This is a genomic window from Pseudoalteromonas sp. MMG007, assembly GCF_018100985.1.
Taxonomy (GTDB): Bacteria; Pseudomonadota; Gammaproteobacteria; order Enterobacterales; family Alteromonadaceae; genus Pseudoalteromonas.
The window spans coordinates 460,710-691,395 of record NZ_JAGJEI010000001.1 but is presented as its reverse complement, the minus strand read 5'-3'; the positions used below and the strand labels follow the sequence as shown (position 1 = coordinate 691,395).

Annotated in this window: 223 protein-coding genes, 1 tRNA gene, 1 other RNA gene, 3 pseudogenes and 1 other annotated feature (2 of these 229 only partly in view); of the genes and pseudogenes, 66 read left to right on the top strand and 162 right to left on the bottom strand. The window is 39.7% G+C overall.

What is annotated here, in order from left to right; genetic code table 11:
• Positions 1-128 (bottom strand): annotated as a pseudogene (locus J8L71_RS03295) (GNAT family N-acetyltransferase) (it extends 413 nt beyond the left edge of the window).
• A gap of 51 nt (positions 129-179) precedes the next feature.
• Here J8L71_RS03295 and J8L71_RS03290 point away from each other — a divergent pair.
• On the top strand, positions 180-545 hold the full coding sequence (locus J8L71_RS03290; protein WP_210999245.1) for a hypothetical protein: 366 nt from the start codon (positions 180-182) through the stop codon (positions 543-545).
• A gap of 98 nt (positions 546-643) precedes the next feature.
• Here J8L71_RS03290 and fabB read toward each other — a convergent pair whose 3' ends face one another.
• The gene (gene fabB, locus J8L71_RS03285) at positions 644-1,855 is read right to left on the bottom strand and encodes a beta-ketoacyl-ACP synthase I (RefSeq protein ID WP_210999244.1); all 1,212 of its coding nucleotides are present in this window, start codon (positions 1,853-1,855) and stop codon (positions 644-646) included.
• 181 nt (positions 1,856-2,036) lie between these two features.
• Here fabB and mnmC point away from each other — a divergent pair, with 181 nt between their 5' ends.
• The 4 genes from mnmC to J8L71_RS03265 all read left to right on the top strand — a co-directional run bounded on the left by mnmC (position 2,037) and on the right by J8L71_RS03265 (position 5,981).
• Positions 2,037-4,046: a bifunctional tRNA (5-methylaminomethyl-2-thiouridine)(34)-methyltransferase MnmD/FAD-dependent 5-carboxymethylaminomethyl-2-thiouridine(34) oxidoreductase MnmC gene (mnmC, locus tag J8L71_RS03280; RefSeq protein WP_210999243.1), complete on the top strand. Its 2,010-nt coding sequence runs from the start codon at positions 2,037-2,039 to the stop codon at positions 4,044-4,046.
• 68 nt (positions 4,047-4,114) lie between these two features.
• The gene (locus J8L71_RS03275; protein ID WP_247655168.1) at positions 4,115-4,360 is read left to right on the top strand and encodes a hypothetical protein; all 246 of its coding nucleotides are present in this window, start codon (positions 4,115-4,117) and stop codon (positions 4,358-4,360) included.
• A 258-nt stretch (positions 4,361-4,618) separates the two neighbouring features.
• Positions 4,619-5,254, top strand: a complete 636-nt coding sequence (locus tag J8L71_RS03270) for an NAD(P)-binding oxidoreductase (RefSeq protein ID WP_210999242.1) — start codon at positions 4,619-4,621, stop codon at positions 5,252-5,254.
• A 430-nt stretch (positions 5,255-5,684) separates the two neighbouring features.
• Positions 5,685-5,981, top strand: coding sequence for a hypothetical protein (locus J8L71_RS03265; protein WP_210999355.1), 297 nt, complete (start codon positions 5,685-5,687; stop codon positions 5,979-5,981).
• 132 nt (positions 5,982-6,113) lie between these two features.
• On the opposite strand, the gene ssrA is transcribed toward J8L71_RS03265, so the two are convergent.
• Positions 6,114-6,470, bottom strand: a transfer-messenger RNA (tmRNA) gene (ssrA, locus tag J8L71_RS03260).
• Between the two features lie 267 nt (positions 6,471-6,737).
• On the opposite strand from ssrA, the gene J8L71_RS03255 reads away from it, so the two are divergent.
• Positions 6,738-8,363, top strand: coding sequence for a FapA family protein (locus tag J8L71_RS03255; protein WP_210999241.1), 1,626 nt, complete (start codon positions 6,738-6,740; stop codon positions 8,361-8,363).
• Here J8L71_RS03255 and rnt read toward each other — a convergent pair.
• Positions 8,347-9,039: a ribonuclease T gene (gene rnt, locus J8L71_RS03250; protein ID WP_210999240.1), complete on the bottom strand. Its 693-nt coding sequence runs from the start codon at positions 9,037-9,039 to the stop codon at positions 8,347-8,349. The two genes, J8L71_RS03255 and rnt, sit on opposite strands and share 17 nt — an antisense overlap.
• A gap of 199 nt (positions 9,040-9,238) precedes the next feature.
• On the opposite strand from rnt, the gene J8L71_RS03245 reads away from it, so the two are divergent.
• Entirely contained in the window at positions 9,239-10,117 is an 879-nt protein-coding gene (locus J8L71_RS03245; protein WP_210999239.1) for an OmpA family protein, read from the top strand.
• 5 nt (positions 10,118-10,122) lie between these two features.
• On the opposite strand, the gene J8L71_RS03240 is transcribed toward J8L71_RS03245, so the two are convergent.
• Positions 10,123-11,016 (bottom strand): DMT family transporter, encoded by an 894-nt coding sequence (locus J8L71_RS03240; RefSeq protein ID WP_210999238.1) that lies wholly within the window; start codon positions 11,014-11,016, stop codon positions 10,123-10,125.
• A 216-nt stretch (positions 11,017-11,232) separates the two neighbouring features.
• Between J8L71_RS03240 and tyrP the strand changes: the two genes are divergently transcribed.
• Complete coding sequence (tyrP, locus tag J8L71_RS03235; protein WP_210999237.1) at positions 11,233-12,435, top strand: tyrosine transporter TyrP; 1,203 nt, start codon at positions 11,233-11,235, stop codon at positions 12,433-12,435.
• Between the two features lie 85 nt (positions 12,436-12,520).
• Here the strand turns inward: tyrP and J8L71_RS03230 are convergent, their stop codons facing one another.
• From J8L71_RS03230 to J8L71_RS03215, 4 genes are all read right to left on the bottom strand, one after another.
• Positions 12,521-13,711 carry an amino acid aminotransferase gene (locus tag J8L71_RS03230; RefSeq protein WP_210999236.1) on the bottom strand — a complete coding sequence of 397 codons (1,191 nt, stop codon included), beginning with the start codon at positions 13,709-13,711 and terminating at the stop codon, positions 12,521-12,523.
• Positions 13,712-13,791: 80 nt separating this feature from the next.
• A complete protein-coding gene (locus J8L71_RS03225) occupies positions 13,792-14,451 on the bottom strand; it encodes a GAF domain-containing protein (RefSeq protein WP_210999235.1) in 660 nt (219 codons plus the stop codon).
• A 56-nt stretch (positions 14,452-14,507) separates the two neighbouring features.
• Positions 14,508-16,163: a fused response regulator/phosphatase gene (locus J8L71_RS03220; protein ID WP_210999234.1), complete on the bottom strand. Its 1,656-nt coding sequence runs from the start codon at positions 16,161-16,163 to the stop codon at positions 14,508-14,510.
• A complete protein-coding gene (locus J8L71_RS03215; RefSeq protein WP_210999233.1) occupies positions 16,163-16,468 on the bottom strand; it encodes an STAS domain-containing protein in 306 nt (101 codons plus the stop codon). The genes J8L71_RS03220 and J8L71_RS03215 overlap by 1 nt, the downstream gene beginning before the upstream one ends.
• 134 nt (positions 16,469-16,602) lie before the next feature.
• Between J8L71_RS03215 and J8L71_RS03210 the strand changes: the two genes are divergently transcribed.
• Positions 16,603-16,932 carry a stress response translation initiation inhibitor YciH gene (locus J8L71_RS03210; protein WP_210999232.1) on the top strand — a complete coding sequence of 110 codons (330 nt, stop codon included), beginning with the start codon at positions 16,603-16,605 and terminating at the stop codon, positions 16,930-16,932.
• Positions 16,933-16,963: 31 nt separating this feature from the next.
• Here the strand turns inward: J8L71_RS03210 and J8L71_RS03205 are convergent, their stop codons facing one another.
• A complete protein-coding gene (locus tag J8L71_RS03205; RefSeq protein ID WP_210999231.1) occupies positions 16,964-19,978 on the bottom strand; it encodes an EAL domain-containing protein in 3,015 nt (1,004 codons plus the stop codon).
• A 199-nt stretch (positions 19,979-20,177) separates the two neighbouring features.
• Positions 20,178-20,296 (top strand) — a sequence feature (Phe leader region).
• A 44-nt stretch (positions 20,297-20,340) separates the two neighbouring features.
• Here J8L71_RS03205 and J8L71_RS03200 point away from each other — a divergent pair.
• The gene (locus J8L71_RS03200) at positions 20,341-21,498 is read left to right on the top strand and encodes a chorismate mutase (protein WP_210999230.1); all 1,158 of its coding nucleotides are present in this window, start codon (positions 20,341-20,343) and stop codon (positions 21,496-21,498) included.
• 69 nt (positions 21,499-21,567) lie between these two features.
• Here the strand turns inward: J8L71_RS03200 and tyrA are convergent, their stop codons facing one another.
• The 6 genes from tyrA to ffh all read right to left on the bottom strand — a co-directional run bounded on the left by tyrA (position 21,568) and on the right by ffh (position 26,565).
• Entirely contained in the window at positions 21,568-22,701 is a 1,134-nt protein-coding gene (tyrA, locus tag J8L71_RS03195) for a bifunctional chorismate mutase/prephenate dehydrogenase (protein ID WP_210999229.1), read from the bottom strand.
• Positions 22,702-22,972: 271 nt separating this feature from the next.
• Complete coding sequence (gene rplS / locus J8L71_RS03190; protein WP_058548501.1) at positions 22,973-23,332, bottom strand: 50S ribosomal protein L19; 360 nt, start codon at positions 23,330-23,332, stop codon at positions 22,973-22,975.
• Between the two features lie 33 nt (positions 23,333-23,365).
• Complete coding sequence (gene trmD, locus J8L71_RS03185) at positions 23,366-24,133, bottom strand: tRNA (guanosine(37)-N1)-methyltransferase TrmD (RefSeq protein WP_210999228.1); 768 nt, start codon at positions 24,131-24,133, stop codon at positions 23,366-23,368.
• The gene (gene rimM / locus J8L71_RS03180) at positions 24,133-24,669 is read right to left on the bottom strand and encodes a ribosome maturation factor RimM (protein ID WP_058548503.1); all 537 of its coding nucleotides are present in this window, start codon (positions 24,667-24,669) and stop codon (positions 24,133-24,135) included. Before rimM ends, trmD begins: the two co-directional genes overlap by 1 nt.
• A gap of 17 nt (positions 24,670-24,686) precedes the next feature.
• A complete protein-coding gene (gene rpsP / locus J8L71_RS03175) occupies positions 24,687-24,935 on the bottom strand; it encodes a 30S ribosomal protein S16 (protein WP_058548504.1) in 249 nt (82 codons plus the stop codon).
• Between the two features lie 250 nt (positions 24,936-25,185).
• A complete protein-coding gene (gene ffh / locus J8L71_RS03170) occupies positions 25,186-26,565 on the bottom strand; it encodes a signal recognition particle protein (protein ID WP_210999227.1) in 1,380 nt (459 codons plus the stop codon).
• Between the two features lie 251 nt (positions 26,566-26,816).
• Here ffh and ccsA point away from each other — a divergent pair, with 251 nt between their 5' ends.
• Together ccsA and J8L71_RS03160 are read left to right on the top strand one after the other, a co-directional pair.
• Entirely contained in the window at positions 26,817-27,623 is an 807-nt protein-coding gene (ccsA, locus tag J8L71_RS03165) for a cytochrome c biogenesis protein CcsA (RefSeq protein ID WP_210999226.1), read from the top strand.
• 61 nt (positions 27,624-27,684) lie between these two features.
• Positions 27,685-28,953 carry a CNNM domain-containing protein gene (locus J8L71_RS03160; protein ID WP_210999225.1) on the top strand — a complete coding sequence of 423 codons (1,269 nt, stop codon included), beginning with the start codon at positions 27,685-27,687 and terminating at the stop codon, positions 28,951-28,953.
• 46 nt (positions 28,954-28,999) lie between these two features.
• Here J8L71_RS03160 and J8L71_RS03155 read toward each other — a convergent pair whose 3' ends face one another.
• Both J8L71_RS03155 and gshA read right to left on the bottom strand, forming a co-directional pair.
• Complete coding sequence (locus tag J8L71_RS03155) at positions 29,000-29,611, bottom strand: transglycosylase SLT domain-containing protein (RefSeq protein WP_210999224.1); 612 nt, start codon at positions 29,609-29,611, stop codon at positions 29,000-29,002.
• A gap of 135 nt (positions 29,612-29,746) precedes the next feature.
• Positions 29,747-31,321, bottom strand: a complete 1,575-nt coding sequence (gene gshA, locus J8L71_RS03150) for a glutamate--cysteine ligase (protein ID WP_210999223.1) — start codon at positions 31,319-31,321, stop codon at positions 29,747-29,749.
• 430 nt (positions 31,322-31,751) lie between these two features.
• Between gshA and J8L71_RS03145 the strand changes: the two genes are divergently transcribed.
• Entirely contained in the window at positions 31,752-33,299 is a 1,548-nt protein-coding gene (locus J8L71_RS03145) for a PAS domain-containing methyl-accepting chemotaxis protein (protein WP_210999222.1), read from the top strand.
• Positions 33,300-33,343: 44 nt separating this feature from the next.
• Here J8L71_RS03145 and clpB read toward each other — a convergent pair whose 3' ends face one another.
• From clpB to rluD, 3 genes are all read right to left on the bottom strand, one after another.
• Positions 33,344-35,920, bottom strand: a complete 2,577-nt coding sequence (gene clpB, locus J8L71_RS03140) for an ATP-dependent chaperone ClpB (protein ID WP_210999221.1) — start codon at positions 35,918-35,920, stop codon at positions 33,344-33,346.
• 97 nt (positions 35,921-36,017) lie between these two features.
• The gene (gene pgeF / locus J8L71_RS03135) at positions 36,018-36,749 is read right to left on the bottom strand and encodes a peptidoglycan editing factor PgeF (RefSeq protein ID WP_210999220.1); all 732 of its coding nucleotides are present in this window, start codon (positions 36,747-36,749) and stop codon (positions 36,018-36,020) included.
• Positions 36,749-37,726: a 23S rRNA pseudouridine(1911/1915/1917) synthase RluD gene (rluD, locus tag J8L71_RS03130; RefSeq protein WP_058548510.1), complete on the bottom strand. Its 978-nt coding sequence runs from the start codon at positions 37,724-37,726 to the stop codon at positions 36,749-36,751. The genes pgeF and rluD overlap by 1 nt, the downstream gene beginning before the upstream one ends.
• Positions 37,727-37,867: 141 nt before the next feature.
• On the opposite strand from rluD, the gene J8L71_RS03125 reads away from it, so the two are divergent.
• Entirely contained in the window at positions 37,868-38,632 is a 765-nt protein-coding gene (locus J8L71_RS03125; RefSeq protein WP_210999219.1) for an outer membrane protein assembly factor BamD, read from the top strand.
• A gap of 208 nt (positions 38,633-38,840) precedes the next feature.
• On the opposite strand, the gene glnB is transcribed toward J8L71_RS03125, so the two are convergent.
• Complete coding sequence (glnB, locus tag J8L71_RS03120; protein WP_058548512.1) at positions 38,841-39,179, bottom strand: nitrogen regulatory protein P-II; 339 nt, start codon at positions 39,177-39,179, stop codon at positions 38,841-38,843.
• Between the two features lie 159 nt (positions 39,180-39,338).
• On the opposite strand from glnB, the gene J8L71_RS03115 reads away from it, so the two are divergent.
• A complete protein-coding gene (locus J8L71_RS03115; protein ID WP_210999354.1) occupies positions 39,339-39,890 on the top strand; it encodes a GspH/FimT family pseudopilin in 552 nt (183 codons plus the stop codon).
• A 79-nt stretch (positions 39,891-39,969) separates the two neighbouring features.
• Positions 39,970-40,500, top strand: coding sequence for a GspH/FimT family pseudopilin (locus J8L71_RS03110; RefSeq protein WP_210999218.1), 531 nt, complete (start codon positions 39,970-39,972; stop codon positions 40,498-40,500).
• A gap of 1 nt (position 40,501) precedes the next feature.
• Here the strand turns inward: J8L71_RS03110 and J8L71_RS03105 are convergent, their stop codons facing one another.
• From J8L71_RS03105 to murJ, 13 genes are all read right to left on the bottom strand, one after another.
• On the bottom strand, positions 40,502-40,924 hold the full coding sequence (locus tag J8L71_RS03105; RefSeq protein ID WP_247655166.1) for a type IV pilin protein: 423 nt from the start codon (positions 40,922-40,924) through the stop codon (positions 40,502-40,504).
• Positions 40,925-40,933: 9 nt separating this feature from the next.
• Complete coding sequence (locus J8L71_RS03100; protein ID WP_210999217.1) at positions 40,934-44,188, bottom strand: PilC/PilY family type IV pilus protein; 3,255 nt, start codon at positions 44,186-44,188, stop codon at positions 40,934-40,936.
• Position 44,189: 1 nt separating this feature from the next.
• Positions 44,190-44,693, bottom strand: coding sequence for a pilus assembly protein PilX (locus tag J8L71_RS03095; protein WP_210999216.1), 504 nt, complete (start codon positions 44,691-44,693; stop codon positions 44,190-44,192).
• Positions 44,681-45,664 carry a PilW family protein gene (locus tag J8L71_RS03090; protein ID WP_210999215.1) on the bottom strand — a complete coding sequence of 328 codons (984 nt, stop codon included), beginning with the start codon at positions 45,662-45,664 and terminating at the stop codon, positions 44,681-44,683. The genes J8L71_RS03095 and J8L71_RS03090 overlap by 13 nt, the downstream gene beginning before the upstream one ends.
• 1 nt (position 45,665) lies before the next feature.
• A complete protein-coding gene (gene pilV, locus J8L71_RS03085) occupies positions 45,666-46,226 on the bottom strand; it encodes a type IV pilus modification protein PilV (protein ID WP_210999214.1) in 561 nt (186 codons plus the stop codon).
• A gap of 301 nt (positions 46,227-46,527) precedes the next feature.
• A complete protein-coding gene (locus tag J8L71_RS03080) occupies positions 46,528-47,232 on the bottom strand; it encodes a LytTR family DNA-binding domain-containing protein (RefSeq protein ID WP_210999213.1) in 705 nt (234 codons plus the stop codon).
• Positions 47,229-48,266, bottom strand: coding sequence for a histidine kinase (locus J8L71_RS03075; protein WP_210999212.1), 1,038 nt, complete (start codon positions 48,264-48,266; stop codon positions 47,229-47,231). Before J8L71_RS03075 ends, J8L71_RS03080 begins: the two co-directional genes overlap by 4 nt.
• Before the next feature lie 40 nt (positions 48,267-48,306).
• On the bottom strand, positions 48,307-49,236 hold the full coding sequence (gene ispH / locus J8L71_RS03070) for a 4-hydroxy-3-methylbut-2-enyl diphosphate reductase (RefSeq protein ID WP_210999211.1): 930 nt from the start codon (positions 49,234-49,236) through the stop codon (positions 48,307-48,309).
• Positions 49,236-49,676, bottom strand: a complete 441-nt coding sequence (gene fkpB, locus J8L71_RS03065; protein ID WP_138681444.1) for an FKBP-type peptidyl-prolyl cis-trans isomerase — start codon at positions 49,674-49,676, stop codon at positions 49,236-49,238. Before fkpB ends, ispH begins: the two co-directional genes overlap by 1 nt.
• On the bottom strand, positions 49,673-50,173 hold the full coding sequence (gene lspA / locus J8L71_RS03060; protein ID WP_058548524.1) for a signal peptidase II: 501 nt from the start codon (positions 50,171-50,173) through the stop codon (positions 49,673-49,675). Before lspA ends, fkpB begins: the two co-directional genes overlap by 4 nt.
• Positions 50,174-50,185: 12 nt before the next feature.
• Positions 50,186-53,014: an isoleucine--tRNA ligase gene (gene ileS / locus J8L71_RS03055; protein WP_210999210.1), complete on the bottom strand. Its 2,829-nt coding sequence runs from the start codon at positions 53,012-53,014 to the stop codon at positions 50,186-50,188.
• Positions 53,015-53,043: 29 nt separating this feature from the next.
• Positions 53,044-53,970 (bottom strand): bifunctional riboflavin kinase/FAD synthetase, encoded by a 927-nt coding sequence (gene ribF / locus J8L71_RS03050; RefSeq protein ID WP_210999209.1) that lies wholly within the window; start codon positions 53,968-53,970, stop codon positions 53,044-53,046.
• Positions 53,971-54,053: 83 nt separating this feature from the next.
• Positions 54,054-55,634: a murein biosynthesis integral membrane protein MurJ gene (murJ, locus tag J8L71_RS03045; protein ID WP_348771780.1), complete on the bottom strand. Its 1,581-nt coding sequence runs from the start codon at positions 55,632-55,634 to the stop codon at positions 54,054-54,056.
• Between the two features lie 252 nt (positions 55,635-55,886).
• Here murJ and rpsT point away from each other — a divergent pair, with 252 nt between their 5' ends.
• Positions 55,887-56,147, top strand: coding sequence for a 30S ribosomal protein S20 (gene rpsT, locus J8L71_RS03040; protein ID WP_002958225.1), 261 nt, complete (start codon positions 55,887-55,889; stop codon positions 56,145-56,147).
• Positions 56,148-56,222: 75 nt separating this feature from the next.
• Here the strand turns inward: rpsT and J8L71_RS03035 are convergent, their stop codons facing one another.
• Positions 56,223-56,606 carry a response regulator gene (locus J8L71_RS03035; protein WP_058548527.1) on the bottom strand — a complete coding sequence of 128 codons (384 nt, stop codon included), beginning with the start codon at positions 56,604-56,606 and terminating at the stop codon, positions 56,223-56,225.
• A gap of 104 nt (positions 56,607-56,710) precedes the next feature.
• Between J8L71_RS03035 and J8L71_RS03030 the strand changes: the two genes are divergently transcribed.
• The 3 genes from J8L71_RS03030 (at position 56,711) to smrA (ending at position 58,215) form a co-directional block, all read left to right on the top strand.
• Positions 56,711-57,154: a hypothetical protein gene (locus tag J8L71_RS03030; protein ID WP_210999208.1), complete on the top strand. Its 444-nt coding sequence runs from the start codon at positions 56,711-56,713 to the stop codon at positions 57,152-57,154.
• 106 nt (positions 57,155-57,260) lie between these two features.
• Positions 57,261-57,506, top strand: a complete 246-nt coding sequence (locus J8L71_RS03025; RefSeq protein ID WP_210999207.1) for a hypothetical protein — start codon at positions 57,261-57,263, stop codon at positions 57,504-57,506.
• A 127-nt stretch (positions 57,507-57,633) separates the two neighbouring features.
• Positions 57,634-58,215 (top strand): DNA endonuclease SmrA, encoded by a 582-nt coding sequence (smrA, locus tag J8L71_RS03020; RefSeq protein ID WP_210999206.1) that lies wholly within the window; start codon positions 57,634-57,636, stop codon positions 58,213-58,215.
• Here the strand turns inward: smrA and J8L71_RS03015 are convergent.
• Positions 58,212-58,358 (bottom strand): hypothetical protein, encoded by a 147-nt coding sequence (locus J8L71_RS03015; RefSeq protein ID WP_210999205.1) that lies wholly within the window; start codon positions 58,356-58,358, stop codon positions 58,212-58,214. The genes smrA and J8L71_RS03015 overlap by 4 nt on opposite strands.
• A gap of 96 nt (positions 58,359-58,454) precedes the next feature.
• Complete coding sequence (locus tag J8L71_RS03010; protein WP_210999204.1) at positions 58,455-59,375, bottom strand: glyoxylate/hydroxypyruvate reductase A; 921 nt, start codon at positions 59,373-59,375, stop codon at positions 58,455-58,457.
• Positions 59,376-59,504: 129 nt separating this feature from the next.
• Between J8L71_RS03010 and J8L71_RS03005 the strand changes: the two genes are divergently transcribed.
• Positions 59,505-61,211, top strand: coding sequence for a lysophospholipid acyltransferase family protein (locus J8L71_RS03005; RefSeq protein ID WP_210999203.1), 1,707 nt, complete (start codon positions 59,505-59,507; stop codon positions 61,209-61,211).
• Positions 61,212-61,246: 35 nt separating this feature from the next.
• Here the strand turns inward: J8L71_RS03005 and dapE are convergent, their stop codons facing one another.
• A complete protein-coding gene (gene dapE / locus J8L71_RS03000; protein WP_210999202.1) occupies positions 61,247-62,434 on the bottom strand; it encodes a succinyl-diaminopimelate desuccinylase in 1,188 nt (395 codons plus the stop codon).
• 262 nt (positions 62,435-62,696) lie between these two features.
• Between dapE and J8L71_RS02995 the strand changes: the two genes are divergently transcribed.
• On the top strand, positions 62,697-63,350 hold the full coding sequence (locus J8L71_RS02995; RefSeq protein ID WP_210999201.1) for an OmpW family outer membrane protein: 654 nt from the start codon (positions 62,697-62,699) through the stop codon (positions 63,348-63,350).
• Positions 63,351-63,380: 30 nt separating this feature from the next.
• Here J8L71_RS02995 and J8L71_RS02990 read toward each other — a convergent pair whose 3' ends face one another.
• From J8L71_RS02990 to J8L71_RS02840, 31 genes are all read right to left on the bottom strand, one after another.
• Positions 63,381-63,782 (bottom strand): DUF2802 domain-containing protein, encoded by a 402-nt coding sequence (locus tag J8L71_RS02990; protein WP_210999200.1) that lies wholly within the window; start codon positions 63,780-63,782, stop codon positions 63,381-63,383.
• 17 nt (positions 63,783-63,799) lie between these two features.
• Positions 63,800-64,297: a chemotaxis protein CheW gene (locus J8L71_RS02985; protein WP_058548535.1), complete on the bottom strand. Its 498-nt coding sequence runs from the start codon at positions 64,295-64,297 to the stop codon at positions 63,800-63,802.
• Between the two features lie 24 nt (positions 64,298-64,321).
• Positions 64,322-65,104: a chemotaxis protein CheW gene (locus J8L71_RS02980; protein WP_210999199.1), complete on the bottom strand. Its 783-nt coding sequence runs from the start codon at positions 65,102-65,104 to the stop codon at positions 64,322-64,324.
• 3 nt (positions 65,105-65,107) lie between these two features.
• Entirely contained in the window at positions 65,108-65,878 is a 771-nt protein-coding gene (locus J8L71_RS02975; RefSeq protein WP_210999198.1) for a ParA family protein, read from the bottom strand.
• Between the two features lie 15 nt (positions 65,879-65,893).
• The gene (locus J8L71_RS02970) at positions 65,894-66,850 is read right to left on the bottom strand and encodes a flagellar motor protein MotB (RefSeq protein WP_210999197.1); all 957 of its coding nucleotides are present in this window, start codon (positions 66,848-66,850) and stop codon (positions 65,894-65,896) included.
• Positions 66,851-66,852: 2 nt separating this feature from the next.
• A complete protein-coding gene (locus J8L71_RS02965; RefSeq protein WP_210999196.1) occupies positions 66,853-67,617 on the bottom strand; it encodes a flagellar motor protein in 765 nt (254 codons plus the stop codon).
• On the bottom strand, positions 67,610-68,758 hold the full coding sequence (locus J8L71_RS02960) for a chemotaxis response regulator protein-glutamate methylesterase (RefSeq protein ID WP_210999195.1): 1,149 nt from the start codon (positions 68,756-68,758) through the stop codon (positions 67,610-67,612). The genes J8L71_RS02965 and J8L71_RS02960 overlap by 8 nt, the downstream gene beginning before the upstream one ends.
• A gap of 54 nt (positions 68,759-68,812) precedes the next feature.
• Positions 68,813-71,038 (bottom strand): chemotaxis protein CheA, encoded by a 2,226-nt coding sequence (locus J8L71_RS02955; protein WP_210999194.1) that lies wholly within the window; start codon positions 71,036-71,038, stop codon positions 68,813-68,815.
• 15 nt (positions 71,039-71,053) lie between these two features.
• Positions 71,054-71,818, bottom strand: a complete 765-nt coding sequence (locus J8L71_RS02950) for a protein phosphatase CheZ (RefSeq protein ID WP_210999193.1) — start codon at positions 71,816-71,818, stop codon at positions 71,054-71,056.
• A 17-nt stretch (positions 71,819-71,835) separates the two neighbouring features.
• Positions 71,836-72,219: a chemotaxis response regulator CheY gene (gene cheY / locus J8L71_RS02945; RefSeq protein WP_008132609.1), complete on the bottom strand. Its 384-nt coding sequence runs from the start codon at positions 72,217-72,219 to the stop codon at positions 71,836-71,838.
• Positions 72,220-72,259: 40 nt separating this feature from the next.
• Entirely contained in the window at positions 72,260-72,970 is a 711-nt protein-coding gene (locus tag J8L71_RS02940) for an RNA polymerase sigma factor FliA (protein ID WP_210999351.1), read from the bottom strand.
• A gap of 26 nt (positions 72,971-72,996) precedes the next feature.
• A complete protein-coding gene (locus J8L71_RS02935; protein WP_104643107.1) occupies positions 72,997-73,857 on the bottom strand; it encodes a MinD/ParA family protein in 861 nt (286 codons plus the stop codon).
• On the bottom strand, positions 73,850-75,334 hold the full coding sequence (flhF, locus tag J8L71_RS02930; RefSeq protein WP_210999192.1) for a flagellar biosynthesis protein FlhF: 1,485 nt from the start codon (positions 75,332-75,334) through the stop codon (positions 73,850-73,852). Before flhF ends, J8L71_RS02935 begins: the two co-directional genes overlap by 8 nt.
• 21 nt (positions 75,335-75,355) lie before the next feature.
• Positions 75,356-77,467: a flagellar biosynthesis protein FlhA gene (flhA, locus tag J8L71_RS02925; RefSeq protein ID WP_210999191.1), complete on the bottom strand. Its 2,112-nt coding sequence runs from the start codon at positions 77,465-77,467 to the stop codon at positions 75,356-75,358.
• A 71-nt stretch (positions 77,468-77,538) separates the two neighbouring features.
• Positions 77,539-78,669: a flagellar biosynthesis protein FlhB gene (flhB, locus tag J8L71_RS02920; RefSeq protein WP_210999190.1), complete on the bottom strand. Its 1,131-nt coding sequence runs from the start codon at positions 78,667-78,669 to the stop codon at positions 77,539-77,541.
• A gap of 9 nt (positions 78,670-78,678) precedes the next feature.
• The gene (gene fliR, locus J8L71_RS02915; RefSeq protein WP_058548545.1) at positions 78,679-79,458 is read right to left on the bottom strand and encodes a flagellar biosynthetic protein FliR; all 780 of its coding nucleotides are present in this window, start codon (positions 79,456-79,458) and stop codon (positions 78,679-78,681) included.
• 2 nt (positions 79,459-79,460) lie between these two features.
• A complete protein-coding gene (gene fliQ / locus J8L71_RS02910; protein WP_058548546.1) occupies positions 79,461-79,730 on the bottom strand; it encodes a flagellar biosynthesis protein FliQ in 270 nt (89 codons plus the stop codon).
• Between the two features lie 40 nt (positions 79,731-79,770).
• On the bottom strand, positions 79,771-80,511 hold the full coding sequence (gene fliP / locus J8L71_RS02905; protein WP_058548547.1) for a flagellar type III secretion system pore protein FliP: 741 nt from the start codon (positions 80,509-80,511) through the stop codon (positions 79,771-79,773).
• A gap of 4 nt (positions 80,512-80,515) precedes the next feature.
• Positions 80,516-80,899: a flagellar biosynthetic protein FliO gene (gene fliO / locus J8L71_RS02900; RefSeq protein WP_210999189.1), complete on the bottom strand. Its 384-nt coding sequence runs from the start codon at positions 80,897-80,899 to the stop codon at positions 80,516-80,518.
• The gene (fliN, locus tag J8L71_RS02895) at positions 80,896-81,294 is read right to left on the bottom strand and encodes a flagellar motor switch protein FliN (RefSeq protein WP_210999188.1); all 399 of its coding nucleotides are present in this window, start codon (positions 81,292-81,294) and stop codon (positions 80,896-80,898) included. The genes fliO and fliN overlap by 4 nt, the downstream gene beginning before the upstream one ends.
• Positions 81,295-81,315: 21 nt before the next feature.
• Entirely contained in the window at positions 81,316-82,407 is a 1,092-nt protein-coding gene (gene fliM, locus J8L71_RS02890) for a flagellar motor switch protein FliM (protein ID WP_058548550.1), read from the bottom strand.
• A gap of 9 nt (positions 82,408-82,416) precedes the next feature.
• Entirely contained in the window at positions 82,417-82,944 is a 528-nt protein-coding gene (fliL, locus tag J8L71_RS02885) for a flagellar basal body-associated protein FliL (protein WP_210999187.1), read from the bottom strand.
• Between the two features lie 57 nt (positions 82,945-83,001).
• Positions 83,002-84,855, bottom strand: coding sequence for a flagellar hook-length control protein FliK (locus tag J8L71_RS02880; RefSeq protein WP_210999186.1), 1,854 nt, complete (start codon positions 84,853-84,855; stop codon positions 83,002-83,004).
• Positions 84,856-84,950: 95 nt separating this feature from the next.
• Complete coding sequence (fliJ, locus tag J8L71_RS02875; protein ID WP_210999185.1) at positions 84,951-85,397, bottom strand: flagellar export protein FliJ; 447 nt, start codon at positions 85,395-85,397, stop codon at positions 84,951-84,953.
• Positions 85,397-86,731 carry a flagellar protein export ATPase FliI gene (gene fliI, locus J8L71_RS02870; protein ID WP_210999184.1) on the bottom strand — a complete coding sequence of 445 codons (1,335 nt, stop codon included), beginning with the start codon at positions 86,729-86,731 and terminating at the stop codon, positions 85,397-85,399. The genes fliJ and fliI overlap by 1 nt, the downstream gene beginning before the upstream one ends.
• 18 nt (positions 86,732-86,749) lie before the next feature.
• Entirely contained in the window at positions 86,750-87,556 is an 807-nt protein-coding gene (gene fliH, locus J8L71_RS02865) for a flagellar assembly protein FliH (RefSeq protein ID WP_210999183.1), read from the bottom strand.
• Positions 87,557-87,559: 3 nt separating this feature from the next.
• Positions 87,560-88,600 carry a flagellar motor switch protein FliG gene (fliG, locus tag J8L71_RS02860; RefSeq protein ID WP_210999182.1) on the bottom strand — a complete coding sequence of 347 codons (1,041 nt, stop codon included), beginning with the start codon at positions 88,598-88,600 and terminating at the stop codon, positions 87,560-87,562.
• Entirely contained in the window at positions 88,593-90,308 is a 1,716-nt protein-coding gene (gene fliF, locus J8L71_RS02855) for a flagellar basal-body MS-ring/collar protein FliF (RefSeq protein ID WP_210999181.1), read from the bottom strand. The genes fliG and fliF overlap by 8 nt, the downstream gene beginning before the upstream one ends.
• 20 nt (positions 90,309-90,328) lie before the next feature.
• Positions 90,329-90,661, bottom strand: coding sequence for a flagellar hook-basal body complex protein FliE (gene fliE / locus J8L71_RS02850; RefSeq protein ID WP_210999180.1), 333 nt, complete (start codon positions 90,659-90,661; stop codon positions 90,329-90,331).
• A gap of 157 nt (positions 90,662-90,818) precedes the next feature.
• Complete coding sequence (locus J8L71_RS02845) at positions 90,819-92,243, bottom strand: sigma-54 dependent transcriptional regulator (protein ID WP_210999179.1); 1,425 nt, start codon at positions 92,241-92,243, stop codon at positions 90,819-90,821.
• On the bottom strand, positions 92,240-93,352 hold the full coding sequence (locus J8L71_RS02840) for an ATP-binding protein (protein WP_210999178.1): 1,113 nt from the start codon (positions 93,350-93,352) through the stop codon (positions 92,240-92,242). The genes J8L71_RS02845 and J8L71_RS02840 overlap by 4 nt, the downstream gene beginning before the upstream one ends.
• Positions 93,353-93,484: 132 nt before the next feature.
• Here J8L71_RS02840 and J8L71_RS02835 point away from each other — a divergent pair, with 132 nt between their 5' ends.
• A complete protein-coding gene (locus J8L71_RS02835) occupies positions 93,485-94,096 on the top strand; it encodes a DNA-3-methyladenine glycosylase I (protein WP_210999177.1) in 612 nt (203 codons plus the stop codon).
• Positions 94,097-94,261: 165 nt separating this feature from the next.
• Here the strand turns inward: J8L71_RS02835 and J8L71_RS02830 are convergent, their stop codons facing one another.
• A complete protein-coding gene (locus J8L71_RS02830) occupies positions 94,262-95,698 on the bottom strand; it encodes a sigma-54 dependent transcriptional regulator (RefSeq protein WP_210999176.1) in 1,437 nt (478 codons plus the stop codon).
• A 359-nt stretch (positions 95,699-96,057) separates the two neighbouring features.
• Here J8L71_RS02830 and fliS point away from each other — a divergent pair, with 359 nt between their 5' ends.
• Together fliS and J8L71_RS02820 are read left to right on the top strand one after the other, a co-directional pair.
• The gene (gene fliS, locus J8L71_RS02825; RefSeq protein WP_210999175.1) at positions 96,058-96,459 is read left to right on the top strand and encodes a flagellar export chaperone FliS; all 402 of its coding nucleotides are present in this window, start codon (positions 96,058-96,060) and stop codon (positions 96,457-96,459) included.
• Positions 96,460-96,463: 4 nt separating this feature from the next.
• Positions 96,464-96,760, top strand: a complete 297-nt coding sequence (locus tag J8L71_RS02820; RefSeq protein ID WP_210999174.1) for a hypothetical protein — start codon at positions 96,464-96,466, stop codon at positions 96,758-96,760.
• Between the two features lie 87 nt (positions 96,761-96,847).
• Here J8L71_RS02820 and fliD read toward each other — a convergent pair whose 3' ends face one another.
• The 17 genes from fliD to J8L71_RS02735 all read right to left on the bottom strand — a co-directional run bounded on the left by fliD (position 96,848) and on the right by J8L71_RS02735 (position 115,256).
• Positions 96,848-98,254: a flagellar filament capping protein FliD gene (fliD, locus tag J8L71_RS02815; RefSeq protein WP_210999173.1), complete on the bottom strand. Its 1,407-nt coding sequence runs from the start codon at positions 98,252-98,254 to the stop codon at positions 96,848-96,850.
• A gap of 57 nt (positions 98,255-98,311) precedes the next feature.
• On the bottom strand, positions 98,312-98,746 hold the full coding sequence (locus J8L71_RS02810; RefSeq protein ID WP_210999172.1) for a flagellar protein FlaG: 435 nt from the start codon (positions 98,744-98,746) through the stop codon (positions 98,312-98,314).
• A 163-nt stretch (positions 98,747-98,909) separates the two neighbouring features.
• Positions 98,910-100,391 carry a flagellin gene (locus tag J8L71_RS18595; RefSeq protein WP_282098365.1) on the bottom strand — a complete coding sequence of 494 codons (1,482 nt, stop codon included), beginning with the start codon at positions 100,389-100,391 and terminating at the stop codon, positions 98,910-98,912.
• Positions 100,392-100,697: 306 nt separating this feature from the next.
• Positions 100,698-102,200 (bottom strand): flagellin, encoded by a 1,503-nt coding sequence (locus tag J8L71_RS02800; RefSeq protein WP_210999171.1) that lies wholly within the window; start codon positions 102,198-102,200, stop codon positions 100,698-100,700.
• Positions 102,201-102,464: 264 nt separating this feature from the next.
• On the bottom strand, positions 102,465-103,718 hold the full coding sequence (flgL, locus tag J8L71_RS02795) for a flagellar hook-associated protein FlgL (RefSeq protein WP_210999170.1): 1,254 nt from the start codon (positions 103,716-103,718) through the stop codon (positions 102,465-102,467).
• A gap of 2 nt (positions 103,719-103,720) precedes the next feature.
• Positions 103,721-105,730 carry a flagellar hook-associated protein FlgK gene (flgK, locus tag J8L71_RS02790; protein ID WP_210999169.1) on the bottom strand — a complete coding sequence of 670 codons (2,010 nt, stop codon included), beginning with the start codon at positions 105,728-105,730 and terminating at the stop codon, positions 103,721-103,723.
• Position 105,731: 1 nt separating this feature from the next.
• Entirely contained in the window at positions 105,732-106,724 is a 993-nt protein-coding gene (gene flgJ / locus J8L71_RS02785) for a flagellar assembly peptidoglycan hydrolase FlgJ (RefSeq protein ID WP_210999168.1), read from the bottom strand.
• A gap of 134 nt (positions 106,725-106,858) precedes the next feature.
• Positions 106,859-107,953 carry a flagellar basal body P-ring protein FlgI gene (locus J8L71_RS02780; protein WP_210999167.1) on the bottom strand — a complete coding sequence of 365 codons (1,095 nt, stop codon included), beginning with the start codon at positions 107,951-107,953 and terminating at the stop codon, positions 106,859-106,861.
• An 11-nt stretch (positions 107,954-107,964) separates the two neighbouring features.
• Positions 107,965-108,648 (bottom strand): flagellar basal body L-ring protein FlgH, encoded by a 684-nt coding sequence (gene flgH / locus J8L71_RS02775; RefSeq protein WP_210999166.1) that lies wholly within the window; start codon positions 108,646-108,648, stop codon positions 107,965-107,967.
• A 17-nt stretch (positions 108,649-108,665) separates the two neighbouring features.
• Positions 108,666-109,454: a flagellar basal-body rod protein FlgG gene (gene flgG / locus J8L71_RS02770; protein WP_210999165.1), complete on the bottom strand. Its 789-nt coding sequence runs from the start codon at positions 109,452-109,454 to the stop codon at positions 108,666-108,668.
• 21 nt (positions 109,455-109,475) lie between these two features.
• A complete protein-coding gene (gene flgF / locus J8L71_RS02765; protein ID WP_210999164.1) occupies positions 109,476-110,219 on the bottom strand; it encodes a flagellar basal-body rod protein FlgF in 744 nt (247 codons plus the stop codon).
• A 143-nt stretch (positions 110,220-110,362) separates the two neighbouring features.
• Entirely contained in the window at positions 110,363-111,730 is a 1,368-nt protein-coding gene (gene flgE / locus J8L71_RS02760; RefSeq protein ID WP_210999163.1) for a flagellar hook protein FlgE, read from the bottom strand.
• A gap of 59 nt (positions 111,731-111,789) precedes the next feature.
• On the bottom strand, positions 111,790-112,470 hold the full coding sequence (locus tag J8L71_RS02755) for a flagellar hook assembly protein FlgD (protein ID WP_210999162.1): 681 nt from the start codon (positions 112,468-112,470) through the stop codon (positions 111,790-111,792).
• 13 nt (positions 112,471-112,483) lie between these two features.
• A complete protein-coding gene (gene flgC / locus J8L71_RS02750; protein ID WP_058548577.1) occupies positions 112,484-112,915 on the bottom strand; it encodes a flagellar basal body rod protein FlgC in 432 nt (143 codons plus the stop codon).
• Positions 112,916-112,920: 5 nt separating this feature from the next.
• Entirely contained in the window at positions 112,921-113,328 is a 408-nt protein-coding gene (gene flgB / locus J8L71_RS02745; protein WP_210999161.1) for a flagellar basal body rod protein FlgB, read from the bottom strand.
• A gap of 144 nt (positions 113,329-113,472) precedes the next feature.
• Positions 113,473-114,303, bottom strand: coding sequence for a protein-glutamate O-methyltransferase CheR (locus tag J8L71_RS02740; protein WP_210999160.1), 831 nt, complete (start codon positions 114,301-114,303; stop codon positions 113,473-113,475).
• Positions 114,304-114,320: 17 nt separating this feature from the next.
• Positions 114,321-115,256 carry a chemotaxis protein CheV gene (locus J8L71_RS02735; RefSeq protein ID WP_210999159.1) on the bottom strand — a complete coding sequence of 312 codons (936 nt, stop codon included), beginning with the start codon at positions 115,254-115,256 and terminating at the stop codon, positions 114,321-114,323.
• Positions 115,257-115,396: 140 nt separating this feature from the next.
• Here J8L71_RS02735 and flgA point away from each other — a divergent pair, with 140 nt between their 5' ends.
• From flgA to J8L71_RS02720, 3 genes are all read left to right on the top strand, one after another.
• A complete protein-coding gene (gene flgA, locus J8L71_RS02730) occupies positions 115,397-116,104 on the top strand; it encodes a flagellar basal body P-ring formation chaperone FlgA (protein WP_210999158.1) in 708 nt (235 codons plus the stop codon).
• Between the two features lie 76 nt (positions 116,105-116,180).
• Positions 116,181-116,501: a flagellar biosynthesis anti-sigma factor FlgM gene (flgM, locus tag J8L71_RS02725; protein ID WP_210999157.1), complete on the top strand. Its 321-nt coding sequence runs from the start codon at positions 116,181-116,183 to the stop codon at positions 116,499-116,501.
• Positions 116,494-116,925, top strand: coding sequence for a flagellar protein FlgN (locus J8L71_RS02720; RefSeq protein ID WP_210999156.1), 432 nt, complete (start codon positions 116,494-116,496; stop codon positions 116,923-116,925). The genes flgM and J8L71_RS02720 overlap by 8 nt, the downstream gene beginning before the upstream one ends.
• 378 nt (positions 116,926-117,303) lie before the next feature.
• Here J8L71_RS02720 and rpoS read toward each other — a convergent pair whose 3' ends face one another.
• From rpoS to J8L71_RS02665, 11 genes are all read right to left on the bottom strand, one after another.
• Entirely contained in the window at positions 117,304-118,269 is a 966-nt protein-coding gene (gene rpoS, locus J8L71_RS02715; RefSeq protein WP_210999155.1) for an RNA polymerase sigma factor RpoS, read from the bottom strand.
• Positions 118,270-118,304: 35 nt separating this feature from the next.
• Positions 118,305-119,129 carry a peptidoglycan DD-metalloendopeptidase family protein gene (locus tag J8L71_RS02710; RefSeq protein ID WP_210999154.1) on the bottom strand — a complete coding sequence of 275 codons (825 nt, stop codon included), beginning with the start codon at positions 119,127-119,129 and terminating at the stop codon, positions 118,305-118,307.
• A 40-nt stretch (positions 119,130-119,169) separates the two neighbouring features.
• The gene (locus J8L71_RS02705; protein WP_210999153.1) at positions 119,170-119,748 is read right to left on the bottom strand and encodes a YqaA family protein; all 579 of its coding nucleotides are present in this window, start codon (positions 119,746-119,748) and stop codon (positions 119,170-119,172) included.
• Between the two features lie 9 nt (positions 119,749-119,757).
• Entirely contained in the window at positions 119,758-120,396 is a 639-nt protein-coding gene (locus J8L71_RS02700) for a protein-L-isoaspartate(D-aspartate) O-methyltransferase (protein WP_210999152.1), read from the bottom strand.
• Positions 120,386-121,150: a 5'/3'-nucleotidase SurE gene (surE, locus tag J8L71_RS02695; RefSeq protein WP_210999151.1), complete on the bottom strand. Its 765-nt coding sequence runs from the start codon at positions 121,148-121,150 to the stop codon at positions 120,386-120,388. Before surE ends, J8L71_RS02700 begins: the two co-directional genes overlap by 11 nt.
• Positions 121,131-122,180, bottom strand: coding sequence for a tRNA pseudouridine(13) synthase TruD (locus J8L71_RS02690; protein ID WP_210999150.1), 1,050 nt, complete (start codon positions 122,178-122,180; stop codon positions 121,131-121,133). The genes surE and J8L71_RS02690 overlap by 20 nt, the downstream gene beginning before the upstream one ends.
• Positions 122,177-122,674 carry a 2-C-methyl-D-erythritol 2,4-cyclodiphosphate synthase gene (gene ispF, locus J8L71_RS02685; RefSeq protein WP_210999149.1) on the bottom strand — a complete coding sequence of 166 codons (498 nt, stop codon included), beginning with the start codon at positions 122,672-122,674 and terminating at the stop codon, positions 122,177-122,179. Before ispF ends, J8L71_RS02690 begins: the two co-directional genes overlap by 4 nt.
• Positions 122,671-123,372 carry a 2-C-methyl-D-erythritol 4-phosphate cytidylyltransferase gene (ispD, locus tag J8L71_RS02680; protein WP_210999148.1) on the bottom strand — a complete coding sequence of 234 codons (702 nt, stop codon included), beginning with the start codon at positions 123,370-123,372 and terminating at the stop codon, positions 122,671-122,673. The genes ispF and ispD overlap by 4 nt, the downstream gene beginning before the upstream one ends.
• Positions 123,362-123,649 carry a cell division protein FtsB gene (gene ftsB / locus J8L71_RS02675; protein WP_058547210.1) on the bottom strand — a complete coding sequence of 96 codons (288 nt, stop codon included), beginning with the start codon at positions 123,647-123,649 and terminating at the stop codon, positions 123,362-123,364. Before ftsB ends, ispD begins: the two co-directional genes overlap by 11 nt.
• Positions 123,650-123,682: 33 nt before the next feature.
• Complete coding sequence (locus J8L71_RS02670; RefSeq protein WP_210999147.1) at positions 123,683-124,315, bottom strand: hypothetical protein; 633 nt, start codon at positions 124,313-124,315, stop codon at positions 123,683-123,685.
• Between the two features lie 73 nt (positions 124,316-124,388).
• Complete coding sequence (locus J8L71_RS02665; RefSeq protein WP_210999349.1) at positions 124,389-124,868, bottom strand: DUF2947 domain-containing protein; 480 nt, start codon at positions 124,866-124,868, stop codon at positions 124,389-124,391.
• A 60-nt stretch (positions 124,869-124,928) separates the two neighbouring features.
• Between J8L71_RS02665 and J8L71_RS02660 the strand changes: the two genes are divergently transcribed.
• From J8L71_RS02660 to J8L71_RS02650, 3 genes are read left to right on the top strand one after another with little or no spacing between them, the layout of a single operon-like run.
• Positions 124,929-125,153 carry a DUF1653 domain-containing protein gene (locus J8L71_RS02660; RefSeq protein ID WP_104642148.1) on the top strand — a complete coding sequence of 75 codons (225 nt, stop codon included), beginning with the start codon at positions 124,929-124,931 and terminating at the stop codon, positions 125,151-125,153.
• Positions 125,154-125,205: 52 nt separating this feature from the next.
• A complete protein-coding gene (locus tag J8L71_RS02655; protein WP_210999146.1) occupies positions 125,206-126,054 on the top strand; it encodes a MoxR family ATPase in 849 nt (282 codons plus the stop codon).
• Position 126,055: 1 nt separating this feature from the next.
• Positions 126,056-127,243, top strand: coding sequence for a VWA domain-containing protein (locus J8L71_RS02650; protein WP_210999145.1), 1,188 nt, complete (start codon positions 126,056-126,058; stop codon positions 127,241-127,243).
• Here J8L71_RS02650 and J8L71_RS02645 read toward each other — a convergent pair.
• From J8L71_RS02645 to J8L71_RS02625, 5 genes are all read right to left on the bottom strand, one after another.
• A complete protein-coding gene (locus J8L71_RS02645; RefSeq protein ID WP_210999144.1) occupies positions 127,240-127,791 on the bottom strand; it encodes a transglycosylase domain-containing protein in 552 nt (183 codons plus the stop codon). The genes J8L71_RS02650 and J8L71_RS02645 overlap by 4 nt on opposite strands.
• Before the next feature lie 80 nt (positions 127,792-127,871).
• The gene (locus J8L71_RS02640) at positions 127,872-128,360 is read right to left on the bottom strand and encodes a hypothetical protein (RefSeq protein WP_210999143.1); all 489 of its coding nucleotides are present in this window, start codon (positions 128,358-128,360) and stop codon (positions 127,872-127,874) included.
• Between the two features lie 189 nt (positions 128,361-128,549).
• A complete protein-coding gene (locus J8L71_RS02635) occupies positions 128,550-128,864 on the bottom strand; it encodes a type II toxin-antitoxin system MqsA family antitoxin (RefSeq protein WP_210999142.1) in 315 nt (104 codons plus the stop codon).
• Positions 128,851-129,183: a type II toxin-antitoxin system RelE/ParE family toxin gene (locus tag J8L71_RS02630; RefSeq protein WP_210999141.1), complete on the bottom strand. Its 333-nt coding sequence runs from the start codon at positions 129,181-129,183 to the stop codon at positions 128,851-128,853. The genes J8L71_RS02635 and J8L71_RS02630 overlap by 14 nt, the downstream gene beginning before the upstream one ends.
• A gap of 119 nt (positions 129,184-129,302) precedes the next feature.
• Positions 129,303-130,055, bottom strand: coding sequence for a CPBP family intramembrane glutamic endopeptidase (locus J8L71_RS02625; protein ID WP_210999140.1), 753 nt, complete (start codon positions 130,053-130,055; stop codon positions 129,303-129,305).
• A 102-nt stretch (positions 130,056-130,157) separates the two neighbouring features.
• Here J8L71_RS02625 and J8L71_RS02620 point away from each other — a divergent pair, with 102 nt between their 5' ends.
• Positions 130,158-131,060, top strand: a complete 903-nt coding sequence (locus tag J8L71_RS02620; protein ID WP_033028939.1) for a LysR family transcriptional regulator — start codon at positions 130,158-130,160, stop codon at positions 131,058-131,060.
• 110 nt (positions 131,061-131,170) lie between these two features.
• Here J8L71_RS02620 and J8L71_RS02615 read toward each other — a convergent pair whose 3' ends face one another.
• The 6 genes from J8L71_RS02615 to tkt form a co-directional block, all read right to left on the bottom strand.
• Complete coding sequence (locus tag J8L71_RS02615; protein WP_210999139.1) at positions 131,171-131,626, bottom strand: GNAT family N-acetyltransferase; 456 nt, start codon at positions 131,624-131,626, stop codon at positions 131,171-131,173.
• 22 nt (positions 131,627-131,648) lie between these two features.
• Positions 131,649-131,855: a hypothetical protein gene (locus J8L71_RS02610; protein ID WP_126007979.1), complete on the bottom strand. Its 207-nt coding sequence runs from the start codon at positions 131,853-131,855 to the stop codon at positions 131,649-131,651.
• Positions 131,856-131,934: 79 nt separating this feature from the next.
• On the bottom strand, positions 131,935-133,110 hold the full coding sequence (locus tag J8L71_RS02605; protein ID WP_210999348.1) for a divalent metal cation transporter: 1,176 nt from the start codon (positions 133,108-133,110) through the stop codon (positions 131,935-131,937).
• Positions 133,111-133,312: 202 nt separating this feature from the next.
• Positions 133,313-133,669 carry a ribosome-associated translation inhibitor RaiA gene (raiA, locus tag J8L71_RS02600; RefSeq protein WP_058547202.1) on the bottom strand — a complete coding sequence of 119 codons (357 nt, stop codon included), beginning with the start codon at positions 133,667-133,669 and terminating at the stop codon, positions 133,313-133,315.
• Between the two features lie 177 nt (positions 133,670-133,846).
• Positions 133,847-134,161 (bottom strand): pyrimidine/purine nucleoside phosphorylase, encoded by a 315-nt coding sequence (locus tag J8L71_RS02595; RefSeq protein ID WP_210999138.1) that lies wholly within the window; start codon positions 134,159-134,161, stop codon positions 133,847-133,849.
• 295 nt (positions 134,162-134,456) lie between these two features.
• Complete coding sequence (gene tkt / locus J8L71_RS02590) at positions 134,457-136,448, bottom strand: transketolase (protein ID WP_210999137.1); 1,992 nt, start codon at positions 136,446-136,448, stop codon at positions 134,457-134,459.
• 305 nt (positions 136,449-136,753) lie between these two features.
• On the opposite strand from tkt, the gene metK reads away from it, so the two are divergent.
• The 5 genes from metK (at position 136,754) to serA (ending at position 141,165) form a co-directional block, all read left to right on the top strand.
• Positions 136,754-137,905 (top strand): methionine adenosyltransferase, encoded by a 1,152-nt coding sequence (gene metK, locus J8L71_RS02585; RefSeq protein WP_210999136.1) that lies wholly within the window; start codon positions 136,754-136,756, stop codon positions 137,903-137,905.
• 172 nt (positions 137,906-138,077) lie between these two features.
• The gene (locus J8L71_RS02580; RefSeq protein WP_210999135.1) at positions 138,078-138,620 is read left to right on the top strand and encodes a hypothetical protein; all 543 of its coding nucleotides are present in this window, start codon (positions 138,078-138,080) and stop codon (positions 138,618-138,620) included.
• Positions 138,621-138,638: 18 nt separating this feature from the next.
• Positions 138,639-139,235, top strand: a complete 597-nt coding sequence (locus J8L71_RS02575) for a 5-formyltetrahydrofolate cyclo-ligase (RefSeq protein ID WP_210999134.1) — start codon at positions 138,639-138,641, stop codon at positions 139,233-139,235.
• A 37-nt stretch (positions 139,236-139,272) separates the two neighbouring features.
• The gene (gene rpiA / locus J8L71_RS02570; RefSeq protein WP_210999133.1) at positions 139,273-139,926 is read left to right on the top strand and encodes a ribose-5-phosphate isomerase RpiA; all 654 of its coding nucleotides are present in this window, start codon (positions 139,273-139,275) and stop codon (positions 139,924-139,926) included.
• A 9-nt stretch (positions 139,927-139,935) separates the two neighbouring features.
• Positions 139,936-141,165, top strand: a complete 1,230-nt coding sequence (gene serA / locus J8L71_RS02565; protein ID WP_210999132.1) for a phosphoglycerate dehydrogenase — start codon at positions 139,936-139,938, stop codon at positions 141,163-141,165.
• 89 nt (positions 141,166-141,254) lie between these two features.
• On the opposite strand, the gene J8L71_RS02560 is transcribed toward serA, so the two are convergent.
• On the bottom strand, positions 141,255-142,187 hold the full coding sequence (locus tag J8L71_RS02560; RefSeq protein WP_210999131.1) for a hypothetical protein: 933 nt from the start codon (positions 142,185-142,187) through the stop codon (positions 141,255-141,257).
• A gap of 75 nt (positions 142,188-142,262) precedes the next feature.
• On the bottom strand, positions 142,263-143,648 hold the full coding sequence (gene radA, locus J8L71_RS02555; protein WP_210999130.1) for a DNA repair protein RadA: 1,386 nt from the start codon (positions 143,646-143,648) through the stop codon (positions 142,263-142,265).
• A 359-nt stretch (positions 143,649-144,007) separates the two neighbouring features.
• Here radA and J8L71_RS02550 point away from each other — a divergent pair, with 359 nt between their 5' ends.
• On the top strand, positions 144,008-146,485 hold the full coding sequence (locus J8L71_RS02550; RefSeq protein WP_210999129.1) for a PilZ domain-containing protein: 2,478 nt from the start codon (positions 144,008-144,010) through the stop codon (positions 146,483-146,485).
• Positions 146,486-146,502: 17 nt separating this feature from the next.
• Here the strand turns inward: J8L71_RS02550 and serB are convergent, their stop codons facing one another.
• Positions 146,503-147,531 carry a phosphoserine phosphatase SerB gene (gene serB / locus J8L71_RS02545; protein ID WP_210999128.1) on the bottom strand — a complete coding sequence of 343 codons (1,029 nt, stop codon included), beginning with the start codon at positions 147,529-147,531 and terminating at the stop codon, positions 146,503-146,505.
• Between the two features lie 153 nt (positions 147,532-147,684).
• Between serB and J8L71_RS02540 the strand changes: the two genes are divergently transcribed.
• The gene (locus J8L71_RS02540; protein WP_210999127.1) at positions 147,685-148,305 is read left to right on the top strand and encodes an AhpA/YtjB family protein; all 621 of its coding nucleotides are present in this window, start codon (positions 147,685-147,687) and stop codon (positions 148,303-148,305) included.
• Here J8L71_RS02540 and J8L71_RS02535 read toward each other — a convergent pair.
• The 4 genes from J8L71_RS02535 to prfC all read right to left on the bottom strand — a co-directional run bounded on the left by J8L71_RS02535 (position 148,272) and on the right by prfC (position 153,416).
• On the bottom strand, positions 148,272-149,039 hold the full coding sequence (locus J8L71_RS02535; RefSeq protein ID WP_210999126.1) for a TatD family hydrolase: 768 nt from the start codon (positions 149,037-149,039) through the stop codon (positions 148,272-148,274). The genes J8L71_RS02540 and J8L71_RS02535 overlap by 34 nt on opposite strands.
• Before the next feature lie 13 nt (positions 149,040-149,052).
• Positions 149,053-149,691, bottom strand: coding sequence for a pyridoxamine 5'-phosphate oxidase (gene pdxH / locus J8L71_RS02530; RefSeq protein WP_210999125.1), 639 nt, complete (start codon positions 149,689-149,691; stop codon positions 149,053-149,055).
• A 330-nt stretch (positions 149,692-150,021) separates the two neighbouring features.
• Positions 150,022-151,764: an arginine--tRNA ligase gene (argS, locus tag J8L71_RS02525; protein ID WP_210999124.1), complete on the bottom strand. Its 1,743-nt coding sequence runs from the start codon at positions 151,762-151,764 to the stop codon at positions 150,022-150,024.
• Positions 151,765-151,826: 62 nt separating this feature from the next.
• Complete coding sequence (gene prfC / locus J8L71_RS02520; RefSeq protein WP_210999123.1) at positions 151,827-153,416, bottom strand: peptide chain release factor 3; 1,590 nt, start codon at positions 153,414-153,416, stop codon at positions 151,827-151,829.
• Between the two features lie 494 nt (positions 153,417-153,910).
• Here prfC and J8L71_RS02515 point away from each other — a divergent pair, with 494 nt between their 5' ends.
• Entirely contained in the window at positions 153,911-156,577 is a 2,667-nt protein-coding gene (locus J8L71_RS02515; RefSeq protein ID WP_210999122.1) for a hybrid sensor histidine kinase/response regulator, read from the top strand.
• 50 nt (positions 156,578-156,627) lie between these two features.
• Here J8L71_RS02515 and rimI read toward each other — a convergent pair whose 3' ends face one another.
• The 3 genes from rimI to J8L71_RS02500 form a co-directional block, all read right to left on the bottom strand.
• On the bottom strand, positions 156,628-157,095 hold the full coding sequence (gene rimI / locus J8L71_RS02510) for a ribosomal protein S18-alanine N-acetyltransferase (RefSeq protein ID WP_210999121.1): 468 nt from the start codon (positions 157,093-157,095) through the stop codon (positions 156,628-156,630).
• Positions 157,082-157,381 carry a hypothetical protein gene (locus tag J8L71_RS02505; protein ID WP_210999120.1) on the bottom strand — a complete coding sequence of 100 codons (300 nt, stop codon included), beginning with the start codon at positions 157,379-157,381 and terminating at the stop codon, positions 157,082-157,084. The genes rimI and J8L71_RS02505 overlap by 14 nt, the downstream gene beginning before the upstream one ends.
• 64 nt (positions 157,382-157,445) lie before the next feature.
• Positions 157,446-157,522, bottom strand: a tRNA-Trp gene (locus J8L71_RS02500).
• 424 nt (positions 157,523-157,946) lie between these two features.
• Between J8L71_RS02500 and J8L71_RS02495 the strand changes: the two genes are divergently transcribed.
• Entirely contained in the window at positions 157,947-159,536 is a 1,590-nt protein-coding gene (locus J8L71_RS02495) for a BCCT family transporter (RefSeq protein ID WP_210999119.1), read from the top strand.
• Between the two features lie 106 nt (positions 159,537-159,642).
• On the opposite strand, the gene guaA is transcribed toward J8L71_RS02495, so the two are convergent.
• Both guaA and guaB read right to left on the bottom strand, forming a co-directional pair.
• The gene (gene guaA, locus J8L71_RS02490; protein WP_149593635.1) at positions 159,643-161,220 is read right to left on the bottom strand and encodes a glutamine-hydrolyzing GMP synthase; all 1,578 of its coding nucleotides are present in this window, start codon (positions 161,218-161,220) and stop codon (positions 159,643-159,645) included.
• Positions 161,221-161,318: 98 nt separating this feature from the next.
• Entirely contained in the window at positions 161,319-162,788 is a 1,470-nt protein-coding gene (gene guaB / locus J8L71_RS02485; protein ID WP_058547183.1) for an IMP dehydrogenase, read from the bottom strand.
• A gap of 135 nt (positions 162,789-162,923) precedes the next feature.
• Between guaB and xseA the strand changes: the two genes are divergently transcribed.
• Entirely contained in the window at positions 162,924-164,264 is a 1,341-nt protein-coding gene (gene xseA / locus J8L71_RS02480) for an exodeoxyribonuclease VII large subunit (RefSeq protein ID WP_210999118.1), read from the top strand.
• Between the two features lie 12 nt (positions 164,265-164,276).
• On the opposite strand, the gene J8L71_RS02475 is transcribed toward xseA, so the two are convergent.
• On the bottom strand, positions 164,277-164,963 hold the full coding sequence (locus J8L71_RS02475; RefSeq protein WP_210999117.1) for a hypothetical protein: 687 nt from the start codon (positions 164,961-164,963) through the stop codon (positions 164,277-164,279).
• A 36-nt stretch (positions 164,964-164,999) separates the two neighbouring features.
• On the bottom strand, positions 165,000-165,818 hold the full coding sequence (cysE, locus tag J8L71_RS02470; RefSeq protein ID WP_210999116.1) for a serine O-acetyltransferase: 819 nt from the start codon (positions 165,816-165,818) through the stop codon (positions 165,000-165,002).
• A gap of 346 nt (positions 165,819-166,164) precedes the next feature.
• Here cysE and J8L71_RS02465 point away from each other — a divergent pair, with 346 nt between their 5' ends.
• Together J8L71_RS02465 and J8L71_RS02460 are read left to right on the top strand one after the other, a co-directional pair.
• Positions 166,165-166,572 carry a hypothetical protein gene (locus tag J8L71_RS02465; protein ID WP_210999347.1) on the top strand — a complete coding sequence of 136 codons (408 nt, stop codon included), beginning with the start codon at positions 166,165-166,167 and terminating at the stop codon, positions 166,570-166,572.
• A 4-nt stretch (positions 166,573-166,576) separates the two neighbouring features.
• Positions 166,577-166,897 carry a helix-turn-helix transcriptional regulator gene (locus J8L71_RS02460; RefSeq protein WP_210999115.1) on the top strand — a complete coding sequence of 107 codons (321 nt, stop codon included), beginning with the start codon at positions 166,577-166,579 and terminating at the stop codon, positions 166,895-166,897.
• Between the two features lie 110 nt (positions 166,898-167,007).
• On the opposite strand, the gene J8L71_RS02455 is transcribed toward J8L71_RS02460, so the two are convergent.
• Complete coding sequence (locus tag J8L71_RS02455; RefSeq protein ID WP_210999114.1) at positions 167,008-169,887, bottom strand: pitrilysin family protein; 2,880 nt, start codon at positions 169,885-169,887, stop codon at positions 167,008-167,010.
• Positions 169,888-170,410: 523 nt separating this feature from the next.
• On the opposite strand from J8L71_RS02455, the gene J8L71_RS02450 reads away from it, so the two are divergent.
• The gene (locus tag J8L71_RS02450; RefSeq protein WP_210999113.1) at positions 170,411-171,367 is read left to right on the top strand and encodes a hypothetical protein; all 957 of its coding nucleotides are present in this window, start codon (positions 170,411-170,413) and stop codon (positions 171,365-171,367) included.
• 83 nt (positions 171,368-171,450) lie between these two features.
• Here J8L71_RS02450 and J8L71_RS02445 read toward each other — a convergent pair whose 3' ends face one another.
• The 3 genes from J8L71_RS02445 to J8L71_RS02435 form a co-directional block, all read right to left on the bottom strand.
• A complete protein-coding gene (locus J8L71_RS02445) occupies positions 171,451-172,428 on the bottom strand; it encodes a sensor domain-containing diguanylate cyclase (protein ID WP_210999112.1) in 978 nt (325 codons plus the stop codon).
• Between the two features lie 58 nt (positions 172,429-172,486).
• Positions 172,487-173,734, bottom strand: coding sequence for a DEAD/DEAH box helicase (locus J8L71_RS02440; RefSeq protein ID WP_210999111.1), 1,248 nt, complete (start codon positions 173,732-173,734; stop codon positions 172,487-172,489).
• 93 nt (positions 173,735-173,827) lie between these two features.
• A complete protein-coding gene (locus tag J8L71_RS02435) occupies positions 173,828-174,529 on the bottom strand; it encodes a DUF3581 domain-containing protein (protein ID WP_210999110.1) in 702 nt (233 codons plus the stop codon).
• A gap of 167 nt (positions 174,530-174,696) precedes the next feature.
• Here J8L71_RS02435 and J8L71_RS02430 point away from each other — a divergent pair, with 167 nt between their 5' ends.
• Positions 174,697-175,089, top strand: a complete 393-nt coding sequence (locus tag J8L71_RS02430; protein ID WP_210999109.1) for a hypothetical protein — start codon at positions 174,697-174,699, stop codon at positions 175,087-175,089.
• Positions 175,090-175,098: 9 nt separating this feature from the next.
• Here the strand turns inward: J8L71_RS02430 and J8L71_RS02425 are convergent, their stop codons facing one another.
• From J8L71_RS02425 to proB, 5 genes are all read right to left on the bottom strand, one after another.
• The gene (locus J8L71_RS02425; RefSeq protein WP_210999108.1) at positions 175,099-175,398 is read right to left on the bottom strand and encodes a 2OG-Fe(II) oxygenase; all 300 of its coding nucleotides are present in this window, start codon (positions 175,396-175,398) and stop codon (positions 175,099-175,101) included.
• A gap of 167 nt (positions 175,399-175,565) precedes the next feature.
• Entirely contained in the window at positions 175,566-177,050 is a 1,485-nt protein-coding gene (gene gltX / locus J8L71_RS02420; protein ID WP_210999107.1) for a glutamate--tRNA ligase, read from the bottom strand.
• A gap of 46 nt (positions 177,051-177,096) precedes the next feature.
• Positions 177,097-177,456: a glutathione S-transferase N-terminal domain-containing protein gene (locus J8L71_RS02415; RefSeq protein ID WP_210999106.1), complete on the bottom strand. Its 360-nt coding sequence runs from the start codon at positions 177,454-177,456 to the stop codon at positions 177,097-177,099.
• A 56-nt stretch (positions 177,457-177,512) separates the two neighbouring features.
• The gene (locus tag J8L71_RS18480; protein ID WP_348771777.1) at positions 177,513-177,908 is read right to left on the bottom strand and encodes a GGDEF domain-containing protein; all 396 of its coding nucleotides are present in this window, start codon (positions 177,906-177,908) and stop codon (positions 177,513-177,515) included.
• Positions 177,909-178,330: 422 nt separating this feature from the next.
• Positions 178,331-179,434 (bottom strand): glutamate 5-kinase, encoded by a 1,104-nt coding sequence (gene proB, locus J8L71_RS02405; protein WP_210999105.1) that lies wholly within the window; start codon positions 179,432-179,434, stop codon positions 178,331-178,333.
• Between the two features lie 117 nt (positions 179,435-179,551).
• Between proB and J8L71_RS02400 the strand changes: the two genes are divergently transcribed.
• Positions 179,552-180,541: a DMT family transporter gene (locus J8L71_RS02400; protein ID WP_210999346.1), complete on the top strand. Its 990-nt coding sequence runs from the start codon at positions 179,552-179,554 to the stop codon at positions 180,539-180,541.
• Here J8L71_RS02400 and J8L71_RS18475 read toward each other — a convergent pair.
• The 3 genes and pseudogenes from J8L71_RS18475 to pdsO form a co-directional block, all read right to left on the bottom strand.
• Positions 180,541-180,975 (bottom strand): annotated as a pseudogene (locus J8L71_RS18475) (sortase); the annotation flags it as partial. The gene J8L71_RS02400 and the pseudogene J8L71_RS18475 overlap by 1 nt on opposite strands.
• Before the next feature lie 62 nt (positions 180,976-181,037).
• Positions 181,038-183,059, bottom strand: a complete 2,022-nt coding sequence (locus tag J8L71_RS02395) for a marine proteobacterial sortase target protein (RefSeq protein WP_210999104.1) — start codon at positions 183,057-183,059, stop codon at positions 181,038-181,040.
• Between the two features lie 46 nt (positions 183,060-183,105).
• Positions 183,106-183,837 carry a sortase-associated OmpA-like protein PdsO gene (gene pdsO / locus J8L71_RS02390; protein ID WP_210999103.1) on the bottom strand — a complete coding sequence of 244 codons (732 nt, stop codon included), beginning with the start codon at positions 183,835-183,837 and terminating at the stop codon, positions 183,106-183,108.
• A 202-nt stretch (positions 183,838-184,039) separates the two neighbouring features.
• Between pdsO and pdsR the strand changes: the two genes are divergently transcribed.
• The 3 genes from pdsR to J8L71_RS02375 all read left to right on the top strand — a co-directional run bounded on the left by pdsR (position 184,040) and on the right by J8L71_RS02375 (position 187,358).
• On the top strand, positions 184,040-184,729 hold the full coding sequence (gene pdsR, locus J8L71_RS02385; protein ID WP_210999102.1) for a proteobacterial dedicated sortase system response regulator: 690 nt from the start codon (positions 184,040-184,042) through the stop codon (positions 184,727-184,729).
• Positions 184,729-186,870, top strand: coding sequence for a proteobacterial dedicated sortase system histidine kinase (gene pdsS / locus J8L71_RS02380; protein ID WP_210999101.1), 2,142 nt, complete (start codon positions 184,729-184,731; stop codon positions 186,868-186,870). The genes pdsR and pdsS overlap by 1 nt, the downstream gene beginning before the upstream one ends.
• Positions 186,871-187,190: 320 nt before the next feature.
• Entirely contained in the window at positions 187,191-187,358 is a 168-nt protein-coding gene (locus J8L71_RS02375; protein ID WP_210999100.1) for a hypothetical protein, read from the top strand.
• Positions 187,359-187,372: 14 nt separating this feature from the next.
• Here J8L71_RS02375 and J8L71_RS02370 read toward each other — a convergent pair whose 3' ends face one another.
• The gene (locus J8L71_RS02370; RefSeq protein WP_210999099.1) at positions 187,373-188,617 is read right to left on the bottom strand and encodes a multifunctional CCA addition/repair protein; all 1,245 of its coding nucleotides are present in this window, start codon (positions 188,615-188,617) and stop codon (positions 187,373-187,375) included.
• A gap of 133 nt (positions 188,618-188,750) precedes the next feature.
• Between J8L71_RS02370 and J8L71_RS02365 the strand changes: the two genes are divergently transcribed.
• The gene (locus J8L71_RS02365) at positions 188,751-188,969 is read left to right on the top strand and encodes a hypothetical protein (RefSeq protein ID WP_210999098.1); all 219 of its coding nucleotides are present in this window, start codon (positions 188,751-188,753) and stop codon (positions 188,967-188,969) included.
• A gap of 21 nt (positions 188,970-188,990) precedes the next feature.
• Here J8L71_RS02365 and J8L71_RS02360 read toward each other — a convergent pair whose 3' ends face one another.
• From J8L71_RS02360 to J8L71_RS02340, 5 genes are read right to left on the bottom strand one after another with little or no spacing between them, the layout of a single operon-like run.
• On the bottom strand, positions 188,991-190,142 hold the full coding sequence (locus J8L71_RS02360; RefSeq protein WP_210999097.1) for a murein transglycosylase domain-containing protein: 1,152 nt from the start codon (positions 190,140-190,142) through the stop codon (positions 188,991-188,993).
• A gap of 23 nt (positions 190,143-190,165) precedes the next feature.
• Positions 190,166-190,666 (bottom strand): DUF1543 domain-containing protein, encoded by a 501-nt coding sequence (locus tag J8L71_RS02355; RefSeq protein WP_210999096.1) that lies wholly within the window; start codon positions 190,664-190,666, stop codon positions 190,166-190,168.
• Positions 190,667-190,676: 10 nt separating this feature from the next.
• A complete protein-coding gene (locus tag J8L71_RS02350; protein WP_210999095.1) occupies positions 190,677-192,023 on the bottom strand; it encodes a sigma 54-interacting transcriptional regulator in 1,347 nt (448 codons plus the stop codon).
• Between the two features lie 2 nt (positions 192,024-192,025).
• Entirely contained in the window at positions 192,026-192,562 is a 537-nt protein-coding gene (locus tag J8L71_RS02345; RefSeq protein WP_210999094.1) for a hypothetical protein, read from the bottom strand.
• Position 192,563: 1 nt separating this feature from the next.
• The gene (locus J8L71_RS02340) at positions 192,564-194,021 is read right to left on the bottom strand and encodes a HAMP domain-containing sensor histidine kinase (RefSeq protein ID WP_210999093.1); all 1,458 of its coding nucleotides are present in this window, start codon (positions 194,019-194,021) and stop codon (positions 192,564-192,566) included.
• Between the two features lie 313 nt (positions 194,022-194,334).
• On the opposite strand from J8L71_RS02340, the gene J8L71_RS02335 reads away from it, so the two are divergent.
• The 4 genes from J8L71_RS02335 (at position 194,335) to J8L71_RS02320 (ending at position 195,479) form a co-directional block, all read left to right on the top strand.
• Entirely contained in the window at positions 194,335-194,568 is a 234-nt protein-coding gene (locus tag J8L71_RS02335; protein WP_210999092.1) for an EF-hand domain-containing protein, read from the top strand.
• 23 nt (positions 194,569-194,591) lie between these two features.
• The gene (locus J8L71_RS02330; protein ID WP_210999091.1) at positions 194,592-194,819 is read left to right on the top strand and encodes a hypothetical protein; all 228 of its coding nucleotides are present in this window, start codon (positions 194,592-194,594) and stop codon (positions 194,817-194,819) included.
• Positions 194,820-194,996: 177 nt separating this feature from the next.
• Complete coding sequence (locus J8L71_RS02325) at positions 194,997-195,233, top strand: EF-hand domain-containing protein (RefSeq protein WP_058547155.1); 237 nt, start codon at positions 194,997-194,999, stop codon at positions 195,231-195,233.
• A 9-nt stretch (positions 195,234-195,242) separates the two neighbouring features.
• Positions 195,243-195,479 carry a calcium-binding protein gene (locus J8L71_RS02320; RefSeq protein ID WP_058547154.1) on the top strand — a complete coding sequence of 79 codons (237 nt, stop codon included), beginning with the start codon at positions 195,243-195,245 and terminating at the stop codon, positions 195,477-195,479.
• A gap of 36 nt (positions 195,480-195,515) precedes the next feature.
• On the opposite strand, the gene J8L71_RS02315 is transcribed toward J8L71_RS02320, so the two are convergent.
• Positions 195,516-196,055, bottom strand: a complete 540-nt coding sequence (locus J8L71_RS02315) for an energy transducer TonB (protein ID WP_210999090.1) — start codon at positions 196,053-196,055, stop codon at positions 195,516-195,518.
• Positions 196,056-196,224: 169 nt separating this feature from the next.
• Here J8L71_RS02315 and J8L71_RS02310 point away from each other — a divergent pair, with 169 nt between their 5' ends.
• Positions 196,225-197,895, top strand: coding sequence for an amidohydrolase (locus tag J8L71_RS02310; RefSeq protein WP_210999089.1), 1,671 nt, complete (start codon positions 196,225-196,227; stop codon positions 197,893-197,895).
• A 54-nt stretch (positions 197,896-197,949) separates the two neighbouring features.
• On the opposite strand, the gene J8L71_RS02305 is transcribed toward J8L71_RS02310, so the two are convergent.
• Positions 197,950-198,186, bottom strand: coding sequence for a YgjV family protein (locus tag J8L71_RS02305; protein WP_210999088.1), 237 nt, complete (start codon positions 198,184-198,186; stop codon positions 197,950-197,952).
• Between the two features lie 279 nt (positions 198,187-198,465).
• Between J8L71_RS02305 and J8L71_RS02300 the strand changes: the two genes are divergently transcribed.
• Complete coding sequence (locus J8L71_RS02300) at positions 198,466-199,122, top strand: cyclic nucleotide-binding domain-containing protein (protein WP_210999087.1); 657 nt, start codon at positions 198,466-198,468, stop codon at positions 199,120-199,122.
• Between the two features lie 63 nt (positions 199,123-199,185).
• Here the strand turns inward: J8L71_RS02300 and J8L71_RS02295 are convergent, their stop codons facing one another.
• Positions 199,186-199,752 carry a phosphoribosyltransferase family protein gene (locus J8L71_RS02295; protein WP_058547149.1) on the bottom strand — a complete coding sequence of 189 codons (567 nt, stop codon included), beginning with the start codon at positions 199,750-199,752 and terminating at the stop codon, positions 199,186-199,188.
• A gap of 182 nt (positions 199,753-199,934) precedes the next feature.
• Positions 199,935-201,230, bottom strand: a complete 1,296-nt coding sequence (gene pepB / locus J8L71_RS02290; RefSeq protein ID WP_210999086.1) for an aminopeptidase PepB — start codon at positions 201,228-201,230, stop codon at positions 199,935-199,937.
• A gap of 121 nt (positions 201,231-201,351) precedes the next feature.
• Here pepB and sfsA point away from each other — a divergent pair, with 121 nt between their 5' ends.
• The 8 genes from sfsA to J8L71_RS02250 all read left to right on the top strand — a co-directional run bounded on the left by sfsA (position 201,352) and on the right by J8L71_RS02250 (position 207,953).
• A complete protein-coding gene (gene sfsA / locus J8L71_RS02285) occupies positions 201,352-202,077 on the top strand; it encodes a DNA/RNA nuclease SfsA (protein ID WP_210999085.1) in 726 nt (241 codons plus the stop codon).
• Between the two features lie 255 nt (positions 202,078-202,332).
• The gene (gene dksA, locus J8L71_RS02280) at positions 202,333-202,776 is read left to right on the top strand and encodes an RNA polymerase-binding protein DksA (protein ID WP_058547146.1); all 444 of its coding nucleotides are present in this window, start codon (positions 202,333-202,335) and stop codon (positions 202,774-202,776) included.
• Between the two features lie 20 nt (positions 202,777-202,796).
• Entirely contained in the window at positions 202,797-203,741 is a 945-nt protein-coding gene (gene gluQRS / locus J8L71_RS02275; protein WP_210999084.1) for a tRNA glutamyl-Q(34) synthetase GluQRS, read from the top strand.
• 269 nt (positions 203,742-204,010) lie between these two features.
• The gene (pcnB, locus tag J8L71_RS02270) at positions 204,011-205,309 is read left to right on the top strand and encodes a polynucleotide adenylyltransferase PcnB (RefSeq protein WP_210999083.1); all 1,299 of its coding nucleotides are present in this window, start codon (positions 204,011-204,013) and stop codon (positions 205,307-205,309) included.
• Positions 205,310-205,313: 4 nt separating this feature from the next.
• The gene (folK, locus tag J8L71_RS02265) at positions 205,314-205,799 is read left to right on the top strand and encodes a 2-amino-4-hydroxy-6-hydroxymethyldihydropteridine diphosphokinase (protein WP_210999082.1); all 486 of its coding nucleotides are present in this window, start codon (positions 205,314-205,316) and stop codon (positions 205,797-205,799) included.
• A gap of 31 nt (positions 205,800-205,830) precedes the next feature.
• A complete protein-coding gene (gene panB / locus J8L71_RS02260; RefSeq protein WP_138683340.1) occupies positions 205,831-206,625 on the top strand; it encodes a 3-methyl-2-oxobutanoate hydroxymethyltransferase in 795 nt (264 codons plus the stop codon).
• Positions 206,625-207,473 (top strand): pantoate--beta-alanine ligase, encoded by an 849-nt coding sequence (panC, locus tag J8L71_RS02255; protein WP_210999081.1) that lies wholly within the window; start codon positions 206,625-206,627, stop codon positions 207,471-207,473. Before panB ends, panC begins: the two co-directional genes overlap by 1 nt.
• 243 nt (positions 207,474-207,716) lie before the next feature.
• Entirely contained in the window at positions 207,717-207,953 is a 237-nt protein-coding gene (locus J8L71_RS02250; protein ID WP_210999080.1) for a hypothetical protein, read from the top strand.
• Positions 207,954-208,022: 69 nt separating this feature from the next.
• Here the strand turns inward: J8L71_RS02250 and J8L71_RS02245 are convergent, their stop codons facing one another.
• From J8L71_RS02245 to J8L71_RS02180, 15 genes and pseudogenes are all read right to left on the bottom strand, one after another.
• The gene (locus tag J8L71_RS02245) at positions 208,023-208,988 is read right to left on the bottom strand and encodes a phosphate ABC transporter substrate-binding protein PstS family protein (protein WP_210999079.1); all 966 of its coding nucleotides are present in this window, start codon (positions 208,986-208,988) and stop codon (positions 208,023-208,025) included.
• 107 nt (positions 208,989-209,095) lie between these two features.
• Entirely contained in the window at positions 209,096-210,400 is a 1,305-nt protein-coding gene (gene phoR / locus J8L71_RS02240) for a phosphate regulon sensor histidine kinase PhoR (RefSeq protein ID WP_210999078.1), read from the bottom strand.
• Positions 210,401-210,454: 54 nt separating this feature from the next.
• Positions 210,455-211,144, bottom strand: coding sequence for a phosphate regulon transcriptional regulator PhoB (gene phoB / locus J8L71_RS02235; RefSeq protein WP_058547137.1), 690 nt, complete (start codon positions 211,142-211,144; stop codon positions 210,455-210,457).
• 644 nt (positions 211,145-211,788) lie between these two features.
• Positions 211,789-212,853 carry a class II fructose-bisphosphate aldolase gene (gene fba / locus J8L71_RS02230; RefSeq protein ID WP_210999077.1) on the bottom strand — a complete coding sequence of 355 codons (1,065 nt, stop codon included), beginning with the start codon at positions 212,851-212,853 and terminating at the stop codon, positions 211,789-211,791.
• 201 nt (positions 212,854-213,054) lie between these two features.
• A complete protein-coding gene (locus tag J8L71_RS02225; RefSeq protein WP_210999076.1) occupies positions 213,055-214,230 on the bottom strand; it encodes a phosphoglycerate kinase in 1,176 nt (391 codons plus the stop codon).
• Positions 214,231-214,295: 65 nt separating this feature from the next.
• Positions 214,296-215,306: an erythrose-4-phosphate dehydrogenase gene (epd, locus tag J8L71_RS02220; RefSeq protein ID WP_210999075.1), complete on the bottom strand. Its 1,011-nt coding sequence runs from the start codon at positions 215,304-215,306 to the stop codon at positions 214,296-214,298.
• Between the two features lie 179 nt (positions 215,307-215,485).
• Complete coding sequence (locus J8L71_RS02215) at positions 215,486-216,148, bottom strand: peroxiredoxin-like family protein (RefSeq protein WP_210999074.1); 663 nt, start codon at positions 216,146-216,148, stop codon at positions 215,486-215,488.
• A 79-nt stretch (positions 216,149-216,227) separates the two neighbouring features.
• On the bottom strand, positions 216,228-216,977 hold the full coding sequence (locus J8L71_RS02210) for an SIMPL domain-containing protein (RefSeq protein WP_210999073.1): 750 nt from the start codon (positions 216,975-216,977) through the stop codon (positions 216,228-216,230).
• Positions 216,978-217,098: 121 nt separating this feature from the next.
• Positions 217,099-217,433: pseudogene (locus J8L71_RS18470) on the bottom strand (hypothetical protein); the annotation flags it as partial.
• 98 nt (positions 217,434-217,531) lie between these two features.
• Positions 217,532-219,208, bottom strand: coding sequence for a methyl-accepting chemotaxis protein (locus J8L71_RS02205; protein ID WP_247655164.1), 1,677 nt, complete (start codon positions 219,206-219,208; stop codon positions 217,532-217,534).
• A 55-nt stretch (positions 219,209-219,263) separates the two neighbouring features.
• Entirely contained in the window at positions 219,264-219,728 is a 465-nt protein-coding gene (locus tag J8L71_RS02200) for a hypothetical protein (protein ID WP_210999072.1), read from the bottom strand.
• Positions 219,729-220,043: 315 nt separating this feature from the next.
• On the bottom strand, positions 220,044-220,667 hold the full coding sequence (locus tag J8L71_RS02195) for a 3'-5' exonuclease (RefSeq protein ID WP_210999071.1): 624 nt from the start codon (positions 220,665-220,667) through the stop codon (positions 220,044-220,046).
• A gap of 20 nt (positions 220,668-220,687) precedes the next feature.
• On the bottom strand, positions 220,688-222,526 hold the full coding sequence (locus J8L71_RS02190) for a DUF294 nucleotidyltransferase-like domain-containing protein (protein ID WP_210999070.1): 1,839 nt from the start codon (positions 222,524-222,526) through the stop codon (positions 220,688-220,690).
• Positions 222,527-222,631: 105 nt separating this feature from the next.
• Positions 222,632-224,356, bottom strand: a complete 1,725-nt coding sequence (locus tag J8L71_RS02185; protein WP_210999069.1) for a sodium:solute symporter family protein — start codon at positions 224,354-224,356, stop codon at positions 222,632-222,634.
• 10 nt (positions 224,357-224,366) lie between these two features.
• The gene (locus tag J8L71_RS02180; RefSeq protein WP_004586074.1) at positions 224,367-224,630 is read right to left on the bottom strand and encodes a DUF4212 domain-containing protein; all 264 of its coding nucleotides are present in this window, start codon (positions 224,628-224,630) and stop codon (positions 224,367-224,369) included.
• A 411-nt stretch (positions 224,631-225,041) separates the two neighbouring features.
• Between J8L71_RS02180 and J8L71_RS02175 the strand changes: the two genes are divergently transcribed.
• Positions 225,042-228,482, top strand: coding sequence for a PAS-domain containing protein (locus tag J8L71_RS02175; protein WP_210999068.1), 3,441 nt, complete (start codon positions 225,042-225,044; stop codon positions 228,480-228,482).
• An 85-nt stretch (positions 228,483-228,567) separates the two neighbouring features.
• Here the strand turns inward: J8L71_RS02175 and J8L71_RS02170 are convergent, their stop codons facing one another.
• Positions 228,568-230,686, bottom strand: partial view of a DUF2339 domain-containing protein gene (locus J8L71_RS02170; protein ID WP_210999067.1) — the 3' portion only. Its footprint extends 524 nt past the window's final position; the window shows 2,119 of its 2,643 coding nt (coding positions 525-2,643); the start codon falls outside the window, past its right edge; it ends in the stop codon at positions 228,568-228,570.

Here is a 230,686-nt window from a genome sequence, read left to right as displayed (position 1 = left end):
GTGGGTACCCCTCGAGTTAAAAACTGCATTACAGCCGGGTTTTGATCGAGCTCAAATAACAGCGGCCAATCGTGCTCATCCATTAATTTAAAATTTAATCGCTTTGTTACAGGTGTGTTCATTTTCATTGTTCTATAGTTTGCATGAATTAATTACTTGTCTCCAAGGAGAGATCGCACATGAATAAATTAGCAGGTTTAGCTTTATTAGGCACTTTAATTACTTTAACGGGTTGTGAAGACGCTCAAGAAGTAAAAGAAGGTACTCAAGATAAAAGCGCACAAATGCAAAAAAAGCTTGGTGATGCATGGGAAGATGTTAAAGATAAAACAAATGAGCTTAAAAACGACGAGTCGTTAAACGAGCTTATGCAACAAAGTAAAGCAATGGGCTTAGACATGTACGACGACGGTAAAGAAATTGCTGTTGATGCATGGGTAAAAAGCAAAGAAGCCGCAGGCGAGCTTACTGAAAAAACCAAACAAAAAGCACGTGAACTTGCACAAGAGATTGAGCAGGCACGCCAAGAGCACGAAGAAGGTTAATATAACTCAGCGCTCAATAAAAAAGGAAAGCCTAGGCTTTCCTTTTTTGTTTTTAGCTACTAACCCCTACAGAAACTGCATTTAGGGCTTACTTAAAATTAGCCTTTGTATTTACTCATAACTAAAGTAGCGTTAGTGCCACCAAAGCCAAAGCTATTAGACATAACTGTATTTAGCTCAACATCGCGACGTTCGGTTACAATGTTTAAACCTTCTGCCTGCTCGTCCAGCTCATCAATATTAATAGAAGGCGCTACAAAGCTGTGCTCTAACATTAATAATGAGAAAATAGCTTCATGAACACCTGCAGCACCTAAAGCATGACCGGTCATAGCTTTTGTTGCGCTGATCATTGGTGAATTACCACCAAACACTTCTTGAATTGCACCTAACTCTTTTACGTCACCTACTGGAGTAGATGTGCCGTGCGTATTTAAGTAATCAATGCTTTCTACATCTTGCATTGCTTGGCGCATACAACGTACGGCGCCCTCGCCCGATGGAGCAACCATGTCGTAGCCATCAGATGTTGCGCCATAACCAACTATTTCTGCATAAATGTGCGCGCCACGAGCAAGTGCATGCTCAAGCTCTTCCACTACAACAATACCGCCACCACCAGAGATAACAAAACCATCGCGGTTAGCATCATATGTACGTGAAGCTTTTTCTGGGCTTTCATTGTACTTTGTAGAAAGAGCGCCCATTGCGTCAAATTCCATCGCCAATGTCCAGTGAAGTTCTTCACCGCCACCAGCAAAAATTACATCTTGCTTACCCAATTGAATTTGCTCTACAGCGTGGCCAATACAGTGCGCAGATGTTGCACAAGCAGAGCTAATTGAGTAGTTAACACCTTTAATTTTAAAAGGAGTCGCTAAACAGGCTGATGTAGTGCTCGCCATAGTACGTGGGACCATGTAAGGACCAACACGTTTTACGCCTTTTTCACGTAAAATGTCAGCAGCTTCTACTTGCCACTTAGATGAACCACCACCCGAGCCAACTAATAAACCAGTACGTTCGTTAGATACTTGATCATCCGATAAACCTGCATCTTCAATTGCTTGCTGCATTGAAATGTAAGAATAAGCAGCAGCGTCGCCCATAAAGCGCATAGCTTTGCGGTCAACGTGCTCTTTAACGTCAATATCAATTTTACCAGATACGTTACTGCGTAACTTATAATCGGCAAATTCTTGGTTAAAAGCGATACCGCTTTTGCCAGCTTTTAACGACTCTAATACTTCTTCTTTGTTGTTACCGATGCTTGATACAACACCGATACCCGTAATTACGGCTCTTCTCATGGGTAATTCCCTTAGCTTAATACTAAATTGTGTTCTATTTTACGCTGATTTTAATCGCTAAGTGGTCAGCTTTCTAGCGTACACTTGTACTCTGAAGTTATAGCTTATAAATAACGCCAGACTATTTCAAAGAAAACCCGTAAAATAATCAAAAAAATACACTCTATAAATGTGATAAGTCATGATAAAAAACGCCAAAATACACTTTAATAATTTGGGCACGCCCGTTGCCGACAACTTTGATGATGTTTATTTTTCTAATGACGATGGCCTTGCTGAGTCGCATTATGTGTTTTATCAACAAAACAATATAGAGTCACGGTTACAAAATCATGACCAATCACATTTTGTTATTGCCGAAACCGGTTTTGGCACAGGCTTAAATTTTTTAAATACATGGCAATGCTTTAATGACCACTTAGAACGTATGCAAGTTCAAAATAAAGGTAATAAAAGTGTAAAACGTCTGCATTTTATTTCATTTGAAAAATTTCCACTTACAGTAAATGACTTAAAACAAGCGCTCACCGCGTGGCCTACTTTAAGCCATTTGAGCGATCAGCTAACGCTAAATTACCCTATTAATTTGCAAGGCTGCCACCGTATAGAATTTAATAACGGGCAAGTTATACTCGATTTATACTTTGGCGATGTACTTGATTCAATAAACGCGATGAGCTACCCGCAAGCAGGGGTAGTAGATGCCTGGTATTTAGATGGCTTTGCACCAAGTAAAAACCCTGATATGTGGCAACAAAGTGTGTTTAATGCCATAGTTGATATTTCGCGCGAATCTGCAACGCTTGCAACATTTACCGCCGCAGGTTTTGTGCGCCGAGGGCTTATTGAAGCAGGCTTTACAATGCAAAAAGCTAAAGGCTTTGCTCGTAAACGCGAAATGCTAACAGGCTTCCTAGCAGCGCCAAATAGTCAGCAATCGTCCCCTGCATATTTTAACCAAGACACCAGCGAGCTTAAAAATGTGGCTGTAATAGGCGGAGGTATAGCCAGTAGCTGCATTTTATATAGCTTAGCTAAGCGCGGTATTTCAAGCACGCTGTTTTGCCAAGATGAAAAACCTGCAATGGGCGCATCACATAATGTGCAAGGCGCTGTGTATCCTCATTTACAAGCTAAAAATTCACCACATAGTGAGTTATTTGCTCATAGCTTTTTGTATGCTAAACGTTTTTATAATCAATTATGTACAGATGGGTTTAGTTTTGATCACGATTGGTGCGGCGTATTACAGCATGCAGTAAAAAAGCCCTTAGCAGAAAAACACGAAAATTTAGAACAAAAACAACTTTGGCCTGAGCAGTTAATGCGTAATGTCACTGCCGAACAAGGCGATAAAATAGCAGGTGTAGCAACAGGCTACTCTGGCGTGTTTTTTGAAAATGGTGGCTGGGTTAACCCTGTGCAACTCGTTGATGTAATGTTAAAGGCCGCAAATAATCTAGCGCCATTTAATAGCATGTTTAACTGTAATATTGAGCAATTAAATAAATCAGATAAAGGTTGGTACTTATTTAGTAACAACCAAAAATTTGGCCCATTTAGCGATGTAATTATTTGCGCAGGCGAGCACAGTGATGCATTTGAGCAAACAAAAGCGCTCCCTATAGTAGGCGTGCGCGGTCAAGTTTCACATATTGAGGCGAGTGAGCAATCACGTAAGCTTAAAACAGTGCTTTGCCATAAAGGCTACTTTACCCCTGCATATTTAGATAGCCATTGTATGGGAGCCACATTTGAAAAAAACACTAAAAGCAGAGCTGTTACGGAGCAAGACAACCAACTAAATCATAAGCAACTGCTTAGCTTTTATCAGCAAAGCGACTTTGCAACCACGCTAGGACAAATAACATCAGCTAAAGCGGCTGTGCGCTGTACGTTTATCGACCACCTCCCTATGACTGGTCAGTGGTGCGAGCAAAACGATTACATAACCGCCTTTGCAAACTTGCGTTTAGGTAAGCGCTATCAATATCATGCACTAAATAAGCCACAGCAAGGCCTGCATATTTTTACAGGGTTTGGTGCGCGTGCATTATGTAGCGCACCCTTGTTGAGTGAGCACCTTATTAGCTGTTTAAACAACGAACCCCGCCCTTTAAGTGAGCGCGTAAGCCAAGCGGTTCATCCTGCACGATTTATTGTTCGTGATTTAATACGTAATAAAATTTAAATGGCATCAACGTAATTTTACGTAAAATAGTGCGTGTAAAAGGAATTTACTCACTTAAAAGGGCTCCCATGAAAATATTCACCTTTGTAATATCGCTAATGTGTATTTTACCGTTAAGCGCAATGAGCCAAAACGTTACACATATCCCCCTGCTAGATGAGTTCGTTACAACTTTGGATGTTACAAACGAATATCCTGTGGTGCGCACTGGCTATTTAGCGTCATCAGTCGAGGCTATATCACATTTCTATTTGCAAGCATTAGGTGGGCCAATAAAGAGTAAAGGTAATAATACCGACAAAATCCTTTATTAAAACTACTAGAACGCAGTGTACGGATTAGCTCATACCACCATAATTATGTGACCGCAGTTAGTATAATGATCAAATAAAAAGTTCTAAAAAACGCCTTAAAAATAGCTGATTTTAATGCTCAGTTAAGTAATAACTTTTAATTATAATATTTTATAAAATTAACTCATTTAAAGCCTATTTTACCCTTTAAAAATAATCCCCTACCCCAAGGTCTATTTGTACAAACAACTTTTACACTATATTGAGAAGGAGTTAATTATGAGTAAGACTTTAATTATTGGCGCAAGTGGTCAAATTGGTAAAATGACTACCGAGCTACTTTTAAAAAACGAGCAAAATGTTGTTGCACTTGTACGAGATAAAAGCAAATTAAGTGACTTAGATAGCCCATTTTTAAGCATTGTTGAACAAGACTTAGAAGGTGATTTTTCAAATGCAGTTAATGGCTGCGACCAAGTTATTTTTGCAGCAGGCTCTGGTGGAAGCACAGGTACAGATAAAACCGTACTTATTGATTTGTGGGCAGCAACTAAAGCGGCTAATTATTCTAAAGAGCACGGTGTAAAGCATTTTATTATGGTTAGCTCTATTGGAGCAGACGATCCTGATGCAATAGAAAGCGACTTAAAACCTTACTTAGTTGCAAAACATATGGCTGATGAACATTTAATTCACAGTGGGTTAAATTATACGATTGTTCGCCCTGGGACATTAACCGACGAAAGTGCCTCAATGGAAGTTACAACAGAGCGTCCTAACGATCAATCAAAAGCCAAAATTAGCCGCGAAAATGTAGCTAATGCATTACTACACATTGCTACAAACTCATTTAATAGCAACCGTATTTTTGAGTTGTTTGATGGTGATAAACCCATTAAAGCAGCGGTTAAATAAACGTTTAAACTGTTTTATTGCTTCGCTTTTTTAGCGAAGCAATTGTCATTTCACTTCCCTAACTAACTTCCTGTTAATTATCTGCCTGACAGTTAATCAAAAATGTAGTTATACGGCACTAACAAAAAAGCATCGGCACATGCCAAGCAATGAACGACACTCTCGTGTGTAAGAAGTAAACCCCTAGAAACATTATTAGATAAATCCACACAACAGGTACAAAGCAAGCTCGCCGATACTATAAAGCAATTAGTCACTTCATTAACTAATCTATAAATAATCAGAATTAAAAACTTTAACACTGACAGTAAAGGTTTTTTAATTAAAATCAAGGAGATGAACATAATAAGGGCTATGTTCATTTGGTAAGTTAAGTCGGTGTATAAAAATAAAAAAACATTTCAAAAAGGAGTTACGCTAGGAAATTAACGTGAGCCCTACATTTAAAATTGTTTTTAATGGCCTGTTACATCAAGATACTGATATTACTTTTGCTCAAGAACAACTTAGCCAACTTTTAAAAACCCCACACGATATTGTCATTCAATTATTTGATGGTGGGTCTTATGCTTTAAAAAAAGACTTACCAAGTATTAATGCTGTTAAAAAGCTTACTTTCTTTATTGAGCATTTTTGTTATAACGATAAAAATGAAACCACACGCTATAAAAAACAGTTAAGTACTATAATCCATTGCTTTAGTGTTAAATCTCACCCATTAAAATAGCAACTTAAAACTAAATTTGTACAGTAAGCAATCGGTTTCAGTGAAATTATACTTATAAAAAAACCCACAACCTGATTGCTCAAGTTGCGGGTTTTTTAGGGTTTTTAAATCAACGTATCTAAAAACCATTATTGGTGGAGCTGGGGGGATTTGAACCCCCGTCCGAAAAGCCTCGACCGTCGGTACTACATGTTTAGTATTGTCATTTAATTAACCTTTAAGTCCCGGACAAACACGGTAAGTAAAGGCGAGGCCGCTTAGTTTTAACGCTTCAACCCCGGCCAGGGTTTCCGTCGCGATCAGGTGTTAGGGTGACACTCCAAAATCTAGTCCACAAGAATACGTAGAAGGAGCGCTAGCCAGCCTAAGCTGCTAGAGAGTAGTTATCGTCGTTTGCGATTACTTTAGATTGCGGCTTTTTTACGAGGCAAACCGCACCTCGACATGCACCTTGGGCTTCTTGAATTCCGTCGAATCCTAATCAGCCCCTGAATTAGTAAACTCATTCAGAGCGTGGATGCAGTATAACTGAGTAAAGTACTGATACTCAAGGCCTAGCATTACTTTATTTTGTTCATGCGAACCAACTGCATATTAAATGTGCAACCCTATTACCATCAATAAATTCCATGAACATTTTCTTAACAAATCTTTGAACTTGTGTCAAAATAGGGAGTTAGGGTTTTTTCGCAAGCTAAAACTTTAGTTGCAATAAATAAAAAATAATAACAGGCATAATGTGTAGGGAATTAATAAATGTCGGTTTTTTCATTAGATAAAAATACTGGGTGTGTGTCTTTATTAAAACACCCTATTGATAGCGGCTTTCCTGTTACAAGCACTCAACTCATTGAGATATTAGAGCAATCTGAATTTAGCGAATATGAAACCATTTCAGCTAATATCGGTAAACTTTTTGCACCTAGTAAAAACTATCAAGAAGTATCTCTTATTGTTGCTAAAGCAGTTGATGCTTCAATCGTTATTAATGTTGATGAAAAAAATATGGTTGCAGAGGCAACCATTACAACGGCAAAAGGAGGTGCATTATTTTCTATGGAGGGTGCACAAAAAGCACTTGCTAATGCGGGTGTAAAAAAAGGCATTAGCCCTCGTGCGCTTGATGCCTTTTTAGGCCAACAATTCAAACAACCTCCTGGCACTTCGTATAGCGCTATTATTGCCCATGGTCGTAATCCCAAAGAAGGGAGTGATGCTAGGTTTGTACGCTTATGCTCTACCGCTCAAGATCGAGTGCTAAGCCCACAAGCGAAAGAAGGCGGTAAGGTTGATATGAAAAACCTTGGTGCAATTATTACAGTAAAACCTGGCACGCCTTTAATGCAGCGCGTTGCCGCTACTCTTGGTGAAGATGGCTATACAGTTTTTGGTGACGTCATTGCTGCAAAACCAGGCAAAGAGCATCAACTACAGCCTTTTGAAGGCACTAAAATTGACCCTAAAAACCCAAATATGCTCATTGCCGATTGCAAAGGTGTGCCTGTTGCTTTGCCTCGTGGTATGCGTGTTGATGATGTTTTATGTTTTGACAACGTTGATGTAAGCACCGGCCATGTTGATTTTGACGGCAGCGTAATTATAAGTGGTGATATTAAAGATGGCATGCGTGTAAAAGCCAATGGGGATATTACGGTACTTGGCTTTGTTGAATCGGGCACAGTACAAAGCAATAGTGCCGTTACAATCATGCTAGGTGCTATTGGCCGCAAACGTGAAAGCGATGACGACTTTTCATGTAGCATAACGGCTTCACGCACTATTTCGATTGGCTATGCCCAGTACTGTAATATAAAAACAGAACAAGATTTATTCATTGAGCGCCAAGCACTTCACTGTAATTTAAGTGCTAAGCGATTAATCCGCGTGGGTAAGGCTGACAACCCTCGAGGGAAAATAATTGGAGGCAGTATTTTAGATGCCTTGCGCATTGAAACGGGAGAGCTCGGAGCCCCTGCAGGTATTAAGACACGTGTTTTTTTAGCGCAACATTGGTTTGAGTTACGTGATAAACAATCGCAAATTACCGACTTTGAAAAGTTACTTGCAACCAAAACAGCCGCTCTGCAAAAAGCGCGAGAGAAAGTGAGTAAAATGCCAACGGCAGATCAGCGCCAGCTTTTTTTAGACAAAATAATCGTTAATGAGCAGCAAATAAAAACGCGTTCTGCTCATGTTCAGCGCCAAAAATTATTAGTTAAAAGAAAAATTACGCAACTGTTGGCAGCAAGCCGTTTAAAGGTAAATGAAATAATGCACCCCGGTGTGGAGCTTAAAATAGCAAAAGACTCAAAACAGTTTTCGCGTATTTACCCGCCCCACTTGGTGAAACTCACTGAGGGTAAAATTACTCAGTCGTTTTAGCTTCTTCACCACCTGAAGTGCTATCCTGTGCGTCACTTTCTGAAAGTGGCGCAAGCGGCCAGCCACCTAACTGCTGCCACCTATTAACGATTAAACAATAAAGCTCTGCGGTGCGCTCTGTATCGTAAAGTGCTGAATGCGCTTGGCTATTATCAAATTCAATTCCTGCGGCCCTACAAGCTTTAGCAAGAACTGTTTGCCCAAGCGCTAAGCCTGCTAGTGAGGTTGTATCAAAGCTTACAAATGGGTGAAACGGCGTACGTTTAATATTATTACGCTCAATGGCTGCATTTAAAAAGCCATGATCGAATGCAGCATTATGTGCTACAACAACGGAGCGCTGGCACCCGGCAACTTTTTGAGCCTTGCGAACTACTTTACAAATTTCTTTAATTGCTTCTTCTTCTGGTACTGCGCCTCGCAGCGGGCTAAAAGGGTCAATTCCGTTAAAGTCGATAGCGGCTTGCTCTATATTTGCACCTTCAAAAGGCTGCACATGAAAATGCACGGTATGATCTATGCTGAGCAACCCTTCGTCATCCATTTTTAATACAGACACGGCTATTTCTAACAGGGCATCTGTTTGCTTGTTAAAACCTGCGGTTTCAACATCAATTACAACAGGAAAAAATCCACGAAAGCGTTTTGCGAAAAGTGTTTGCTCAGTATTTGCCATAGTCTTCTTGGTTTATGGGTGTAAGCTGACTATTATGTCAAAATTGATGCCCTCTAGGCTAGGGGGTTCAAGGATTTATTGCTTTATAATTGTAGGCACATAACTTGCTTAACCTAATCTGTTAAGTTTGTTTGCTAGAACTCATCTTTTAAGCAGTTAATTTGCCAAACTTTTGGCATACCAGAGTTGGAGAACGTCCATGAAGTGTAAGTTGTTATTTATTAGCCTTAGCGTAAGTGCTTTAGTGAGCGCTGCTCATTCGCACGCAGCTATGCGCCAATATACTGCAACCCAAGATAGCTCTAATTGGGAAGTTGTAAAAACAACACGCTTACAATGTCAGCTAAATCATGAGGTTCCTTATTACGGTGAAGCTATATTTAAAGCCTCTGCAAGCAAAAACAAAAACCTAACCTTTAACTTAGATATGGTTGTACGCCCTGAAAACTACTCAATTGCAGGGCTAAAGGCAGTGCCGCCATCATGGCGAGCTGGGTTGCCCGCTCGTGATATAGCGAGCATGAAATTACTTAAAAAGTTTGACGGTGAACTAGGCAATAAAACGGCTTGGGAGATGTTAACCGAACTTGAAAAAGGCTACTACCCCACCTTTTATTATCAAGACTGGCAAAATTCTGCCGATAAAATTGCCGTTGGCATGTCGAGCGTAAATTTTAAACAAGCTTATTGGGCGTTTTTGCAATGCCGCGATGAGTTACTCCCTTACAGTTTTGAAGACATTTCGTTTACGGTGATGAACTATCAATCTAACAGCAGTAAATTAACTAAATCATCTCAACAACGTTTAGATAAAATAGCTGAATACCTAAAAAATGATATGAGTATTGAATCTATAAGTATCGACTCGTATACAGATAGCTACGGTGGTCGCTGGAATAACTTAGACCTTTCTCGTAAACGCGCTAAAGCAATAAAAGATTACATGCTAAGCCTTGGCGTTGACGAAGCAAAAGTACACACAACGGGTTTAGGTGAAAAACGCTTTGTTGATACCAATGACAATATTTTAGGTCGCGACAAAAACCGGCGCTTAATAATTCAAATAGAAAAAATGTAATAAAGCTAATGTGCGCTTACTTTCTTTCGCTTTAAAAATTGATCACCAAATTGAAAAAAACCTAGACTAATTAAAATAATAACCGCACCAATTATTAGCTCTTGGCTTAATGGCTCATTGTTTAGCCAAGCTCCTAAGCTTAACGCAAAGCTAGGAGTTATGAGCGTAGTAAGTGATACCGTGCTTGCATTTAGGTTTTGCAGTACATGAAAATATGCCAAAGCCCCTACTAAAGATCCAAACACACCTAAATAACCAATAGCCCACAATGATTTTGCACTCCAGTTTTGTATATGCAACTGACCATCTAATAACCACCACGCAATAAAAAAGAGTGGCGTTACAAAAACCAACGCACCAAATGTGGTTGCCATAGGGTGAATCGCTATTTGCACACGCTTGATCATCACGCCGCTTAAGCTAAAAAAGCATACAGCCAAAAATACATATACTAGCCCTAAGCCTTGGGTTTGCGAGTTTTGTGCTTGATTATAACTCACAAAATACAAACCTATTAATGCACACGCTAAAGCAACGAGCTTTATAGGGCTAAACTTTGGTTCGTTAAGTAATTGCTGCGCAAGTAATCCAGACAATATAGGCGCTAAGCCAAACATGAGCGAAATAATGCCCGAAGGCACGGTTTTAGCAGCCAAATAACTCAGTAACATGCCGCCAAAAATACCAATACTTGAGTAAAAGTAGAGTAAGCAGGCCTTTTTACTCCAAGGTACTCTTATATTAGTAATCGCGACAATTAAGCCACCTATAAGTAGCCCCACCAACATACGCATTAAAACAGCAAGCGTTGGCGACACACTTTCGCTACTCCAAACAATACCAAGTGGTGTAGTAGACCAAACGAGAACCATAAAAAAATACGATACTTTTACCGGCACATGCCAATCCTTAGCGCTTAATAACGCAATACAACATACATAAAATTATACTCTCACCACCCTATTTTAATACTTTTAAATGCATACAAGTGCTTAATAAATACAGTTGTAAGTTGAGAGTTACATTTAAATACAGCCCTTTTGCTATAAAACTATTTGAGATTTAAGTAACTAGTTATATGGTGCATAAATATTAATAAAAACTCAGGTAATTAAGTGCTTAAAAATAAAACAATAGGCAGCATGTTAATTGTTGCAGGCACCACTATTGGCGCAGGAATGCTTGCCCTACCAATTGCATCAGCAGGGCTTGGCTTTAGTACTTCGCTTGCACTAATTGTAGTTAGTTGGTTATTAATGACTTACACAGCGTTACTTATGCTAGAGCTACACCAGTATGCACCCCGTGACGCCACATTAAATACACTTGCTAAATTGTGGTTAGGTAAACGAGGACAATACGTCGCTAACTTTTCAATGGTATTTTTATTTTATGCTTTATGTGCTGCGTATATAGCAGGTGGCGGTGCGCAGCTTCAAGCTCGAATAAATGTAGGCTTTGATGTAGATATTGCGCCACAGCTAGGCTCCGTGATCCTTGCCGTAATTATTGCAAGCGTTGTTACCCTTGGTACAAGTAAAGTCGATAAATTAAACCAAGTGTTATTTACAATTAAAATTATTGTATTGGCTAGCTTGTTTTATATGCTTACTCCTTATGTTCAAAGTACACATTTATTAGAAATGCCTATAGAACAAGGTCTAATACTTTCTGCTATTCCGGTTATTTTTACATCTTTTGGCTTTCATGGATCTATTCCCTCTATTGTTAAATATGTAGGGCTTGAAATAAAATCCCTTAAAAAAGTAATGATTACAGGTGCAGCTTTGCCTCTGGTTATTTATATTTTTTGGCAGTTATTGAGCCAAGGTATTATGAGCCAAAGCGATTTACTTAATAGTGAAGGCTTAAATGGTTTTGTAAGTAACGTAGCTAATATTGCGCATAATCCAAGTGTTTCGACTGCAGTTAAGCTATTTGCGGATCTTGCACTTGCCACATCGTTTTTAGGCGTTAGCTTAGGTTTATTCGACTTTTTTGCAGACACGTTTAAAAAAGGTGATAACAAAACAGACCGTATAAAAACAGCCTTAATAACATTTATACCTCCTTTAGGATTTGCGCTATTTTATCCGCAAGGCTTTATTATGGCATTAGGCTACGCAGCCATTGCATTGGTCGTGTTAGCTATATTTTTACCTGTTGCTATGGTTTACAAGCAGCGGAAAACCTCAAATAAACAGGGTTATAAAGTAAGTACTGGTAATACAGGGCTATTAGTTGCGGGATTATGTGGCGTGCTAATAATTACTGCGCAATTTATGCAAATGGCTGGGGTTATACCTGCTATTGGTTAATTCGTAGCGCTGTAAATCTAAATTTAATTAATAAAAAACCGCACACCATTACTAATGGAGTGCGGTTTTTTTATGTTAACTACGTTTATTTACAAACGTCAGCTACTGCATTTGCAAAGTATTCAATATTCGAATCGCTAATACCCGCTACATTTACACGGCTAGAACCAACAATGTAGATACCGTACTCTTTTTGCAGGCGAGCGATTTGCTCTTTATTAATACCCAAGAAAGAGAACATACCATGCTGGCGCTCAATAAATGAGAAGTCTTGAGCAATATCTTTTGCTGCTAAGCTTTCTTTAATCAGGCTACGTAAACCATTAATACGCGTACGCATTTCATCAAGCTCTGAGTGCCACATTTGCGTAAGCTCAGTACTGCTTAAAATAGTATTTACAATATCTGCACCATGCGCTGGCGGCATTGAATATATACTACGTACTACACTTAACATTACAGAGTTAGATATATCTGCTGTTGGGCTGTCTTTAGCAATTAGTGAACACGCACCAATACGCTCACGGTAAAGACCAAAGTTTTTAGAGCAAGAAGAACAAATAATGAGCTCATCTACTGCATCAGCTAAAATACGTAGTCCACGAGCATCTTCTTCAAGAGAAGATCCAAAACCTTGATACGCAATATCTACAAGTGGTGTAAAGCCAACCTCTTTGGCAAGCTCAGCGACTGTATTCCACTGAGTTTCGTTTAAATCCATACCACTTGGATTGTGACAACATGCATGCACTAAAACTACATCACCTTTAGGCACTTTCTTAAGCGTGTCGATCATCTCATCAAATAATAAATCTTTATTTTCGTAATCGTAGTATGGGTATTCTTTAACTGTTAGGCCTGCCGCTTCAAACAAGCTTATGTGGTTTGCCCAAGTAGGATTAGTTACCCAAACAGTTGCATCAGCGTTACAACGCTTAATAAATTCAGCAGCAACACGAAGTGCGCCTGTACCACCTGGAGCTTGTGCTGTACGCACTCGATTAGCAAGTAATGCTTGGTGCTCGCCTAATAATAACTGCTCCATTTTTTGACAGTAATCTAGGTTACCCGCTAAACCGATATAAGATTTGCTTGTTTCGTTGTCTAAACGAAACGCTTCAGCTTTTTTCACCGCTTTAAGTACCGGTGTGTTGCCTTGCTCATCTTTGTAGACACCTACGCCTAAATCAATTTTATTAGGGTTTGTATCTTGTTTATAGGCCGCCATAAGGCCAAGAATAGGATCTGTTGGTAATGGTTTTAATACTGAGAACATTGGCTATCTCTTATCGTTATTTAGGGGTTAGCTGTTAGGCTTAGCTTAACATAAAAGCACATCACGTTGACCAGTGTTATTTACACTAGAAAGTGAGGAATTTTAATACAACATGCAATTAAAATGGCAAGTGTCTTCTCATCAAAAAAATCATTGCTAAAGGCTTCTGCATCTACAATACCTACACATTCATTTTGAAAGTTAAAAAGTGGTAGGCAAGTTTCAGATTTAACTTTAGGGTCACATGTATAATATTCGCCACCTTGAGATAAGTAGTTTTCAACATTGTTAATAATGCGACCTTTTTGAGAAAGCGCAACTTGTACATTGTTGCTACCTGCCGCAAAAGCTTCTGTAAGCGGAAATAAAGGACGACTTGGCGCACCATGATAAGCAAGTTTAAGTAATTGCTTACCTTCATTAGTATTTGTTGCCTGATAAATACCGTACCAATCTACTTTAGTTTGTTGCTCTATATAATTAACAATACCTTGTAATTGAGCAAGCTTTTGCTCGGTCTGTGAATTGTTTTCAATATAGTCAGTAAGTTTAAATGGCTCGTCTTGTAAATAACCAAATAAGCTACATGCACCGCCCTCACCTAATTCAGGAATTTGATACTCCCAACAAACCTCGGTTTTAGAGCTACTAGCAAGGTAAAGCTCAAGCTTTTCAAGCTCAGTTGAAATTAAGTTTTTATCAACACTTAGCTGTGCTTGTGTTAGGTAAGAAGAAATCATTTGGCCATCCATACATCTAAAGTTTCACGAATAATAGCATGGATATTTTTACAGAGCTAGCTCAACTTGTAGCACATTTCAACTTGATTTCCGCTGGCGTTGTAAGTTACTTTTTCGGCAACTTCTTCTAATAATGAAAGGCCCCGGCCAAACTCGTTATTCACTAAAGTAGGTTCTCTAGCTGCTGATTTATTACTAAACCCTCGCCCTGAGTCACAAATAATAAAATATAAACACAGCGTATCGGGGCAATAACGCATATCAATAATAATCATTGCACCTGTAAGGTTAGCTAAGGCAGCTTCTCTTAATTCGTAATACTGAAAAAAACCATCTTCTTGTTTTTTAATCTCTGAATCTAGCCCTAATACACCATGATCAAGTGCATTGTTATAGGCTTCTGAAAGCAGCAAAAATATATTTGAACGATGTGCTTTCAATCCCTCTACACTACTTAAAATATTAACAACATCGTATACGGGATCCGTTTTTTTTATTTGCTCAGAATTTAGGCTCAATGATAAGTTGAATGCTAAAGTAGAAAATGCTTCACGTTCTTGCTCTTCAGGTATTATAGGCAGGCAGTTAAGTAACACGACACTCAAGTCATCTTGTTGAGCACTTCCGTTGGCAAACTTACTAACGCTTTGTATTATGTCTTCACTGCTTATCATTGGCTTGGATTTTAGAGTTTCTAAAAAACGCTCTTCCCCAAAAAAAGTATTGCTGTTATTTTCGGTCTCAATAATACCGTCTGTTGCTAGTACTAAGCGGGTTGAAGGGTCTACTTCAAAATGTATTACTTCATACTCAAATTCATGCCCATCTAATATGCCTAGTGCCATATGTTGAGACTCAAGAGTTTGCTTAACATTACCCTCATTATCTATCAGATATGCATCAGGTAAACCGCCAAGCCACGCTGATACACTTTTACCCGATGCACTTAGCTCTATAATGTTAGCCGCGCAAAACATATGGCCAGGTAATAAGTTGTATAACAATAAATTTAATTCACAAACGATGTCGTTAACCGCCATGCCTTTTTGTACCATAGTGTAAAAGACACGTGATAAAGGTAACGCACCAATAGCAGCGGCTAAGCCATGGCCAGTAAAATCACCGAGCATACAATAAAGATTGCCTATTGGACTTTGTGCAACCAAAAATACGTCACCATTAAACATAGACGCTGGCGATAAATTAAAATCGAGATATTTTTTAAATTTTCCTTGATTCTCTAATGAGTTACTAAAAATATTTTCTATAATCTCATGCTCGCTTTCAATTTGATTATGATGATATTCAAGTAATTTTTTTTGCTGATTTGCTTTTTTACTAAGCTCTCTGGTACGGCTGTGTGCTTTAATTTTTGCATGTAGTATAACTTTATCAAATGGCTTATGAATAAAGTCATCGCCGCCTACAGCTAAGCAGCGCTCAAAGCTTGCCTGATCTTCTAAGGAGGTAATAAAAATGATAGGTAAATAAACTTCGCTGTTTAACTGCTTTATTTTTTCCGCAGCTTCAAAGCCATCCATTACGGGCATTAAAACATCAAGTAAAACAATGTCTATTTCTTCTCGTTTAAGCACATTAAGGGCATCAAGGCCATTATAAGCAAACGATATTTTGTAACCTTCTTGCTCTAGCATTTTACTTAACAAAATACGGTTAAGCGCTTGGTCATCTACTATTAGCACATGCATCATTAGCTGATATCAAACTTTTTATCAAAACGAGAGATTTGTAGTATTTTTCTTAGTTGTGGTTGGCAGTTGCTTATTTCGATTGTTTTTACTTGCCCTTCTATTGTTTTTTTCATATTTAATAACATGCCAAGCGCAGAACTATCCATGTAATCGGTTTCTCGTAAATCGATAATCACTTTTACAGTTTTTTCACTCATTTGTGCATAGGCTTGGCGAAAAGATTGCACTAAATTAAAATCGAACTTGCCTTTGATCTGTATTGTTAAAGTAGTGCCATCAACCGATTCGTTCTTTGTTAAACTCATAATAAACTCCAATAATATTTCCTTTGAACTAAATATAACCTGTTAAAAGTATTTAGCAAAAATAAAAACACACAACAGCAAATTTGCTATCATTTATGCCAATATTTATTTCATTTATCTATTAAAGGTAAGTTATGAGTGATAGTCACTTAGTATATTCAACAAGCACAGGTCGAATTGACCAACCTAAACCTGAAAAAGAATTAGATACTAAACTTCTTAAAGATGGCGCTGTACGCATAGAACGTCAAACAAAAGGGCGTAAAGGCAAAGGTGTTATGTTAGTGGTAGGTGTTGACCCAAAAGAACACGATTTAAAAAAGTTAGCTAAAACCATTAAAAGCAAAATGGGCCAAGGCGGCGCAGTTAAAGAAGGCATTATTGAAGTACAAGGTGATGACCGAGATAAGCTCAAAGCTATTTTAGAAGCGTTAAAATTTAAAGTTAAAATTGCGGGTGGTTAACCCGCAATATATTAATTAGCCTGAGCTTATTTTAATCAGTAACTTCGCTTATAGAGAGTTCATTTAATTTTTCATATAAGTTAGGTAAGTCAGATTCCGGTATTGGCGGACTATAATAATAACCTTGCACAATAAAACAGTTATTGTTTTGTAAAAATTGCATTTGCTCTATCGTTTCAACACCCTCAGCAACCACATCTAGCTTTAACTTTTGCGCCATAGCAATTATGGCCGCAGTGATTTCCATATCATTTGTGTCATCTGGTATATCTTTCACGAATGAGCGGTCAACCTTGAGTATATCTACAGGAAAACGTTTTAAATAACTAAGTGATGAATAACCGGTACCAAAGTCATCGATTGAAATAGATATACCTAACGCTTTAAGCTCATGTAGTTGCGTAATAGCGGCTTCAACATTGCCCATTAGCATGCTCTCAGTTAGCTCTAAATGTAAGCGCTTAGCTGAAACACCAGAGCGAGCTATCATTTTGCTTAAAGTAGGTACCAAGTTTGAATCTTTAAACTGGCGAGCCGATAAGTTAATTGAAATATTATTTTCAAGCCCCTGCTCACTTAGCCTTACCGCAAAATTGCATGACTCTTGAAGCACCCATTCACCCAACTCAACTATTAAACCTGTAGCCTCTGCAATGGGTATAAATTTATCTGGCGAGATTAATCCCTCAGTTGGGTGGAACCATCGTAAAAGTGCCTCATAGCCAACCACCTGCTGATCACGGCTGTCTACTTGTGGCTGGTAGTAAACTACAAATTGTTTTTCTTTTAACGCGATACGTATTTCGTTCTCTATAAATAAGCGCTCATTTGCTGCAGCATTTAATTCTTGGCTATAGAAGTGGTATGTATTACGCCCCTTCGCTTTAGCTTCGTACATAGCTAAATCAGCGTGCTTTAATAACTGATCCTCTTCTAAACTATCATATGGAGCCATAGTAATACCAATACTGGCACTAACTATTACCTCATTGTTACCAAGCTTAATAGGTATGTTAAGTGTTTTTTGAATCGTATTTGCTACGTCACTGGCATGATCTTGACTTTCTATCCCGCTGAGTAACACAGCAAATTCATCGCCACCCAAACGCGCAATAGTGTCTTCTGCTCTTAGGCGTTTTTTAAGTCTATTTGCAACTTCAATTAACAGTTGATCGCCTGCATCATGACCAAGCGTATCGTTAATTCGTTTAAATTCATCTAAATCAAAATAAAATAGTGCAAAAGCATAGTGTCCGCGTTCAGCCAGCGCCAATGATTTACGTAATTGCATTCTAAAAAAGGTTCTGTTTGCAAGGCCTGTTAAGGTATCAAAATAAGCAAGCTGCTCCATTTTTCGCTGACTTTCTTTAACAAACGAAATATCTTGTGCTGATGCTACATAGCTTGTTATTTCCCCACCATCTTCACGAATTGGTGAGACGCTTAAAGACACCCAAATAGGCTCTTTATTTAGGCCTTCAATTAAAGTATCCCCACGCCAGTAATTACGACTGCGTAAATCAATATTAATATCTTCAACTAAAATAGCCATTTCAGATGCAATAATGCTCAGTAAAGGTACCCGATTAAAGTGGCTTTCTGGATAGCCTGTCATTTCCAGCATTTTAGGGTTTACATATTCAATAACAAAATTAGCATCGGTTATAACGACACCCGTACCAGAAAAAGCTACAGCTTTGGATAAGCGATTTGCCGCTTTTTCGGCTATTTCTTTTTCTGTAATTCGCTGATTTAAACCATCAATAAGTTTACGAATTTCAACAGTCATGTCTCTAAATGAGCCATTAAGTGTACCAATTTCGTCTTTATTTTCTGGTGGAAACTCAGTTAATAACTGGCCTTTACCAAAACCGGTTACAGCATGTACAAGCGTGTGAATTCTACGTAAAACTAACTGATATAACGCTTGATGTAATAGCAGCGCCACTAAAACAGCATAAAGAATAAATAAACCAAAAAATTTGAGTTTTAAATCTTGTAATGCAGAAAGCGTTGACGAACGCTTTTTGTACACACCAATATACCAATCTAGATCATCAATTTTTTGAATATTAATAATATGTGCTTCATCATTTTTTTTAAACGAGTTGGCATATTCTGGTAACTTAACCCGTATTACATCATCAATAATCGATTGTAGCTCTGGGTTTACCAGTTCATTTGCACTTAACCCTTTGTTTTCACCTGCGTAGTCTGCTAATAATGCAGGGTTTAAATTAGGGTGCGCAAGTAGCTGCCCTTTACTATTAAATACAAGCAAGTGCTTTTCTTTATCGCCTACAGGTAAAAAAGAAATCAATTTATTTAGAGCAATATCACTACCCGTTACGCCTAAAAATTTATTATCTACGTAAACAGGTACTAACAGACTTATCACCCATTTATGCCATACCTTGTCGTAGTATACTTTTGACCATGCAGGGCTTCGCTCATTACCTAATTTACTTTTTATGTATTTATAAGTAGACCCATTTGTAACACTAAAGTCTGCAGGCGCATTCAATGCCCAGTTAGGCGGAGATACACGAATGAAGTCCTCATTGGTTATAAGATAAAAATTGAAAAAGTCGTGTACAAGCGTTGGAGAAATAATACTCCACAACGTTTCGGAGTCATTAAATAAGCGTTTATAAAAAGGCGAGTAATTTTGCTGAGGTAAAAATGCAGCAGATAGGCCATCTACAGAGGCACTTCTGATAGTACCATCACTATTAAATTGCAGCTGTGATTTACTTTTTAAGTTGACCAATGAGTTTTCCTGAAAAAGCTGTTCAGTCACAATATTATTAGCTTGTTTAGCAATATTTAATTTTGTTTGAATGCGTTCGTTAAACTGGTTAACTAATAAGTCTGTTGAGCTTTTTAAAACTTCATGTTCTTCAAAAACGAGCTGTTTCTCTTCTGACTTAAGCATTAAGGCAGCAGCGCACACCCCTGCTATTAAACAAATAGCCGATATAAGCAGTGACAGTTTTACACTTAAAGAATTTAATCCAAAACGCGATGGCGGGCGTCTGTAAACCACAGGTCAACCTTAATTATTAATGATAGTTATTATTTGAGCCAGTTAACGAAATATACCAGATCCACATTCATATATATAAATTATTTGTGAACTTTTAATAAAAACTAAAAATGGGTAAATAAAACGCACTCTGGTGTCATTTAGAGGCTTATCTTTATTGACATTACAGGCAACTCTCCATACATTACTAATATGAACATATTTATCTCTGGCACTTTTTTTTCTTTTTTTAGCTTCTTTATATAGAAGAGGCTTCCCTGTTTGTGAGATAAAAATCAATCGAATAGTAAAGCCTCCCAACTGGGAGGCTTTTTTGTTTTTGCTGTTAAATAACAGCGTACTTTTGGAATGAGGAAACCAAAATGACAAACGATGTGTTAAGCACACTCAGACACGACATCAATGAAATAGATTCTGACTTACTCGTGTTATTAGCAAAACGTCGCCGCATTAGCCATGGCGTAGTTGAATACAAAATTGCTAACAATAAGCCTATACGCGATGAAGCCCGCGAGCTCGCTCTATTAGAGAAGCTAATTGGTTATGGTAAGTCACTCGGTTTAGATGCTTATTACGTAAATAATGTTTTTCAGACCATTTTGGAAGACTCTGTATTACATCAGCAAGCAATGCTACAAAAAAACTTAAACCCAGATGCACTCAGCGAAACTCATCGTGTTACTTATCTTGGTGGCCAGGGCTCATACAGCCAACTTGCTTGCCATAAATACTTTAGTCGCCGCCCAGGCAAGTTAATTGAAATTGGCTGTACATCATTTGATGAAATCACTGGTAAAGTAGAAAACGGCCAAGCTGACTTTGGTTTACTGCCAATTGAAAATACAAGCTCTGGTAGCATTAATGAAGTATTTGACTTACTACAGCATGCTCAAGTATCTATCGTCGGTGAAGTAACTCACAGTGTAGAACACTGCTTACTAGCCAATCCTGAGACGGAATTAAGCCAATTAACAAAAATATTTGCTCACCCTCAACCGTTTGCTCAGTGCAGTCGCTTTTTGCAAGGCTTAGGTGATTTACAGCATGAAACATGTGATTCAACATCAAGCGCACTACAATCGGCGTTAAATACACCAAACAGTGCAGCCATTGGCTCAGCACAAGCCGGTAAAAATGTTGGTCTGGAGGTAATAAAATCAAACCTTGCAAACCAAAGCGAAAATCACAGCCGCTTTATTGTTGTAGCGCGAAAACCTTTGCAAGTATCTAATCAAATCCCAACTAAAACCAGCCTAATAATGTCAACTAAGCAACAAGCGGGCTCGCTTGCTGATGCTTTAATGGTTTTTAAACAGCATCAAATTAACTTAGTAAAACTTGAATCACGCCCTACTCCAGGCAATCCGTGGGAAGAAGTGTTTTATGTTGATTTAGAGGCAAACTTAGCTGATAGCCAAGTAAAAGAAGCACTAGAAGAGCTTAAAGAATACACGCAATATGTACGTGTTTTAGGCTGCTATCAAAGCGAGACATTACAAGCAGTTAGCGTTAACACTTAACCTCTCGTGTTATAACTAAAAAAGGGCCAAATTAGGCCCTTTTTAGTTCATACAATCAAATTATAAACGTTAGTCGAGTACTTTAGCGTCATTCGCTTTATTTAATAAGCTTCGGCTTTGCGTTAAAAAATGTGCTGTAGAGTCTGAAAAATAAGATTTTGCATCAGCAAAAGCATCTATAAGTGCAGTTTTATCACCCACCTTTAACTTTTCAAGCGTTTCAGCGAAAGTATCTTGGTACTGTGCTAACAAGTTTTCTACATCATCAAACTGCGCTAACATAATATCTGAGTATAGCTCCGGCGATTGCGCAAACAAACGCCCCACCATCATCAGCTCCAACTGGTATATAGGTGATGAGCAACTACGTAGTTCTTCAAGTGTGTGGCTTTGCTTCGCTAAAAACTGTCCATAAACAAATGTTGTTAAATGGCGCATAACTTGAATAATTTGCATTGCTTCATCGTGCTTTTTAGCATCAAGTTCAACCAGCTGGCATCCCCATACTTGTAGTTGCTTTAATAACCCTTGAGCAGCTAAATTATCTCGCCCCTCACATACAACAACTGTTTGTTTTACCCAGTGAGAAATATCAGGTCCAAACATTGGGTGTAAACCAACTACCGGTCCACTATGCGCCGCTTTTAATGCTTTAATAGGTGATTGCTTCACTGACGTTATATCTACAAGCAAGCAGTCATCATCAAGTTTAGGCAATTTAGCGACGACGGAATCTAGTGCATTAATAGGCACGCTCACCATTACGAGTTTGGCACCTTTTAAAATACTTTGTGCCTCGTCTTGCTGCTCTTTATCTAAGATTTTAACGTCGTAGCCAGAGCGAATAAACTGTTGGGCAAATAACTGCCCCATTGCGCCTTGGCCCCCTACAATAACAATAGGTGAAAGCTGTGGCGCAGCACAAGCAAGTTTTGCTTGCTGATTTTGATAAGCCTCGCGCATCATGCGTCTTAGTATATCTTCAACGAGATCAGGACTTACATTTTGCTTAATAGCTTCTTGTCGTCTTGCTGCTAGCAGTGCGGCTTCACGTTCGGGGGCATGTAAGGGCGCACCAGTTTGCTGTTTTACTTCGCCAATTTTTTGCGTAATGCTGTTACGTTTAGCTAGTAAAGCAACCAGCTGTGCGTCGCACTCGTCTATACCATCTCTTAACTGTGCTAAATCGCTAATGTCTGCCACGTTCATTTCACCTTAAAGCCAATATCGTAAATTTAATTTTACAAAAAAGTAAACTAATCAATACGATAAATACTAACAGGATCGCTTAACTGAGAAAAGGCTAATACTAAAATTTTACTGCGACTGGGAGTCAATAATAAAGGTGAGCGGTGAGCGGTGAGCGGTGAGCGGTGAGCGGTGAGCGGTGAGCGGTGAAAATTATTCCAGAAACCAAAACGGGCTGCAACCCGAAGGATGCAACCCGTTTTTTTGCGTTGATAAACAGCGCGTATTAGTTAAGTTTTTCTCTAATACGTGCAGATTTACCAGAACGCTCACGTAGATAGTAAAGCTTAGCACGACGAACTGCACCGCGACGCTTAACTGTTACGCTATCAATAAGAGGGCTGTGCGTTTGGAATACACGCTCAACACCTTCACCGCTCGAAATTTTACGAACTGTGAATGCTGAGTGAAGACCACGGTTACGCTTAGCGATTACAACACCTTCAAAGGCCTGTAGACGCTCTTTAGCACCTTCTTTTACTTTTACCTGTACAACCACTGTATCACCAGGGCCGAATGTAGGTACGTCTGTTTTAAGCTGCTCATTTTCAAGCGCTTTAATAATATTTTGGTTTACTTTTGCCATTATGTTTCTCACTTTCCTAGGTGTAACTGTCTTCTAGCCACAAGCTTTTCGGTACTCTTGCTGAAATTGTGCGAGTAATACCGCTTGCTCCTCAGTCAGAGCTAGGTTATGCAACAAGTCAGGACGTCGTAACCAAGTTCTGCCTAATGACTGCTTAAGCCGCCATTTTGCTATCTCTTGGTGGTTTCCGCTGAGTAATACAGCAGGCACCTGTTTGTCGTCCAATGTTTCTGGCCGTGTATAGTGAGGACAATCTAGCAAGCCATCCGAAAATGAATCTTGCTCTGCTGATTGATTATGACCTAATACACCTGGCACTAATCGCGCTACTGCGTCAATTAATGTCATGGCTGGTAGTTCACCACCACTCAAAATAAAATCACCAATTGACCATTCTTCGTCAACGTACGATTCTATTATTCTCTCGTCTATACCTTCATAGCGACCGGCAATTAAAATCAGTTTTTCAGAGTTTGCGAGTTCGCTCGCCCCTTGCTGATCTAATTTGCGCCCTTGCGGGGACATATAAATTACTTTAGCGCCATCACCAGCTGCCTGTTTGGCTTCGGTAATCGCTTTTTTTAATGGCTCAACCATCATTAACATACCCGGCCCGCCCCCATAAGGACGGTCATCTACGGTTCTATGCTTATCTAAAGCGTAGTCTCGTGGATTAAAGCAGTTAAAATCAATTAAACCATTTTTTACTGCGCGACCAGTTACACCTTGGTGTGTAATAGCATCAAACATGTCAGGGAAAAGGCTTATCACCCCTACCCACAATGAACTAGTTTGAGTCATTAAAACCCAGGATCCCAGTCTACGGTAATTTCTCTTGCATCATGCTTAACTTCTTTGATAACTGAATCAGTTAAAAAAGGAATTAAACGCTCTGCCTGACCAAATGCGTCTTTACTGTTTGCTTTAACAACCAGTACGTCATTTGATCCTGTCTCCATCAGGTCATCAACAGTGCCTAAGCTATAACCTTTATCAGTTACAACCGACATGCCAATGAGATCTCGCCAATAAAACTCACCTTGCGGGAGTTCTGGTAATTGCGCTGAATCCATCGAAATTTCTGCATGGGTATAAGCCATTGCTTCGTCACGATCATTGATTTGCGCAAACTTGGCGATAAAGCCTTTGTTGTGGCGACGCCAGTCGACCACTTCTAAGGTCTGCCATTTACCTTGCTGCCCTATCAACCACGGGCTGAAATCGAAGATCCCTTGGGGATCATCAGTAAATGAATGTACCTTAAGCCAGCCCTTTATACCATATGGGGCACCGAGCTTTCCTACGACAATTATTGATGAGGTGTTCTCTTGACTCATGGTTACACTTACGCCTATTAAGCCGCTTTACGAGCGTCTTTTACTAACTTAGCTACGCGATCTGAAAGAGATGCGCCCTGACCTACCCAGTGATCAACACGTGGTAAATCTAAACGAATTTTTTCTTCTTGACCTGAAGCAATAGGGTTAAAAAAGCCTACTTTCTCGATGAAGCGACCGTCACGCGAGAAACGGCTATCCGCAACCACAATTTGATAGAAAGGGCGTTTTTTAGCGCCACCACGTTGCAAACGAATAGTTACCATACCGTCCTCTAAATAGATTGACTGTTTTCATTAATAAGATTTACTCCCCAGTATGGGGAGCTGGGGAATTGTACGAGTTTTTAGCAACAATGCAAGTAAGAAGTGATGCAAAATGGCAGTTTAGTAGGTTAAACCGTGATCTGAGGAGAAAATCAAAGAGAACGCCCTATTGTGCGCATAATTTATTCAACAAAAAAGGGCCATATGACCCCTTTGTTATACATTATATAGCACTGTTTAGGTCGCTACATTAAAATTTAGGGCCACCGCCGCCCATCATTCCAGGTGGTAACATGCCTTTCATACCGCGCATCATTTTTTGCATGCCGCCTTTGCCCTTCATTTTTTTCATCATTTTTTGCATCTGCGTAAATTGTTTCAGCAACTTATTAATCTCTTGCACTTGAGTACCAGAGCCAGCTGCAATACGCTTTTTACGTGAGCCTTTAATAATTTCAGGGCGGGCACGCTCTTGTTTAGTCATAGAGCTGATAATCGCTTCCATTTGAACAAATGTCTTATCACCCATTTGGCCTTTAACAGCATCTGGTAAGTTAGCCATACCTGGTAGCTTATCAAGCATCGACATCATACCGCCCATGTTTTTCATTTGCTTAAGTTGCTCAGCAAAATCATCAAGGGTAAAGCCTGCGCCTTTAAATACTTTTTCAGCAACTTTAGCAGCTTGCTCTTTATCTACTTTCATTTCGACTTCTTCGATCAATGAAAGTACGTCACCCATTCCTAAAATACGTGACGCGATACGATCCGGATGAAAAGGCTCAAGTGCGTCAGTGCGCTCACCTACACCCATAAACTTAATAGGTTTGCCTGTAATGTGACGAATAGATAAGGCAGCACCACCTCGAGCATCACCATCGGTTTTTGTTAAAATCACACCGGTAAGTGGCAGGGCTTCATCAAAAGCTTTTGCTGTATTGGCCGCATCTTGACCTGTCATTGCATCAACTACAAATAAGGTTTCAATCGGGTTAATCGCTTTATGAAGGTCTTTAATTTCATCCATCATGTCGCTATCAACATGCAAGCGACCTGCGGTATCAACTAGTACTACATCAATAAATTTCTTTTTAGCATGCGAAATTGCAGCAGTTGCAATATCAACAGGCTTTTGAGAGATGTCACTTGGGAAAAAATCTACATCAACTTCGGTTGCGAGTGTTTCTAGCTGTTTAATCGCCGCTGGGCGGTAAACATCAGCACTTACGACTAGTACTGATTTCTTTTTTCTCTCTTTTAAAAATTTAGCAAGTTTAGCTACACTGGTGGTTTTACCCGCACCTTGTAAGCCAGCCATCATGACAACTGCTGGCGGTTGTGCATTTAGGCTTAGCTCTTCGTTAGCCTCACCCATTGCTTTTTCTAGCTCTTCACGCACTATTTTTATAAATACTTGGCCAGGGCTTAGGCTTTTAGTTACCTCAACACCTACTGCGCGTTCTTTAACTTGTTTTACAAACTCGCGAACAACAGGCAGTGCCACATCGGCTTCTAAAAATGCCATACGCACTTCGCGAAGTGTGTCTTTAATGTTGTCTTCAGTCAGACGGCCACGGCCACTGATATTTTTTAAGGTTTTACCTAATCGTTCTTGGAGGTTCTCAAACATGTAACGGTTCCGATAAGACGTTTATATCAATCCTTTAAATTCACTGTTAATTTGAGTTTTCAATTAACAAGGACTGACTTATTAAATTTCAATTAAAAGTAGTATACCGTATATGGCGCCTTACAATATAGTGTTCAAGTGCAGCTTGTTGAGTTTCTTTTTTTAAGGTCTATGCATTTGCTTTGCTATAAAATACAATGCCCATATAACAACAAGAATTATTTTGTCTCAAATTAAGTGGCCCAAGCACAATGCTGATTATTAGTTTAACTATTATTGCCAGTTTATTTTATGTGTTAGTAACGTCTCACGTGCTATCACGCCTGTTTCATCAACAAGGCCCAAGCCAAAAAGTAACGGTGATTTTAAGTACCGTAGCTATAGTGGCACATATGCTGCTGTTGGTTAACTCTGTGTTTAGATCCGATGGGCAAGATTTAAGTATTGTTAATGTTGCTTTATTAACGTGCTGGGTGATTGTTGTTTCGGTAACCGCAGTGTCGTTAAAATTCCCAGCTACGTTGTTATTACCGGTTGTTTATGGCTTTGGTGCACTATTAACAATTGCCAGCTTGTTTATTCCGCATCATATTATGCTGCAAAGTATTAATATTGAAATTGGTTTAGTGACACATATTTCATTATCGTTACTCGCTTACTGTATTTTAATTATTGCTACTTTATATGGCGTACAATTTTACTTTATTGATAAACGTCTTAAACGTAAAGATTTAGCGATTGTACACAGCCACCTTCCGCCTTTAATGGTTGTAGAGCGCCAGCTTTATCAACTTCTTAATTTAGGCACTATCTTGCTTACATTTGCATTACTATCAGGATTTGTATTTCTTGATGGCATGTTTGCTAAAGAGTTTATTCATAAAACAATTTTATCGTTAGTTGCATGGGCTATTTTTGCTGTTGTAGCACTTGGCCACATGAAAAAAGGCTGGCGTGGTAAACCTGTGGTTGTTACGATCATGGTCGCTGCATTTGTCCTCACACTTGCTTATTTTGGCAGCCGTTTCATACAAGAAGTGGTACTAAATAAGTTTTAACTTGACTCTGCTTGCTCACTCTAGCTTAATACGCATTGATTTATAAAAAAAGGATCCATCGTTGGACGACATATCGACAAGTACCCTGTTTATCATTTTAGGATTATTGGTACTTTTTTCTGCTTATTTTTCTGGTTCAGAAACCGGGATTATGTCAATCAATCGTATACGCTTGCGCCACCTTGCAAAAGAGGACCACCGTGCAGCTAAACGAGTCAGTAAACTACTTAGCCGTCCAGATAGACTTATAGGCCTAATTTTAATTGGCAACAACCTCGTAAATATAGCTGCAGCCCAAGTTGCGACTATTATAGGTATTCGTCTTTATGGCGACTTAGGTATTGCTATTGCAACAGGTGTATTAACCTTAGTTGTACTTATATTTGCAGAAGTAACGCCTAAAACACTTGCTGCCCTGTATCCTGAAAAAGTTGCCTTTCCGAGCTCTGTGATACTTAAAGGGTTGCTTAAAATTCTTTTCCCGTTTGTTGTTATTGTCAACTGGATGACCAACGGTATATTAAGGTTATTTGGTATTAGTGCAGAACAAATTGATGAGCACAGCATGAGCAAAGAAGAGCTTAAAACTGTAGTAAATGAATCTGGTGCTTTATTGCCTGCTCGTCATCAAAGTATGTTGACCTCTATTTTAGACTTAGAGCAAGTTACTGTTGAAGATATCATGATCCCGCGAAATGAAATTGTGGCTATTGATATTAATGACGATTGGAAATTAATTAGTCGTCAGTTAACTCACGCACAACATACACGTGTATTACTCTACAGAGACAACATAGATGATGCAGTTGGTTTTATTCACTCACGTGATGCGCTGCGCCTTCTTACTAAAGAGCAATTTGATAAACCTTCATTACTGCGTGCCGTGCGCGAAATTTACTTTATTCCTGAAGGCACCTCATTAAATACACAGCTACTTAAATTTCAGCAATCAAAAGAACGCATTGGTTTAGTTGTAGACGAATATGGTGATATTCAAGGCTTAGTAACTCTTGAAGATATTTTAGAGGAAGTGGTTGGCGACTTCACTACTACGCAAACGCGTACACCGAGCGAAGAAGTAACAACACAAAGCGATGGCTCTTGCATTGTTGATGGTGGGGCAAACGTTCGCGATTTAAATAAAGAAATGGGCTGGGAATTCCCGCTTGATGGACCTAAAACACTGAGCGGTTTAATTGTTGAATACCTAGAAGATATTCCGGATGCTAAACTCAGTCTACGTATTGCAGGCTACCCTGTTGAAGTGCTTGAAGTAAAAGAGAACATGATAAAACAAGTAAAAATACAGCCTAATATGCGAACCAAATAAATTAAAAAAGGAGTCAATTGACTCCTTTTTTAATACCTACAAAGACTTAACCAAATAATAAACGCTCAAACCAGCCTTTATCTAGCTCGTCTTCACAGCGTTTTAACTGCACACCATAACGACTAGCGCGATGTTTAACTTTGTTAGCAACACTCATTAACCATTTTTTCTTTTTGTACGTGCCGCGTTTGTAACCACCCCAACCTTCATGATAATTAAGGTATTGTGCGTAAGCATCCCACTTTGATATTTTGTTTACTTTGTGGGTTTTATAAACAAACCACGCCATAAAGTCGATAGCATCATCAAAGTCATCTCTGTCAGCACCATTATTACCGGTTTCACGAATGTAGTCAGACCATGTCGGTGTTTTAGCTTGAGAATAACCATACGCATCACTTGCACGGCCTGTAGGTATTATCCATAAAAAGTATTCCATTGGCGGCGCTGCATCATGCTTAAATGAACTTTCTTGATACATCATGCTCATGAGAACATGCTTTGGCGACCCCCACTTTTCTTGGGCGTCTTTTGCATCAAAATACCAACCTGGCTTTTCTTCAAAAATCTTACATAAGTTATTTGGCTGTTTAGGCGGAGCAGTAGCACACCCAGCTAAAGTGAGGGCAAGAGATAAAATAATTGCATTTTTTTTCATTTTTTAATATCTCACTGAACTTTTTTAAAAAGCGTGGGTCCGAGCTTGTGAATACAGTAGTAAAGCATTGTTTCATCCCTGAAAAGTACTTACGCAGCCACCTTGGGCTGCGTTTTTTTAAGCTTTAAAAAGTATTTACTTTTTAAAATACGCGTTTAAGAATGCAGTAAAGGATAAAGTGTCGGCGCTTTCAATTGCAGCTCTAGCTTCATTAGAATCTATTACTTGCTGCTCAAGCCACGGCTTTAAAAACTCACTATAATCGGTAGATTCATGACTTTGTTTGTATTTATTGGCAAGCGCTAAAGCGAAGTGTCCATTATCTAAGCCAGACTCTTTAAGTTGTGCTACATAATGCCCAGAATAAGTAAGCTCAGGCTTGTGTATCCACGTCGACATTTGCTCTATGGTGCTCGAGTAATAATCAACGCCATATGCGTTGTCCATCCACTTAGCAACATCAGCAAGTTGTGTGAATATCTCATCTCCCCAAGACTGCAGGCTGCGAGCATTATTATTAAAGTTAAGCATCAAACCGGCTTCTCTACCTTGATTTACAACAGTATCAAGGTTTTCAGTGCTACGTGCTTGCTCTTTCCAGTCCATTTCTGGTGAATCTTTTAATAAGCAGTACGTTAAAAATACGTCTAAGAAGTGGATTTGTTCAATATCAATACCTACTTCACTAAACGGGTTAACATCTAAAGCACGAATTTCTACATACTCAATACCCGCTCTGAGTAAAGCATCTGTTGGTGTTTCACCGCTTTTTGCATTACGTTTAGGACGAATAGGAGAGTAAAACTCGTTTTCAATCTGGAGTATATTTTTATTTAGCTGCTTAGGCGTATTGCTCGTGTAATCGTCAAGGTCGCCGTAAATATCTGAGGGTGTATTGATTGCTTTTTTAAGGCCTGCCACATACTCATCGAGTGAATTATACATAACACGCAGTGATGATTGAGCGCTGTTAGTATACCCTAAATTACCAAGTCGTAATGCAGTGCCTACTTCTAAATAAAGCGTCCCTTTACCTAACTTTTTAAACGGTAAATCGGTTTCTCGCCCTTGCAAAAATGAGCTACATAAAGCAGGCGAGGCACCAAACATATAGCTTATTAGCCACAACTCACGTTTAAAATTACGTATTAGCGAAAGGTAACCATCCGAAATAAAATCTTGAAGGCTTGCATCGCTTTGTTTTAGTGAATGCAGCGACTGCCAAAGAGAATCAGGGAATGAAATGTTAAAATGCACACCTGCTATTGCTTGCATCATACTGCCGTAACGGTTTTTTAACCCTTCACGGTACAGTGTTTTCATTTTACCTGTATTCGAATCGCCAAACTGGGCAAGCACAATATCGTCTTGGTGTTCGATAAAACACGGCATACTTATAGGCCATAGCAATTCATCGCCCATTTTTTCAAGCGTAAACTTTTGCAGATCTTTTAATTGCTTAAGTGTTTGCGTAGACGATTCGCTAACAGGAGTAATAAATTCAAGTAAAGACTCAGAAAAATCAGTTGTAATATGCCCGTTAGTTAATGCACTACCCACGCCTTTTGGGTGTCCCTTGTCTGAGATTACGCCATCGTTTTTAATTCTTAGCGACTCTCGCTCTATACCACGTTTAATGCCTTTAACTGCGTATTGGTGCTCATTTACAGATAACGCTTCAAGTGCGTTAGTCAAATCATGTGTTGTCAAAAAATCTTTCCTCGGGCCACGTGGCTTAATCATAAGGTTATGGGGGCTAATTACTTAGACTCAAGATAAATTAATAAGAAGAATGTAAATTCTCACTAATTACGAATATTTATCAGCTTCCTACATACGCTCTATGTAACCAATATGATTAAATTTAGTCATAATCTTGCCACTGCTATTGGTATTATACAAATGCTTAAGTGTGTATTTATGCAAAAATTAAATACATAAAAGTTATGTACCTAACAATAGACCTAAATTGTTCCAAAAGAAGCACAAAAGTTTCTGACTTTTCTTCTCATTAAAAGTTGATCTAGATCAATAAAAGTGATTATTTAAAGGGTTCCTCTGTATCTGACAGCTTCTTTTTTTGCTTTGTACCTACTAAACAATATAATTGCGCCAACAGTAAAGGATGATAAAAAATTTTATGCGCAATGATAAAAGCTTAAAAAATGAAGAAGTACATTTTGAACACTCGCAAGAGCTTGTCTCTACCACTGACCTAAGAGGGGTAGTTACGTATGCGAATCAAGGATTTTGTTCCGTAGCAGGATATAGTGAGCAAGAGCTGTTAGGTAAAAACCACAGTATTGTACGTCACCCTGATATGCCTAAAGCGGCTTTTAAAGAAATGTGGGAAACATTAAAGCAGGGCCATTCATGGCGAGGGATGGTAAAAAACCGTTGCAAGGATGGGCGTTATTACTGGGTAGACGCATTTGTAACACCTATATTTGAACACGGTCAGCTTATTGGTTACCAATCAGTTAGAACAAAACCTAGCGAAGAATTAAAAAAACGAGCACAAGAACTTTATAATAAAATTAACGCCGGAAAATCAATATCAAGTATTCGTGAGCACAGTCAGCTTAGACAGATTATTAGCCTTAGTTGCGTGTTAGTATGGCTTGTGAGCGTTGCTATACTTGCCTCGGTAAGCATGGCTTTCATCAGTTTATTAGTGATAATAGGCGTTGTTGCCCTTAATTTTGACGAATTAATTAAAACCCCTGCTGTTTTACGAGAACAAAGAGCAAAAGCTGACTCTGTATCGCGCTATATATATAGCGGAAATCCCCCTCACAGCGTAAGTGACTACAGAGAACAACTACTTACTGCTAAATTACGCACCGTTTTAGGTCGCGTTAAAGACTCCACAGAAAGCTTTAACGGTATTGCAATTAATTTAGATGAGCAGTCAACCCTCACTGAAAAAGGAATTGCATCACAAGGTGAGCGCCTTGAACAAATTGCATCAGCAATGACGCAAATGAGCTCTACAATCGGCGAAATATCAACGAATACCGCTGAAACTGCTGACAAGGTAAATTCAACACATCAAAGTTGTTCAGAAATAAAAGAGCACATTGCTGATAATAGTTCTATGGTTACTGATTTAGCTTCTCAAGTTGAGCAGGCAGCCACTACCGCAAGCAGTTTAGCTGATGAGGCTGATAAAATAGGGCAAGTAATGAGTGAAATTGAAGGTATCGCGGATCAAACTAACCTACTTGCACTTAATGCTGCCATTGAAGCTGCTAGAGCAGGTGAACATGGCCGTGGTTTTGCAGTTGTGGCTGATGAAGTAAGAACCCTCTCCTCTCGAACTCAAAATGCCACCACTCAAATTCACAGCTCGATTAAAGAAATACAAGATACCTTATTTAACTGGTCAAAAGTAATGCAAAGCACTAAAACCCAGGCCGATAACTGTGTTAATACAACGGCGCAAACTCAGGATGAGTTAGAGGGTATTTTTAATCAGATAAGTGAAATATCGCAATTAGCGATGCAAATATCTTCAGCTGCAGAAGAGCAACAAATGGTGAGCAACGATATTAGTCATAACGTTACACAAATTAAAAGCTTTAGCGATAACAATCTAAGTTTAAGCTTTAACGTAGCAACAGGTGCAGCTGAACTTGTAGAGGGCTCTCGTAAAGTAAATGATTTGCTGCTCACATTTAAAGTATAAAAAAACCGCTATATAAATAGCGGCTTTTTTCTGTAGCTTAGAGGTTAACGATTAGCAAAAACTAATCCTTCGTCATTTGCACCTATTGTGATGACACTACCAGATAAGTAATCTCCACTAAGTAGCTTTTGCGCTAATGGATTTTCTATAGTTTGTTGAATTGCACGTTTTAGTGGACGCGCCCCATAAACAGGGTCAAATCCACTGGCTGCAATTCGCTCAAGCGCTGCATCACTTATTTCAAGTAAGTAACCCATTTCAGTTAAACGCTCACGAAGTTTCATCAACTGAATATCAGCAATTTCTTTTATGTGCTCGTTAGCTAACGGGTGAAATACAACTGTTTCGTCTATTCGGTTAATAAATTCAGGCCTAAACTCGCTAATAAGTACATCCATTACTTTATTTTTAAGTGTTGCATAGTCGTTGTTGCCAGCTTGTTCTTGAATGATATCTGAGCCTAAGTTTGAAGTCATAATGATCACAGTATTTTTAAAATCAACCGTGCGGCCTTGCCCATCAGTTAAGCGTCCATCATCAAGCACTTGCAGTAAAATATTAAATACATCAGGGTGTGCTTTTTCAATCTCATCAAGCAATATTACCGAGTATGGTTTACGACGAACGGCCTCGGTTAAATAACCCCCCTCCTCATAGCCAACATAACCAGGAGGTGCCCCTACGAGACGTGCTACTGAGTGTTTTTCCATAAACTCAGACATATCAATGCGTACCATGGCATCTTCGGTATCAAACATAAAGCCTGCAAGCGCTTTTGTTAACTCTGTTTTACCAACACCTGTTGGGCCTAAAAATAAAAATGAGCCAATCGGGCGGTTAGGATCAGCAAGCCCCGCACGTGAACGACGTATAGCATTTGCAACCGCTACAACGGCTTCGTCTTGTCCTATTACTTTACTATGAAGCTTATCTTCCATTTGCAGTAGCTTTTCACGCTCACCTTGAAGCATCCTTGATACAGGGATACCTGTCCAGCGTGAAAGTATTTCAGCTATTTCGTCTTCCCCTACTTGGTTTTTAAGTAAGGTCATTTCTTGCATTTCAGCTTGAGACGCTAAATCGAGCTTACGCTCAAGCTCTGGAATACGCCCGTATTGCAATTCTGACATACGTTGTAAATCGCTAGCTCTGCGTGCCACATCTAAGTCTAAGCGTGCTTGTTCGAGCTCTGCTTTAATAACTTGAGTGCCTTGCAGTGATGCTTTTTCTGCATTCCAAATTTCATCAAGCTCTCTGTACTGGGAATCAAGATCTGTGATCAGCTCTTGCATTTCACTGCGGCGCTTTTGACTTGCTTCATCTTTTTCTTTAGCAAGTGCGTTATCTTCAAGTTTTAACTGAATAATTTTTCGCTCAAGCTTATCAAGCGACTCTGGTTTAGAGTCAATTTGCAAACGTATAGAAGAGCCGGCTTCGTCTATTAAATCAATCGCTTTATCTGGCAATTGGCGGTCACTAATATAACGATGCGACAATTGCGCAGCAGCAACTATTGCAGGATCAGTAATTTCTACAGAGTGATGCAATTCATAGCGCTCTTTTAAGCCACGCAAAATTGCGATGGTGTCTTCAACTGATGGTTCTTCAATTAATACTTTTTGAAAACGACGCTCAAGTGCTGCATCTTTTTCTATGTATTTGCGGTACTCATCAAGCGTAGTTGCCCCCACACAATGTAGCTCGCCACGTGCTAGTGCAGGCTTTAGCATATTGCCCGCATCCATCGCACCGTCGCTTTTACCGGCACCTACAATAGTGTGTATTTCATCAATAAATAGGATGACTTGGCCTTCTTCTTTAGCCAACTCGTTGAGAACTGATTTTAAACGCTCTTCAAATTCGCCACGGAATTTAGCGCCTGCAACTAATGCCCCTAAATCTAACGATAAAACACGTTTATTTTTTAATCCTTCAGGTACTTCGCCATTAATAATACGCTGCGCTAACCCCTCAGCAATGGCTGTTTTACCAACACCTGGCTCACCTATTAAAACAGGGTTATTTTTAGTACGGCGCTGGAGTACTTGAATAGTGCGGCGAATTTCATCGTCTCGACCTATTACGGGATCAAGCTTACCTTGCTCGGCACGCTCAGTTAAATCAATCGTAAATTTTTCGAGTGCTTGACGCGTTTCCTCAGCATTAGGATCATCTACCTTCTGTCCACCTCTAATTGCTTTAATGGCATTTTCAATTTTTGTAGAGGTAATATTTAGTGAGCGGAATATATCGCCAAGTGGCCCTTTATCTTCACATGCTGCAAGTACAAATAGCTCACTCGAAATGTATTTATCTTTACGTTTTTGCGCATATTTGTCACATAAGTTAATAAGTGATGCCATGTTGTTTGACAACTGTACATCGCCTCCAACACCTTCGACTTTAAAGAGTTTTTCAATTTCTTGAGAAAGTTTAGTATTGAGCTCATCAGCACTAACTCCTGTTTGCGCAAATAGCGCTCGCACACTTGAGCCACTTTGTTGTAGCAATGAATACATTAAGTGCACTGGCTCAATAAATTGATGGTCGCGACCAAGCGCTAAGGATTGCGCATCAGAAAGCGCAGATTGAAATTTGCTTGTAAATCTATCTAAACGCATGAGGGTTTACCTATTTAATAAACTAATTGTTTAATAAATGGGTATGTTAATAGAATTGTTCAAGGTGTGGGAATAAATATAATCACTAATGTATGCTTTACTTGCGCCAGATCAAACTTGCCATACGCCCTGTTTGACCATCGCGGCGATACGAAAAAAATTGCTCTTTTTGTAAAACAGTACAGTGCTCACCGCCACTAATATTTGTAACCCCCAACTGTTGTAACTGAATACGGGCTATGTGATAAATATCAGCAAGGTATTTTTTATTTTTTTGCAGCTTAAACGCATCAATAAATAAAGCCGAATGTGCTTTAAATAAATTAAAAACCTCTTCACCTACTTCAAACTGTGTGGGCCCAATAGCAGGACCTAACCAAGCATAAATTTTAACAGGGTTCGTTTTGAAGTAACTGAGAGTATTTTTAATAATCCCCTGCTCTAAACCACGCCAGCCACCATGAATCGCTGCTATTTCTTCGCCATTGTCACTCGAAAGCAAAATGGGTAAGCAATCTGCAGTCATTATCGCTAAAGGCTGACTTTTAAGTGTTGTGAATAGCGCATCACCATCATGCAATTGAGTAAAGTCAAACTGCTCATCAACAACAATAACATTAGCACTATGTGTTTGATTAACCCATATAGCCGGAGCTGGCAGTTTTTTGGTGAGTAAAGCGCGATTTTGTAATACATGGTTTTTGTTATCACCTACATGAAACCCCAAGTTCATATTTAAAAATGGTGCTTTTGATACACCGCCTTTACGTGTAGTACTGAGAGTATCTACACTATCAAGGCGTTGCCATGGAGCTGATAACAAATACATTATCTATCGATATCAGGGTTTGCTTTAGTATCTTCACGAAGCGCAACCGTCATAGCGACCATATCATCAGGAATAGGTGCCTGCCACGTCATCATTTCACCTGTAATTGGGTGAGCAATGCTGAGTTTTACTGCATGCAGTGCTTGGCGTCTAAAGCTGCGAAGCAATTCAAACAACTCAGGAGTGGCACCTTTAGGTGGACGCGGACGCCCGCCGTATGATTGATCGCCAATTAACGGATGGTTCAAGTGAGCCATGTGTACACGAATTTGGTGCGTACGGCCAGTTTCTAAGCGTAAGCGTAGACGTGTGTGCGCACGAAACTTCTCAGCAACACGGTAGTGAGTAATCGCGGGTTTACCCATTTCATGTACTGCCATATGAGTACGCTGCGTAGGATGACGGCCAATCGCTTTTTCAACCATACCACCAGCAGTCATGGTGCCATTACATAACGCTTCATATTCACGAGTGAAGTTTTCGCGCTTTTGTAGTGCTTTCACTAAATGTGTTTGAGCCTGAATCGTTTTAGCTACAACCATTAGGCCTGTAGTGTCTTTATCCAAACGATGGACAATACCCGCACGCGGCACATTTATGATTTCAGGATAGTAATGTAATAGTGCATTAAGCACTGTGCCATTTGGATTACCTGCACCTGGGTGGACCACTAACCCCATAGGTTTATTAATAACCAAAATATCATCGTCTTCATAAACAATGTTTAATTTGATATCTTGTGCTTCGTATTCACGTGGTGCTTCAATTGTTGTTTCAACATTTACAACTTCACCACCTAGTAGCTTTTCGCGTGGTGTGTTGAAAATTTCACCGTCTACGGTGATTTTATCATCCAAAATCCACGTTTTTATACGAGAACGTGAATAATCAGGGAACAATTGTGCTAATACTTGGTCTAGACGTTTACCACCTAAGTCGGTAGGAACATCGGCTTGAAGAGAAATTTGCTCTGACATTAGTAACTTTACCCAATTTACCAGTGCAAGCTTTGCTCGACTGGGTTAGAATCGCTTTTAATAAAAGCATAATATAATACGCATAGTTTACTCGGTTTTACCGACTTGGCCTAGCCGAAGACATCGAAGGTAACAAATAAAATGATAAATAAAATAGGGAAACGTGCATTCGCCATTGTTTTTTCAGCTTCTGTACTTAGTTTAGGCGCATGTACGTCTGCACCAGACCAAGAAGATATTCAACGTGTACCTAATAAATCTGCACACGCTCTATACGAAGATGCAAAAGAAACACTAGATTCTGGTTTATATGCGCGTGCAATTGAACTTTTAAGCGCTATAGATTCACGCTACCCGTTTGGCCCATTCTCTAAACAAGTACAAATGGATTTGGTATATGCACATTACCAATCAGGCAATACTGAACAAGCACTTGCAACAATCGATCGCTTTATTCGATTAAACCCAAATCATAAAGATCTTGATTATATGTACTACATGCGTGGTTTAGTAAATATTAAAGCCGATAAAAATGCATTCCAAGAATACTTTGGCGTAGACAGAGCTGACCGTGACGCAAACCGTACACGTGTAGCGTTTACCGATTTATCTACTCTTGTAAAGCGTTTTCCAAAAAGTGATTACGCACCAGAGGCTAAACGCCGCTTAGTGTGGCTTTTAAACCGTATGGCGCGTTATGAGCTAAAAGTAGCAACTTACTATTACGAACGCGAAGCTTACTTAGCAGCCGCTAACCGAGGCAAGTATGTTGTAGAACATTATTCGCAAAGCAGTTACTTAGAGCCTGCTTTAGAAATGATGGAAAAGAGCTACGATAAACTTGGCTTAACAGAGCTAAGCGAACATGCTAAACAAACCAGAATGGTAAATAGTAGAAATAAATAAACAAAAAAGGCGCTTACTAAAGCGCCTTTTTCTATACCACATTGTCATTATACCAATCTGCTTATATGTGGGGTCTATTTAACGTCAAGAAAATTACGCTAGAACTAGGCAAAAGTTTTTTTATCTAGTTGTTCTAAATAAAAAATTTTAACTACGTAATAGTGCAATTCAATTCGTTAAATTGATCAAAGATTTATGCAGGTTGGTATTAAATAGCTTCTTCATCTTCTTCAGCAGTACGAATACGAACAACACGCTCAACATCAGTCACGAAGATTTTACCGTCGCCGATTTTCCCCGTTTGCGCTGTTTTAACAATCACTTCAATTGCACGATCAACGTCTTCATCGCTTAGTACAATATCAAGTTTAACTTTAGGTAAAAAATCAACCATGTATTCTGCGCCGCGATAAAGCTCAGTATGCCCTTTTTGGCGCCCAAAGCCTTTAACTTCACTCACAGTCATACCTGTAATACCCACGTCAGATAACGCTTCGCGGACATCATCAAGCTTAAATGGTTTTATAATTGCTTCTATCTTTTTCATATTAATTACTTTTTAAAGCTTCAGTTGCCTCGATTTTAGACAATCGAGAAGCCCATAGCAAACAAAGTGATTGAATTTGATGATAAAACAATCAGCCATGGTATTATTATTTTCACAAAGATAGCTATAATAAACTATCAAGCCGTATATGAGATTAATATGAAGAACAAGCATAATGGATTCACCCTCTTAGAGCTTATGGTGACCGTAGCCATAGTCGGTATTATTGCATCAATCGCGCTTTGGAATAGTAGTGACATGCTTGAGGAAAACAGAGCTGAGAATTTTTTATTGGAATTAAAAAGAAATATTGCATATGCACGCTCACAAGCAGCAAGCACCGATGAAATAGTTGTTGTATGCCCTACAGGGCAAGGAAAAGTTAAAAACAAACAAGATACGTTCAACTGCAACGCAAAGTGGGATGAAAATAAGATTATTGTTGTATTTATCGATGTTGATAATGACGGAAACTACAATAACGCCTCTGATACATTACTAAGAGCAATGGAAGAAATATCAGACAACGATAAGCTGTCGTTTGAGGGTAATGATCGTCGCTTACGTTTTAATACCAGTGGTAGAATTACAACAACCCCTGGAGACTTCATTTTCTGCCCCAATAGCACCAATGAAAATAATAAGGCGTTAACTGTATCTCAATCAGGTACTGCTTTCTACGTTGGTGATACGAATAAAAAGTGCGGTTAAAAAACACACAATTCATATTGCCATATTTTCATCATTTACTACACTGAGCTAATACACTTTATAACTCAGGACTTCAGGGATGAAGATATCAATATATAAAAATAAAGGTATGACACTACTCGAACTAATGATTTCGTTAGCCGTTGTGAGTGTTATTAGTCAACTCTCTATGTGGTTTTATCCAGATTTTCTAGCCAATAATCGCTTAGATAGCCACGTAAACCTTCTGCATAGAAACATTAATTACGGACGACTCTACGCTATTGAAAATGGTACTTACGTTACGCTTTGTGCTCTTAAAGATAACCGATGCAGTAAAGAGGAGTGGGCGGGTAAAATGTCATTATTTATAGATATTGATAAATCAACTACATTAGATGATGACGAGCTCCTATTAAGTATATTTGAAGAGGCTCATCACGATGACAGCCTTGAATATCCTCGTAGCGCAATTACTTTTAGACCTGATGGCTCATTGAATGGTTTTCAAAATGGGACATTTATTTATTGTCCCAATACTGATAAAGCCAGGCTTGATGGGCTGGCTTTATCAGTAAGTCAAACGGGACGTATCAGAATAAAATCAACAAATAAATGCCAAAAAAATTAAATTAACGTCCCCAACAATACTCAACATCTGAATTACCTTTAGTACCTTTAGCGCCTTTGTAACCGGTGTCTGTAATTGTAATTTCTTTACAGTCAGTATCACCTTTAACAGCACCAGCAATAGGCTTTGCGGTAATGGTAAAAGTATTATCGTCATCATCTACATCTATAGATAACTCAAAATGACCATTCTCAGTTTTGTCTTGCAGCCCTAAATCAGAAAATACTTCCGTGTACTCTCTATTATCTACAAAATATTGCTCTTCTTTATTTGCTGCATCGAGTAATGCAGCAGCTGCCTCAGCACGTGATGCACGTTTTACATACTCCGTATAATTGGGCAACGCTACTGCTGCTAAAATACCAACAATTGCAACAGTAATCATTAGTTCGATTAGTGTAAAACCGCGAGTTAATTTAATCATATATATACCTTAATTACTCACTTCATCATTTTCTTCGCGTTTATAAATATAGGTTTGTTGTGTTTTAAAACCAAAGCCTACAGTATCAGAATACTGTACCAATTGTACCGTACCGTCAACAACAGTTAAGTCGGGCCCTACTAGCTCTACAGGCTTCATTGGGTTTTGAGCATTTTCATCTTTAATCCCAGGTCCAATTAAATAAAACTGGCTCTCTTGCGTTACTTCAATAGTAGGATTGTCATCGCATTTACCATCACTATTTCCGTCTGCGCACGATGGTCCCTCCCCAAAATATAATTGTGGCGTATCGGGCACATCATAGCTAGTGGTAAATTTTAAGTCGTCATATACTTTCGTTCCGTAATGTAGATGAAAAGCATATAAAGAACCCGCGCCACCACTTAACGAGCATTGATTTTCAGTTGACGTATCCGATGATGGAGTAAAACTTGTAAAGTATGCAACACCTCCTACAACGGTCGCCGCAGCTAGTGATTTTTCACCTGTTCCAAGCTCATAACGCCAGCCTTTAAACTTAGCTAAATCAACTTCTAAGTCAATAAACTCGTCTACATCGTCTAATGCATTACCAAACGGATCGCTGTTCATTTGCATTAAATCTGTTGGTTTTATTATTGTAGGAGCGCTCGTGAATGATTGAGTAACTGTGTTTTCATCTCTTATCATAAACAGTTGATCGTCTTCATTAGTGCCTGTTGGTTTAGAACGATTGCCACTGCCTATTACAATTGCATCATAGGGCGTATCCAAACGTGTGATAACTGTTTCACCATTAACCGTTGTTTCACTTACTTTACTATAAAGTGTACGCGCTACAAGTGGTTGATAGAAAAAGCGTCTATCCTGACTCGCTAATGAACTACCTAACTCAGCAAGTTTAAAGTGAGTAAAATCACTCGTACTGCTTCCTGGCATGTCAATTCGCCAAATATCCCCACCAGTATCTGCAGCGTAAATTCTATCAATATACCCATCGTAATCGGAGTCCAATGTAGATAAATTAGCGGCAATTGAATGCTTACCTTTAAAGCCATTTTCACTCGGCGTTAAAGCCCATACCTTTTTACCTGTTTCAGCCTCAACAATATAAATACCACGACCTATTGAATCTTCACTTCTAACAGCTGCATCTTTATTTGTATCATACCCTGCACCAAACACTAATAGGGGCTTGTTTCCAAAGGCTTTAATATAGGCAATTTGTGGTTTTGACCACGTTTGCCCCAACTCTGTAAAATCCCCCTTGCCACCTTCAATCGGGCTATTCCATAATTTCTTTGGTTTATTAGGGTCTGTTATATCAAGTGCATAATAGTTCTGTCCACCACGACGCATCCCAGTAAAAGTCCATACATCATCGCCATCGCTAGCATCTATGATTCCATCATTAGCGCCGTCGTCATTTAAGCTTTTATCACTAAAGTAAACACTAATTGGACCATCCATGCCATACACTTTAGTATCAGCCTGATTTTCACGTAAAGGTTCAATAATGTCGTATAAGGCTGATGGTATAAAGGCCCAACTTTCGCTTACCGTCTCATCTGAGTCCTTAAACATATGCAAAAATCCAGCATTAGTACCTATTAAGATTCTAATGTCATCGTTGCCATAATCTATTGCGACCGGTTTTGAGTGAAGGGGGTCACCAAAAATATCTTGGCGCTGATCGACACTCGAGCCATCTCCGTCTTCATCATCGACATCAATACCCATAGCCCATTTTATATCGTTGCTTGATAGACTTAGCGGATTATTATCAACGGCATCGAGAATATCACTCACCACAGAGGTATTAAAATCAACAATAGCTCCCTGGTTATCTGTATATAGATTACGACTATCGGAGTCTAACGTAGTCAAATGCCGGTTAACGCCACCTTGGGCAACTAAATTACCATCAGGAGCTTCGCCATCTGGTAACCAAAACGTTTCTGCATTTTCGTCAATTAAGCCACTATCATCAAGCGCAGATAGCCCTTTAGAATCAACGATTTGACTCCCTGATACTTTTAATTTTTTTAAATTCCCGCGCCATCTAGCGCCTGTTTCTGGATAAAACATGGCAAAGTAAATAGCATCACGGCTACGGGTTTGATCGACATTATTACTAGCAACTGACGGTGAAGAGAAGCTGTCATTTACTTCCCTAATTCTAGAAATGGTATTTTTTAGTGCTTCAGATAAAGCCTCTGATGTTCGAGCTTCTAGGTACTGTCCACCACCTATCGAAGCAGCTCCCTCTAATAACTTAATGCCATCGGCACTCATACCTGTACCAAAACCAATCGTATACACTCTACCAGTATCTAAAACATCGCTAGTATTTGAATATAAATCTACCTTAGTATTATTAGTTCCATGAATGATTTTAGATAAAGCCACTAAATAACTATTTGAATAATCACCATCAACAAAAGGAATCGACTCATCAAATATCTCATTGTGAACACTTTTTATTTGATTGTTGCGATCACTATCACTTGTTGGGTCGCCATCTGTCATTAATATTAAATTTATTGAGTTATCACACCTCAAAGGGTCGCCAGCGCCTTTTGCAAAAGGCGACTTATAGCTCCCACTTGCATCTGCGCTTTTATCTCGATTGTTTATACCATTTGCAAAATCGAGACTTGCACCTGTAATGTAACGATAGGCCTCCCAAAGAGTCTCTGTTATTGGCGTAGAACCACTTGCTGGAAGATCATCAATTTCGTCTAAAATATTTGATTTGCTAGCGCCAGATCTTGCAAGTACATACCCCCCTGAACCACCGTTAAAACGCATTAATCCAAAATCAATATCATCGTTATCATTTACTAACTGTTTAATAGCATTTTGAGCAACGTTTAATCGGCTGTCATTACATGAAGCAGTTGGATATCCACCACTATAACTGTTACCTGATGTATTTGTGCCATTATAAAAACGGCTATAACGTATTCCCTGATTACTAGTTGCTCTTTTAAAACATTGATTGGTATCATTTACATTATTACTTTCAAAACAGGTTACTTGATAGAAGCGTGGAGTAGTTCTACCTACACCATCCCATTGGTAACATTGTCCTCCATCCGTCACATCCCAAGCCATGCTGCCTGAAGTATCAAATATCATTAGTACTCTTGGGTTTTCATCTGTCTCTACATCATGGTTTACATAAAGCTCTATATCTTCAGCAGTAACAGATGCAGTGAGTGTAAGGCCAATTAATGAAGCAAATACTTTATTAAATTTCATATTAAATCCCCTTACTTGTGCTAGCCATTTCTTGGGCTACACCTGTAACAATGGTCAGTTCATGCTTAGCTTTAGAGCCGTATTTAATTGTAGTAGAGACTTGTAACATATTGCATGAAATTCCTGCCGTAAAATTAAATCTACGTGGGCACTCTAAATCAAGTGCGCCTTGATTGAGATTGATCATTTTACTTTTCATATCATTGTGCTCAGCTATAACCATACCTTCTGTATCAGCATCGGTCATAGTAGTAACTTCATCAGGTGATAAAAAAAACTGATTTGCAGCCCCCTTGTTTGCCTCATCAGAAATCATTCTTTGAACCTCACCAAGTAGCTTATTTTCTGCAACTTCACGTTCTTGTGCAGCATTAGTAATTTTAATATCAATACTGCTGCTACTCATTAAAGTAACGGCTATACCTGTTACAGCGATAACCATAATAAGCGCCGTGATCAATACAACACCTTGCTGCTTAGCTCGTAACTTTGTTAAATGCGCCATAGATTAGCTCCTACATTATTCAACCTAATTGTGGTTGTGAACACTGTGCGTCTGTAGCTGTCAGCGAATGAAAGCTCTCGTTTATCTTCATCTTCGCCCAAGGTGTATGTTTGATTTTTAATTTTTACCCCAGGATCTTCTTGTAGCGATCTTATGAGTAAAAATACTTGTACAGTTAATATACCCTTTCTGTTTTCCCAATCTGTATGCTCCATATTATTGATACTTCTGTATGTATCAACTCGGCTATCACTATCGGTATCAAGGCCAAAAATAAAGCGCATATTTTCAACGCCCTCCATTATAGTTTCGGTCGTAATTTTGCCACCAACTAAGCGTTTTCTCATTAATGCTGGCACCTTGAGGCTTTTATTATTTACTGTATAAGTTTGCTCTGATAAGTAATAAACATGATGGCTGTACGGCCATATTGATGCATTTACATTGATAGAACCTGCACCTATTACACCACGTTTAAATTGAGCCTTTTCTTGCTCTGCTATAAAGTAGTTTTCATCAGCCTGCGTTTCACCTGTATTAAGCTGATTGCCTTGTAAAAATTTTAACTGAATAATATCTGTATTTTTAATAGGGTTACTTGCACAGTTTAGCTCTTTTGAAGAAACAGCCACTTTGGCATAAATAGCTCTAAAGTTACTCGCTGTTGATAAATCAGGAAAACTGCCGTTATTTAAACCCTCTGTACAATCAGCACCGGGGTTCGATAAGGATGTCGTATTAGCGGATGTAAACGAATCATCATAATAAGTACCCCAAAATCCAATCTGTTCAATATCACGTTGCATTATATTTATAGCTAACCGACCTGACTCCTGAAGCTCACCAATAGTCATCGTATCCTTAGTGATTACCTTCATCCCTATATAAGTGAACATGACGCCCCCCAAAATTAGGCCACCTATAAATAACGAAATCATAACCTCTATAAGTGTAAAACCTGTTTGCTTCATGTTAGCTCCTAAGGTAAATGTAACTAGTTAAAACTACTAAGCGGCGTTTTTTATCCGCTGTGCCACATTTTATAGCGGCGGTAGCATCATTAGCGTTAAACTCCTGTCGTCCCTGCCATGAAACTATTACTTCTAAGTTAAATGCCTTACCGCCTGAACCTGCAACTGCTGTTGGCGCTATACATACTGTCGCATCGTCTAGCGACCCTGTGTTTTCCCGCGCTCGAATGGCGCGTTTCCATTGCTGTAAATCAAGCGCAGCAACTTGCGCTGCAGTGCATGAACCACTAAAACAAGCCATAGAGGTAGACGTTGAAGTTTCACTATTAAATGTTTGCGTATACAGGGCGACTAACTGAGCAGTATCATTTGCACGAATGCGCTGCACAATATCATTACCAAGGGCTACAGCAGCAGCGCGTTGCATGGAATCAAAGCTTGCCTGTTTTGCTTTTGCTTGAAGCGCTACGGCACCTAATAAACCAAAGCTTAAAATGATAAACGCAATTAGCACTTCAATTAAAGTGAAGCCTTTTTGTGTGTTAGTTTGAGGGGATCGCATAGTGAACCAAATAAAAATTATCTAATAGTAAGTTTATGTCATTCTAATTTAGTTTCAATAATTACTAGGATAGGCGGTTAAATTTGTTGATAAACGGTTAAAAAGCACTAAAGTCCGTTTATCTTTAGCGGTTAAATTTAAAGTCATATGATTGGAGTTTAAATAAGTCAGGGCCTATTTAATATGGTTGTTCTTATGACTAGACGATATCATAAGAATAGCCTCCAAAACCACGGAGCTAGAAACCTTGTGCAGTTATCCCCTAGATTTAGCAAACCTCAACCCTGGAAGATAATAGGCTCTAATTTAAAATATTTTTTACTGTTTTTAGCTCTCGCCTGCTAACGGTTAAATGATCGTTGCAACCCATAAGCTCTACGCTATGCACACCTGAGCCATGAGTATTTAAAGATAAAAGTTTGCTTTTATTTACTAAAGTATTTCGATGGATTCGTACCAATTGAGTAGGATACTGTGATTCCAGTTGCTTTAGACTGGATTCAATAAACGCTTCCCCGCCTTCAAATACCATATTAGTGTACTTTTCTTGGGCATTAAAATAATAAACATTGTCAAGCTCAACACTTTTAGTCGTTCCCCCCAACTGATAACTAATTTTAGTTGAGTGCTGTTTTTGCACATGCGCTTTGTTCAAGCGTCCAACCTGATCTAACACTTTTACTATGGATTGTTCTGTAACTGGTTTAACTAAATAACCTGCAGCACTCAGTTGCAGAGCATCAAGAGCATGTTCAGGGTGCGCGGTAATAAACACAACAGCTGGAGGTAAAGCTAAATTATTCAACTCATTCGCAACCTGCAACCCATTTAAACCAGGCATATCAACGTCTAAAAATATTAAATCGGGGGCGTATTTTTTAATAAATAATAAGGCTTCATTACCATTACTAGCTTCACCTTTAATAACTATATTTTTATTATGTGCTAGCAAACGGGTTAAACGCATTCTTGCTAATGGCTCGTCATCAACTATTAATATATTCATAAACCACCCTCAATATTCTTTTTGGGGATAACTACTTTCACTCTAAATACATCGTTTTTATTGGTGATAGTAAGCTGAGCTTTATTTTTATAATAAATATTTAAACGTTGACGAATATTATCAAGTGCCATGCCATTTTTGGGCCGAGTTTGATTATTAGTAATAGTGATGGGGTTAGAAACAATCATAGTTATATAGCCGGGAGTAATATGCAGCTCAACATTAATAATTGCGCCACTTTCGCTTATTTCAACACCATGACATACTGCATTTTCAATTAGCGGCTGAAGGGTTAAACATGGAATATGCAATGCAGGAAGTTCACTTGGTATGTGCCAATTAACCTTTAAACGCTCCCCAAAGCGCCACGTTTCCAAAGCGATATATTGCTTGCTCAATGCTATTTCATCACTGATTAATACACTTTTCCCTGAGCGCATTGCTGCTTGAGATAAGGCTGCTAGAGCTAAAATAGCTTGCTCAGCAGCACCAGCATCGTGATGAGTTAGCTCTGCAGCTGTATTTAAGCTGTTATATAAAAAGTGCGGACGGATCCTAGCTTGTAAGGCGTCCAACTCTGCGCGAGAAAGTGCCTTGGTTTGCTGCTCTTTTTCAGTATAGATAAATAAAAACTGTACAAACAAAGCGGCTAATAACAAAACTGTAACGCAGTTTCGCAATACAAAATAAATAAGGTTATCAGCCTTATCTATATCAAACGCAAATTGAGAAAATAAAACACTATATATGCAGGTAAATAATAAAAACGAGGTAAAAAATAGTGTTAGCTGAAAAACGTCTGTTCGCTTTTGTAAAAAGCGTTTAAAAAGATACAGAGCGGAGGTGCTTGATAAAACAGTTAAGTGTAAAAATAAGCTAATAACCCCAAGGTGTAACCAAATGTCACCTTGGATATTTGGCGCAAACGCCAATACAACAGCTATAACTTGAGTAACAACAAGCGAGGCAAGTACCCCTCGCTCATTAAAAAGAGCTGAAAAAAGCAATACATCAGAATGAACCGACTTGCTCATAACAGCTCTCCTTGTAATCTAAATAATTAATTTATATAGATTAACGTAGCTCAACAGGAACGGCAAATACGATGTTTTCTTCTTCACCTGGGTTTTCTACTACCTGCTTGCCACCAAGCTCTTTTAAACGCGTTATTACTTGCTGTACCAGTACTTCTGGTGCAGATGCTCCAGCCGTAACACCCACTGACTTAGACTCTGAAACCCATTGCTCTTGCACATCAGCTGCATCGTCAATTAAATAAGCCGTTGTGCCCATTTTATCTGCAAGTTCACGTAAGCGATTAGAGTTAGAGCTGTTTTTAGCCCCTACAACTAGAAGTACATCAACTTTATCAGCTAAATCACGTACCGCATCTTGGCGGTTTTGCGTTGCATAACAAATATCGTCTTTTCGAGGTCCATCTATAGCAGGAAACTTCTCGCGTAGTGCGTCAATGACATCTGCAGTATCATCTACTGAAAGCGTAGTTTGGCTACAATAAAATAAGTTTTCAGCATTTTTAACATTTAGCGCAATAACATCTTCCGCGGTTTCTACCAGGTAAATTCCGCCTTCATCGTTATCGTACTGCCCCATTGTACCCTCAACTTCAGGGTGGCCATGGTGTCCAATCAAAATACATTCAGTACCTTTGCGGCTAGCGCGAGTAACTTCCATATGAACTTTAGTCACCAGCGGACATGTTGCATCAAATACTTTTAAGTCGCGGCGTTTCGCCTCAGAGCGTACCGCTTGCGATACACCATGAGCACTAAAAATAACAATGCTATCGTCAGGTACTTGATCAAGTTCTTCAACGAACACTGCACCACGGTTTTTTAAACCGTCGACTACGTAACGGTTATGTACCACTTCGTGACGAACATAAATTGGCTTTTCGAAAATATCTAAAGCACGCTCTACAATGCTGATTGCACGGTCAACACCCGCACAAAAACCACGAGGGTTAGCTAATAAAATATCCATTAGCCTTCTACCTCAATAATATCTACTTCAAATGTTAGGCGCTGACCCGATAGCGGATGGTTAAAATCGATAGTAACCGACTCCCCTTGCACTTCTCGAACAAGCCCAGGAAGTTCAGTACCATCAGGTTGTGTAAACGCAATGATAGCGCCTACTTGAGCAGGTGTTTCTGGGCCAAACTTGCTACGGTCAACATAGTAAATATTATCTGGATTTGGTTGCCCAAATGCATCTTCTGGTTCAAGCTCAAATGTTTTACTTTCACCAGCCGTTAATCCTAGCAGGCATTTTTCAAAGTTAGCCGTTAAGCTACCATCGCCCATAGTCAATTTAGCTGGCTTGTTATGAACCTTTGTAGAGTCTGCGGCAGAGCCATCTTCTAACTTAATAGAAAAATGAAAAATAACGTGCGAGTTTTCACCAATTACAGCTTGGCTCATGCTTTATGCTCCTTCGGACTTTCGCCTGTAAAGGCATCAAATAATAATAACGCGGCACCAATACAAATAGCGCAATCAGCAATATTAAATACTGGAAAATGTGACTTATCGTAAAACACATGAATAAAGTCAATTACATAACCATAAGCTATACGGTCATATAAGTTGCCTATGGCGCCTGCAAGTACTAACGCATAAGCACTGCACAATATTTTGTTTGTGGCTGGCAAGCGCTTAAGCCACCATACAAGTAACCCACTAATGGCAATAGCTATAAAGCTTAAAAACCAACGTTGCCAACCACCTGCTTCACTTAAAAAGCTGTAGGCTGCGCCATAGTTATGTACGTAAGTAATACTAAAAACAGGCAGTAAATTTATAGACTCTTGATAAGCCATGGTATTCACGACTAGTGTTTTACTGGCAAAGTCTATTACTAACAGTAATAGACTCAACCAAAGCCACACTAAACCACTTTTTTGGGCTAGTTTGCTCACTGAGTAAAGCTCCTAAGCGAATTGACGCTTTTCACCTTCGCCATCAACATTACTTACGCAACGGCCACAAATTTCAGGGTGAGCAGGGTCAATTCCTACATCGTCGCTGTAGTGCCAACAACGCTCACACTTAGCTGCATCTGTTGCTGCAACGCTAATGTATAGACCTTCAATTTCTGTTGCTTGCGTATCTGCTGGTTGGCTATCAACCTGCTTAACGTTTACTGCTGATGTTAACAATACAAAACGAAGCTCATCACCTAGTGAAGCAAGTGTGCTTGCAAGGTCTTTATCCGCAAATAAATTAACTGTTGCTTGTAGTGTTGCACCAATTACTTCTTCTTTACGTGCAGCTTCTAACAAGCGGTTTACTTCATCGCGTACATTTAAAATTGCTTGCCAGTCATCGTTACTAAACTGACTGCTCGTTGGTGCTTGTAAGCCGTCGTACCATACTGATGTAAATACGTAATCACTACGCTCGCCTGGTAAGGCTTCCCAGATTTCTTGTGCTGTAAAGCTCATAATTGGTGCCATCCAGCGCGTCATAGCTTCTGCGATATGGTAAAGCGCAGTTTGACAAGAGCGACGCGCATGGCTTTCACTTTTAGCTGTGTACTGACGGTCTTTAATTACATCTAAGTAAAACGAGCCAAGTTCACCGGTACAGAAGTTCATTAGCTTTTGCGTTACTAATAACATTTGGTAGCTATCGTAAGCGGCTAAAATCTCGTCTTGTAACTGTGCTGCACGACCAACAATCCACTTATCAAGCTCAACCATGTCATCTACAGCAACTTGATCAGTTTTAGGATCAAAACCATTTAAGTTAGCTAATAAGTAACGGCTAGTGTTACGAATACGACGATATCGATCCGCAGAGCGTTTGAATATTTCATCAGACACAGTCATTTCTGCCGTGTAATCGGTAGAAGCAACCCACAAACGTAAAATGTCAGCACCAAGCTTATTCATTACATTTTGCGGAGAGATAACATTGCCTAGTGACTTAGACATTTTACGACCGTTTTCATCAACGGTAAAACCATGCGTAAGTACTTGCTTATATGGTGCATGTCCATTAATCGCAACCGATGTCATCATTGATGACATAAACCAACCACGATGCTGATCAGAACCTTCAAGATATAAATCAGCTGGGCCAACTAAGTCTTCACGTGCATCTACTACACATGCGTGCGACACACCTGAATCAAACCATACATCTAGCGTATCTTGCACTTTCATGTATTGCTTAGCATCTTCTTCGCCAAGTAAAGTCGCTGGCTCTAGGTCATACCACGCTTGAATACCTGACTTTTCAACAAGCTCTGCAGCTTGCTCGATAAGCTCTTGGGTATTTGGGTGTAAAGCACCGGTATCTTTATCAACAAATAAAGCAATTGGCACGCCCCATGTACGCTGACGAGATATACACCAATCAGGGCGGCCTTCAACCATGTTAGAAATACGGCTTTCGCCCCATTCAGGCAACCACTGTGTATTTTTGATTTCTTTAAGAGAATCTTGACGTAAATTAGCCTGTTCCATGCTTACAAACCACTGCGGTGTAGCACGGAAAATTATTGGCGTTTTGTGGCGCCAACAATGCGGGTAACTGTGTGTAAGTGCATGATGATGTACTAATGCACCGCGCTCTTTTAATACTTCAATTACGCTCGCGTTTGCTTTAAATACATGTTGACCTGCAAAAAGTTCAGTATCTGGTAAGTACACACCATTTGCACCAACAGGGTTAGCGACTTCTAGGTTGTAATTTAAGCCTGCCACGAAATCTTCTTGACCATGACCTGGCGCAGTGTGCACCACACCTGTACCTGAGTCAGTAGTAACGTGTTCAGCAACAATCACAGGTACATTAAAGTCATAAAAAGGATGCGCTACTTGCAAGTTTTCAAGTACAGCCCCTTTTACGTAACCTAAAACGTGGTAATGATCAAAGCCAAAACGGTCCATTGCATCTTTAACAAGTTCTGAGCCTAAAATTAAACGCTGCTGTGCGCCTTCATCTTCAACTTGCACAAGCGCATATTCTAAATCGGCATGAACAGCAACAGCACGGTTTGCAGGAAGCGTCCATGGCGTTGTTGTCCAAATAACAGTGCCAACACTACCTTGGCCTTCATGGCCTTGAGCTAGGTCAAACGCATTTACTACTGCGTCTTGGTCAGCAAAAATAAAGCGTACATCAATTGCTGGCGACTGTTTATCTTGATATTCAACTTCTGCTTCTGCTAATGCAGAGCCACAATCTGTACACCAATGTACAGGCTTAGCGCCTTTGTGTAAGTGACCGTTTTTAATAATACGACCAAGCACACGAATTGCATTCGCCTCAAAGTCAAAGTTCATTGTTAAGTAAGGCTTATCCCAATCAGCAAATACGCCTAAACGTTTAAAGTCTACTTTTTGACCTTCAACTTGCTTTTTGGCGTACGCACGGCATTTTTCACGAAACTCACTCGCCGTAACTTTTACACCCGGCTTACCTACTTTTTTCTCAACCATTAACTCAATTGGTAAACCGTGACAGTCCCAACCAGGTACATAAGGCGAATCAAAGTCTGATAAAGTTTTAGACTTAACAATAATATCTTTTAAAATCTTATTTACTGAGTGGCCTAAGTGGATGTCGCCATTTGCATACGGAGGGCCGTCATGCAAAATAAAGGTCTTTTTACCCTTTTTAGCGCTGCGAATTTGACCGTAAAGGTCGTCTTCATACCATGCTTTAAGCATTTTTGGTTCACGTTGTGCCAAATTGCCACGCATTGGAAACGGTGTTTCCGGTAAATTCAAAGTATGTTTATAGTCGCTCATTTATCCTACATTCCGTATCTATCGGCTGCCTAATTTAAACCAAAACACTGCTTAGCGGCGGCAACATCTGTTGCTATTTGCGCCGTGAGTTGTGTTAATGTCTCGAATTTTTTCTCATCGCGGAGTTTTTGTATTAACTCCACGTGCATAAATTGTCCATAAATGTCTTGTGCAAAATCAAAAAGATGAACCTCTAAAAGTGCACGTGTTCCATTAAATGTGGGTTTGTTGCCTATATTTGCAACCCCAAAAATTTGTTTACCTGCAATTGTAGCTTGCACAGCAAACACACCATTAACAGGGCAAACTTGGCGCTTAAGTGCTATGTTTGCTGTTCTAAATCCAAGCTCACGACCTCTTTTCCAGCCATGTATTACGCGCCCAGAGATAGCGTAGTCGTGGCCAAGCATCACTTTTGCACTGGCTAAATCACCAGCAGCTAATGCTTCACGAATCAATGTGCTGCTCACTCTAGCATTTAACTGGCGAAAACTCGCTGTGCTTTGCACATCCATTCCCGCCTGATTACCCATATTTACGAGTAAATCAAAGTTGCCTTTACGCTGCTGCCCAAATCTAAAATCATCACCTACGGTTAATGCTTTAACCCCGAGTTTTTTTATAAGTATGTCGCTTACAAATTGTTCAGCTTGCATATTCGCAAATTGCTGATTAAAGCTAATACAAATAACACGCTCAATGCCTAAATCGCTCAATAAACGCAACTTATCACGTAATCGCGTAAGCCTTGCTGGGGCATTGTTTTTAGCAAAAAACTCTTGAGGCTGAGGTTCAAAAAGCATTACTGTACTTGGTAAGTTGTGCGCTTTAGCATCTGCTAACAAACCTTTTAATACTTGTGAATGACCTAAGTGAACACCGTCAAAATTACCAATAGTCAGCACACATCCAAAGTGATGCGCCCGAATATTGTGTATACCTCTAATTAACTCCATGCCACCTAAAGCCTTTTTTCAGCGAGTATTATCACGACTTATACCAAGGAAAAGCCACAAGGCTGCCGATTATAATCTTTTTTTTAGTTTGATTCAGTAATTGCTACACTTTTTATCGTATTTAGTCTTACACCCATTAAAAAAAGCATCGCAAAGTAGCTAACTCCAGCTAATGCCACAAGGGAAATTAACAATATAACTTGCTGCGTAAATTCCCAAGAAGCCCAATAATAGTAACTACTTACATACCATGTAAAACAACCCATAACTATACTTGCAACAATACACTTTATGGTGAAGCGCAAACTCATAGAGGAAAACTGATAAACTTTTTCTTTTTTAAGCTGCCTGTAAAGTAAAAATGCATTACAACTGGCCGACATTGATGTAGCAAGGGCTAGCCCTAAGTAACCTATAAAAGGCGCCAACATAATGTTAAACACCATATTTAGTACAAGAGTTATAATACCAATGCGTACGGGCGTTTTAGTATCTTGACGGGAATAAAAACCCGGTGCGAGCACTTTAATCAACATAAAGCTAACTAACCCTACAGAGTAAGCAACAACACCTAAACTTACCGCTTTTACATGATCAACACTGTCCTCTTTAAAAGCACCATGATCGAATAGCACCGTAATTATAAGTGGGCTAATTATCATTAAGCCAACCATTGCTGGTATACCTAAAAATATTACAAATCGCACCCCCCAATCGAGTGTATGCTGAAAATCGCTCAATTTTTTACTACTGTGCAATTTAGACAGTGCGGGTAAAATAACCGTCGCAATACCAATTCCAAACAGACCAAGCGGAAACTCTATTAGCCTATCTGAGTAATAAAGCCATGCTATAGAGCCTGTCATTAATAATGAGGCTATCATTGTATCTAGTAATAAATTAATTTGGCTTATCGATACGCCAAACAATGCAGGAAGCATAAGCTTACGCACTTTTTTAACATTCTCGTCTTGCCAAGCCCAACGCGGGCGCGCCAACATTTTAGCGCGATATAAAAATGGCAATTGAAACAACAATTGCACAATACCCCCCACAAATACGCCTATAGCGAGGGCGTATGCACCAACACTAAACTTATCATGTAAAAAGATAGCGCAAGTAATTATTGATATATTAAGTAAAACGGGCGTAAAAGCAGCAACTGCAAAGCGGTTATAAACGTTCATTACTGCACCACTAAGCGCAACTAAGCTCACAAAAAATAAATACGGAAAAGTTAACTTTAATAACGAACTAGCAAGTTCAAATTTTTCAGCGTTTGGGCCACTCTGCCACCAATCTATAAACCAACCTGTACCAAATAAGGCCGCAATTACCGGTGAAGCAACGACACCAAATATGGTTACTATAAGTAAAATAGTACCGAGCGTACCGGCAGCTTGCGCCACAAAAAGTTTAACTTTGTCATCACCTTGTTGCTCTTTAATTTCACTAAGAACAGGTACAAACGCCTGTGCAAAGGCTCCTTCGGCAAACAAACGTCGTAAAAAATTAGGAATACGGTTAGCAAATAAAAAAACATCAGCAGCGGCGCTGGCCCCTAATAAATTTGCAACTACTGCATCTCGTACTAGCCCTAATATGCGTGAAATCATAGTCATACAACTCACAATCATACCTGAGCGAAATAAACCTTTTGACACCTTAAACCCACTTAAAAATCCCTAATATGGGCAATTATGCCACAGTCTTTTTTATAAATCGCTTTAAAGCACTAGGCTGGGAGTCTGTGCTTTGTTACAATATCGATATTAACTGCTAAAGCGGCAAATTGATGTTCGTTATAAGGAGCAGTTTTTCTTGGATTGTTAAATTTACATTGACATTCATGATAAAAACAGGCATATTCCACGGCCTTTAATTTAAGCTTTATTTAAGATTGTTAGGAGCAAACCTTGGCTAACATCAAGTCTGCAAAAAAACGCGCTATCACTAGCGAAAAAAACCGTCAGCACAACGCAAGCCGTCGTTCAATGATGCGCACTTACTTCAAAAAAGTAATTGTTGCTATTGAAGCTGGTGATAAAGAAGCTGCACAGCAAGCTTTTTCTGTTGCTACACCTATCCTAGACCGTTACGCAACTAAGGGTCTAATTCACAAAAACAAAGCAGCTCGTCATAAGAGCCGTATTGCCGCTAAAATTAAAGCGCTATAATTTGTTTTTGTAGAATATAAAAAACCGGCATTTGCCGGTTTTTTTTTGCTTTAATTTTAACTGCAATTAACTTGCTTATGCATTTTCTAAATCTGGGTAAAACTTCTTCAGCATTGCCGCTATTTTTTTAGGTGTAAATGGTTTTACAACAAACCCTTTAGCGCCCTTATCTATTGCATCCTTTACGTTATCAACACCTGAATGTGCAGATACCATCACCACATTTGTCTCTGGGCTTAATTCATTGATTTGCGAAATCAAATCTTTACCATCTCCATCTGGTAATTCAATATCTAAAAAAATCATATCGTAATTGGCAGCCTGACACTCACTAATACATTGCGAGGCCGTAGATGCCTCCTTTACATTGTCTATCCCTAAGTGCATGAGCGTTTGGCTCAAAAAGCTACGCACCGTGCTAACGTCATCTACAATTAAAATTGACAGCTGCGTATTCATCTTTATTCCTCGTAGGCTATAAGCTAACTTTAAGTTATCATACTGATATATAAATTTATTCATTTAATTATAGAGACCTACGCCAAAAAGGCCAGATTTGCTTTATGTCTAAAACACCAAACAAACAATCACTACTAGGCAAAACGCCCGCAAGAAAAAAAACAGCCCAAAAAAGAAAACCTCAGCCTTCAACCCAGCGCTCACAAACAAGTAACGAAAATGTACAAACTCTCAATGATGAACGCAAACACACCAAACCTAAAAAAGGGTTATTTATAACATTTGCAGTTATAGCAGTGATTATTTTAGCGTTTCCAAAACCGACCTTGCTCACCTATAAAAAATTAGGGATGGTAAGTGAAAGCATTTATTGGCCAGGTGTTTTTGGTAAAGGTGCGATGCTTATTGATTCAAACTTACACCCACAGTTTGATTCTAAGCGTAAATCCCTTTATTTATGCAGTGATTTACAAAAGCCACAAAGTTGCCAAAAGTATCAGGTAATAGCTGATAATGGAGTATTCGCGGTAATAGGCAGTTACTTTTAACATTAAAAAAACTAATCTGAAAATTTAAAATTACTTGGTTGAAAGGTGTGCAAAAGATCAACATAATGGCGCTCCTTTTTTCAACAACTGAACTATTGAAACGACCATGCTAAACGAGCTAGATTGGCTTTTAAACACGACACTACTTGCACTAGGTTTAGGTGCATTCTTTATTAACCAGATAACACTGCTGCGCGTTGCCGCCATTAGTGCTTGTGGTTTGTTATTCTTATCATTTAGCTTAGATATTATGTCGTCGAGTGTTATTTCAAATATGAGTTTAGTGTTGATCAACACTTTTTACTTGTTTAAAGTTTATACATTTGGGCAGTTTAACGTAACCCAAAATTAACAACTTCTCCTTAGAATATTTGATAGCCCAGCATTGCTGGGCTTTTTTATATTAAAATTTAAAGTTTGGGGTTCACAATGAACTGAGATAAAATTTAGTACGTATTATTCTAAATTTAGGTCTTACTATGCCTTTATCTGACTTTGATTTATTTTTATCTTCTATGGAAGATGTAAAACCAATAAACCACGATACGGTTACTCCCATTTCAAATAGCCACAGTGCAACCCTAGCCCAACAAGAAAAACGTAAAGCAGCACAAATTAATCTAGCAAATGATAAAAATTACTTACAATCTGAGCATGTTGAAATATTAGACCCACTCGCTATATTAAGCTTTAAAAAAGATGGCGTACAAAGTGCGGTTTTTAAAAACTTACGTTTGGCTAAATACCAAGTCGATGCCACGCTTGACCTACATGGGCAATTACTTAAAAACGCACGTAATACTTTATTTAGCTTTATCGTTGATTGCCACCAGCGAAATATACGTGTTGTATTAATACGCCACGGGATCGGCATAAAAAATAAGGCTAAACCAGGCATTTTAAAAAGTTATGTAAACAAGTGGCTACAAGAGTTGTCTCAAGTATTGGCTTTTCATACCGCACTGAGGCACCACGGTGGAAGCGGTGCTACTTATGTATTACTTAAAAAAAGTGAAGAAAAGAAACACGAAAACCGAGAAATACACAGTAAGCGGGGTTAATCCGCTACTGTTAACTCTTCCTTGGTTTGGATTTTTGAAGGGATATCTTCGGCATTAGCCTGATTAAACCAAGCAGAAACGCCAAGTACTACAATAGAAATGATAACTAGGCTTAATTTAACGCCACTTTGACTCGATTTCATAACACCCTCTTTGTAATTTTTATTAGTGAGAACAGCTTTACACTAATAAAAATTACAAATGTTAACAAGCTGTTTTTTAAACTAATTAGCTATCTCTTAATAACCTTTAGTTCTATCTATTGTATTATTAAGTGAAACGCCCTGATTTAAGCATTCAATATTTTTTGCTATTTGATCTATTACGCTATTAATATCAGATAATGCTGCACAGTGCGGAGTTAGAGTAACTTTAGGATGACACCAGTATGGGTGTTCTCGTGGCAGCGGCTCTTGCTCAAATACGTCAAGCGTTGCGCCGCGCAACGTATTATTATTTAAAGCGTTTAATAAATCTTGTTCTACTACATGTCCTCCTCGAGCCACATTAATAACTACAGCATGTTCAGGTAATTTAGATAGCAAGGAGCTATTAATAATACCTTGCGTTGCCTGTGTTAGAGGAAGTAAACATACTAAGTAATCAACGTTAGGAAGCATACTGCTAAGCCCTTGCTCAGCATAAAAAATATCTACACCTATTACATTTTTGCTACTTTGTGCCCACGCACTTACCTTAAAGCCATTATTAATAAGTTTTTGTGCACATGCCTTGCCTAGCTCTCCGTAGCCAAGAATACCAACATGCTTATTTTTGAATGCGCGTTTTGGTTTCCACGTTTGCTGCGCTTGTTTTAAGTAATACTCTTTTAAACGAAGCTTTTGAGCTAACACATGTGTTAGCACATATTCAGCCATATCCTTTGCAAGTTGCTCATCAACAATACGAACAACGTCAACCTTATCATTTAAAAGAGTTAAGTCTATACTGTCTACACCGGCACCAAATGACGACACAGCTTTTAAATTAGGTAGCTGTTGCCACATAGCCTCAGGTGCATTCCAAGCAAGTACAAATTCAACACCTTCTACATTTTTACACGCGGGCCATTGCTCTATCAGGGTATTAGGCAAACGCTGTTGTAACTTGGTTATTAGTTTTGTGTTATCTCGTCCAGTTATAGCCACTAATACCGACATAAATTCTCCTAGCAATACAAAGTTTATAAACTAACACTTTAAAAAGTCACACAACTGCAAAGTAATTGTCACACCCTTTTTTTAATCTTATAGATATGGCGAATAGGCCAAATTGAAGATGAGGTTAATATGATAAGTGTTGATAAAGTAATTGCTGCAAATTTACCACAACTAGATAACTCTCCAAAGGTAAAAGGGTTAGTAAAAAAAGGCCTTGGTTATTTGCTACATGAACAAGAGTTTGTTGCTTTTGGCGATGCATATCCTCATCTACAAGGATTAGAATTTGTCGAGCAAGTGCTTGATGAGCTCAATTTTGATACTCGTTATAAACCAAAGCAAATAGAGCATATACCAACAGAAGGTAAGTTAGTCATTGTTGCTAACCACCCTATTGGCTCATTAGACGCATTAGCGCTCATTAAAGTGCTCTCAGGTGTTAGGCAAGATTTAAAAGTAGTAGCTAACCGTATGCTTATGTCGGTAACGCCGATGCACTCGCTTTTACTGCCTGTAGATAACTTATCTGGAATGAGTAAAAAACAAGAGCTAAACAATATACAAAATCATTTAAAAAGCGAAGGAGCCCTGCTCATCTTTCCTGCTGGTGAAGTATCTCGTTTAGGGCCAACTGGTATAAAGGACTGCAAATGGAATAGTGGCTTTTTACGCATGGCAAAAAAAGCTAACTGCCCTATTCTACCTATTTATATTAAAGCTAAGAACAGTCCTCTGTTTTATGGCACTTCGATGATTTATAAGCCTTTGGCAAGCTTACTATTAGTAAAAGAAATGTTTAAACAACGTCAAAAATCATTGGAGTTTGAAATAGGTGCCTCAATCCCTCCAGAGTCATATTTAATAGAGAACTTAAAAGACAAAGAGGTTGTAAACCTAATTCGCAAACAGTTATATCGTCTTACCACTAAAAAAACATTACCACTTAAAACACAAACTCCCATTGCAGTGCCTGAGTGCAGAAAAGAGCTTAAAAAAGCCATAGAACAATGTGAGTTACTGGGTAAAACCCTAGATGGTATGCATATCTACCTATACCAATATACAGGTAGTTCACCCATATTTAGAGAGCTTGGCCGCCTTAGAGAAATTGCCTTTAGAGCCGTGGGCGAAGGAAGTGGTAAACGCCGCGACATAGATAAATACGATATTGACTATCAACATTTGGTACTTTGGGATCCCACTCAATTAGAGCTTGTAGGTGCTTATAGGCTTGCATATGCAAAAGATATTATAGATAAGCATGGCAGAGAAGGTTTATACACCGACAGCTTATTTAGCTATACCGATGCTATGAAACCCTATTTAGAACAAGGCATAGAGTTAGGCAGAAGCTTTGTACAACCTAAATATTGGGGGCGAAAAAGCTTAGATTATCTGTGGTATGGGATTGGTGCTTTTGTTAAAAACTATCCGCAATACCGTTACTTATTTGGCGCTGTAAGCGTTCCAAATACGTTACCAGATCAAGCAAAAGCCATGTTAGTTCATTATTACCAACACTATTATAAAACTGATGAAGCGCTTGCAAGCCCTAATAATGAATTTAAACCTAGCGAGCAAGAGCTCACACAATGTAATACTGTTTTTAGTGGTAACGACGTAAAAGAAGACTTTGTAGAGCTTAAACACGTTCTTGCAAATATGAGCGTGCAAGTACCTACTTTATTCAAACAATATACTGAGCTTTGTAAGCCTGGCGGGGTAAAGTTTTTAAGCTTTAGCATCGATCCCGATTTTAATAATTGTATCGATGGACTAGTACTCGTGGATATGCAAAACGTGAAAGATAACAAAGCAAAGCGTTACCTAGGTTAATAAGCATTAGCATAACTACCAGCATGTACTCGCTGTTAGTTTTCGTTTATAAAAATGCGCGATAATAGATTAGTGTAAATACCCTCAATCTTAATTAAATCATTAATTGAAACATGCTCGTTAACTTGGTGAATCGTCTTATTTAGTACACCGCACTCTATTACTTGGGTGTGGTTATTTGCAAAAAAACGCCCATCTGATGTGCCACCGCTGGTACTTAAAAGAGGGTAACTACCTGTTTGCTCATAAATGGCCTCCTCTACTTGCGCTATTAAGCACCCGTTATTATTAGCGCTGGTGTAGTACGGCTCGCATGGACGCTCCCATATGATAGATATTTTTTCTAAAAACTCATTTAATGTATTTAGTAATAATGCTTTAACAGCCATACTGTTATAACAGTGACTATAGCGTACATTAAATGTAATTTCGCACTCACTAGGTACTAAATTATCAACCACGTTATTTATATTTATACCTGTTACTTGCAGTGTTGTTTTAGAACTTGCTTCATCTAGAAACCAAACTTGCTCACTTAACAAATTTACTATTTTTGCGCCCAAATGCGCGGCATTAAGTGTATTTTGAGGATACGCGACATGCCCAGCCTTACCTCTTACGGTTATACGCGCAGAGAGCGCGCCACGGCGTCCGTTTTTAATTGTATCGCCAACTTGTATTGAGCTTGTAGGCTCTCCTACAATACAACCATCTAATACAATGCCTTGCTTAGTTAACCTATTTGCTATTTCTAAAGAGCCAAACTCAGCTTCACCTTCTTCATCAGACGTAATAAGCCAATAAAGTGTGCCTACTTTTGTAGATGTATTAGCAATTAAATTTTTTGTAGCGCTTAGCATCGCCGCTACACCGCCCTTCATGTCAGCAGCACCTCTGCCAAAAATAGCACCATTTACTATTTTACCTTCAAAAGGAGGGCTTAACCACGCGCCACCTGTTGCTGGTACAACATCAATATGGCCAGAGAAAGCAATGATCGGACCTTCTTTAAATTTAATACTCGCTATTAAGTTTGTTACGCCATTTATAGTAAATTTTTCATAATTAAAGCCCAGCTCTGTTAATTGCTTAATTAGCCAATCTATTGCACCCGCTTGCTCAGGTGTTACTGATTTAAAGCGAATGAGCGTCTGTAGGTACTCTACAACATCGGCTTTACTATCTGTGTGTTTTATTTGTGATTCGAGCGCCGCTAAAAACATATTAAATATACTATGTAGCCTAAGAAGCTTTTATTACAACGTGGTTTTATGACTCCCCTATGTCAGCCCTAATACATTCTTGTGACGATGAGCAAAATAAAATGTCAATATTTGCGATTAACGAATAACGCTAAAATTAATCTAAATCAATAAAGTGCTTCACAAGGTTCAAACATTTTTGAAACTTTGATCTAGAACAGGTTTTTAAATTTTTTATTCGTCAATAATAGCGGCAATTAAAAAGTCGTTCTCGGAGAACAGCATGAAAACTCAAATTAGCATTGCATTACTTACTTCTTTACTCGCACTCTCTCCAGCTGCACACGCTAACTTTAGCGTAAATGTTGGCGCTATTAACGTTAACCCTGACAACAGCAGCTCAGCAATTAACGAAGCGCCAACGTTGGGCCTTAAAGGCGATTCAGATACACAACTAGGTATTACTATCGATTACGCATTTAACGACAAATGGGTGCTAGAACTTATAGCAGCTACACCATTTTCTCACGATGTAAATGGCGCTGGTGGCTTGGCTGGTAATAAAATTGCGGATATAAAACAATTACCACCTTCACTTGTCGCTCAATACCACTTTTTAGATACGAGTTATGCGCTAAGACCTTTTGTAGGTGTGGGTATAAACTACACTGTATTTTTTGACGAACAGCCATCTCAAGCTCTTAAAACAACCCTGGGCACAGATGATGTAGAAGTAAAATTAGATGATTCTTTTGGTTTTGTAGCTCAAGTAGGCGCTAACTATAAAATTGATAAAAACTGGGGCTTGCACGCCATGGTATCGCTTATGGATATTGATACTGATGCAACGGTATACGCTAATAGTGCAAAAGCACTTACCTCAACGGTAGAGCTAGACCCTGTAGTGGCAATGTTTGGTGTGAGATATAGTTTTTAAAAAGTAGTATATATGTGTGTTAAAAAGGCGCTATGCGCCTTTTTGTTTATGGAGTGAAAAAAGTAATTCAGCTTCAGCTCTTGGTAATTCGCATTCGCGTATCACTTCTTCTAAATCAGCACCGAGCTCAACCATTTTCACAGCACGGGAGTAGATTTTAGCATCGGGATCATCGTACTTTTGAGCCGCTTGTTGCTGCATTAAATCTTGGTTTTGTTGTTCAACTTGAAGTACTCGCTTACCAATACTCAGCAATCCAGTTCTTAACTCGGACACTTCACTTCTTAAAATATGAGTTTGCTCAGAGGATTCTTTAAGTTGCTGCGAAATGGAATCGATTTCTGCAGTGTGTTTATTTTTTAATGCAATAATTAACGCCAGCGATATAAGACCTACCGCTAGCGCCGATATAGCTATACTTAGTAACAGCATAATATATTTGGTAAAGCTTATATATCGCTTAACTCATCCCATTCATCATCACTAAGTAGTTTATTTAGATCAACTAATATAAGTAATTCATTATCGCGATTACAAACACCTTGAATAAACTTAGCACTTTCTTCGGTACCTACATTAGGTGCACTGTCTATTTCAGAGCTTCGCAAATAAACAACTTCAGATACGCTATCGGCTAAAATTCCAATGACTTGCTCTTCTGCTTCAATAATCAGAATTCGAGAATTATCAGTAGTATCGGCTGCTGGTAAGCCAAAACGAGAGCGAGTATCAATAACTGTTACCACGTTCCCGCGCAGGTTAATAATACCAATAACATATGAAGGTGCACCCGGTACCGGAGCTATTTCTGTGTAACGAAGTATCTCTTGTACTTGCATTACATTTACGCCGTAGGTTTCTTCCTCGAGCTTAAACGTAACCCACTGTAAAATTTCATCATTATTATCTGCATTTTTGTTTGCTGACAGTAATTTATCTTGATTCATGCTATTACCCCGTAATGGTCATTACTACTGACGGCTGTCTAAGCCTTTCTCTAATAATATATTTAAGTTGTCTACATCAATTAAAGCACACATTTTCTCTTTTATAACACCCGCAAGCCATGGACGCTTACTTTGGTCTGTACGCCATTTTACATCTTCTTTACTCAATGTAATGTTATTTATCAATTTTTCAGCTAATAAACCCCACTGACTATCACCTAGTGTAATTAAATATTGATAATCTAATGACGCTTCTAATTTTTCATCGTACTTCTCTGGCATTACCCATCGAGCAGTATCAACAACGTTGAGTTTCTCCTCTCGGTTAAGCATGACACCTTTAAACCACTTTGGTTTGCCAAACAAATGATTTACTTCACCTAATTGATGAATACCGCCTAATGCCTTTAATGGCACAGCAAGTGTGAGCCCTGCCACTTCAAAAAATAATGCCTGAAACTCACCATCAAAATAATCAGCCTTACCATCAATTGAAAGCTGCGGCTCAGTACTTTCAAGTACGGTAGTGGTTGCTTCTACATTTTTGTTACTAACAACCTCACTAACATTTTCGGTATCAGATATTGGCTTCACATCTGATGCGAGTAAATCTTGATCGAATACTTTTTCTGCTGCTTTTAATTGCTCTTTAGGTTTTAAATGAACTTGCTCAGGCTCTGTGCCATCAGGGAGCTGCTCGAGTAACTTTGCTACTGGCTCAAGATTATCTACAGGCTCATCTTCACAAAGCAAAGCCCCTAGGTATTGTTTCATCACTTTTTCATTAGCAAATAATTGCTTACTCATTCATTAACCTTGTTCAATTAAATACTCCAATAGAGCCTTATATGCAAACACACCACGCGAGCGAGGGCAAAATTCTATTGGCACTTTTTGCGCTAAGCTTGCATCTCTAAATTTAGTATCCACCGGAATAACACCCGGCCATACTTTATTAGTGTATGTATTTTGTAATGTTTTATAGGCCTCTAGTGATGCTTTAGTACGCTTATCATACATAGTAGGGATTATAGTATATTGATAATCTTTCGCCTGAGAGGTTTGCATTAATTCCATTGTACGCATCATTCTATCAAGCCCTTTAAGCGCTAGAAACTCAGTTTGTACCGGGACTAAAATACGCTCACTTGCAGCTAATGCGTTAACCATCAACACTCCTAAAACAGGAGGGCAATCTAAAATGGCATAGTCATAATGTTCACTTATTTTTGCAAGCGATTTTTTTAATATTAACCCCATTCCCGTTTTGTTACCCATACTTCTATCAAGCGTAGCTATCGCCATTGTTGCAGGTAAAATATCTAGATTTTCGAGAGTTGATGGGCATAATGCTTGAAGTATTTCTTCGCTTTGCATGCTCGTACCACGTGCAAAAATATCGTACACGCTGACTTCTAAGTCTTCAGAGTCTATACCAAAATAATATGTGAGCGATGCATGAGGATCCGTATCTATAAGCAGCACACGTTTACCCTGTAAAGCTAAAATACCAGCAAGACTAACAGCAGTGGTTGTTTTTCCAACCCCACCCTTTTGATTTGCGACAGTCCAAATCTTCACATTGTGTCCTAATTATCATTCATTGCGTGTAGTTATGCGAATACCACCATGAGGCAGTCGAATTATTTTTATAGTATCGTCGTCAGAAGATAACTCGACTTCTGGCTCTATCGCTACAGGCTCACTTTCTTGCCCACCTTTTTTAACTTCTTTTTCAGGCGGTAGGCCATACTTAGAAAGTGCAATTACAACTTTACGGTTTTCAGCCCGCCCTTCGGCAGTACTGTTATCTGCAAACGGAGCGTATTGACCATATCCCTCTATAGCCATTCTCGCAGAGTTAATTCCAAGCGCCTCAAGTTCCATTAAAATAGAAGTGGCTCTGGCAACTGACAGCTCCCAGTTTGAGCGGAAAATTTCATTACGAATAGTTTCATCGTCAGTATAACCGCGCACTCGTACATAATTATCTACAGGAGCAATAATATCTTTAACTATTTTAACTACTTGTTTTGCTCTTGAGTGCGCAACTGAGCTTCCACTTGAAAACAGCATTCCAGAGCTAAGCTCTATAATTAACCAATCCTGATTTAGCTCTAGGCTAGCCTCGCCATTACGGATTTCATCAATTAGTGCTGACTGCAATTTAGTTAAAAGATTATCAAGGGGTTTCCCCAAGTACTTTTGCTGGATATTACTTGTATCGCTTTGCCCATCAAGAAGTTCAGGGCCTTGTTCTTGCTTTTGAATACTTTCACCATAGAGAACTTCCAGCTCAGGTGTCACTCTATCGGTCAAGATTCCATTGCCGTTAACACCTTCACCTTGCTGCGAAAATTGGCGTGCCGATTTATCAAAAACATGTCCAAGTGAGTCAGATAAAACCTGAAAACTTTCTTCTTTATTAATGGCAATAGCGTATAGCACTACAAAAAAAGCAAACATTATGGTCATGTAATCAGCATATGACACGAGCCAACGCTCTGTGTGTTGGTCTTTAGCAGCTGAATAGCGAAGACGCCTACGTAGCATAATTACGCATCCACTAAATTAGGACGCTCAACACGATAAGCTTCAAGCCTTAATTCTATATTCATAGGACTTTCGCCAACGCTTATAGCAATCACACCTTCAGCAAGCATTTCATGATATAGCATCTTTTGCTCAACTCGCTGCTTAAGCTTATTTGCCATTGGTAAAAACAGTAAATTAGCGAGTCCAACTCCATAAATTGTCGCTATAAAGGCAGTAGCGACACCTGCGCCCAACATTTGTGGTTCAGTAATAAAAGACATTGCCTGTATTAAGCCAAGCACAGCGCCTAAAATGCCAATGGTAGGACTGTACCCCCCCATGGCATCATAAACACGAGCTGCTTCTAATAAGCGATCACGTTCAAGCAGTAAATCAATTTCGAGAGTGTCGCGCAGCTTTTTCTCTGAACAGCCATCAATCAGTAAGCTTAAACCTTTTGCAGCATAAGCGTCTGAGTGTGTTAGTGCTTCGTTTTCAAGCACTAAATAACCTTCTTGTCGAGCTTTATAAGACCAGCGTTTAACTTGCTCTATCGCTTCATCGATATCATAGTGAGGAGCAACAAAAACCCAGCTAGTCATATTCAGCATTTTTTTTAATGTACTGCCTGAGGTTTGTAACATAACCGCACCAATAGTACCGCCTAATACAATAATTAATGCAGGCCCATTAAAAAGAGCAGATACAACACCGCCCTCTAAAGAATACCCAAAAGCTATTGCACCAAGCGCGACAACTAACCCGAGTATTGAGAGCTTATCCACACCCAATCTCTCTTTTGATTCTCATAGCAACGTCATCAAGCGCTAAGTTTTCACTTGCAAGCCCTGCGTTTGCGATAGCTTGTGGCATACCATAAACTACGCAGCTTTTTTCATCTTGAGCCCAAATTGTGGCGCCGGTTTGCTTCAACATTCTTGCACCATCACGCCCATCTGCGCCCATGCCGGTTAAAACAATAGCCAGCACATCACCTTGATAAGCCTTTGCTGCACTAGCAAAAGTAACATCAACACTAGGTTTGTAACTTATGCGTTCGCTGTTATCTTCAAATACACGCAATGTTCTATTTGAGCCGCGCCCTTCAACCATCATTTGTTGCCCACCAGGTGCTAAATATGCCGTCCCAGGCTGTAATCGGTCACCTTGTTGAGCTTCTTTTACTTTAATTTGGCACAATCCATTAAGGCGTGCAGCAAATGCTGGCGTGAAAGCTGCAGGCATATGTTGAATAAGTAAAATTGGGTGAGGGAAATTAGCAGGTAACTGAGTTAAAATGGTTTGTAGAGCTACAGGGCCACCTGTAGATGTACCTATCGCGACAAGTTGATATTGCTTACCACTTGCTCGTATTGATGCACTACTTGAAGAATTTTTTATAGGAGCTGTACGCTGAAAGCTTCTATCAGGCTGCTTGACAGTACTTGCCCCAGAAAGGCTAGAGCTTACAGGCGCTGACCTTTCTACTGGCTTACTTGAAGGTGCTGGCTTAAACGCTCTTGGTGCGCGCCTTCTGCCTATTTCTTTTACTTTTGTTTGTAGTAATTTAATAGCATCTTCGTTATTACGCGCAATATCTTCGAATTTTTTTGGTAAGAAATCCATAGCGCCAGCATCTAGTGCATCTAGAGTCGCCGTTGCGCCATCTCGCGTTAACGAAGAAAACATTAATATTGGCGTTGGATTACTCGCCATTATCTCTTTCACTGCACTAATGCCATCAAGCACTGGCATTTCTACATCCATAGTAATCATATCAGGGCGTAGCTGCGCTGTTTTATCTACAGCTTCTCTGCCATTTACAGCAAAACCTATAACGTGTATGTCGCTATCTTGCTCAAGTATTTCGCTTACTCTGCGGCGAAAAAAGCTTGAATCATCAACAACTAAAACTTTAACGGCCATTTAGCTCTCTTATTAGGTTTATATGCAGGTATGTACTACATACCTGCATTATTGTTAGCCTGCGTAATGTTTTAACATGCTTGGTACATCAAGTATAAGTGCAATACCACCATCTGATGTAATTGTAGCGCCAGCCATGCCTGGCGTACCTTGAAGTAAGGCATCAAGCGGCTTAATTACCACTTCCTCTTGGCCTATTAATGAATCTACAACGAAACCAACTTGCTGCGTGCCAATTTGAACAATAACAACATGTCCTTGCGCTTTTCGCAGAGAACGATCAGCACCTTTAACAAGCCAATGCTCTAGATAAAATAACGGAATCGCTTTTTTACGCACAATTATTGTTAATTGACCATCGACAACATTTGTTTTAGTTAAATCTAAATGGAATATCTCACTCACCCCAGCCAGTGGTAAGGCAAATGTTTGTGCCCCAACAATAACCATTAAGGTAGGTAAAATAGCTAAGGTTAGAGGAACTTTTATTTCTAAAATGGTACCTACACCTAACTCAGACTGTATGCTAACCGAACCATTCAATTGAGTGATTTTAGTTTTTACTACATCCATCCCTACACCACGGCCAGAAATATCTGAAATTTCTTCTTTAGTAGAAAAGCCTGGAGCAAAAATTAGGTTGTAAGCTTCGGTGTCAGAAAGTCGACTCGCTTGGTCATGATCGAGAACACCTTTACTAATCGCAATTTTCTTGAGTTTTTCAGCATCCATACCAGCACCATCGTCTTTAATGGTTAACAAAATATGATCGCCTTCTTGCGATGCTGATAAAGTAACATTACCTGTACGCGGTTTACCCGCAGCTTCACGATCAGCAGGCATTTCAATACCATGATCAACTGAATTACGCACCAAATGCACAAGAGGGTCGGCAAGCGCTTCAACTAAGTTTTTATCTAAATCAGTTTCTTCACCAACAAGTTGTAGGTTTATATCTTTATTTAAACTTCGTGCCAAATCACGAACAACACGAGGGAAGCGACCAAATACCTTTTTGATGGGCTGCATTCTTGTTTGCATAACTGCACCTTGAATATCAGCAGTTACCACATCAAGATTAGAAATTGCTTTACCCATGGCTTCGCTATCAGAATTAGTTGCAAGACTCACTAAGCGGTTTCGAACAAGCACTAACTCACCCACCATGTTCATAATTTGATCAAGGCGTTTTGTGTCTACACGAACAGTTGTCTCAGCTGGCGGTGGTGCTGCCTTTTTAGGAGCCGCAGGTGCAGCTTTGGCGACAGGTTTTTCTGGCACTTTTTCAACTGATTTTGGTGTAGAGGCTTTAGCTGGTTCAGCTTTTTTAACAGGCTCTGATTTTTTTGCAGCTGGCGGTGAAACAGGCTCAGGCTGTTTTGCAGCTGGTACGCTTTCTGCTGATTTAGGAGCAGTCCCTTTACCGTGAAGCTCATCAAGAAGCGCTTCAAACTCATCATCACTAATTTCATCATCTGAAGATGAATTAGCATCGCTTTGAGGCGCTTTAGCTTCTACTTTAGGCGGTTGTTCAGATTTACTTTTTTCAGACTCTGAACTTGCTCCCGCACCAAAGCTGCCAACACCGTGTAATTCATCTAATAAACTATCAAATTCATCATCTGTTATATCACCGCTAATATCAGCATCGCTTGGTGTTGACTCCTCCGCTACAGGAACTTGTCCTTTACCATGTAATTCATCAAGTAGGTTTTCAAATTCGTCTTCGGTAATTTCATCTATCTGTGAATCAGCTGCACTAGGGGCACCACTAAACATTTCGTCAAAAGCAAATGGGTCTTCTTCATCTACAGCATTAGATTCTGGAGATTCACCTTGAGGAGGCTCAGGTTCAGGCTGAGATGCTTCACCAGCTAATTCAGCCTCTGTTGGTGGTAAACCAAGTATGTGAAGTGTTTCGAGTAATTGAGGGTCTGCTGGTTCAGGTTTGTCTCTATTTTGAATCGTTGCAAACATTTCATTAATGGTATCAAGTGCTTGTAATATAACATCCATCAACTCGGAGTTAACAGTTCGCACTCCCTGACGCAGTAAATCAAATACATTTTCTGCACCATGACACGCATCAACGAGCTCTGTCATTGCTAAAAAGCCTGCACCACCTTTTACGGTATGAAAACCTCTAAATATAGCATTTAGTAGCTCGGTGTCTTCTGGGTTATTTTCCAGCTCAACTAACTGTTCAGATAAAAGCTCAAGGATTTCTCCAGCCTCTACCAAAAAGTCTTGTAAAATATCTTCATCGACTTCAAAGCTCATGCAGTTACTCTCCTCTTAGAAGCCCAAACTTGATAAAAGATCATCGACTTCATCTTGATCAGATACAACATCATTACGCGAATCTTTATCAATAATTGGGCCTTCCGGACCTGCTAAAGTTTGTGCGGTAACTGGTTCTTCTGTTTTTTGTTCTATTGTTTCAGCCGGGCTGTCATCTTGCGCTGCAAAAGCAGTTAAAAGATGCAGTAAGCTCTCTTCTACTTCTCTAACTAATTCAATAACTCGACGAATTACTTGCCCAGTTAGATCTTGATAGTCTTGAGCCATTAATACGTTGGTCATTAAGCTCTGTAACTCATCGGTTTTATGATGAGAGTTATTCATAAACTTATCGATGCTGTGGCATAGCGTCTTAAATTCGCCCAACTCTATTTCGCGACTCATTAAGCGATCCCAAGTCGGTTTGATATGAGATATTTCGTCTGCTAATTGCTGAGCAATAGGCAAGCTTGCCTCAACAGCATCCATCGTTTTATTCGCGGCATTTTCTGTCATTTCCATAACATAATTTAGCCGCTTTTTAGCATCAGGGATAGCATCAGTAGTTAAGTCAGTTAAACGAGTATCAAGCTCAAAGCTTTTAAGCGCTTCGTGCAATTGACGGGTTAACTTTCCAACTTCAGCAAATAATTCAGATTGCTCTTGTGAAGCAGTTTCTAAGATCAGCTGATTGGCTTTCTCTTGCTCACCGTTTTCTAAAAAAACAACGAGTTGCCGAGCTTGTTCTAAAGTTATTTGAGGCGCAGCAGGTGCTGGCATAAACCTCTCCCCTATCGTTAACCTAAACGTTCAAATACTTTTTCTAATTTTGTTTTTAGTGTTCCAGCCGTAAAAGGCTTCACTATATAACCATTAACGCCTGCTTGAGCTGCAGCAATTATTTGTTCTTTTTTCGCTTCAGCTGTCACCATTAGTACAGGGATATGTTTTAACTTATCATCCGCACGAATCGCTCTTAATAGGTCAATACCTTGCATACCAGGCATATTCCAATCTGTAACTACGAAATCAAAGACTTGATTTTGTAGCATAGGCAAAGCCGTAGAGCCGTCATCAGCCTCTTGAACGTTAGTGAAGCCTAAATCACGTAACAGATTTTTTATAATACGTCTCATCGTTGAGAAATCATCAACAACAAGAATTTTCATGTTTTTATCCAAAACATCCTCCAGTGAGGTTTTAACCTTAGTTTACTTACTACTAATTTATCCAGTCATTGATTTTAGCTTTAAGCTTAATCATGGCCTGACCATGTATTTGACTTACACGCGATTCACTTACATCGAGTATATGCCCTATTTCTTTTAAATTCATTTCATCGTTATAGTACAAAGAAAGCACCATTGCATCACGCTCTGGTAAAGACTTTATAGCACTTAGTAAAGATGCATTAAACCGTTCATTTTTAACATTATTAAAAGGTTTGTCTAGCGATAAATCTTGCCCTATAGGAGCAATTACATCTTCGTCAACACCAAGGTCTTCAATACCTAAAACTTTACTTGCGTTAACATCGTTTAAAATATGATGGTACTCATTTAACGAAATTTCAAGTTTTTCAGCAACTTCTATATCTGTTGGTTCACGGTTTAAGCTGTTTTCAAGTTCTGTGATAGCCTCAGCTACTTGCCTGCTTTTACGGTGTACTGAGCGAGGAGCCCAATCCCCTCTGCGCATTTCATCGAGCATAGCTCCGCGTATTCGTATTCCTGCGAAGGTTTCAAAGCTAGCTCCTTTGGCTGCATCAAAGTTTTTTGAAGCTTCAATTAAACCTATCATTCCTGATTGAATTAAGTCATCAAGTTGAACACTTGGTGGTAATCGAGCAATTAGATGACATGCCACTTTTTTTACAAGCGATGCATGCTTTTCAACAATCACATTTAAGTTTTGTGTTGTTTGATATCCCATAGCTCTATTCACCAATGTTGTCATAATTAGCCGTTTACTAGTTTTTCAATGAAAAACTCTAAGTGCCCAGATGGTTGGTTTGGTATTGGCCATTTTACTGCTTTTGTTGCCAACGTTTTAAATGCAAGGGCTGCTGGCGAATTCGGGAAAAGCTCTACAATTACTTTTTGACGACGCGTCGATTTACGCATATTTTCATCATATGGAACAGTTGCAACCAATTCCATTGATATATCTAAAAAACGATCTGTAACTTTAGATAATTTTGCAAATAACTCCTGGCCTTCTCGCATACTGCGGACCATATTTGCAACAATTTTAAATTTATAAACACCATGCTCACGGCTTAAAACTTTAATTAATGCGTATGCGTCCGTTATTGATGTTGGTTCATCACAAACTACAACCATGACATCTTGGGCCGCACGAGAAAAGCTTAGTACCATGTCTGAGATACCGGCGGCAGTATCTACAATTAAAATATCAAACTCAGTGTTAAGTTCACTGAAAGCACGTATTAAGCCAGCATGTTCTGATGGTGATAGTTCAACCATGCTTTGCGAGCCCGACGTAGCGGGTACAATTTTTATGCCAGCAGGCCCTTCAACTAAAATCTCATCCAGCTCACATTCACCAGATAAAACATGTGACAAATTACGCTCAACGCGCAAACCAAGCATCACATCACAATTTGCTAAGCCTAAATCGGCATCAAGTACTAAGACTCGATTACCTTGCTGCCCTAATGCAATAGCAGTATTCAGAGAAACATTTGTCTTCCCTACTCCACCTTTGCCACCAGTTACAGCGATAACTTTTACGCCGTTGTTATTGTTTTGACTCATTTTGCGCAGGCCGCTTGCTTGATCTAATACTGTGTTAATCATACATCCCTACTGTGCTCGACGCCACTGCTTGGTGCCTTGAATGTTGTGCTTTTATTCTTTTTAAATACAATTGCTCAGCCTTTTTAACTAGTTTCTCAGCATTTGCAACTCGAATATCTTCTGGTACTCGTTGTCCGTTAGTAAGATACCCTATTGGGAGGCGATTTTGAATCGCAATACTAATAATTTCCCCCAAACTTAAAGACTCGTCTAACTTAGTGAAAATACAACCACTTAACTGTACTTTTTTAAAGTGACGTACAGTTTCTTGAAGTACATTAATTTGTGCTGTTGCACTTAATACTAAGTAACTACGAATATCAACGCGTTGATTACGCATTAATGTATTTAACTGCTCAGTTAAACGCAAGTCTCGCTGGCTCATACCTGCTGTATCAATTAATACTAGACGTTTATTACGTAAATGATATAAAACTTCAGCCAATTCATTCGCATCTTTTACTTGTTTAACTCCACAACCAATGATTCGTCCGTATGTGGCAAGCTGCTCATAAGCACCAATTCTGTAAGTATCAGTTGTAATTAGTGCTACTTTATCAGCACCATATTTTTGAGCACCTAAAGCTGCAAGTTTAGCTACAGTTGTTGTTTTGCCAACACCTGTTGGGCCAACTAATGCATAAACACCACCTTGGCGAAGTATTTCGTTGTTCGTTGTTTGCATTTGGTCTTCGACCATAGTTAATAATGCTTTCCAACCTTGTTGACGAGATACATCGTCAGGCACAAAACACGCCATTTGCTGAGCAACTTCTTTATCTATCCCCATACCGACTAAACGGTCAACCATACATGCGCGTGTAGGATCGCGACGCGCCATATCTTGTTGCATTAGACCCGATACTTGGTGCTCAAGTAATTGACGAATTGCATTCATTTCTTCGCGCATATTTGTCATTTCTTCGCTTTCATTTTTTTTAGTTTGTGGGCGAGAATTTACAGGCGCTTCTAAATCATCAAAATCACGGTCTAAATCGTCAAACCCTAAGCTATCGGCTTGGGTATGCGGACGCGACGAAGCTACATCATCACGTGCAAACATATTTTCAGTAGGACGCGCTTTGGCTACAGGCTCTTGGTAGTTGTCGGTAGTATCAATACCCGATTGTGAAAACATTGAAGCAAGCTCTGGAGAGCGAGGTCGTGGAGACTGACGCTCTAGTAACGCTTGTAAACTATCTGCAACTTTTGCTTGCGGTTCTGGTTTAGCACGCTGTGGCTCTGGCTTTACAAAATTATGCATACTTTGCTGTGGAGCTTGAGCACGCGTATTTTGCTCTGTTTGAGGCTGCGAAGCTACTTTAGGGGCTGCTTTGTCATAATCAACCGCTGCTACAATTTCTACACCGTTAGCAAGCTTCTTGTTTGACATAATAACCGCATCAACACCTAACTCTTCTTTAACTTCTTTAAGTGCTGTGCGCATATCTTTAGCAAAAAAACGTTTAATCTTCATGGTTTAACCCCTGTTAAAATCTTATTGTTGGCCTACCGAGCTTACAATCTTGATCTGTCTTTCATCTGGTACCTCTTGATAAGACATTACCTTTAAACCAGGTATTGTGTACTTAACAAAACGAGATAACACAGTGCGTAACATTCCTGACGTTAGCAATATCGAAGGTTCACCAGCCATTTCTTGATTTTGATGCGCTTCGGTTAATGACACTTGAAGTCGCTCTGCAAGTCCTGGTTCTATACCGGCACCTTCGTCGCCTGCATTTTGTAATGACTGATGCAACATCTGTTCCAACTCAGGCGCCAAGGTTATGACAGGGATTTCTGATGACATACCCACTGCGTCTTGAACAATTAATCTACGCAGAGAAATGCGCACCGCAGCCGTTAAAACATCAGGGTCTTGGCTTCGCGGGCCATATTCAACAAGGGTTTGTACAATTGAGCGCATATCGCGAATAGCAACACCTTCGTTTAATAAATTTTGCAGTACTTTTACAATTACAGTTAATGGCAATACATCTGGCACTAGCCCTTCAACTAAGCGAGGGTGACTTTTAGCAAGCATATCAAGTAGGTTTTGAACCTCTTCGTGTCCTAGTAATAATGCAGCGCTATTTGTAAGTAACTGGCTTATATGCGTCGCAACAACGGTGGCAGAATCAACAACAGTGTAACCAAGAGATTGAGCTTCATCTTTTTGATCGGGCTTAATCCAAACAGCATCAAGTCCAAATGCAGGATCTTTTGTGTCAACACCTTTAATTGGCCCAAATACTTGACCAGGATTTATAGCAAGTTCGTCACCATGCTTAAGTTCACTCTCTCCAGTAGATACACCCATCAACGTGATTCTGTAAGCATTTGGATCTAGCTCTAAATTATCGCGAATATGTACAGGTGGCACTAAAAACCCAAGCTCTTGAGAAAGCTTTTTACGCACGCCTTTAATACGGTTTAGTAGCTCGCCACCTTGTGACTGATCAACTAATGGTATTAATCTGTAACCTACTTCTAGGCCTATGACGTCAATTTGTTGAACGTCATCCCAACCAAGCTCTTTTTGCTCTTGCTTATTAGCAACGCCTGTTGCTGGGTTATTTCCATTAGCAGCTGCTTCAGCCTCTAAAGCGGCTGCTTTTAATTTACTTTGTTGGGTGTAATACGCTACATAACCTAATAAACCACCTAGGCTCAAAAAGGCTAAGTGAGGCATACCGGGTACAAGCCCCATTACAATTAAAATACCTGATGCAATAAATAATGACTTTTCGTTACCAAGTTGCTTCTTAAATTGATCGCCCATATTAAGCGATTCATTTTGACGCGTTACAACAATTGCGGTACCAATTGAAAGAAGTAAAGAAGGAAGTTGGGCAACTAGGCCATCACCAATAGTCAGTAATGTATACACTTCCATTGCATTGCCAAAACTCATATTGTGTTGGATCATACCTACAAATAAGCCACCCACTATATTGATAACTAATATAACAATACCAGCAATTGCATCGCCTTTAACAAATTTACTAGCACCATCCATAGAACCGTAAAAATCAGCTTCGCGAGTAACTTCTTCACGACGATCTCGCGCTTGCTCTGCACTAATAAAACCAGCATTTAAGTCTGCATCTATAGCCATTTGCTTACCTGGCATGGCATCAAGAGTAAAACGTGCTGACACTTCAGATATTCGACCTGCGCCTTTAGTTATTACTACAAAGTTAATAATAATCAGAATTAAAAAAACCACTAAACCAACGGCGTAATTACCGCCAATAACCACCGAGCCAAAAGCCTCAATTACTTTACCTGCAGAGTCGCCACCGTTATGTCCTTCAAGTAATACTACACGGGTACTGGCAACGTTTAGGGCGAGTCGCATTATGGTTGCAATAAGGAGCACGGCCGGAAACATACCAAACTCAACGGGCTTCATTGTATAAACGGTCACAAGCAGCACAACTAAAGCAAGTGCTATATTGAACGAAAAGAGTATATCGAGAAGAAAAGGTGGGAGCGGTAAAATAACCATACCAAGCGCAGCTAACACCAACAATGGTGTTCCTACGCCTTTGGCGTACTCTTTTTTATCTTTATTAAGTTGTTGTAATACAGCTTTAAAATCCATAAATCTACAATTTCAAAAAATTGACACTACGCTGAAATTGCAATAACTATTCCAAGTTATAATCTTAACGACTAATACTTGTAAGCATCTGGAATTGGGAGTTTTTTATTAAGTGGAACAGGACGTTTGCCACGCCCTTTATTAAAACGTTTAAGCTGAAATACATACGCCAAAACTTGCGCAACAGCGGTAAATAATTGATCGGGTATTTGATCGCCGACCTCAGCGGTATGATAAAGCGCACGGGTTAGCATTGGCGACTCCACGATGGGAACTTCGTTACCTATTGCAACTTTACGAATTTGCATTGCCATTTCATCTGCGCCTTTGGCAAGCACAATAGGCGCGCCTGCACGCTCGGTATCGTATTTTAACGCTACAGAATAATGCGTAGGGTTAGTAACAATAACATCGGCATCTGGGACATCTTGCATCATTCTATTTTGCGACATTTGCCTTTGCGTTTGCCTAATACGCGCTTTAATTTGTGGATCACCTTCAGAGTTTTTATATTCGTCTTTAACCTCTTGCATGGTCATTTTAAGTTGTTTGTTATGGTTATAACTTTGAAATGGCGCATCTATCGCGGCAATCACAATTAAAGTGCATGAAAGGCCTAAAAACATCCACCCTAAAATTTCTAGCGCGTGGATTATATTACTGGGCGCACTTTCTAAACTTAAATGAAGGATTTCATCAAAATAAGTATTAATTAAAAAAACAGCAATAGTAGCCACTAAGCCAAACTTTAATAACGACTTAACAAGTTCTACACCGGCTTGAGGGCCAAACATACGTTTAAAGCCTTTCATTGGCGACATTTTACTAGCCTTAGGTGTAGCAGCTTCCCAGCTAAAGTTAAAGCCACCTAGTAAGGTATTACCAATAAATGCAGCAAGCACGATAATTAATACAAACATTGCCATTGGGAACATTAAGGCATCGGCTACTTCACCCCACACCGCAAACATTTTTGTCGTATCAAACGCTTCATTTCGGTTTAAGCTTAGGGTTCGTCCCATTACGTTGTATAAACCTTTACCAATTTCAGGCCCATACATTAATAAAGAAATAGCTGAAAATATAAGTACAAACATTGTCCCTAACTCTTTTGAGCGGGCTATTTGGCCTTTCTTTTTAGACTCATCCAATTTTTTGGATGTGGGTTCTTCTGTTTTTTCTTGCCCGGAATCTTCTGCCATTATTTCCTCCTAGGGCGAACAGCCAACTAAAGTACACATTAGCTCAACCATTTTAAGCCATTGAAACTCAAATTGAGTCACAAAATTGCCCAGCGTAGCCCAAATAATAATAAGCCCAGCCACTAAGGTGAACGGAAAACCAATAGAGAAAATATTCAATTGAGGGGCTGCACGCGTCATAATACCAAAGGACATATTAATAACGAGCATTGCGGTTAATGGCGCAAGAGACAACACCAAAGCAGTTGTAAACATCCACCCGCCCCACGTTACTATGTCCCAATAATGATCAACAGACCACCAATTACCATCAATTGGCAACACCTGAAAACTATGCACCACCATTTGAATCATCATTAAATGGCCATTAAAAACAAAAAATAAGAGAGTGGCTAAAATCAGAAAAAATTGACCGACTGCCGGTACGCTCGCACCATTTGAGGGGTCGATAACAGAGGCAAAACCTAAACCGGTTTGCATTGCGAGTATTTGGCCCGCTAAAACAAACGTATTTAATAAAAGGGTTGATGCAAAGCCAATAGCAACGCCTATCAACATTTGCTGAATAACCACTAAAATCATTTCAAATGAGAATAAGTTAGTAAATGTAGCGGGCGGTAATACGGGTACCACTAAAAACGTAACAACAACCGCTAAGCCCATTTTAATTCGAGTAGGTACATTTTTAGCACCTAAGCCCGCCATTATCATGATCATCGAGCTTATGCGCACTAACGGCAATAAAAAGTCGCTTAACCACTGAATAATAACGGCAAATGGATATTCCACAGTTAACCTGCAATTTCAGGAATAAGCAAAACTAAGCGGGTGAAAAAGTCCATTAGCTCTTGCGTTAGCCAATGGCCTCCCACTATAAGTGCACTAATTGTAATTAATAGGCGAGGTAAAAAGCTTAGTGTTTGTTCGTTTATTGAAGTTGCAGCTTGAAATACAGCAACCACTAAACCCACAATTAAACCTGGGACAACGATTGCAGACACCAATTTAATCACTAAAAATAACGCGTCACTTAGAATATCAACAAAAATTTCCGGTTCCATGTTGTACTCCTATTTTTGTATTACAGCTAAACTTTGCATTTTAAGTCCCTAAGCCAAAACTTTTAGCTAAAGTGCCCATTACTAAGCTCCAACCATCAACTAATACAAATAACATTATTTTAAATGGTAAAGATACAATCATTGGCGATAGCATCATCATACCCATCGCCATAAGAACCGAAGCCACAACTAAATCAACTATTAAAAATGGGATGAAAAACATAAACCCAATTATAAAAGCAGTTTGCAGCTCGCTGGTTACAAAAGCAGGTATAAGTACTATTAGCGGTGTATCTTCAGGTGAATCTAACTGATCGTAACCCGCTATTTTGGCAAATGTTTCTAAGTCTTTTAGGCGCACTTGCGAGAGCATAAATGCTTTCATTGGTTCTTTTGCAAGTTCTAGCGCTTGTACCGAGGTAACCTGCTCGTTTAAGTAAGGCTCAATGGCTCGCTCATTCACTTGCTGATAAATCGGCGACATTATAAAAATACTTAAAAATAACGACATACCCAGTAGCACTTGGTTTGATGGCGTTTGCTGCAAACCAATTGCTTGGCGCAAAATAGCAAGTACTACAATAATGCGGGTAAAAGAGGTCATCATAATGATGGCTGCTGGTATAAAACTCAGCGCCGTCATAATGGCTAAAACTTGTAATGTTACCGAGTAATCCTGAGTACCGTCGGCATTTGTGGTAATAGTCAGCGCATCAATTCCCTCTGCACTTACATTTGGTACAAATACCATGGCAAAAATAATAAGCAGCCACTTTGTCATAGGTTTAATTCTTTTTATTTTGGTTTGATTGTGTGTTTAAAAGCTTACCAAATCGCTTTGCAAGCTCAGGTAATTCTTTTTCACTTAATGGGGTTTCTAGCTTATGCAAATAATTAATACTGTGCGGAGTTACACCTAATAAATGCTGTGCGTTATCTATTTCAACAACTATTAAGCGCTCACGAGAGCCCAATGGTAAGCTTCGCACTACTTTAAACTCATCACTATTTGCTAAATTGGGATTAAGCTTTTTAACAAAAAATGCCAGTACTATAATCAGCACTAGCACCATTATTAACGACAACACCATAGAGAGAATATCTCCGGTAGGTGTTACCGCATCTGCTTTTGTAAAAACCGAATTCGTTAAAGCTACTAACGTGTTCATCGTAACTTTTTGATCCGCTCTACTTGGCTAATAACATCAGTTAAGCGAATACCAAACTTATCATTTACTACAACGACTTCACCGTGCGCAATGAGCGTACCATTTACTAGTACATCTAACGGCTCACCAGCAACACGGTCAAGCTCTACAACAGAGCCTTGGTTTAGCTGAAGTAAGTTACGAATATTAATTTTAGAGCGCCCAACTTCCATAGAAATAGTGACAGGTATATCTAAAATAGTATCGAGTTTGCGTTTTTCTTCGCCACTCATTTCGTGTTTAGAATCACTTAATTCATCAAGCTCGGCTACTTGCGCTTCTGCGCCTTCATCAGTGCCCTCAGCCTCAGCTAGTGCTGCTGCCCATTCATCCATTGTATCTTGATCATCGCTCATACTTTTAACCTTTTAAATCAATTACCAGTCTAAGTCTACACCGTCAGAAAGGTGTAAATCATCTTCTAGTTCTGCTAATTCTGCATCTGAGTCAATTTTCTTGCCGCCTTTGGTAAATACATGCAGCTCAGATTTAACTGAATCAGGTCGTTTAATTTTTTCACTAATTTGTAGCGCAACATTATCGCGAGAGCGGCCCATTTTGGCCCTAAAGGTAGGAAGCTCTTCAACAAATACTGTAATATGCTCCGGCATTTCTACCGGTATAATGTCACCCGCTTTAAGCTCCATAATTTGCTTAAGAGAAAGATCGACTTCAAGAAGCTGAGTCGACATATCAACTTCAACATCCATAATCTCATCGCGAAGCGCTTTACTCCAACGTAGGTCGGTGTCTTCAGTATCTGATTGCACACCGGCGTCGAGTAATTCTCTAATAGGCTCAAGCATTGAATAAGGAAGTGCAATATGAAAGTCGCCGCCGCCGCCATCAAGCTCAATATGAAAAGAGCTAATAACCACAACTTCTGTTGGGCTTACAATATTGGCCATTGCAGGGTTTACCTCTGAGTCGAGGTATTCAAAAGACACGTCCATAACCGGTGCCCACGCTTCTTTATAATCTTCAAAAATTATTTTAAGCAGCATTTGCACTATTCGGCGCTCGGTTGGGGTAAATTCGCGGCCTTCAATTTTTGCATGATAACGCCCATCACCACCAAAAAAGTTATCTACCAAAATAAACACAAGTCGTGCTTCCATGGTAATAAGGCCTGTGCCTTTTAGAGGTCTAAAACGCACCATATTTAAGCTAGTAGGGACAAATAGAGTATGGATATATTCGCCAAACTTAATCATTTGGACGCCGTTAATCGACACCTCAGCGGTGCGGCGCATCATATTAAATAAGCTGATTCGCATGTGACGAGCAAAGCGCTCATTAACAATTTCCAGTGTCGGCATGCGACCACGCACGATCCGATCTTGCGAAGAAAAGTCGTACTGAAGCGTACTTCCTCCGCCATCTTCACCTTCGTGTATATCTTCCTCTTCAACGTCATCAACACCGTGTAATAGCGCATCAATTTCATCTTGGGATAATAAATCGCTCACACTAACCCCTTATTGCATCACAAAGCCGGTAAACAATACCCGCTCAATTACTTTGCTGCCTTCAACATCGTTTAAAGCTGTTTGTACTTTTTCTAGCGCTGAAAAACGTAGTGTTTCCTTGCCTGCACTGGTGCTTAGTTCATCGGCAGTTGTAGTAGAGAACACGCTTAACAAGGTACCTTCAATAAGTGGAATATGCTTTTTAGCGGTCTCTTCGTTTACATCACCACGTACTAATAATTGCACTTTTACTTGAACAATTCTATCGCGGCTTGAGCCTGGAACATTAAATACAAAAGGCCTAGGCATAGCAACATACAAAGCACTCCCCATTTGAGCTGAAGAACTAGAAACTGCAGGAGCCTCCTCAGACATAGCCGTTTCTTCATCGAGTGTTTCAACAGGCGCATCTGAACCCGACATAAACAAGTAACCACCAACGCCACCAGCAATCAGTACAACAGCCGCTATTATAATAATTAGCTTCTTTTTACTTTTACCGGTTTCTTCTATTTCTAAACTTGCTTCTTCAGCCATAATGATTCCTTTATTTGCAAAGGTACTTGCTTGTTTTAATTGTTATAATAGCAGTACTTAGGCATAGTAATCTATTGATGATGAACTTTGTTGTCGAGAACTTTGTGAAACACTGTTTGCTTGCTCGTCATTTTCACCATTAACCGATTCGTTATTAGCTAACCCCGCTTGAGTACCGCCATCACTTTGATCCGGATTTTCACCGCCCGATTGCCCATAAGAAATAGTACTCTCGCCAAGCTCTAATCCCTGCTGAGCTAACATCTCACGTAGGCGTGGCATTGACTGTTCAAGCGCTTCTTTAGCCTGTTGGTTTTGCACTACAAAATTAATTTGAGCTTGTTCTGCATCACTTCTAATCCGTATTTGCATACTGCCCATTTCAGGTGGATCTAGGCGTATTTCAGCCTCTTTATTATTAATGCTGAGCATAGAGCTTACTCGCTCTTGCAAAAGTTTAGCTGCATCACTTTTTACAATGTTTATTGCTTGCATAACATCAGGGTCAATACTTACTTGCTTTACCTGTGCCGCGCTTTGTAATTGCTGGCTTTGCAAAAGCTGTGTATCTGCAAGCCCTTGATCATAGTTAAGCCCTTCATATAAGCCGGTACTATTAGCTTGCACTGTATTAAACGCAGCCGTAAGTTGAGTAAATATTTGTGCTACACGAGGTGAGCTTTGCTCCGCTGTTGTACTTTTAAGCCCTTCTTTGGAAAGTTGCTCCAATTGCTTAGCTAAATCATCATCGTTTGACACTGTAATTTTGTTTACTTCGGCATCCGCTTTATTTACCGATTTTGAGCTAGCCTGAGCAACTGTATTTACCGTATTCGGTGTTTCACCGGCAACAAATGTGTTTGGCTTGATTTTAGCACTATCAACTAACTTTATTTCAATGGACGCTTCAAGTTCACTAACCGTTTGCTTAAGGGCTTTCAACTGCTCACCCTGGGGCTGCTCTGTTTTAATGTATGCGTTTAATTGTGTTAATAATGCTTGTTTTTCACTTGTATTGAGCGTATTAATTTCTGAACTTACACTTTGCTTTACGGCTGTACTTTGAGTTTGTTCATTATCTGTAATAAATTGCGCAAGCATTTCTTTTAAACTTGAAGTATTACTTACATTACTCGAACTAGAATTTGTTATTGCTTGAGCTTGTGTATTAAGTTGCAAGCGCTGCTCAGAGGTTAAACTCGCAATCACTTTATCAGCAGCAGTTGATCCCATCTCTTTAGCTAATAAGTTAGTTGATGCTGTACTTTGTCCATTTTCAGAAGCTACTTTAGGTGATTGGTTTACTTCAATTTTATCTTGTATAGGCTTTTTATTATCTGAAAATTGCCCTTCTATGGCTTGCGCTAAAGTACTTTTGTAGTGCTTATTTTCATTGAGTAAAAAAGTATTTTCGCCACCACTTTGCGAGTCATCTGATGGGGTAGTCTCTGAACCGACAATCGCAGAACTTGTATTTTGCATTAAAGGTGATTCATCACCGCTTTTAGTAACTAAAGAGTGTAAAGAATTTTTTAGCTCTGTGTTGTTTAATGTGTCGGCAGGTTTATTAACAGATGTGTTCATGGTTTGTGCAGAGTTAATTTGCGCAAGCATGTTATCACCAGACATAAATACTATAACCGCATCTTCATCAGCCAACTTTGTGTTTTGCTCTTCATTTTGAGCTTCACTTTCTTGTGGCTGTTTATGTTTAGTAGCGGCAATAGAGTTTTCAGCTTCAGCCTGAGGTTTTTCATTGCCTTTTTTTTCAAGCTCAATAGAGTCATGTGCATTGTGGAGTTGGCTTAAAAATTCAGCACCTGAGTCATTTTCACTTTTAGCCAAGTTACCGTCTCTAACGGCTAATAAAGGGTCTTGCTCGGTAGTAGCCAAAAAAGAAATATCGTTCATCACCATAAATCACCTAATACTATTACGGCAATGTACCACCGCATATTGCCAAAAATTAAATACCACCGAGTAACAAAGCAATTAACGTGCCTAATTTATAAAGATTTACGACGTTGAAAAAATTGGTTGGCCGAAAACTCATCTAACATTTTTTGCTCATTTTTTGCTATTAAAGCACTGGCTTTAAGCTTTTGTTTTTCGATTAATTTAGCCACCGCTTTTGCCTTAATTTGCTGCTTTAACCATAGTGCTTTTCGCTGGGTAACAACTTGCTTTGCTGTATTTACTGTACTTGCTTGCTGGCGAATAGCCTCTTCAATTTTAGCTATAAACGCATGATACTGACCAAACCCGGCACTCGATAAACCCGATTTACCTTTTAAGTGTAATTGTTGTGAATACTCCAATCTAAAGTCGTTTAGCCCTTGAAGCTTCTGTTGGTTTGCTTGCAGGTTTTGATTTGCTTGTAAGTAATTCATTCGCAAACTTTCTTCTTTGTCGTTTTCGAGCTTTAGCAATAAATCGAGTTTATTTTTAGCCATTATGCTTGTCCTAATAACTGAGCAAGACCAAGTAAGCCGTCGTCGTAACTAATCACATCTCGCATACCTTGTTGTAAAAACGCATTTACTCTTGGCATCATGTTTATCGCTTGATCAAGCATTTGGTCGGTCCCTTTTTGGTAGGCGCCAAGAGTGATCATATCTTTGTTTTGCTGATACATCGAATACACTTGTTTTAACACGCGAGCTTGCTGCATATGCGGTTCAGACACAACTTGCGGCATAACACGCGAAATCGACTTTTCAATATCTATAGCGGGGTAATGTCCGCTGTCGGCTAAATCTCGAGAAAGCACAATATGTCCATCTAAAATAGCGCGAGCAGCATCGGCTATTGGGTCTTGCATATCATCACCTTCACTCAGTACAGTAAAAAAGGCGGTAATAGAGCCTTGTCCTTCCCCACCATTACCAGCGCGCTCAACCAATGCAGGAAGCTTTGCAAATACTGAAGGCGGATAGCCTTTAGTAGCCGGTGGCTCGCCTACAGCAAGCGCTATTTCACGTTGCGCCATGGCATAACGCGTTACCGAATCAAGTAACAACAATACATTTAATCCTTGATCCCTAAAGTATTCGGCAATGGTAACTGCACTTTCACAGCCTTTTAAGCGCATAAGGGGTGAAGCATCAGCAGGGGCTGCAACAACAACTGAGCGTTTACGTCCCTCAACACCTAGTATTTCTTCAATAAATTCTTTTACTTCTCGCCCACGTTCACCGACTAAACCAACAACAATTACATCGGCTTCGCTGCCTCGGGTCATCATTCCTAATAGCACCGACTTACCAACACCAGAGCCTGCAAACAAGCCCATACGCTGACCTTGCCCTACTGTAATTACGGAGTTGATGGCACGCACACCTACATCCATAGGTTTACTAATTGGCCTTCTTGAGAGGGGGTTTATTGTGTTTTGAGCAAACTTTAAATGATGTTCGGCATTTATTTTACCCAGCCCATCAAGAGGACGGCCTAAACCATCAACTACGCGACCTAGTAAGCTCATTCCCACCGGTAAACCGGTATCATTTACTTGAGGAATAACTCTGGCACCAGGTAACACGCCAGAAATATGATCATTTGGCATTAAATAGAGTGTTTGATCATTAAACCCGACGATTTCAGCATCAACAAAGCCGTGCATTGTTTCAATTTTGCATTGGCTACCAACAGGTGCACGCAAACCTTTAGCTTCTAAAGTAAGGCCTACCACTCGCGTTAAAATACCGGCCACAGCCGGCGCTGGAGTTTTTATATGTTGTTGGTATTGAGATAAGCGTTCGCTTAAAGGTGCACGTTGCTGTGACATAACACGCCAAAAATGAAATTAGATACCACTATTATGCAAAAAACTATCCAACGTTTCTTTGACACGTGTTTTTAGGGTCATATCGAGCGACGATTGTGCTGTTTTCACCTCACAGCCGCCGCGCTCAAGCGTTGGCTCTGCAACTAGCTGCCAATTATTATCAGCAATTGTTTGCTCGCCGTAACTCTCTTTTATAAGGGCAAGGTCGTCTGGGTGTAAATGTATGCGTACTTTTTCTTGTTCAGCATTAAGTGAATCAATGCTTTGCTTTAAGGTATGTAAAATAACATCGGGCGATGTTTTTACTTCTTGATAAATAACAGCTTCGGCTAACATACTTGCTAATTGTACTAATTGCTTTTCTGCTTGTTCATCTACTTTATTGAGGGGGATGGTTAAGCTCTCTAAAATGCTTTTTAAACTCGTTAACTGCTCTTCAATCAGCGGTTTAACGTCTTCATGACCTTGTGATTTGCCAAGCTCAACGCCCTCTTTGTAGCCAGCGTCTTTGCCTTCACCGACGCCTTTTTCAAAGCCATCTATGTAACCTTGCTCATGACCCTGTTTGAGCCCTTCCTCGTACGCGTCTTGTCTAATACGCTCAAGCTCAACCATAGTTAATGAAGGGAGTTCTGGCTCTTCGGGTTCATCAGCGGGCATCTCCTCCTCGAGCTCTTTTTTGTAAAGCTCACTCAGAGGGGTGCCATAAGCAGTAGAGCGATCGCCAAAACTACTTTCGTCTGGAGCTACATCAGGAATAGCCCAGTTTTTTAATAATTCATCAGCTTCGTCAGCGCGAAGGGTATGACCTTTGAGTTTGCTCATGGTTTACAAGAACTCCTCACCACCACCGCCACCAAGTTGAATTTCACCTGAGTCAGATAATCTGCGCGCAGTTGATAAAATCTCTTTTTGTGCAGCCTCTACTTCACTTATACGCACAGGTGCCATTGTCTCTAAATCATCAGCAAGCATTTCGGCTGCACGCTTAGACATATTGCCAAGTATTTTATCTTTAAGCGCATCATCTGTGCCCTTAATGGCCTTCATTAATACATCTTGCTGAACTTCACGCAATATTGCTTGAATACCACGATCTTCAACGTCCAGTAAGTTTTCAAACACAAACATCAGATCTTGAATTTGTTGCGACATTTCTTCGTCATGCTCACGAATAGAGTCCATTAACTGCCCTTCTACGTTTGTATCTAGGTAGTTCATAATATCTGCCGCAGCTTTTAAGCCACCCATTTTAGCTGCTTGCGCACCTGCTTGGCCGGCAAATTGTTTTTCCATAATTTCATTAAGCTCTTGTAAAGCAGCTGGTTGTACTTCTTCAAGATTGGCAATACGCATAGTTAAATCAAGACGCACTTTTTCAGGAAATTGCGCAATAATTTCAGCTGACTGCTCCGGCTCTAAGTACGACAGTACAATTGTTTGAATTTGCGGATGCTCATTGCGAATAATGTTGGCGACCTGTTTAGAGTCCATCCATTTTAATGAATCTAAACCTTTAGCCCCTGATCCCATAACAATCTGGTCAATAAGACTCGCGGCTTTATCTTCACCAAGAGCGGCTGTAAGCGCTTTTTTAATAAAGTCTTCTGACTGAAAACCAATAGTACTAAAGCTTTGAATTTGCTCTATAAACAAATTATGTACAGCACTTATTTTAGCCTGCGATAAATCATCTAGCGCAGCCATCGCCATACCCACCTTCTGTACTTGCTTTGGCTCCAAGTGTTTAAGTATTTGCGCGGCATCTTCTTCTGATAAACTCAAAAGTAATATAGCGGCTTTATCTACACCGTCTAGTTTATCAACATCAAACGATGGCGGGAGTTGTTTTTGTTCTTGATCAGTCATCTTCTGTTAACCACGCTTTCACTACTTGTGATGATAGTTCTGGTTCGTTAGCGACAAGGGCACGAATTGCTTTAAGTAAGTCTTCATCGCCATGTAAATCCGGTAACTGCAGTGTACCATCACTTGAGAAACCAACCGAAGCAGAATCAAAGTCTTTATTTAGCATATCGAGCGTACTGTCGCCAATATCTAAGCCTGAGCTTAATGCATCTTCGTCGTACTCTTCTAGAGTATCATCAGGGTAAATTAAGCGTTTAAGCATTGGTTTTACTACTGCCATTATTAATACAATAATAACTAAGGCACCAAGTACAAGGCGGACTATTTTCATAAACCAGTCTTGCTCCCAAAGCGGGACTTCAAAATCTAAATCAGTCGCTTCTCTTACAAATGGTACGGTAACTACTTCAAGCGCATCACCTCGTTGCATATCAAAGCCAACACCGCCTTGGAGTAAACGACGAATATTTGATAATGCCTCAACCGAGCGAGGAGCCATTGTTGTCTCGCCGTTTTCACCTACTTTAGGTAGATAATCAACAGCAACCGACACACTAATTCTACGTATTACACCGGTTTGTTGGCGTTTGTGGGAAATAGTTGTATCTAGCTCGTAGTTACGCGTTGCCTCTTTATGGCTGCGTGTTGGAGAAGTGGCAGTGCCTGCTCCGCCTTGCCCTGCGACCTCAGGAATATTTGAATTAACCGGAGGCTGATTAGTCAGCGCACCAGGAATACCCACAGCTAGACCACCTATGTTACTTTCTTCAAATGTGGTTTCGCTACGTACAGCGGGTAAGTCGGGGTTATAACGTTTTTGAGTTTCTTCTACAGCGCTAAAGTCCATACTTAAATCAACCTGAGCGGTGTAATTACCTAACCCTACAACCGGAATAAGTATGCTATCTATTTTTTCTAAATATTCTTGCTCGCGTTTACGCTCAAGGTCGTACTCTTTACGAGAGCGCGCTGCTAATGAACTTTGTGAGCCTGAATTTAATAAGCGGCCATTTTGATCGGTTACCGTTACACGAGCAGGCTCTAAGCCTTGAACGGCTGACGCTATCATATCAACAACTGAGTCAATTTCTTCACCATCAAGCATTCTGCCGCGTTTGAGAGTAAGTACCACTGTGGCTGATGGCTTTTTTTCTCTACGTGCAAAAACGTTTTCTTTTGGTATAGCTAGCAATACTTTGGCGCGAGTTACATTGTTAAGCTCTTCAATGGTGCGGGCAAGTTGTTGCTCTCGGCCATGCTTTAAACGTTCACGTTCTAAGCGTTGGCTTACACCAAAGCCCATATCTTGCATAATAATATCGCTACCAGATGTAGGCCCTTGCTCTAGCCCTTCGCGTGCCATTAATAATTTAATATTTTGGTATTCGCTTTCATCAACCGATACGACATTTCCGTCAAGTTGGTATTCAATTTTTTGTGCATCTAAAAAATCAAGCGTTTGAATAAGCTCTTCTGTAGGCATTTTACCTAATGGACGCATGTCTGGCTGACGAGCCCAAATAATAACAAAAATAGCGATAGCTAAACAAATAGCTAATGCAATAACAAGCGTGACTTGGCGTAATACATCAACACCATTTAACGCACTTAAATAGCCCGATTTTTGCTCTTGTTGACTATCGCCATCGCTTTGCTCGATTGTACCACCAGCAAGTGCAAGGTCTGTTGATTGATTAGATTGCGCCACAATAATTCTCCACTACCTAGTTAAACAGGCATGTTCATGATTTCTTTGTAAGCTTCTACAAGTTTATTACGAACCTGTACTGTTGCTTCAAATGCCACTGATGATTTTTGCGAAGCAATCATTGCATCGGCAAGCGATACACTGCGGTCGCCCATTTCAACGGCTTTTACTTTTTGGCCTGTGTCTTGTTGTAGCTCATGTACTGTATTTAGTGCATTACTTAACATATCGCCAAACTGTGCGCTTGAAGGTGATTGAACCTGAGTAGGCAGCTTATTTGTTTGATTACTACGGCCAGCTTCTAAGGCCATTGATTGCATTTCTTGAAATACAGCGCTGTTTTGAATTTTCATAATTTTTCTCTGACGGTGCAGTTAACTCTTAAAGGTAATTAAGCACAAAGCATGCCAAATAAATAAACCTTTAAATACAGTATGTTAACGCGTTACTTTGTGAGTCAGAGTTTTGACAACCCTAAATTCGTAGTTCGAATTTAGGGCTCAAAGGGAGCTATGCTGGAAGTGAAATACCTAAGTCGCGCATTTGCGCTAATTTATAACGTAAGGTTCGCGGGCTAATACCGAGCGTTTCGGCTACGTCTTTGCGTTTACCTTGACAACGCGCTAACGTTTCTAAAATTATTCGATGCTCTTTATCTTTTAGCTCGTCTTTATAGCTGCCGGTGTCTGGTGTCGGTAAATCTTGCTGGGGCATTACATCAGCACTTTGCTGATCATAGTAAGCGCTACTCAACGACTTTTTCTCTACCACTTCACTTTTTTCAGTCTGTGGAATAACAAAATTGCTCGGCGCTAAATTTTCAATAAAAATAGCATGCTCATTTATTGTGTCGCCACTGCGCAGTATAAGCGCACGTTGAATTACGTTATCGAGCTCACGTACATTACCAGGCCACGCATGAGCAAGTAACTTTTGCTCGGCCGCGCTATCTAAATACGCCATCGGCTCTTTGCTTTTACTTAAGTGACGTTCTATTAAGTGTTTAGCTAGCACAATTATATCACCAGGGCGTTCACATAAAGGCCGCCACATAAGCGGGAACACATTTAATCTGTAATATAAGTCTTCTCGAAACTGATTATCTGCCACGGCTTCTTTTAAATCGCGGTTACTTGTTGCAAGCACACGTACATTTAATTGAATTGTTTTACGACCACCCAAACGCTCTACTTCGCGCTCTTGCAACACACGTAATAGTTTAGCCTGTAGACCTAAATCCATTTCGGTTATTTCATCTAGTAAAATAGTGCCACCTTGTGCTTGCTCAAATTTACCTGGGCAAGCTTGAATAGCCCCTGTAAAAGCACCTTTTTCATAGCCAAACAAGGTTGCTTCAAGCATGTTCTCTGGTATTGCTGCGCAGTTAATTGCTACAAAAGGTTCACTACTACGGCTTGATTTATCATGAATATAACGTGCGAGTACCTCTTTACCTGAACCACTAGGGCCAAGCACCATAACACTTGCATCAGAGCGGGCAACCTTGCTTGCAAGCTCAAGTAGCTGAATGCTAGTAGGGTCGGCCACAATGGGGCCATCTGTATCTTTAGGTTTTTCAGGTAGGTAGCGGCTCACCATATTTAGTAACACCTCAGGTGCAAATGGTTTTGCCATATAATCAATAGCCCCTAAGCGCATTGCCTCTACTGCATCATCAATTGTTGCATACGCGGTCATCATTAATACAGGTAAGTCTGGATAATTTAATTTAATACTACGTAGTAAATCAAGACCACTCATTGCGCCCATTTGTACATCGCTTACCACTAGTGAAAATGACTCTTTTTTAAGTAGTAGCATTGCTTGCTCTGCACTATTTGCAGCTACACATTCAATACCCGACATTTCAAGTGTATCAATTAAGGCTTCGCGTAAGCCTGCGTCATCCTCAACAACTAAAATAGTGTTACTCATAATGATTCCTCTAATTTAGATGTGGTATTAATGGGAAGTAACATACTAAAGCAGGCTCCCCCGTGTTCATTATTAACCACGTCAACACGGCCTTGATGCGCACTAGCCACAGAACTTACAACCGCAAGTCCTAAGCCTGTGCCTTGGCTTTTTGTAGTAAAGAATGGCTCAAATATTTTATCGCCTTGGCTTAAATCAACGCCTGGGCCATTATCACAGACGCTAATTCGTACCATATTTGAGTCATGTGAATCTGTTTGAGCCGTTATTTTTACCACTGCGCCATTGCCAATAACTTGAATACTGTTATGCACTAAATTTTGAATCGCGCTCGCAAGCGCAGTTTTATTACCCACAATTTGTATGTCTGGCTCAGGTAGGCTGACATCTAGTTCACTATTATTAAGGGCTACCATAGCGTCCGCGCCAGTTTTAACCTCTGTTAATAGCTGCTGCATGGAAACTTGCTCAACAACTTGCTGATCACCACTTTTTGCAAATAGCAGCATGTCGTTAACTTGGGTCTCTAAATCTTTTAATCGCGACATTAATTTAGTTTGAAAGTTGTCACGAGAAGCTTCCGGCAAACGTTTTGAGCCTAAATTAGCTGCATATAACATAGCAGCAGAAAGAGGTGTACGAACTTGATGCGCCAATGACGCAACCATTTTACCCAGCGCACTTAACCGCTGCATATGGGCAACTCTTTTTTGTAATCGACGAGTTTCTGTTAAATCAGTCATTAAAATAAGTTGGCCAGGCTCAGGAGCGAGTGCGGTTATATCCAACTTTATTAAACGCCCATCTTTAAGTGACACTTCGTGCCCATCATCTTGATGCGGACGAAAAGAGCGCTGAATCACATTAAACCACTTCTCACCTTCTAATGGCTCACCAAGCATATCTATCGCTATTTGATTTGCTTTCGCTATCATGCCTTTGCCATCTAGCACCACCACACCTGCGGGCATAGTGTCTACTAAATGCGAAAGCCAGCTAGCTTGCTTACGCAGATCGCTTAACTCACCAATGTACTCCTCTTGAAGTAAACATGGGTTATACTGATTTGCAGAAATAAACTGTGGTTTTAACACGCTTGCAAGAGCCATAATCAAATCTCAAATAGATGTAGATATAGGGCTAAAAGCACGATTTATACCAAGATTTATTTATATATTTTTCATTAAGTTACATGCTAATTTTAAGCGACATAAAAATGACGCACACTAAAAGGAATAACAATGAGTAAGCAAAAAAAGTGCCGTTGCCCATGGCTCGACACCACTAAACCAGACTACGTTATTTACCATGATGAAGAATGGGGCGTGCCACTTTATGACGATACAAAACTATTTGAATTTATTACGCTAGAGTCGGCGCAAGCAGGTTTAAGTTGGTATACCATTTTAAAAAAGCGTGAAAACTACAAAAAAGCATTTGCTAACTTTGATGTGCACAAAGTAGCTAAATATACAGTACAGGACGTTGAGCGACTCATGCTTGATGAAGGGATAGTGCGTAACCGCTTAAAAATTTCTGCAACCGTTAATAATGCTAAACGATTTATAGAAATTCAAAAAGAATTTGGTAGTTTTAGTCATTACCAATGGCAGTTTGTAGGTAATAAGCCAACTATTAGTGATTTAAATAGTATTGATGACTACCCTGCAATTACAGAAGCTTCTGCCGCATTTGCAAAAGATTTAAAAAAACGTGGTTTTAAGTTTTTAGGCCCTACAACGGTATACGCACATATGCAGGCATGCGGTATGGTTAACGACCATAGTAATGATTGTTTTAGAAAAAAAGAAATTATTGAGGCTTTTAGCAAGTCGATGAGTAAGTACAGCTAAGTAATTAGAAGCTGCGCTTTTCACGCGAGCAAGCTTGGCGTCTACCGCCAAGGTTCAAGTGTGTATTTATCTTTCAAACCCAAAGCTGCATGCGCAATGGGTAAAGTTCGTAAAGTGATAGCGACAATGAATATGAAGAAAAAGTATTTTGTCTTTTGTGCACTATTAGTCTCGCGACAAGTTATACTTTTTCATTTTTTCGACGAGTGTTGTACGCCTCACACCTAGTATTTCTGCGGCGCGTGCCACAACATAATCAAAGCGTTCAAGTGCTTGAGTAATTAAGCTAATTTCAAGCTCCGCTAAATAGTCTTTAAGCTCAATACCGTCCTCAGGTAATAGTCCGCTACCTTGGTTAGTAAATTCAGCTTCGGGTTCAGAGTCATAATCACTAAAGCCAGTGCTAAAAATATCGTTAAAGGCATCTTTTTCTAAAAGCTCTTCAGGGTACTCTGGTTCATAGGCATCTACCTCTATGTAACGATATTTATTGGGTAAATCAGGTACATCAACCACCTTTTCAGGAAACATAATAACCATACGCTCAACCAAATTAGCAAGCTCACGAATATTTCCAGGCCAAGCATGTGCTTTTAAACTCTCAACCGCGCGCTCTGTAAATTTAGCGGTCGTACCGCTTTGCTCATTAACACGGCGCATTAACTCCTTTAATAGTAACGGAATGTCATCAGCACGCTCACTCAAAGAAGGGTTTTCGATAGGGAATACATTCAAGCGATAATATAAATCCTCCCTAAAACTTCCCTCTTCTATCATATTTTCAAGATTACGGTGAGTAGCGGCAATAACCCTCACATCAGCCTGAATGGCTTTTGTGCCACCTACTCTTTCATAGCTTCGCTCTTGCAGTACTCTAAGTAACTTAACTTGCATTTGCAGCGGCATATCACCTATTTCATCTAAAAATAGTGTGCCACCTTGAGCAAGTTCAAAACGGCCTTTACGCGCTGATATAGCCCCTGTAAACGCCCCTTTTTCGTGCCCAAACAGCTCACTTTCGAGTAGTTCCCCTGGTATTGCACCACAGTTAACAGGCACAAACGGCCCAGTATTTCGCTTAGACAATAAATGCACATTGCGCGCTACAACCTCTTTACCTGTACCCGACTCCCCTAAAATAAGCACGTTTGCATCGGTTTTAGCCACTTGTTCAATTAAAAAGCGCACATCTTTAACGGCTTCTGTTTCACCTACTAAGCCATCAAATGCTTTATGAGGTTTATGGCCTTTATGGTCGGTTGGCAGCATACGTTGATATTGCTGGCAATCGTGCAGCAGCTGCGTGGTTACTTCGTGGTTAAAAGGCTCACAAATCAAGCCTACAACATTTGCAATGCTTAGTAGTGGCTTTAGTGTTTCACCAATTAATAAAAAAGGGAGTGTTGGGTAGCGTTTAATTAAGCTTTCGTGATTTAAGCTTTGCAATGCACCTAAAATTACGATGCACTCTTGCTGCTGATACTTACTGCATATTTGCTCAAAGCTAGACTCATCTAGCAATTGTACAGCCTCACCTATAAAGGTAAGTGATGCGTTTAATCCTATTGAGCGATTGTTATTATTATCTAAAATCAAGATCATAGTTAGCGAGCCGTACTTTCACTAATTTATTTAATTAGTTAAATTGTAAGCCAGTTCAGCACGGATGCAAGCAATAGCGGCAGTTTTTTGACATAAACGCCAAAAAACAGACGGATTAGTAAATTAACCATACTTAAGAATTAATCATTAAGTATCAGTTTATAAAGACCTTATACAAAAAGCCCACTTAAAATTTTAAAGTACAAATTAGCTTATATGTAAAATATATAGGCTATTATTTACTTAAGTTGCAAGTAATAATGCCGATAACTATTAAGATGTAAGACGCTTGGCATTAATATTGCTTTTATTTTGATATAAGTTTTACATAATTTTAGTAGTTAAATTTAGGATCACCCATGGCTCATGTCTCACTGAAGAAATACAGTCAAGTTCGTGCAAGTAATATTGCAGAAATGGCGCCGTATGAACAAATAAACCTTATTTTTAGTAATATTATTGGTCGCTTGGCCGCCACTAAAGGTTTTATTGAACGCAAAGAAATAGAAAAAAAAGGTGAAAACCTTTCAGCATGCATTTTACTCTTAGGTGCGCTGCAAGATGCGCTTAACTTAGAGGTTGAGCAAGACCCTAGTATTTCTGATAATTTATTGGCGCTTTATGCCTACTGCCAGCGTAAATTAACGCAAGCTAATATAAATAATGATATTGAAGCAGTCGTTGAAGTTTCAAGCATCATTAAAGAAATAAAAGAAGGTTGGGATAGTATTCCAACAGATCAACGCATTCCAGCGGAATAGGGCTATGGGACAAAGCCTTTCAGCTAAAGCAAAACGTATTAATGTACTGCTTAATAATATTGAAGCATTAGTTCAAAGTAATAATGCAGATGAAGCTATGCCAATTATGGATACTTTAAATAGTGAGCTTAAGAGCTGGTGCGAAAGTGCCCCCCCGCCAAATACTCAAGAATTAGAGGCTATACACGCTGCTATAAATAAGATAAACAAGCAGGCAATGGCTAAAAAAAATGAATCATCGAAAGCTATAATTAGACAAAAAAAATCGGGGAAAGCCATTTCAGCATACAAGTCGGTTTAATTACTAACACAGTATTAAACGTAAATATCAGGCATAAAAAAACCGTTTTAAAACGGTTTTTTTATGCCTGATATATAGTATTTATAGTTAAGAGTTGTTACTCACTACACCTGGCATATTTTCAAGCTGAGCTTGCACGTAGCTACTAGTGGAGTTAAGATTCGCAACGAGTAAATCCATGGCGTTGTATTGAGCGTATAATCTATCAGACAACGACTCCATTTTACTTGCAAGACTGAGGCGCTGATCATCTACATCTTCCAATTGATTAGTTTTACTGTCAATACGATTTTGGATAATACCATCGGTGTCTGTATAAAAGCTCATAAGCTCATCAAACGACTGGGCAAAGCCACCTTCATCTTCATCACTGCCAATAAAAAACTGTTGCACTAAATCTACATCTTCATCAATTTTGTCATTTAATGTTTCAGTATTAAGCGTCAACACTCCGTAACGATCTGTTTCAACCCCCAGCTGAGAAAGTGACAATGAGTTACCATTACCTAAATCTACAGAGTCAGTTATCTGCTCTCGTAATTTAGACATAACGCCACGCAATAACGAATCACCAGCCATCACGCCGGCACCATCTTCACTTGAAGCGCCGAGAGTATTACTAAGCTCAAGTAATTCGTTATAGCTGGAAATAAAGTTATTTAAGCCTGACTGAATATTGTTGTTATTTTCTGTTATGGAGATATCACTTAAGTCATCATCAGTATCATGTGCTTTTTTTGCAGTTATAGTGATGCCATCTATCACATCAGTAAATGTATTTGAAGAACTGCTTACAGTAAGTGAGCCATCAATTGTAATTGATGCATCAGTAGCAGCGATAATTTCAGATGCATTTTGAACGCCTGCAGAATCAAAAGCTAACAGGGATAAACCGTTCGTATCTGTATTGTCACCGTCAATATCTGTTACTTCTACTTTTATCTCGCTTTCAAGGCCGCTATTTTTGGCTGAAAGTACTAAATGCTGGCCGGTATCATCAGTTATTATTGTTGCGTTGATACTATCGTTATCATTGCTGTCGTTAATCGCATCTCTGATTTCACTTAAGGTCGCAGTGTCAGACACTTCAACATCAAAGCTATTGTCACCTGAGCTAAGAGTCATAATACCTTCACCCACAGCAGTGTTAGCATCAAAAGCTTCTGAAAGTATTTTATGCTCCGTAGCAAGGTTATTGACCTCTACAGAATAACCACCTGGCTGTGCGTCTTCATCAGCACTGATAGAAACAAAATCATCATTACCTGATGTACTGCGTTGTTGGTAATTATCTGCATCACCTAGCGCTTCCATCGCAGTTTGCACTTGTTCCAAAGCAGATTTTAGTGCGCCTACAGCAGAAATGTCAGTAGTTAAGTTACTCTCAGTAGTATTTAAACGAGCCTCAGCAGGTGCTTGCTCTGAATTAACGAGTGCATCCACTATATCGGATACCGCTAAACCAGAGCCTAAACCATTAAACGAAATAGACATACTTCACCTCTTTAAATACCTAAAAATAAACTAACTATATACGTGTAGCAATAACCACTAAACAGTCTGGTCTATCAAAATACCAGCAGATTCCGAAAGCTTTGATACTAAGCTTAAAACCTCTTCTGAAGGATACTGCTTAATTACATCACCACTGGTTTTGTCTAGTATTTTAATAACGTCTCGGCCTGAGTCTTCATCAACTTGAAATTGCAGACTGCGGTTCATGTCACCCATAAATTCCTGCAATTGTTGCGCCACCTTTTCAAGCTGCTCACGTTCAAGCTGTTGGTTTTGTGAACTATTTGTATCAGAGTTTTGTTGTGTGAACTGATTATTTAACAGTTTTTGTGCACCTAAACCGTCTGATTTATTTACGTCATCAACAGCACGCTGAGTTAAAGTTGATGCAGACTGGCTTAGCTGCTTACTTTCACCCGTCAAAGATGTTGATGCTATCGTAACTTCTGCGTTTGAAGTAATGGTGTTCATAACGCCTCCTAAACTTACCTAACGTATATAGTTATTTGATTAACAATAGCTTAATTTATGCCCTTAAACCACAAAAGGAGGTAGCTAAAGCCACCTCCTTGTTTTAAAACTAATACTGACTTTATGTACTAGCTAGCTACCATTAAGCTAAAAGTTTAACTTATTAACCTAATAGGCTAAGTGCTGTCTGTGGTAACTGATTCGCCTGTGATAGTATTGACGTACCTGCTTGTTGCAAGATTTGGTTTTTCGTCATCTCTGCAGTTTCAGTTGCAAAGTCAGTGTCTTGAATACGACTACGTGAAGCAGATACGTTTTCAGAAATGTTAGACAAATTACTAATAGTATGGTCAAAACGGTTTTGAACCGCACCTAAGCTCGCACGTTGTGAATCAATATTTGCAATAGCATTATCAATAATTGCTAACGCATCTTGCGAACCTTCTTGGCTTGTAATATTAAGATCTGCAACATCATTTAATTTACTGGTTACAGGGTCTGTTCCTGCCGCTAAAGAAGCATCACTTGCGTCTACACTAAATGTCTCTGAAGAGTTCAACTGAACAGCACCCGATATTCTTGTTGCACCAGCTGCGTCATTTATTGTTACCGCTGTACCAGCAGCGCCATCATAACCTTCAGGTGTAACGTCAAGTGCAACTGATGGTGTACCATTGCTGTCGGTTAAACCTTCAAATGTAATATCTTCGCCGTTGTTATTTGATACAGAAAGAGCACCATTTTCAATTGTTGCAGTAACACCGGTATCATCAGTAGCACTGTTAATAGCCTCGGCTAGTGCTTGCTCATCACCAGCTTTAGTGCCGGTACCAACAAATGATAGTTTTTCACCATTAAGCTCAAAGCTAACTGACTCATCTTTACCCGCAAGAGCTGAAAGAGACAAATCAGCTTCAGTTCGTGCTTGAGCCGTAACACCCGTAGAACTTGTAACACTATTAATAGCATCCGCAGCATCTTTAGCGCTCGCACCAGCAGCAATAGTTACCTGAGCGTCATTACGTCCAGAAATGTCATATGTACCACCAGCAACACCACTAGCTGCTAAAGCAGTTGTTGCAGCTGCAGCCTGACCAAAGCCATCAGCCGCTGCAGATTGTAAGTTTACTTGATTAGAACCAATTTTTTCTGCTGCTACACTCGACAATGAAACATTAATTGTTTCATTGGCGTTAGCACCAATTTGGAATGACTTAGAGCCAAAGCTGCCGTCTAAAAGCTGTTGACCACCAAATGAGGTTGTCTCAGCAATACGTGTTAATTCAACTTGAAGTGCAGAGACTTCTTTTTGAAGAGATTCACGGTCTTCAGTAGAATTTGAACCATTAGCTGACTGTAGTGCAAGCTCACGCATACGTTGTAAAATACTTGTTGACTCATTCATTGCACCCTCAGCAGTTTGCGCCATTGATATACCATCGTTAGCGTTACGCTGTGCTACTGCTAAACCATTTACTTGTGATGTTAAACGGTTTGAAATTTGTAGGCCTGCCGCATCATCTTTTGCGCTATTGATACGCATACCCGATGATAAACGCTCCATTGACGTTGCAAGGTCAGAACCTGATTGAGATAGGTTACGCTGAGCGTTTAATGAAGATACATTTGTATTTACTGAAATCATAATAAAACTCCTGATTACTTTCGTAATGTGACTGTTTAAATTTAACCAAGAGCTGTCACAATTGTATGCTCAAGCTCTGTACTGGTTAAGTTAACGGCAGGAAAAATATTATCTTTAACGTTATTTTGATTTATTTTTAATAATTATTCGAAAATAGAATTAAGTAACTAATTTTAAATGAAATAATTAATTTTATTTTTTATTAAAGCGCTTCATTTACTTAAAATGAACTACTTACCCCCTAATAACGAAAAAAGCACATCGTACATGATGTGCTTTTTATTATCACTTGTACTAATGGCGTTTCTAGCCACCTAACAAGCTAATTGCTGCCTGTGGCACCTGGTTCGCTTGCGAAAGGATTGATGTGCCCGCCTGCTGCAATATTTGGTTTTTAGTCATTTCAGCAGTTTCTGTTGCAAAATCGGTATCTTGAATACGGCTTCGTGATGCAGATACATTTTGTTCGATGTTTGCAAGGTTACTAATTGTATGGCTAAAGCGATTTTGAACAGCACCCAACCCTGCACGCTGAGAGTCTATACTAGCGATAGCGTTATCAATTACCGATAAAGCATCTTGCGATCCTTTTTGACTCGTTATATCAATTTCAGCCGCATTCTCTAGAGAACTTGTTACTTTTGTCGCCACTTCATCCACAAAAGTTGTAGCTGTTGTTGCAAATGTTTCTGATGAATTAAGCTGTATCGCACCTGCTATTCTTGCAGAAGCGGAAGTTGCACTGCCTGTCTCGAGAGTAACAAGATCACCAGGCGAGTTTTCATTATAACCCTGAGGAGTTATATCTAATTGTGAACCTGCGCCCCCTGCAAATTCGACAATTTCAATATCAGCACCAGAGTTGTTTGACACAGATAAAACACCATTATCAAGAGTTGCGGTAACACCATGAACGTCTGTTTTACTGTTAATAGCTTCAGCCATCGCTTTTTCATCGCCTGTAGCTGTACCAGTAGCAACAAACGATACTTTTTCACCATTTAATTCAAAGCTTACAGACTCACCCGAAGTAGTTGCCGCGCCTGAAATATCTAGTTGTGCTTCTGTTCTTGCTTGAGCCTCTACCCCTGTCGCACTCGTTACTTGATTGATTAGCTCAGCAGCCTCTTCAGCACTCGCACCATTTGGAATAGCAACCGTAGAGTCCTCTCTGCCGGAAATAACCAAATCGCCATATGCAATAGCACTATCAGCGAGAGCGGCTCCAGTACCAGCAACTTCATTTACTTGACCAAAACCGTCTATAGTTGTTGCTGACTGTAAGTTCGTTTGATTAGAACCTATTTTTTCGGCTGCAACACTTGAAAGAGATACGTTAATAGTTTCATTAGCATTCGCGCCTACTTGGAATGCTTTACTACCATAGCTGCCATCTAATAGTTGTTGACCACCAAATGATGTCGTATCAGCAATACGTGTAAGTTCAACTTGAAGTGCTGAAACCTCTTTTTGGAGTGCTTCGCGGTCTTCAGGAGAATTCGAACCATTTGCCGATTGCAGAGCAAGCTCACGCATACGCTGCAAAATATTGGTTGACTCTTGCATGGCGCCCTCTGCAGTTTGCGCCATTGAAATACCGTCATTGGCATTACGCTGAGCAACGGCTAGGCCATTAATTTGTGAGGTCAAACGGTTAGAAATTTGTAGGCCAGCGGCATCATCTTTAGCGCTATTAATACGCATACCCGATGACAAGCGTTCCATTGAGGTTGCTAAGCCTTCGCCAGATTTTGATAAGTTACGTTGTGCGTTTAGTGACGACACATTAGTATTTACTGTTAATGCCATTTTACCATCTCCTAGGTTTAAACAGAGTGTGGTTCAACACGTTTTAACAGGAACCACTGTTCGATAATTATTTAACCATAACAAAGCATTTACTGTGCCAACTTTAAAACAAACTCAAACCACTGTTTTTATTATGTTTTTATAAGTTAAAGTGTAAGTTTTATGTTTTTCCGTAAGAGTGACAAATTATTGCCGCTATTTTGAGGGAGGTTTTTGCCGCTTTGTATTAGCTAAAGCGGCAAGGTATTTCTGCTTATAACCTGCTTATAAGTAATCAAACAATGAAAGGTTAGTCAAACGACCAAATGTGGCTTGAGATGCTTGCAGTGCGGTCTCTTGCTTAGTAAGTTCGCTAATAGCTTCAGCCATGTCTACTTCTACTAAATCAGAAAGGTTACTTTTATTTTGAATATCTTGTGCAAGGTTAGAGTCGCTAACGCTTTCAACTGCGTTCATACGACCACCTAAACTTGCTTGCGTATATACTACTTGTTCACTGGCATTTTGTAATTGAACCAAGCCATCGGCTAACACTTCTTGAAAATCATCACCTTCAAGTGTGCCGTCATTTAAACCTGTAATAAGTGATTGTAATGTATTGAGAACATTTTCTTTACCTGGTTTTTCAAGGCTAAAATCAAGCTGGCCAGGTGCTGTACCTTCAAATTCAATCTTCATACCTGCAAAATCGATTGGCTCATCTGTAACCTCACCCGTTACTGTTGGTGTTAGTGGAGCACCATCTCTATATATTTCGTAAGTTTGGGGATCGTCAGCCGTAGCCCCAGGGCTTACAAGTACACTATACGTATTTGCAGTTGCAGAAGCCGTTGGATCTGCGTTGTAATTTGCTTGATGGAAGTTATCAAACTCAGTTTGCCCGTCAACGTAAACGCTAGCAGCTGTAATAGAACCAGAAACACTTGCCGTATTAGATTCCACATTTAAACGCGCATCAGTTTTCTCAAATGTATCAAAGCCATTATCGCTCGATTTAATGCTTACACCTTCAGCAATTGTAATTGCATGCTGACCTTGATCCCCATTATAAGTATATTCACCCGCTGTTGAATCAAACTGGTATGGTTGAGTGCTATCTTGATAGCCTGAAAAAATAAACTTGCCGTCTTCTGAGCGCGTGTTCATTAAGTTAACAAGCGTTTTTTGTATTTCACTGAGTTCTGCAGCAATGGACTCTAAATCATCTTGAGTATAAGCACCATTACCGGCTTGAATAGTGAGTTCTTGCGCTTGCTGAATATTGGTATTTATACTTTGCAATATGGTTTCCTCTGTTTCGAGGCGTCCACTTAGCTGAGCAATATTCTTTGTATATTGCTCGTTTGTTTGTATTTTATTTGAATAGAGCATCCCTTGTGAAATAGCGGCAGGAGCTTCTGAAGTAGTTAAATACTTCTCACCAGTATTTACTTGCTCTTGTGCATTGGCAACGCTTTGTTGGCTGTCGAGTATTTTATTTATGTTGTTTTGGTACATTAAGTTATTTGATAAACGCATGATTACCTCGCCGCACTTAATAAGGTGTCAAAAATTTCTTGAGCTGCAGCCAATACTTGCGCTGATGCTGAGTATGATTGCTGAAAACGCAGTAAATTAGCAGCCTCTTCATCTAGGTTTACACCGGAAAGCGATTCATACCACGCTTCTGATTGCTGAGCTAACGCGTCAAATGCGCTTGCACTGGTAATAGCTTGGCCGGTTACTACGCCAATATCGCTCACCAAGCCTGAGTAAGCTTGATTAAATGTGTCGTGATTGTCGGCAGTGGCCGTAGTTACTACATTTTTACGCACTAATTCACCATTTTGTAAATCAGCTAGTTTCAAACCATTACGGTTATCATCAAAACCGCCTTCATTAAATTCAAGAGTAAACGTATCTCCAGTGGCTGGGGTACCTTCAATGTCAAAGTCAAAGCCGTAGCTATCAAAAGGTGCTCCAGCTTGTGCCAGCATGCCTTCCGCAGGAGGTGTTATGGTAAATGTTGAAGTACCACTTGCATCTGTAATTTGGTATTCGTTTGCAGTACCAGTTTTAACTAAGGTTATATCACCGTTTGTTAATCCCGGCGCCGAAGTAAAACCACCTGAGGTAACACTTGTTACCTCTCCTGCTGAAATAGTTGCTGTACTTGTATTGTCTATACTGTTTGCTGTACGAATTGGTGAAGCAAGCGCTAGGTCTTCACCTCTGCTTGTAGCAAGTGTAATGAGGGTCGCGGCTTCTGAATTTAATTTAATTTGAAATTGATCGCCTTCAACGCCACTTCCTGAAACGTTAATTTGCAGCCCAAATGATTCACCGCTAGTAATGTCGTCTGAGTCTATGATACCTGATGCCGGTATAGTCGCTAAAGACGCGCTACCTACAGGCTCACCTTTATTATCTATAGGTTGAATACTTACTTCATCAGCATTAGCGGTGTAGGTAATAATAAAATCACTTGCCGGTAATTCACTCCCTTTACCGGACTCTACTGTGGCTGTCATATTAGTAACACCACCGCTATTAGCTTTATATGCATAAGCGCCAACGGTAGGTATATTAAATATATCACCGCCTAGATCACCGTTTGCATCCATACCGAGTTTATTTTGTTCGTTAAACGCATCAGCAATTGCCAACCCCATTTGGCCTATTTGGTTTTGTGCCGGTACAAGTATGTCGTCTCTAAACGCCAATAAGCCACCAATTTTTCCCTTAAGTTTGCTTGCATCTATTTCAAGCGGCACAGCTTTGCCGCCATTTACATCAAGTGTGAGTTCTTTAAAATTAGGATCCGGGTCGCCCGACAGTGAAAACAAGTTAAAAGTACCGTTTTCCATAACTAAAGATTCGCCTGTACCCATAAATACAAGTTTTTCGCCATTAGGGCCATCGAGTGTTTCTATATCAACGAGCTCTGATAGTTCACGAATGGCTAAATCTCGCTGATTGTAAATAGAACTTGCATCGGATACGTTATTTGTTCCGTTTACTACCGCTATTTCTTGGTTCAAGGTATTAATATTTTGGATTAATGAATTAGCCTCTTCCGAGAAGATCTCAAGCTGTTCGTTCACTATGCTTTGCTGCTCAAGCACAATGCCAGAAAGTCTATCCATTTGATCAACTAGGCTTTGCGCATCGGTCATTACCAATGAGCGAGCAACCGACGAAGAGGGCTGGTTTAGCGCCTCTTGCACGTTGTTAAATAGCGAGTTGATGCCCGTTGATAAGTTATTCGACTCTTCAGAAAAAATAGTATCGACTCGATTTGCTTCTGTAACAAACTGATCGAAAAATGATTTATTGGAGGTGTCGCGGTTTAACTGCGATTGGGCAAACTCGTTTAAAAGCCTATATGTTTCGCCCCGCCCTACTTGGTTATCAACCATAGTTGTAAATTCAGTACGCTCACGTACGTAGCCTTCAGTATTTACATTGGTGATATTTTTACTGGTCGTTTGCAATAGTTCAGAGCTTGAACGAACCCCTGCACTGGCAATATTTAATAAACTAAACGACATATTACTTCACTCCTTGGGCAAACGCGCTTGTTGCAATATTTTTAAGCTCGCTGCTATTTAGCACTTTTTTTATTTTACTTGCGTAGTTAGGATCGGTTGCGTAGCCTGCTTTTTGCAGTGAATCTAAAAATTCATTTGGCTTTGCGGTATTTTTTAGTGCTTCTTCGTAACGTGGGTTTTGCGTTAAAAAATCAACAAAGTCGTTTACGCTATCTTTAATAGAATCGTAGGCTCTAAAGCTCGCTTGTTTTTTAACAGCGGTACCTTGCTCAAACTCAAGTGTTACTTTACTTGCTTTGTCGCCTTCCCAGCTTTTATCTGACTTAATATTAAATAAGTTATTTGAACTGCCACCATCACTTTTACTGATTATGTGCTTACCCCAACCCGTTTCAAGAGCGGCCTGAGCTACCATTACAGCCGGGTTTAAACCAATTTTTTGCGCCGCAGTTTTAGCGTGTTCCCACACAGAACTTACAAATTGCTCTGCTGTTTCAAAATTAGTGCTACTTGATTTAGGCTCATTAATGTTGGTTTGAGTGCTATCAATAGTGGTTGTTTGTTGCTCGTTTTTTTCATGTACAAGTGTTGACCCCGCACGCTTATCACTAAAGAAATCATTTGTAGTTCTAAGTACGGAACCAGGCATATAGTTATCTGCTTCAGGCGAAAGTTGCTGAACTATTAAATCTGCCAACCCAAGCGAGCCATTTGATGACAGCTCCGAGGAAAGTTGTTGATCGTGCATCTCTTCAAAAAACTTTACACCGCTTGAATTAAAAGGGCTGTCTTTATCTTCAAACGCTTCATTTGCTTTACGCATACCTTTTAGTAGCATTTGCGTAAAAATAGCTTCAAATTGTGCAGCCGCTTTTTTAAGCGCAGCTTTAGAAGCATCAGTTGATGCATCACCGCTGTTTAAAGCGTCTTGACGTAATGTATTTAAATTACTTAAATCAAAAAAGTTTTGCTTATCGAGGCGATTTGTTTCCATCAGCTTTTTGACACAAAAATGAATAATGCTTTAAGAAATGCAAAAATTGAGCCAAAAAAGATAGGTAATAAAAAAGCTTAAGACACTTTTGTATACTTAAGCTTTATTTGGAAGGATTAATAATTTATAACTGATCAAATAACAACAAGCTGACCGTTAATGGCTCCCGCTTCTTTGAGGGCTTCCAAAATAGCCATTAAATCACCAGGCGCTGCACCTACTTCGTTTATTGCACGTACTAAATCGTCAAGACTAACGCCAGGGTTAAAGACAAATGCACGAGAATCATCTTGATTAACATCAATAATACTTTGCTGTGTGACGACTGTATCACCTTGCGCCAATGGGTTGGGCTGCGAAACATTTTGCTGCTCAGCGATTGTAACCGTAAGGCCACCATGCGTAATTGCCGCGGGCTGAAGCTTTACGTTTTTACCAATAACAATGGTACCTGTTCGCGAATTAACAATGATTTTTGCAGCAGTATCAGCAGGTTTAAACTCAAGGTTTTCAAGCGTAGATAAGTAAGATACACGCTGCGAAGCATCCCGTGGCGCTAAAACCCTGATAGAAGCAGCATCAATTGCTTGTGCGCTATTAGGGCCAACTAAATCATTAATTGTTTTTTCTAAACGTTTAGCGGTTGTAAAGTCTGGGCGATTTAAATTAAAAGTAATGTAATCACCTTGCATAAATGGGCTTTCTACTGCTCGCTCAACTGTTGCCCCATTTGGCACTCTGCCAACGGTGGGTGTATTAATAACAACTCTACTGCCATCAAGCCCTTGAGCACCTAAACCACCTACAATTAGACTACCTTGTGCAATTGCGTATACATTGCCATCTACCCCTTTTAAAAAGGTTTGCAGCAACGTACCACCACGTAAACTGCCAGCACTACCAATAGACGATACAGTGATGTCTATTGTTTGGCCTGGCTTTCTAAAAGCAGGTAACTCGGCATGAACAGCGACTGCGGCTACATTTTTAATTTTAGGGCTTTGCGTAGAAGGAAGCGTAATACCAAAGCTATTTAGCATGCCTCTAAAACTTTGTTGCGTATAAGAGTTTTGCTCTCCAGTACCAGGTAGGCCGACCACTAAGCCATAACCAACTAATTGGTTAGACCTTACGCCTTCAACCATAGACACGTCTTTAATGCGTTCGGCACTGGCTGTAAATTGCACACTTAGTAATACAACTAAACATAAAGCTTTTAGGCTCTTCATGTTGCTACCCTCTAAAATGGAAACAGCGAACTGCTAAAGAAACGTGTAAGCCAACCTGGACTTTGCGATTCTTGTGTTTGACCTTTACCCGAATACTGAATACGAGCATTTGCTATACGGTTTGATTCTACTGTGTTATCGGCACTTACATCCTGCGGGCGAACTAAGCCTTCGAGCCTAATAAATTCTTCACCGGTATTTAACGTTAGCCATTTTTCACCGCGAATAACTAAATTACCATTTGGTAAAACACGCATAACATTTACCGAAATATCGCCGACTAAACTGTTAGATTGGTTTGATTTAGAATCACCTGTAAACGATGAATCGCTGCCAATACCAAACTGAATACTGTCACCACCAATATTTACAGGCAAACCACCTAAGCCAATAACAGGGTCGAGGCTTGACTCTGTTTCTTTATCTGTTTCTGTTTTAGCAGCTTTAGTCGCTTGGGTAGACTCTTCAAGCTTAACGGTAATTATATCGCCAGTGCGCAGTGCTTTTTTGTCTGAATATAAATCATTAGAAGTATGAGTATTAAACAAAGACCCAGTTGCTACCAGGGGCTCTACAACGGGCTCAGGGTACATAGGTGCATAGTACGGATCGTCTTGTACTACTTCACTATTTTGCGTAGACATACAACCACTTAAAAATAAAGCACCTGCTGAAATAAATAAAATTTTACGCATAAAAGTCCCCTTACTCTTTAAAGCTGTTGATTAATGTAACTCATCATTTCGTCAACGGCCGAGATAACCTTTGAGTTCATCTCGTAAATACGCTGTGTTTCGATTAGGTTTACCAGCTCTTCGGTTACATTCACGTTTGATGTTTCGAGTGAACCTTGAATAATACTTCCAAGCCCTTCAACTCCCGGGTTACCTTGCACCGGTGCACCGCTAACAGCAGTCTCGGTGTAAAGGTTTTGCCCAATTGGTTCAAGGCCTGATGGATTAATAAAGTCACTAATAGTTAACTGCCCAATAACTACGTTATCGGCTTGACCTGCAACACGTACCGACACTTCACCATCTTGTGAAACGGTTATTGATTGCGCATCATCCGGTACATTCATTTCGGGCTGAACTACATAGCCTGCTCCAGAGGTTACAATTCGACCATCGCCATCAGTTGTAAACTGCCCATTACGTGAATAAGCAATATTGCCATCTGGCTGAAGTACTTCGAAAAAGCCCTCACCTGAAATCATCCAATCTAAAGAGTTCTCGGTGGTTAACATGTTACCTTGAGTAAACTCTTTTTGGTTAGCAACCACCTTAGCACCCGCACCTAACATTAAACCTGATGGCATTTCGGTATCTTGCGACGAACGACCACCTGGCTGGTTAATATTTTGATAGAGTAAATCCTCAAATATAGCGCGGCTTTTTTTGTAACCTACAGTGCTAGCATTCGCTAAGTTATTTGAAATAACCGATATATCGGTTTGTTGAGCGTCTAGCCCTGTTTTACTGATCCACAATGCTGGATTCATAATTATGCCCTCACTTTAAAGTTAAACTATGCGCATCAGCTGGTCTTGACGTTCGTCAATTTCCTCAGCTGTTTTCATTAGTTTTACCTGTAATTCAAATTGACGCTGGTGGCTTATCATGTCGACCATTTCGTGAACTGGGTTCACATTAGACATCTCAAGCGAGCCACTTAATACTTTTACATTTGCTGATGTATCTACAGCCTCTCCAGGCACCGGCCTAAATAAACCATCGTTACCTTTTTCAAGTTGTGAGCTGTTAGCTTCTACAACCCTCAATGTGTCTACTTCTTCTAAAAAGTTAGCAGGAGCACCCTGTGGACGAACCTGAATGGCACCATCTTCACTAAAACCAATTTTTTCAACCGGCACAGGCAAAATAACAGGCCCGCCTTCGCCAATAACTTGACGGCCACCACTGGTCACCAACATACCCTGAGCTGTGATATTAAGCGTACCAACTTTCGTGTAAGCCTCATTGCCTGATTCATCTTGTACCGCAAGCCAAGCGTTATCGCTCATTGCAATATCTAAATCACGTCCAGTTTGTATTATGCCACCCGATACCATGTTTGAGCCTGGGCGCTCTTGCATTGAAAATACACGTGTCGGTAAACCTTCGCCAAACGCTTGCATGGAACGTGCTTGAGCAAAGTCAGCTTTAAAACCGGTTGTGTTTGCATTTGCCAAATTATTGGCTTTAAGCGCAAGCCCTTGAAGGCTTTGCTTAGCGCCAGAGGCAGCAATGTAGACCATTTTGTCCATAGTATCGACTCACATAAAAATCTCTGAATTGATAAATGCAAAATAGATGCCAGATTAAAATTGACACAGTGTTATGGAAGGATTTCATATAGGACATAGTAAAAAGGCTGCAAAATGCAGCCTTTTTTAGCATTAAATTTAACTTATCGAATCTGCAAGATGCTTTGCTGGATTGTTGAGTTAACTTCAAGTGCACGCGAGTTTGCCTGGTAATTTCGTTGGGCTGTAATTAAATCTACAAGCTCGTTTGTCAAATTTGTATTTGATTGCTCAAGTGCTGAGGAGTTGATACTACCAAAAGTACCTGATCCCGCCTCACCTGCAACAGGCTCACCCGAGTTAATACTTTGTTTCCAGCTGGTATCACCTACTTGCGATAAGCCTTGTGAATTAGGAAAGCGAACCATAGCTACTTGTCCAAGGTAAGTTGAATCACCATTACTGTATGAAGCAACCAGTTTACCATCAGTACCAATATCTACCCCAGCTAAACGCCCTACGGTCGAACCGTCTTGATCAAGTGCTTTAACTTCGAAACCACTTGAATACTGAGTAGGAATACGACCTGAAGTATTATTTTCATCTCGCCAGTTAATTTCTATGCCAGTATCAGGAAAAGTAGCACCATTATCAAGCATTGAAGATAATCCACCGGCAGCATTTTCTAAAGTAACTTCATCAAATGTTGTTAAGTTCGTGTTTGCAATACCATCCGTTGTTGCTGGCAAACCGCTTGAATTAAACCCTAACGTTGTTATTGGTGAGTAAGGCGTTGTAGTTTGCTCAGCTCCCGTTGTAGGATCAATTACTTTACCATCAAGAGTAGCATATACTTCCCAGCTGTTGTCTGAGCCACCAGAAGCAGCATCTTCTTCTTTAGCAAAAAAATACTGTAGGATGTGCGGTTCTCCTAACGAGTCATATACCGTGGTTGAGGTAGATGAATTGTAAGTACCATTTGAAGTTGGGTCAAAATCTAGACCTGTTGCATCTGCGGTTGCATCTAAATTAAACGATAGAAATACATTTTCAGTTGCACGAGGTGAACCCGACGAGTCTGGTATTTGAACTGGGTCTGTGGTGCTCAAACTAACTGATGTTGTATCACCGGTAGATGAATCGACAGGGAACGCTTGTAAAAAGTTACCGCTAGCGTCAACCATAAAATTATCTTGATTAAGCTTAAAGGCCCCGGCACGCGTGTAGGTTAAATCTTGTGATGAAATATCATCAGTCATTGCAAAATAACCTTCACCAGTAATCGCTAAATCTAGCGAGTTATTAGTAAACTGTAGCGACCCTTGATGAAACTGCTGTGCAACCATGGTGGTTTGAACACCGTCACCATTTTTAGTTTTACCAGCGCTAAATACCGATGATGCATATACATCAGCAAACTCAGCACGTGACTCTTTAAAGCCTGTAGTATTAACGTTTGCAATGTTGTTTGCCGTTACGTCTAAATCTTTTTGCGCGGCAGCAAGGCCGGTTAATGCAATATTGAAGCTCATAATTCACCTCTAACCTTTAAATATGTGGCCTGCTGGCAGGCAAAAAATACTAAAATTTACTATGCGATTTCTGCTACGTCTGTCAGTCTAACCGCGCCTTCTTTAGTGTTAATAATAATGCCGCTTGAACCATTTATATTAACGCTTTCAATGTTCTTAAATGTCGCTATTGGTAGGCTTGAAAACTCACCGTCAGTACTTCCTTCAGCTGATACCGTGTATTCACCTTCAGGTAATCGTTCACCGTTTTCGTTTGTACCATCCCAAGTGAAGCGAACCGCTCCAGCAGGCTGAGAGCCCATATCAATTGTTTTAACTAATTGACCTGAAGCATCAGTAACTTTAATTTTTAAATTATCTACAGCTTCTTCCGCAACTGCTGACCCTTTAGCATCACCTGTTTCATTTAAATCTAAAGAATTAGATTCTAACAGCGCTTGCTTACCTACAAGTGTTGAGGCTTGCAAAGCAGAGTTTGAGGTCATTGATGAAGCTAAAGATTCAAAGTTTGTGTTTAAATCTGTGATACCTTGCGCCATCGTAAAATTAGTCATTTGTGCAATCATTTGATCATTATCCGCAGGGTTACTGGGATCTTGATACGATAATTGCTGAGTTAACAAAGAGAAAAAGTCTTCTTGCGTTAACGCGTCACTTTCCTCATCAGCTGTTGCTACTTGGGTGTCTTGCCAAGTAATAGAGTCCAAATAGGATGAACTGGTACTAATATCGTTACTCATAACCTACCCTCGGTTATCGCTGCCCAAGTAACAGCGTTTTGCTTAACATTTGCTTAGCTGCATCTGCAACTTGCACGTTTGTTTGATAAGAGCGAGAGGCTGAGATCATATTTGCCATCTCCTCAACAACATTAACGTTGGGTTTATAGATATAGCCGTTTTCATCCGCGCTCGGGTGATTTGGGTTATATTCAATCTGTAATGGCTTGTCACTTTCAACAATTCCCAAAACTTTAACACCAACAGCGGAGCCCTGAGGATTACTCGCTGATGCTGACGCTTTAGTCAGTTCTGCTGCAAATACAGGCTGGCGCGCTCGGTAAGTTTGGTCTTGAGATGAACTAATCGTATTAGCATTAGAGATATTACTTGCGGTTGTATTTAAGCGAACATTTTGTGCGCTCATACCACTAGCTGAAATATCAAATACATTATATAAACTCATAATTTTTATCCTTGACTACCGAGGGCTTTGTTCAGACCTTTAAATCTGCCGCTTAAAAATTGCAAGCTGGCCTGATACTCCATCGCATTCTGTGTATACAAGTTTCGTTCCACCTGTATATCCACTGAGTTACCATCACCTGTATCTGTTTGATTTGGCATACGAAATAATTCAGAACCACCTACACTTCGAGTCCCACCGGCAATATGATTTGCATCTGTAGTAACCATTGAATTGCCGCTTTGCTGGGTTGACCTTGCCGCTTTTAATGCTGAGGCAAAGTCGATATCTTTTGCTTTATAGCCAGGCGTATCAGCATTCGCTATATTAGTAGCAATTAACTCTGCTCGCTGTGAACGGATCAACATGGCTTGCGGGTGCACACCTAATGCTTTATCAAAACTGATCGCCATAACCTTCTCCAAAAAATTGACTTATCTATGCTTAAAGCAAAAAGTAAGCCATTAATATTAGAGGTTGGTCGATTTTTATAAGAGCATGTTTAGAAAGAAAAAACGACGCATTTAGCGCCGTTATTAAGGAGGAAGGTTACATAATTATTTCTTTTGGTAGATGATGCCAGGGTTGCAACGTACCATATCAAACTCATCACTTAAGCCAGTCATCGACTCCGATGCACCTAAAAATAGATACCCTTTGGGATTTAAAGCTTGAGCAAATTGACTAATAATTTTTGCTTTAACTTCGGGTGAAAAGTAAATGAGTACATTTCGACAAAAAATTATATCAAATTTCCCCATAAGCGCATAAGAGTCAAGTAAGTTTAAATGCCTAAAGTTAACCTGCTTTCTCACAGCATCGTTAACCTGTGCCATACCATTGCCGCTATCTTTAAAGAATTTTTTGCGCCGATCAGCAGACAAACCTCTTGCAAGCGCAAGAGAATCATACTCTGCATTTTTACACATATCGAGCATGGTATTGGATATATCAGTCCCGGTAATTTGTGCCCCCATACGAAGCACGCTTGGATGCTTTGCCTGAAACTCTGCAACAGACATAGCAATAGAGTATGGCTCTTGTCCTGACGAGCTTGCAGCCGACCAAATTTTTAATGGCCTTTTAAGTTCTTTAAATTCAGGAAACAACCTATTTTGTAAAAGCTCAAAGGGATATTGATCTCTAAACCATAGCGTTTCATTTGTGGTCATCGCATCAACAACTGCGGCTCTTAATTGCCGCTCATGCGGCCCAAGTGTTTTACTGACTAGTTGCGATAAAGATTCCACATTAAATCGAGCCATTAATGGGGCAAGTCGGCTTTTAACTAAATATTGCTTATTTTCACCTAAAACAATACCGCATTGCTGCTCTAAAAACGAACGGAACTGATCGTATTCACTTTGCTGCAAATCTTTATTATTCAAATTAATAACACCTATAATTATTCGTCACTGTGAACCCATTTTTTAACCGCTGTTGCTAACTCATCAGGGTTAAACTTAGCAATAAAATCATCTGCGCCTACTTTTTCAATCATCGCTTGGTTAAAAACACCACTTAAAGATGTATGTAAAATAACATGCAACGGTGCTAGTTTTGGATCTGCTTTTATTTCAGCAGTTAATGTATAGCCGTCCATTTCAGGCATTTCAACATCTGATATCAATAAACCTACGCGCTCTGTAATATCATTTGTACAATCAAGCTCAGCTATTTCTTTTAGTCGTATTAATGCTTCTTTACCATTTTTAGCAAGCTCGGTCTGCACACCCAATGGCTCAAGTGCTCTTTTTACTTGGTTACGCGCTACAGCCGAATCATCGGCAATAAATACGATACGCTCACCTAAATCTTTTTGAATATCGCCACCGGCAGCAACCTCAGCACTTACTTCTGTATTCACTGGGCAAATTTCGTTAAGAATTTTTTCTACGTCGAGAATTTCTACTAATTCATTTTCGATTTCGGTCACAGCGGTTAAATATGAATATCTGCCAGCACCTGATGGAGGCGGCATTATTTTTTCCCAGTTCATATTTACTATTCGCTCTACACCACCTACTAAAAACCCTTGAACAGAGCGATTATATTCAGCAATGATAATAAAACTGTCTTTAATGTTTTCTATTGGACGCCCACCTACAGCCATCGATAAATCTATAACTGAGATAGTTTGGCCACGTATATGCGCAACACCACGAATGTACGCATTTGATTTAGGCATACTAGTAAGAGGCGGGCATTGTAGTACCTCTCTTACTTTAAACACGTTAATACCAAAACGCTGACGCCCTCTGAGCTTAAATAAAAGTAATTCTAGGCGGTTCTGCCCAACCAACTGTGTGCGTTGGTTTACTGAGTCTAAAATGCCTGCCATTCAAATCTCCTAAAGAAAACAAAAAATCCGGAACGATAATTGCTTTCTGATAATAAAGCTACATAACATCGCGGGAGCGTCTAAGTTTTGACGCAAAATATTTATACCCTGTTTTAAACCATAAGCATAGTCGAAACATTATGAGTTTGTTAAAAAAAGTCAGAAGATACAGTGTTTTTTATTTTGTTGCCAGCCTCTGCTTGGCAATACCTCTGCATGCAAAAGTGTTTAGCAAAGATTTACTGCAAGAGATGGCCGTTAATTATATAGCAAAGCAGGTCGATAGAACTGATACCAGCAAAACTCAGCTAAGCGCCCTTCCTCTTGATAGCCGCATACCTGATCGTGTATGCAAATCCCATCTTCAGTTAACGTCTACTAGCGAGCCGCCATTTAATAGACAGGTAACTATCCAAGCTAAATGTGAAGATGAACAACCTTGGGCGCAATATGTTCATGTAAGAGTTGTTGAAATGGCTCCAGTTGTAGTTGCAAACGCAAATCTAGCGCGTGGCGAAGTAATTACTAAGTCACATTTGAGTATACAAATGAAACCATCTCACTTTGTAAGAGTTCAATACTTAGATGACCCAACTATTTTGGTTGGTAGTAGAAGTAAGCGCAACATTAGAAGCGGTATGCCAGTGCTACTTAATCAAATTTGCATGGTATGTAAGGGAGATTCTGTTAATATTTACGCAAACCTTAGGGGGCTTCAAATAAAAACATCGGGGATAGCCCTTGAAGATGGAACCTTAGGTGAGCAAGTCCAGATTAAGAACAAAAAATCAGGTAAAATTTTAAATGCGCGAGTAGATGGTGTAGAGTCTGTTCAAGTAAACATTTAATTTAGATTTATACTAAAGTATCCTACGAATATGCCGATAGCTAGGCATTAGTTGGGTAATATACGGGTTTATTATTATGGTCAGTCAAGTTAATGGTAGTAATCAACAAGCAAATGCACTTTCAAACGCAAAGCAGCAACAGGTTGATTTAAAAAAAGATAATGCAAACACTCAAGCTGCACAATCGCAATCACCAAAGGCTGCGAGTGATTCAGTAAGCTTAACGCCACAAGCGCAACAATTAAAAACATTGCAAGACAAAGCGCAACAATCGCCAGGTTTTGACAGTGATAAAGTGGCTGAGCTTAAAAAAGCAATTACTGAAGGAAAATACCAAATCGATGCTGAAAAGCTGACAAAAAATCTAGCTGACTTTGAGTTTAATGTCTATGGCTGATCATAATGGTTTAATTTTCGTAAAGCTAAATGAGCAAATAAATTGCTTAGAATCATTAGACACGCTACTAAATGAAGAGCTTATAGTTATTTCCTCTCGACGAGGCGATGGCTTAAAAGAACTTGCCCAACAAAAAATGCCTTTTCTAGCTAAGCTTACGAAACTCGACAAAGAGTTAAATAAACTTTTTATAGCTAATGATAAAAACTCAGCAGAAGTGAATGAGCTTGTCTCTTCAGTTAAATCACAACTAGCCCAATGTCAGAAGCTCAATAAAGTTAATGCACACGCAGCACGTCAAGCTCACTTGAGTGTTAAACAGCTTAAAGAAATTTTAATTGGCGCCCCAACTAGTATGACTTACGACCAAGGCGGCAGTGTAGTTAACACAGACAGTAAACTAGTACGTAACTTAAAAGCCTAAGCTAATTTGGCAGCTAAACGCGCTATTGCCTTCAACGTTATTTTCTCTAAATTCACTATACAATTCTTATAAGTTTCAATTTTTCTTAAGTTTATAAACACACACTTTTAGCTAAAGTAATTAAGCAACACAGTGTGCCTAAAACCGTTTAAAAACCCGTTTAATATTGAGCGTTATCTTAGCCGTCGCAAGGCTTTTAAGCGCGCAAAGCACGTGCTAAACGTGACAACCTGAGGAGTTGAACTTTTACATTAGAGGAGCTCGTCTTCACATCAGCGCAGATCAGGCTTAAGGTAAGATAGTCTTTTTAGGCTAAAAAAAGCCAAAGGATTAATCCTTTGGCTTTTTTACACACATAATTTTATCTGGATTGTAAGGCTACGAAAACTGATTAAACAGGCTTTCCGTACTTAAACCTTCTTGTTGCAAAATATCTTTTAAGCGACGCAAGGCTTCAACCTGAATTTGTCTTACGCGTTCACGTGTCAGTCCAATTTCACGACCTACATCTTCAAGTGTTGATGGCTCGTAGCCAAGTAGGCCAAATCTGCGTGCAAGTACCTCACGTTGCTTAGGGTTTAATTCACCTAACCAATCTACGATATGCTTATTAATGTCGTTAGTTTGCACTTCACCTTCAGGGCCTGCGCTTTTTTCATCTGCAATAATATCTAGTAAAGCACTGTCATTTTCACCGCCGATAGGCATGTCGACGGAGGCTATTTTTTCATTTAAACGTAGCATTTTAGTTACGTCTTCAACAGGTCTATCAAGACTTGCTGCTATCTCTTCCGCAGTTGGTTCATGATCAAGCTTTTGCGTTAACTCACGAGCTGTACGTAAGTATACATTGAGTTCTTTAACTACATGGATAGGTAAGCGAATAGTACGGGTTTGATTCATTATGGCACGTTCAATAGTTTGACGTATCCACCATGTTGCGTAAGTAGAAAACCTAAAACCGCGCTCTGGGTCAAACTTTTCTACAGCACGGATTAAACCTAAATTACCTTCTTCAATTAAATCGAGTAATGCTAAACCACGGTTATTATAGCGGCGAGCAATTTTAACAACTAAACGTAAATTGCTTTCAATCATACGTTTGCGTGAGGCCTCACAACCTCGAAGTGATTTACGTGCAAAGAAAACCTCTTCTTCTGCACTAAGTAAAGGAGAGAAGCCAATCTCACCTAAATAAAGCTGAGTTGCATCAAGATTTTTAGTCACCTCTTCTTTTGCAAATATGTCATCTTCTTCTACTTTTTCAAGTAGCGTGTTAGTGTCTTCTACGGCGGTGTCATCGAACTTTTCATCAGTCGTGGTTTTTTTTGCTGCGCTAGCCATAAGCCTTCTCCCGAGCAATTATCAATACCTAAAAATTAGGGGAGGTATTTAGCAGGATTGACAGCTTGCCCACGGTAGCGAATTTCAAAACGAAGCGCAGTAACCGAAGATTCTGAATTACCAATTTCTGCTATTTTTTGTCCTGCCTTAACTTTCTGCTTTTCTTTAACAAGTAATTTCGAGTTATGTGCGTAAGCACTAAGGTAATCATCATTATGTTTCAATATGATTAAATTACCGTAACCTCGAAGAGCATTACCCGCGTACACCACCGTTCCTTGTGCCGCGGCTAAGACTGAAGCCCCTTTATGATTAGTAATCTGTAAACCTTTATAACCGTTTTCCTTATTAGAAAAGCGTTTGGTAACTTTGCCCTTTGCAGGCCAAAACCACTTAACTTTACTGCTCGACAAACGTTTAGTGTTACTAATTGTGTTACTGGCTTGTTTCTGAACATACTCTCGTTGTTTAGGTGGATCAAGCTCTTTTTTTAATTTTATGTTATTTTTTTGTGTATTTTTTATAGACTTTTTACTCAAACTCGTATATTTTTCATGCTTTTTTATTTTTTCGGTTGAAGCAACCAATGATATTCTCTGGCCTGGGAAGATAATATAAGGTGATGGTATTGAATTGTTTTTTGCGAGATTTCGAACATCTTGACCTGCGCTAAATGCGATAGAATAAAGTGTGTCTCCTTTTTGAACCTTATAATAATCACCATTGATGTTAATTGTATGACCTAAATCATTAACATTATTATTTAAGCTACTTACAGGCGCTGGAGCATTTCTTGAAGAACACCCTGTGAGAAAAAAACTAATGAATATAAACACATACAGTAAAAACTGACTATTCATCGTATTTTTCTCCTAAAGTTGAAAGTTATTGTTTTAATACTTATCGAAGTAAAAAGTATGCAAGTACTATCAATATAACTAAAGCCCAGCCAAGTACTTCAATATATTGACGTAATTTTTGTTCCATTTTCACTCCACCCCATTTCATTAAAGCCGAAACTAAAAAGAAACGTGCACCACGCCCAATAGCTGATGCGAGTAAAAACGGTAAAAAAGCCATTTGCATTACACCAGCACCAATCGTAAATACTTTATAAGGGATTGGAGAAAAGCCAGCTAAAAAAACAACCCACACACCGTATTCTTTAAACCAGGTAAGTGCAGTGTCAAATTTATCTTGCCAATGCATTTGAGCAATAAGTGGTTCTACTACAGGTTCGAATAACCAAAAACCTAGCAAATATCCTATAACACCACCAAAAACCGATGCTACAGTTGCAAAGCTTGCAAAACGCCACGCTTTACTTGGCTGTGCAAGCGACATAGGTGCAAGCATTACATCAGGTGGGACAGGAAAGAAAACAGACTCAGCAAAGCTCATGGCTGCTAAGTAACGCTCAGCATGGCGGTGTTTAGCCCATACTAGGGCCATATCGTATAACTTGGTAAACAACTTCAAAATGAATTCCTATTCAATATCGCCAGGTATCAACGGTACAAACCTTACGGGGGCAATAACATGCTCGGTATAGTTATCGCCATTGCGAATAACCATGGTTAACTTTTGCTCTTGCTCTCCTACAGGGGCGAGTAGCACACCACCATCAGATAGCTGAGCAAGTAAATCTTGTGGAACTTTAGACGCCGCAGCGGTAACAATTATGCCATCAAAAGGGGCTTGTGACTGCCAGCCTTGCCAGCCATCGCCATGTTTCATTGCTACATTATACAAATCAAGTTGATGCAAACGACGTTTAGCTTGCCATTGAAGCGCTTTGATGCGTTCAACCGAATATACCTTAGTAAACGATTTAGCCAGCACAGCGGTTTGATAACCTGAACCTGTGCCAATCTCAAGTACTTTGTCCCGAACACCGGCAAGACGCATTAACTCAGTCATACGGGCAACAATATAAGGCTGCGAAATTGTTTGCCCCTGCCCAATAGGCAATGCCGTATTTTCGTAGGCTTTGTGTTTTAGTACATCATCTATAAATACATGACGTGGTATATCTGCAATAGCACTTAGAACCTGCGTATCCTCTACTCCTTCACGCTTTAAAAGTTCAGCAAGCGCTTTTGCGCTTCGAGAGTAATTAGCTAGCACTATTTATCTCCAAATCAGCTAACCAGTCTCCCACCGCTGTTAAGCTATCTTTTGCAGTCATATCAACACTTAATGGTGTTACCGATGCAAAACCGTTATTGATAGCGTTAAAGTCAGTGCCTTCGCCAGCATCGCTTTCTGTACCTAAAGAACCATACCAAAAAATATCACGCCCCCATGGGTCTGTTTGCTTTGTCATTGTTTCGGCTTTATGGCGCGCGCCTAAACGGGTTACTTGCACACCTTTAAGCTCACTTAGCGGAATGTCTGGAACATTAACATTAATGATTTGATCTTTAGGAAGCGGGTGCGACGCCAAGCCTTTTATTATGTTTACGGTTACAGCAGCTGCGGTCTCAAAATGCTCACCATGATGCGAGCAAAGTGATACAGCAATTGCTGGCAAACCTAAATGGCGTCCTTCAGTTGCCGCTGCAACAGTACCAGAGTAAAGCGTGTCATCGCCTAAATTAGCACCATGATTGATACCAGCAACAACCAAATCAGGTGTTTCGTCAACCAACTGATTAACGCCTAAATGAACACAATCAGTAGGAGTACCGTTTACTGAAATAAAACCGTTTTCAAGCGTAGTCGCTCGTAATGGATTAATTAACGTTAGAGAGTTACTAGCACCACTGCAATTTCTATCCGGGGCAACCAGTGTTACATCAGCTATTTGTGTTAGCGCTTGATATAAAACCGCAATGCCTTTGGCGTTTACACCATCGTCATTACTTAGAAGTATCTTCATTATTGCTGTCCTTTTCTTTTCGCTCTCGTGGACTGGCATCTGTATAATCCACCAGCTCTCGTAATAATGCGGTTGCAAAACACCCTTTGGGTAAACCAAAGCTTAGTTTTAACGTGGTTTCATCAAGTGTTTCGACAGATAAGTCTTGTGGTATCAGACGCAGCATTCTGCGTTCATTTTTAAGACCAAGCTCACCTAAACCATCGCACCATGTTTGGTATGGTTTAAGCCATATTTTTTCTTGTTCAGTTAAGCCTTTTTCACTTTTACCGACCATAGGCGCCGACATCATAATATCGCCTGAAGCTAAACGAGCTATGTTTTCATCACTTATTGCATCTTCAAAAAATGCATTACTACCACTTAACATAAATACTTCGCGGTGCATGGTTTTAGCTAAGCCATGTTCTTTTACGCGCAAGCTCACTATTTGATTAAATACATGCGAGCGCGCTGCAGAAATAATAATACCGCGTAATTTTTTATCGCGAATACGCTCTCCAGCAAACATCTTTTCGGCCATTACTAAGTTATGGCCGCCATGCCCAAAGCGCTGCTCACCAAAATAGTTTGGTACACCTGAGCGCACCGCATTTATACGGCACAATATATCAAGCGGCTGTGTGACATTACGAAGCGTAATAGTAAATTTATTACCCTTATGACAACCCGTTCGTAGTTTTCGCTCATGGCGCTGCTGCGATACTATAAAAATGCTCTCGCTGTTAAGTTCACTAAAATCAATGTGCTTTTTAATGGGCACTTTTACGCTAAACCACTGGCTACATACACCGTGGCGATCTTTCATGCCCGCGTAACTTACATCACGTGGAGATACACCTGCTTTTTGAGCGATAATTTTAGCAACATATTGTGTGTTTTCGCCTTTTTTAACCACTTGTAAGCACACATGCTCACCGCTGCCAGTAAACTCAATACCAAGATCTTCATCTACCATAAAATCTTCAGCAGTGGTTTTAAAGTCAGCTTTAGACAGTGGCGCACCGTATAAATAATTTAAGTCGCTCATGCGTTTGCAGTACTCGTAAGTGCTTTACTCATAATAACCACCGCATGACTAGAAATACCTTCTTTACGCCCTTCAAAGCCCAGCTTTTCAGTTGTAGTAGCTTTAACATTTATTTGACTAAGATCGCAGTTTAAATCGCTGGCTAAATTTACGCGCATGGCTTGAATGTGTGGCAGCATTTTTGGTGCCTGTGCAACAATAGTCACATCACCATTGCCAAGTATATAGCCTTGCTCTTTAGCTAAGCCAACTACATGGCGTAGTAGAATACGGCTGTCGATATTTTCATACTCGCTTGCGGTGTCAGGAAAGTGTTTGCCAATATCGCCCATTGCAAGCGCGCCTAAAATAGCATCGCATAAAGCATGAATAGCGACATCGCCATCAGAGTGTGCTAAAAAGCCTTGTGGGTAATCAATTTTTTCACCACAAATAGTTAACGGGCCTATGCCGCCAAATTTATGTACGTCAAAACCATGGCCAATTCGAATCATACTGCACTCTCGTTTTGTTGTTTGTTTAATAAAAACCCCGCCAAATCTAAATCTTCTGGCGTGGTTATTTTAATATTGTCGCTGCGCCCAGTAATCAATTTAACCGGCTTATTTGCCCACTCTATGGCGCTTGCTTCGTCGGTAATTGTTACCCCATTTACCAGAGCATTTTGTAAAGCGCTTTTAAGCTCATCGTACTTAAAAAGCTGCGGAGTAAGCGCTTGCCATAAATCGTCCCGGGGTACAGTTTGCTCACTATAAGTGAGCCCGCGCTTTATGGTGTCTTTTACTTTACTGGCTAATATGCCGCCTTCATTTGCATTTATACATTCTTTAATAAGCGTGTTTATATCGTCAATATTTACAAGTGGCCGTGCAGCATCATGCACTAGCACCCACTGTGGTGGGTTGGCTTCTAAAAAAAGTAAGCTATTAAGCACAGAGTCGGCACGCTCTTTACCGCCACTTGCACGTATTACGCGTGAATCTATTTGCGGAAGCTCATCAAAGTAAGGGTCAGTGTCGCTGAGCGCCACTACAATACGACTTAATTGAGGGAGTTGAGATAGTTTAGCTAAGGTGTGCTCTAAAATAGTTTTACCAGCTAACTTTATATATTGCTTAGGCGCATTATGCCGCATTCTGCTGCCAACGCCTGCTGCAGGTACAATAGCAGCAATTGTATTTTTAGTTGTCATGTTGTTTACCCGGTAAAACACGAATAAATGTTTCGTCCGGCTTGATCATTCCTAATTCGTTACGTGCACGCTCTTCAATACCTTCTTGGCCAAGTTTTAAATCTTCTATATCGGCGGTAAGTACTTTATTACGTTTAATTAATTTTTCGTTTGTTTGCTGATGCGATGCTACCGCCGACTTTAATCGTGTGTAGTCTTGTACGCCATTATGGCCAAACCATAATCTATATTGCACAAACAGTGCTAAGCACAATAAGCCAATTTGAAAAAACCGCATTAACACTCCTTATTTTGTTTAATTACTCGCAGTTTAAGCAAGTGGGCGTTTAATATTACGCCAGTTAATATTCCCTGCCAGTAGCATTTCTCTAAGCGATAAAACACGTGGAATACTGCGCTTTGAAAACTGCCATTGGTGGCCACAACACGCTGCTGTTAAGCTCATTTTACTCGGCTTAATTAATTGCGCGTTTTGCCCTTCAAGGCTCTCGCCTAAAAAGCTAAACCAGCCAAGCTCGTTACAATGTAATTTATTGTCTTGAAGCTCATCAATACTGTCTATTCTAAAACGTACTTGGTCGTAGCCATGCAATAAAACAGGTACTACAAGCCCCACTTTGGCATACGATTTATAAAAAAGTTCATTAGCTTCAGTGGTTACTTCAGGCGGTGTTGGCTTTTGTTTTTCAAGCCACGAGCCATTTTGCGAATCAAGTTCAAAAGGCGTTTTGCTATTGGCAACCAAAGTAGCAGCTCGTTCAATATAATAAGGTAAACTTTTTAATTGCCTACGAAGTTTATCTGCGTCGGGCTCGGCGACCAAACGCTGAACCTCTCGCTGATAAAACGCATTACACAACTGAGCATATAGCACTTTTTGTGCATCAGTTTGCCAAATTTCAACTTGCTGCTGAGCACCAAGTGACTGATTTTTCGCGACCAATAGCTGTACTCAAAAACAAATAGGTAGTTGTTTTATAGCACAGTACCGAATACTTTTTAAGCGCCCTAATAATTTAAGCGCTTGGCTTTTCACCTAATTTTGCATTACCCGACTCTAAAAACTGCACAACCGTATTTCGCTTTTTACCTAATAACAAACTGCCATCGGCTAAAAACATAAAGTTTTGCCAGTTGCGTTTAAATACATCAAAGGTTGTTTCAATAATATTATTTCGCGCCATACAAAAATAAACGGTGGTATTAGCTTGCCAATCTAAGTGTTCTAAAATGGCCTGAGGTAAATGCTCGTCTGAGTTTTCCCACGCGCCTTCCCAATTTACTTCTTCACTAAAGCTTTCTTCTTTACCACACCAATCCGTTTTATCAAAAAAATCTGGGTGGTCATGTTCGCGGCTAACCATTGTTGACCACAGCACTGCAGCACGCTCTTCGCTCATTGGTTTTATGCGCGCCGCGTCCTCGTCTGAAACGGGAATATCTTTATGGCGAAAAACCCACGCCTTTTTGTAATCATCTAGCAGAATATAATTCATAGTATTTGGTATATTGTTTGGCATAATAAAAGCAAGCCACATTATACAAGAGAACAGCAAATGACTACAGCACTAAAACCGGGTTTATACCAACACTACAAAGGTCCACAATACAAAGTTATTCACGTTGCCACCCATAGTGAAACCGAGGAACAACTTGTTATTTATCAAGCCTTGTACGGTGAGTTTGGTATTTGGGCGCGCCCACTAAGTATGTTTTTAGAAACCGTCGAAAAAGGCGGCGAAACCATACCTCGTTTTGCTTACCTTGGACCTATAGATTAACTATGGCATTATAACTAAATAACTTACTGCTCAGACCAGACAAGGGTGCACCGTGCAATTTAACTCTACCGACAATTACATCGCAAGCAGCTCGCTAAAACAGGCCGTAAATGCCGCCATTATGCTCGAAAAACCATTATTAATTAAAGGTGAACCCGGCACAGGTAAAACCATGCTGGCTGAGGAGCTTGCAAAAAGTTTAGATACCGAGCTTATTCAATGGCACATTAAATCGACCACCAAAGCGCAGCAAGGTTTGTACGAATACGATGCCGTATCGCGCCTACGCGACAGCCAATTAGGTGACGAACGCGTGCATAATATTGGCAACTACATTGTTAAAGGTAAATTGTGGCAAGCGTTTAACTATGCCGAGCTTAACGGTAAACGCCCTGTACTTTTAATTGATGAAATAGATAAAGCCGACATCGAGTTCCCAAACGATTTACTGCTTGAGCTTGATAAAATGGAGTTTCACGTTTACGAAACTAACGAGCGCATTGTAGCCAAAGAGCGCCCTATTGTGATCATCACTTCAAACAATGAAAAAGAATTGCCAGATGCCTTTTTACGCCGCTGCTTTTTTCATTATATTGATTTTCCGAGCAGTGATGAAATGCAGCAAATTATTGATGTGCACTACCCGCATGTTAAACAAGATTTAGTTCGCCAAGCGCTAGAGGTATTTTTTAACTTACGTGAAGCAAATGGCCTTAAAAAGAAGCCCTCCACCAGCGAATTACTCGATTGGTTAAAGCTATTAATGGCAGAAGACATAGACGCCAAAACGCTGCACGACAAAGCGCAAAAAGGCGGATTAATGCCAATGTTTGGCGCCTTACTTAAAAACGAGCAAGACATAAGCCTAATCGAAAAACTTGCTTTTATGAGTCGTCGTTAATATGTTGATTGCGTTTTTCTTCAAACTGCGTGAATACCGTTTACCGGTGAGCTTGCGCGAACTACTCGATTTAATTAACGCCTTAAAAAAAGGCGTTATATTTGCCGACGTAGACGCCTTTTACCATTTAGCACGCACCATAATGGTAAAAGACGAAACCCATTTTGATCGGTTTGATAAAGCCTTTAGCGATTACTTTAGCGGTATTGCCGACCTTGATTTACTCGAGAGCTTAAAGCAACAGCACAACCTACCTGAAGATTGGCTACGCAAAGAGTTTGAAAAAAGCCTAAGCGATGAAGAAAAAGCTCAGCTAAAAGCCATGGGTGGGCTCGACGAGCTTATGAAAACCCTAAAAGAGCGTTTAGAAGAGCAACAAAAACGCCACGCTGGCGGCAATAAATGGGTGGGCACCGGTGGCACCTCACCTTTTGGCGCTTATGGGTATAACCCTGAGGGCGTGCGTATAGGGCAAGACGGCAACCGTAATCGCCAAGCGGTAAAAGTGTGGGATAAACGCGAATATAAAAACCTAGATACCGACAGAGAGATTGGCTCGCGCACAATTAAACTCGCTCTTAAAAAACTACGTAAATTTGCCCGCACTGGCGCAAGCGACACTCTGGATTTAAACGAGACCATTCGCGCTACCGCTAAACAAGGCGGCATGCTGGACGTAAAAATGGCCCCCGAACGCCACAACGCCGTAAAAGTACTCATGCTGTTTGATATTGGCGGCTCAATGGATGACTACATTCATACCTGTGAAGAGTTGTTTAGTGCCGCGCACAGCGAGTTTAAACATTTAGAGTTTTACTACTTTCATAACTGTTTATACGAACATGTTTGGCAAGATAACGCGCGCCGCCGTTCAAACATCATCGACACCATGACGCTGATTAATAAATTTACTAGCGACTACAAAGTAATATTTGTGGGCGATGCCACTATGGGCCCGTATGAAATAGCCTACCCCGGCGGCTCGGTAGAGCACTACAATGAAGAGCCCGGCAGTGCATGGTTGGCACGAATCACCAACCACTTTGATAAAGTCGCCTGGCTCAACCCACAACCCGTTGAACACTGGCCGTACTACCAATCAATTGGCTTTATAAAAGAGTTAATGAACAACCGCATGTATGCGCTGAGCTTAGATGGAATAAGTAGAGCGATAAAAGAGCTGAGTTAATTTTCAATAATAGGTGTGTGGAGGTAAGTATTTTTTGAAAGTAAATTTAATACATGTACTTTCCTACGCTCATATTTTAATAACCATTGTTTATTAACTTTGCTTGGCTCTGGATATTTAAGCCGGACTGAATACTCTACAGCTAACTGAAGTGAATCCTTTTTAATATCAAGCTTTAACTTTTTTGCTAATTCAGACAGACCTGTAATATTAGTACCTAAGTACGCATGATTTAAATAGCTTGATGCTATTTGCAACTTACTAAAACGATATGAAATTAAAATTGCCAATAATTGCTCTACTAACTTTCTTTTAATTGTTATTTCATACCTCCCAGTTAATGTTCTGACTAACTGTTGCTCTATTGTGCTACCACCTTGTAAGTTAGCATTCCAGAAATACTGCTTTAAAATTCTAGCAAAACTTAGGTAGTCTATACCAAAATGTTTATCACCCCTATGATCTTCAGCAACCTGAATAACCCTCAAATATATTTCTGGAAAATTATTATCAGAAGAAAGAACTTTTGTACTAACCTTACGTTCCAAATTACGAAATCTCCTACTAATCCTAAATAAAAAGCTAGCAATGAGAATGTACGGTATAGATATAGAGAAATAAGCTAGTCTCAATTTTTTTTACGAGTCCATGTCGATTTACCTTTTTGATCTGCAACCATAGACGAAAAAGTACCTACCATACCTTTTCTAGTAACTATCAATTCATACGAGTAAGTGGAAACTCTTCCAAACCCATCTTCAACCAAGTGTAAGGTTACTTTATCTTTTGAAAAGTAATTTTTTTGTATGTACCCGTTTACATTACTTCTCTTTCTATCCTTTCCAATAAAATCCTTGTTAATATTCACTGAATCTTCATGCACTTTCTCAGCTGTGCCTGAGACCTTACAACCTTCACACCAGAACATAATGATATAATCTAAAGTCATTCCTTTATAAGGATTATAAGCACTAGATTCGGTAGTATTTTCTACATACCAAACACCGCTTATATTAGGAATTGGAAAACACTTTTCTCGAAGTAAAAAAAATATAAATGTCAGAATAGCCCCGCCTGTGACGGTAGCTAAAACATTCCAAATGTAACTTTCCAACATATTAATTCCCTTAGTTAATTTATTTTCCCTATAACTTTTTTAAAGCATAGAAAAGAAAAATAACAGTTTATTGCTAATTTTCCACACTGGTTAAAAAAAGATTATAATTTTAGTTCATATTAGAAAACTACAAAATATTTTTATTAATAGCTGACACAACACATTTGTGCATAAATATTAGGTATAACCCTACAACTCCGCTATATGATTCAATGTTTCAGGATGACGCTGCACAAGCTTTAGCAAAGTTATCGCTTGCCCATTCGGTGCGCTGCGTCCTTGTTCCCAGTTTTCGAGCGTTCTTGCTGAGGTATGTAGAATGTTTGCAAATACACCGCGCGACATATTAAATGTTTCTCGAATATTTACTATTTCATCAGGTGAGATAGCAAGATCGTTAATATCATTTACCGTATGACTACGTAACGTAAGCTTTCCTTGTGAATGCGCTTTAGCGTCTACAAGTGCTGTAGTTAATTCTGAAAATAAATCACGTTTGCTCATTGTGCCACACCTCTAAGAATTCTTTTAATTGCTTTTTCTGATCTGCTGTTAAATCGGTTACTTCGTTTTTACTGTAAGTAGTGAGTAGATAAAAACGTCTTTTGTCGTCCAAGTAATAATATATAACTCTTGAACCGCCACGCTTACCTTTTCCTTTGCTCGCAACTCGGACTTTACGTAAGCCGCCTGCTCCTTGAATAACATCGCCCTGTTTTGGATTAACCATTAGATCTGCTTGAAATAAACGATACTCGTTATCACTCAAGTACAGCTCTCGATACTTTTCGAATATGTTTGATTCAACAAATAGGCCCTTCATACATTAAAGTATACGCAGATAGCGTATAAATTCAATTGAAGATTTTAAACGAGTAGCGGCAGGTATTTCTTGCTTTAACTAAAGCGCTTTACTCATATATAAACTTTGAGGGTGTAATATTATGGCGCAGTTGCTTTTGTATCGCTTTTCGTAATATATAACTTAGCATTATCAATAAAGCTTTGATTTATTAAGTAGCCAATAATCCCGCTATAAATATCAATCATGGCGTGAAGAATAATAACGATTAGCAAAGAATCTGTAAGGATATAAATACCACTAAAAACTAATCCATAAATACCGGTTCGAATAGCATTTAACCAACCTTGGTAAATATGACAAAGTCCAAATAAAAAACTACTTAATATTAAGCTGGAAAATAAGCCAATATAATCACTAAAAACAGAAAGTAAAAAACCACGAAACAATAACTCTTCGCAAATCCCTGCGGACATAGACACGCCAAATGTAAACCAAGTTAATTCGCAACGAGATGCGGGCATCATCCAACTATGAGTTTTCATTGTATTGCGTAGTTCTTCGTTATTTTTGGAATTACTTTTGGCTTTATAGACTCCCAACACCAAGTAAACGAATAAACACATTACCAAACAAGCGCCAACCCAATTGGCCATACTAGAGCGCCAATAAAGGCCAATATCACTGATTCTGACTACTTGCATCAATACTAAAGCAAGCAGCGTAACTGTTGGGAACCATAAATAAACCATCGTTTCTTGATACATGCGCAATTTAGTTTTATGTCCAGCAATGACCGCTCGCTTTGTTTTGTCAGATTCCCAGAAACTGTATATTGGCATTGCCATAATCATTAATAATACAATCCATTCACCTATATGTAATGTCATCATCTTTCCTGTCGAACTTATTTTGGTTGGTGAGGCAAGATTAATTGCTAGACTTAATTAAATAAATATATTAAAAACAGATAATAATTAAACAAAAAGTTTACTATGTTTCATCCAAGAGATTTAACGACCTTTTGTAAGGTTGCTGAAATAGGCAACATGTCTAGGGTTGCAGAGGCCGAAGCCAAAACAGTTATGGCTATTAGCAAACAAATTGCTCGTTTAGAAACTCAACTGAACCAAGCTTTATTTGTTCGATCTAGACGAAAACTAATTCTTACTGAATTTGGTAGTGCTTTTAAACACAAAGCAGCCCAGCTTCTTCAACAACATCAAGAGTTGGTATTGTGGAGCCACAATAGTGATAGCATGATTAATGGAGAGCTACGGGTTATTTGCCAAGCGAACGATATAATAAAAGAAACCCTAGTTCCTTGGATGGCAGAATTTACAGCACTTTATCCTGAACTCAATATAACAATGGACGTTAAAGAATCCCTTATTAATATTAATGAAAGCGAGTTTGATGTTTTTTGGGCTGTTAGCTCCTATCTGGGAGAGCGCTATCCAGGGTTAAAACGCAAGCCTTTGTGGCGTTCGAAATATGGCGTTTTTGCATCTCCTGAATACATACAGCGCCAAGGGGATCCGACAGATATTAAGGCATTGGAACATCATAACGTAGTAGGTTATTTGTATAATCAACCCAGTAATGTTTTAGTGTTGCAAAGTGAAAATGGTGAGCCTATTTATGTAACACCGCACTGCCAAGTTAAAACAGTAAGCGGTATCGTCGAACTGGCGGAAGCTGGTTTAGGGTTAATTAACGCCCCAGTAGACTCAAGTCAAATTCAAAAATCACTCAATGAAGGTCGCCTAGTCCCAATACTAAAAAAACATTGGTGGGAAGACGCTCAAGTGTACGCCTATTATCACCCATCAAATCCTATTCAGAGCAAAGTGCGCGCATTTTTAGACTTCTTTTGTGATAAACGCGATTATTGGTAACCTAAAAACAGGTTGAACAATTTACCAGTTGATTAAATAGAAAAATTAAATAAATAACTTAGCTTTCAGGTGAGCCAGCCAAGTGGAACTAATATAACTCTACATTTAAGCTAAAGCCCTTTACTCATAAACAAGCTGTACGGATCTAACTCATAATCACCAAAGGGTTCGCATTCTTTAAAACCAAACTGAGTATAAAGCTTTTGTGCAGGCAAAAATGCCTTTGCCGTGCCGGTCTCTAAACTTAACTTTTTATAACCTCGCAAAGTCGCTTGCTCAATAATATGCGTGAGTAACTTAGCCGCTATGCCTTGGCGTAAATAGTTGCTTGATGTACGCATTGATTTAATTTCGCCATGCGTTGTATTTAGTGCTTTTAAAGCGCCAACACCCGCTAAATTATTTCCAATCCATAAGCTATAAAAGGTTATATAGGGCTGAGTGAGTTTAGTTACATCCAGTGCATGTACGCTCTCAACAGGTGAGTGTTTTAGCATATCGTTATGATGCGCTTGTAATAGTTTTATAACCTCAGGGTTTGAAAGCTCACCTGTTTTAATTTTCATTTATAGCTCATTTTTTAGTGTATTAATATTTATTGTAAAGCGCTAATAACTTAACATTCAATTCATCATTATTAGAAGCTAAAACGCTACCGACTGATTTTGGGTTATCTAAATCCCCTACTTGCACCTCAAACGTTTTATTATCAAAGCTATCAATAAAAATATATCTTTCTTTTTGTTCATCAAAAAAGGATGCAAAATTATCTGTAATAGACATTTCAAATTTCATGTCACTTTCCTCATAAACACAAATTAATGCCTACACCTATGCTTAACTAACTTAAAAATATCATATTTATATAACTGGTTTATGCAGCTAGCTTCCATACTATAAACGCTACGGCAAACCCGATTAAATATATTAAACCTAACCAGCTTAAAATACGCAGTAATACACTGTGTTTAATATCGGGGTTTGAGCGTACTAGGCTAAAGTTAAGCCATGCAAAAACAGGAGTAGTTACAAAAGCAAGCGTCATGGCAAAAGTAAGCATAGGGCCAAGAGCGGATTTAAAAAATAAAATAACGGCCATACCGGCAAGTGCTTGTAGTATTAACCAAATATTTAGGCTGTGTTTTGATTGCTTAAAGCCAAGTAACTTATGAGATTCGTTAAGCGTACGGGCGTAGCCATCAAGTACAGTAAGTGTGGTGCCAAACATACATAAAAAGGCGATTGCTGATACAAGCGGCCTTGCCCACTCGCCTATTGTTAATGCATACATATCAATAAGCTGCTTAGCAAAGGCGACTCCACCGAGTTCTATGCTGCTGTTTTGCCCGTATTGTACCAATACACCTAAGCTAAAAAATACTAAGGCTAAGCACGCTGTTAACCAATAGCCTACATTAAAGTCGAACAAGCCTTGGCTTTTAGTGACTGTTTGCTGCGCTTGTTTTTCTTTTAGCCAAAGCGAACTCAGTGCTGATATTTCTATGGGTGCTGGCATCCAGCCCATTAAAGCCACCATAAAGCTAAGCATAGCAAGCTCATATGGTGATGGGCCCACATAGTCAGCAGGCGCCATTGGGCCGTTACTAAATGCGATAACGAGCGCAATAACAGTAGCCAGCGTTAATAACCCCATTATGCCTTTGGCCACGCTGTCGAGCGCTTTGAAGTGCCCTAACAATAATATGGCTAAGCACACACCGAGCAATATCCAACATAGCAGGGTTACCTCTATCACTACAGGCAGTGCGTAATGCAGTAAGCTGGCGGTAAGTAATAATACGCCTGCGGTATTAACAACAGCAGCGAGTATGTTTAGGCCTATAAAACTATAAAAATAAACTGGGCCTTTATTTTTATAGCCTTCTACTAAACTGTTTTTAGTGGCTAAGGTATATTCCATCCCAAACCGAAAAAACGGATACTTTAATACATTAACAACCAGTATTAGCCAAAACAGTTGCCAACCAAATAATGCGCCAGCTTGAGTTGACGCGACTAAGTGAGATCCGCCAATGGCGGCTGTAGCCATTAAAATGCCAGGGCCTAGGGCACCTAAACGAGACTTCCAAACTGCTTTTGTTGTGTGCATTAATTTCTCAAAATATGTGTGTTGTGTGTTCTTTTTATTAACTTTTACAATTAATAAACTGCAAGAACGCATAACTTACCTAAATTACAGGCAATAAAAAAGAGCCGTAAGGCTCTTTTTTATAGTACTTTGGGACTAATGCTTATTTTAGTTCCATCTCTTGAATGATCTCGTGTGCAATTTCAGGTGTTGTACTTACAGGCTTTTCATGTAGGTTTGCTTTTATTTGCCCTTTTCGATGTTTTAGTGCCGCATCGAGTTTTTTAGCTGCGCTTGCAATAGCTGGGTACATAACTTCGTTTTCCCCTTTTACTGATATTCGCGCACCTTCGTAATTAGTGCTAATTTCTGCTTGGATTTTATGATGTTCTTTAGACAAAATAATATCGAGTGCGATAAGTGATGGAAAGTGGCTCTCGATTTTTGAAAACTTTTCGTTTATGTGCTCTCTAATAGAGTCAGTAACGTCGACATGGTGACCAGAAAGATTAATTTTCATAGGGTATCCTTTTATTTGTTACCTCATAAATAGTATTGGGGGCTATTTAGATTAACACAAGGAAAAAGGTAAGATATTTGAGGTTTATTTACTCGTTTTGCTGATTTAAATCATGGGTTGTGCAAAGTTTATGCAAAGCCCATTAAGCATGGGCTTTCAGACGTCTAGCTATATTGGTTAATCTGTGTACGAACAACAGTAGTCGGCAAAATCAACAACTTTTACTTTAAAGCTTACGTTAGCATCTACGTTAAACGATTCACCCGCGTTAAACGTTTTCCATTCACTCTCACCTGGCAATAAAATATCCCACTGGCCACCTAAAAGCTCCATAAGCTCTTTTTTGCTTGTATCGAATACAAACTCGCCTGGCTGCATAAAGCCTAATGTTTTTGTAGTGCCATCGCTAAACACAACCGTACGGCTCGATACTTTTCCATCGAAATATACGTTAGCTTTTTTAATTACACTTACATTTTCAAACTGAGACATCCTCACTCCTGTTTATATTATTTTTAAAAATCAGCCACCACCTTGCCTGATAGAAAAATGCCTTGCAAGGAAAGTGCATTGAAAGTTACTCACTTACGGTTTTAAAGCGGTGTTTTTAGATATTAATTGCTGCGCTATTTACGTGGCAGGCTTTTTATTTAGCAAAAGTTTGAATGTGAGCTTCCTGAGTAAGCATTAAGCTTACTGTATTAAAAGTAACGCTTTTATATTTGCTCCAACAAAAAAGCCCGCCCTGTTTAAAACAAGGCGGGCTTTTAAATATTAAAGCTAACGCTTAAAACAAGGCGTTTGCTTTATTTACAATGTTTTCTACTGTAAAGCCAAAGAACTCGAACAGTTCGCCAGCAGGCGCAGACTCACCAAAGGTCGTCATACCCACTACTGCACCGTTTAGGCCTACGTACTTGTACCAGTAATCAGCAATACCCGCTTCTACTGCTACGCGGCGCGTAACAGCGGCCGGTAATACGCTTTCTTTGTACTCTGCACTTTGCTCTTCAAAGGCATCAGTACATGGCATAGATACAACACGTACCTTTTTGCCTTGGCTGCGTAGTTCTGCTGCTGAATCTTGTGCTAACTGAACTTCAGAACCTGTAGCAATAATAATTAGCTCTGGGTTGCCGTCACAGCTAAGGATGTAACCACCCTTTTTAACATCTGCTAGTTGTTGTGCGTCACGTGCTTGTTGCTCAAGACCTTGGCGAGTAAAGATAAGTGACGTAGGACCGTCTTTACGCTCAATAGCTTGTTGCCATGCAATTGCCGACTCAACTTGGTCACACGGGCGCCAGTTGTATAAGTTTGGCGTTAAACGCATGCTAGCAATTTGCTCTACCGGTTGGTGAGTTGGACCGTCTTCACCTAGGCCGATTGAATCGTGCGTGTATACAAAAATGCTTGGTTGCTTCATTAGTGCAGCCATACGTACCGCATTTTTTGCATATTCAACAAACATTAAGAACGTTGCACCGTAAGGAATAAAACCTTTATGAAGCGCAATACCATTCATAATAGCCGACATACCAAATTCACGTACACCGTAATAAATGTAGTTACCGCTTGCATCGTCTGCAGTTAACCCTTTAGAACCATCCCAAATTGTTAGGTTTGAGCCAGCTAAATCGGCTGAGCCACCCATGAATTCAGGTAATAACGGACCAAATGCATTTAGTGCATTTTGTGACGCTTTACGAGATGCAGGGTTTGCTGGGTTGGCTTGTAGTTGCTCAATGTATTCTTGAGATTTTGCAGCCCAATCATCTGGTAGCTCGTTGTTAATACGGCGCTTGTATTCAGCGGCAAGCTCTGGGTATGCGCTTGCGTAAGCTGCAAATTTTTCATCCCAGCTAGATTCTTGCTGTTGGCCTTTTTCTTTGCTATCCCACTGTGCGTAAATATCAGCAGGAATTTCGAATGCTTCGCCAGTCCAACCTAAAAATTCGCGAGACGCTTTAATTTCGTCATCACCTAGTGGCGCACCGTGACAGTCGTGGCTACCTGATTTATTAGGCGAGCCGTAACCAATTACTGTTTTACAACAAATTAGTGATGGTTTGTCGGTAACGCTTTTAGCCTCTGCTATTGCAGCACTAACAGCATCGCTATTGTGGCCATCAACGTCGCTGATCACATGCCAACCATACGCTTTAAAACGCGCTGGGGTATCGTCGCTAAACCAACCTTCAACTTCACCATCGATTGAAATGCCGTTGTCATCCCAAAATGCAACAAGCTTGCCTAAGCCTAATGTACCAGCAAGTGAACATGCTTCATGAGAAATACCTTCCATCAAACAACCATCGCCTAAAAAGGCATAGGTGTTGTGATCTACAATGTCGTGGCCTTCGCGGTTAAACTGTGCAGCAAGTGCTTTTTCAGCAATCGCCATACCTACGGCATTTGTGATCCCTTGACCTAGTGGACCCGTAGTAGTTTCGATTCCTGGTGCATAACCGTACTCAGGGTGACCTGGCGTTTTAGAATGCATTTGACGGAAGTTTTTAATTTCGTCCAATGGTAAATCGTAACCAGTTAGGTGCAATAGAGAATAGATAAGCATTGAACCGTGGCCGTTTGAAAGAATAAATCTGTCACGGTCAGCCCACTCTGGATTAGTTGGATTATGCTTTAGATAATCGCGCCATAATACTTCAGCGATATCGGCCATGCCCATAGGGGCTCCAGGGTGACCAGATTTGGCCTTTTGTACTGCGTCCATTGACAAGACGCGAATAGCATTTGCAAGTTCTTTGCGAGATGGCATGAATTCTCCTACCTTATATGTGTATTTGCGCGGGTATTTATGTTTTCGTTAATGCTCTTATATTACTAAAGAGCTTTTATGGCATCCATTCTTACTTATTGTGGGTGCACTGTGCAATTAAAAACCCCATAAATATGGGGCATTATGAATATTTTTTAAGACCGAAAAGTTATTACTCATTTTATTTAGACGTCTAGGCGTAAAAACACTATGCAAGCAGTTTCGTTTTAGATAAAATACGCCCCTTAATTTTTTAGCGCTAATACCGACGTTTGTGAAGCGCAATATTTGTGAGCAGAAATACAATGGCAAAACATTTATTTACTTCTGAATCTGTTTCTGAAGGTCATCCGGATAAAATCGCCGATCAAATCTCTGATGCGGTACTTGATGCTATCCTAGAGCAAGACTCTCATGCCCGTGTTGCGTGCGAAACTTACGTAAAAACCGGTATGGTTATGGTTGGTGGTGAAATCACTACTAGCGCATGGGTTGATATTGAAGAAATTACACGTAAAACAGTACGTGAAATTGGCTACACACATTCAGACATGGGTTTCGATGCAGACTCATGTGCTATTTTAAACACTATTGGTAAACAGTCTCCTGACATTAACCAAGGTGTTGACCGTACTAGCCCAGAAGAACAAGGCGCAGGCGATCAAGGCTTGATGTTTGGTTACGCATGTAACGAAACAGAAGTACTTATGCCAGCTCCAATTACTTACTCACACCGTTTAGTACAGCGCCAAGCTGAGGTTCGTAAAAGTGGCGAGCTTAACTGGTTACGTCCAGATGCAAAATCTCAAGTTACTTTTGCATACGAAAACGGCAAGCCAGTAGGTATTGATGCTGTAGTACTTTCTACTCAGCACAGCGAAGACATTTCACAAAAAGATTTAGTAGAAGCGGTGATGGAAACTATCATCAAGCCAGTGCTTCCTGCAGAGCTTGTTACAAGCGCAACTAAATTTTTCATTAACCCAACGGGTCGTTTTGTAATTGGCGGACCTATGGGTGATTGTGGTTTAACAGGTCGTAAAATCATCGTTGATACATACGGTGGTATGGCGCGTCACGGTGGTGGTGCTTTCTCTGGTAAAGATCCATCAAAAGTTGACCGTTCAGCTGCATACGCTGCACGTTACGTTGCTAAAAACGTAGTGGCTGCTGGCCTTGCTGATAAGTGTGAATTACAAGTGTCTTACGCAATCGGTGTTGCAGAGCCTACTTCTATCAGCGTTGAAACGTTTGGTACAAGTAAGTTAGAAGAAAGCCGTTTAATCGAGCTTATTCGTGAACACTTTGACCTACGCCCTTACGGCTTAATTCAAATGCTTGATTTAGAGCGCCCTATCTACCTTCCTACAGCGGCTTACGGCCACTTTGGTCGTGACGATTTCCCTTGGGAACGTACAGATAAAGCAGACGCACTTCGCGCAGCTGCTGGCCTTTAAGCCAACATAGTACAAAAAATATAAACGGCCCTTTTTAGGGCCGTTTTTATATCTAACGTTTAATAATTAATGAACTTATGAAAGTTTATTAATTAACAATAAAATCAATCTCGAACTCTTTTGCACTTTAGGTATATACTCACCTTATTATAAAAGCTTTAGGGATAGTTTAATGGCCGAAAACTTTCGCGTTATATTTGTAGAACTTGCACAAGGTGTTGATAGCAAAACAGTGTGCGTAAATTTAGCAACTAAATTAAAAACGTCAGAAGAAAAGGTGGCTCTTTTTTTAAAGGGTAAGCCATTGTTTGCGCCAAATAATAAAGACAAAGCGCTAAAACAAGCCAAGCTTTTAGCAAGCCTCGGTATTAAAAGTAAATTACAAGCAAGTACATCACCAACGCCCTCTCAACAAATGCCAAGCAGTCAGCGCGATGAAAGAATTTTTGATGCACTAGATTATATTACGAGCAGTTTAATCCGCTTAGAAGAAAAACTTGAAGAGCTAGAGCAACGTCTTCCTGAAGCTCAATTAAAAGCACCTGATGAAATTACAGATGAATGGCAAGATGACGACCTAGTGCTTGATGAAGAGCTTATAACAACACCAGCGAAGCGTAGTAATTGGCTTTTATATGTATTAATTGCGACCGTCGTTGTTTTGCTCGTTGTGCTTGCTGTTTATTTAGGTTTTCCAAATTTATTTTCTTTTTAGGTGCGGTTAAATAATTAAATGAGCAGTAAACGAGCACAAATAAGAACTAAAATACGTAAAATACGTAATAACTTGTCAAAAAACAAACAATTAATAGCCGCTCAATCACTAAAAGTGAATTTTACTCAACACCTAAAAAGCAAAAAAACATCTAAAAACAAGCATATTGCCATTTATTTTAGTAATGATGGTGAATTAGATACCTCATTGTTAATAAATGAATTATGGAAACAAAACCACACGCTTTACCTCCCTGTAATTCACCCATTTAATGGCACTACATTACTATTTCAGCGCTATGAAAAAAACTCACCCATGAAGGCAAATCGCTATGGTATCTTGGAGCCTAAGCTGAACTGCTCTCAAATATGCCCATTAACTGATCTAGATTACTTACTTATGCCATTAGTTGCATTTGATAACCAAGGTAACCGATTAGGAATGGGAGGTGGGTTTTACGATAAAACACTGGCACAACTTCACCAAGGCAATTGGCAAAAACCGCAACTTATTGGCTTAGCGCATAGCTGTCAAAAAGTAGATGCACTGCCTATTGAATCGTGGGATGTTCCACTTAAAACTATTATTACTCCTGATAAAATTTATCAATGGTAATAAGCACTCACTACACATTTGATATATGAGCATGACAATGACGCAAGACGAATTAAAAAAAGCAGCAGCATGGGCTGCACTCGAGTTTGTTAAAGAAAACACTATTGTTGGTGTTGGTACAGGCTCTACCGTAAATCATTTTATTGATGCCCTTGGCACAGTAAAAGACACCATAACAGGTGCGGTATCAAGCTCTGAAGCTTCAACAGCGCGCCTACAAGCGCTAGGTATTGAAGTGTTTGAGCTAAACAACATTGATGTACTTGATGTATACGTAGATGGCGCAGATGAAATCAACGCCCAAAATGAAATGATCAAGGGCGGAGGCGCAGCACTTACCCGCGAAAAAATAGTAGCAGCGGTAGCAAAACAGTTTGTGTGTATTGTTGATGACACAAAACTGGTAGATACATTGGGCGACTTCCCGCTTCCGGTAGAGGTTATCCCAATGGCACGCAGCTACGTTGCACGTGAATTATTAAAGCTTGGTGGTGACCCTGTTTACCGCCAAGGCGTAGTAACAGATAACGGTAACGTTATTTTAGATGTACACAATTTAAGTATTAGTAATGCCAGACAACTTGAAACACAAATTAATTCAATTGTTGGCGTAGTTACCAACGGCCTTTTTGCAATGCGCGGTGCTGATAAAGTAATTATCGGCACTAAAAATGGGCCACAAATTAAATAGGATGAGGTTATGAGTAAGGTATCGTTAGCAAAAGACAAAATTAAAATTCTCTTGCTTGAAGGTGTTCACCAAAGCGCAGTAGAAACGCTTAAACGTAATGGTTACAGTAACATCGACTACGTAAAAACATCCTTACCTGAGGACGAGCTTAAAGAGCGTATTAAAGATGTGCACTTTGTAGGACTTCGTTCTCGTACTCATATTAACCAAGCTGTTTTAGACTCAGCTGAAAAGCTAGTAGCCATTGGGTGTTTTTGTATTGGTACAAACCAAGTAGATTTAAGCGCAGCACGTGAGCGTGGTATTGCGGTATTCAATGCACCGTTTTCAAACACTCGCTCTGTAGCAGAGCTTGTACTTGGCGAAATACTATTATTATTACGCGGTATTCCACAGCGTAATGCAGCAGCGCACCGTGGCGGCTGGTTAAAAACAGCAACAGGCTCATTTGAAGCCCGAGGTAAAACTTTAGGTATTATCGGTTACGGCCATATTGGTACGCAACTAGGTATTATGGCTGAAAACATAGGTATGAACGTCGAGTATTACGATATCGAAGACAAACTGTCTTTAGGTAACGCTACGCAAGTACATAACCTAACGCAGCTTTTACAACGTGCTGATATTATTAGCTTACACGTTCCAGAAACACCGCAAACTAAAAACCTAATTGGCACAGCAGAACTGGCTGTAATGAAGCAAGGCTCTATTTTGATCAATGCTTCACGCGGTACTGTAGTAGATATTGATGCACTAGCAGAAGCACTTAGCGAGAAAAAACTCAGCGGCGCAGCTATTGATGTTTTCCCGGTTGAGCCAAAATCTAACGAAGAAGAATTTGTATCGCCACTGCGTGAATTCGACAACGTTATTTTAACGCCGCACATTGGTGGTTCAACCCAAGAAGCGCAAGAAAACATTGGTATTGAAGTAGCCGGTAAATTAGCTAAATACTCAGATAATGGCTCAACTATTACGGCTGTTAATTTCCCTGAGGTTTCGCTGCCAGAGCTTGCTAATCGTAGCCGTTTATTACACGTGCACCACAACCGCCCAGGTGTGTTAACGCAAATTAACCAAGCGTTTGCCCAGCACGGTATTAACATTGCTGCTCAGTACTTACAAACTGATGAATCAATTGGTTATGTAGTTATTGACGTAGATACCGATCAGTCAGAAGTTGCACTTAAAGAGCTAAGCGCAGTAGAAGGTACAATTAGAGCGCGTATTCTTCACTAAAATAGCTATTAGTCAAAATAATAAAAGCCGTATTTGATTAATCAAATACGGCTTTTTACATTCAGCTGATGATATGTAGATTATTGCTATTATTCGCCTTTAACTTCTAAATTAACAAGCTTGACTAATTCTTCAGGTTGACCAGCTAACATCATTATTTGTTGGTTAATTTCCATCATGGTTTTACCTTCAGGCAATTTTGCCGATACACTCAATGAGTTTAAACCTTTAGCAAAATCAGTTAGTGACTGTGCTATTTCTTCAGTCACGGGAGCTTGCTCTAACTGCTGCTGTAGCATCATTTGCATTTGCTCAAGTGTCATACCTTGTTTTTCAAGCTCACTGGCAAACAGCTCTTTTAATTGACCTTGATTATTAAGTACTAAGTTAATATTACGCGGCTCAAGCTTACTCATGGCTTGCATAATTAAGGTTTGCTGTTGTAACTCTTGCTCGTACGTAAGCGGCGTATTGCCAGCTTCTTGTTGCGCTTTGCTTATAGCAAGAGACGCGTCCATTAGCGCTTTGGAATTGGCAAGGCCTACATCCATATTAAAACTAGCAATATCTTTCGCATTAAGCCTTAAGGCTACGTCACTGTCGCCAGACTGCTCATCGTAATCAAGCGATGAGCTTAAGTCGTAACTTGCAGAGGCAAGCATCTCATTTGTATCAGCCGGTAGCATCGCTACAAAATCTTTATCAAACTGAAAGCTTTTAACCTCAAACGATGTATGCGGCGATATTTTATCGGTTTCGTAGCCACTTACTTCAATACTCTGAATATTGGCGACTTTATCACCTTCAGGACTCATTACTTCCATGTTAGTAATTTCAACACTTTTAGAAATAACACTTGCTGATAAACCCGCATATTTAAATGTTGCGCCGGTTTGTTCGCTCACTAGCGCAAGTTGCTTATCTACTTCAGTGCGTACTTCTTGAGTTGCTACATAATTTGCGTAGCTAACACCGCCTACGCCAGCTGCAACAATGGCTATAGCTATAACTAGTTTTTTCATGTTATTTCCTTATTTAATTCTTTATATAGACTGTCTTAGCCCAAGAGTAACATTGCAATGCAGTGCCTGTAACTGTTAATTAATCAAACTAAGTAACTCATGTACTGTTTTTACTGGTGTAATTTTGGCGCCTAGTCCTTCCATAGACTTATGGTAATTACGAAACGGAATAAATATTTCTGTAAAACCATGCTGCGCCGCTTCTTTAACGCGAGGCACGCCGCTGTCGATTGGGCGTACGTCTCCGTTTAGGCTGAGCTCGCCCATAATGCAGGTTGTACGCGGTACTACAAACTCGTTTAAGCTGCTTAAAAGCGCAGTAACTAACGCTAAATCAATACAGGTTTCGGTTTCATCGATTCGTAAACCGCCCACAATATTAAAAAACGTATCGTGGAATATTTTAGTTTTAGTATGCTTACGTAAAATACCAGTGAGCATTTTTATTCGGTTCATGTTCAAACCCACGCACACACGCTGCGGAAACTCTGCTTCGGTTTCGGTGGTTAAACATTGTATTTCGAGCAATAGATTACGATTACCTTTGCGAATACAGGTAATCGTAGAGCCTGGTGATTCTGTGCTTGAACCGGATAAGAAAATTTCGCTTGGGTTATCTACGCTTAACATTCCGCGTTCGCACATTTTAAAAATACCTACAGTATCAATGTCACCAAAACGGTTTTTGTTAGCTCTAAGAGTACGTACCTGTCCATCATTAGTATCAATATGCAGCAAGGCATCCACTATGTGTACTAATGTTTGCGGCCCTGCTATTTCGTTGTTTTTGTTTACATGGGCAATAATAAACATGGTTACATCATTTTGCTTACAGTACTGAGTAAGCGCTTGCGCAGCACTTTTTACTTGAGAAGGCGAACCTGGGCTGCCATTGGCAGTGTCGGTAACTACGGCTTGTATAGAGTCGATTACTGCAAACTTAATTTTATTTTTATCAAGTTCTTCGATAATGGTTTCTACGCTGGTTTCGGAGAGTAAGTAAAGTTCATCCGGGTTGTAATTAAGCTTTAGTCTGTTTACACGGTTTTTAAACTGCGACAGTGACTCCTCAGCCGTACAATAAAGTGACGGCATACGCTGTGACATTCTGGCAACTAAGTCAGATAAAAGCGTTGTTTTACCCGCCCCCGGATCGCCGGAAATAATATTTACCGAGCCTGTGGTTACACCGCCGCTTAATACACGGTCCAGCTCGCCAATTTCTGTAAGCTGTTTTTCGGCCTCAGTGGTGGCAACATCATCAATTTTTTTAGATCCGCCGCCAATACCACCTGCATAACCTCCTACTGTTGCTCGTGCAGCAGCCTTTTTGCTTTGCCCTGCTGAGGGTTTAAACTCAGCTAATGTGTTCCATGCGCCGCAGCGACACTGCCCTTGCCAACGTTGATAGTTCATGCCACATTCGGTACAAACAAATTCTACTTTTGCCGCTTTAGCCATTTATAACCTTACCTACTATTTTTAATTTTAAAATATGTGCTATTCGCTATAGCATTTTACTATTTTAGTGCTCTTACAAATATAAAAAAGCCAAAATACAACAGCTTGACCCTACAGTGGTTACAAGCTTGCGTTGTTTTTATACTTACTTTAGATTAGGGCATACTTTTTGCTTTTGATAACTTAAAGTAACTTGCCAACAAATTGGCATTTAACACATAATAACAAGAGTTAGACTGTACTTATACGAATAGCCGTTCCTATATTAATAGCACTGAGCGATGTTGCGTTTATTGAATTAGCAAATAAATGGACTTTACGGTATATCTACTTTTCAATTAGACGGTGATGATTTATAAATGGCTGAAGACATACTGCTCAAGTACGAAGACCTCGTAAACGAGCTAAAAACATATTTAGGTAATGCAAAATTCGACCTAATTTTCAAATCAAAAACGGCAAGCTTAACTAAACCAGAGCAGTTTTTGATGAAAATGGAAATGTCGCGCTTATCTCAGCCTGTGGCTCGCTTTATTGATCTACGCGGTTTAGTGACCGGACAAGTAAAACCTTATGAGCACAATGGCAAGCAGCACTTTATGGATACCACTGCCGTTGAGGTCTTTGAAAAAGCGCTAGAACAACATGGCGGATACACATTAGCTGTTTACGAAGCGGTTATGAATACCGAAAATAACCACCGCGTATTACAAAAGCAAGCCGCTGAGCAATCAGAACTTCAAGAGTTTGAAAATAAATTAAGTACGGAGGTAATTAAGTTTGCTTCTTACGAAAGCCGTCGCGAAGAGCGAATGAACTACTCAATCAAGGTAACTATTGAGTATAAAGATAATAAAAATATTGCAGCTACCACCTCCGATATATCTTTAAGTGGCTGTAAAATAAAGTTAGGCACTCGTTACTCAATAAAAAAAGGCGAGCTAATAGCCATGCGCTTAGTCGGGCTTGAGCAAGATTTTGAGCTAGGCTTAAAAAACGGAATTCAATATGAAGTTGTTGCCATTGAAAACATCTCTCGTGAATATAATCATATCCGTTTAAAACGTACCTACATTGAAAAAAACGAAGCCTTTGATAATTTTTTAAACAGCTTTATAAACGGCAATAAACGTCGCTACAAAGTAAATTTAGATAACACCCTTGATGCCGTTGTTTCCAAAGGCTACGAGCAATATTATATTCCTCGTGTTACGTCTTTATACGTGTTCTTGAGCAAAAAAGACGAGGCACTTTATCCGAGTTTAAGCTTAACCACCGAAAACAATATTTTTATTCAGCGTTACTTCACCGACGAAAGAAAAGTGCCATGTTTGTACAACGTACTTAACCATCAACGAGTTACGCAGCTTTTAGCACAAATAACGGCGGTTAAAGAAGATTACCTGTACACGTTTACACATGTATCATCGGGTAAGATTTACTATTACTCTGCAACAAGAACTGAGTTAAATAATAACCCTAAATTAAAAGATTTATTTTTAGGCTTTGGTAGTCAAAAAGAGAGCTGGCAAAGTTTTAAAATACAAATAATGCCGAGTCACCCTGATGACTCTTTTATTCCGCTTTCACTACCAAATAGTGTAGGCTCTAATATTGAAAAACTGAATAAGCCGCCTTCTCCACGCGTAAAAGGGCTTATTAAAGACGTAAAATATGTGGTTGTACTTACAAATATAGGTAACAAAGCTGAGCAAGAAGATTACAAGCAACTATCTTATGACAAAACACTCGTTAATCAGCTTAAGCTCTTTGGCCATGCCAAACACGAATCTCCACCTTATTTAGATATTGTGCCACTTGAGTACGTTAACTTACGCTCGCATAAACGCTACTTATATAAAACACCAGTCAGCATTACTGTAAATGGAACTGTATATAATGGATATACAAGGGATTTTTCGATAATGGGCTTACAGCTTGAGTGTGAACACCCCGTTACATTTAAAAAAGGTGACATTGTACTTTTAGACTTCCCTGAGCTGCAAAAAATAACGAAAAAGCATAAACTCAGTGAATTAAAATATGAGGTAATGGCAATTAGCAAGTCATTCACCACTATTAATTTAAAAGCTAACCGAGTAGCTGATTTGCCTCATGCTGGCGTTACTTTTTTTACTCAGTTAATAGAAGGGAACAAAGATAAACTAAAAGTATCTGAGGAAGCACCAAAAGTAGAAGGTCTCTCTACAGCCCTTAGAAATATGGTCACTAAAAGTGTATGCCAATTCCCACTATACTTACACAAAGAGGCTGCACATTTTAAAACAGGTGCTATTGGCTTTGGCTTATATGCAAGTCCAATGCATGTGATTTTGCAAAATTTTGGTTTATTGAATAATAAAACCGATTTATCGAGTGTTTTAACGCAAGAACAGATAGTTGATGTGATTACCCCCAATATTAAAGATCGTAGCCGGCAAGACCCACCTCTTGCTTTTACACTTGCTATTAACTTTGACCCACGTAAAAGCACTATTGAAGATGCTATTGTAAGCCAATGTGTATTAGGTGAAGATTACACTAGCTTTAACAAGCAAATAAGCAAAGGCATTAAGTCGGAGCTTATATTTGTAATGCGACTTTATATTTCGCGTACAGGACGCCCTGATACCGACTACTTATCCAACGAGCTAAAATACGTAACCCAATATGCCATGCACAAAGCAAAAGATTTAGAAGAAGCTTTATGGGCTGTTGCGGGTGTAGGCGACATGGTTGATATAACCGAAGAAGCTTTAAGTCACCTTGAGCTTAAAAAAGAGCAAGTAGAACAAATGAATCGTCGTAAATTAATTTGGTTAAACCGCTTACGCTAAGCGGTTTAACCTTTTACTTATGCGCTTGGCTTTTCATTTAGCGGAATAGCGAGCATATACAATAACTGCAATAACGAACCTTGGCATATAGCAGCTTGAGCCTGCTCAACCACTTTAGGCTTGCCATGTATGGCAACACCAAGCCCAGCTTGAGCCATCATAACTAAATCGTTTGCACCATCACCAATTGCTACCGTTTGTGCTTTTTTAAGGCCTAGCTTTTGCTGAAGAGACTCGAGTACCACTGCTTTTTGCTGCGCATCCACAATAGTTCCAAGTACTTTACCTGTTAACTTATCGTCTTCAAATTCCAGCACATTAGCATGCACTTCATCTAAATTAATTAGCTCTTGAACGCGCTCTGCAAAAGGCACAAAACCGCCCGACGCTATGGCTAAATACCACTGGTGCTGCTTTAAAATTTGGCACAACGCTTTAATACCTGGCATTAAAGGAAGCACACTTTTCAGATCATCTATTAAGCTTTTTTGTATGCCTGTGAGCTTAGCTACACGCTGATTTAAACTTTCGCTAAAATCAAGTTTGCCAGCCATCGCAAGCGCTGTCACTGAGGCGACCTCATCGTATACATTGGCTAAACGTGCTATTTCATCAATACATTCAATAGTAATGGCCGTTGAGTCCATATCCATAACAAGTAAGCCTGGCTCGTACAAGTTAGGAGGTGTGGCTACTTGCACTAGTTGGCAATCAAGGGAGCTTGAAAATTCTTGCAGCGCTAACGGGTTTATTGCTTGCTCTGCATTTTGTGCATAAAAACACAATGCAGGCGCTAAACCTAAATCTGGTTGATACTGACATACAGCTGTGACTGTTTGATTATATTTATCCAAAAATTCAATAATCTGTATAACATGCTTTTGCTCAAAATCTCCCGCAAATGCAATGCTAAATAACCCTAATTTTTTATCTGGAATATCATTAACCGGTATAAAATTGCCACCACTGTAAGTAAACCACTTATTTAAAGTTAAGTGTTGTAATGATTGCTCAGCAACTGGCTGTGCCATGCTCGTTTGCGACATGGGTTCTCCGTGTTTATTTTTATTTTCCTGATTTTGGCATATCAAAGGTTAACTAATATTTACGCTAAATTCGCCATCAGGTAGGGTTTAAGGTTATAGTTAGTGTAGTTGTAACATCAAATCAAAATGCTGTCAGCAGCATATACGGTGACTATGAAAAATAACCATATTAAAAACCCTATTACCGCATCTCAAAGAAAGCGCTTAGTACGCTTAATACTCGCGGCTGGCTGTTTTGTATTACTAAGCTGGGTAGGTGTTAATAGTAGTTTTCAAAGTCATCAGTTATTGTATGACAGCGCCGATAACACAGCACAAAGCTTAGCTAAATTTATGGCTTTAAACGTTAAAACACCGCTTATTGAAAAAAACAAACCTCAGCTCAATGCAATTTGTAATGATATAAGTAAAGATAAATTTGTGCTTTCGGCCACCATTTACGATCAACAAGGTATTTTAATTGCCAGTAGCGATAATTGGCAATCACATCATGTTTTTGGGCAACTGCCCGACTCTACCCCTGGTATTAGTAAGCTTAAAACACCTTTTATAGAACCTGTAATAAATAACGATGACCGCCCCATTGGCTTTGTATCAGTTACATATTTAACGCGCGCAGCTATATCAGACAGCCACAATCATTTTCATGATTTAGGCAGGCAAGTTTTATTAATGCTAGTAATTGCGTGTATTTTCACATGGCAACTGGGTCGAGGTTTAAAACGTTGGCAGGTTAGCCGCTATATACAAAAAACCTCAGAGCAAGAGTCATAAAGCGCTTTAGCAAGTACCTCTTTATTGCTGCTATGCTTTAAATTGCATAGTACGTTGAACACATTTGGAATGTGAAGCGGTGTATTAATCTCGCCTTGGTGGCCACTTAATGGCATTGAGGGCGAGTCTGTTTCGAGTACTAAATGTTGTGGCGCTATTTGAGCAATTACATTACGGGTTTTTGCTGCGCGCTCATAGGTAATAACCCCACCAACGCCTAACTTAAAACCTTGCTTAATATAATAGTGTGCTTGCTGCAGTGACCCCGAAAACGCATGTATCACCCCACCATATTTTGGCTTACAGCGTTTAAACGATTGCGCAATTAAATCATGGCTTTGTCTGTGGTGCACAATTAACGGTAAATTTAGCTCATTGGCAATCGTTATTTGTTGCTCAAATAACCGCGTTTGTTTTTCAAGGTCTTCAATACTTCTATCAAGCCCACACTCACCTATTGCCACCAGCTGGTTAATATTTGCTTTTGCAAAATCAAACAGCTGCGCTAAGTGTGGTTCTTTATGCTCATCTAAAAAATAAGGATGAAGCCCTGCGGCAATATGTACTGGTGGGTATTTGCTTTTAAACTTAATTAACTGTTTAGATTGGGCTAAGCTAATACCTGGCACAACAAAGCGCTCAACGCCCTTTGCCACACACGCTTTTATAAGTGATTCGCGCTCTGCGTCAAATTCATTAAAGTCGAGATGGCAATGGGAATCTATAAACTTCACAAGCGTAAACCAGTCAAGGGTTTAAACGTGTAACTTGCCAGCTATTATCATCCTGGCGTTGGTACATAAAACGGTCGTGTAAACGATGTGCGCCGCCTTGCCAAAACTCTATTTTAGTCGGGACTACGCAGTAACCGCCCCAAAAATCAGGAAGGGGGATTTCACCTTTGGCAAACTTACTCTTCATATTAGCAAAGGTTTCCATAAGGACTTTTCGAGACGACACGGGCCTACTTTGCGCTGAAGCCCAGGCAGCCAATTGGCTTTCTTTAGGGCGTGATAAAAAGTATTTTGCTACCGCTGATGTAGGTAATGGTTTAGCCTCGCCGTATACAATTACTTGGCGCTCCATATGGTGCCATGGAAAATGCAGCGATATTTTATTATTACCTTTTAGCTCTTGTGCTTTACGAGAGCCCGTATTAGTAAAAAATACAAACCCATTATCATCAAGGTGTTTTAACAATACAATACGCTGCGAAGGCTGCCCTGTTTCATCAACCGTTGCCACAACCATGGCCGTTGGATCAGGCACATTACTGCCCACAGCATGCTCAAGCCATGTTTCAAATTGTTTAAATGGGTCATCTTGCAAAGTGTCTTCGCTTAACGCGTCTTGCAAGTATTCACGGCGGATATCTTCGAGTTTCATAAACAAATCCTTCTCTGTTTATTAAAGCGTATGTAGGTAAGTAAAGTCAGGCAATCAATAGTAATCAGTAATAAGAACAATTTTATATTTTGGGTTAGTGCTTGGTTAATGTTGGGTTTCGTTTCACTCAACCCAACCTACGGTGCTATCAGCTACAAAATTGATTAACTTACAAAAGTTCGTCAAGTAAAGCCTAAAATCATCTGCAAGTGTAGGAGTGCTAGCAAGGCGCTAAAGCTATTTATGCCAAGGAGCATACGGTTTGTATGTGACTTAGGCTAAATAGTTTTACCAACGCAGCTAAAGCGAACTACACGAAGCAGAAGGTGATTACATTTGCTCCATGACTTCAATGCCTAACAGATCCAATCCTGTTTTTAGCGTATCTGCCACTAAATTACACAGCACTAAACGGCTGTCACGTACGCTTGGCTCTACGCCTTCTTTAAGTACTGGGCAGGCTTCATAGAATGTCATATATAAGCTAGCTAGTTCGTACAAGTACCCACATAATACGTGCGGAGTAGCCTCGTTGATCATTAAATCAAGTACTTCTTCAAGCTGCAGCAATTTAAGTGCTAGTGCTTTTTCTTGCGGCTCAGCTATGGCTACATTAGCACTTAGTGTAGCAGCATCGACACCTGATTTACGAAAAATACTACGCACACGCGTATAAGCATATTGTAAGTAAGGTGCTGTTGCGCCTTCAAAACTTAGCATGCTGTCCCAGTTGAATATGTAATCACTGGTACGGTGCTTAGAAAGATCAGCGTATTTAACGGCGCCAATACCTACTTTGCGGGCTATTTCACTACGATCATGATCCGATAAGTCAGATTCACGCTCTGCTAGTTTTGTTGCTGCACGGCTAATTGATTCTTCAAGTAAATCAGCCAGTTTTACAGTGCCACCGGTACGGGTTTTAAATGGTTTACCATCGGCGCCCATCATGGTGCCAAACGGGCAAAACTCGTAGCTTGTTTCATCGCGTAAAAGGCCAGCTTTTCGTGCTGTAAGCTCTACTTGATTAAAGTGAAGGCTTTGGCGTGCATCTACAAATATTAAAATACGTTCAGCACCCAATTTATTTGAGCGGTAATCACACGCGGCTAAATCAGTGGTTGCATATAAAAAGCCTCCACCTGATTTTTGCACGATAAACGCCGATGGCTCGCCATCTTTATTTGCAAGCTCATCTAAAAACACCACTTGTGCACCTTGCGACTCTACAGCAATGTCTTTATCTTTTAATAGGCTAATAATATCGTTAAGCTCACTGTTGTAAGCACTTTCAGCCATAATATCAGCTTGAGTAAGCGTTACATTTAGACGTTTGTAAACTTCTTCAGAGTGCTTAACTGAGGTTGCTATAAATAGCTTCCATAGTTTTTCACAGTGCGCATCGCCACCTTGTAGTTTAACAACGTAATCACGGGCTTTATCTGCAAAACCTTCCTCATCATCAAAACGTTTTTTAGCGTCGCGGTAAAACGTTTCTAAATCAGCAAGCGCTACCGACTCTAAATCTACGCCTTGGCTAATTTGATCTTCTAAATGCGCAATCAGCATACCAAATTGTGTGCCCCAATCGCCCATGTGGTTTTGACGAATGACTTTATCGCCTCTAAATTCAAGGGCGCGTACAATGGCATCACCAATAATGGTTGAGCGTAAATGACCTACGTGCATTTCTTTTGCAAGGTTAGGTGAAGAGTAATCTACCACGACAGTTTGTGGCTTAGTGTGCTCGTTTACGGCAAGCTTTGCATCGCTGTTAGCCGCTTCTACGCTTTTGGCTAAAAACTCAGGCTTTAAATGAATATTAATAAAACCAGGGCCAGCAATTTCAGTTTTTTCAGCAATGTCGCTTACATCTAACTGATCAATAATTTTTTGCGCAAGCTCACGTGGGTTACTTTTCATTTTTTTAGCGGCGCCCATTGCACCATTAATTTGGTAATCACCAAACTGTGGGCGTGTACTTTGTGTAACCGCTGGGTTTGTATCTTCAGGTAGGCCAGCTGCGGTCATGGCGGCAATGGCTTTTTCTACTAAAATAGTACGAATGTTCATTATATTATTTACCTTTGTAAGCCCGCCTTAGCAGGCTTTCAGTTAACTGTAGTCAGTCGATTCTAGTTTTCGCGAGTATGGTTAAAGGTTACTTCTGGATAACGCTCTACCGATAAATTAAGGTTTACACGGCTCGGTGCTATGTAAGTTAGGTTATCGCCACCATCAAGTGCTAAGTTGCTTTCGCACTTACGCTTAAACTCTTCAAACTTTTTAACGTCAGTTGAGCTTACCCAGCGCGCTGTATTGACGTTTACACCTTCGTAAATTGCATCTACGTTGTACTCAGCTTTTAAGCGCGCTACAACTACGTCAAACTGTAGTACACCTACCGCGCCTACAATTAAATCGTTATTAATAAGCGGTCTAAATACCTGTACTGCACCTTCTTCAGAAAGTTGTACTAGGCCTTTTAATAGCTGCTTTTGTTTAAGCGGATCACGCAAACGAATACGACGAAACAGCTCAGGCGCAAAGTTAGGAATACCGCTAAACTTAAGCTTTTCGCCTTGCGTAAAGGTATCACCAATTTGGATTGTACCGTGGTTATGTAGGCCTATAATATCGCCTGCAAATGCATCTGCTGCACGCTCACGATCGCCCGCCATAAACGTTACCGCATCAGAAATACTGACTTGTTTACCAAGGCGTACATGGTTCATTTTCATGCCTTGGCTGTATTTACCCGACACAATACGCATAAAGGCAATACGGTCACGGTGTTTAGGGTCCATGTTGGCCTGTATTTTAAATACAAAACCAGTAAAGTTCTCTTCTGTTGCAACTACTTGGCGGTCTTCTGTTTCACGTGGCAACGGCGTTGGGGCCCACTGTGTTAAACCATCAAGTACATGATCAACACCAAAGTTACCAAGAGCTGTACCAAAGTACACTGGCGAAAGTTCACCTGCTAAAAATAATTCAAGGTCAAATTCGTTTGAAGCACCAATTACAAGCTCAAGTTCTTCACGCAGTTGCTCAGCAAGTTCTTCACCTATGGCAGTATCAAGCTCTGGGTTATCAAGGCCTTTTACTGTACGTACTTCTTGAATAGTATGACCTTGGCCTGTTTTGTACAAAACTGCTTCGTCGTTATGAATATGGTAAACACCTTTAAACTCTTTACCACAACCAATTGGCCAAGTAATAGGTGCACAGGCAATGTTTAGCTCTGTTTCTACTTCATCGAGTAGTTCCATTGGGTCACGAATATCACGGTCACACTTATTCATAAAGGTAACGATAGGGGTAGTACGTAAGCGTGTAACTTCCATAAGTTTACGAGTACGTTCTTCTACACCTTTTGCGGCATCAATAACCATTAAGCACGAATCTACTGCGGTAAGAGTACGATAAGTATCTTCTGAGAAGTCTTCGTGTCCAGGGGTATCAAGTAAATTAACCAGCGCATTATTATATGGAAACTGCATTACTGAGGTAGTAACCGATATACCACGCTCTTTTTCCATTTCCATCCAGTCAGACTTTGCATGCTGATTAGAGCCACGGCCTTTTACAGTTCCGGCTTTTTGAATCGCTTGTCCGAACAAAAGTACTTTTTCGGTGATGGTAGTTTTACCAGCATCCGGATGCGATATGATTGCAAAAGTCCTTCGCTTGCTAATTTCGTTGATAATATTCTGGTCTGCCATTAATAAGTTCTTTTAGTTTGATACCAAGTTACATGCATAACGCTAAGTGTATGCAGGGCAACCCGTTAAGTTGATCGTTATTAACTGGGCTTTGAGCAATTTAGTATGAATAAATTGACAACAATTAACGCCATATAGCTAATTTTTTAATAGTGGCAATTGTAACAGGAGTCGGTATAAAAGTGTGCTATCTAACATAAAAATATCTTGGCTTTGTAATAAATCGAAATGACTCACTTAACTTAAGAACGATTAAAAATGATTGAAAGCTAATAATTTAAACATCTATGAATTAATAGTTAGGCAAAAATTTACTTTTATTTTTAAATTAACAACTTACTTTCAGTGTGTTACAAAAAATAAAACATCCCTTATACTAAGTGATTAACTTTTATAACTGGTTATATTTCAGCCATCGAGACCGCTATAAGCTTGTGTAATAAAGTCGTAACGCATATTATTGATAGATTGCACGGAGGATAAGTAGTTTGGTCATGAAAACCAGTAAGTTAAGTATTAGATTATTATGGTATATAACCCCCTTGGTTATTTTACCTTTGCTCTTTTTAGGTGGCTTTACGCTCACCAATGTAACTAATTCAACACAAAAACAAGCTGATTTAATAATGAGCCGTTTTGTTGAACAGCAACAGCAAAAAATATTTAACTACATTGACTCTTTTCACTCGACAGCAAAGCTACTTTCTACCTCGCCAGTACTTAGTGATTTTTTAACAAATGATATTAGAGCTAATGGCGATCATACCCGCAGACTTGGCGCTTTAATGGATGTATTTGCCAGCTACAGCGAAGCCTATCCTGACATTATTAGTATTAATTTGGTCTCTGCCAGTGGCAGAAGTGATGCGTATTACTCTAATAACCTAACCACTGCGCCTAAAAGTTACCCTTTTTTTAATAAAGTGCTGCAAAGTAATTTAAGTAAACAGCAGTTTATGATTCAAAAGGACGATGGCACCACAAGTTTGTACTTTATACAGCGAATTTATAGTGTTGATTACTATTTAAAACGCCCACAACAACTTGGTTTTATTGTTATACATGTAGAGCCTTCAATACTTAATACCAGTATTTTAGAAGCCCCATATAACAACACCCTTAATTTAATGCTTACCAAAGACGGTAAGATTTTATTTAGCTCTGACTACAACATGCGCGGCCAATATATTAGTGAGTACGAGCTTGAACAGGTACATAGTTTGGCAGATATAGGTATGCTTTCGACTATTGAGCTTTCAAGCATTGATAAAATTGAGCGAATGATTTTTGCCGTGCAAATGCCCGGTGGTTATTATTATGTTTCTACTATTCCTAAAGGCGTACTTTACCAATCGGGTAAAGCCATAAGCCTTATTACCGGCTTAATCGTTATTATATCGGTGATTACCCTACCTATTTTAATTTTTGTAGTAGTACGTAATTTATTACTTAACCCTATTGAGCTATTAGGTGCTGCCAGCCATCGCGTAGGTGACGGTGATTTATCAGTGCATTTACCTGCTCATACCAACGATGAAGTAGGCGTATTGTTTAACGACTTTAACCACATGGTTAATCAAATTAGGCATTACCAGCAGCAGCTTGAAGAATATAAACATCATCTTGAAGACAAGGTAGAAAGCCGTACTAAAGCGCTTGAGGCAATGAATAGTCAATTAGAGCTTGCTATTGGGCAAGCCGAGCAAGCAAACCAGCTTAAAAGTCGCTTTTTAGCAAATATGAGCCATGAAATACGCACTCCGCTTACTGCTATTATGGGCTTTACAGAGCAACTATTACATAACGATAAAGTAGCTAACGACAAACAACATTTAAGCACTATTTTACGAAACTCAAAACATCTATTAGAGCTTATAAATAACATACTCGATTTATCAAAAATTGAAGCTGAAAAACTCGCTGTTGATCAATCGGCACTAAATGTGGTGCAGCTAGTGCACGACATCGAATCGATAATTGAGCCTTTAGCACAAGAAAAACAACTAACGCTAAACGTAAAATACGATCTGCCACTGCCACGTACCATTTACAGCGATGTAACTCGCTTAAAGCAAATACTAATAAACATTGCTAATAACGCGGTTAAATTTACTGAGCAAGGTAACGTATCTATTTGTGTGCACTATTTAGAAGCTAGCCAAAAGCTTGAGTTTGTAATTAATGACACCGGCATTGGTATGTCTGAGCACCAAATAGAGAGAGTATTTAAACCGTTTGAGCAAGCTGATGCTACGACTACTCGTCGATTTGGTGGCACTGGGTTAGGCTTATGTATTTCTAAAAATTTAGCACAGCTACTTGGCGGCGATGTAACGCTTGAAAGCGAGGTGGGCGTTGGTAGCCGCTTTACAATCACCGTGGCATGTAAGCTCTCAGACGATCAACCAATGCTTGAGTTTTTAACACAGCAAAGCCAACTTGTGCCAGAAAAAGACCCGTTTTTATCGTTTGCTACAAACAGTTTTGATGCCAATATATTAGTGGCGGAAGATAACCCAGATAACCAGTTACTAATCAAACTACTACTGCAAACTTGGGGTCTTGAACCCGATATAGCTAATAATGGTGCGCAAGCAGTAGAAATGGCATTAGTTAACGACTATCAGCTTATTATTATGGACATGCAAATGCCGGTAATGGGCGGCTTAGAAGCCACAAAAATGCTACGCCATGCAGCGTACGACGGCCCTATAATTGCCCTTACAGCTAATGTAATGAACCATGATATAGGCACTTACCTAGAGGCTGGTTGCGACAAAGCACTAGCTAAACCTATAGACAAAGATGCCCTAGAAAACGTACTAGTAAGTTACCTAAACCTTGAAAAAGATAATCAAAATAAATGGGATAGCTTATTAAAAAGTGAGAAATTTCAGCAAATTGCTGATAATTACTTAGCTAATTTACCTGCTCATCTTGAAGAAGTTAAAGCTTTACAACACACTGATGATTGGGAGGCGTTAAGAACAATAGCGCATAGCATAAAAGGTAGCTCAGGTTGTTTTAACTTTGACGACATTTACCACAGTGCAGCAGCGCTTGAAGAAAACCTAAAAAGTAACAACAAAGTACCTAGAAATGAGTTAGTAAGCGATTTAATAAACGCTATAGAGCAAGCTACAAAAGATAAGATAAGTTAGTACAGGTATAGCTTCTGAAATACATACGGAAAGCGTTATTTGTTTATAGGTTACGAAAAGCCTAAACTTAACGCCATCCCCATTAAAATAGCATCTTCAAAGCCATTTTTAGCGGGGTTGTCACTTGGGTAATAGTTTTTACGCACAGACATTTCTATAAAGCCAGCACGCTCGTACAAAGCAATTGCGCGAGTATTTGACTCTCTAACTTCTAAAAATAAGTTTTCTGCGCTTTGCTGCTCGCCATATTCAATAAACTGGCTAAGCAACTGCCTAGCAATGCCCTTACCTTGCTGACTTGGTGTTACACAAATATCCATAAGTGTAAAATCAGGCCCCGCCTTTTCACCAATATAAAAACCCACTAATGTGCTTTTATCAAACGCCGCTAAGTTAAAGTAGCGTCCTCCCATACATGAACTCATTGTTTTAAGCGTCCAAGGGTGGCTATGGCAAGCAGTTTCAATTACCATTAATTGTTCAATAGCACTTTCATCTACGGCATTAAAGTTTATCAAGGTGTTTACTCATTAAAGCCCATAAAGCGCGCTTATCATTAGCACTGAGCTGTTCGGTTGGCAATGTAAGCTTATCATCAGTTAACTGCATCTCACTGCCTTTAAGCACACTATTAATAACCATAGGTTGAGCACTTAGCTTTATATCAGTAAATAACTGCTTATTAAGCGTTAAAGGCTCAGTACTTTGTATAGGCGCTGAAGTAGAATTAGTATTGTTTGGACGATAATGCTGATTTAGTTCGAGGTTCTCTATACCAAAAATAGCTGCGTAACGTGGATGCATAACAACTCAGTAAATTAAACACTTGAACAATATATGAAGTAATAAAAACGATGTAAAGAAGAAATGGCAGGGGCGGAGAGATTCGAACTCCCAACCGTCGGTTTTGGAGACCGCTGTTCTACCAATTGGAACTACGCCCCTGCAATGTCGACGAATTATAGAGACCTTTGAGAAAAGGTAAAGCAAAAAATCACTTTTTTAGTTTAACTGCTTTTAAAATAGGCAAAACGATGAATTAGCACACAAATATAGTGTATTTAACTTGTTTCATAAATTAAATACCTTAAAGCACAGCTTATTTTAGTCGGGGTATATGGGCTATTCTTTAGCTATGCATAACTAATAGTCGCAATAGCGCAAAAATAATTTGTAAATTTATTAGACCAAAGAGCATAAACAATTCAATAACATTATTAGCATTTGTGGTACGATTTTAATCTTAGGGGATCCGCGCCTTATCACCTAATTACATATTTCATCATGTATCTTACTTTCGCGGATCATTTACACTGCAAATATGGAGGAGCTTTACTATTGGCTTAGCTAATAGTTCACGCCACGTTATATGAAGTTTAAATCAAAAAAATACAGTATCGACTCAACCGATTATCAAGTAGGTCAAGATAACGTTAGTAAATGGGGCATGGATATCCATAGTAATGTGTTTTCCGTTTCTATTGGATTATCTCTACTATTTATTATTACTCTACTTGCCCTCTCACCTAGCGAAGCTAAAGACGCTATTAACACAATAAAAAATGCAGCTCTAACAAACTTTGACTACGTATTTATGTGGGGCGCTAACATACTCCTACTATTTGCAATAGGCATAGCAGCTTCACCACTTGGTAAAATTAGATTAGGAGGCGATAAAGCAAAGACGGAATACTCTACCCTTTCTTGGATCTCTATGCTGTTTGCAGCAGGTATGGGTATTGGCCTTATTTTTTGGGGTGTGGCTGAGCCTACCGCGTTTTACACTAACTGGTTTGGTACACCGCTAAATGCTGAGCCCTTTACTGAACAAGGGCGAGAAATGGCCTTAGGAGCAACGGTATTTCACTGGGGGCTTCATGCATGGGCTATTTATGGCATGACCGCACTGTGCTTAGCGTACTTTGTTTATAACAAAGGTTTACCGCTTTCTATGCGCTCAGTGTTTTACCCGCTTTTTGGCGATAGAGTATGGGGTAAACTCGGTGATGTTATAGATGTTATGGCTGTGTTGGTTACTCTTTTTGGCCTTGCTACATCGCTAGGCCTAGGAGGATCGCAAGCGGCTAGTGGCATAAGCCATGTTTTAGGGTTCGAAAATTCATTATTATTACAACAAGGTATTATTTTACTAATAATGGGCTTAGCTATTTTATCTATTGTGCGTGGTATGGATGGCGGCGTTAAATTGCTCAGTAATATAAATATGGGCATTGCTATTGTGTTTTTAGCACTTGTTTTTGTTTTAAACTTTACTACTGTACTTGATTCAGCCTACACAGCAGTAATAGGCTACGTAAAAAATATTATTCCGCTGAGTTCTAGCACCGGTCGAGAAGATACGCAGTGGCTTCACGGTTGGACTGTGTTCTATTGGGCTTGGTGGGTGGCTTATGCGCCATGTTTTGGTATGTTTGTAGCGCGCATTTCTAAAGGGCGTACCATACGCGAATTTTTAGTCTATGTACTTCTTATCCCCACTTTAGTTACCACTGCGTGGATGTCGGTGTTTGGCGGTGTGGCTATTGATCAAGTTATAAATGAGATTGGCGTACTCGGTGCTGATAAAGGTATTACCGATGTGTCACTTAGCTTATTTTATATGCTTGATGCGTACTCTTTTGGTACCGCGCTTTCACTTTTAGCTGTAGCATTAATAATTATATTCTTTGTAACCACACTTGATTCTGGCTCTATAGTAATTGACAGCCTTACATCAGGCGGGAAGCTTGAAGTGCCAATAAAGCAAAAGCTAGTATGGGCAAATATTGCCGGAGTTATTGCAATGCTTATGCTTTGGATTGGTGGTACTGAGTCTATTCAGGCACTACAGTATATAACCATTATTGCTGCGCTGCCTTTTACGTTTATTTTGCTGTTTGGCAGCGTAAGCCTTGTAAAAGGGCTGCTGACTGAATTAGAGCCAAAAACTAAGCGTTAAAATTAAAAGCTAAGAGCTAACATTAGCGCGTAAAAAAGCCCGTTTAATAAACGGGCTTTTTAATGTGCAATAATAAGCTCAGCAAAGTAAGCTTACTTATTTGGTATTATTCCCACTCAATAGTTGCAGGTGGTTTACCAGAGATATCGTAAACAACGCGTGAAATACCGTCAATTTCGTTAATGATACGGTTAGAAACCACACCTAAAAACTCATAAGGTAAATGTGACCAACGCGCCGTCATAAAATCAATAGTCTCAACACAACGAAGTGACACAACCCAATCGTATTTACGTGCATCACCCATAACCCCTACCGATTTAACAGGTAAGAACACAGTAAACGCTTGGCTTACTTTATGGTAAAGATCAGCTTTGTGTAGCTCTTCAATGAAAATAGCATCAGCACGGCGAAGTAAATCACAGTACTCTTTTTTAATTTCACCAAGTACACGTACACCTAAACCAGGACCAGGGAATGGGTGGCGGTAAAGCATGTCGTACGGTAAACCTAACTCTAAACCAATTTTACGTACTTCATCTTTAAATAACTCACGAAGTGGCTCAACGAGACCCATTTTCATGTCATCTGGTAATCCGCCCACATTGTGGTGAGATTTAATAACGTGCGCTTTACCTGTAGCAGATGCTGCAGACTCGATTACGTCTGGGTAAATAGTACCTTGGCCTAACCATTTAGCATTTTTAAGCTTTTTAGATTGCTCATCAAATACATTAATAAACGTGTGGCCGATAGCTTTACGTTTATCTTCTGGGTCTGATTTTCCCGCTAAGTCAGCTAAAAATTGATCTTCAGCGTCAACTTTTACAATGTTTAGCCCAAATTTATTACCAAACATGTCCATAACTTGCTGACCTTCGTTTAAACGAAGTAAGCCATTATCAACAAATACACATGTTAATCTATCGCCAATTGCGCGGTGAATAAGCATAGCCACAACCGATGAATCAACACCACCTGATAAGCCTAAAATAACTTCATCATCGCCAACAGTGTCTTTGATACGCTCAATGGCATCATCAATAATTTTTGCAGGCGTCCATAGCTTTTCACAACCACAGATATCAATAGCAAAGCGTTCAAGTAAGCGTTGCCCTTGGTGAGTGTGAGTTACTTCTGGGTGAAACTGTACGCCGTAAAAACGCTTTTCTTCGTTAGACATAGCAGCATGCGGACACGTTGGTGTTTTAGCTGTTGTGCTAAAGCTTGCTGGTACTTCCATAACTTTATCGCCGTGACTCATCCATACGTCTAAAACGCCGTTGCCGCCATCGGTAATATGATCTTCAATTGCATCAAACAATGCACAATTGCCTACCTTTTCAACTTGCGCGTAACCAAACTCTTTTTTATCAGAGCTGTGAACGCTACCGCCAAGTTGAGCGGCCATTGTTTGCATGCCGTAACAAATGCCTAATACAGGAACGCCTGCATTAAACACATACTCAGGAGCGCGCGGGCTGTTTTCCAGTGTTGTTGATTCTGGGCCACCAGAAAGAATGATACCTTGTGGGTTAAACTCGCGGATTTGCTCTTCAGTCACATCCCATGCCCACAGCTCACAATAAACACCAATTTCGCGTATACGACGCGCAATTAGCTGAGTGTATTGTGAACCAAAGTCTAAAATGAGAATTCGTGAATCGTGAATATCTTTGCTCATGGAGTATCTCGTAAAGTAGATGCTAAATGCCGTTTGTTAATGTAAACGACTAAAAAGAGGGCTTGCAAAGCAAGCCCAATAAATTGTTAATTACGCGCTTAGCCTAAGCGGTAATTTGGTGCTTCTTTGGTAATTTGCACATCATGTACGTGCGACTCACCCATACCAGCAGATGTAACACGTACAAACTGAGGTTTTGTATTAAGCTCTTCAATCGTTGCACAACCGGTTAAACCCATTGCACTACGAAGACCGCCTACTTGCTGATGAATAATCGTTGCAATTGGACCTTTGTAAGCTACGCGACCTTCAATACCTTCTGGTACTAACTTGTCAGCTTGGTTAGATTTTTGGAAGTAACGATCTGATGAACCTTCTTTTTGATCCATCGCACCTAAGCTACCCATACCACGGTATGATTTGTAGTAACGACCTTGATATAACTCAACTTCGCCAGGCGCTTCTTCAGTACCCGCAAGCATTGAGCCAACCATCACACATGATGCACCAGCAACAAGGGCTTTAACTATATCGCCAGAAAAACGAATACCACCATCAGCAATTACAGGTATGTCACGGCCTTTTAGGCCTTCAACCGCATCAGAAATAGCAGTAATTTGTGGAACACCACAACCCGTTACAATACGTGTAGTACAAATTGAACCAGGGCCGATACCTACTTTTACTGCATCAACACCAGCATCTGCAAGGGCAATAGCACCTTCTGCTGTCGCTACGTTACCCGCAATAATTTGTAAATCTGGGTATGCTTGACGAGTTTGCGATACACGGTCAATAACACCTTGAGAGTGGCCATGTGAAGTATCGATAAGTAAAACATCAACACCCGCTTCAACTAATGCAGCAATACGCTCATCAGTGCCTGCGCCAACACCAACCGCAGCACCTACACGTAAACGACCTTGGTCATCTTTACATGCATCCGGTTTATCTTGTGCTTTTTGGTAATCTTTAACGGTGATCATGCCTTTAAGTTTAAACGCATCGTCTACCACTAAGATTTTTTCAATGCGGTGTTCATGCATTAAACCTAAAATCTCTTCGCGAGAGGCACCCTCTTTAACAGTTACAAGCTTTTCTTTTTTAGTCATAACAGTAGAAACTGGCTGCTCTAGCTTAGTTTCAAAACGCATGTCACGGCTTGTTACAATACCAACAAGTACATTGTTGCTATCGGTAACAGGAAAGCCTGAAAAACCCTTTTCCTGAGAAAGCTCAACAGCGTCTGCAATAGTTAAATCTGCAGTTACTGTTACAGGGTAAGATACAATACCCGCTTCGTAGGTTTTAACTTTACGAACATTTTTCGCTTGTTCTGCGATGGTCATGTTTTTATGGATAAAACCAAGACCGCCTTCCTGCGCAAGGGCAATAGCTAAACGTGCTTCTGTAACAGTATCCATAGATGCTGAAATAAGCGGCAAGTTAAGTTTGATACCACGCGTTAAGCGAGTTGAAATATTTGCCGTGTGCGGCAAAACAGTAGAATGACCAGGTACTAAAAGTACGTCATCAAAGGTAAGAGCTTCTTTAGCAATTCTAAGCATTTTGGCAACTTCTCACATGTGGATCTAAGATAAGGAATTGCGGCCAAATTTTAACAGCGTTCTGAGCATTCGTAAATAATATTTCGCAATTATTTATGATAAACTTGCCTCATAAATAATTTTAGGTTGTTTTTTATGTTTTCGAAGCCTTCGCAGACGGTTTACACCGTTTCACGCCTTAACAGAGAAATTCGTACAGTGCTTGAGCAAGGCTTTGCATCTTTAGTGCTCACGGGTGAAATTTCTAACTTTATTACCCCTGCGTCTGGGCATTGGTATTTTTCGTTAAAAGACGATAAAGCGCAAATTAAGGCTGCTATGTGGCGAGGGAATAATCGCAACCAAAGCTACCGCCCTGCCAATGGCGCACAAGTCACCGTTAAAGCACGTGTATCACTTTATGAACCTCGGGGTGATTACCAACTTATTGTTGAACATATGGAGCCTGCAGGAGAAGGTCAGCTTAAGCAAGAGTTTGATGCACTAAAAATGCGCTTAGCCGCCGAAGGGTTATTTAGCTCTGCCTACAAAAAACCACTACCGCAAAATATAAACCGTATTGGTGTAATAACCTCAGCCACCGGCGCTGCAATAAAAGATATTTTAACTGTACTTAAACGCCGTGCACCGCAATTAGAAGTCATAATTTATCCTGCAATGGTGCAAGGCAAAGAAGCGCATGTGCATTTAATTAATCAAATAGAGTTGGCAAATGCGCGCAATGAGGTAGACGTGCTTATTTTAGGGCGCGGCGGCGGATCACTTGAAGATTTATGGTGCTTTAATCACGAGCAACTTGCGCGCGCAATTTATCAAAGCGAGCTGCCCGTTATAAGCGCTGTAGGCCATGAAATAGACACAACCATAAGCGACTATGTAGCCGATTTACGGGCTGCTACCCCATCAGCGGCTGCTGAGCTTGTAAGCCCTAACACGCAAGAGCTACACAACAAAGTAACGCAGCTCATTAACCGTTTAAACAATGCTTTTAAACACGATATTGCTGATAAACGCGCACTTGCTACGCAACTTCAGCACCGTCTTAACTTGTGTCATCCGCGTAACCAGCTAAATCAAAAGGCACAACGATTAGATGAATTAAGTATTGCGCTGCAACAAGCTATGCGAAACCGTTTATATCAGCATGAGCGCACACTCAATAATTTAACGCCGCGCTTAATGCGTCAATCGCCCGATAAAAAGCTAGCACAAGCTTCTCATCAACTGTCGCAATTACAAGCAAGGTTAAACCAAGCTATACAACAACAATTACAGCAAGCCAATAATAGCCTAGCATTACAAGCAAGTAAGCTGGACTCGGTAAGCCCTCTTAATGTTTTAGCGCGCGGCTATAGCATCACTAAAACACAACAAGGCAAAGTGGTTAAATCGGTGGGACAAATTAAAACAGGCGATGTGATAATTACAGAGCTTGCCGATGGCTCTGTAGAATCACAGGTCATACCTATTACTTAATACTGATACAGTTTAAAGCTCTGTGCTTAGTAACAAGCTAAGCTTAGTATCGCTTGATGTAGATGTAGAACTTACAAATTGTTTCCAAAATCCTTGTTTCATCAACTTGTCGTTTAGCTCACGCCATTGAGCACTCCCAAATGCATCGTTATCAGCGGGTGCGGCAAGTTCAAATTCACATACCGTCGTTTTACATTTTGCGCTAACAACATCAGGAATAATTGCTAAATCTGCTGTTAATAAAAAATCTTGTAGTGCCATTTCCGTATTGTAAGCCCACTCTTCATCACGTGTTTGGCTCTCGAATTTATCACGTAAGACTTTCTCAAAATCTGAAGGGCCTCTCATTTGCTTCAAAACACTTTTAAGTGCTGATTTTTGCTCGGCAAGTTGTTGCTTAAGTTGCACAACTTGCTCTTCTAAAGGTAGTTCATCAAGCTCTTGCGTTTCAGGATTAGTGAATGAGCTATTTTTATTTTGCTCTAAACTAACGACTTGTTCAGTAACATCTTGTACTGCATTGTTTGCTGTTACTTCGTTACTTTTTATCTGCTGAGCATAAGGTTTTTGCAAAAGAGTATCACTTTGCTGTAACTTCGCAGGCTCTAAATCATTTGGAGCTAAGCTAAAATACCCCCAAGTTAAACCTACACCAGTAATAAACCCAATACCTAAAGTTAACAAACTATTTTTGCTCATCTTAATTCCTTTTAAGTTTTATTTATCTATTACATATCATAGCATTGCACTGGTATGGGATTCATTCTCAGGCTCTGGGTTAGATAAAAAGTTTTGGTTCATACTTTGCGCCGGACAGGGACATTCCGGCTTGCCTACAATTTTAGCTGGTACGCCAACAGCAGTAGTATGTGGCGGTACAGCTGTTAAAACCACTGAACCGGCACCAATGCGAGCGCCCTCGCCCACTTCAATATTGCCAAGTACTTTTGCACCTGCACCAATAAGCACACCGGCTCTAATTTTAGGATGACGATCACCCTGCTCATTACCTGTACCGCCAAGTGTTACGGATTGAAGTATTGATACATTATCTTCAATGACTGCCGTTTCACCTATAACAATACCTGTTGCGTGGTCAAACATTATCCCTTTACCAACTTTACAAGCAGGGTGTATATCTACGCCAAACACCTCAGAAGTACGGCTTTGAATAAAACGCGCTAACTCTCTGCGATTTTGTTGCCATAAACAATTGGCCAAACGGTGCGCCTGAATAGCATGAAAACCTTTTAGGTTTAACATCACGGTAAGATGCGTTTCAGCAGCGGGGTCGCGGTCTTTCACTGCTTTGATATCTTCGGCAACAAAAGAAAGCATCCGGTCACATTTTACAAACGCTTGATCGAATAGCTCACGAATAGTAAATGCGGAGACCACAGCATCTGCCAATTTATTAGCAACAATAAAGCTTAGCGCCGAACCTAAACACTCATGATTCAAAATGCATGAATACACATGGCTTGCTAAAAGTGGTTCGCGAGTTACGACTTCATTTGCTTCACTACGAAGCTGTTGCCAAATTTCATGACGCATAATACTACACTGCCTTAAATTGATATAAAAAGAGCCTTTTGTTAAGTTTAACGGATTTAAAGCCGAAGGTGTTAACGCCTTAGTTATTTGTTCTGGTTATTAGGTATAACTAACAATCAGAAGTACAATTAAATGTACTTATCTATTTTTTTAAATTAATTTATACGACAGTAGTTAAAATTACCAATACATTATAAAAATAAAATAAGTTATTTAAAATCATAAGCTAACAACACATGACAGCATACCTGTCATATGCCAAAATGCCCACTGGCGTACCACTGACGGCGTAAAAAACAAAAGCAAACGCTAAATTAGCATCATCAACTCAACAAGGATAACGATGATGAAAAACGATATATTAAATACGAAAAAATTAGGATATAAATTTTACTTTCAAGATGGCGACAATCAAATAGCCTGTTTTGGGAGTTACTTTACTGGAAAAGAAGAAGTATTTATAAACGATGAGTTAGTTAGTAGTAAGCGTAGCGTTGGTAGAAAAAGCACGCATAGATTTGAGTTTAAAGAACATAACTATCAAGTTAAATATCACATGCTAAATATTATCACTGGTAAGCTTGAATGTACTTTTTTTAAAAATAATGAGCAAATAAAGCAGCAAGAACAAACTGTACTTCCTTTTATTAAAGATCCGAAAAGAGCCGTCCTCTTTTTTACCGCCAGTGTACTTGCCGGGTACTTAGGTGCGCATTTAACCTTTACGCTAATTGACTTAGTGGTAGGTAAATAAACACATGCAACTTAACCCTAAAACAATAAAAACACTTAGGCAGCAATTTAATTGGACGCAACAGCAACTTGCTGATGCCTGCGATGTAAGCTTACGTACCGTTCAGCGTGTAGAAAAAGAAGGTGCGGCATCAAAAGAAACCACAATGGCTTTATGCGCAGTATTTGAAGTGCGCCAAGGCGAGCTTATAAAACTGGACGACTTAGAAGTGAATGAAGCGGTTAAAGCCCAATCAACGAAAAAGTTTATTGTCGCTATTGCTATAAGCTCTTTAATTAGCTTTACACTCGGTGTTGGCTGTATGTTATTCATAACGAGCTTATGATTGTAATAACAAACCTATGCTTTCGCTTAAAGTGTTAATATAAAAATGCCCCAGAGCTTTAGGCTCTGAGGCATTTTTTATACGCTTAAAGATAGTTTAAACCACTTAAATTATTGAAATACTTTATCGACTTTCATTACTTCAATATTGTTAGCCGGAATTGCTAATTTATAATCAGCGATTACTTTATCCTCAGCCACAAGTTCTGCTGGTTTTTCTGTGTTGTAAACCATTGGCGAGGTTTGCTCTGACGCTAAACGTTTTTTCATGTCTTCGCCATCACCGGTAATAAACACGTACTGGACGTTATCGGTTTGCAGGTTATCTTTTATCACGCGATTAACATCAGCAAGCGTTAGCTTTTCAAGCTTACTTGTCACATATTTTACAAACGACTCTGTGTTGTAAAACTCGCTATCAAGTGCATACCCTAACTGACGGTTTTGACTTGCTACAAGCTGCGGCACGTAGTTAATTAAAAAGTTACGTGTTGCTTCAAAGTCTTTTTCGGTTAAGCCGTTTTTAATAAGTTTATCAAGCTCAAACAGCGCAGTACGCGTTGCAAAGTGTGCATCGTTATTCGAGCGCAGCGGGCGCAACCAAATTTGAAATATTTGCTCAGAGCGTCCTAAATTCGCATCGGGCTTAGTTTGAAACATCCCACGCGGGAAGTATTCAATGTACGAGTAATCGCCGTAGTTCATACCACGTGTTTGGCGAATTCGCTCATACAGGTATGAGTTAGAACTACGATGCTCACCAAAGTACGAACGCACAAGCCAAAGGGCGGTCCAATCTTCGCTACTACGAATAGTATCAATTGGGAAACCAAACGATACCGCAGTAGATTGCGCCGACTTTTCAACAATCGTTGCGTGATGACCTTTAAGTTCTGGTGCATCAGGAATACTTAAACGGCTTTGCTCACCTTTAGGTAAGGTTGCTAAGTCGCTCATAATATTCGCTTTAAGTGCTTTAGGCACTGCGCCAATTAAGCCAAGTGTTAGTTTAGATTGAGTAAGCTCGCTTTTGTAAAATGCTTTTACATCATCAAGCGTAAGGGCTTCTAAATCAGAAATATCACCGTAGTTGTAGCTTTCATATGGGTGGCCTTTGTAAAGCGTACTGTAAAGTACTTCTTTGCCTAGCTCTTCATCGTTAGATGCTTTTAAGCCCGACTTTATAGCGTCGATCATTTCTTTTTTAAGGCGTTTAAAGTCATCGTCTCTAAAACCTGGGTTAAGCAGTTGCTCGCTTATAAGTGCGTACCACGTTGCTGCATTATCTTTATGAATACGCCCTTGGAATGACAGCATTTCTTTATCTATCTGATAATCAAAGCTGCCCGCAAGCGGATAAAGCGCTTTTTGAATCTCTTTGTAACTCGTACTTTGCGAACCACCTTGAGCAAGCATAGCGGCGGTGAGCGCGGCTACACCTTTTTTACCTTGAGGGTCTGCGGCTGCACCTGTATTAAATAAAAAGTTTACATCAATAAGTGGTGAGCTATTGGTTTTATCAAGTACTTTAAATACCGGTGCCTCTGGTGCTTGTTCAAGCTTTGCAACTACAGCACTTAAGTCAGCCTCTTTTGCAAACCCTGGGGCTTTATCAAGTGCCGACATAGTCACGGTGGTACGCGAGTTATCTACAAAGTATTTATTCGCAACAGCTTTTATGTCCTCAGCGGTTATGTTGTCGGACGATTTATAAAGCTGATTAATAACCTCTGGATCGCGCTCAAAATGCATGTATCTTGCAAGGGTTGATGCAATCGCTTGAGACGAATCTAAGCCATTAATAAAACTGTATTTAAGATTAGACTTTAAATCGCTTAGCTTTTGGCTATCTACAAGCTCAGTGCGCGCTTTAGCATAAGTGCGGTTAATTGCATCACGTGCTTTTGCTAAATCATCCGCGTTTTCTACTTTTACAAACACATGTAATAAACCAGGATCTTTTGTTTCTGGATTGTAGGTAAACATTTGACTCGCTATTTGTTTATCAACAACAAGCTCTTGGTATAAATCTGAGTTGTTTGAAAAATAAAGCTGCGAGATTAAATCAAGTGCCGCCCTGTCTTTTTTGGCAGGCTCCCATGGCGCACCTTTGTACGATACAAGTAACCAATGCCCTGGTAATGCTTCGTTTTGCTCATGTATATATTTAGGTGCTTGCTGCTTTGGCTCAGCTTTTATATCGGCAACGTAATCGCCTTTTTTCCAGCCTCCCCAATGCTTTTTAACCATTGCCATTGTGGCCTTAGGGTCAACATCACCCACTATTACTAGCGATACATATTCAGGCTTGTAAAACTTATCAAAAAACTCTTTACCGTACGCCATTTGATCTGGCATGGCTTCTATATCTTCAAAAAAGCCCATAGTGGTATGTTTATAGGTATGTTTGTCAAAAGCTTCTTCGCGTACAGCACTTAACAATTTACGAATAGGGCTGGCGTTATTTTTTAAATACTCACCTTTAACCGTAAGCGCTTCGGTTCTAAATTGCTCTTCAGTGTAAGTAAGGTTTTGAAAAATATCGGCTTCAATTTCAAGTACTTTATCAAGATGCTGCTTTGAAAAGTTTAAATGGTAGTTTGTGTAATCATTGGTGGTGTAAGCACGGTTATCTACGCCTGCATTTTTAAATACGGCAGTGTATTCGTCTTGCGGGAATTTTTTAGAACCTTTGAACATCATGTGCTCAAAAAAGTGAGCAAAACCGGTTTTACCTTCTTTTACTTCATTACGCGAACCAACCGATACCGGAATTTGCAGCGAAACTACATCGGGGTAATCGGTTTTAACTACCATTACACGTAAGCCGTTATCTAGCTCTTCAATCAAGTATTCTTGCGAAAATACACGCTCATCAGCTTTTGTTGTTTGCTGTTGTTGTGCTGTTTGCATGTTTTCGCTTTGCTGTGTTGCACAGCCAGTTAAGGCAAGCGTTACCGCTAAGCTTGTTGCTAATAATTTAAATTTCATTGTTGTCCCTTTTTAAATTGAGCAAATTTATTGTTAGGTTATTACCAGAGCCTGTTGATCTTTCAAGGTTAAATTTGCAGCAGTCTGTTTGGTATTTAGGCAAGGCAGAGCCTATACAGTGTGGTTATTCCCCATAAATAGGCGATAACGTAGCATTAATGCCAAACAGGCGCTTCCCAAAAGGTTCTTCCTAGGGGCTATTTACTCTTTGTTGCTCGGTTTTGACTTAGCCCACTAGGTTACAAATCTCGCGTCGCGATTAAATAGCCCTTAGTTTGAACAAATTTAATCCGCAAAGTTCAACAGACCCTAACTCACCCTCGATTATGCCTTAAAGCGAGTAAATGTAAGAGTTTTAGCCCATTTTTTATGTAAACAACTGTGTCAATCAGCCTGTTTATTAAATTATTAGTATGAATATTATTCAACCAAGTTGAAAAACTTTCATTAAACAAATCTATCTAGACGTCTAAATGGCTGCTATATTAAATTACATACATTGGACTAAGCTGGAATGAGGATTATGGCTTTATCACTTCAAGAAAAAATAGAAGATACCAAACAAGGTGTTTATCTTATTGGTACTACCCCGCCTAAAATTGGCACCGATGAAGCACAATTAAAAACCATTGCAGAGAAGCTATTAGGCCGCTTGCATGAAATTGAATACGATGGCGTAATAATTTACGACATTCAAGATGAAAGCAGCCGAACTAACCAAGCTCGCCCATTTCCGTTTAAGCAAACTGTAGACCCGCGAGAGTACAGCCACTTACTACGTAATTTATCTGCTCAAGATGTAATTACCTATAAAAGTGTAGCGCAGCGTGGCGTTGGCGAATTTAAAGATTGGCTAGATGAAACTAAAAAAGACTACGATTTAAAAAATGTCGTGTTAGTGGGTAGTCCATCATCGGTAGGCGATATAAAGCTAAGCTTACCCGATGCCTATAAAGCACTGGCTGAGCAAAGTGATGACTTCTTTTTAGGGGGCGTTACCATAGCAGAGCGCCATTCAAGTAAACGAAATGAGCATGAACGCTTAATAGAAAAAACAGCACAGGGTTGCCAATTTTTTATATCGCAAGCTGTTTACGATGCCCAAGCCACAATTGATTTAATCACCAGCTACGCGCGTACCTGTAAAGCACAAGGCATTGCACCAAAACGACTTATTTTAACGTTTACCCCGTGCGGCGGCGAAAAAACCTTAGAGTTTATGCAATGGTTGGGTATCTCAGTGCCTGAGGCTACTAAATGGCGCATGCTTGATGCAGAAAACACATTAAGTGAATCTGTACGTATTTGCCGCGAAAACCTCGACTTAATACTTAAAAGCTGTGCGCACCTAGACGTGCCACTGGGCTTAAATATTGAAAGCTTAACAAACCGTAAAGAAGAAATCGACGCATCAATAAACCTATACCGTTTATTAAAAGCCATTATGGAATTAAACCTAGCCGAAAAACAAATCGCCTAAACGCTAAACTAAATCCACACCCTTTTTGGCAAGCCTAATGGCTTGCTTTTTTATCGCTATGATTAAGTGTACTGCTTTTATTGTTAAGTTTTTTTAAGCTGCTTATACGCTTGTTTATTTTTATACATGGCTTGGTCTGCATCATTTAATAACGCTTCAAAAGGCTGCTTTTGTTTGTTCGTAAAGCTATAACCTATGCTGAGCGATAAATCGCAAACGTCTTCTTTGAGTAAAGCTTTTGAATACTCAGAGGATATTTTATCTATGATGTAGCTAATTTTACTCTTATCGCTTACCTGTATTACTGCAACAAATTCGTCGCCGCCTAAACGCCCTACTATATCGGCACCTCTTAAATGTGTTTTTAGGGTATTAGCCAAAATAATTAACGCTTTGTCGCCTACTTCATGGCCGCAGGTATCGTTTAATTTTTTAAAATCGTTTATATCAATAAACAAGCAGCATACGTCAAAGCCTAAACGCAGTGCTAAGTTAAGTTTTTGCTGAGCTAGCAAGGTAAGTGCGCGGCGGTTATAAATGTGTGTAAGTGGGTCAAGCATGGCTATTTCGCGCATTTGCTCAAAGCTATAAATAAGCGCTAAGTCGTCTTCAATCAAGTCGCGAAGCTGCTCTATTAGCTCAAAATATTCATCTGTATAACTGGTATGTTTCGTGTCTTTTAAGCATAGCGTGCCAAACACATCACCTTCGGGCCAATGAATGGGTAATCCTAGGTATGATTGAACGCCATCTTCAATAACCTCAGGCATGGTATTCCATTGCTCATTATTGCAGGCATCGTTAACATATAAAATATTGTTATTTTCCGCTACGTATCTGCAAAAAAGAGGTGTTTGTGGAGGGAGTATTGAGTTGGTTTCAAAGTTAGAGCCGCCTTCGTTACTTCTAATAACAACTCGGTAGCCTTTGCTTGTTGCCTGTACTATATAACCAGACGGAGCCGAAAACAGCCCCGTAATAAGATCAATGGTCTTTTGCCATTTGTGCAGTGATATTTGGCCATCGACTCCCGAAAATGCCCATTGATCCGTTTCAAACATAACTTTACCTCAGCTATTTATTAGCTCAAGTATAGGCAAAAAAGCGAAACAAACGCTACTACTTACGGCGTCTACTCGGTGCTCTTTGACCTGTAATGCGTTTTTTATCACGATCTTTTCGCGCTTTATTGGTGTTTTTACGATTATCTTTAGGCTTTTTGTTTAAATCTGGCTCGTAACCTTCTAACCATTGAGGCGCTAAACGCGTATCAAGTAAGACTTCTATTTCTTCAAGCAGCCATTGCTCATCAATACTTACTAGCGACATTGCAAGGCCTTGCTCACCGGCGCGACCTGTACGGCCAATGCGGTGTACGTAGTCTTCTGCTATGTATGGCAGTTCAAAATTTATTACATATTTAAGCGCAGGTATATCGAGCCCGCGCGCTGCTACGTCGGTGGCAACTAATACGCGTGTAGTGCCTTCTTTAAAGTTTTGTAGTGCACGGTCACGCGCGCCTTGCGATTTATCGCCATGAATGGATTCTGTTTTTAAACCGTCTTTACACATTTCTTTGGCCAGCTTATCGGCCATTTGCTTGGTGCGGGTAAATATAAGTACTTGGCGCCAATTTTTCATACCAATCATGTGCGATACCAACTCGCGCTTACGGTCTTCATCTACCGAGTAAATAACTTGCTCGACTTCAACGGCGGCTGAATTACGTTTATCAACCTCTATAAGCTCAGGGTTTTTAAGTAGCTTTTTACTTAGCTCAAACACGCTGTCGTCAAATGTTGCTGAGAACAATAAAGTTTGGCGGTCACCTGGAATGTGGCGCAAAATACGTTTTATTTCATCAATAAAGCCCATGTCGAGCATGCGGTCTGCTTCATCAAACACTAATGAATCAACACTTGAGAGTATCACACTGCCTTTAACTATATGATCGAGTAATCGTCCAGGGGTTGCGACTATTACTTGCGCTGTTTTAAGTGCTTTAATTTGCGGGCCAATACTTGCGCCGCCATACGCTAAAGCGCCATTAATATTGCTGCCTTGTGCGTACTTTTCAAAGCTGGCATAAACTTGCTGAGCTAGCTCACGCGTTGGCGTTAAAATAACCACTCTAGCAATACCTGGTTCATCTTTTTTAGGCGTATTTAAAAGCTTATGTAGTAGCGGTAATACAAAGGCTGCTGTTTTACCCGTGCCTGTTTGTGCACTGCCCATTACATCACTACCCGCTAATATGTGCGGAATCGTTTTAATCTGAATAGCGGTAGGCGTTGTGTAGTTGTTTTGCTCGATTGCTGATAATAATAACGGATCGAGATTAAGTGATGAAAATGATGAGGCAGACATAGGCTTAGCTTAAAAATAACAAAGAGCGCCATTATACCTGAGCTTTAGTAATAAAAAAGGCGCTATAAATAGCGCCTTTATTTAAAATAAACTTTAAGCCGGTTTTAATGTGGCTTTTCGCTCATTATAAAATGCGATTAAATCGTCAACGGTTGCCTGGCAATATTCACGAATACCCGACACTACCATGTGCTTTTCACCAAAACCGACTTTTTCACCATTTTCGATTAAGTTAAAACGCAATGTAATTTTGCCGCGTTTACCTGTGTATTCAAAACTGGGTTCAGCAAATTCAAGTGTAGGTGCTTGAATATCAATGTTATCAAGGTTAATAATCATCGACTCATAAATAACCATAGGGCGAGCTGGATTTATCATTACATCTTGCTTACCCATCAGCGGAATAATGACATGAGGGAACGCAGCACCAGAAAACTCAACATAGTTTTTTATTAAGCTATTAGTAAGTGTTGGGCATTTGCTGGTTTTACCTTCGCGTTTTACCTTTAAAATTACTTTATCACCGTTGGTTACATCAAACTCGTCATCCCCTTGTGGGAAATTAAGTTTAGTGTTTTCGTCAACCATACCGGCAAAGGTAAATTCCATTCGCTCACTTATACCATAGCGGTCTAATACTAAAGAAAAAAGTAAGTCTCCTGGCGCGCAAAACTTTTTAGCATCTTTGTCGTGAAGTGGATTGTAATCATCGGCAACACATTTTGCGAAACGACAACCTTGCTCACGAGAGATAGAAACGTAATCAGCATGTTGCTGAAAATAAGGACTTAACATAGTTTGTTCACTGCTTAAACTGCTTATAACCTATCCATACTATCAGAAATAAAACAAAGAGAGGTCGAATCACTTACTAAATCTTACAATCAACTTAAGAGTAAATGTTGCACACTTCTGTTTTTGTTAGTAATTTACTTAGCAAACTACATAAGGGACTAATAATTATGTTACGTGTTATAGCAACAATAAGCGTACTCACAACCTTGGCAGGATGCTCTGGCGTGACTTTTCATACTGATATAGATAACGATATTCTATCTCAAGAAATCGGTACATACGTTAATAAACGAGATTTACAGCAGTTTTATAGCGACCAAGAAGCACACGAAAGTGGCGCTACACTTTTAGGCCGAATTGAAGGTGAAAGCTGTAATGGCGACGGTATGGGTAATAACAATACTAGCTACAACCGCTCTAAATCTGACGCTATAGATTTACTAAAAGCGGATGTCATGCGCAGAGGCGGCAATGCTTTTACTATTAATTCTTGTAGTGAAACGTCTGTATCATATTGCGATTTGTCTATTTTATGTACCGGCCAAGCCTACGATTATTAATTAAACACTCTATACATTAAGCGCAAAGCTAAGTAGCACGCGCTTACCCGATTCGATTTTAGATACGCTGTGTTCGTACTTATCGGGTCTAAATAAATAAACGCGGTTAAACCAATTAATAATGCATTTTGAGCATTTAAACACCCCGCCAGTTTTGGGTTTTACGAGTACAAAATTAAGCTTGTAGTAGCGCCCTTGTTGCACCGGGTCAATATGATTCATCACGCTGTGATTAGTTGGGTAAGTGACTAGGTTTATTGAAAATTTATTACTGCTAAAAATAGCTTTGTTTTTAACTGTTGCGATCATACTGCCTCCTTTTGTTTAAATGACGCATTTTAGCATTTGCTAAAGCACCAATGCTTGAACTAAACAATATCAATACGCGATGGCATATAGCTAAACAGCCTGAAACAAAAAAGCCGAGCTTATTTACTACTTAATAAGCTCGGCTTTAAAAGTGCATTATTTAATCATTACGCACTTGGGTATGTGCGGTACGCACGCTCAATATTTTTAGCCTGCTTTTTAGAAATACCTAAATGAGCAAGTGCAACACGTAAACGCGCACGTGATAAGTCAGAGCCTAAAATCTCCATTGCATCAAGTACCGACGTAGACGATGTTTTACCGGTAATTGCTACAAATATTGGCTCTAAAAAGTCTTTAATTTTAAGCTCGTGGAATGTAGCTACTTCTTTTGCAATGGCAAAAATTGCAGGCTTTTCAAAGCTTCGTAAGCCTTCTAACTGCCATACGAAAAATTGTAGCGCTTGGCGTATTACATTTTCGTCTGCTTTACCCGCAGTTAAAAGTGCTGGATCGTAAGTTGGAATGCCACCTACAAAATGACCTGCTAAATCAACCATATCCGACAGCGTATTAATACGTGTTTTAGCTTCAGGTAATACTTTAGCTAGCATTTCACCATTAAACTTCCAATCAACAAAGCGCTTCACAAGCTCTTCATCTGTTAGATTTTCGCGGATCCAAGTGCCGTTTAACCAGCTTAACTTATCTACGTCAAACACTGGGCCACCGAGTGATACACGCTTCATATCGAAGTGTTCGATCATCTCGTTAAGGGTGAATTTTTCACGCTCGTCAGGCATTGACCAACCCATGCGGCCTAAGTAGTTAAGCACAGCTTCTGGTAGATAACCCATTTCTTTGTAGTAATTTATTGATGTTGGATTTTTACGCTTAGAAAGCTTTGATTTATCAGGGTTACGTAGTAGTGGTAAATGACCAAGTACCGGCGCTTCCCAACCAAAATCTTCGTAAAGCTTTAATAATTTAGGGGCTGAATTAATCCACTCTTCGCCACGGAAAATATGGCTAATTTGCATGTGATGATCATCTACCACATTTGCTAAAAAGTACGTTGGAAAACCATCTGCTTTTAGTAGCACTTGCATGTCAACGTTTTCCCACGGGATCTCAATTTCATCTCGTAGGTAGTCGTTAAATTTAAAGGTGCCTTCGCTTGGGATTTTCATACGTATAACGTAAGGCTTACCAGCAGCTAAGTTTGCTTTAATTTCGTCTTCTGTATGGTTTAAACCACGGCCATCGTATTTAGGGCGCAAGCCTTCTGCCATTTGCTCTTCACGCATTTGATCAAGCTCTTCGCTTGTTGCAAAGCAGTAAAACGCTTTACCTTGCTCAACTAGCTGATGCGCGTATTTTTTGTATAAATCGCTACGCTCAGACTGACGGTAAGGGCCAAATTCGCCACCTACATCAGGACCATGATCCCACTCAAGGCCTAACCAACGCAGGCTATCCATAATAGCTTGCTCTGATTCTGGTGTGCTGCGCACTTGGTCGGTATCTTCTATACGAAGAACAAACTCGCCGCCTTGCTGTTTAGCAAAACAGTAGTTAAATAAAGCAATGTAAGCTGTGCCAAGATGCGGGTCACCTGTTGGTGACGGGGCAACACGAGTACGGATTGTCATGGTAATGTCTCTTTAAATAAGTGAGATAAAAATTATGTGGTTACGTTTAAGCTGCTACTTTATTTAAGTAAGCAATAATATCGTTTGATTCGTAAAGCCATTCTACTTGGCCATTTTTTTCGATACGTAGGCATGGCACTTTAATTTTGCCGCCTTGCTCTAACAGCTCTTGACGATATTGCTGATTATTCTTTGCATCACGCGTTTCTACTTTTAAGCCCTCGCGCTTAATAGCACGGCGCACTTTTACGCAAAACGGGCATGATTTAAATTGATAGAGTTTAAATTGTGAAGTTTGTAGATCAAGCTTTGCTTGCTCGTCGCTTGCACGCTTTTTACTGCGAGGAGTAAATACAAAATTAAAGAATAAAATTATACAACCTAAAAACCAACGAACGAATTTCATGTTTTATGCTCTGCCTACAACAATTTAAGGAGCCAGATTTTAGCACAAATTTACAATCAAAAAAGCTCAATACTGTTATCTACTTGTTGTTGACCATTTACGCCTAATTCATTGTAAGGCATTACTCTGTTGCGGCCATTATTTTTAAAGTGGTATAGCGCTAAATCGGCTTGATTAACAATGCTTGAAACCGTATCAATACTTGCCAGCCCTAAAAAGCCACAACTAATGGTGAGCTGCACTATTTGAGGAAAAAAATACTCTGCAGTATTTAAGCGTAATCGATTAAGCGCTACTCGCGCTTCAGTCTCAGTGTTGGTGTGAAATAATAGGGCAACCCCTTCACCGCCGCATCTAAATACGCAATCTACTAATCTATAATTATTTTTTAAAAGCCTTGCCACTAATAAAATAACCCCACAGCCGATTGCATGTCCGTAGTTATCATTCACGTTTTTAAAATGATCAATATCGGCAATGGCTAAATACCATCGGCGCTTATTTGAAACCTCACTTCGCGGTTTTAAAAAGCTATTACTGAGACTATTTCAATAACTTTTTTGTCGATAGTTTGCTTATTTAATAGCTCTGTTAATGGGTCTAAGCGCGATTCATACAAAAGCCCAAGTTGGTTAGCATAAATATTTAAAATATGAATAGCCAACGCGCCTGTCCGTTCACTTAGTCTATGCTGAGTTTCTATTAATTCAACCCCATTACTTCGCCAAAATGATAAACCGCTAAATAACTTCTAATTACACCACTATTCGCCTTCATCAAAAATGCCTAAACTGTTTATTACCTCAACTGCTAAGACAAAATTATCAGTTTTGCTAAATTATTAGCAACACCTTATCCCCATACAATAATAGGTTTAAAATAAGACTAAATCATCTCGGTGTAATACCTCTGCTCCTGTGTCGTAATCGAGTAACTCGCCTATTTTATTTGAATGCGCCCCTTTAATTTTATTTACCTCAACGCTGCTGAAGCGTGTTAAGCCACGTGCAATAACTTGGTTGTTAGTATCAATTAAATCTATTAAGTCGCCGCGCTCAAAGCGGCCAAACGCATTTGTAACCCCCTTAGAGAGCAAACTTGCGCCTTTGTTTTGAAGTGCTGCAATAGCCCCTGCATCAATCACTATTTGGCCTGTACTTTTAGGCCCTGCCATTAGCCATTTTTTTCGGCCATCTTTTGGCGCACTAAGCTTTAAAAAACGTGTACCGGGTAATTGCTCACTCATGCATTTTAAAATAACGTTGTTGCCAGCGCCTTTGGCAATAATAACTTCAACGCCTGCGCGCCTTGCGATATCGGCCGCTTGAAGTTTTGTAGCCATACCGCCGGTGCCTAAGTTTGTACCACTGCCACCAGCAAGTTGGCGAAGTTCATCGTTTATGTGGGTTACTTCGTCAATTAGTTTTGCATCGGCGTTGGTGCGAGGGTCGCTGGTAAATAAGCCTTCTTGGTCGGTAAGTAGCAATAATTTTTTCGCATTAGCTAAAATGGCTACAAGGGCCGATAAGTTATCGTTATCGCCCACTTTTATTTCGCTTGTAGCAACGGCATCGTTTTCGTTAATAATGGGCACTACATCGTAATTTAATAATGCATTGAGTGTATCGCGAGCATTTAAATAGCGAGCGCGATCATCTACATCCGCTCGGGTCAGTAACATCTGCCCTACATTAATGCCATATAAAGCAAATAAGCTTTGCCAAATATGAATAAGTTGGCCTTGCCCTACCGCTGCTAGCATTTGCTTATCAATGAGGCTTCGGCCACAGGGTTTAATTAGTTGCTCGCGCCCAGCAGCGACAGCACCGCTTGATACTAAAATGACTTGGTAACCTTGTTTTTTTAGCTCGCTACATTGGCGTACAAGTTCAACCATGTGTGCTTTGTCTAATTTATCGGTGCCACCAGTAAGTACACTTGTACCTAGCTTTACAACTATTACCTGTTCCCTTTGCATTATTTTTTACTATTAAAATTTTTAGATAATTTAACTTATACCAGCTCGGTATTTTTGAACAAGTTAAAATTATTCATGCTAGGATCGCATTATATTTTATTGTTTAAATTACCCGCTATGCCCGCCAGTTTATGTTTAATTATTGCCACCTTTTTATGGGGCAGCTCTTTTATTGCACTTAAGTATGCTATTGCCATTTACGACCCCGCATTAGTAATATTTTTGCGCATGCTGACCACGTTAGTTTTATCGCTCTGTTTATGGCGTTACGTTATTCGATTTGAATATTTAAAAGGTGACTGGAAATATTTACTGGGAATGTCGCTTGCTGAGCCTTGTTTGTACTTTTTATTTGAAGGCCATGCAATGGAGTACACCTCAGCCTCGCAGGCGGGTGTTATTGTATCGTGCTTGCCTATTATTGTGGCGTTACTAGCGTTTTTTATGCTTAAAGAGTACATAAGTAAAGCCATTGTTATCGGTTTTACCTTATGTATTGGCGGCAGTATTTTACTTACTTTACTCTCTCCAAACTCTGAGCAAGCACCCAACCCGCTACTAGGTAATTTTTTAGAATTAATGGCCATGGTGTGCGCCGCGTTTTATACCGTTAGCATTAAACATTTAGCAAATCGTTACTCCCCCATTACTCTTATTGCACTTCAAGGCATTAGCGGTAGTTTATTTTTTGCGCCCTTTTTATTTTTTATCGACCTGCCAAGCGAAAACCAACACGACTTAACCGCACTTATGAGTATTTTATATTTAGGCTCGTGCGTCACCCTTGGCGGCTACGGCATGTATAACTATGCCATTAGTAAAGTGTCGGTATTAACTGCGGCTGCGTATTCTAATTTAATCCCTATATTTACGCTTATTTTGTCAGCCATTATTTTGGGAGAAGTACTTAACGTTTGGCAATGGCTGAGTATCTTTGTCGTGTTTATTGGTGTAATGATAAGCCAGCGTCATCAAGAACTAGTGGTTGATATTCCCCTTAGTGAATCTGGCGAAGATATTAATGCAGATACTACTTTATCTGACATTAACTCAGCTGAAACCAATAGCCTTAAATCAGTACCAGCAGTAAGCGAATCAAAAGGGTAACAGGTAAGCAAATACAGTCCGGGTGTTTGTAAAAATGTGTTTTGGGATTGATGAATAACCTCAATCCCCGTTACCTTATAATTTTGAATCACCCCACTTTGCAGTTGCAAAGTAAATGCCTCCCCCACTTTGGTGTGTTGTAAAAATGCAAAATGGGTGTCGTTATGCCCTGCTATTAGCGCGCCTTTTTCGTTGCCAAATTCTTTTCCGCCAAGCTCCCCTGCAGGTAAAAATAGGCTTGGCGCAAACGCTAAATTACGACCACTTGCCCCCGCTAAAACAGTCAGTACTTTGTTATGATTAGGCCAATTAAGTTGTGCAGTTACAAAGCTGTCGGCGTAAAACCAGGGCTTTACTTTAGCGCTTGGAAATTGAAGTGCCTCTTGCCATGCTTGCTCAATTAGTACTTGAGCAAGCCACGCTTTTGCCTGCATATAAGCGCCGTGACCAAATAACCCAAGCCCAGCGATTAGTAAGCCTGCGCTTAGCCACTTTTTCATTTATGTTCCTTAGTAAATTTAAACCCTCGGTTTATTTTAAGCGCGCCAAATCCTAATAATAAAATACAGCCAAATACTATGTGTAACCTACTTTGCCCATCGGTTTGTGGTAAGCGCATAGCCAGGCCCTGTGGCGGTGCGTTTTTAGCCAGTGCAGTTTGCTTTGCAGACTCTTTAACTTGAGTGTGTTCAATGGCTATAAAAGCAGTAAACGGGCTCAGTAATTGATGGGCAAGTGCTAGGTGTTGTACTTCGTCTTTTACTTTGTGTTGCTCATTGTATAAAAGTAATGACTTAATTTTTTGACGAGCCCATAACTTATCAATCCCTTTTGCATTTGCACTATTTTGTGCGCTTAATTTAATACTTAATGGGCCTTGTGCGGTTTGCCCAGTAAGTACCACATTGCTTGTATTATCAAGCTTTATAGCCACCATAATAGGTTCACCAAAGTATAAATCGGGTAAGGGCGATGGCCAAAAATCTAAGCTGTTAGTGCTTTCATCACTTAGCGCTAAATTAGTAATAGCTGGGTGGGCGAGCTTATCAAATAACTGCTGCATTTTAGGTTGCACCTCATTTGTGCTGCCAATAAACGTAAACGATCCTTTACCTATATCAGCGGCGCGGCGCATAAAAAAGCTGTTAGGTGCACTGCCAATGCCTACAGTAAATAAACGGCTATCGCCTAATTTACGCTGAATGTTTTTAAATAAAGCATCCTCGTTACTTACACTGCCATCGGTTAAAAATACGACTTGGCGTACAAAGCCTTCATAACTACTACCATCTAACACTGCATTAAGCGCACCTTGTATTTCGGTGCCGCCATCGGCCTCTAGGCTATAAATAAAGCGCTCAGCGCGGCGTAAATTAAAATCGCTGGCAATGAGGGGTTTATCGCCCATGGGGGTAACCACGTTATCAAAGCCAATAATGTTAAAGCTGTCGTCGCTATCGAGTAAAGAAAGCGCATAAAACAGCGCCTTTTTAGCTTGCTCCATAGATTGCCCGTGCATAGAGCCTGACGTATCTACAACAAATACCATTTCGCGAGGAAGGCGCTGCGTTTGCGTAAAGTGATCTGCTGGAGGCATTAGCATAGCAAGTCCGTATCGGTCGCCATTTTCAAACTGCTGGGTAAAAAATGCCGCTTGAGCGCTTTCTTTTTGCAGCGGTTTAAACTCAAGTACAAAGTCGCGGTTTATGGCATTTTGCTCATTTAATGCAACGGTATATTGGCCAAATGCAGGGTTATGAATATCTACGTTATGAAATTTAGAGTTTATATCCACCAGCTCTAAACCTACGTCAATATCAATATTTAGGCTGAATTTGCTATTAAGTGCATCGCCATGACTTTGCGCCGCGCTTTGCACGCTGTAAACAGGGCTTAACCAGCCGCTTGGTGCGGTGTTTACACGAGTTTGGTTTTGCTCATTAAGCTCTGCTTTACCGCTAATTGCGTGATAGCGTGGCGTAATAGTCGTAGGAAAACGAATTGCAAATGTACCGCTGCTGTAATCAATAATCTCTTGATACTCAAGCTCAACAACAACCTTTTCGCCAGGGCCAATATTTGCTACGTTGGTAATAAACATATTAGCGCGTTGCTGGCGTACTAGAGCCGCTTGCTTACCTGCTTTTTTAGCTGCGTGGTATTTTTTTTCGGCCTCCACTTTTTTATCAATTTGACCTTTAATGACTCTTTCGCCTATACGCATCGTCATGGCGTGCACGGCACTTTCATCAGGCAGCGGAAAAACGTAGCGCGCATTAACCGCAAACGGGTTTTCGTTTTGATACGTTTGCTTAACTACCACATGGTTAATTAAGCCTGTTAGGGTCATGTTAGCGTCACTTTTTAAAATAATGGCTGGCGCTAAAGATGCGCCGCCACTGTCAAAAAGTTCAAGCTTGGGTGATTGTGCATGGCTATTAAAACTGACCAACAGCACACTCACTAAGAAAATAAAAATGCTTACTTTAGTAAGCATTTTGGTTGGGCTACTCAACATAAAATCACTCCATCGAACGCTTAGCTTTACTTAAATTCGGTTTGGTTTAGTTACTCGCCGTTTGGCCATTTACCGGGTTTATTGAACGAGTGGTAAGCGTTACGCGTCTATCAAAAAAGTTATCCTCAACGGTGTTGCTACGAGCTAATGTTTGCTGCTCGCCAAATGCTTGCGTGCTTAAGCGCTTATGGCTAATGCCGTGCTTTATTAGGTAGCTTTGCACTGCATTTACACGCTTTTTAGACAATATAAAGTTGGCTTGCTCGTCTCCGCGTTGATCAGCAAACCCACTTAAATCAAGCGCTAATTGTGGCCGGTTATTTAAAAGTGTCACTAATTGGTCAAGCTGCTGCGCAAAATGCGGCGCTATAACACTTGAACCCGTTTTAAATTGCACGGTCATGGCAAGTAGGTTTTTTATTTGCGCTTGAGTTAATTGCTCATTTTGATTAGCCAGCGCATCTAACTGCTGCTCAAGCCTATTGTTATGATTAAGTACGTGCATGTAATCGCTGGTTTTTTCCTGCATTACTGTTATTGCTCGTTGTTGCTGGGCTATTTTGTCATCGGCTACTTTAGAGTCGCCAATTAAGCCCCCTGCAAATGCGCCAATAAATGCCCCAATAGGCCCGCCAACCACACCGCCAATAATAGCGCCCGCACCCAAACCAATAGCGGTTTCTTTATGTGCTTCTTTAGAAGGCGTATTAGCGGTTGATGCAAATGCAGGTGAACAAACACTGGCGACTAGCGTTAATGCGATTAATGTCTTCTTCATGGTAGTCCTCTTAAACTTGTTTTAATTTGTGATGTTTTGTTTTGATGGGTGTATTAAAACAGCTTCAAATGGCAGCAAAGGGGAGCAAAAATGGCAAACCGCTGAGCAATTGTGGCAAAAAAATGGCAATTGCCTTTTTAACCGTACACAGCTTAAAAACTTCGATATAGTGCAAAATAAGTTAGATAGGATAATGATTAGAATGAAAAAAATAGCCATCATTGAAGATGAAAAAGCAATCCGCGAAAACTATATTGAAATGCTTAGCGCACAAGGTTACCAAGTAAGTGGCTTTGCAGATCGCCCGAGCGCTGAGATTGCATTTAAAGATGCCCTACCCGATTTAGCCATTGTTGATATAGGCTTAGGCCACGAAATAGATGGCGGTTTTTTGCTTTGCCAAACCTTGCGTACGCTTTCTAAAACACTGCCTATTATTTTTCTAACCGCCCGCGATAGCGAAATAGACACAGTATGTGGCCTGCGTATGGGCGCCGACGACTACCTAACAAAAGATATTAGCTTGGCACACTTAGCCGCGCGTATTGGCGCGCTATTTAGAAGAATGGAAGCGCTTGAGCAACCCGCCGATGCCAACGCACTTATAACGCGTGGGCAGCTGGTGCTCGACACGCAACGTATGCAGGTATTTTGGCAACAGCAATTAGTTGATTTAACGGTCACCGAGTTTTGGATGTTGCACTCACTCGCACAGCGTCCTGGGCATGTTAAAAGCCGTAATGACTTAATGAGCGATGCAAAAATTTATGTAGATGACAGCACCATAACCTCGCATGTAAAACGTATTCGCAAAAAGTTTATGGCACTTGATAGCAACTTTGACTGCATAGATACCGTGTACGGTATGGGCTACAGGTGGGAGCAACACTAATGCTACGATTTGGCCTGCGCAGTAAATTTATATTACTTTCGTGCTTTTTGTTTTTACTGCCATGGCTTGGCTACGAATACGTATGGGAAATGGAAAAGTTTTTACGCCAAGGCCAAGAAAAAACCCTCGTAGGCACTACTCGTGCACTTGCTACTGCGCTGCATGAGCGCCCCGCACTCTTTGACGAGCAAACTAACTTTTTAGACCAAGTAGTAAAAGGGCGCGATCTATACGCGTATAATCTTAAAAACCCAATCCAGCTTGATGGCAAACTTAGCGACTGGCAAAGCTATCAACCACTCTTTTGGCAATACGACAAACGCTATTTACAAAAAGCAGACAAAGAGCATAAAGCCGGAGATTTATCGTTTGAGCACATGGTGGGTAAGTTTGATAATTATTTGTATGCGCTATTTAAAGTAACTGATAACACATTAATTTATCGCGCTAAAAACAGCTTAAGTATTACCAATAACGATTACTTAAAAATTGGTTTAAAAACCCCAGGCGGCCAATTTCAAACGTATATTATTGCGCCGCGCCAAGATGGCTGGGTCAATGCGTTTGATGCCAATACCAAAATACCGTTTACAAAAATTCAAGGGTATTTTGAAAGTACTAAATCAGGTTATAACGTAGAGCTGCGCTTTCCTATAGACATGCTTGGTAATAAACTTGGTTTTGCCGTCGTTGATGTAGATAGTAAAAATGCATTGGCAGCGCCTAAAACCATGTCGACTTCTAATTTAAATAACCCTAGCGATCTAGGCTCAGTGCTTGTTCCGTCTCCTGAAATTAACCGCATTTTAAAAGGTATGGGCCACAGTGGTAGCCGTATTTGGGTAGTAGATAACCACCATCGCGTATTAGCGCAATCGGGCACGATTCAAAATGCCGATGGTGTATGGGCCGATGGCCTTAAAAATCAGCCGCCTAAAAATGCATGGCAACGCTTTGAGCAAACGTATTTGCACCCACTGTATTATAAAATTTTAACCCGCCCAGAAAACGAATTTTTAGATACCCTACACGATGTGGCATCAATGCAAGGCACGCATTTAGCTAAGGCACTCAAGGGGCAACCAGCGTCGTCTTGGCGCTTAACGCCCGACAGTAAAGCCGTTATTTTATCGGCAGCGTACCCTATTTGGATTGACGATAATGTCATAGGCGCAGTCATTGCTGAGGAAACCACAAATGGCGTACGCACGCTACGTAATAAATCGCTCGAAAAACTCTTTAACGTTATTTTAGCGGTGATGCTTATTGGCACCGTAACCTTGTTCTTTTTTGCCTCACGAATTTCTAGCCGCATTAGGCGATTGCGCGATACCGCAGAGCAAGCAATTGATGCCCAAGGCCGTATAACCGGCAGCATTAATTACAGCGATGCTAATGATGAAATTGGTGATCTTTCTCGTAGTTTCTCAAACATTGTTAGTCGACTTCGTGGGTATACCGACTATTTAGAAAATATGTCGTCGAGGCTATCTCACGAGCTACGCACACCGGTTGCTGTGGTACGTTCATCACTTGAAAACTTACAGAGCTTGCCACAAAACGAGCTAAGTCAAAAATACCTAGATCGCGCAAGTGAAGGGGTTGAGCGTTTAGGAAAAATAATTACCACCATGAGCGAGGCCACACGCCTAGAGCAAAGTATTCAAAGTAATGAACCCGAGCCTTTTGATTTACAAAAGGTCATAAATGGGTGCATGCAAGGCTATCAACTTACTTATCCTGAGCAATTATTTAAACTTGATATAAGCCAAAACCCTTTACCTATGCAAGGTGCTCCCGAATTTATAGCCCAGCTACTTGATAAGCTAATTAATAACGCGTTGGAATTTTGCGAAGAAGGTACAGCCATCACTGTAGAGCTTGCTCAAGTCAATAATGTAGCTGAACTATCAATATGCAATATTGGCCCTATACTACCAAAAGGGTTAACGGAACATATTTTTGATTCTATGGTATCGATAAGAAGTCAGCAAATGCAGCAACAACCGCATTTAGGACTTGGCCTTTATATTGTAAGGCTGGTATGCGATTACCATAAAGGCAGTGTAGCCGCGCAAAATAACCAGCAAGGTAACGGAGTAATATTCAAGATTAATTTTCCATTAGCAAAAGTAGACTAACGGCTAAAATTAGAACTAATGTAAACCAATAGTTTTAAAACGATGCGCTTTAAATAAGGTGCATTGTTTTTTAAATTAATAACACAAGTATGAAATATACAATTAGGTTAAATTAAGAGTTATAAATTAAAGTTGCCAATGTAAAATATCAAAGCTTTACAATTAACAAACAATCATTAAAAATAACAACTTGATACCGCTTATCACCTAAATCCCGCCAGTTACAATTTAATACCACTCTAAATAAAACTATTCATTTTTAATTCAGTCAAATGACCATACCCTACATCATAGTAAAGTATTAAATTAAAGGAATACCCATGAATACATCCTTGCTAGAACGTGAAGAAATAGATTTTATTTTTGACTTATACAGGCCAGATAAACAATCTGAATCTGAAAATATTAACTCAAAAAGTACACATTACAAAGACACTAGAAAACCTGACATTGATAAAAACAAAGGTGTTTCAGAGTATCTTATTTAGCATCACTTAATGATTTAAGCCATGCTATTTTGCAAAAATGCTTTAATACACTCTATTTCAGCAAGCTTTACAGCCTCACCTATTTCAGGCCCTTTTTTACCGCTTTGAAGTGCACTTTGCACTACCTGCTTTTTGTCCATTTTTTGTAATTCACTAAAAATTTCACGCAGCTTAACTGCTTGTGGATATGGCTTATCAACCAATGTTTCTCCACGACCTTGCGCGTCGCACTGGCATGCTTGAGTAAACGCAATAAACCGCTCAGGATGCACAAGTGCATTTAAATTAGTCACGATTAACTTATGGATAGTTTGCGGCCTTAACTGATCAACCGTGTGACACAAAGTATGGTTGTCGCTGGTGAGTACACCAATATCACGAAACCGGTTGGGTACTTTTAAACGCTCACAAAATTTTTCAACTACAGCAACACCTTCGCGCTCATGGCCGCGTAAATTACCGCGTTTTTTGAAGCTCAGGGCTTTACCAAAATCATGAGTAAGTGCAGCAAAACGTGTCTCAAGGTTAAAATTCAAATCAGCAGCGCGCCTTAACACCAGCATCGTATGTACAAATACATCGCCTTCTGGGTGATGATTCGCTGGCTGGGGTACACCCTCCATTCGCTCTATTTCAGGAAAAATACCTAAGCCATGTAACGCTTTAAAATAAAGCTCTGGGTGTTTTTCGCCAAGAGCTTTTTCGGTTTCAAGCCAAACCCGTTCGGGTACTAAGTGATTAAGCTCTCCCTTATTTTTAAGCTTGCGCATTAGTGCATAAGTACTTGGGTGAATACTCCACTGGCTGCCATAGCGCGCTAAAAACCGCGCAATACGTAATACACGGACGGGGTCTTCTACAAAAGCCCCTGTGGTGTGGCGCAGTATTTTGTTATGCAAATCACCTTGGCCATTAAATGGGTCAATAATGTTACCATTTTCGTCAAGCGCCATTGAGTTAATAGTTAGATCGCGCCTTGCTAAGTCTTCTTCAAGGGTTACATTTGGACTGGCATCAACCACAAAGCCGGTATAGCCTTTACCACTTTTTCGCTCAGTACGGCCAAGTGCATATTCTTCTTTTGTTTTTGGGTGTAAATAAACTGGAAAGTCGCTACCTATTGGTACAAAACCAAGTGACTCCATAGTTTGTGGCGTTTCACCTATTACTACATAGTCGTTGTCTTTTGATTCTATATTTAGTAGTTGATCGCGCACTGCACCACCTACTAGGTATACTTTTTTTAAGCTACTTCTCACTTTATTCCCAATAACACTTGCCCAATTGTTTGACGCTAATCATATCATTATTTAAAAAAAACTGCGGCGTTTGCCAAGCTAAAGGAAGCTCATTACAATGGCGCATTGTTTTTAAGCCGTAGCCTCACATTCAATGAAAAACCATTCATCAAAAAAAGAACTTATGTTACTCCCCATTTTATTAGTGGTTATTTTAATGTGCGTGGCGGGACATTTTTTAATGCAAGCAAACTTTCAAGACAGCAACATGGTTGAATACATGTTGGCAGCACTGCCATTTGCTATGTTTGGATTAGTTATTGTGGCATTTAAAATGGCAGCTAAAAGCGAAGAAGGTAGTGATGAAAAGTAGTGATTAAACACTATGTATTATCTATTGGTAAGACTTTTCTGCAATAGTTACTTTTTCTAAATATCTGCGAGACTCCTCTCTAGAGTGTTTAGTGGTCAATATTTCGTATAATTGGCTAGCCGTAAGTCTGTTTATTTGCGAAAAAGCGACCTCTCTACTTTGGTTAAATATTCTTAATACATTTCCTGCACCGCCGTTATAAGATGAAATCATCGCATAATGTCGGTTTTGATCTGCGTTAATTTTATTCAAATAATTATTTTGTAGAATACTTAAATAAGCACTTCCTATATCAATATTATTTTTAGGATCAAAAAGGACTGCTTTAGTTGGTTGGCCTGAAACTTTCTTGATTCTCTGATAGACGTCTCTGCCTGCCGTTGCAGGTATTATTTGCATTAACCCATACGCATTAGAGGAGCTTACTGCATAAGGGTTAAAATGACTCTCAGTCTCAATAATACCGTAGATAAGCGATGCAGATATTTTATATTTTTTTGATGCAGCTAAAACATAATCACTATACTTTTGCTTTCGTAAGTGTGCATTTTGTTCCACTAAAGGAAAGGACACAGATGTGATTGAGTGACCGTTACTACGTTTTTTTTGCGTCTTAGTTTCAACTAAATACCGAGCAAAACGGTTTGCTCGCCATTGATACTTTATTGGTAATCCATCTTCATCTAGAACTTGCTGATATAAAAAAGGCTCTCCCTCTAAAATAGGTGATTTGCTGGTAAAAATATCTGTTTTATGTGGATCGCTTGAGGTTAATAATGTTGTAACTATCGCTTTAGTCAGTAGCACATCTGTATTTTTAGTTGCTATTGTCTCGACTCTAACAGTGCTGCTTTCAAAATCAATAATTGCTCTAGCTTGATAGTTATTGCTGTATTTTACATATTTTTTGCGCGTTGGTTGCTGAGTATTTCCTTTTCCCCACTTACGACTAACGATACTTTCCAGCACAGCTAATAATTTACTAACACTTCCTACTTGCTGCTTAATTGAATAATGTGTTTTTTCTACCTGTTTTTTTATACTTTTGACGTCTGTAGGGTTAGTTTTAACTTGCTTGACTAGCTCGTTAAGATCTCTTACTGGAGCCAAGTGAGAGACCGACTCACATCCACTTAACAATATAATTAAGCACCACAATCCAAATTTTTTCACGCGCTATCCCTAAGTAAGCTAATTTATAAAATATGATAGCCAAACCAGTCTGGCTTTATTATTTGAGCTTGCCCGCTCGGGGTCAGTTTAATATTTAATTGGCTGTCGAGTAAGTCAATGGCAAAGCAGTCATCCACATCGTGTAAATCATCTTTATGAATATGACTAAGGCCTGCGAGTAAATCGTTTTTGGCGCGTTGTTTAGCCTCATTACTACTACTTGCAACATACAATGCAAAGTCGTGTTGCTCAGCCATAGAGTCGCTTCTATAAGCGCCTAAATTAACAAAATAAAGCTGCTTATTTTGCTCAACATAAGTATCAACCACTTCAACTTTAAAGCCATCTATATGGTTTATAGCCATAAAACTATCCATATGCACGCTACTTTTATCGCCCACCCATTGGCTTTTTAACTTTGAGTAGGTTTGTTCTATATTCTCCCCTACTACAAAGCGAATATCGTGCATTTCTATATGGCAGCCTTGAATTCGCCCACCTAAATACACCATAAATAACTGCATTTGCTTACCTTTATAAATTATCTACATCGATATTATGTTTTTTAATCAGTTTATAAAAGTCTGAACGGTTACGTTTAGCAAGCTTTGCGCCTTCGGCTACATTACCGCCCGCCATTTTTAATGTATTGATTACATAATCGCGTTCAAACTCTTTTTTAGCATCGTTAAGTGATAATGGCTCTACATTTTTTTCGTTACTATTAAGGGCTGCTAACACTAAGTGTTCTGATATTACTTCGCTTGGCGTTAATGCAACAACTTGCTCTACTACGTTTTGTAGTTGACGAATATTACCTGGCCAGTCGTAGCGTACAAGTGCATGCATCGCATCGCTTGCAAAACGTTTTTCGCTTTGGTTCATACGTTTTGCAATACTTGCGCTAAAATGCTGAGCAAGCAGACTTATGTCTTCACGGCGCTCATGAAGTGGCGGTAATTTTAAATTAATAACATTTAGGCGATAGTATAAATCCTCCCTAAATTGCTGATTCAAAATCGCATCCGGTAAGTTTTTATGAGTTGCAGACACTATTCGCACATCTATAGGAATTTCTTCTTGAAAACCCACCGGCCGAATGGTTTTTTCCTGTAGTACTCGCAGTAACTTAACTTGAAGGTTAAGCGGCATATCGCCAATTTCATCTAAAAATAACGTGCCGCCCTGCGCTTGTTGAAACAAACCTTGGTGATCTTTCACAGCCCCTGTAAAAGCACCTTTTTTATGGCCAAATAATTCAGACTCTAAAAGCTCCCCAGGTACAGCACCGCAGTTAATAGCAACAAATGGTCCTTCGCTTACATGGCTGTGTTGATGAATAGCCTGAGCAAGTAGCTCTTTACCTGTACCGCTGGCACCAGAGATAAGCACATTAACTTGTGTTGGACCTAGTAGCTTAACTTGCTCAAGCAAATGCAACATAGCGCCACTGCGGGTCACAATATTACTTTTTGGTACAACTTCATCGGCGTTTACACCATGAATTTCTATAGCTTTTGCAAGGCTGTCGAATAACTCATCTTTATCTACTGGTTTTGTTATAAAAGCAAAAATGCCTTGTTTAGTGGCTTCAACCGCATCAGGAATAGAACCATGGGCTGTCATCATAATAACAGGCAGTGCCGGGTAGCGACTTTGCAACTGGCGATGTAACGTCATGCCATCCATTTCGTCCATTCGTAAATCGGTTATTACCGCATCAAACACTTGGTTTTTAAGTATTTGCAGTGCCGTAATACCACTTTCGCAAGTAGTTACCTCATAGCCTTTTGACTCAATACGAATGGCCAATAACTTTAATAAGCTGGCGTCGTCGTCAACTAATAATACTTTTGCACCTTGCGGCTTTTGTTCGGCCATAATTACTGCTCCTTGGTATCTTCACGCAATAAAAGCTGCTGCTCTATGGTTGCTAATGACGAAAGGGTTTCTTGCATTTTATCATTTAGCGCTTGTTGTTCTTTTTTGGCATTTATTTGCATTGTTACTTGCTGCTTTTGAAGCCATAAGTATTGCTTTATATCGTCAGGCCAAAAGTAAGCCAAATCAAGCTTTAGTAATTTACTCATAACCGCATTAGGGTTGGTATTTACGTTTAAGCACATGTATTTAAAAAAGTGTTTAAGCTCAGTTTCACCTAAGTAAGTTTGCTTTACAGGGATTACTTTAAACCCACCACATTGATTAGCATGCCAGGCAATAACTTGCTCTGTAGGTGGATAGATCGGATCGCTTTTAGGGCGTACTTTTGGGCTAGGTAATGTGCTTTTATTTTTTGTTGTATCATTTACAGCCGCAGGTGAAGATACAGCACGTTGATGTGCATTGTTTATTTCACAGCCTGATAAAACAATAGTACTGCTCAGCACACATAAAATAGCCATTGAACGCGAGCGCATGCTAGTTAACTCCTTGATTTTTTATAATGGGAATTTTTATTAAAAATTGGCAACCACTAGGCTCGTTATGCTCAACGCTCAACTTACCTCTTAGTTGTTCAACCGACTCTTTAACTATGGTTAAGCCTAATCCACTGCCTTGCAGCGTAACATCTTTATTATGTTTACCTTGATAAAATGCGCCAAAAATCTGTGTTTTTTCTTGCTCTTTTATACCACAGCCATTATCTATTACTTTTATATTAAGCTGGCTTTGTTCAAGCGATATATCTATAGCTACATGCTGCCCTTGCTCTGAAAACTTTAAACCATTTGAAATGAGCTGTATTAAAATCATTTCTATTAATTCACTAGGCAAAGCCAGTGGCTTATTTGATAAGTTATTTTGCCACTGAAGAGTTTGATTTTTTGCCGTTAGACGATGTTCAAAATGACTATTAATTTTCTTAATTAAATAGCTAAACTCTACCTCGCTTAAACTGTCTTTACTGGTACGAATTGCATTGTAGCTAAGTAGGCTATCAATCATGGTTCGCAGGCGCACCATTGACTGGCTGATCAGCTCAAGGACTGCTTTTTGTTCATCGGTTATAGGGCCTACAATTTCATCACTTAAAAGATCAGTCCCTTCGACCATTGAAGCAAGCGGTGTTTTTAGCTCGTGTGTTACATGGCGTAAAAAGGTATCTTTTTGCTGTTCAAGTACATGTAGCTGCTCTTGCACCCACTGTAGTTTATTACCAAGTTCTACGAGCTCTGCAGAGCCATGTACGGCTATTTTTTGCTGCCAATGCCCTTGCCCTAACTTGTCGATTACTGACGTTAAACCCTTTAGGCGCTTACTAATACGCCATAAAAAACCGCCACCAACAACTAAAGTAAGCGGAATAAGTGCTACTAACCAATTAATAAATGAAGACTGCAGTGAAGAAAGCTCGTTTTGATTACTCTGTATTTGTGCTGCGTTTACGTCACGAAGCCATATAGTTTGCTCTGCTACTAAGTCGCTAATAGGTAAGAATAGCTCAGCTTGCTGCTGTTTTTCTTCGACTAATTGAGTATGAGCTGCTTGTAAGGTTTGCGCTAAACGCCGCCATTTAGCATTGTAATCGGCTGATGCACTAAGTTGAGTTAGCTCCTCAATTGTTTGCAGCGATGCTTGCCATTTATTTACTATTAACTCATCAAGAGATTCACTTTTTAAAACCCAGTTTTGCCGAGTCGCACGCTCTAAACTATTGAGATCTTGCTTTAAGGTGTTAAATGATTTGGTAACGAGGTAATTATTACTGACTATTTGCTGAGTAACGGCGAGTTGTTTATTAAGCGCATTCAAAAACACAATTACCACTAACGAAAGTGGTAATAAAGATAACAACATACTTATTACAAACTGACCGATTAAGTTAGGGCGCCAATTAAGTAATGCATGGTATTTTTTAGCCATAGTTGCTGGCATTGTGTTTAATCCTTTGCTTTTTAGTATCTATTATCAGGCTTTTACTTTATACACTGGCTGAATCAGTAATTATATTTAATACGTTCAAGCCCTATTACGCCTTAACTGTTGCCAAATGGCAACAACCTAAGCTATTGATATTGTAGCCATACAAAGCAATACAGTTAAAAGTGTTGCAAAAATCACACAAAGTTCTATAAAAACTTCCTATTTAAACACACCAAAAACTATAACCTATTGATAAGAAGCAAAAATAAATATTGGCATTGTTTTTGTAATAGCTAATCTAAATTTATTTAATAAGGAAATAATTATGAACAACCGCTTTTTAGTGATCTCATCATTAGCTGCTTTAGGCTTTTTAAGCGCAAGCGCCTTTGCAATGGACGTTCAAGCCACTTTTAATGAACTAGATAAAGACAGCAACGGTACTTTAAGTGAAGCCGAAGCTGGTGAAGACGCAGTGCTTCACGAAAATTTTTCGCAAATCGACACCAACCAAGATGGTCAGTTGTCGCTAAACGAATTCAAAAAGTTTATTCAATAACTCATTAAATAAGGAACGTGATTATGAAACAACTTATAGCCGCCTTTTCATTAATGTTTTTAGCCATTAGCGCAACAGTTTTAGCATCGCAGGTAAATGTTCGCTTTGCCCATTTAGACACAGACATGGACGGGCAAATTTCACTTGCTGAAGCAAAGCAAGACAAGGAAGTAATGAGACAATTTACTGATTTAGATGAAAACGACGATGAAAAAGTTTCAAAAAAAGAGTTTGAGAGTTTTAAACCATAACCAACACTCGCTAATTAAGTTTCACTTAAGATAGTTACTGTTAAAGTAGAATTAAAAGCATTTGCCATAATCCCTGAGGGAGTGTGTAAACGGATTTAATGTTGGGAATTAAATTACGGCAAGTGCTTTTTCTCTTTCCAGTAGCCAAATTAAAACACATCTTTTGGAAGGAATACCATGAAGATACTTACATTTGTATCAAGCCTATTTTTGCTTTTTAGCTTTAATGCCGCTGCACTTGATGTAAAACAACGCTTTGATCATCTCGATAGCAATAAAAGTGGCTACCTAACCCAAGATGAACTTGAACCTCAACCGCAACTTTTGAGCACGTTTGTGATGTGGGACAAGAACCAAGATAACCAAATTTCGTTAGTCGAATTTAAAAATTATCTCACCAATAACCTCTACTAAGTGATTTGTATGAAAAACATAAGCTATATGGCTCTCTTCGCGTTTAGTATTTTTAGCGCAGCTACATTTGCAGCCAACAACAATATTGCAGAGCAATTTAAAAAATTAGATAGAAACAAAAATGGCTTTTTATCTCGAGCAGAAACCGCAATAGATCCCGCCTTATGGTCACGCTTTGCAAGCTACGATAAAGACAAAGACAGCCGACTTTCACTTAGCGAATACGGCATATATGCAAGTAAGTAGTTATAGTTAGGTGATAAAACACCTAACTATATACCTTTATTTAATTATTCTAAGCTCACTGGATTCAATAAACTTTTCTCCAGTTACTAGAAATGTTTCTCCAGCAGGGCAGTTTTTCAAATATTTTTTACCTACAGGTTTTGAAGTAAGCGTGAAATCAATCCTAATATGAGTTAAGACAGGCTCTTTAGCTGTATTTGCAGCTGTTGGGAGCCAAGACCATGTATTTAAAGACTGTGCGGCTGCTTTATCGAATAATCCTTTAGGATATGAAGAGAGCACTTTATATCCTTGCGCCTTACCCTCAGAATTAATAATAGTAATGAGTTCTACACAACCTGCTAGATTTTTTCTTGCAGCTTCTACCGGATACCGTGGCTCTGTTCTTGTAGCAATTCCCCAATAATCTTTCACTTTATCGCGTAACTCAATACTCGATAAATCTATATAATCGAGCTTTTCAACACCTGATACATCTGTATGCTTTAATTTTTCTACATTTTTCTCTGCCGTAGATGTTGATCCACATGCCGTGAGCAATGTAGTCAATGGAAGTAATAAATAGAGGGCTTTCATAGCGTTTCCTTATGCTTATTCTTATTGATTTTTTTAAAGATACACATACTTTACCTGTTTCGCAAACAAACTATTCACAAATGCCATTATAAATATTCTAAAACAGTTATTGGTATTATAAATTTTGGTTTGCTAGTGTTAACGCACAAACAATAAAAAATAATACCTTATGCAACTAAAAACATTGATAAAACCACTGCTACTAGCAAGCATTTTAGCTAGTTCTTACCACGCGGTTGCTCAAACCAAAGTTATATTCAACGCAAACGGCTACACGCCTTTATACAAAGGTGAAGTACAGCAATTTTCTACCCTAGTTATTAAAAACGGTAAAGTAGTAAAACTAGGTGGCGAAGCGCTTAAAAATAGTTTTCCTGATGCGAAACTGATTGATGCGCATGGTAACACTTTGCTACCAGGTTTGATTGACGCGCACGGCCATGTAATTGGCCTTGGCGACAACTTATCGCAATTAGATGTACGAGGTGCAAAATCGGTTAAGGACGTTACCTCAAAATTAGAAGAGTTTGCAAAAGATAAACAAGGCTGGATCATAGGCCGAGGTTGGAACCAAGAACTTTGGAGCGATACCCGCTTTCCAACAGCTAAAGACTTAGACAAAATAGTTAACGACCGCCCAGTGGTTCTCTCTCGCGTTGACAGTCACGCTATTTGGGTAAATAGTAAAGCACTTGAACTTGCAGGTATAACCGCTACAACAAAAGCCCCTGAAGGCGGTGAAATAATAAAAGATGAGTTTGGCAATCCTACTGGCGTATTTGTTGATAAAGCCGAAGCGCTAATTACAAAACATATGCCAGCGCCTTCAAAAGACGATATTAGCAATTCACTAGATGCAGCCGGCAAGCACTTATTAAGTCTAGGCATTACCTCTACACACGATGCAGGCATTGATAAAACAACATGGCAAGTTTACAAAGAACGTGGTGACTTGGGTAACTTACCACTTAGAATTGTGGCTATGTTAAGCGGTGCAAGCCCAGATTTAGAAGAAATGCTAAAAGCAGGCCGCTACCACGATAAAAATGACTTTATGGAAATTCGTAGTGTAAAAGTATATGCCGATGGCGCATTAGGCTCTCGTGGCGCTGCTCTTATTGAAGAGTATGCGGACAGAGCAGGTCATCATGGCTTAATGCTTGAAACACAGCAAAAGCTAGAATCTATTTTTACTCAAAGCTTTAAAAGCGGCTTTAGTGCAAATACGCACGCTATTGGCGATAAAGCAAATAAGGTAGTACTAGATGCCTATCAAAACGTATTTAAAAAAACCGGCGGAATACTTCTTCGAAACCGTATAGAGCATGCACAAATTGTAACGCCTGACGATATTCCTCGCTTCAAAACATTAAAAATAATTCCATCTATGCAGCCTGTGCATGCAACATCAGATATGCACATGGCAGAGCAGCGTCTAACTGACAAACAGCTAAGTGGCGCTTATGCTTGGCAAACATTTCTAAAACAAGGTTCGGTAGTGGCTGCAGGGTCAGATTACCCCGTAGAACTTGCCAACCCGTTCGATGGTTTGTATTCAGCTATCACACGAATGGATCATAATAAACTGCCTAAAAATGGCTGGCGTGCAAGTGAAGTGTTAAGCAGAGAAGATGCCTTACGTGCATTCACATTAGGGGGGGCCTATGCAGCGCACCAAGAGTTTAAAGTTGGTAGCTTAGAGCAAGGTAAATGGGCTGACTTTATTTTAATAGACAAAGATTACTTTAAAGTACCCGTTGAAGAAATTTACAATACCCATGTATTACAAACATGGATTGCCGGAAAGCTTAAATACGAAAAAGAGGTAAGCGGTAAATAAAACCAAAAAAGGGTTAACGTTTGAAGTTAACCCTTTTTAGCACTATCGAGTGGTTTAGCTTTTAGCTGAAACCACTTTTGGCTGGCGATATAATTTAAAAATGTGATACATGTTTACTAGCGCAAGTAGGCCATTAGTAAAAATGACAGGTACGGCACCAATTGCCACACCATAAGCTGTAAAAACAATACAGCCAAACATATTATACCAACGTAGTTTAACTACATCGGTCATTGTTAACGATGCAACCAACAAAGCTGATGCAATATAACCTAAATATTCCCAACTCAATTGTTCTCTCCTAGGCTTTAGGTTAGCATTACATTACTGCTAACTTATTGCACTTATAAGTATTGCAAAGTATTAAATAAAAAAGCTAACTTGCATAAAAACCCAAAAAAGTTTGCTGGTGGTTGCCAACAACTTTCTAAACCATTACACGGGAAATGAAGGTAAAATAATACAATTAGCAAAGCTAAATGTAATTGCAAGTTAGCGTAAATTCTTAGAGCTTTAATGTTAACGTCATTAAGGTGTAATAAATAGGACAATTGTCCGAAGAGCATATTGATGTTTCAATACCATTTTTCTAGTTATCTTGTTGAGCAACTTCTTACCTTTGCGGGTAGTAGTTATCAGCAATCAAAAAAAGAAGTGCTGATCCACCAAGATCAGCCCTTAAGCAAGCTTGTACTTGTGCGCAGTGGCACTGTGTCGTTTAGTTACGATGTAGGCAATGGACGCCGCCTGCTGTTAGGTCAATTGGATTGCAATAATACGTTAATAGGCGAAATAGAAGCGCTTAACAATAACCCATGTATTTATACTGTTACGTGTTTTAGTGATGTAACCTATAACTTAATTGAATTACGACACTGGCGAGCATTATTACTCGAAAAGCCAGAACTTAGCTTATACACGGCACAAACTATCGCGGCTAAGTTTCAGGAAAACCAAAAAATCAATTTAGATAAGCTATTACTCCCCCTGAGCTACAACATAGCTAAAGATTGCTTATTAAGAGCCGAGAATAACAACCCTACGCTGCTAAGAGCCTATCCCACAGTAAATGCCGAAGCCGAACGTTTTGCTACCACTGAGCGCGCGTACAGGCGTGTTGTGACAGAGCTCGTTGAAAAAAATCTAGTGCAAAGAAGTACGCACGGCTTACAGGCGGTCGATATTCCTAAACTTAGCGAATATGTTGATAGCTTTGCTCAACTTTAAATTCTTTAAAATTTATCCATAAAAAAAGGCCTTAACGGCCTTTTTTTATGGATAAATTACATACTACTTTTCTAGTAAAATATCGTGAATCTTCGCAAGGTCTGATTTACCTTCAATGATTTCATCTGGCGTTAAACCCGATAGCTCATGCGGGAACACTAACCATTCTTCCGACTCATGAATGTAGTAATCAGGGATTGTATCTACTTTAGAGTTTTTTGGTTTGTAGTACGGGCATGCAATACGAATATCGCTAGGGAGATTTAAGCGCATTAACTCAGAAAGTTTTTCTTTAAGGGCTACAATACTGCGGCCTGAGTCAAATACGTCATCAACAATCAATAGCGAATCACCTGCGTTAGCATTTTCTACAATGTAATGTAGACCGTGAACTTTAATCTCTTTTGATTGCTTACCAATGCCGTAATAAGACGAAGTACGTACAGCAATATGATCTGTTTCAATGCCTTTGTAATCGTAATACTCTTGCACAGCAATACCAATTGGTGCACCACCTCGCCAAATACCAATAATAAAGTCTGGACGAAAGCCGTCTTTATAAACTTGTGCCGCTACGCGGAATGAATCTTCAAGTAGCTGTTGAGCTGTGATGTAGCACTTATCTGACATAGTTTGAACCCCAGTGGTGAGTATAACATTTGAGTGAAGGCGCTTTAGCCAATAAATAAACACTCAAACAGGTATTGGCGCAGGATTTTACCGCAAATAAAAAAAAATTGCTTGTAAGTAAATAATAAAATAGGCACCAAAAGGTGCCTATATAAAGTATTAAAAGCTCATTTTACGTAATATTAAGCTTTTTCTAACAAGGTACGCGCAACTGTTCTCATACCCTGTGTCGTTGCACCCGCAGCCCATTGACTGGTGCTGCCCATATTAAATGCAGCAGCTAAATCTATGTGTACCCATCCTTTACCGTCATTTGGTACAAAGCGTGATAAAAAGCCAGCTGCATTTGATGCGCCGCCGTAGCCGCCACCCTTTTGAGCTCGGCTATTAGCGGTATCAGCGTAAGGTGACGGGCAATTTTGTTGATGCCATTTTTCAAGTGGTAATGGCCATGCCGCTTCCATTTCTTGAGACGCAAAATCTTCTACTTCACGAGCAAGTTCTTTATCTAGTGCAAATAATGCGTTGTACTCTTGGCCAACAGCAACAAGTGCAGCGCCTGTTAACGTAGCTGCATCAATAATTAATGGTGCACCCGTTTCGCCTGCAGCCATTAGGCCATCGGCAAGTACTAAGCGCCCCTCTGCATCGGTATTTACAATTTCAACCGTCGTGCCGTTTTTGTAAGTTAAAATATCGCCTAACTTGTATGCATGACCAGAGATTAAGTTCTCTGCACAACATAAAAATAGCTTAATGCGTTTTTCTACACCACGGTTAATAGCCAATGCTAAACCTGCGGTTACCGTTGCTGCACCGCCCATGTCGCACTTCATACCAAGCATACCTTCGCTTGACTTGATTGAATAACCGCCTGAGTCAAATGTAATACCTTTACCTACAAGGGCTGCACTTACTGGTGCATTTTCATCACCTGTAGGGTTGTAATCAAGCTCAAGTAATACTGGTGGGCGAACACTACCACGGCCAACAGCGTGAATACCAATCCACTGCTGCTCTAATAATGCATCACCTTTAATAATTTGGTAGCTTACGTGCTCAGGCGCTAATGATTGAATAAACTCAGCGGCTTTTTCAGCAAGGCTCTCAGGGTAAATGTCATCAGCTGTGCCGTTTACCATTTCACGTGCCCAGGTAGCCGAGGCTTTTAAATGTGCAAGCTCTTTAATATCTGACTGTGCGTTATCTGTAAATTCAACACCATCTAATAACTTTGGTGTTACAAAGCCTTGGTAAAAAGCCCACTGGCTTTCGGTGCACCATGCATCGCCTGCTAATACAACGCTTTTAACGCCTTGGTTAGCAATAGTACGCGCTGCTTTTTGAACATTTTTTAATGTTTCTTGCTCAGATAAATGAACCGTTGCGCCTTGCTCGTTAAAAGACAACGTGGCGCTTTCGCCCCAATGACTCGGTGCTGCTTGTTCGCTTAGTTGAACAACAAATTTTTCACTCATGTTAGAATACCCTTGCACTTAAATGTGCCAACGAGTTTACTATAGTGCGCACAAGTTCCCAACAGCTTGAGATAAATAACATAAACCAACGTACCAGCTGCGTTTAGTATTGGAATATTTAATGAAATACAGCCCGGCCCTACAGAGCGCGACCTTATTAAAGCGCTACAAACGTTTTTTAGCCGACCTACAACTTAAAGATGGCAGCGAGTTTACCGCTCATTGTGCCAACACAGGCAAAATGACTGGCTGTGCAGAACCTGGATTTAGCGCTTTTTATTCAACCAGCGATAACACCAAGCGAAAATACCCACAATCATTAGAGCTGACCAAAAATAATTTATCGCAACTTATTTGTGTAAATACAGCCATTGCTAATAAAGTGGTTGAAGAGGCTATAAACAACAATGTTATTACTGAGCTTAACGGCTATGAGCAACTACAAAGCGAAGTAAAGTACGGCAGTGAAAATAGCCGTATAGACTTTTTACTTACCGATAGCAGTAAAAGTGATTGCTACGTTGAAGTAAAGTCGGTCACATTACTAAGTCAAAGCGACCCCCAAAGTGGTCAAGGCTATTTTCCGGATGCGCAAACGCTGCGTGGGCAAAAACATATTCGCGAACTCATAGAAATGATCGAACAAGGCCACCGAGCAGTATTACTGTTCGCTGTATTGCATGAAGGGATAAATAAAGTGAGCGGTGCTGCGCATATAGATGAAAAATATAATGCCTTGCTAAACTACGCTATTAGTAAAGGTGTTGAGGTTTTAGTTTATAAAGCAAGCATTAGTGCCAATGAAGTAATACTCAATGAGAAAATTGCATTTATAGCTAACTCGTAAAAATATGAGTCTATAATGCTTAAAATTAAAAATTTAACTTGTTTTTAAACTTTTTGCCCATACTAATAGGCAAGTTTTAGAAAGCGAAAACACGGCTATTAAAAGGACAATTAGCAATAAAAGTGCTTTTTAGTCGCAAAATATGGTTGAAGCTAATTCGATTAATCAAAAATAAATTTGCCTAGGGTATAAGATTCTGCTATTTATACCGCCGGCTAATGCTGAGGCATTAAATTAAGGATTTAGGAGAGAGTTATGCCAGACCAAAAAAGACATGGTTTATTGGCTCAGGCCGGTTTAGAACCATACCAAGAAAAGCCGGGCGAAGAGTATATGAATGAAGCACAACGTGCTCATTTTAAAGCGATTTTAGAAGCATGGCGCAACGACTTACGTAACGAAGTTGACCGCACAAAATCGCATATGCAAGACGAAGCTGCTAACTTTCCTGATCCAGTTGACCGCGCTGCGCAAGAAGAAGAGTTCTCTTTAGAACTAAGAACTCGTGACCGCGAACGTAAACTGATCAAAAAAATTGAAAAAACAATCAATTTAATTAAAGAAGATGATTTTGGCTTTTGTGAATCATGTGGCATCGAAATTGGCATTCGCCGCTTAGAAGCGCGCCCAACTGCTGATTTATGTGTAGATTGTAAAACACTTGCAGAAATCAAAGAAAAACAAGCTGGACGCGGTTAATTAACCAATATTAATTAACTATGTCTCCTACAGCCGTTACCACGCCTTTGCGTGACTATCGCGGTCGTTTCGCACCGTCTCCTTCTGGGCCATTACATTTTGGCTCACTTGTGGCGGCTGTGGGTAGCTTTCTTGATGCTAAAGCTAACCAAGGAAAGTGGTTAGTACGCATAGAAGACATAGATACTACGCGCGTGGTCAAAAACGCCGACTCCGATATTTTACATACCCTACAAGCTTATGCCCTGAACTGGGATGAACCCGTTGTATATCAAACGCAGCGCTTAGATTTATACCAAGATGTTACTCAGACACTTTTAAAACAAAACCTTATTTATGCATGTCGTTGTACGCGTAAACAAATAAAAGCCATTGGTGGTATTTATCAAGGGTATTGCAAGTCACTTAATCATGATACAACTACAGGTGCACTTCGCCTTACTCAGCAGTACCCCACTACTCATTTTAGCGATTTAATTCAAGGTGATATAAACGTAAATAAAGCCCTCGCCTTTGAAGATTACCTTATAAAGCGAAGTGATGGATTATTTGCATACCAGCTTGTTGTTGTTGTCGATGATATTGACCAAGGTATAAATCGTATTGTTAGAGGTGCTGATTTAATAGAGCCAACAGCAAGGCAAATAAGTTTATTTAAACAACTTAACAGCCCTATCCCTGAGTTTGCCCATTTACCTTTAGCGGTGGCAGAGCCAGGCTTTAAACTTTCTAAACAAAATTACGCACCCGCAATCAGTACACAAAACCCAAAACCGGCTTTGATTAGCGCGTTTGAATTTTTAGGTTTGCCCATCAACGCTGATTTAATGGATTTAAATATTGAACAATTAATTGCGTGGGGAATTAAAAACTTTAGCTTAAGGCAAGTACCTAAAGTGCCCGAAATACAAATTTCTCAACATCCTACTCATCAAGCAGTCCAATTTACGCATTTAAGCAAATAAAATAGCTAAAAACGGCTTAATTTCAACACATCAACTTAATTTTTAAACCCTGCTGGTATATGATAGCCGCCTAAATATATGCTAATTATGTTAAGCAGCCAGTAATACGTTTTAACGCCTATACTTGCTGCAGTTTTGATTGCAATACAGAGCCAATCAACACCTTCTGTAGGAGACAGATTATTATTTCCAAGCTTTTTCAATTTTGCAGGCAGATTATTGGCCCAAGTACCAATACTGAAAGTGCCACTGTAAGTAGCGAACCGCTAGTGATCCCGCGTGGTGAGCACGGTATTTCTCGCAAACAATTTAGCCCAAATGCAATCAAAGTATTATACCGCTTAAAAGATGGCGGTTACGATGCCTACCTCGTTGGTGGTTGTATTCGCGATATATTGTTAGGTCAACAGCCAAAAGATTTTGACGTAGTAACAAATGCAACGCCTGATCAGGTAAAAAAGCTTTTTAGAAACTGTCGCCTTATTGGCCGCCGCTTTCGTTTAGCGCACATTGTTTTTGGTCGCGAAATTATTGAAGTAGCCACAATGCGCGGGCACCATGAAGCGCAAGAAGACAAAAACCAAGTAAGCCAATCAAGTAACGAAGGGCAATTATTGCGCGACAACGTTTTTGGTAGCATTGAAGAAGACGCAGAGCGCCGTGACTTTTCAATCAACGCTTTGTATTACTCAATTAACGATTTTAGCATTCACGATTACGCTAACGGCTTAGCTGCAATTAAAGCAAAGCAAATTGAGCTAATTGGCGATCCTGAAACACGTTACCGTGAAGACCCTGTTCGTATGCTACGAGCGGTACGCTTTGCTACAAAACTTGATATGAGCATTGCACCTAATAGCGAAAAGCCAATTACTGCACTTGCCAGCTTACTTGATAACATTCCGCCTGCGCGTTTGTTTGAAGAAGTACTTAAACTGTTTTTAAACGGTAAAGCCGAAGCTAACTTTTTAATGTTACGCCAATACGGTTTATTTAAGTCGCTATTTCCTGAACTTGATAAAATTTTAGATAAAAACCCTGACGGTCTTGAAACTGCATTTGTTCAGCAAATGTTTCAAAATACCGATAAACGCATAAATGCTGATAAAAAAGTAACACCCGCTTTTGTATTTGCCGCGTTACTATGGTTTCCGCTACTTGAACGTACTAAAAAGATTCAAAACCAAGAGCAACTTTCTGAATATGACGCTTTTGCACAAGCAATGAATAAAGTACTCAGCGAAAACTCACAGCATATTGCTGTACCAAAACGCTTTACCTTAGGGGCCCGCGATATTTGGCATATTCAGCACCGTTTAGATAAACGAGCAGGCCAACGAGCTTACAGGCTAACGCAACAGCCTCGCTTTAAAGCAGCTTATGACTTTTTATTATTGCGCGTAGATGCAGGCGAAACACAACACAGCGAATTAGCGCAGTGGTGGACTCAATACTTAAGCCAAGATATTAACGGTCAAAAAGAGATGGTTAAAAACTTAGGCCATCAAGGTGGACCTAAGCCACGTAAACGCCCTCGTCGCCGTAATACAAAAAAGCCAACTGAGTAGAAACATGCAGTGTGTTTATTTGGGTTTAGGGGCCAACCTAAACTCACCAAAAGAGCAGCTTGATAACGCAGTAACAGCGCTTAAAAAGCTGCCTAATTGCGAATTTATAAGCGTATCGCATTACTATGCAAGTAAACCTATGGGCCCGCAAGATCAGCCCGATTACGTTAACGCAGTAGCCTGTATAAAAACATCCCTTGAGCCAGAGCAATTACTTGATTTAACTCAAGCAATTGAACTTGAGCACGGCCGTGTTAGAAAGGCGCAGCGTTGGGGGCCGCGCACGCTAGACATAGACACGCTACTTTTTGGCCAGCAGATTATTAATACGACCCGTTTAACGGTGCCACATTATGGTTTATGCGAACGTGAGTTTGTAGTTTATCCGTTACTAGAACTTGCACCCGAACTTATTTTACCAAGCGGTATTGCATTAAAAACCATTGCAGATGGTTTACCGCTCAACGACCTACAACAATTACCTCTGTAATTAACCAAGGCTTTAGCCTGCGAGGAATATTATGTCTAAAATAACCGTGTCTACTTTAAATAAAATGAAAGCAGAAAATAACAAAATCACTGCGCTAACGGCCTACGATGCCAGCTTTGCTAAGTTATTTCATGATAACGGCGTAGAAGTTATTTTAGTGGGTGATTCGTTAGGTATGGTACTTCAAGGTGGCGACGACACACTTGGTGTAACTAATCAAGATATCGCCTATCACACACGTTGTGTACGCGCAGGTAGCCGTGAGCTATTTGTTATTGCCGATTTACCATTTATGACCTATTCAAGTGTAAGTGACACCTGTAAAAATGCCGCAGAGCTAATGCGTGCTGGCGCTAACATGGTAAAGCTTGAAGGTGGCGAATGGCTATACGACAGCATTAAAACGCTCACTCAACAAGGTATTCCGGTATGTGGTCATTTAGGACTAACACCGCAATCAGTGCATGTATTTGGTGGTTTTAAAATTCAAGGCCGCGAAGACGACAAAGCGCAAAAAATGATTGATGATGCAAAAGCGCTTGAAGCTGCTGGCGCGCAATTATTAGTACTTGAGTGTATTCCAAGTGCCCTTGCTAAACGTATTACTGATGCGATTAACATACCTACTATTGGTATTGGCGCAGGAAGTTTAACCGATGGTCAAATATTAGTAATGCACGACCTTGTGGGTATTTCAGCAGGTTATATCCCTAAATTTTCTAAAAACTTTTTGCTCGAAACTGGCAACATGCCACAAGCCGTTCAAAAATATTGTACAGACGTTAAAAGTGGCGCGTTCCCTAGCGCCGAACACGAGTTTAAATAATGCAGTCAATTACAGAAATCAAATCATTACGTAGTCAAATCAAAGCATGGCGCCAAGCAGGTCTTAGCGTGGCATTAGTGCCCACCATGGGTAACTTACACCGCGGCCATTTTTCGCTTGTAGAAAAAGCAAAAACATTGGCCGATAAGGTAGTCGTAAGCATTTTTGTAAATCCAATGCAATTTGGCGCAAATGAAGATTTAGATAACTACCCGCGTACACTCAATGAAGATAAACAAGGTCTTGCCGACCTTGAAACAGATATTGTATTTACCCCAAACGTAGAGACCATTTACCCTAACGGTTTAGGCGCACAGAGCTTTGTTGACGTACCTGATGTGTCTATGGGCTATTGCGGAGGCTCACGCCCAGGGCACTTTAGAGGTGTCGCAACGGTGGTTACTAAGCTATTTAATTTAGTACAACCAGATTACGCCTGCTTTGGTGAAAAAGACTTCCAGCAACTGCAAGTTATTAAAACCATGACTCGAGACTTATCAATACCGGTTGAAGTTATTGGTGTTCCTACGATGCGAGAAGTATCAGGCCTTGCCATGAGCTCGCGTAACGGTTACCTATCGGCTGCTCAAAAAGCGACGGCTACAGTACTTTTTAAAACCTTAAACGAGTGCGCAGAGCAAATAAAAAGCGGTAATAAAGATTTTATTGCACTGAGTAATAGCGCTAAGCAAAACTTAGAAGCGGCAGGTCTAAAACCTGACTATTTTGAGATAGCTCAACGAGATACATTAAAAGCTGCTACACTCGATGATACACAATTTGTTATTTTAGCCGCAGCCTTTTTAGGCAGTGTTAGATTAATAGACAACTTACAAGTTGTTATTTAATACCTGTTCGCTTAATTAAGTGATCTATTGTGAGGGTGGAAAAACGTGTTGATAGTTAGGCAATAAATTTGCTATTTGGTTGTTTTGGGCAATTGCTTCTGCATTGCTCTACCTTCTGCATCCACGCAATCGTAAATAAGAATTTTTTACGCAGGTAGCGACACGTTTAGCCCCACAAAATGATTAAGTATGATTGCGGGTTGGTTTAACACTTTAGCGAGCGACTTTAAGGATAAGATAAGCATGCAAACTTTAATAAAATCAAGCGTAGTTGCCCTAACCTTCGTATTATTAGCTGGTTGTCAAAACCAAATTGAAAACCCTGAGATGAAGCAGTGTGCTCAACAAAACTATCAGTGCGAAACCAGCTGTGAGCAACAAACAACAGCCCAAAGCTTAAAAAAGCAAGTATGCTCAGCTAAATGTGTAGAAAGCTATAACCAGTGTAAAATACAAGCCGAAAAATTAGGTAATATATAATTTAGCTTTAGATTATAGATACAAAAAAACCGCTCATTGAGCGGTTTTTTTATTAGCTAATAATTTATATTATAAACCAAGCTTTTTAAGTTCAACTTCTACTAACTTAGCTGATAGTGGTACGTAACCATCTTTTTCAACGATTTGTTGACCGTCTTTAGAAAGTACCATTTTTAAGAACTCAGCTTCAATTGGCGAAAGTGGCTTATTAGGGTGCTTGTTTACATAAAGGTATAAAAAGCGCGACAGAGGGTATTTACCTTGCGCAACGTTTTCAAGTGTTGCATCTACAAAGTTAGTGCCTTTTTTAGCTAGTGGCACAGTACGTACACCTGACGTTTTGTAACCAATACCTGAGTAACCAATAGCGTTTAATGACGAAGAGATTGACTGCACTACAGATGCAGACCCAGGTTGCTCGTTTACGTTGTTACGGAAATCACCTTTACATAGTGCTTTCTTTTTAAAGTAACCGTAAGTACCAGATACAGAGTTACGTCCGTATAATTGGATATCTTTTGCAGCCCAGTCGCCAGTTAAGCCAACATCACTCCAACGGTTAACTTGCTCAGACGCACCACATTTACGAGTAGAAGAAAAAACAGCATCAACTTGGTCAATGCGTAAGCCTTCAATTGGGTTATCTTTGTGTACAAATACCGCGAGTGCATCAATTGCTACACGTACTTCAGTTGGTTTGTAACCGTAACGCTTTTCGAACGCTTCAATTTCTTTTGATTTCATTTTACGGCTCATAGGTCCCATGTTTGAGGTACCTTCGGTTAGAGCCGGTGGAGCAGTTGAAGAACCTGCAGCCTGAATTTGAATGTTTACATTTGGGTAAATACGCTTGTACTCTTCAGCCCAAAAAGTCATCATGTTGGCTAAAGTGTCAGAACCTACAGATGAAAAGTTACCTGAAACACCGTTAATTTTTTGATATTCAGGAATTGCGTTATCAAGTGCAACAGCCTGCGCAGATACTAAAGTTGTAACAGCCACACCCATTGCGGCAACTAAATTTTTAAATTTCATGTGGGGTTCTCCGATTTGTTCGTCCCATTTTCTAACTGCCGTCTACTCTAAAGTGAGTAGATGACAGTTACATTACTCTTAAATGACACTTTTATGACTTTGATTTTTTACGCTTGTGGAACTATCTTATCTATTGAAAATTCAAAAGAAAAACAAGACCCTTTACCAACTACGCTACTAATATTTAATTGGCTATCATGCCTTGTAAGCACATGTTTTGTGATCGCAAGCCCTAAACCTGAGCCACCTGTTGTTCTACTGCGAGCTTTATCGACGCGGTAAAAGCGCTCGGTTAAACGGTTTATATGCTCAGGCGCAATACCATCGCCATTATCATTTACGCTAAAACAGGCATGATTATTTTTACGCTGCCAAGTTACTTCAATTTTTCCACCGGGTTTAGTGTAATGAATTGCGTTAAATACTAAGTTAGAAAATGCGCTGCGTAGCTCATCCTCTGCCCCTTTAATATCTAAAGTGGTATCTATATTAAAAATTAGTTCGTGGCCTTTATCTTGGTTAATCGATTGCGCTTCGGTTTGAATATAACCAAGTAGCTGAGGTACATTTACTGCTTTATCGCTGTCTTGACGACGAGCGCCTTCAATTCGCGATAGCGATAGAAGCTGATTAACTAAGCTATCCATGCGCTTACATTGCTCAAGCATGGTATTTTGTGCTTTATTCCACATAGCTGGTGGTGGCATCATATCGCCATCCATCATTTCTAGGTAACCTGTCACTACCGTAAGCGGCGTGCGCAGCTCGTGCGATACATTGGCAACAAAGTCTTTGCGCATTTGTTCAAGCTGCTTTAAACGTGTTACATCACGCACAACAACCATAAGCTGAGTACTTGCGTACGGCATTACCCTAAACTCGAGCACTTGCTCTATTGCATGACCATTATCAAGTTCTAATGGCTCCTCAAACTGACCACGGTGCATGTATTTTGCAAATTTAGGTTCGCGTATTAAGTTATCTAAGCGCTGACCATGATCTGTAGGCCATTGCAGGCCTAATACCTTAAGCGCTAACTGATTACACCACACAATACTTAAATCGTTTTGTAGTACTACAACTGCATCGGGTACCGCTTCAGCGCCATCACGAAATCGCCTAATTAAATCAGCAAGTTCGTTACGCTTTTTACGATTGCGATGTTGTAAATGATATATACCTTCAAACACTTGCTCCCACGCGCCCTCACCCTCAGGCGGATTAAAGCTGCGTTGATTTAAGAGCCAATCACTCAAACGATAAAGTTGATGGTAGTGCCATACAAGAAGGGAAGTTGTGCCTAAAAATAAAAGCAAAAATGGTGCGCCAACTAGCACACCAATTAATAGTAAGGGTAAAAAATAAATAAACAGGCGCTTTGCTAACGCCTGCTTGTTAACAACTCGATACATACACTCACTTTACCTTAGAGTAGTACTTTACAAGCAAGCAAAGCTGTAAGTACGTTATAATTTGCTTGAAAAACGATAACCTGCGCCACGTACAGTTTGTACTAAACGGTCATGTCCAAGTGGTGCAATCGCTTTACGCAAGCGACGAATATGCACATCAACAGTACGGTCTTCAACGTATACGTTAGTACCCCAAACATGATCTAGCAGTTGTTCACGGCTATACACACGCTCTGGGTGGGTCATAAAAAAGTGTAATAATCTAAATTCGGTTGGGCCCATATCAAGCTCGCTTCCCTCAGAGGTTACACGATGCGAGATAGGATCTAAACGAAGACCATGAACTTCTATCGCTTCTTCTAATGACGTTGGCGAAACACGGCGAATAACCGCTTTAATACGCGCCATAAGCTCTTTAGGTGAAAACGGTTTAGTCACGTAATCATCTGCGCCAACTTCAAGGCCGCGAACTTTATCTTCTTCTTCGCCGCGAGCAGTAAGCATAATTATAGGAATTTGACGAGTATATTCACTTTGCTTAAACTTTTTAGCAATTTGAATACCGCTGCCGCCTGGCAACATCCAATCAAGTAAAACCATGTCTGGGTAAGGTTCTACCATTGCAGCAATGGCAGAGTCGTAATCTTCTGCTTCAATTGCCTGAAATCCATTTTGCTCTAAAACAAAAACCAACATCTCCCTGATAGGAGCTTCGTCATCTACGACTAGTACTTTACGTGACATTCCAAATTATCTCTTACGCTATCGAATTAGTTTTCATTATTATGACTAAGTATGACATTTTTATGAAAGTGTAACGTGTAAATTAAAATCGTGGTAAAAAAAATACAAATTAGTGACAAAAACCCTCATTAACGTCATATTTTTAAAAACATTTTAATTATTAATGCCGTTAAAAACATATTTTAAAGCGATGACAGTTTTATTTCGTTTAGGATAAACAGATCTTTTTAATGGGATCATCACTTTACTAACTTAGCTTATAAACTTTTGCTTTTGCCCAACATTAATGGATGCATGTAACCATTCGCTCAAAAAATAGATCGGCTTTTTACTAAGAGCTAAGTGAAAGATCAGAATTTTACCAAGCTGATCGGTGTTGAGATCAGAGTTTTACTTAGTAAAAACGCTAAGCAACTGATTATTTGTATAAATAAAAAACGATCTGATTATTTATAATGCCAAAACCGCCTTAATATAGGCTGTGCTTAGTAAATTGATGATCCAAAATTAGATGTGTTAGTAAATGCGTGATCCCAAATAACCGGGTTAGTAATACAGTGATCTCAGCATAATAAAATTAATAGGCATTAAAAAAGCCAGCAACTAAGTTACTGGCTTTTGAAAAAATCGCTTATAAGAGCGTATTATCTAATTTTTGGGTCTAGTTCGCCGCTTAAGTATTTAAGGTGCATTTCATCGAGTGAAATTGGCTTAATTTTACTTGCCTGCCCTGCTGTGCCAAACGAGTTGTAACGCGCTACACAAATCTCTGTCATTGCTTTTGTAGCGTCTGCTAAGTATTTACGCGGGTCAAAGTTAGATGGGTTAAGCGCCATATGGCGGCGAATAGCACCGGTAGAGGCTAAACGTAAGTCTGTATCTATATTTACCTTGCGAACGCCAAACTTAATACCTTCTACAATTTGCTCTACTGGTACACCGTAAGTTTCAGGAATTTCGCCACCGTATTGATTTATGATCTCTAACCACTCTTGTGGTACAGACGACGATCCATGCATTACTAAATGCGTATCAGGAATACGTGCGTGAATCTCTTTAATACGATCAATTGCTAAAATATCATCCGTTGGCGGGCGCGTAAATTTGTAAGCCCCGTGTGAAGTACCACAAGCAATAGCAAGGGCATCAACATGGGTTTTATTTACAAAGTCTGCAGCTTCTTCAGGGTTGGTAAGCATTTGGTCAGTCGTTAGTTTACCTTCTGCGCCTACACCATCTTCTTCGCCGGCTTCACCTGTTTCAAGTGAGCCAAGTACACCTAACTCGCCTTCTACCGATACGCCACACGCGTGCGCCATCGCAACAGTTTCGCGTGTTACTTCTACATTGTATTCGTAGCTTGAAGGGGTTTTACCATCGCTCATTAATGAGCCATCCATCATTACAGATGAAAAACCTAGTTGAATTGAGCGTTGGCAAACACCGGGAGAGGTGCCGTGATCTTGGTGCATTACAACGGGGATATGTGGCCATTCTTCAACGGCTGCTAAAATCATGTGGCGGATAAATGGAGCACCAGCATAAGCACGTGCGCCTGCTGATCCTTGAACAATTACTGGGCTGTTTGTTTTATCAGCCGCTTCCATTATTGCGCGCATTTGCTCTTGGTTATTCACGTTAAAGGCTGGAACGCCGTAACCGTGTTCAGCTGCATGATCTAAAAGTTGTCGCATACTGATTAAAGCCATTGGGTATTCTCCAATTTATCGACAGCAGTCTCCTACCATCTAGTTTGAACGGATTTGTTAGTTTGGCGTTTAAATAACACCACGAAAAATCACTGCTTCGCAGCAAAGTTCCGTCAAAATTAATTATTAAATTAGGGTGAGAGGTATTTAATAATTAATTGTTGGCGAGGGTTTCCCCTCACCTTACACGGCTAAATAAATTTATTTAGCGCGCGACTCTAGCATTTCTACTGCTGGAAGTTTTTTGCCTTCTAAAAACTCTAAGAACGCACCACCACCGGTAGAAATGTAAGAAACCTTATCGGCAATGCCGTATTTATCAATTGCAGCTAAGGTATCACCGCCACCAGCAATTGAAAATGCTTTTGAATTTGCAATTGCTTGTGCAATAGCGCGCGTGCCATTACCAAACTGATCAAACTCAAATACGCCAACAGGGCCATTCCACACTACAGTACCTGCATTTGCTATAATTTTAGCAAGTTGACTGGCTGTATCTGGGCCAATATCAAAAATCATATCGTCGCTTGTCACTTCGCTTACATCTTTAAGCGTAGCAACAGCTGAGTCAGAAAACTCATTACCTACTACAACATCGGTAGGAACCGGAATTTCGCCATCGTTTGCTTTAGCTGCTGCACATAAACGATTTGCTTCGTCCATTAAATCAGCCTCGTAAAGTGATTTACCAACCGGATGACCTGCTGCTGCAATAAAGGTATTAGCAATACCACCGCCAGTTACTAGCTGGTCAACGATTTTAGAAAGCGAGTCTAAAACGGTTAATTTAGTTGATACTTTTGAGCCACCAACAATAGCAACTAATGGGCGAGCTGGGTTATCAAGTGCTTTACCTAATGCTTCAAGTTCAGCCGATAATAGCGGTCCTGCACAGGCTACATCTGCAAATAAGCCAACGCCATGCGTAGAGGCTTGTGCACGGTGAGCCGTACCAAATGCATCCATTACATACACATCACACAGTGCTGCAAGTTGTTTTGATAACGCTTCATCGTTTTTCTTCTCGCCTTTGTTAAAGCGCACGTTTTCAAATACAACGACTTCGTTATCGGCAACATCAACGCCGTTTAGGTAATCTTTTTCAAGACGTACTGTTTGCTCTAGGGCATCGTTTAGGTAATCAGCTACAGGTGCAAGCGAAAACGCTTCATCGTATTCCCCTTCAGTAGGACGGCCAAGGTGTGACATAACCATTACTTTAGCGCCTTTCTCAAGCGCTAATTTAATAGTCGGTAGCGCTGCACGAATACGCGCATCTGACGTCACTTTACCTGCTTTCACTGGTACATTTAAATCTTCACGAATTAATACGCGTTTGCCGTTTAAATCTAAATCTGCCATTTTTATGACCGACATGAACATCTCCTTAGTTAACGATTCTTGAACCTGAAAAATATATTTAAAATTATTATAAAATGCGTTTACTTAGCCATCATCGCACGAGCAGTATCGAGCATGCGATTGGCAAAACCCCATTCATTATCACACCACACTAGTAACTTTATCAGCCTTTTATGACTAACACGTGTTTGCGTGCCATCGATAATACAAGAATGCGGGTCGTGATTAAAATCAACCGATACAAGTGGCTCTTCGGTATAACTTAAAATACCTTCTAAGCGGTCTTTCGCTTGTGCTTTAAGTGCATTATTAACTGCATTTAAATCAACATCAGCGTTAACCGTTACGCTTAAATCCATCGCTGTAACATTAATCGTTGGTACACGCACCGCAATCGCTTCAAAGCGACCTTTAAATTTAGGCAAAATACGGTCTATACCACGGGCAAGCTTTGTATCTACCGGAATAATAGACTGACTCGCAGCGCGAGTACGGCGTAAATCATGATGATACGCATCTATTACTTGCTGATCGTTCATAGAAGCATGAATAGTAGTAATAGCGCCCGACTCAATACTAAACGCATCGTCTAATACTTTAATTACGGGTACCACACAGTTTGTGGTACACGAGCCGTTAGATACAATAGTATGCTCGCTTTTAAGCTTATCGTCGTTTATGCCATAAACAATGGTGGCATCTACGTCGTTATCAGCCGGATGCGAAAACAACACCTTTTTAGCGCCCGCTGTAATGTGTAGCTGTGCGTGTTCACGCGAATGATAAACACCAGTACATTCAAGCACTACATCTACATCAAGGGTTTGCCAAGGTAATTCTACTGGGTTTTCTTCACAAAAAAGTGCAATGGTATCGCCTGCAACATTAATGGTGTCTTCACCAAGTTTTACAGGAAAAGAAAAACGACCATGGGATGTGTCGTATTTTAATAAATGAGCAATAGCTTCAGGGTCAGCAAGTTCGTTAATCGCAACAATTTTAATCTCGTCGCTTAAACCTGACTCGTATAACGCGCGGACAATATTTCGACCAATACGACCAAAACCATTAATTGCAAGTTTGATTGCCATGAAATATAAAATCCACTCTAGTTACGTGCAGATAAAGGCAATATGCCTTTTAGGTGGCTGTATTGTAATCGACCTTAAACATTATTATAAGAGGGAGCGATTAGAAACTTTAAATTAACCTAAAAGTAGCTTAATAGCTCAGCTACTTTTGGGCGTTTACCATGGTTAAAACTTATTCTTTACTGCAGTACTTTCAATGCATTAATAATATCTTCTGGCTCTGAGCGTGTGCGGTAATCAACGTCAACATAACGCCACGTTACCCTACCTTCGCTATTTAAAACAAAGGTGGCAGGGATAGGTAAAATACTGCCATTGCCGTCATTGAGCGACTCTAAATCAAGGCCGCGGTCTACGCGCATATGCTCGAGTAAAAATGTAGGGACTTTCCATGCTACGCCATAACTTGCTGCAACATCCGCATTTTGATCACTTAGCACTACAAAATCCATGTTACTTATATCGCTTTCACTCATTGATCCATCAGGCACTTGTGGGCTAATAGCCACCAGCTGTGCGCCTAATGCATGAATTTCAGGTAAGCGAGCTTGAAGCGCTTTAAGCTGTAAATTACAGTATGGGCACCAACTACCACGATAAAAAGTAATAACCACGGGGCCTTTAGCAAGTAACTCGGTTAACTGCACCGATTGCCCATGTTGATTTGGTAACTCAAAGTTTGGCGCGTTTTGGTTTAGAGCAAGTGCATTAGCACCCTCTTGAAAAGATTTTGCTTGAGCAATGCTCTCATCAACACCTTTCATAAAAGCAGGATTGCCCTTTCGCCCCGCAGCTACTTTTGCCTCAGTTTGTGCTTTTAATGTGTTGCTTTCATCACTCATAGTATGGCTACCTTCAAATTATTCAAAAACATGAAGCCAGCTTACAGTACGAAACTGTATTTGAAATTAAAATTTTAACTTAATCTTCTACTTCTAAATCAAACACCACATTTATAGATGAGGAGATACTAATTATTGAATCAGCACTGATTGTTTTATCAATATAGTGTTCATGTTCAAAGGGATTTGAATTACTAGTATAACTCGATGAAACAGGGTGCTTTTCATCATCTTCGTTACCGCAGTAATTCACTTGGTTTGACTTCGAACTAATGCTGTAAATTTTCCCAAGTTTAGCGCCAAATGCTTTAGCGAGCAGGTTTCCTTTAGCTATTGCGTCATCTACTGCAGCTTGTGTTGCCTGCGACTCTAACAACTTTACTTTTGAAGATAAACTCTCGATTGCTATACCATTATTTATTTTTATACTTTGTGCAAATTCAATAAAACCATCTATTTTTTTAATATCGTTGATGGTTACTTTAACCGTTTTTAGCGCTAAGTACTTATCGTCTGAAACAGTCCCCGCTTCTGTACCAATAATATTGTATACATTGCTTTTTAAACCAGATACAAAAACATCGTCTAGCTCAACACCGTATTTATCAACGCCTTCAAGTAACAAGTTAACCTGAGTATCAAGATCACGTTTAGCCTCAAGTAACGTATCTTGAGTGCTCATTACTTCAAAAGTAACTTGAGCTAAATCAGGTTCAACCAATATCTCAGCATAACCTTGCACTGCAATATGACGATTAGCAGGTAAGCTTGAATTAGCAAAAGCGATAGCAGGGAATAAGATTAGAAAAATAAAGGTAATGAGGTTCATAATCTTTCCTTGAGGTAATGATTAGTTGAAATAAAGTTTACTCGAAATAGTAACAAAGCATGCGTACCTATAATTATACAGATTATAATAAAAGTAAACTGTTCCTATTGTAGCCAATAGCTTATCTCTCGCGGCATATAACCGCGCCTACAGCTAACCTACATCCCCCCACTTTTATCTCTTTACCACGGCTTATTTGATGGCACTGCGCTAGTAGTAATTCGGCGGCGCTTGTTCATCGATAAGCGCATGATGACAGTGATAGCTTAGTAACGCATAACGCGCACGACACGCACTTAGGGTTAAATCATCTTATTTTATATCACATAAATAATTAATTAAGCGCTTTTGTTCTATATGGAGTGTATAGAGAGTGAGTTTGAGTTGAATATGTATATTTACTTTTTAGCGCGACTTTACAAAGTTCCAATTAAGCATTGCATCATTAAACACTAAATACAGGCTTAATTGGTAAATATAGTCTTTTCTACTAACCTGAAAATACAACCTCGTTAGTATTGCTTCAAGCACCTTAATAAATTTAAAGTGGATAGTTACACTTTAAATTTATTAAGGTTAATTCTTAAGTTATTAATATATCTGGCGATACTTTCATTTGCTTCAGATGTATCTTGTGCTCCTGTCGATGTTTCTGTAGCAATATCTGTAATGTTAATTAAGTTTTGATTTATTTCACTTACAACAGCCGACTGCTCTTCTGCAGCGGTAGCAATCTGTAAGTTCAAATCCGTAATTTCGTTCACTGCAATGGCAGAATCAGCAAATATTTCTGATGTTTCAGTACTCTTTTTAAGGCACTCATCGGCACTACTAATTCCCTTATTCATACTCATCACTGCATTTTGAGCTTCACTTTGTAAACGGGTAACCAAACTTTGAATATCAACAGTAGAAACTTGTGTTCGTTGCGCTAAAGCCCTTACTTCATCAGCAACAACAGCAAAGCCTCTACCTGTATCACCAGCTCGCGCAGCCTCAATTGCAGCATTTAAAGCAAGCAAATTAGTTTGCTCAGCAATGCTTTGTATAGTGTCCAAAACACTGCCAATATTATTTGTTTCTGTTACAAGACTCTCTATCACAGTACTTGCTTCATCTATTTCTGTCGCTAAACGTTGAATGACTAATTTTGCTTGAGACGCTTCTAATTTTCCCTTTAATACTCGCTCTTTAACAGCCTCGGTCACTGTTGATGCATTTTGAGTATTACTTGCCACCTCTAAAGTTGTACAGGTCATTTCTTCAACGGCAGTTGAAACCATTTCAGTTTCAACCCTTTGCTTGTCAACGTTGGTCACTGTTTGTTGCATAATATTTATTGCAAATTTAGATGAATCATCTAATTGCGATAAATGTATATTCGCTTCACTGATTGTTTCTCTTAGCATTAATAAAAACTTGTTGAATGCTCTTGCTGTATCTCCTATTTCATCGCTGGCACTTTCATCAAGCGTTAAGGTTAAATCGCCATCACCATCTGCTATTTCAACTAATCTAGTTTTTAGTCTATTTACTGGTTGAGAAATTGCTCTGCTTATAAAATATGATAACGCCATACCAACAATAACGGAGAAAAGGAATATATATAAGATTATATCAATACCTTGCTTTTCATCACTTTCAGCTTTTAAGGCTGAATCTAAAGTAAATTGTTGTATTTGGGAAAGTAATGCTATTAGTTTTTTTTCAAATTTGTCTTCTGCGACTTCAATTGTACTTATTTTATCGCCCAAATCAGAAACAGATTGAGTTTTAACCGCTTCAATTACATTATTAATGTTCGCTGTAATACTTTGATATTCTGTATTTAGGAGCTTCAAATCATTTGCCAAGGCTTTAAAACTTGTTTTAGCCTTTTCGTTATGTAATTGAACAATAGAGTCACGAACAAATTTTTCTGATTTGTTAAATTCACTTTGAATTTTTTGTGTTAACGACGAGAGCTTATTTTCAATTTCTTCATTGCTTTCACCTGATGCTAAACTTTCGTGTAACAAAGCTCGCTGAAAATATATTGTTTGCTCTAATTTATGCTCCGACATTGTAGTAAGCATATTGCTAAGAGGAATATCTCTCTCAGCTATGTCAACTAGCTCTAAACCTATTTTATTCATCTGTATTAAAGATATAACCCCAATTATCAACATTAATATTATTTGCGAAATACCTAGGAAGTATATTTTACTGGTAATGGACAACTTACTTAACATTTTAAACCTCTTCAATTTTAGGGCTAAACCTTACATAATTGCTGAAAAGTAAAAATCAAAAAGGTCGAGTGATAGCAAAACCAATAACAATAGCCTCTTCGTCATCAATAAAATCTACCGCTACAGTAGGTGCGATACCAAAATCTCCAACATGAAAATCATAAGCACTACTGATACGATATAAATCTTCATTGTGAGGGTGCCCCCCGCCTATGCGCTCTTCACCAAAACCAACCCCAAAACGAATATTTTTAGTCGGGTGATAGAAAAGAGAAGCTAGAACTACAGCTGTACCATCGCCATGATGTGCATCATTTGTTCTTTCATATACCACTCCAGCGCCCCATTCATTAGTAAATTTATACTCATATTCAATCCCAAAGGTAAATTCACTTTCACTATCAAAATGAGTGGTGCCAATAAAAATTCCAGGGACGTGTTTAACTTCGTCACTTGCCTGAACAGCTGGAATTAAAAATATTAGAGAACACGCGATGCACTTTAAAATTTTATTTCTCATATTTTTCTCTTTTAAATAAACAATAATGAATTTAGATGTTTCTGGAGCTACAACAGATCTAGAGCAAACACTTTAGCCCACCAATAATTAACATTATAGACAATCTATATTTACATATTAGTTTCTTTATACGATCAAGCAAGATTTAATGCTACATGTTTAGATTGATCATATTTAGTGAGCTATCGGGGCTGAATTGACTTAATAAAAACCAGGGAGGAATTTATTTTTAGATAAATAATTTTTGTGTGTTCTGTTATCACTAATTATCAATCAAACTTAATTAAAATAACTCTGCATTTAAAATTTGTAAGCCTATGTTAACTCTTTCACTTTTAGCTCTTTACCACGGCTTATTTGATGGCACTGAGCTTGTAGTAATTCGGCGGTCGCTTGTGCATCGGTAAGCGCATGATGACAATGATAGCTTGGTAACTCATAACGTGTGCGGCAGGCACTTAGGGTTAAATCATCTTGTTTTATATCACATGAATAATTAATTAAGCGTTTTTTTTCTATATGGAGCGTGTCGAGGATGAGTTTGGGTTGAATATTAATATTTGCGTTTTTTAGCGCCACTTTTAAAAAGCCCCAATCAAGTATGGCATTATGAAACACTAAAATACAGTTGCTAAAGTGGCTGCTTAATTGCGCTAATATATTGGTAAGGCTTTGCCCTTTAGCTAAAGTATCGTCGTTAATTCCATGATATACAGGGCTTTGCTCTAGGCTTTTAACATCTTTATTAACTAAGTGTTTTGACTCACTCATTTTTATACATTGGTTATCTATTACAACCCACGCTACCGATACAATTTCGTGTTGTTTTGCATCAAGCCCTGTTAGCTCTAAATCAATAACTAAATAGCGCTGCGTTAACGCATTTTGACTTAATAAATTTCGCTTTTTAAAGTATTCGCTAAGCAATTTTTTTACCATGGTCTTTCCTAAAATACGCCTTATAAACTGCCACGAGCAAATTTAAACGCGGCGGCTTGCTGCGCGTGCTTAACTAAGTAAAAAGCTTCTTTTAACTGATGGCGCTCAAGCGAGTTTAACTTATCAGGATTAATACAGTTACTTGGCAATCCCTCTTCATTTATTTGAGTACTTAAGCGCAGTTGAGTTAAGAATCGCCAGCAATCTTTTAAATTATATATATCCTTTTTACTGAGTAAGCTGTGCTTTAAAAGCGCATCTAATCGCTCTTGTGTATTAGCGCGCCTAATTCCAGCTTTAAGTGCGTATAACCTTGCTATGTCGTTAATAATAACCACACCACGTGTTTTTAAATCTATGTATTTATTATTTTGATCGGTTTTTTCGGTTTTAAACTTGTTAAATAGACCAATCGGTACGCTGTTACTGCTTATATCAGTTGCCATAGCGGCATAAAATAATTCATTGCGAGATATGCGAGTAAGCTGCTCACAAAAGCTGCTGTACAAGGCATTTGAGCCTTCAATAAAGCGCAAATCAAAAAATATTTTGCAGTTAAGCATGGCGTTTGGCGTTGGGCTTTTTATCCATTTAAAAAAGCGCTCACACCAGTCACTTATACTCATTCGGCATAAATCGCTGCTGGCCATAATATTTCCAGGGCAACGTCTAATTCCGCACTCTACTAACTGTTCACAAACAAACTCCCCCATATGTTTAAAGTAAGCGTGTTGTTCATCACTTAAATCATCAGGCAGTAGTAAACCGTTGTCTTGGTCTGAGTGCAGGGTTTGCTCTTCTCGCGCTTGCGAGCCAAAACAAATAAAGCTAAAACTGGTGGGCGCTGCACCATTATCTTCTTGAAATAAATGAATAAGGCGCGATGTTAGTGCATCGGTTAAACCACTTAATAATTTACCAATTAGTGATATATCATCAATGTTGTATGAAAAACTACGCAGGAGCTCAGGAATTTCTTTTGCGTAGCGTTTTAAGTCAGTAATAGTATGCGCTTTATAAATGCGGCCAATGAGCTGAACTGGGTCGCTTTTTTGCTGGCGTAGTAAATCGGTGCTAGTAAGCATACCCAATGGTTTATGGTTTTCATCAAGTACAGGTAAGTGGTGAATATTGTATTTAAGCATTAAATGCAGCGCAGAAAACACGCGGTTATTTTCAAAAATAAACTTGGGTTTAGCGGTCATTATGCTGCTAACAGCTTCTTGTGGGTTTACTTCGTCGGCAAGTACCCTGTTACGTAAATCGCGGTCAGTAACTACACCGACTAAATGGGCATGTTCGGTGATCATAATTGATGACACACCATGCTCTTTCATTTTTTTAGCACTTTGTCTAATGCTCGCATCGGGCGCTAAAGTTATCGCTTTACGGGTCATAAGCTCAGATATTTTGCGCTCAGACCAGCTATCGTTTTTACTTTTATAATGTGATGAGAGTAAACGGTTTGCGTGTGCTCTTACAAAGTATTGTTCAAACGGTTTGTATTCACGGCGTAAAAAATCAAAATGCTCTTGGCTGAGCATATACACTATACCCTCTTTTTGAACCGCTAACCTATTTTGTATTGCTTCACCGATTAAAAGCGAGGGGTAACCAAAATAGTCACCTTGCGCTAAACGCGTTATTACATTGCCTTTGGCATCAACCAAATCGTATAAACCTGAGCGAATTAAAAAGAGCTTTGGGCTTTCGCTTTGCAGCCATTGAGTTTGATTTTCGCGTGTTAGGTAAACACAATCTAAATGGCTTACAAAGTATTCGCATGCACTTGTTTGCAGCATACTAAAAGGCGCTTGCATACACACATACTGGGCTACTTCTTGTTGTTCTACACTCATTGTTGCACTCATTAAAAAGTATACACTGCTCCAATGTACTCATTATTTATACAAATAAAAAGCCCGACTAAAGTCGGGCTTTTGGTGCTTTATAAATAAGTAGGCTTAGTGAGCATGTGCTCCAGCCGACCCTTTAGGATTACGAATACCTTCAACCATTTGTTGAATTTCAACAGGTGTAGGCTGAGTAAACTTAAGTACAGTCGCTGCAACTACAAAGTTAATAATCATACCAACTAGGCCTATGCCTTCTGGAGAAATACCTAAGAACCAGTTTTCAGGACTATTTAACTCAGGGCTTACAAACTTAAAGAAGATAATATACGCAGCGGTAAAGCCAATACCCGTTACCATGCCGGCAATTGCGCCTTCTCTATTCATTGTTTTAGAGAATATTCCCATAATAATTGCTGGGAAGAAACTCGCCGCCGCTAAACCAAATGCAAACGCGACCACCGATGCTACAAACCCTGGCGGATTAATACCAAAGTACGCGGATATAACAATGGCAACCATCGCAGCTAATCGAGCGGCCAGTAGCTCTTGTTTATCGCTAATATCGGGTTTAAGGGTGCGCTTGAGTAAATCGTGCGACACGGAGGTCGAAATAACCAGCAGTAAACCGGCGGTGGTAGAGAGTGCTGCTGCAATACCCCCTGCGGCTACTAAGGCAATTACCCATGCTGGTAAGTTGGCAATTTCAGGGTTAGCAAGCACCATAATATCGCGGTCTACTTTTACTTCGTTTGCGCTATTTGGATCTTCAATTTTACCCGCTGTGTAGAACATTTTGCCATCACCGTTTTTATCATCAAAGATAATAAGGCCTGTGCGTTCCCAGTTTTTAATCCACGCTGGTGCTTCTGCGTACTCTGTACCACTGCCGTCTTTGCCGTTAATGGTATCAATCATGTTTACACGAGCAAACGAGGCAACCGCGGGTGCTGTGGTATAAACAATAGCAATAAATACCAGTGTCCACGCTGCTGAAATACGTGTGTCTTTAACACGAGGTACAGTGAAAAAGCGAACAATTACATGTGGTAAACCAGCAGTACCCACCATTAACGCACCTGTAATTGCAAATACGTCAATCATGCTCTTAGAGCCTTCGGTGTATTGGGCAAAGCCAAGCTCTGCACTTAAACCGTCTAACTTATCGAGAACATAAACGCCGTCGGTGCCAATAAGTGTGGCGCCAAACCCTGTTTGTGGGAAGAAGTGGCCTGTCATCATCATCGAGATAAAAATAGCAGGAACAAGGTAAGCAAATACAAGCACACAGTACTGTGCTACTTGCGTGTAGGTAATGCCTTTCATGCCGCCAAGTACTGCATAAAAGAATACAATCACCATACCAATGTATACACCGGTTTCAATTTCTACTTCTAAAAAGCGAGAAAATACCACGCCTACGCCGCGCATTTGCCCTGCAATGTAAGTAAAACAAATAAAGATGGCACACAAAATAGCAACAACACGCGCTGTTTGTGAATAGTAACGGTCGCCAATAAAATCAGGTACCGTGAATTTGCCGAATTTACGTAAGTAAGGCGCTAAACACATAGCGAGTAATACATAACCGCCGGTCCACCCCATTAAGTAAACGCCGCCATCATACCCTGCGAACGAAATAATACCCGCCATTGAAATAAATGACGCGGCGCTCATCCAATCGGCAGCTGTTGCCATACCATTAGCAAGTGGTGGTACGCCGCCGCCCGCTACGTAAAATTCTTTAGTTGAGCCCGCTCGAGCCCAAATTGCAATGCCGATATAAAGCGCAAAGCTTAAACCAACAATTATAAATGTGAGTGTTTGAACATCCATTGCTTAGCTCCTATTCGTCTACGCCGTATTTTTTATCTAACGTATTCATTTTGAAAACGTACACAAAAATCAAAGCAACAAAGGTGTAAATCGCGCCTTGCTGGGAGAACCAGAAGCCAAGTTTAAACCCAAAAAAACGTACTTCATTAAGTACATCTACCAGTAATATGCCAAAGCCAAACGAGACCACAAACCACACTGCTAGTAATTTAAACAGTAGTGAAATGTTTTCTGCCCAATAAGCTTTTGCTTGTTCTTCATCTTTAAAAGCCATTTTTATTTTCCCCTTTAAGCATCGCAATATCGCGATGGGTGGTTTTTTATCTTCGCTAATCAATTTAGCAACGCAGCTTAAATATTGAATTGAGACCATAGTCGTAACAGCCTGTTAACGTTTACGTAAACTGTAAAACAACATTTAACAAGCAACCACAAAAGATAGAATTTTCATGACGTTATGGTATTAGGTAAGAAGTTATAAAGCACAGTAGCTCTAAATTGGTCAATAATGCGACATTAGTCTAATAAAAATACCAAATATAAATTTACTTAATATATTCAATAGATTATAAAAATAAGCGCGTTTTAAAATAAAAATCTGCACGCACACTTATTGCCAGTTCTGGTATTGTGTTAATGCTCTCAAGGTTGAGGGAAATGTTTTACTAATAAGGTTAATAACAACATGACTGCCGTACTCATTATTGTTGCTTTAGGTTATATAGGTGTGCTGTTTTGGCTTGCCAACTGGGGCGATAAAACAACACCATTGGCAAAGCGTATAAGCCATCACCCTTTTGTATATTCATTATCTTTAGGTATTTATTGTACATCGTGGACCTACTATGGCTCTGTAGGTACAGCGGCCACCAGCAGCTGGAGTTATTTACCCATATTATTAGGCCCTGCACTGTTGTTTTTTTTCGGCCAAGGGTTTTTACGCAAACTGGTGTTAGTCAGTAAAAAGCAAAACATAACCACCATTGCCGACTTTATTTCTGCGCGTTATGGCAAGCGCCAAACCACTGCAATTATGGTTACTTTAATCGCATTATTAGCGACTATTCCTTATATTGCGCTGCAATTAAAAGCCCTTAGTACCAGCTTTTTACTTCTGCAAAGTAGTAATAAAATATCGGGCGATATGCTCGCGCTTTCGGCCACATTAATTATGGCAATGTTTGCAATATTTTTTGGTACTCGCAAAGTGGATGTAACAGAGTACCGTTCAGGTTTAATGCTCGCTGTGGCATTTGAATCGATGATAAAACTTATTGCACTTGTTGCAGTAGCAGGGCTAGCTGTTTACACCCTTTTTAATATGCCTGTGGCAACCTCAAACAAAGTAAGCGAGTCTATTTGGCAGCACTGGGCCGATTTTAACTTTTTTAGTTTTAACTTTATTGGCCAATCGCTCATGGCCGCTGCGGCAATTATATGTTTACCGCGTCAATTTCATGTAACCGTGGTCGACAACCAAGACAAGCGCCATTTATTTACTGCCCGCTGGGCGTTTCCGCTTTATTTACTGCTTACCGCCGCGATGATTTTACCCATTGCCACCGCTGCTATTCATCCCGATATTGGCTCAGGTTTCTCCCCCGACAGCTTTGTATTAGCACTTCCGTTAATTCACGACCAAGCATTTTTAACCACCTTTGTATTTATAGGCGGGCTTAGCGCTGCAACTGCTATGATAGTCGTTGCAACACTTACGCTAAGTACCATGATCTCAAACGATGTAGTATTACCTCTTATGCTACGTCGTAAATTTAAACGTAATTTAATTACCAGTAGCTATAAATCGCGCATATTACTTGTTAGGCGTTTTACTATTGCTGGCATATTAATTTTGGCCTATTTTTATCAGCAATGGTTTGGTCACAGTAGTGCATTGGCTAGTATGGGATTAGTTGCATTTTCGTTGGTTACACAGTTATTACCTTCAATTGTCGGTGGTTTATATTGGCGAAAAGGCCACGCTTATGGCGTATATGCTGGCTTAGTGGCGGGTTTTATTTGTTGGATATTATTTTTAATGATACCAATACTTGATGCTGGCGCAATGATTGATAGCGAGCTGCAACAAACGCTTATTACTCGAGGTACTTTAATTGCGTTGTTTGCCAATATTGGTTGTTACATTAGCTTTTCGTTAGGAGCAGAGGAGCGCTTAATTGATAAAATTCAAGCAGCTGCATTTGTTAATCCTAAAGATCAGGCTATTTTATCTCGCCGCTTAAACAAAAACGTTAAAGCCACGGTTTACGATTTTAAAATACTTTTGCAAACCTTTTTAGGCATTCAGCGCAGCCAGCAAGTGTTAGCTCATTATGCGCTAGCGCATCATTTAAATGACAACAGCGGACACCCGGAGCCTGAATTTATAGCTTACTGCGAGCGCGCACTAACCGGTGTATTAGGTGCATCTTCTGCTCAAGCACTTATTCATACGGTGTCATCGGGTAAACGCATGGCCTTTGAAGAAGTAGTCAACTTTTTTGACGAAACCACCCAAGCCCTGCAATTTAACCAAAATTTATTGTATACCTCGCTTGAAAATTTAAGCCACGGTATTTCGGTTGTCGATAAAGATCTAAACCTAGTTGCATGGAATAAACGCTACGGCGAAATGTTTGGCTACCCAGAAGGCTTTTTAGAAGTAGGTCAACCCATACAAGACATTATTAGATACAACGCAGAGCGCGGTGAATGTGGCCCCGGCGAAATAGACCGCCAAGTAGAAAAACGTGTTCAGCATTTAAAAAATGGCAGCTCTCATCACTTTATACGCCATCGCCGCAATGGCCAAGTATACGAAATGATTGGTAACCCTCTACCTGATGGCGGCTTTGTAACGAGCTTTTCAGATATTACTAATCACATTAGCACGCAAAATGCCCTTGAAGAAATAAACATGGATCTTGAAAACCGCATAGAAGCGCGAACACAAGAGGTGCAAACCATTAATAAAGATTTACAAGCACAAATAGACAGCCGCGTACAAACAGAGCAAGCACTTACTTTAGCCAAACGCGAAGCAGAGCAAGCTAACGACAGTAAAACACGGTTTTTAGCGCTCGCGAGTCACGATATTTTGCAGCCACTTAATGCAGCACGTTTATATCTAGCCGCTATTGACGAAAAACAACTCGATAAAACGAATCAAAATAGCTTTGATAAGCTTGGCGATAGCCTAGATTCTACGGTGCATTTAATGTCGGCATTATTAGAAATTGCCAAGCTAGAACAAGGCGCCATGACCCCTACCCCGCGCCATTTTTCTATTGATGATATTTTAGCGCCACTACAAAGTGAGTACGCTATTTTATCAAGCGATAAAGGTCTTAAGCTTAGCGTGCGATCAAATCAGCAAATAGTGCACAGCGATATAACCTATCTACGTCGTATTATTCAAAACTTAGTATCGAACGCTGTTAAATATACCGACAAAGGCCGGGTACTTATTGCTTGTAGGAACCGTAAGCACAATTTACGAATAGAAGTATGGGATACAGGCCCAGGTATTAGCGAAGTAGAACAAGCTAAAATATTTAACGACTTTTACCGCATAGAAGCCGGTGATAACAAAGGTGTAGGCCTCGGGCTTGGCGTTGTAAAACGTATGGCCGATTTATTAAGCTTAGAGCTTGATGTGCACTCAGAGCCAGGCAAAGGCAGCCGCTTTAGCATAGAAGTACCCTACGGCGATGCGCAATTTGTACAACAAAAACCAGCCGCTAGCAGCTTAATAGAAAACCGTGCGGCTATAAATATAGTGGCCGTTGACGACGACCCAGAAAACCTAGCGGCTATGGCCAGCTTACTTAAAAAGTGGCAAGCCAATTACACCTTATTTGACGATGTAGACAAGGTGCTTGAGCATGCAAAACAAAGTAAAGCGCCAGATGTAATTCTAATGGATTATCAATTAGGCAATGAGTGCGATGGCATCACTTTAATTAAAACGCTCAGAGAAATATGGCAAGGCGATATTCCGGCTATTTTAATTACCGCAGTGCGCGACACCGAGCTAAAACAAGAAACCAAAGCCGCTAATATTCATTATTTAAGCAAACCCATTAAGCCCGGTAAGCTAAAAGCACTGCTTAATCACAGTACTTAATTTTATTAGTTACTTAGCTTTTGCTAAGCTAAATCAGCAAAAAGCCCAGTATATTTACTGGGCTTTGCTTTATAAAATATCAGTATTATATAACTTTTGAGCGGCTTCTAAGCTTTTGAAATAACCAACTTAACCCCACTAATGAGAGCCCTAAGCCAATAAACGAAAGCGCTTTTAACAGCCCTGTTAAATTAGCCATATCAATTAAAAACACTTTTACAATAACCGCAGCGAGTAACCCTAAACCTATTTTTTGAATGAGTAACTGATTTTTAAGGTGCCCTAATATAACCGTAGCGGCGCCTAGTATTAGCCAAATAATAGAATAGCTATACAGCTCTGCGTTACTTGCCCCTTTTGATAGGTAAATATAAGGCCCTTGCCAGTATTGGCGAATAAAACTGTTAATAGCAATTAAGCCAAGTAAACCTGCAACACCCAGTACAAACGGCGCTACCTTAGCGTTTATAGGTTTAATAAGTGAATATAACCAAATCGTTAAGCCTGCAGGTACTAACCAAAGCAAAAATAGCCAGTTAAATACAGGGAGCTCGCCAATATAAATAGAGCTTAATAACGGGTTGTCATCGAGTAGTGTTTTAACTGAAATAAAGCCAGCTCCGCCTGCTAATACACACCCTGCAATTTGATAAAGCTTAGCTAAGCTCCCTGCTATACGAGCGCGATGTAAATAAACGCAGCCCAGCGCAAGCCAGTTACATGTAAGCAATATTTGCTCATAAAAACTAAGCGAGTCAAATTGTGGATAATGCCCAACGAGCTGATAACTTGTTTCTGTCGTAATAAATAGCGCTAAACAATGAAGAGCGGCCCCTTCTAACCATACTTTTAATTGCGATGATTTATAGCATTTAGCCGCAGCAAAAAATAATGCGGTACACAGCGGATAAACAATAATACTCCAGTGCAAGCCAAATAATGTGAGAGCGTCGTAACTTGGTGTCCATGGCGCAAGCGTTAAGCGCAGTAATAAAGCAGCCACTAACGCTTTAATTGGCGAATGCGGCATAGGCACATTAAAACGTTTTATAAGCACACTAATTAACAGCACTTGAATAGCTAAGGCAATGGTTAAACCGCTGTCGCTTAATAGCATGGTGATTGCTAACGTAATATTAGCATTTGCCCCTACCCAATAGGTAAAACGCTGAAATAGTGTTGTATTATGCTGCGCACACTTAATTAAAATAGCCGCTACAACAAATAATACAAAAGCCCAAAGAGGGTAAGCAGTACTTAATGCGCTATTTGGAATAAGCGAATATAACGTACCTATCATCACAAAAAAGCTAAACGCTGCACTAATATGAAACGCTAAACGTTTAATATGTTTTTTACCAAAATAAAGCCCGTACGCCATAAAGCCAAAACCAAGCAATAAACCTAAGCCGTATTCGCCTTTAAATATAAATAATCCATCATCAAAAAAAGTAGATAAAGAACTTGTTTGCTCTGCACTTATAATCATTAACGTAGCGATAATAAGCGATAGCCCTTGCCATAAATCCCAGCGGCTATTTTTAAGTACTAAAAATAATAACAAACCAATGCTCAACACACCGATAGTTTGCCACTGTAAAGTGTAATAACTAATCGACATGGTAAAAATTAGCGGGACTATAAAGGCGAGTAATAAGAGGTGATCGGGTAATACTTTTACAAGGCGCTTTAAAGAGTGCGGGCGATGTTCAATGCTTTTCAATTTTAAGCCTAAACGCGGCAAAGCAATCAAGCCAACAATACTCAGTAATGCAAAGGTTGCAAATAACCATGGTGTATTGCTTTTTAACTCTGTAATTAAAAACCCGACTAAATACCAGCCTATGTGTCCTGCCCATAATAAGTACCAAAGCCAAGCGCGCTGTACTTTTTGTGCAACCAATGATGCCGACAAACTAACAAAGCCCACATACATAAATAACGCTAATAAATTATTACTGCCGGTATTAACCCAAATAGGCACACTGTATGCGCCAATTATACCCAGCACAGCTAGCAAAGGTCCTAGCTTAAGCGCCATAGCACTGGCACTTATAGCAATGATCGCCAGTACAATAAATGCAGCTGTTGGGCTTATCATGCTGTAGGAGCTATAAGCTAAAAGTGTTAATGCAAAGCATGTAATAAAACCGCCGCTGGCAAGCGCTGCCGGTATATAGTTATTAAAGCCTTCAAAAATAATA

What these genes read in the sequence shown, in the direction of transcription:
- J8L71_RS03115 (WP_210999354.1), top strand. Translation starts at nt 39,339, where the DNA reads ATGAAGAACAAGCATAATGGATTCACCCTCTTAGAGCTTATGGTGACC.
- ispF (WP_210999149.1), bottom strand. Translation starts at nt 122,674, where the DNA reads ATGATTCGAATTGGCCATGGTTTTGACGTACATAAATTTGGCGGCATA.
- J8L71_RS03225 (WP_210999235.1), bottom strand. Translation starts at nt 14,451, where the DNA reads ATGATTTCTTCTTACCTAACACAAGCACAGCTAAGTGTTGATAAAAAC.
- J8L71_RS02935 (WP_104643107.1), bottom strand. Translation starts at nt 73,857, where the DNA reads ATGATTAACACAGTATTAGATCAAGCAAGCGGCCTGCGCAAAATGAGT.
- J8L71_RS02335 (WP_210999092.1), top strand. Translation starts at nt 194,335, where the DNA reads ATGAACAACCGCTTTTTAGTGATCTCATCATTAGCTGCTTTAGGCTTT.
- J8L71_RS03105 (WP_247655166.1), bottom strand. Translation starts at nt 40,924, where the DNA reads ATGATTAAATTAACTCGCGGTTTTACACTAATCGAACTAATGATTACT.
- fliS (WP_210999175.1), top strand. Translation starts at nt 96,058, where the DNA reads ATGGCTCATGTCTCACTGAAGAAATACAGTCAAGTTCGTGCAAGTAAT.
- J8L71_RS02225 (WP_210999076.1), bottom strand. Translation starts at nt 214,230, where the DNA reads ATGTCGGTCATAAAAATGGCAGATTTAGATTTAAACGGCAAACGCGTA.
- flgL (WP_210999170.1), bottom strand. Translation starts at nt 103,718, where the DNA reads ATGCGTTTATCAAATAACTTAATGTACCAAAACAACATAAATAAAATA.
- J8L71_RS02430 (WP_210999109.1), top strand. Translation starts at nt 174,697, where the DNA reads ATGTTACGTGTTATAGCAACAATAAGCGTACTCACAACCTTGGCAGGA.
- J8L71_RS02810 (WP_210999172.1), bottom strand. Translation starts at nt 98,746, where the DNA reads ATGAACACCATTACTTCAAACGCAGAAGTTACGATAGCATCAACATCT.
- J8L71_RS02400 (WP_210999346.1), top strand. Translation starts at nt 179,552, where the DNA reads ATGCCCGCCAGTTTATGTTTAATTATTGCCACCTTTTTATGGGGCAGC.
- J8L71_RS02780 (WP_210999167.1), bottom strand. Translation starts at nt 107,953, where the DNA reads ATGAAGAGCCTAAAAGCTTTATGTTTAGTTGTATTACTAAGTGTGCAA.
- flgE (WP_210999163.1), bottom strand. Translation starts at nt 111,730, where the DNA reads ATGAGCTTCAATATTGCATTAACCGGCCTTGCTGCCGCGCAAAAAGAT.
- J8L71_RS02330 (WP_210999091.1), top strand. Translation starts at nt 194,592, where the DNA reads ATGAAACAACTTATAGCCGCCTTTTCATTAATGTTTTTAGCCATTAGC.
- J8L71_RS03125 (WP_210999219.1), top strand. Translation starts at nt 37,868, where the DNA reads ATGATAAATAAAATAGGGAAACGTGCATTCGCCATTGTTTTTTCAGCT.
- J8L71_RS02960 (WP_210999195.1), bottom strand. Translation starts at nt 68,758, where the DNA reads ATGGCCGTTAAAGTTTTAGTTGTTGATGATTCAAGCTTTTTTCGCCGC.
- J8L71_RS02830 (WP_210999176.1), bottom strand. Translation starts at nt 95,698, where the DNA reads ATGATCTTGATTTTAGATAATAATAACAATCGCTCAATAGGATTAAAC.
- flgC (WP_058548577.1), bottom strand. Translation starts at nt 112,915, where the DNA reads ATGAGTTTATATAATGTATTTGATATTTCAGCTAGTGGTATGAGCGCA.
- ccsA (WP_210999226.1), top strand. Translation starts at nt 26,817, where the DNA reads ATGCTGATTATTAGTTTAACTATTATTGCCAGTTTATTTTATGTGTTA.
- J8L71_RS03010 (WP_210999204.1), bottom strand. Translation starts at nt 59,375, where the DNA reads ATGTCGGTATTAGTGGCTATAACTGGACGAGATAACACAAAACTAATA.
- J8L71_RS03200 (WP_210999230.1), top strand. Translation starts at nt 20,341, where the DNA reads ATGACAAACGATGTGTTAAGCACACTCAGACACGACATCAATGAAATA.
- glnB (WP_058548512.1), bottom strand. Translation starts at nt 39,179, where the DNA reads ATGAAAAAGATAGAAGCAATTATAAAACCATTTAAGCTTGATGATGTC.
- J8L71_RS02985 (WP_058548535.1), bottom strand. Translation starts at nt 64,297, where the DNA reads ATGAATCAAGATAAATTACTGTCAGCAAACAAAAATGCAGATAATAAT.
- fliJ (WP_210999185.1), bottom strand. Translation starts at nt 85,397, where the DNA reads ATGGCTAAAAATAAACTCGATTTATTGCTAAAGCTCGAAAACGACAAA.
- fliG (WP_210999182.1), bottom strand. Translation starts at nt 88,600, where the DNA reads ATGACTGATCAAGAACAAAAACAACTCCCGCCATCGTTTGATGTTGAT.
- J8L71_RS02540 (WP_210999127.1), top strand. Translation starts at nt 147,685, where the DNA reads ATGAAAAATAACCATATTAAAAACCCTATTACCGCATCTCAAAGAAAG.
- J8L71_RS03245 (WP_210999239.1), top strand. Translation starts at nt 9,239, where the DNA reads ATGAAGTGTAAGTTGTTATTTATTAGCCTTAGCGTAAGTGCTTTAGTG.
- J8L71_RS02325 (WP_058547155.1), top strand. Translation starts at nt 194,997, where the DNA reads ATGAAGATACTTACATTTGTATCAAGCCTATTTTTGCTTTTTAGCTTT.
- J8L71_RS02295 (WP_058547149.1), bottom strand. Translation starts at nt 199,752, where the DNA reads ATGTCAGATAAGTGCTACATCACAGCTCAACAGCTACTTGAAGATTCA.
- rluD (WP_058548510.1), bottom strand. Translation starts at nt 37,726, where the DNA reads ATGTCAGAGCAAATTTCTCTTCAAGCCGATGTTCCTACCGACTTAGGT.
- J8L71_RS02515 (WP_210999122.1), top strand. Translation starts at nt 153,911, where the DNA reads ATGAAAACCAGTAAGTTAAGTATTAGATTATTATGGTATATAACCCCC.
- J8L71_RS02755 (WP_210999162.1), bottom strand. Translation starts at nt 112,470, where the DNA reads ATGAGTAACGATATTAGTACCAGTTCATCCTATTTGGACTCTATTACT.
- J8L71_RS03100 (WP_210999217.1), bottom strand. Translation starts at nt 44,188, where the DNA reads ATGAAATTTAATAAAGTATTTGCTTCATTAATTGGCCTTACACTCACT.
- J8L71_RS02440 (WP_210999111.1), bottom strand. Translation starts at nt 173,734, where the DNA reads ATGTCTGCCTCATCATTTTCATCACTTAATCTCGATCCGTTATTATTA.
- flgM (WP_210999157.1), top strand. Translation starts at nt 116,181, where the DNA reads ATGGTCAGTCAAGTTAATGGTAGTAATCAACAAGCAAATGCACTTTCA.
- flgJ (WP_210999168.1), bottom strand. Translation starts at nt 106,724, where the DNA reads ATGGAAACAAATCGCCTCGATAAGCAAAACTTTTTTGATTTAAGTAAT.
- J8L71_RS03215 (WP_210999233.1), bottom strand. Translation starts at nt 16,468, where the DNA reads ATGAGTTTAACAAAGAACGAATCGGTTGATGGCACTACTTTAACAATA.
- rpiA (WP_210999133.1), top strand. Translation starts at nt 139,273, where the DNA reads ATGACGCAAGACGAATTAAAAAAAGCAGCAGCATGGGCTGCACTCGAG.
- J8L71_RS02350 (WP_210999095.1), bottom strand. Translation starts at nt 192,023, where the DNA reads ATGGCCGAACAAAAGCCGCAAGGTGCAAAAGTATTATTAGTTGACGAC.
- J8L71_RS02375 (WP_210999100.1), top strand. Translation starts at nt 187,191, where the DNA reads ATGAATACATCCTTGCTAGAACGTGAAGAAATAGATTTTATTTTTGAC.
- J8L71_RS03015 (WP_210999205.1), bottom strand. Translation starts at nt 58,358, where the DNA reads ATGAAATCGAGTCAAAGTGGCGTTAAATTAAGCCTAGTTATCATTTCT.
- ispH (WP_210999211.1), bottom strand. Translation starts at nt 49,236, where the DNA reads ATGGATATTTTATTAGCTAACCCTCGTGGTTTTTGTGCGGGTGTTGAC.
- J8L71_RS03005 (WP_210999203.1), top strand. Translation starts at nt 59,505, where the DNA reads ATGATAAGTGTTGATAAAGTAATTGCTGCAAATTTACCACAACTAGAT.
- J8L71_RS02650 (WP_210999145.1), top strand. Translation starts at nt 126,056, where the DNA reads ATGTTGATTGCGTTTTTCTTCAAACTGCGTGAATACCGTTTACCGGTG.
- J8L71_RS02660 (WP_104642148.1), top strand. Translation starts at nt 124,929, where the DNA reads ATGACTACAGCACTAAAACCGGGTTTATACCAACACTACAAAGGTCCA.
- J8L71_RS02990 (WP_210999200.1), bottom strand. Translation starts at nt 63,782, where the DNA reads ATGCTGTTACTAAGTATAGCTATATCGGCGCTAGCGGTAGGTCTTATA.
- ispD (WP_210999148.1), bottom strand. Translation starts at nt 123,372, where the DNA reads ATGACAACTAAAAATACAATTGCTGCTATTGTACCTGCAGCAGGCGTT.
- J8L71_RS03110 (WP_210999218.1), top strand. Translation starts at nt 39,970, where the DNA reads ATGAAGATATCAATATATAAAAATAAAGGTATGACACTACTCGAACTA.
- J8L71_RS02605 (WP_210999348.1), bottom strand. Translation starts at nt 133,110, where the DNA reads ATGGCTACAGCCGCCATTGGCGGATCTCACTTAGTCGCGTCAACTCAA.
- J8L71_RS02460 (WP_210999115.1), top strand. Translation starts at nt 166,577, where the DNA reads ATGCAACTTAACCCTAAAACAATAAAAACACTTAGGCAGCAATTTAAT.
- raiA (WP_058547202.1), bottom strand. Translation starts at nt 133,669, where the DNA reads ATGAAAATTAATCTTTCTGGTCACCATGTCGACGTTACTGACTCTATT.
- fliN (WP_210999188.1), bottom strand. Translation starts at nt 81,294, where the DNA reads ATGAGCGATGATCAAGATACAATGGATGAATGGGCAGCAGCACTAGCT.
- cysE (WP_210999116.1), bottom strand. Translation starts at nt 165,818, where the DNA reads ATGCGTCATGAAATTTGGCAACAGCTTCGTAGTGAAGCAAATGAAGTC.
- J8L71_RS03270 (WP_210999242.1), top strand. Translation starts at nt 4,619, where the DNA reads ATGAGTAAGACTTTAATTATTGGCGCAAGTGGTCAAATTGGTAAAATG.
- J8L71_RS18595 (WP_282098365.1), bottom strand. Translation starts at nt 100,391, where the DNA reads ATGATTTCAGTAAATACAAATGTATCTTCATTAAACGCTCAGCGTAAC.
- J8L71_RS02355 (WP_210999096.1), bottom strand. Translation starts at nt 190,666, where the DNA reads ATGCAGTTATTTATGGTGTATTTAGGTGGGCGAATTCAAGGCTGCCAT.
- sfsA (WP_210999085.1), top strand. Translation starts at nt 201,352, where the DNA reads ATGAAATACAGCCCGGCCCTACAGAGCGCGACCTTATTAAAGCGCTAC.
- J8L71_RS02560 (WP_210999131.1), bottom strand. Translation starts at nt 142,187, where the DNA reads ATGAAAAAACTAGTTATAGCTATAGCCATTGTTGCAGCTGGCGTAGGC.
- rplS (WP_058548501.1), bottom strand. Translation starts at nt 23,332, where the DNA reads ATGGCAAAAGTAAACCAAAATATTATTAAAGCGCTTGAAAATGAGCAG.
- flhB (WP_210999190.1), bottom strand. Translation starts at nt 78,669, where the DNA reads ATGGCAGAAGATTCCGGGCAAGAAAAAACAGAAGAACCCACATCCAAA.
- fliO (WP_210999189.1), bottom strand. Translation starts at nt 80,899, where the DNA reads ATGAACACGTTAGTAGCTTTAACGAATTCGGTTTTTACAAAAGCAGAT.
- fba (WP_210999077.1), bottom strand. Translation starts at nt 212,853, where the DNA reads ATGGCTTTAATCAGTATGCGACAACTTTTAGATCATGCAGCTGAACAC.
- flhF (WP_210999192.1), bottom strand. Translation starts at nt 75,334, where the DNA reads ATGAAGATTAAACGTTTTTTTGCTAAAGATATGCGCACAGCACTTAAA.
- ribF (WP_210999209.1), bottom strand. Translation starts at nt 53,970, where the DNA reads ATGGAGTTAATTAGAGGTATACACAATATTCGGGCGCATCACTTTGGA.
- J8L71_RS02720 (WP_210999156.1), top strand. Translation starts at nt 116,494, where the DNA reads ATGGCTGATCATAATGGTTTAATTTTCGTAAAGCTAAATGAGCAAATA.
- fliE (WP_210999180.1), bottom strand. Translation starts at nt 90,661, where the DNA reads ATGAAAATTCAAAACAGCGCTGTATTTCAAGAAATGCAATCAATGGCC.
- J8L71_RS03275 (WP_247655168.1), top strand. Translation starts at nt 4,115, where the DNA reads ATGAAAATATTCACCTTTGTAATATCGCTAATGTGTATTTTACCGTTA.
- serA (WP_210999132.1), top strand. Translation starts at nt 139,936, where the DNA reads ATGAGTAAGGTATCGTTAGCAAAAGACAAAATTAAAATTCTCTTGCTT.
- J8L71_RS02435 (WP_210999110.1), bottom strand. Translation starts at nt 174,529, where the DNA reads ATGTTAAGTCCTTATTTTCAGCAACATGCTGATTACGTTTCTATCTCT.
- J8L71_RS02365 (WP_210999098.1), top strand. Translation starts at nt 188,751, where the DNA reads ATGAAAAACCATTCATCAAAAAAAGAACTTATGTTACTCCCCATTTTA.
- J8L71_RS02340 (WP_210999093.1), bottom strand. Translation starts at nt 194,021, where the DNA reads ATGCCAGCAACTATGGCTAAAAAATACCATGCATTACTTAATTGGCGC.
- fliH (WP_210999183.1), bottom strand. Translation starts at nt 87,556, where the DNA reads ATGAGCAAACTCAAAGGTCATACCCTTCGCGCTGACGAAGCTGATGAA.
- J8L71_RS02615 (WP_210999139.1), bottom strand. Translation starts at nt 131,626, where the DNA reads ATGAAAATTAAAACAGGTGAGCTTTCAAACCCTGAGGTTATAAAACTA.
- proB (WP_210999105.1), bottom strand. Translation starts at nt 179,434, where the DNA reads ATGCAAAGGGAACAGGTAATAGTTGTAAAGCTAGGTACAAGTGTACTT.
- flgB (WP_210999161.1), bottom strand. Translation starts at nt 113,328, where the DNA reads ATGGCGATCAGTTTTGATAAAGCATTAGGTGTGCACCCGCAAGCCATG.
- dapE (WP_210999202.1), bottom strand. Translation starts at nt 62,434, where the DNA reads ATGTTTTTAGCGGCGCTCGAATCACAAATAAAACACACAGATAGTAAA.
- fkpB (WP_138681444.1), bottom strand. Translation starts at nt 49,676, where the DNA reads ATGAGCCAAGCTGTAATTGGTGAAAACTCGCACGTTATTTTTCATTTT.
- argS (WP_210999124.1), bottom strand. Translation starts at nt 151,764, where the DNA reads ATGAACATTCGTACTATTTTAGTAGAAAAAGCCATTGCCGCCATGACC.
- J8L71_RS02495 (WP_210999119.1), top strand. Translation starts at nt 157,947, where the DNA reads ATGAAGTTTAAATCAAAAAAATACAGTATCGACTCAACCGATTATCAA.
- J8L71_RS03255 (WP_210999241.1), top strand. Translation starts at nt 6,738, where the DNA reads ATGTCGGTTTTTTCATTAGATAAAAATACTGGGTGTGTGTCTTTATTA.
- pdxH (WP_210999125.1), bottom strand. Translation starts at nt 149,691, where the DNA reads ATGAAACTCGAAGATATCCGCCGTGAATACTTGCAAGACGCGTTAAGC.
- J8L71_RS02880 (WP_210999186.1), bottom strand. Translation starts at nt 84,855, where the DNA reads ATGAACGATATTTCTTTTTTGGCTACTACCGAGCAAGACCCTTTATTA.
- J8L71_RS02505 (WP_210999120.1), bottom strand. Translation starts at nt 157,381, where the DNA reads ATGCATCCACGTTACGCAGCTATTTTTGGTATAGAGAACCTCGAACTA.
- fliD (WP_210999173.1), bottom strand. Translation starts at nt 98,254, where the DNA reads ATGTCTATTTCGTTTAATGGTTTAGGCTCTGGTTTAGCGGTATCCGAT.
- J8L71_RS02215 (WP_210999074.1), bottom strand. Translation starts at nt 216,148, where the DNA reads ATGAGTGATGAAAGCAACACATTAAAAGCACAAACTGAGGCAAAAGTA.
- gltX (WP_210999107.1), bottom strand. Translation starts at nt 177,050, where the DNA reads ATGACAATCCGTACTCGTGTTGCCCCGTCACCAACAGGTGACCCGCAT.
- J8L71_RS02300 (WP_210999087.1), top strand. Translation starts at nt 198,466, where the DNA reads ATGTTTCAATACCATTTTTCTAGTTATCTTGTTGAGCAACTTCTTACC.
- J8L71_RS02690 (WP_210999150.1), bottom strand. Translation starts at nt 122,180, where the DNA reads ATGAGCGACTTAAATTATTTATACGGTGCGCCACTGTCTAAAGCTGAC.
- fliI (WP_210999184.1), bottom strand. Translation starts at nt 86,731, where the DNA reads ATGTCACAGCAACGTGCACCTTTAAGCGAACGCTTATCTCAATACCAA.
- J8L71_RS03290 (WP_210999245.1), top strand. Translation starts at nt 180, where the DNA reads ATGAATAAATTAGCAGGTTTAGCTTTATTAGGCACTTTAATTACTTTA.
- J8L71_RS02185 (WP_210999069.1), bottom strand. Translation starts at nt 224,356, where the DNA reads ATGGATGTTCAAACACTCACATTTATAATTGTTGGTTTAAGCTTTGCG.
- fliP (WP_058548547.1), bottom strand. Translation starts at nt 80,511, where the DNA reads ATGACAAAGTGGCTGCTTATTATTTTTGCCATGGTATTTGTACCAAAT.
- panC (WP_210999081.1), top strand. Translation starts at nt 206,625, where the DNA reads ATGCAGTCAATTACAGAAATCAAATCATTACGTAGTCAAATCAAAGCA.
- J8L71_RS02455 (WP_210999114.1), bottom strand. Translation starts at nt 169,887, where the DNA reads ATGAAATTTAAATTATTAGCAACAAGCTTAGCGGTAACGCTTGCCTTA.
- metK (WP_210999136.1), top strand. Translation starts at nt 136,754, where the DNA reads ATGGCAAAACATTTATTTACTTCTGAATCTGTTTCTGAAGGTCATCCG.
- J8L71_RS03095 (WP_210999216.1), bottom strand. Translation starts at nt 44,693, where the DNA reads ATGGCGCATTTAACAAAGTTACGAGCTAAGCAGCAAGGTGTTGTATTG.
- J8L71_RS03220 (WP_210999234.1), bottom strand. Translation starts at nt 16,163, where the DNA reads ATGATGCATGTGCTAATAGTAGATGACCAAGCGCTTAACCGTATTTTG.
- J8L71_RS02735 (WP_210999159.1), bottom strand. Translation starts at nt 115,256, where the DNA reads ATGGCAGGCATTTTAGACTCAGTAAACCAACGCACACAGTTGGTTGGG.
- J8L71_RS02800 (WP_210999171.1), bottom strand. Translation starts at nt 102,200, where the DNA reads ATGGCATTAACAGTAAATACTAATGTGTCGTCACTAAACGCACAACGT.
- pdsR (WP_210999102.1), top strand. Translation starts at nt 184,040, where the DNA reads ATGAAAAAAATAGCCATCATTGAAGATGAAAAAGCAATCCGCGAAAAC.
- epd (WP_210999075.1), bottom strand. Translation starts at nt 215,306, where the DNA reads ATGGCAATCAAACTTGCAATTAATGGTTTTGGTCGTATTGGTCGAAAT.
- J8L71_RS02445 (WP_210999112.1), bottom strand. Translation starts at nt 172,428, where the DNA reads ATGTTTGAAACGGATCAATGGGCATTTTCGGGAGTCGATGGCCAAATA.
- J8L71_RS03075 (WP_210999212.1), bottom strand. Translation starts at nt 48,266, where the DNA reads ATGAGCAAGTCGGTTCATTCTGATGTATTGCTTTTTTCAGCTCTTTTT.
- J8L71_RS02820 (WP_210999174.1), top strand. Translation starts at nt 96,464, where the DNA reads ATGGGACAAAGCCTTTCAGCTAAAGCAAAACGTATTAATGTACTGCTT.
- radA (WP_210999130.1), bottom strand. Translation starts at nt 143,648, where the DNA reads ATGGCTAAAGCGGCAAAAGTAGAATTTGTTTGTACCGAATGTGGCATG.
- J8L71_RS02205 (WP_247655164.1), bottom strand. Translation starts at nt 219,208, where the DNA reads ATGTTAAGTAAGTTGTCCATTACCAGTAAAATATACTTCCTAGGTATT.
- J8L71_RS02635 (WP_210999142.1), bottom strand. Translation starts at nt 128,864, where the DNA reads ATGAGCAAACGTGATTTATTTTCAGAATTAACTACAGCACTTGTAGAC.
- xseA (WP_210999118.1), top strand. Translation starts at nt 162,924, where the DNA reads ATGTTTTCGAAGCCTTCGCAGACGGTTTACACCGTTTCACGCCTTAAC.
- J8L71_RS02415 (WP_210999106.1), bottom strand. Translation starts at nt 177,456, where the DNA reads ATGAAATTCGTTCGTTGGTTTTTAGGTTGTATAATTTTATTCTTTAAT.
- pdsS (WP_210999101.1), top strand. Translation starts at nt 184,729, where the DNA reads ATGCTACGATTTGGCCTGCGCAGTAAATTTATATTACTTTCGTGCTTT.
- flhA (WP_210999191.1), bottom strand. Translation starts at nt 77,467, where the DNA reads ATGGATTTTAAAGCTGTATTACAACAACTTAATAAAGATAAAAAAGAG.
- rimM (WP_058548503.1), bottom strand. Translation starts at nt 24,669, where the DNA reads ATGAGTCAAGAGAACACCTCATCAATAATTGTCGTAGGAAAGCTCGGT.
- J8L71_RS02940 (WP_210999351.1), bottom strand. Translation starts at nt 72,970, where the DNA reads ATGGGATATCAAACAACACAAAACTTAAATGTGATTGTTGAAAAGCAT.
- J8L71_RS02310 (WP_210999089.1), top strand. Translation starts at nt 196,225, where the DNA reads ATGCAACTAAAAACATTGATAAAACCACTGCTACTAGCAAGCATTTTA.
- J8L71_RS02610 (WP_126007979.1), bottom strand. Translation starts at nt 131,855, where the DNA reads ATGAAATTTGAAATGTCTATTACAGATAATTTTGCATCCTTTTTTGAT.
- J8L71_RS02190 (WP_210999070.1), bottom strand. Translation starts at nt 222,526, where the DNA reads ATGAGTGTAGAACAACAAGAAGTAGCCCAGTATGTGTGTATGCAAGCG.
- J8L71_RS03210 (WP_210999232.1), top strand. Translation starts at nt 16,603, where the DNA reads ATGAGTGATAGTCACTTAGTATATTCAACAAGCACAGGTCGAATTGAC.
- prfC (WP_210999123.1), bottom strand. Translation starts at nt 153,416, where the DNA reads ATGGCAGACCAGAATATTATCAACGAAATTAGCAAGCGAAGGACTTTT.
- phoB (WP_058547137.1), bottom strand. Translation starts at nt 211,144, where the DNA reads ATGTCACGTAAAGTACTAGTCGTAGATGACGAAGCTCCTATCAGGGAG.
- mnmC (WP_210999243.1), top strand. Translation starts at nt 2,037, where the DNA reads ATGATAAAAAACGCCAAAATACACTTTAATAATTTGGGCACGCCCGTT.
- folK (WP_210999082.1), top strand. Translation starts at nt 205,314, where the DNA reads ATGCAGTGTGTTTATTTGGGTTTAGGGGCCAACCTAAACTCACCAAAA.
- flgG (WP_210999165.1), bottom strand. Translation starts at nt 109,454, where the DNA reads ATGAATCCAGCATTGTGGATCAGTAAAACAGGGCTAGACGCTCAACAA.
- J8L71_RS02845 (WP_210999179.1), bottom strand. Translation starts at nt 92,243, where the DNA reads ATGAGTAACACTATTTTAGTTGTTGAGGATGACGCAGGCTTACGCGAA.
- J8L71_RS02980 (WP_210999199.1), bottom strand. Translation starts at nt 65,104, where the DNA reads ATGAGTAAGCAATTATTTGCTAATGAAAAAGTGATGAAACAATACCTA.
- pepB (WP_210999086.1), bottom strand. Translation starts at nt 201,230, where the DNA reads ATGAGTGAAAAATTTGTTGTTCAACTAAGCGAACAAGCAGCACCGAGT.
- J8L71_RS02550 (WP_210999129.1), top strand. Translation starts at nt 144,008, where the DNA reads ATGGCTGAAGACATACTGCTCAAGTACGAAGACCTCGTAAACGAGCTA.
- J8L71_RS02665 (WP_210999349.1), bottom strand. Translation starts at nt 124,868, where the DNA reads ATGAATTATATTCTGCTAGATGATTACAAAAAGGCGTGGGTTTTTCGC.
- phoR (WP_210999078.1), bottom strand. Translation starts at nt 210,400, where the DNA reads ATGTATCGAGTTGTTAACAAGCAGGCGTTAGCAAAGCGCCTGTTTATT.
- J8L71_RS03145 (WP_210999222.1), top strand. Translation starts at nt 31,752, where the DNA reads ATGCGCAATGATAAAAGCTTAAAAAATGAAGAAGTACATTTTGAACAC.
- J8L71_RS03030 (WP_210999208.1), top strand. Translation starts at nt 56,711, where the DNA reads ATGTCTAAAACACCAAACAAACAATCACTACTAGGCAAAACGCCCGCA.
- guaB (WP_058547183.1), bottom strand. Translation starts at nt 162,788, where the DNA reads ATGCTTAGAATTGCTAAAGAAGCTCTTACCTTTGATGACGTACTTTTA.
- J8L71_RS02835 (WP_210999177.1), top strand. Translation starts at nt 93,485, where the DNA reads ATGAGTAAGCAAAAAAAGTGCCGTTGCCCATGGCTCGACACCACTAAA.
- J8L71_RS03080 (WP_210999213.1), bottom strand. Translation starts at nt 47,232, where the DNA reads ATGAATATATTAATAGTTGATGACGAGCCATTAGCAAGAATGCGTTTA.
- J8L71_RS02840 (WP_210999178.1), bottom strand. Translation starts at nt 93,352, where the DNA reads ATGGCTCTTGCAAGCGTGTTAAAACCACAGTTTATTTCTGCAAATCAG.
- fabB (WP_210999244.1), bottom strand. Translation starts at nt 1,855, where the DNA reads ATGAGAAGAGCCGTAATTACGGGTATCGGTGTTGTATCAAGCATCGGT.
- J8L71_RS02950 (WP_210999193.1), bottom strand. Translation starts at nt 71,818, where the DNA reads ATGCCAGCACCTGCTGCGCCTCAAATAACTTTAGAACAAGCTCGGCAA.
- J8L71_RS02395 (WP_210999104.1), bottom strand. Translation starts at nt 183,059, where the DNA reads ATGTTGAGTAGCCCAACCAAAATGCTTACTAAAGTAAGCATTTTTATT.
- surE (WP_210999151.1), bottom strand. Translation starts at nt 121,150, where the DNA reads ATGAAGATACTTCTAAGTAATGACGATGGTGTAAACGCCAAAGGCATT.
- J8L71_RS02710 (WP_210999154.1), bottom strand. Translation starts at nt 119,129, where the DNA reads ATGAATAGTCAGTTTTTACTGTATGTGTTTATATTCATTAGTTTTTTT.
- clpB (WP_210999221.1), bottom strand. Translation starts at nt 35,920, where the DNA reads ATGCGTTTAGATAGATTTACAAGCAAATTTCAATCTGCGCTTTCTGAT.
- J8L71_RS02630 (WP_210999141.1), bottom strand. Translation starts at nt 129,183, where the DNA reads ATGAAGGGCCTATTTGTTGAATCAAACATATTCGAAAAGTATCGAGAG.
- serB (WP_210999128.1), bottom strand. Translation starts at nt 147,531, where the DNA reads ATGTCGCAAACGAGCATGGCACAGCCAGTTGCTGAGCAATCATTACAA.
- J8L71_RS02575 (WP_210999134.1), top strand. Translation starts at nt 138,639, where the DNA reads ATGAGCAGTAAACGAGCACAAATAAGAACTAAAATACGTAAAATACGT.
- pilV (WP_210999214.1), bottom strand. Translation starts at nt 46,226, where the DNA reads ATGCGATCCCCTCAAACTAACACACAAAAAGGCTTCACTTTAATTGAA.
- J8L71_RS02955 (WP_210999194.1), bottom strand. Translation starts at nt 71,038, where the DNA reads ATGAGCTTTGAAGTCGATGAAGATATTTTACAAGACTTTTTGGTAGAG.
- J8L71_RS02345 (WP_210999094.1), bottom strand. Translation starts at nt 192,562, where the DNA reads ATGCGCTCGCGTTCAATGGCTATTTTATGTGTGCTGAGCAGTACTATT.
- J8L71_RS02180 (WP_004586074.1), bottom strand. Translation starts at nt 224,630, where the DNA reads ATGGCTTTTAAAGATGAAGAACAAGCAAAAGCTTATTGGGCAGAAAAC.
- J8L71_RS02620 (WP_033028939.1), top strand. Translation starts at nt 130,158, where the DNA reads ATGTTTCATCCAAGAGATTTAACGACCTTTTGTAAGGTTGCTGAAATA.
- dksA (WP_058547146.1), top strand. Translation starts at nt 202,333, where the DNA reads ATGCCAGACCAAAAAAGACATGGTTTATTGGCTCAGGCCGGTTTAGAA.
- pgeF (WP_210999220.1), bottom strand. Translation starts at nt 36,749, where the DNA reads ATGTATTTGTTATCAGCTCCATGGCAACGCCTTGATAGTGTAGATACT.
- J8L71_RS02200 (WP_210999072.1), bottom strand. Translation starts at nt 219,728, where the DNA reads ATGAGAAATAAAATTTTAAAGTGCATCGCGTGTTCTCTAATATTTTTA.
- flgH (WP_210999166.1), bottom strand. Translation starts at nt 108,648, where the DNA reads ATGCGTAAAATTTTATTTATTTCAGCAGGTGCTTTATTTTTAAGTGGT.
- flgA (WP_210999158.1), top strand. Translation starts at nt 115,397, where the DNA reads ATGAGTTTGTTAAAAAAAGTCAGAAGATACAGTGTTTTTTATTTTGTT.
- J8L71_RS03035 (WP_058548527.1), bottom strand. Translation starts at nt 56,606, where the DNA reads ATGAATACGCAGCTGTCAATTTTAATTGTAGATGACGTTAGCACGGTG.
- J8L71_RS02425 (WP_210999108.1), bottom strand. Translation starts at nt 175,398, where the DNA reads ATGATCGCAACAGTTAAAAACAAAGCTATTTTTAGCAGTAATAAATTT.
- smrA (WP_210999206.1), top strand. Translation starts at nt 57,634, where the DNA reads ATGCCTTTATCTGACTTTGATTTATTTTTATCTTCTATGGAAGATGTA.
- J8L71_RS03025 (WP_210999207.1), top strand. Translation starts at nt 57,261, where the DNA reads ATGCTAAACGAGCTAGATTGGCTTTTAAACACGACACTACTTGCACTA.
- ftsB (WP_058547210.1), bottom strand. Translation starts at nt 123,649, where the DNA reads ATGCGGTTTTTTCAAATTGGCTTATTGTGCTTAGCACTGTTTGTGCAA.
- J8L71_RS02320 (WP_058547154.1), top strand. Translation starts at nt 195,243, where the DNA reads ATGAAAAACATAAGCTATATGGCTCTCTTCGCGTTTAGTATTTTTAGC.
- J8L71_RS02995 (WP_210999201.1), top strand. Translation starts at nt 62,697, where the DNA reads ATGAAAACTCAAATTAGCATTGCATTACTTACTTCTTTACTCGCACTC.
- J8L71_RS02175 (WP_210999068.1), top strand. Translation starts at nt 225,042, where the DNA reads ATGACTGCCGTACTCATTATTGTTGCTTTAGGTTATATAGGTGTGCTG.
- panB (WP_138683340.1), top strand. Translation starts at nt 205,831, where the DNA reads ATGTCTAAAATAACCGTGTCTACTTTAAATAAAATGAAAGCAGAAAAT.
- ileS (WP_210999210.1), bottom strand. Translation starts at nt 53,014, where the DNA reads ATGAGCGACTATAAACATACTTTGAATTTACCGGAAACACCGTTTCCA.
- J8L71_RS02210 (WP_210999073.1), bottom strand. Translation starts at nt 216,977, where the DNA reads ATGAACCTCATTACCTTTATTTTTCTAATCTTATTCCCTGCTATCGCT.
- J8L71_RS02595 (WP_210999138.1), bottom strand. Translation starts at nt 134,161, where the DNA reads ATGTCTCAGTTTGAAAATGTAAGTGTAATTAAAAAAGCTAACGTATAT.
- J8L71_RS03155 (WP_210999224.1), bottom strand. Translation starts at nt 29,611, where the DNA reads ATGAAAAAAAATGCAATTATTTTATCTCTTGCCCTCACTTTAGCTGGG.
- fliQ (WP_058548546.1), bottom strand. Translation starts at nt 79,730, where the DNA reads ATGGAACCGGAAATTTTTGTTGATATTCTAAGTGACGCGTTATTTTTA.
- flgF (WP_210999164.1), bottom strand. Translation starts at nt 110,219, where the DNA reads ATGGACAAAATGGTCTACATTGCTGCCTCTGGCGCTAAGCAAAGCCTT.
- rpsP (WP_058548504.1), bottom strand. Translation starts at nt 24,935, where the DNA reads ATGGTAACTATTCGTTTGCAACGTGGTGGCGCTAAAAAACGCCCTTTC.
- guaA (WP_149593635.1), bottom strand. Translation starts at nt 161,220, where the DNA reads ATGAGCAAAGATATTCACGATTCACGAATTCTCATTTTAGACTTTGGT.
- J8L71_RS02625 (WP_210999140.1), bottom strand. Translation starts at nt 130,055, where the DNA reads ATGATGACATTACATATAGGTGAATGGATTGTATTATTAATGATTATG.
- J8L71_RS02970 (WP_210999197.1), bottom strand. Translation starts at nt 66,850, where the DNA reads ATGCTACGTAGGCGTCTTCGCTATTCAGCTGCTAAAGACCAACACACA.
- fliL (WP_210999187.1), bottom strand. Translation starts at nt 82,944, where the DNA reads ATGGCTGAAGAAGCAAGTTTAGAAATAGAAGAAACCGGTAAAAGTAAA.
- J8L71_RS03090 (WP_210999215.1), bottom strand. Translation starts at nt 45,664, where the DNA reads ATGAAGCAAACAGGTTTTACACTTATAGAGGTTATGATTTCGTTATTT.
- J8L71_RS02195 (WP_210999071.1), bottom strand. Translation starts at nt 220,667, where the DNA reads ATGGTAAAAAAATTGCTTAGCGAATACTTTAAAAAGCGAAATTTATTA.
- ffh (WP_210999227.1), bottom strand. Translation starts at nt 26,565, where the DNA reads ATGTTTGAGAACCTCCAAGAACGATTAGGTAAAACCTTAAAAAATATC.
- flgK (WP_210999169.1), bottom strand. Translation starts at nt 105,730, where the DNA reads ATGTCGTTTAGTTTATTAAATATTGCCAGTGCAGGGGTTCGTTCAAGC.
- pdsO (WP_210999103.1), bottom strand. Translation starts at nt 183,837, where the DNA reads ATGAAGAAGACATTAATCGCATTAACGCTAGTCGCCAGTGTTTGTTCA.
- J8L71_RS02465 (WP_210999347.1), top strand. Translation starts at nt 166,165, where the DNA reads ATGAAAAACGATATATTAAATACGAAAAAATTAGGATATAAATTTTAC.
- J8L71_RS02640 (WP_210999143.1), bottom strand. Translation starts at nt 128,360, where the DNA reads ATGTTGGAAAGTTACATTTGGAATGTTTTAGCTACCGTCACAGGCGGG.
- J8L71_RS02580 (WP_210999135.1), top strand. Translation starts at nt 138,078, where the DNA reads ATGGCCGAAAACTTTCGCGTTATATTTGTAGAACTTGCACAAGGTGTT.
- J8L71_RS02315 (WP_210999090.1), bottom strand. Translation starts at nt 196,055, where the DNA reads ATGAAAGCCCTCTATTTATTACTTCCATTGACTACATTGCTCACGGCA.
- J8L71_RS02450 (WP_210999113.1), top strand. Translation starts at nt 170,411, where the DNA reads ATGGCTTTATCACTTCAAGAAAAAATAGAAGATACCAAACAAGGTGTT.
- gluQRS (WP_210999084.1), top strand. Translation starts at nt 202,797, where the DNA reads ATGTCTCCTACAGCCGTTACCACGCCTTTGCGTGACTATCGCGGTCGT.
- J8L71_RS02475 (WP_210999117.1), bottom strand. Translation starts at nt 164,963, where the DNA reads ATGAGCAAAAATAGTTTGTTAACTTTAGGTATTGGGTTTATTACTGGT.
- tkt (WP_210999137.1), bottom strand. Translation starts at nt 136,448, where the DNA reads ATGCCATCTCGCAAAGAACTTGCAAATGCTATTCGCGTCTTGTCAATG.
- rpoS (WP_210999155.1), bottom strand. Translation starts at nt 118,269, where the DNA reads ATGGCTAGCGCAGCAAAAAAAACCACGACTGATGAAAAGTTCGATGAC.
- J8L71_RS02245 (WP_210999079.1), bottom strand. Translation starts at nt 208,988, where the DNA reads ATGAAATTTAAAAATTTAGTTGCCGCAATGGGTGTGGCTGTTACAACT.
- J8L71_RS03230 (WP_210999236.1), bottom strand. Translation starts at nt 13,711, where the DNA reads ATGTTCTCAGTATTAAAACCATTACCAACAGATCCTATTCTTGGCCTT.
- J8L71_RS02250 (WP_210999080.1), top strand. Translation starts at nt 207,717, where the DNA reads ATGCAAACTTTAATAAAATCAAGCGTAGTTGCCCTAACCTTCGTATTA.
- trmD (WP_210999228.1), bottom strand. Translation starts at nt 24,133, where the DNA reads ATGACTCAAACTAGTTCATTGTGGGTAGGGGTGATAAGCCTTTTCCCT.
- rnt (WP_210999240.1), bottom strand. Translation starts at nt 9,039, where the DNA reads ATGGCAAATACTGAGCAAACACTTTTCGCAAAACGCTTTCGTGGATTT.